This is a genomic window from Bacillus sp. XT-4, assembly GCF_050864245.1.
Taxonomy (GTDB): Bacteria; Bacillota; Bacilli; order Bacillales; family Bacillaceae; genus Bacillus; species Bacillus altitudinis.
Map to the genome: position 1 here is coordinate 76,175 of NZ_JBPAFI010000002.1, position 230,686 is coordinate 306,860.

Here is a 230,686-nt window from a genome sequence, read left to right on the forward strand (position 1 = left end):
ATCTAAGGCAGTCGCCAAAGCTTTTAACTGGCTAGGCGAAAGCTCGTCGTTAAAAATTATAACGTCACAGTCTAACTCGTCGCAAAGCACTTCAAGCTCTTCCACTTTCCCTTTCCCGATGTAAGTCGCGCTGTCTTGTCTATTTCTTTTTTGCGTCATGATGCTGACAGCTTCACCGCCAGCTGTTTTGGTTAAGGAAGCTAATTCTTCCATAGAATATTGAAAGCGTTCATCCGTTATATGCGGCAGTTGACAGCCGACAAGGATCGCTTTTTCTATCATTTCATGTTCATTCAACGTCAGTTGTTTCCTTTCTGTACTTAAGTTTCAGTAGTACCATCATACCAAACACACCACACGTATACCACCATTCGGAAGGTTTAATTTCTTGTCTCTTTACAAAAAGGATACGCCATTTCAAGAAGGCGTATCCTCTTTCATTTGCAGATCATGGCTTTTAATCGTAAGTAAGTCTTTTTTATCATAATGATCCACAAGAAGCAGCCTCATCGCCTGAGTTCGAATCGCTTTTTCAATGGTGTTTCGCACAAAACGGCCGTTGCTGAATTTGGCAGGACTCGTTGTGCTCTTGATGTGCATTAAATAGTCTCGCAGTTTCCATTCTGCCTCTTGAGTAAAGACATATTCCCGATCGGCCATCATTCGTTTTGCAATATCCATCAGCTGATCGACTGTATAATCAGGGAAGTTGATATTGATCGGAAATCTCGATTGCAGACCAGGATTTAGAGAAAGAAAATGATCCATTTCCTTGGAGTATCCAGCTAAGATGAGGATGAATTCATGCTGCTTATCCTCCATATGTTTTACAAGGGTATCAATGGCTTCTTTCCCAAAATCTTTCTCTCCTCCGCGGGCAAGAGAATAGGCTTCATCGATGAACAAAATGCCGCCTAGTGATTTTTTAATCAAATCTCTTGTTTTTTGAGCTGTATGTCCAATGTACTCTCCAACCAGATCTCCTCGTTCCGCTTCAATTAAGTGCCCCTTTGAAAGAACATTCATTTCAAAGAAAAGCTTCCCGACAAGCCGTGCAACCGTTGTTTTCCCTGTGCCGGGATTTCCTTTAAACATCATATGAAGCGCCTGCTTTCCTACCTTTAATCCTTGTTCTTGTCTTTTTTGATTCACAAAAATCCAAGCATAAATTTCTTTTATGTTTCGTTTCATTTCATCCATCCCGACAAGGCTGTTCATTTCTCGTTCTATTTCTCGTAAGATGCTGTGTTTGGCCTCATTTTTTTGCAAGGCCTCTAGGTATTCTGCCTCTGAATCTGCATCAACCAATACTTGCTTCTGTCCATTAAGTATAATGTTGATTTGGCCGTTATTTTTATATGTGACAGCTCGCTCCAACGTATTCACCTCTCGCTCTTCTCTCTTTAATCTATTCGGGTGGAGCTGTAATCGTGACAATCGCCCGCACTAGCATCGGTTTACTGTCAAAATGACCCGAGATACCGGTTATTGTAGGGGATTGTGCGGTTTCCCAGGAAATGATGTGCTATTTCCATTGTATTCATCCATTTCGGGCGGACAAACCAACAATTTGTTTTTTCTTAGAAAAATGGCGCTTTTTCATCACAAATTGTGCAGAAAAGAGTCTCGATGATTTCCGCATTTTGTACAGGCAATTTTTCTATTTCCTCATAAAATAAAGACGAGGTGATGAATAGATGGTGAAAATTTTTATTGATCCTGGCCACGGAGGAACAGATTCTGGAGCTGCTGCTAATGGACTTTTGGAGAAAAATATCACACTGCAAATTGCGCTTTTTCTGAGAGATATGTTGATTAGTGAATATGATGGGGTTTCCGTCCGCTTAAGTCGTTCAATTGACCAATCCGTCACGTTATCCCAGCGTACGAATGCGGCAAACAGTTGGGGAGCTGACTATTTCGTGTCTATTCATATTAATGCTGGCGGAGGCACAGGTTTTGAAAGTTATGTGTATCCTGGCGTTTCAGCACCAACCACCACGTATCGCAATGCTCTTCATGATGAGATTGTCCGCTCCGTTGATTTTGCCGACCGTGGCAAGAAAACAGCGAACTTCCACGTTCTTCGGGAAACTTCTATGTCTGCCATTTTAACTGAAAACGGTTTCATCGATACGATAGCTGATGCAAATAAGCTCCGTAACGCTACTTTCCTTCAAGGGATCGCTCGTGCTCATGCCACTGGATTAGAAAAAGCCCTTCAATTGAAAAAAAAAGCAAGTAACCTATATAAAGTGCAAGCAGGGGCTTTCAAGGTCAAAGCCAATGCGGATGAACTAGCAGCTACACTCAGATCCAAAGGATTTGAAGCGCTGGTCGTACTGGATAGCGGCATGTACCGAGTCCAAGCTGGTGCTTTCCGTTCAAAGCAAAATGCAGATGACCTCGTCGCTCGATTAAAGCAGGCCGGTCACGACGCATTCGTTTTTCAATAATCTAAAAAACAAACCGGCTCAAGTCACCTTTAGAGCCGGTTTGTTGTCTATCCAATTATGCTAAAATGTTCACGACAAATTGAGACCATGTTTCAAGACGATCGAAGTACTCAGGCTTTTTCAAATCTGTTACTTTCATCCATTTTCCTGAGATTTGATCTGTTTCTTTTACTTCTACATGAGCACCTGGTGATAATTCAAGGGCTGATAACAGTCCGATGTGCACACGGCCGACACTGTTGTCATCATCATTAATAAGTCCAAGGGTTTTCATCTCAAGTTTGTCTTCTTCTTGAATCGAAAGTTCCTCGTCCAGTTCACGATCGGTATTTTCTTTTAGAATCTCAGCAAATTTTTTTCCTTCAATGAAATTCATATGACCGCCAAAGCCAAGAGATAACTTATGATGTAAGCGAGTCTCTCCCCCGCCTTGAAGTCTTTCATATACATACACTTCGTCCTCACGCTTAATCACGACATAAGGTATCGGCTGTTTGAAGTCAGGATTTTCTTCTGCATCGCCTCTTCGCATCTGTTCGAAGTGCTCTTCGATTTCTTTCATTATGGTGCTGATTGTTTTCTCTTCACTATTCACACCATTAAACGCAAGTGTTTCGTTTTGGAACAAGCGTGCGCGCGGTGCAACTAAAATGATTTCGTCCATTTTTCCCATGTTCGGTAACCTCCAGTATGTAACACATTGTTAGAAATGGCAAAAAGCCAAAACGAGTGATGCGTTTTGACTTTTGCGTTTTACTTATGATTCATCTCCAAAGAAGAAATCATCATCTTTTAACGGCTCAACTGTTGCTTTTTTGTAGCCGTTCCCTTTCATTGAGAAGAAGTCATGTGACTTTGTTTTTGTATTGAGTCCGTTCAATACAATTGGGTTGATCTCTTCTTCTTCAAAGTAAGGGGCAAATCCAAGGTTCATTAACGCTTTATTGGCATTGTAACGAATGAACTTTTTCACATCATGCGATAAATTGACTTGGTCATAAATATCCTCAGTGTAATGAAGTTCATTTTCATAAAGCTCATTAAGCAGATCGATAGAGAAATCATAAAGCTCTTTTTGCACGTCAGGTGTTTGTTTGTTGTAAATTTCTTGTGCTAACAATCCAACATACACACCGTGAATCGCTTCATCGCGCAAAATCAAGTTAATGATTTCACCACTTTGCATGAGCTTTCCTTGACCGTAGAAATATAGCGGGTAGTAAAAGCCGCTATAGAATAGGAAGCTTTCTAAATACACTGAAGCAACCATTGCTTTAAATAAGGAAATCGGGTCATCCTTTTGAATGGAACGGTACAGACCTACAATCATATCTGCTTTCTTTTGCAAGAATTTATTTTTCTTGACCCATTCAAATACTTCACTAATCGTTTCAGTCGGTGCAAGCGTCATGAAGATATTTGAGTATGATTTTGCATGCACGGCATTTTCCATCATGGCCATAAAGTTTAACACGGCTTTACGCTGATGACCGTCCACATGTTCAGCCACTATCGGCATTCCTGTATTTCCTTGTTCTGTATCAAGTAACGTCAGTCCAGCCAGTACCTTCATGTACGTATCTCGCTCTTCTTCGCCTAAATATTTCCATGTTAAGAGATCCCCGTTTAAGGAAATCTCTTCTGGAAGCCAGAATTGCTTGACGTTTTGGTTGTAAAACATTTGTGTAAAATCGTCTTCGTGTTTTGACCAGTTGGCTGCATCATAAATTTTTGTCACGTTAAACTCTCCTTTAATCAAACAACACAAGAAAGACAGCCTTCCTGCCCTGTATCCTTCGTTCTTGCATAATAAAGTGTCTTAATGCCTTTATGGTGTGCATAAAGATCGATGCGGTTTAAGTCACGCGTTGTCATCGTATCTTTTAGGAATAATGTAAAGCTAATTCCTTGATCGACGTGCTGCTGAATGGTTGCGATCATATCGACTACTTTAAACATGTCCATATCGTATGCTTCTTTATAGAAGAACCAGTTTTGTGCTGAAAGTCCTGGCATTGGATAATACGTTTTGCTGTTTCCGTATGTTCTTTCTTCGATACGTTCCATAATTGGCATTACAGAAGCTGTTGCCGATTGAACATACGAAATAGAACCTGTTGGCGCAATACATAATCGATAGCTATGGTACATGCCATTTTCCGCTACAAAGTCTTTGAGTGCTGCCCAATCTTCTTTTGTTGGAATGTGCATGCCTTCAAATAGCGCAGCCGCTTTTTCTGTTTTTGGAGTGAAATCATTTTCTACGTATTTATTGAAGTACTCACCTGTTGCATAACCAGAGCCCTCATAACGATGGAATGTTTCCCCTTTTTCTTTTGCAAGCTCACTTGAACGCTTAATGGAGTAATAGTTCACCATCATAAAGAACGTATTAGCGAAATCTCTTGCTTCTTCACTTTCATAAGCGATTTGGTTTTGAGCTAAATACCCATGAAGGTTCATCGCACCAAGTCCAATCGACTTCATCGCTTTGTTCGCTTTTCTAACAGCTGGTGCATTGCGGATATCTGTTGTTTCAGACACAAGTGTAAGTGAGTCCGTTGCAAGCTTGACTGTTTTTTCAATGGATTTGTTTTTCATCACGTTCATGATATTTAAAGAACCAAGGTTACAAGAAATATCAAGTCCGATCTCATCATCTTGATCATAGTCCGTGTAAGAAGAGACTTCTGAAGCTTGAAGTACTTCTGAGCAAAGGTTTGAGAATTTCACACGTGAAATATGGTTCAGTGCGTGCTCTCTATTCACATTATCTTGGAACATGATATATGGATAGCCTGATTCTGAGCGCAGAACAGCTAATTTTTCAAGAAGTTTTCTCGGATTGACTTTTTCTTTTTTGACTTTCGGGTTTTCTACAAGCTCGTCATACATTTCTTCCATATCCATCTCATCAAGATGCTGTCCATAAGCTTTATAAACTGTATGAGGATAGAATGTGTAAGCTGTTTTATCTTCTCTAGCAAGCTCGATAAATTTATCTGGGATGACGACACCGATCGAAAGTGTTTTCACACGAACATCTTCATCCGCAGAGATTTTTTTCGTATCTAAGAAATCGTTAATATCTCTGTGGAAAATATTCAGGTAGGCACTGCCTGAACCTTGTCTTTGTCCCATTTGATCTGCATATCGGAATGCATTATCAAGAAGTTTCATGACGCCTACGACACCTTTGGTCGCATTTTCTACATCTTTGATCGCTTCACCTTTCGCACGAAGCTTTGAAAGGTTCAAGCTGACGCCGCCGCCTAATTTAGACAGCTGCATGGAAATATCAATGGCTCTTGAAATATCATTTAATGAGTCATTCACTTCAAGCAAGAAGCAGCTCACCAGCTCACCACGTCTTTTCCGGCCTGCGTTTAAGAATGTTGGTGTACTTGGCTGATACTCTTGGTTGATCATCAGTTCCACAAACTCAAGTGCTTTCTTTTTGTCTCCACCCGCAAAGAAAAGAGCCACAACTGAAATGCGGTCTTCATAGCGTTCAAGGATTTTCTTTTTGTCATTTGTTTTCAGTGCATAGTCATTGTAAAACTTAAACGCACTCATAAATGATGGGAATCTAAATTTCTTGGCATATGCAGCTTCAAATACTTCTTTAATATCTGACATGCTGTATTGTCTTAAAAATTCTTCCTCATAGTAGTCGTTTTCTATTAAGTAATCAATCTTCTCTTCTAGATTATGAAAGAAGACCGTGTTTTGATTAATATAATCTACGAAATAACTATGTACAGCTTCTTTGTCCTTGTCGAACTGAAACTTTCCTTCTTTTTGAATCATAATCTCGTTATTTAATTGTATCCACTTTGGAACCTGATTTTGTGACAATTCTTTCTACCTCCTGTGTAAACAATTCAACATCCCTTTTTGTTCCGCTTAGTTCAAAGGTGTGCAAAATAGGAACTTGATATTGTTTAGAAATCGTATCAGCGCTTTTGGCAAAGTTATCTCCCCACACTTTGTTCCCACTCACCGCTACACCTAGTAAAAGGTGCGCATTTTTCTCTAAAAATGACTGAGTGGTACCAGGGACTTGTCCAAATCCTGTCGTAAAGGTGACGAGAATAAACGGCGTATCCAAAAACTCTTCTCCAGTCAATTTTCGTTTGTCTGTAAAAGGGGTCTTGTCCAAAAAGCGTTGAACATTTCCTGTTTTTGAATCAAATACGATTTGAATCAATTCCATCACGACCTAGTTTTTAGTATTGTTGATCATTTCGTTATTCACTATATATAGTATACTATGTTTTTTCAAAACACAATATATAGATGCTCGAAACGAAAAAAATCAACCAACCCGGCCGAACATTCATAGCCGAACTCGTACGTTCAAATAAATAGAGCAGAGCAGGTTCTAAAAATAGACTGCCCTACTCCCTATTCAACTGAAACCGAAATCTATCATAACACGAAAAAAAATCGCTTAGTAGACTAGACTTTTTGTTTTATTTTTTGTAGGCATCGCACTGTAAATCTTCTGACACTTCTGTTATTTCCACTTCAACACCTAATTCTTTCAGCACCGCTTCAAGCGCAGAGACGATCGAGGCTTCTCTTACTAACTCTTTCCCGTTTACAGAAACGCTTGTTCCATATTCGAAACAGGAGTCATCTTCACAAGTTTGTTCCCAATGATTAATTTTAATTTTGTGTGTCATGAACTCATCCTTTTCTGTCTAGATGTCTGATGCATGTTTATAGTGTAGCGACTTCACATTCATTTGTAAATTTACGTGCTTACTCTTCATCAAAGTCTTCACTATCACCATCATCTTCATCCCATTCATCTATGTACTTTGTCGTAATGAGCGTCAGCTCTCCTTCTTTTTCATCAAACCGGTATACATGTACTTCATCATCTTTCACAACAGCAATGTGATTATTTTTTAGCGCAACAGATGATGGCAAAAGACCATCAACACGGCTCCCATCATGCTCACAAGAATGGTTATGCCAACTTTCTTGTCTCGTTTCGATGTTCGAGATGGCGCATGATCCAAATAAGACAACGATTCCAATCAAAAGAAGGATCACTCTAATCCTTCTTAATTCAAGCTCTGCATTTTCCATATAAATCCCCTCACCCTTTTAAATGTCCAATAAGGATTTATACGCAACTTGGACAGAAAAGTTTCATGGCATGCAAAATAGCCCCTCTGCACTGACAAAAAACGTAGCGGGTTTCGGCCGGTTTATTCGCAGCTGCATGGGGCTATTGGTGAAAACGGGTGTTTATTCTAATTCAAGATTTACATTTTTTTGAGGTGCAAATGTTGAAATCGCATGTTTATAAATAAGCTGCTGCTTCCCTTCTGTCTCAAGCAGCACCGTGAAATTGTCAAATCCCTTTACTTGACCGCGAAGCTGAAAGCCATTCAGTAAAAATACTGTGACAAATGTATTGTCTTTGCGGATCTGATTCAAAAATTGGTCCTGAATATTAATCGGTTTCATGTTTCGTCCTCCTTGATTCTGATAACTACAGTTTCGCTTTAAGTCCAAGCTTTCCTGCTATATATGCGAAAATTTCCTCTTTTTTGTCCGAAAAGTGGCAAGGTGGTGTCATATCAAACCAGGTGACATCCATTTTATTACGGAACCACGTAAACTGACGCTTCGCATATCTTCGGGAATTTTGTTTTAATTGCTGGATGGCTTCATCAAGTGAGCAGTTGCCTTGAAAATAGGCATACAACTCTTTATAACCAATCGCTTGAACAGACTGACAATCTTTCAAACCAGATTGATAAAGTGCGCTCACTTCTTCAATTAAGCCTTCATCTAACATCATATCAATTCTTTGATGAATGCGCTCGTACAAAAGCTCTCGGTCCATTTTCAGCCCAATGAAGGCAGTGTCATACAGAGGAACTTCTTGATGCCCGTTTTGCATATCAGACATTTTCTGACCTGTTGTATGGATGATTTCAAGCGCCCTGATCACGCGGCGGACGTTATTCGGATGAATCGCTTTTGCAGCGTCAGGATCGGCTTCTTTTAGCTTTTCATACAGCTTGATCGGTCCATGCTGCTGCTTAAACAGCGTCATCTCTTCTCTAAAAGCAGGATCACTTTTCTCATCAGTAAACGTGTAATCATATAAAACAGACTGAATATATAGCCCAGTTCCACCAACAATCATGGGCGTTTTTCCTCTCGCAGCAATCTCTTTGATTTTTAAGCGGACAAGCTGCTGAAATTCAGCTGTAGAAAACGATTCATCCGGTTGTTTAATATCGATTAAATGGTGCGGAACGCCATTCATTTCTTCAGGGGTGATTTTCGCTGTGCCAATATCCATCCCTTTATAGATCTGCATGGAATCCCCGCTGATAATTTCTCCATTAAATGCTTTCGCTATATCAATGCTCAGCTTTGTTTTTCCGACAGCCGTCGGACCTACTAATACAATCACTGGTTGTTTTTTCATAACATCACTCTCTTTTACAAACTGCCTACAGTATAGCATAACTTCTCTTTCTCTCCTATATACTCCTCGTCACCAGCCAAGTGGTTCATTCCCGACCACTTCATATGTCTTTCCTTTTAAACGGTGCTTATGCGTTGGCCTTTCTTCATCTGGACTGTAAACGACTCCCCCGTATGGAATCGGGACAGAATCGGTATAGGCAGAAAACGTGACTTCCTCAATTTCATGGTAGTGCGTCCCGTCCACTCTTGGGATAGCAGGTCCAGTGACGCCATAATATCTATGAAAATGCCCTCTTTCAAATGACGTGATCCCCCGATAATAATGAGTATGTCTATCGGTACTGCTTCCATTCACAGGCTGAGAAATACCTTCTATTAAATGATAATGTTCTTCGGTTACATCCGTTCGCGCTTTATAAGCATGTGCATGAGGTGGACATTTAGCCCAATCAGACGGATACAGGCCCATTTTTTACATTCCTCCTTATTTTAGGCATTCACCCAAACACAAGTGGGCCACTCGAATACACTGATGTCAGTTACAGTGATTTTATGTGAAAGGAGTCTTTTTTTATGAATTATTTTGACGCACCGTTTGTTCAAGATGAGATGAGAAGACCTTTTGGTTTTGGAAGACCTGGGTTTGGGTTTGGGCGCCCTGGTTTTGGCTATGGGAGACCTGGATTTTTTGGACCGCCATTTTTAGGTGGTTTTGCTGGTGGGCTTCTAGCTGGGTCGCTTCTTGCTCCAGGATATGGCTATGGTTATCCTTATCCACCCCCATACCCGCCATATGGACCATACCCTTATTATTAAATATGACGATTTAGTGAAAACATCCTCTTATAAAATGAATCGATTGACACGTTTGTTTTTCATAGGTTAACATTTACTTTACCGACCGTTCAGTAAAGTAGGTGTTTTTTTTATGTCTAAAACGAAAAAAGAACAAATTTTTGAGGCAGCAGCTCACACCATTCTAAAAGAAGGATTGAGTCAGCTCACCCTTCAGCAGGTGGCAGAACATGCAAATATGACCAAAGCTGGGCTACTGTATCATTTTTCAAGCAAGGAAGACCTGATCCAGCAAATGAATGAGCATGCGGTTGCCTCTTTTCGTCAGCAGCTTGACACGTATCAGGAAACATACAAAAACGAAAAGGCGCCTTATGTACGTGCCTATATATTGGCCACATTAAATGATCTTGATAGGCAAAACACCACACAGCTATGTACAAGTATGCTGGCAACCATGTCATTTGATGAAGCGTTATTAAATCCTTGGCGTCATTTTTATGCGGAATTTAAAGAAAAAGCAGCCGAGGAAATCAATGACCCTGCACTTAGCCAATTGATCCGTCTTGCCTGTGATGGCATATGGTTTTCAGAAATGTTTCAGCTTGAACCATTGAATCGAGAGGAAAAAACCCTTTTACTTCATCGGATTTTACACATTTTAGAGGAGGGATGATGATGATCCTCGGATATCTTTTTTTGGCTATCGCCATTTTTTCAGAAGCGATTGGGGCAGCGATGCTGAAACTATCAAATGGTTTCACACGCTTTAAACCTAGCGCTGTCGTTGTCGCTGGCTATACACTTGCTTTTTACATGCTGTCATTGACCCTAAATATCATTCCACTTAGCATGTCTTACGCCACATGGTCTGGGGTAGGTACCGTCCTCACGGCTTTTTTTGGCGTGCTCTTTTTCAAAGAAACCTTGAACCGTCAAGCACTTATTGGAATGGCAATGCTTGTTTCAGGGGTCGTACTATTAAATATGTCTTAAAGGATGTGAAGTGATATGAAAGGAATGCTTTATTTAACAGGAGCCATTTTGACAGAGGTGTTTGGCAGTACGATGCTGAAGCTTTCGCAAGGTTTTACACAGGTGCTGCCGAGTATGGGGGTCCTGATCGGATTTGGATGCGCCTTTACCTTTCTCAGTTTGGCACTCAAAACAATTGAGCTATCATCTGCATATGCCACTTGGTCTGGGGTCGGTACAGCACTTACTGCTCTAGTGGGCCTCGTGCTATTTAACGAAACCATTCATATGAAAGGATTCATTGGTCTTGCACTTGTCATATGCGGCGTCATTGTCTTAAATCAATCCAAAAAACAAAAGAAAGAACCCTTCGATCAAACCGAATGGACCTCATAAAAAAAGTCATTTTCTCCATTAATCAAGAGAAAATGACTTTTTTATCTTAATCACCAGCTTTGATGGTTTCTTCTAAGGAAATATGGACATTCCCTTGCACAGCTCTAGAGATCATACATGAGCTTTCCGCTTTATGTGCCAGCTTACGAGCTCGTTCTATGTCCTGTGCTGTAGCAGACTCTTTGAGAATGATGACAGGACGGTGAATGATTTTCTCATATGTAAACACACCGTTTGTCACATCGACAACTGCCTCAGAGCTCATCGATAGATCCTCTTTCTCTAATTGACTCCGCTCCATCATGGCTGCAAGTGTAATGATATAACATGTGGCTGCTGCACCTAGGAGCATCTCATCTGGATTTGTTCCGATACCCGGTCCATCCATTTCTTTTGGAATGGAAATCTCCGTCTTTAACTGTGCACATTCGATTGTCCCCACATCGTTACGCAGACCAGGCCAGCTTGCCTGAAGATGAAAATGATGACGCGCCATATCTGTCTCTCCTTTTGTTATCACTTTTTATAGTGTAACAAGAATTCACCTTGCTGTCTTAAGATGTGCACCATCCTTACGTATATTCTTCATCCAGCACCGTGCGAATCGCCCTGACATACCGGTAGAACGTCTCGTTTTTTGTACTCGATCGATACCGAAAATCGAAACTGTCAAATAACGCTTCCCGTTGACTTCTACTAATCTCAAGCTGTACACTTTGCCCTGTTTTTGTAAGATTATTAATATTATGATTGCTCGTTCCGCTTAGGGTTGCGTGTGCAACTGCAAGTTCAGCAGAAAAACCGTTGCGCTCTAATGAGTTCACAATTTTTTCAGCACGGTCATAGTCTGTTCCGCCAACAAGGGTGTGGTCAATTCCCGGCTCCCCTTTATATCCATGAACAGCTAATACATAATCATGTGCTTTTGCCTGTGCGACTCCGATTGGTTCATCGAAGTTTGTACTTGTAATATGAAGTTCTGATGCATTTTCTCTAAAACCTTCAAATAAGTACGTAGAAAAATCGTTATCAAAAAAATGGACAATCTCACTAACGCCGCCTTCGATTCTCCCGCCATGAGGCGACATCACTAGAAGACGGCTGCCAGGCACTGGATTGGATGTAATTTGATAATGATCTGTTGATTCATTCTCTTCCAGTTCTTTAAAATTGCGATACATATCATTTGAACCGCTTTCGTCTTCTCCACCTGATGACACTGGCTCATCATGTTCCTGTGCTTGCATGGTATAATAGACGCCCCATCCGATGACAAGCAGGAGAAGCAAAGCAAAAAACTTCTTCATTCCCGTTCTCCTTTAACAGATTTCTAAGCCGTTTCTATGATTAATATTGAATCATCATTTCTTTTCATTTTTTCCACATTTTCTCTTCAAATTTGATCATAACACTCTAGATCATGAGATTCCTCAAAAATAAGATAATTGCATTTATATACACAGAAACGCCTCTCCTGATTGAAAACAGAGTTAGAATAGTATGACAAACAAATGAAGTTATGTTTAAAATGACCTAGTCCTACCCAGTCTGTTTTCTTTAATTCGTCTTTTTTTTATGAGAATTTGATTTTTTTCATCTGGAATGAATCACATTTGTATGAGCATTGACCCTGTCTAGAACCCCCTTTTTTCTGCAAAATCCTCTGTTTTACTGGTTCTCTAAGAAGAACTCTCCCACCTATCATCGGCAGTTTCGATATGATTTCCACCTTTTTCTATTATTTTACAAAATGTAAGCGCTTTTCTTTTTAAAGGGAATGAGTCAGCCGCCAATATGAACAAAAGAAGGGACAAGAATCCGAACAAAGATGCTGTCATGTTCATAACGTAAGAGTGTACGAGAATGGATAGCTAGAATGGAGGGCATCACATGTTTGGATTTTCCATGGTACAAATGGTCAGAACACATGCTAGTAAATTGGATCAGCCTTTAAGAGAGACCGTCCTTCACCTCTATAAGCCTTTTAAGTGGACGCCTTGTTTTCTTCATCGTTTTTTTGAAGGAAGGTTAAAGAAGAGCAAGAAGCTTCGGGTCATCATTGAATTTAAAGAAGATGCAGTCGAAGCAGGTATTCAAAGCACAAAGCAGCTAATGAAAAAAAGCAGAAAAACAAACATCAAAAAACATTTTTCACATATTAACTGCTGCGCAGCTGATCTTACCCCTGCGGCTTTAGAGGAACTCTTAGCAAATGGGGAGCATATTCGCAAAATATATTTAGACAGACAGGTACATGCACTGCTGGATGTGGCGACTCAATCAAGTCATGCGGATGAAGTCGTTCGAAATGGCACAACCTTAACCGGTGAAGGCATTACGGTTGCGGTCGTTGACACAGGCGTATACCCACATGAGGACTTAGATGGAAGAATTCGCGACTTTGTAGATTTAGTCAAACAAAAAACGAAACCTTATGATGATAACGGTCATGGAACGCATTGCGCTGGGGATGTGGCTGGAGACGGAGCTGCCTCAGACGGCTTATACAAAGGACCCGCTCCAAAAGCCAATATCATTGGGGTAAAAGTGTTAAATAAACAAGGCGCTGGATCACTTTCTACTATTATAGAAGGTGTTGAATGGTGCATACAGTTCAACGAAGACCATCCTGACGACCCAATTCACATTATCAGTATGTCACTTGGCGGCGATGCGCAGCGTTATGATGACGAACAAGACGATCCGATGGTGCGCGCTGTCAATGCGGCTTGGGATCAAGGGATTGTCGTATGCGTTGCTGCTGGGAACTCCGGTCCTAACAGTCAAACAATCGCAAGCCCTGCCGTGAGTCAAAAAGTCATTACAGTCGGAGCCTATGATGATCGAAATACGCCAGAATCAAGTGACGATGTCGTGGCACCATTTTCGAGTAGAGGTCCAACGGTCTACGGTGAAACAAAGCCCGACCTCCTCGCACCAGGAGTCAATATCGTCTCTCTTAGATCACCAAGATCATTCCTAGATAAACTAGATAAATCAAGTAGAGTCGATGATGATTATACGACGTTATCTGGCACTTCGATGGCGACACCCATTTGTGCCGGTATCTGCGCACTATTATTAGAGCATTCACCAGATTTAACACCTGATGAAGTCAAAGCCTTATTAAAAGAAAATACAAGCAAGTGGTCTGGAGAGGACCCAATGATTTACGGAGCAGGTGCCATCGACGCAGAAAAAGCCATCCAAGAATAAATAAAAAAGCCCTTTACGTTTTTCGTAAAGGGTGTTGTTTTGTCTGTTTTTATGTGTGAAGTCTTTCTTCTACTTGAGCAGCTGACATGTTATGCTTCGTTCTCATACATCTCATCTCCTTTTTGAATGTGCGTACGCGCTTCGATCACAATTTCAAAAAAAGTGGAAGATTCCTTGTACATGTCGCGTTCCTTATAATAATTAGCCGCATCAAGTGCCAATTCCTCTAAATCAGCAAACATTTTTTTGTTTCGTAGTCCCAAAAGGGCTGATCTCAATTGTTCAGAGCTGTCTGTTTCTATATAGAGTGCCTGTAAAAATTGGAATTTCAATTGATAAATTTCATCTCCCAATATAGAGGCCTGATTCATGCCTTCCTTTATAGCCTCACTCGCTCGCTCCATATCTTCGAGTTTAAAACAAGTAAGAGCCAGTGAAAACAATGATTTGATCATCGTTGCAGCTTGATCTTTTTGATAAAGTGAAATGGCTTGTTCAAAGAAGACAGTCGCTGTATGATAGGTTCCCATACTATAATGACAAGTTCCTAAGTTATTGAGGGCCATCGCCTTAAAATAAGATGTGCATTCTTTTCTTTCCATTGCTTCACACACTTTTAAAGCTTTTTCTAAATACGGGAGCGCTTTTTGATGCTGACTTACATCAATCCAATTACCTGCCATCACAAAATCGCATTGAATGCTTCTTTTTCCATAAAGCTGATGTTTCTTATAGATGTCTCTCGCTTTTTTCGCATAATGCATAGAAAAATAGGTTTGTTTCATATGATAGTATACTTCAGCAATTTTATAATAAAATTCCGCTTTTTCGATCTCATCTGTCACTAAGATCAGCTGATGTTCCGCATGCTTATAATAGGAAATGGCTTCGATATACCGGTGCTGGGTAAATGCATACATTCCATGAAAAAAATGAAAGTAATAACCCAATAAACCCGTCATCTCATCTTCTGCCTCTTCAATATCTTTTGGAAATGCAACCGCTTGAAGCGATTCATTCCCTGCATGGACTGGCGTTAAGTGCTGAAGCATCATTTGATGGCGAAAATCCATGAGAGAATAATAGAGTAATAAATCTTGATCTTCTTCCATCTCATGAATGTCTTCTTCAACAAGGCGCTTCATATCGTTTGCCTGATCAACTTCAAATTTGCAAATATGTGTGTACCATTGATTGATTTTTACACCTACTTCGGAAGATGGTATTTTATGTGCCATCCACTTCAGCCCCATTCTATCATATCAAACTGATAACTATTATTTTACATAATTTATGATTTTAAGGCAAATTGTCATTTATTTCATATTTTATGTTGATTTTGCACATTTCTATCTTTTTTACCAAGTTTAAAGAGAGTACTTTTGCCCATCAAAACCTTTTTTCTACGAAGAAGGGTCGAATTCTCTAAGCACTTCTTTTAAACCACTGACATAGCGACTAAATGCTTTTTTCTTTCCTTTTCTCGTATCAAAGTTGTCAAAAAAGGCTTTTCTCTGCGCCGTACTAATTTCTAATTGGACACTTTCGCCACTTGCATTTTGATTATTAATGTTGTTTGGATCCGTTCCAGAGAGGCGCTGGCCTTTTTGCACGAGCTCTGCGGAGAAGCCCCGGTCTTTTAGTTCTCGCACAACCGCATCTTGCATTTTTTCGTTTGTCCCGCCCACAAGTGTATGTCTTCTATCACTTTTATAGCCGTGGATAGATATAGAAAAGGGATATGTTTTAATCATTTGAACCAAAATCGGTTCATCGAATTTTGTACTAGTGATATGCAAATCACGATTGTTGTCTTGTTTTGTCCCTTCAAATAAATACGTAGAGTACTTCTTTTCAAATGCTTCTACAATTTCACTTGTTCCTGGCTCAATTTCACCGCCGTGAGGAGAAAAGACAAGTAAGTCACTTCCTCCTTTTTCATGAAACTCTATCTCATAGCCGTCTCTTTCATGCCGTATAAGCTGTTTAAAACTTTCATATTGATCCCCTTTTTTTCGCTCTTTCTTATACTTTTCTACTTCTTCATAATGTTGTTTTTGCTCTTTATTTTCTTGGATAGAATGGCTGCATTTCACCATTAAAAGAGCACACAGGATGAGAAAGATGAATCCACTTATGAGTAGTCTTTTCATTTCACCGCTCCTTTTCATTCTCTTCGATGTCATCTTATCGCATTATTTTACTATCAATCGCTAAAAGAATTCAAAGAATGTCCGGCTCCTTTTCATGAATCAGGAGAACTTACCTGTTTTTTTATGTTGCCCTAGGTATTTTCGGCTTCTTTAAAACGGTTCTTGTCCAAGTAAAAACTAAATCCTATGACCTCATTTTAGTTTTAGTCAAAAACACCTACAAAATTGGGAATTTTCATCTTTTTTTCAAATAAAAAAGCTGTAAACAAAAGGAATATCTCCTTCTGTTTACAGCCAGTCTCTGTATATCCAGCATTAAACTCTTAATTCATTCTCTAATGCTGTCAGCACTTCATCTTGCGACATGCCTTGTGCAAGTGAAATTTCGCTCACTAACATGCCCCGTGCATCTTCAAGCATCTTCTTTTCACTAGAATTTAAGGCTTTTTTCTGATTACGTCTCATCAGATCTTTGACAACGTCTGCGCCATCTTCAATCGAACCTGTTTTTAGCTTTTTCAGATTTTCATCATATCTTTGCTTCCAAGTAAGCGTGTCGTCGTTTGTTTCTTCTGCAAAATTGTTCATCACAACTTTCAGCGTAGCTTGATCAGCTACCGGACGTATACCTAGTTGATTGATTCTGCCTTTTGGGACCATCATCTGCATATTCGGCATTTGAATCAGAAAATATTCCTGCGTCTTACCTAAAATCTCTTTTTCTTCCATTCCTTCAATCACACCGGCTCCATGCATTGGATAAACAATTTTATCACCTATTTGAAACAAATCCGCCACCTCCGAAAGTATTCACAATATCATTATAACACATTTCAGCAGAGGATAAAAATTTATATTTTATCATGTTAATTTAGCACTAGTCAATTCTTTTTATTTGAGTTTTTAAAGAATTAGCCTTTTTTTACAAAAGGAGCGCCACCATCCAGTCCTCGTACACCTTTCTTGCATATACTAGCATTGAGTCACATTTAGGAGGGATGACAATGTGCAAATGCAAGAGCAAACATTCCCACTCAAAATGCTATAAAAAGCATGACGATCATCACCATATGGATCCGTGTGAAAAAAAGAAGTTTTATCATAAAAAAGATGATTGGTTTGAGAGCGATTTTTGGGATACTTCAAGAAGTTACGATCCCCATTATTTTCCTAAAAGTGTCTGCAGCAGATGTAAGAAGCGTCGCAGAAAAAGACATAGCTTCTCATTTTAGTGTTTGACGCTACACCTGCTTTTTGTTTTCCCGGCTGAAAAGCCGGTTTTTTTGTTACATGTCGTTCTTTTCTTTCATATGGATAGGCTCATGAAACAGGTGCAGCTCATAAGATATGGCAACCTGAAAAAAAGGATGAGATACAAAATGAATAATATGAATAACCAAACCAACCATTACCATCAAGGAAATCCCTATCACACGTTTGAAAATGTGTATACAGCCAATCATGAGCATATGATCGCACCAAACATGCATGACCATATGAATATGCCAAATCATTATCATACCGGTAAAAAAGATGCTTATAGCGGACACCACCCGCATCATCATTCAGCCTATTCTCCTTTTACGAAGCAGTATGATCCCTATTCAAATGTACAGATGAACGATCACCATCACTTCGGTCACTACGGCGGTTATGGTATGGCTCCCCACCAGCCATACGGCTATCATGATATGCAAATGATGATGCCGGCAAATCATCATATGACAGGAAATGCTTACGGAATGAACCAACCAAATGCATTCCTACCCCGTTATTACTAAAAAACAAGAAAAATAAGGGTATAAAATACCATTTAATGACATATAGGAATATGGTAACCTTATAGGTAAATAATGGATGTAATCATCTATTATTTACCTATAATCAACCAAGGGGGAAGGAAGAAATGAAGAAAACATGGACAATCATTATGATGGGGATGCTGACATTGGTCATGGCACTCTCAGTACCGCTAGCCGCATCAGCTGAAGGGGCTAAAACAGAGGAAAGCAAAGCTTCAACGAATGCAAGGCCAGCTGCCCTTTATGCAAAAATCACAGGAGCAAGTAAACAAGAATGGTCTTTTTCTGACATTGACCTGACTTACCGTCCAAATTCTGTTCTAAGTATTGGTGCAGTTGAATTTACTTTACCAGCAGGTTTTCAAGCCACAACAAAGGATATTATCAATGGAAAAGCTTTAAAAGACAGTTACATTTTGAACAATGGAAAAACTGTCCGCATTCCAGCTCGTTTCGATTTATTCGGAAGTTCCCAATATACATTACAACTTTCTCATAAAGTACTTCCTGCTGCAGGTACATATACGTTCCGCGCAGAAAATCGTGCGATCAGCATCGGTTCCACATTTTATGCAGAGGATACGATTGATATTAATAAACGACCAGTTGTCGTCACACCGCCAAATCCTTGCGGATGCTAAACAAAAAAGCGCTCTTAGAGCGCTTTTTCTTATTTATCACATGTCTTGCCGCTGTGCTTACTGGATTTTATATAATTGTTACACCATATCTCATGATGGTCTGTCATCATTTAGTTGGCAAACCCATATATGGCGTTTTTTATTGTTATTTTTGCTCTTTTAGTTTTTTAAAAATCACAAATTGATATACGCCAAATAGTAAGGTTAGGATCATCATTGCGGTAAATAGTTGATCGACTGGAAGCAAAAAATATACGACAACAAAAGATAAAAGCAAAAGAAAGTAACCTATATTGAACGCTTTTTTAAATGTCATCATATTCCCTCCTTTTTACAATCATATCACGCTTCACCTAATCGTATAACCAAATAACAAAAACCCCTATCCATTTGAGGAAAGGGGTTATCCTTACAACATGACAGCGGATGTTTATCTTCACATCACAACAACACGAACCAAACTATCGGATTGAAACATTAATTGGTGGGCAAACCGATTCACCCACCATCTCAAACCCAGCTACATCACACGCTTAAACATCTTCTCCATTTCATATGTGGAATGATGAATCATAATCGGCCGGCCATGCGGACATGTAAATGGGTCTTGTGTTTGCCGGAGTTCATCTAATAAGGCTTTGATTTCATCGTGACGCAAATGACGATTTGCTTTAATCGAGCCTTTACAGCTCATCATGATCGCCGCTTCTTCTCTCAGTTTCTTGATATCCACACGCTTTTCATCAAGTACTTGCTGAATGATTTCTTCGATGAGTTCAGCCTCTTCTCCTTTAGGAAACCACTGCGGATGCGATCGAACGATATAGCTGCCTGATCCGAATGGCTCTAAGAAGACCCCCACTTTTGCTAAAATATCGATATGCTCTTCAATAATCAACATATCGTTTTTTGAGTAGTGAAAAGTTAATGGAACAAGCATTTCTTGCACTTCCTGTTCAATGTCTCCTACCTTTTCACGAAAGTACTCATACTTGATTCGCTCTTGGGCAGCGTGCTGATCGATGATATAAAGACCGCGTTCATTTTGAGCCAAAATATACGTTCCGTGCATTTGTCCAATCGGATACATCACAGGGACACGTTCACTTTCAGCCTGATGCTGGGCTGCACTGTCTTCCAGTATCACTTCGTCATGTTGTTCATGCGAAGCTGCAGATTCCTCTACATATACATGATCAAACGTTTCTTCAGACGATGCTGGTAAAGTCGCTTCCGTACTTTCCGGTTCACGCACCCCGTATGTGTCGTTCTGACTGGTCTCGTATACAGCCGATTCGAGCGAGTCCGGCTCATAGGAAACAGGTGTTTCCATTCGGCTATTCATTGTTTGTTTAGAATCAAAAGATAAGGACTGCTGCTCATTTTTCACTGCTGGCATTGGTGCTTTTTTTGGCACTGAAGCACTTGGAATGAGCTGTTGCTTTTGAAAGACGTCCTTAATCCCTTGTTTGATCAACTCATGAAGTTCTTGCTCTTTACTAAGTCTGACTTCAAGTTTAGAAGGATGTACGTTCACATCGACTAAAATTGGGTCCATCTTCATCTCAATAAATGTAATCGGATGGCGTCCGATCGGGAGCAGTGTATGGTATCCTTCATGAATGGCTTTCACCAGTGGGAAATGCTTGACGTATCTACCGTTGACAACAGAAGACATATAATTACGTGATGCCCTTGTCACTTCTGGTAAGGAAATATAGCCTTTTACTTCAAAATCAAGTGATTGTACATGTAGTGGCAGCATTTTTTTGGCCACTGCCGTTCCATAAATGGCCGCAAGCACATGCCGCACATCTCCGTTTCCATTTGTTTGAAGCAGCACTTTTCCTTGATGTCGCAAACGAATCGACACTTCTGGATGAGCAAGTGCAATTCGGTTCACAACATCAGAGATGTTGCCAAGCTCCGTATGAACAGTTTTCATGTATTTTAGACGGGCTGGCGTATTATAAAATAAATTGGTGACCACAATTTCGGTGCCGCGACGGCCAGAGGTTTTTTTCTCCGAAATGATCTTCCCACCTTGGAGAGCTAAGTGTGTTCCAGCACCTTCACCGGTACTTGTCTTCATTTCTAAGTGAGAGACGGAGGCAATACTTGGCAGCGCCTCCCCCCTGAAACCGAGCGTCCTGACACGAAACAGATCATTTTCATCTTTGATTTTACTCGTCGCATGACGCTGAAAGGCGAGCTTACAATCTTCAGCATCGATTCCCACCCCATTATCAATAATTCTAATAGAAGAAAGTCCTGCTTCTTCTACATCGATTTCAATGACAGTACTACTAGCATCGATCGCATTTTCCACGAGCTCCTTCACAACAGAAGCCGGGCGTTCGACCACTTCACCAGCTGCAATTTTATTTGATAGGTCATCGGATAACTGAATAATCTTTGCCATTTCTTGCTCACCTCACCTTACATTATAATTTCTTTTGCAATTCATATAGCTTTGTCATCGCTTCAAGCGGTGTCATATCCATTAAATTAAATGACTTCAATTCTTCGATCACTGCTTGATCTTTGTTTTTCAGCACAGGTTTTGTTTGCGGTTTTTCTTCCACTTCAAAGAAAGAAAGCTGCTGTTTTTCCTCAGCCATTTCTTTTTTCGGGGCTTTAGAGACGCGCGGAATCACTTCATGTGATCCGCTCTCAAGCTCCGTTAAGATGGTCTGAGCTCGATCAATGATCGCATCAGGCAGTTCAGCAAGCTGCGCTACATGGATGCCGTAGCTTTTATCCGCTGCTCCTTCTTTGATTTGATGTAAGAAAACAACTGTCCCTTCATGTTCTTCAGCTCGTACGTGGACATTTTTCAGTTCGCTTAATTGGGATTCAAGTACCGTCAGTTCATGATAATGAGTGGAGAAAAGGGTTTTGGCACCAATATGATCATGCACAAATTCAATGATTGCCTGTGCAAGAGCCATTCCATCATAAGTGCTTGTCCCGCGTCCAATTTCATCAAATAAAATCAAGCTATTCTTTGTCGCATGTACCATCGCATTTTTTGCTTCGAGCATCTCTACCATAAAAGTACTTTGACCAGAAATCAAATCATCTGCCGCCCCAATACGTGTAAAGATTTGATCAAAAATCGGAAGGGTTGCCTTTGATGCTGGCACAAAACAGCCAATTTGCGCAAGAATCGAGATCAATGCCATTTGTCTCATATATGTGCTTTTCCCTGACATATTCGGACCAGTAATGAGCAAGGTTTGTCTCCCTTTGCCCATTTGGCAGTCATTCGGCACATACTCTTGATGATCCATCACTTTTTCAACAACAGGATGACGACCATCAATGACTTCCACTTCATCTTGTGAAAATTCAGGGCGGACATAACGCCGCTTTTCACTCACAGTCGCAAAGCATTGCAGCGCATCAAGCTCACTCATTTGTTTTGCGAGCAACTGTAATCTAGGAATATACGCTTTTACTTGTTCCCGAAGCGCAGAAAATAGTTCATATTCCAATTCACTAATATTTGATTCCGCCTCAAGAATAAGGGCTTCTTTTTCTTTCAATTCAGGTGTAATATACCGCTCTGCATTGGCAAGGGTTTGTTTTCTTTCATAACGGCCTTCTTCTAATAAATGCGTATTTGCACGGGTCACTTCGATATAGTAGCCAAACACTTTATTAAAGCCGACTTTCAACGATCGAATGCCTGTATATTCTCTTTCTTGCTGTTCAAGACGAGCGATCCAATCTTTCCCGTTTCGGCTCGCATCACGATATTCATCTAATTTTGCATTGTAGCCGTCTTTAATCAAATTGCCTTCTTTTAACGTCATCGGCGGATTCTCATAAAGAGCATCTTCTAATAAATCAAGTAAATCACCGCATGGGTCAATGTCATTTGCTCTAGATTTCGCCATACCCTCTGGGAGAGAATGGACAAGCTCTTTAATAGCCGGCACTTGCTTGAGAGATTCTTTCAATTGAATAAGATCACGGGCATTCACATTTCCAAATGCCACACGGCCTGCTAGACGTTCAAGATCATACACTTGCTTTAAACGTTCTCGCAGATCCTCTCGCTCAAAGAAATGTTCCATCAGAATTTGCACCATTTCCTGGCGTTCTTTGATTTGTGAAAGGCGGATGAGCGGACGATCGATCCATTGCTTCAGCAATCTTCCACCCATTGCCGTTTTTGTTTCATCTAAGAGCCATAACAAAGAACCCTTCTTGCTTTTTGAACGGATGGTTTCTGTTAATTCAAGGTTTCTTTTTGAGTAAAGATCAATTTTCATCGTTTGTTCAAGCTGAAACACTTGAACTTGCTGAAGATGATCAAGACTCCTTTTTTGCGTTCTTCTTAAGTATTCATAGAGTGTTAAAAATGCTATTTTCAGATGTTCGTCAAGGTGAGCAACGAGTCGTTCAGCTTCATCTATTAATTCAGCGCTATCTTCGTATGAGATGGTCGCTTGGCAGCGTTCCTTCAGGGTCTTCACCGTTTCTTCATCAAGCTGCTTTGATACCACAATCTCTTTTGCACCGACAGAATAAATTTCAGACACAACTTCATCTAACCGTTCAATGAAAGCCGCCATGTTTTCACCTGTTGATAAATCGGAAAGCGCAAGACCGTAGCCATTTTGAAAGCTGGAAACAGACGCGATAAAGTTATTTTCGTTTTCATTCAGTCCTTTGCCGTCCATGACCGTACCTGGTGTAATCAGTTGAACGACCTCTCTTTTGACCACACCTTTTGCTGTTTTAGGGTCTTCCACCTGCTCACAAATGGCGACTTTATAGCCTTTTTCTATCAGTTGTTCTATGTATGCAGACGCAGAATGATATGGAACACCACACATTGGAATCGTGCCGCCATCCCTGCTTGTTAACGTAATTTCTAATTCTTGTGCTGCTTCTTTTGCATCATCAAAAAACATTTCATAAAAATCGCCTAAGCGAAAAAATAAAAAGGCATCTTGGTAATCTGCCTTGATCTTTAAATATTGCTGTATCATGGGCGTATAACTTGCCATATTTCTAATCCCTCACTATATTACTTTCGAATTCATACCATCTTTCATTATAGCATAAAAATTCACCTTTTTTCCCTAGATCAAGGCACAAAAAAACTAGGGGGATATGCGCCCTAGTCATCAATTACTCTTCTGGATCACCCGCGAGGAATTCTGGATGAATATCTTCTAATTCCTCATCCACTTCTTCTTCCCATTCGTGATCATCTTTTTCTTTCCAGCTTGAATTGACTTCTACAACAATTTTGGTTTCCCCTACTACTTCAGCAATGAATTCACGCTCTGCTTGAACGACAATTTTATTGCCATTTGGAGAAATGGTGACTTCTAAGCAATTGGGCTGCTGTAAGACTTTCGCAATCACTTCGTGCTCATCATCAAGGAAGTTTTTATCTTTATATCTCAGTTTGATGATATCTACATATTTTACACGTTCTGTGACCACTTCGGTTTTCGTGTTGTCTGCGTAAGAATACCACACGTTAATATCAAATGTACCTTCAATCTCAACTGTTTTACCGACCTTTTCAGCATCATACTTATGATTAATGATCCAACCGCCTAGGATGCTGGTTGGTTTTTGCGATGGAGAAATGGTGTGTGTGCTTTGGGTAAATTTCCTCCCTTTTGCAACCACCGCTTTTGTAATAATTTCTCTGTATTCAGACATTCCGGCATGCCTCCTTGTTCTTGATCGTTTTATCTTATGCTGGGCATTCGTCTAGTGTGTCACGATTTTGAGTCTCATGTTCAATTAAATTCATTTCTGTTTCAGTGTATGCATGGTCGCCCATAAACTTGCCTTGAAAATTGGAAAAGTTGGAGAGTGAGAGATTGGGGTTGATGGAAGCTGAAGGAGAAAGAAGGTATGCAATTCTTACATCAGAAAACAAAAAACCCCGCATCTGCGGGGTTTTCTCATTTAATGGAGCAACTTGGGGATGAGTTTTTCACTTTTGAACCGGTTTCTCCTAATAAGAGGTCACCGCCGGTTGAAAGAATGATTTCATCCGTTACTTGATTAGAAATTGTGTGCGCTACAAGCTGAAGCAGGGAATTAACCTCTGTTTGTGATTCTTTGAATTCTTGAATCACTGGGATCTCATCCAGTTCTTCTTGCAGGGCATCAATTTTTTCTTCCACTTGTTTTAAGGCTTCATGTTTGCCATAATGCTTTAAATTCACAGCTTGCTTTTGAAGCGCCTTAATTTGATTAATGATCGCTGCAATTTTTGTGTTTTCATTGATTTGCGCTTCTGCTTTTTTGAAGAAATCAACTTCTTCTGTTTCAGAAATCATTTTCGCGAGCTCTCTTGCGCGCTCGACAATCTCTTTCTTTGAATAAAGCGTCATTTTAATTCACCTCGATAGCTTCTCCAACCATTTCTCCGTCAAGAGACCAAGTTTTGGCTTGTGTGATTTTCACTTTGACGATGTTGCCAATCGCTTCTTTTGGTGCTTTAAAATTCACAAGCTTGCTTTTACTTGTATATCCGGCTAGGATCTCAGGGTTGTTTTTACTTTCACCCTCTACTAATACTTCGACAGTCTGCCCTTCATATTCCTTCATTTTTTTCGCAGAAATTTCATTTACGAGTGCATTCAGGCGCTGCAGACGTTCTTTTTTTACACTCATTGGCACGTTGTCTTTCATATTGGCTGCTGGTGTTCCTTCTCTTGGAGAGTAAATGAACGTATAAGCCGCATCAAACTCAACCTCACGATAGAGGGAAAGCGTCTCTTCAAACTGCTCATCTGTTTCATTTGGGAACCCAACGATAATGTCCGTTGTTAATGAAGCATTTGGCATTGCCTCTTTGATTTTGCGCACTAGGTCAAGGTAACGTTCACGGTCGTATTTTCTTGCCATGAGTTTCAGCACAGAAGAACTTCCTGATTGAACCGGCAAATGAATATGGTCGAGAAGGTTACCGCCTTTGGCAAGCACTTCAATTAAGTGATCATCAAAGTCACGCGGGTGGCTTGTTGTAAAACGGATACGTGGAATATCGATTTTACGCAGCTCATCCATTAGGTGACCAAGACCATATTCCATGTCTTCAAAATCTTTTCCATACGCATTCACGTTTTGACCAAGCAGGGTAATTTCTTTATATCCTTCTGCTGCTAAGCGTCTGACCTCTTGAATAATTTCATCCGGACGGCGGCTTCTTTCCTTCCCGCGCGTGTAAGGGACGATACAGTATGTACAGAATTTATCACAACCGTACATGATATTCACCCAGCCCTTAATTTTTCCTTGGCGGGCTCTCGGAAGATTTTCAATCACATCGCCTTCTTTAGACCAAACCTCAATGACCATTTCTTTTGAAAGGTAGCATTCAGATAATAGCTCTGGCAGGCGGTGAATGTTGTGGGTACCGAAAATCAAGTCAACAAATGGGTGTTTCTTTAAAATACGGTTAACGACAGATTCTTCTTGCGACATGCATCCGCAGACGCCTAAGATTAAATCTGGCTTTTCACGCTTTAATGCTTTTAAATGACCAAGCTCTCCAAACACTTTGTTTTCTGCATTCTCACGAATGGCACAAGTGTTTAATAAGATGACATTCGCATCTTCAGTCGAATTTGTTGGTTCATAACCAAGCGCCATAAAAATACCAGCCATCACTTCTGTGTCATGCTCATTCATTTGACAGCCATATGTGCGAATATAAAACTTGCGGCCGTTCCCTAATCCTTGAAACCGCTCGTCAATTTGAAATTGATTGTATTCGACTTCTTCTTTACCCCGTTTTTTTGCATCTTTTAAGGAAGGCGGAATGTACACAGCTTCAAAATATTGGCTGTAGTCCTTCTCGGATTTTTTGTCCGATGAACTTACTTGTCCGCTCGCTTTTCTCTGCTCTTCATTCATGAATTTGTACTCCTTTCAAACCAAGCTCCACCCTACAGTATAGACTATTTTGTCGTGAATTGAAAATAAATTCATATGTGTCCACACTTTTCAATCCACACGAATTTTGCATGAATATTGAGTAGGCTTCAGATGGAGATCGTCTTTTCCTAAAGGATTTTGTACTTCTTTAACAATCTTCATCTGCTGTGTACCGACACTCTCAACTAAAGTAATTACATATGATTCTTTTTCTTCTTCTGCTACGATTCTTTCTTGTTCAGATAAGAAGAATGGAAAGTCATGGTGAGTCAGTTTAGATCCTTTGACTTCTATATACTTCTCTTTTCCATCGGGGTAATAAGATTTGATATCAAATCCATGACCATCTTCTGTTTCAGCTACCCAATCGACAGCTTCCGCTAATTGGTCCCGTCCTATTGCTTTTAATTGCTCTACTTCCTTATAATAAACAAATTTCTCTGCTATTCTACCTGTCTCTTCGTTTTGCTTTGACCTTTCTTCTCTTAATTGTTTATAAACATCTCTATGAATGATTCTTTTTCGTTTTTTGCTTTTTTTATCTTTTGTGTCCATCACAATATCCGGATTAGAGTATACTTCGAAAATAAAATCATAAAAAAATTCATTCAAAGTGTATATATCTTTTAAAAATTCTTGTTGATTTAGTGTATCGATGTTATACCTTTTAAATACCAATGAACCTGCTGCATACTTTATTGGTCTATCAGACTCTCCTAGGTAAAAGTCACCTGTTTCAAACCCATTTAAATTAGGACTATGCTTCAATTGAGGTCTTAGTCGCTCTCGCCATATATCCGCTTCACCTTTAATCTTTTCCAGAGATAAATTTTCAGTACCTAATCCAATGGATAAATAAAAGTCCTTTCCGTTATTAGCAAATAAAATGACTATATATAATCCTTTTTGTGTTGTTGTTCTGTTTGTTTTATGGTTCAAAGTTAAAAGTTTGTCTAGGAATGCGATCCAAATAGACTCTGCAACTTTCCCATGTCCTGTAGATGCCTTAATATCAATTCTATCCAAATTTCTCATACCAAGTTTTTGTAATTCTTGACGAAGCTTGTTTGGAATTTCTTTGTTAAATAAGTTGTGAAAAGGGTGATCTTTATCCGTATTTGTATTCTTTTTATAATCTAAAAATTGTTCATGAAAATCTTCTTTATTAAATAACATTTGCCTCACCACTTACCTCAATAGATCTTTTTACATACATTATACATAACAAACGGTAGATTTGATGAAATATGGAAAGATTAGCGCAAAAGAAAAGAGAGCCTCAGCTCTCTCAATTAAGTATATTCAGTTTTTTTGCTTCTTCTTCGATGATTGTCAGTGCACGGTCAAGCTCTTCTTTTGTGTGCTCTGCTGTGATGATGGCTCTAATTCTCGCTTTTCCTTTCGCTACAGTTGGAAAAGCAATGCCTTGAGCGAAAACGCCGCGCTCGATTAATGCTTTTGAAAACCGGAAAGTGAGTGCCTCGTCTCCAATCATCATTGGAATAATAGGCGTTTCTGTTGGTGCCACCTCAAATCCAAGACCGATGACTTTTTCTTTAAAATAGGCCGCGTTCTCCCAAAGTGTTTCAATGCGCTCCGGTTCGTCTAACAGCACTTCAATGGCTTCTTCACAGGCTCTTGTGACAGCCGGCGGATGTGAGGTGCTGAATAAAAACGGTCTTGCTTTATGCTTTAAGTAATCGATTAAAACGGCAGAACCAGCTACGTAACCGCCTAACACACCAACTGCCTTACTAAGTGTGCCAACCTGAATATGCACTCTGCCGTCAAGTTGAAAATGATTCACTGTTCCGCGGCCATTTTCACCAAGTACTCCAGACGCATGGGCATCGTCTACCATCACAAAGGCATCATATGCTTCTGCAAGTCTTACAATCTCAGGAAGCGGTGCAATATCTCCATCCATTGAGAACACACCATCTGTCACGATAAGACGGACGCGGTAATTCATCGATTTCTTTAATATTTTCTCAAGCTCTTCCATATTAGAATGAGCATATACTTTTTTATCTGCTTTTGTTAAGCGAATCCCATCGATGATTGATGCATGGTTCAGCTCATCTGAAATGACAATATCATCTTTTGTGAGAATACTGGATAAGACCCCTTGGTTGGTCGTAAAGCCTGATTGGAATACAAGGGCTGCCTCTGTCTTTTTGAAAGCAGCGAGCTTTTTTTCAAGCCGTTCATGCATTGTCATCGTTCCAGCAATGGTTCGTACAGATCCTGTTCCAGCACCGAATTCATCAATCGCCTCTTTTGCCGCTTTCATCAGCCTTGGATGTGAGGTGAGACCTAAGTAGTTATTTGAAGAGAGTTGTATGACGGATTGTTCATTTAATGTCACCGTGGAAGATTGTTTGGAATCGATTTCTTTCAGTGTTTGATGGGTGCCTTGCTGCTTCATTGTGTCTAATTCATCTTGTAAATACGTAAATTCTTTCATCATTTCGTCCCCCTTTGATATGATGGCATGATCAGTACAACCTTCCCGCACGTACCATTTCTCATGAGTTCAAATCCCTTTTCAAAATCTTCAAATGGCAGCGTATGGGTGACAACCGGCTTTACATCAATGGTATTCGTTCTTAAAAGTTCAGATACTTGACGCCACGTCTCAAACATTTTTCTCCCCGTGATCCCTTGCACGGTTAATCCCCTAAAAACAATTTGATTCGTAATGTCAATGGTTACCGGCCGCTCTGGCAAACTTAGTATATTCACTTTCCCTCCATTTGCACAAGCTTCGAGTGCTTGATTAATCGCAACGGGATGTCCTGACATCTCACACATCACGTCTGCCCCTTCCATCCGCGTGAGCTGCTTGATCATGGCAACAGGATCATCTTTTCCGATATCCACGATATGATCTGCACCCATTTTACGGGCAAGATCCAGTCTGTATTCATTTTTATCAACAGCGAACACTTGGACAGCCCCGGAGGCTTTTGCAACCGCAATCGCCATTAAACCAATGGGCCCGCAGCCAAAAACCGCCACTGACTTTCCTGAAACAGGTGTATGCAGAACTGTATGAACAGCATTTCCAAGCGGTTCTTGAATAGATGCAAGTTCCACTGGCATTTGAGCTGGATTATGCCACACATTTTGTTCTGGTACTTTGACATATTCAGCAAAACAGCCATCAATGTCGACCCCTAAAATTTTCGTTTCGCTGCACAAATGCTGCTGACCCGTTAAACACATATAACACTGATTACAGACAATATGCGTCTCAGCCGATACAAAGTCCCCTACTTTTGCTCGTGAGACTTGGTTCCCCGTTTTGACAACTTCCCCTGTGAATTCATGACCAAAAATGTACGGTGCTTTGACTCTCCCCTTCGCCCAATCATCCCAATTATAAATATGCACATCCGTTCCGCATATCGATGTAGCCTTTACTTGGATAAGCACTTCATGATTCCTTATTTCTGGAATCGGCATTTCCATCATCGCCGCTCCGTAAGCGCTTTCTTTTTTAACAATCGCTTTCATCGTTCCACACATGACGTACAACCCCTTTGTTAAAAAACTTCTCCCAATCCGATCTTATCATGTCTTATTTTAGACGTAAATACCGCTGTCTTTCAGGAGAAGACAAATGAACACTCCACATATTTTTTTAGATATTTTTCTAAAAAAAAAAAGCAAATCTCCTTTTATTCGGAGATTTGCTTTTAAGTTGTCAGCGTTTTTTTGAAACGGCTACATATAAAGCCGGCACAATCAGTAGTGTCAGAATCGTTGAGAAAAAGACACCTGATACGATGCAGATCGCTAGCGGCTTAAAGAGCGGATCATTACTTAAAGCAACAGGCATAAGAGCGACAAGTGCTGTAAATGCTGTCAGCAAAATAGGTCTAATCCTTGCTCTCCCCGCTTCAATCACAGCTGCCTGTTGATCGAGACCTTGCTTGCGCCGCTGTTCAATAAATTCAAACAAAACGACCGCATTTCGGACAACAATACCTGCCAATGAGACAATCCCCATTGTGGCCATAAAGCTAAACGGCGTTTGAGTGACAAATAGTCCAATAATGGCTCCGGATATCGCTAAGTAAACCGTTCCAAGAACTAAAAGCGGCAGCATGAGTGAATTGAACTGGAAAGCGATGGTCACATAAATGAGCAGCAGGACTACCCCAAATAAGAGACTAATTTCAATAAAGAATTGGGTTTGATCTTCATTTTCTCCGCCCTGAGAAATGGTCAAATTCTTCGCTGCATCGCTTTTCCCAACTTCATTTATGACTTCTGTCATATCGTCTTTAAACGTATCTGATGTGCCAGGATATGCCTTTAACGTGATAGTCGGCATCCCGTTTTCATGCGGAATGCTTTCATACTGCTCTGTTTCTTTTTCCTTTACGTATCGGCTAAGCGGCTCAAGTTGAGGCATGCCACCCTCATTTGGACTCACAGGCACCTTGATGTCTTTTAGCTTCAGTCCGTTTTGATGTGTGCTCATGTCTTGTTTCACTACGAGGTCGATGTCATCTGTTCCTTGTTTAAAGGTGCCTAATGGAATTCCTTCTGTAACAAGGCCAAGCTGTCTGCTGACAAACTGAGCAGTGAGCCCATCCTCTGCCATTCGGTCACGATTCAATTCAAATGAAATGGTTTTCACCGGTTGATTGACATCGTCTGTGATCAGGCTCGCTCCGCTTTCTTTCATTTCTTTTGTGAGCTTCTCTTTCACATCAACGAGTTTTGAAAATTGTTCTCCTGCAACAGTGACGGTCACAGGCGCTCCAGTTGGCGGACCTTGAACAATGGTTTTCATAAAGATATCAGCATCTTTAAATTTCTTTCGCAATGGCTCTGTCATACGATCGATCAATGCTTTGCTTGTCATCTGATTATTGTCAACTCTGACAACAATCTGACCAGTATGATCACTTGCGTTTGAGATACTTTCATTAAACAAGTTCGGCACACCGCCGCCTGCAAAAATGGCCGTCTCTTCAATGCCTTTTTGCTGTTTGATCTCTTGTTCTATTTTCTCTAATGTGTCATTTGTTTTATCTAAGGTTGTTTCACTCGGAAGTGTCACAGTGACAACAACCTCTTTCTTATTCGCCGCAGGGAAAAACTCAAATGGTGTGGCGAAAATAAGCAAAAAGGCAAGTGTGGCAACGAGCAAACCACTTAATCCAATGAGAAGTGGTCGCTTCACGATGTTTGTCAGTACTCGATCTGCATAAAAATCAGCTAATCTTTTTAATGGTTTGCCTAAAAAACCCGGTTCTTTTTGAATCTTCTTGTTCTTTCTTTTTCGGTTTGCTGTATATTGATACACTGGCACAAGTGTCAATGAAATGACCATTGACGCAAGTACAGTTGTGACTAGAACAGACGGTAACGCTCGAATAAATGAACCGTTCGCACCAGAAAGGAAAACAAGCGGCAAGAAGGCAAAGACAACAGCCAGTGTTGACGTCAAAATGGATCCAGCCACTTCTTTTACACCTGCAATTGTTCCTTTAAGCGGACTTTCGTATTTTTTCATCTGCCTCAAAATATTATCGTTGACGACAATGGCGTCATCTACAAGTATCCCTAGCGCAATGATAAAGCCAATAATTGAAATTTGATTAAGGTCCACTTGTAAAAACGGCAGCGGGATGGTTCCGATCGTTATGGATAGCGGAATCGCAAGTGAAACGATAAACGCACCACCAATGGTTAGACCAAGTGTGGTGACGACAATGACGGCGATGACGGCCACGATCGCTTCTTTGATTAAATCGTTAAAAATAGCATCTACTTCACTTTTTTGTGAATAGTAGTCTATCCAATCCACACCATTTGGCAGCTCTTTCTCTTTTTCAATGACCGCACTGACTTTGTCATACATTTTAGGAATATCCAGTCCTGGCTTGATATTGACTGTAAATGAATAGGCTGGCTTTCCGTTATATGAAACGATATCACTTTTCTCTTTTTCTACTTCTTTTAAACGACCAAGCTGACCGAGTGTAACAGGCTCTCGGCTCGTTTTTGAGAAGATCTCAATCTTTTTGATTTGATCTAAACGATCATAGGCATCAATGGACAGCTTGACCTTTTCTCCATCTGCCTGGACGTCACCTAGAGGGGATGTATCAAATTCTTGATTGATGGCATTTGTGACATCGGTCACGTTTAACCCGTTATCCTCCAGTTTACTTGAATCCAAGTTCAATATGGCTTGTTTGTCATTGAACCCTTTGATGACGACTCCATCAACACCTTTGATGTCCTCCACTTTTTCTTTTAACGCACGCAGCGATTCCTGACTTTTTGCTAAATCAGATGAATTACTTGATACAATCATATAAGAACCAACTGGCACGTTGCCAAACTCATCCTTTACATCTGGCTCCATCACACCATCTGGAAAAGAAGAGGCGGCATTTGTGGTTTCACTCTTGATTTGACTTGCCACCTTTTGAAAATCGGCTTGATCATCAATTTCAAGCACAATATTTGAGAAACCAATAGCAGAAACAGAGCTTGTCTTCTCTACACCATTGATATCAGAAATGGCCGACTCAAGCTTATTGGTGACATCACTTTCTACCTGTTTTGCATCTGCACCAGGGAAAACAGTCGAAATGGTTACAATATTCGCTTGAAACTCTGGCAGTTCTCGTTTAGGAAGCTGTGTAAACAAATAACCTCCAGCAATGAGAACGATAAAAAATAAAATAAAAACAAGCTTTCCTCTTTTTAAAAAAGCTTCAACCATTATTTCACCTACTTAAATATTTATTTTTGATGAAGTATTTTCAACTTAATCTTAATTTATCATCATGGTGAAAAAATGCAAGCTCTAATATGTCATTTTCTATCTATTTTGTGAAAGAAATATGTTATATGAGAAATGTATAGCGGTAAACAAAAACAACCTGCTTACATGATGTAAGCAGGTTGAAAATAATAAAATTAGAATTATCGTGGTTCAACAATCAGTTTGATTGCTGTTCTTTCTTCTCCATCGATAAGAATGTCAGTAAAGGCTGGAATGCATATCAAATCCACTCCGCTAGGCGCAACAAATCCCCTTGCAATGGCGACAGCCTTGACCGCCTGATTCAGTGCTCCAGCGCCGATAGCCTGTATTTCCGCTGCACCGCGTTCACGTAAAACGCCGGCTAATGCTCCTGCTACTGAATTTGGATTTGACTTTGCTGAAACTTTTAAAATTTCCATTTTTGCTCCCCCTTAAATTTACAATGGATAAGTGAGTGTTCATTAGAACAATCTTTGTTAGATGTTGCTATTTTTTTGAAAATCCATCCCCAAAATGTTTTTCAAAAATAGCAGGCTACCTACCATTTTTACTATATTCACGATAGAGGGCGCATATTCCTTCTTTCTGATTAATATTTTTCTGAAATAAATATGTGAATATTTATTCAAAGAAAATATGGTCATCATTTATCAAAATTCGATCAATTTTGACAGCTTTTTTCGACGGTTCGTCAATTTCTACGATCACTGCACTTAATGTCGTGCGGCCTTCTGCAATTTCAAAACGGACAGGAAGGCTCGTTTTAAATCGTTTAATAATCGTTTCCCGATCAACACCTAAAATGCCGTCATAAGGACCAGTCATGCCAACATCCGAAATATAAGCAGTTCCTTTTGGCAAGACGCGGTTATCTGCTGTTTGAACATGTGTATGTGTTCCAACGACACATGATGCACGGCCATCTGTATACCAACCCATTGCTTGCTTTTCACTTGTGGCTTCGCCATGAAAATCAATAAAAATAAACGGTGTACGTTTTGAAGCTTCTGCTATAAGCTCATCTACTTTTTGAAATGGGCAGTCAATCGGAGGTAAAAATGTGCGGCCTTGCAAGTTGATGACAGCTAGTTCTTTACCTTGTTTTTTAATAAAAGTGAGCCCTTTCCCTGGTGTACCTTGCGGGAAGTTTGCCGGACGAACAATATGGGGTGCATCATCGATGAAATCGAAAATGTCTCTTTTATCCCATGTATGGTTCCCCATCGTGAGCACATCAGCCCCAGCTTGAAGCAGCTCATGATAGATTTTTTCAGTAAGACCTTTCCCATGAGCCGCATTTTCTCCATTGACAATCGTAAAGTGTGGCTGATATTTTTTCTTTAGCTTTGGCAAGTATTCTTTCAGTGTATCTCTGCCAGGTGAACCAACGATATCTCCAACAAATAATATTTTCATACGTTTTGAACCCTTTCTCTTATAAAATGATCTTCTTATCAGTGTTGCATATTTACACAAAAAAATAAAGCGGCGCTAAGCGCACCGCTCTATTTTGCATACTCTACTGCGCGAGTTTCTCGAATAACTGTCACTTTAATGTGACCAGGGTAATCGAGCTCGTCCTCAATCCGCTTACGAATATCCCTTGCTAGACGGTGAGCTTCAAGATCATTAATTGAATCTGGCTTCACCATAATACGCACTTCACGTCCAGCTTGTATCGCAAACGATTTTTCAACACCTTCATAAGATTCAGAGATGTCTTCTAATTTCTCAAGTCTCCGAATGTAATTTTCAAGCGTCTCACTTCTTGCACCAGGGCGTGCTGCAGATAATGCATCGGCTGCCGCAACAAGAACAGCGATAATAGATGTCGGTTCTTGGTCACCATGGTGAGATGCAATACTGTTGATGACAACAGGATGCTCTTTATATTTCGTCGCAAGCTCAACGCCAATTTCCACGTGGCTTCCTTCTACTTCATGATCAATGGCTTTTCCAATGTCATGCAGAAGACCTGCTCGTTTTGCAAGCTTTGCATCTTCTCCAAGCTCTGAAGCCATGAGACCTGCAAGATGTGCAACCTCAATTGAATGCTTCAGGACATTTTGTCCATAACTAGTACGGAATTTTAAGCGACCGAGAATTTTGATGAGATCCGGATGCAAACCGTGAACTCCGACTTCAAATGTCGTTTGCTCACCCATCTCGCGGATATAATCATCGACTTCACGGCGTGATTTTTCCACCATTTCTTCAATTCGTGCAGGATGAATACGTCCATCCTGGACTAGCTTGTCCAGAGCTATCCTCGCTGTTTCACGTCTTATCGGATCAAAGCCCGATAAGATGACAGCTTCAGGTGTATCATCAATGATCAGGTCAATACCTGTTAACGTTTCTAACGTACGGATATTTCGTCCCTCACGTCCGATAATACGACCTTTCATCTCATCATTTGGAAGATTGACTACAGATACTGTTGTTTCAGCTACATGATCAGCTGCACAACGCTGTAACGCAAGTGAAAGAATGTTTTTCGCTTTTTTATCAGCCTCTTCTTTCGCCCGGTTTTCAGATTCTTTCGTCATGACTGCAATGTCGTGGGAAAGCTCATTTTCAACTTGATCCAGAATGATTTGTTTCGCTTCATCTCGAGTTAGACTAGAAATACGCTCCAACTCAGCTTTCTGCAAACGAATCATATCATCCACTTTGCTTTCCATCTCTTCAATATGTTGTTGTCGTTCATTCAGAGAATGATCTCTCTTCTCCAACAGGGACTCCCGTTTATCTAAAGATTCGTCCTTGCGATCAAGGTTTTCCTCTTTTTGAAGTAAACGGTTTTCTTGTCTTTGAAGCTCATTACGTCTTTCACGAACTTCTTGCTCCGCCTCTACACGAAACGAATGAATTTCATCTTTCGCTTCTAAGAGTGCTTCTTTCTTCAATGCTTCCGCATCACGCTTTGCATCCTCAACAATTTGTTCGGCCATGTTTCTTGCGCCGGATATTTTTGCTTCTGCAATGGTTTTACGAACAAAGTAGCCAACAACTAAACAGATTAGGCTCAGCAAAATGGAGATGATCGTAAACATCGTAGGCGACATATTTTCACCTCCTCTTGCTATGAACTTGGTTTTACAAATAAAGTGTCGGCATGTACATTGTTTTGTGTCTCAACATACAGGGCCTTCACAGGGAATGAGATCCTCACTGCCCTTGTCAAGTTTAAATTAGTTATCAATCATGTTAAGAAAAACAAGTGATACATTCCCATTGTAATTGTGTCGGAAATACTTGTCAAGCTAGTCAGACTAAGGCGTAAGTCGTTATTTCAAGCAAAGACAGAACTTTTGACCCGCTAGCTGTTATGTAATTGTAAAAAAAAGACGCTTTTCAGCGTCTTTTTAGTCATTCAATTCCAATTCTTCTTGTCCTTCTTCGTCAGTTGATTTCACTCCGTTTGTATCCAAACCGTAGTGCTCCCTGATCTGCTCTTGAATCATAAGAAGAATGTCTTTATTCTCTTTTAGGAATTGCTTCGCATTTTCACGTCCTTGTCCAAGACGTTCCTCTTGATAAGAATACCAAGCCCCGCTCTTTTGTACGATATCTAGTTCGCTTCCAAGGTCGATGATTTCTCCCTCTTTCGAGATCCCTTCACCGTACATAATGTCTACTTCGGCAATACGGAATGGCGGTGCCACTTTGTTTTTCACAACTTTAATTCTCGTTTTGTTCCCCATGATGTCGTTCCCTTGTTTCAACTGTTCAGCACGGCGTACTTCTAAACGAACAGATGAATAGAACTTAAGTGCACGTCCACCAGGCGTTGTTTCAGGATTACCAAACATAACCCCTACTTTTTCACGAATTTGGTTAATAAAGATCGCAATTGTTTTTGATTTGTTGATAGCACCAGATAGTTTACGAAGTGCTTGAGACATCAAACGTGCTTGAAGACCAACGTGTGAATCTCCCATGTCTCCTTCGATCTCTGCTTTTGGTACAAGAGCAGCTACTGAGTCAATGACAACAATATCAACTGCACCACTACGAACAAGTGCTTCTGCAATTTCAAGTGCTTGTTCTCCTGTATCCGGCTGAGAAAGCAATAACTCATCAATGTTGACACCTAATTTTTGAGCGTAAACTGGATCTAGCGCATGCTCCGCATCGATAAATGCAGCTTGTCCTCCCTGCTGCTGAACCTCAGCAATCGCATGAAGTGCTACTGTCGTTTTACCAGAACTCTCTGGACCATATACTTCAATAATACGGCCGCGAGGGTATCCACCTATTCCAAGCGCAGTATCAAGTGCTAACGAACCACTAGGTACTGTTGAAATACGTGTATCTGTTTGCTCTCCTAGTTTCATAATAGAGCCTTTACCAAACTGTTTTTCTATTTGTTTAAGAGCCATATCTAAGGCTGCTTGACGATCACTCATTCTATTGTTTCCTCCTTTATCAATTCCACTATCTATACTATACCTTGTTTTACGTCATTTGCCAAGAAAAAAACGAACACATATTCGATTTTTTCTTGGCAGATTATTTAAGAAAAGAGCTGTTTCTATTAGAAAAAACGCTCTTTTATAAAGGAGTAAACCTCATAAAAACCAAAATTAACTTTCTTTTAATAATTTGAGAAGGTGGTGCAAACCATATTTCACAGCACGCTTGCGAATGCCTGATCGGCTGCCAGTAAACATCCATTCAAACACGTCTGTCTGATCTTTTGTCGATAGCCCGATAAATACTTTTCCAACCGGCTGTCCTTCGTGTGGTTCAGGACCTGCCACACCTGTAAAGCTAATACCGATATCGCTTCCCGTCAGTTTTCTAACGCCTTCTGCGAGCTCTAACGCACACTCTTTGCTGACAGCACCATGAGAAGACAATGTTTCTTCACGGCAGCCCAGCACTTGCTGCTTGACTTGATTTGTGTAACAAACCACACTGCCGTTTAAAATGGATGATGCCCCTTCGAGATCTGTCAGCCACTCTGAAAACATACCACCAGTCAGGCTTTCAGCCGCTGCTACTGTTTTCCCGTGTTCATGCAAGGCCTTTGAAGCTTCAAAGGCAAGAGATGTATCACCATATCCGTAGAAGTACTCGCCGACCCGATCTAAAATTTGTGCTTCTGTTTCTTTTAACAGACGCTCTGTTTCTTTTTCATCCTCATGCTTGGCTGTCAGCCTTAGCGTCACTTCCCCGTCAGCTGCAAGCGGTGCAATCGTCGGATTGGTCTGTGCATCAATTAAATCTTCAAGATCTGTTTCCAGTTGAGATTCACCGATGCCAAAGAAACGCAAGACAACAGACACGATTTTTTCCTTTAGGCCGAGTTTTTCAGAAATAAGCGGCTTCGCTTCGTTTTCAAACATCGGGTGCAATTCACTTGGCGGTCCAGGGAGCAGAATGTAAAACGTATCTCCCTCTTGTATAAACATACCAGGTGCCATTCCGAAACGGTTTACGAACACATCAGATCCCTCTAGAACGAGCGCCTGTTTACGGTTGTTCGGCGACATATCACGTCCGGTTTTACGGAAGTACTCTTGAATAGACTCAAATGCTTCTTCATTTAGCACAAGCTCTTTATCGAGCGTATTTGCAATGGTTTCTTTTGTTAAATCATCTTTCGTTGGTCCAAGACCACCTGAGAAGATAATAAAATTCGATCTTTCCTGTGCCACTTGAATGGCCCTTTTTAAACGCTCTGGATTGTCACCAACTGCTGTGTGGTAATAAACATTCACACCAATTTCAGCTAGTTGTTTGCTGATGAATTGTGCATTCGTATTCGTAATTTGCCCTAGCAAAAGTTCGGAACCGACTGCAATAATTTCTGCTTTTCTCTCTGACTTCAAAGCGTACACGTCCTTTTTAGTTAGAATTCTTTAAGGCTTCCCAGTTTTTCGCAAAGTAATCCCAGCCTGAGACAACAGTGAAGAACACCGCTACCCACATGGCAAGATCACCAAATGGGAATGATACAAGTTCAAACGGCAGGTTATGCAAAAGAAGTGCCGAAATCGCAATGATTTGCGCCCACGTCTTCACTTTTCCAAGCATATTGGCTGCGACCACTTCACCGCCTCCAGCTAAGACAAGCCTTAGGCCTGTTACAGCAAATTCACGGCTAATGATCACAATTGCCATCCATGCCGGTGTGAGGTTGTATTGAACAAGTATAATTAAAGCCGCTGAAACAAGCAATTTATCTGCAAGCGGATCTAAAAATTTACCAAAGTTTGTGACTAAATTGAGCTTACGTGCATAGTAACCATCAATCCAGTCGGTTGTCGAAGCGACAATAAACAGGATCGCTCCAACAAGGTGAGTGACTTCGATACTGACGTCACCAAAGCGCGCAACACCCCAATCTAATGGAGCAAGCATAATCAACATAAACACAGGAATCAAGGCGATCCTAGAAAGAGTAATTTTATTCGGTAAGTTAAACATGAATTCCAATCCTCCAATAAAGCATTTTTTTATGTATATAATAGTAGGAACAAAAGAAAAGTCATCTACTTGCTTAAGATGACTTTTCCTTTCCTTTATTCACAATCACAATGTTTTGTGTCATGGTGTTTTTAGGGTCTAATTCGTACTTCAGCGTTTCGTCATTGACTTTAATATCGATTCCCGATGCATTTCCTAAGCGGATATCGACTTGGGAAAGATCAGTCAAGTCTGTTTTAAACGATTCGCCATCTTTCAATTCACCCATCTTCAGCACTTTTCCAGATTCGTCTCTCACACGAAGCCATGAAGCTTGTGAGGCAGAAATGGTTAGCTCCATCTCTTCTGCACCTGATACTTCATACGTTGTCGTAGAACCCTCTGTATTCGTTGCCTTCAAAGAAACATCTTCATCGTCTTTAGATGAATCCTTTGAGGAATCGTCTTTTTCAGATGATTTTTCTTGATCATCTGACGAAGCTTTTTCCTTTTTCTTTTGATCCTTTGCCAGCGATGAATCCTCAGACACTTCGTATTTTGATTCTGATTGCTGAGGAGCCACCTGATTATTTTTCTGTCCGCTATCATGATTAACCGCTTGAACGATCACATAAATGATAGCGATCACCACAAGGATCCCTCCAATGATTAAAATCGTCGGAAGCAGCTCCAGTACCTTTGAGGCAGGCTTTGGCAGCTCTCTTTGCGGTTTAATATTTGATAATTTATCAGACACTTCATCGTTATACGTACTTGGTACATCTTTACGAAACTCTTCGAACAATTGTTCAGGATTCAGTCCAACGGCTTCGGCATATTGTTTAATAAACGCTCTGACGTAAAATTTACCTGGAATGATATCATAGTTTCCTTGTTCTATTGCTAGCAAATAGCGCTTTTGGATTTTGGTAGCCGCCATCAAATCCTCCAGCGACATCCCTTTTTCCTCTCTGGCCTCAACGAGCCGTTTTCCCAATTCAGTCAAAACAAACACCTACCATTACCATATTAAAAATCGAAGCCAGAAAAACCAGAATGATCAAATACTTGTGGTTCTTCTGCGTGCTCGTATGTAATTTCTTCGTCTGCACTATTACGCAATTCAATGATGTAGTCGAAATCATCCATTGTATATTCTGAATTTTGAATAAAGATATCTGGATGCTCTACCACCTTTGTAGCAGGCAGTCTCATAATTTCTCTTAAAAGCTGCAAGTGCTTTTCAGAACCTCTTCTTGTCGAGACAATCCCATCAATAATAAAGACGTTATCTGGGCTGTATTCATCTGCAATCAGCTGACTGCGAATGGTCTGTTTCAAAAGAGTCGACGATACAAACAGCCACCTCTTACTTGCACATACACTTGAAGCAACAATTGATTCTGTTTTTCCAACCCGCGGCATTCCGCGAATTCCAATCAATTTATGTCCTTCTTTTTTAAATAATTCAGCCATAAAATCGACAAGTAGACCAAGCTCGTCCCTTTCAAAACGGAACGTCTTTTTGTCATCCGCATCACGCTGAATGTATCTTCCATGACGAACAGCTAAACGGTCACGAAGTTTTGGCTGTCTTAGTTTCGTTACTTTTATCGTTTCCATTGTATTTAAAATTGATTCAAGCCGCTTAATTTGGTCTGTGTGGTCACATCGAAGAAGCATGCCGCGTCTTGATACATCAACACCATTAATTGTCACAATATTAATTGAAAGCATCCCCATTAAAGAAGAAATGTCTCCTAAAAGTCCGGGACGGTTCACCTGTATCTCATATTCAAAATACCATTCGAGCTTTGCCAAATGATATTACCCCCTTCATTGTGGCAAATTTTTACCTTCCTTTATCATAAAGCATTTTCACATTTTTAGAAAGCACAATGTTGCTAAACGGTTAAAATAAAAAGAGAGGCACAAACGACCTCTCTTTTTGTTTAGTGCGAGCTATTATTTTCAACTAGCTTGACCATCATGTTTGCAATGGCACGCTGCTCATCTTCTGATGCAACGCTCCAAAGGTCAGAAAGTACTCTTTCTTGCTCATTCTTTGCTTCAACTTCATTAGCCAGGTATCCGCCAATTTCATACGCAAGGTTATTGATGGTATCATCTGATAAACCTTTATCCTGTGCATGATTTAAACGGTCACCTAAAAAGTTTTTCCAATGGTCCCAGCTCTCAAGTACAGACATGTCGATTCCTCCATTCGAAAAGATGAATTACAGCCATAGCTTTTGTCATGGAGAGACGAATTATACACGTTTTTTAACAGTACCAGCCGCCATTGACAGATAAAATTTGACCTGTGATATAACTTGACTGCTTGGAGGCAAGAAACCAAATGGCATCGGCTATCTCTTCAGGTGCGGCAAGACGGCCTAGTGGAATCTCCTCTTCCATCATCGCAAGGTCTTCTTGTGTGAAGCTTTTCATCATATCAGTCTGAACCGCACCTGGTGAGACTGCATTTGCTCTAATTCCACTTGGGGCAAGCTCTTTGGCAAGCCCCTTAATGAAGGCATTTTGAGCACCCTTGACCATACTGTACAGTACTTCACACGAGGCACCCGTTTCCCCCCATATTGAGCTAACCGCAATAATATGTCCTGACTTTTTTTGAATCATGGCAGGCAAAATGGATTGGGTAAGCTCATATGGACTTGTCACATGAAGCTGCACCATGCTGGCTAGAACTTCTTTTTCAGTATCTGTCACTAAACCAACATGACTCTTTCCGCTATTTAAAACAAGAATATCTGGATCAAGCGGCAGGCGGCTGACAAGCTCTGCTGCTCCGCCTGTTTTCGCTAAATCAGCTTTAACGACGTACGTTTCTACTTGATATGTTTCTTTGAGATCGGCGGAAAGACGATTAGCCGCTTGTTCATTTTGATGATAATGGAGCATCAGATGGCAGCCTTCTTGGGCAAGCTTTTTGGCTGTCGCCTGCCCAATTCCGCCACTGGCACCAGTAATCAGTGCCCAACGACTCATACTTTGTTCCTACTTTCTTTATGGAATCCTTATTCTTTTCGTTTAAATGGGAACCAATTCGCTGATCCGAACAATTTGACCATCACAGGTACGAACAATGGTAGCACAACGAGCGCATACAATAAAAGCCCTGTGAGAACAAGTGTTGCAATCTGTAAGAGTGACAATACACCTGATGGCAGCATCGCTGCAAATGTTCCTGCCAAAATGACGGCAGCAGACATAATAACAGATCCCATATTTTTCATTGATTCAGTCATGGCAAACTGGATGTCTTTTGTTTTGTATTCATTGAACCGTTCCATTAAGAAAATTGAATAATCGACTCCAAGCGCCATTAAGATGACAAAGCCAAAGAATGGAACAGCCCAGTTGATGCCCGGATATCCGAAGAAATGGGTGAAAATAAATTCGGTTATACCAATGGCGGTAAAGTACGTTAAAATCAGCGATCCAACTAAGTAAAGCGGCATCACGAGCGAACGGAAGAGAATCACTAGTATTAAGAAAATACCGATCATCATGTAAAGAACCGTCTTATTGAAGTCTTGGTCTGACAGCTGTTTTAAATCAGCGTTCATACTTGATACACCAGATACGCCAAATGAAACATCTTTTAGGTTTGTTTCAGGAAGTGCACGTTTGACCGAAGCTTCTACTTGTTTAATTGTTTTCATGGCGTCGTTTCCATATGGATTGTCTTCTAAAATGACGTCAATCTTTGTCATTTTGCGGTCATCCGACATGTAGGAATCGAACACTTGCTTGAATGCTTTATTTTTTAGGACATCTTTTGGAATAAACCAACCAGCCATGTCTTGATCTGGTGCGTTTTTCAGTTCATCTAAGTAGTCTCCTGCACCCATTAAGCCGTTTGAAATTTTCTCAAGGCCGTCGACACTTTTGTTTAGACCATCCGTCAGCTTGGTCAGATCGTCACCAAAGCCGCCAATTTTTTCTTTCATTTGTTTTTGACCATTAATGATGTCGCCGGCTCCATTTGCAAGTTTAGGCATACCATCAGCTAACTGCCCTTGGCCTTTAGACGTTTGATCTAGCCCGTTTTCAATGGCTTCTAAGCCAGCAATCAGCTCATCAATTTGATTTGTAAACACTTTTTGCTGCTCTGAAGCTTTTGCGATAAAAGCATCTGCTGCTTCAAGCTGTTTTTTTGCTTCTTTTGCTTGTTTTGCATAGCTGTCTGCCTGTTTAGCGCCTTCTTGCAAAGTAGCAGAAAGTTCGTTATATGAAGCTTTGATGGCTTGATATGATTGGTTTTCTTTCACCTGCGGAATTTGCTGCTCAAGTGTACTGAACTGTTTATTCGCTTGACTGATCAAAGCTTTCACATCCGCTGCGGCAGAGGATGACGTATCGACTTGTGTCAATGCGGCTTTTAATTCTTTAGAAATGCTTTTATACAGTGCTACTTGCTGATTTACTTGTGCGACTTGATCTGTTAATTCCTTTTTCGCACCCTTTATTCTTTCTTTAATTTCAGAAACACCTTTTTTATTTTGATCAATTCCGTTTTGCAGATCTCTCATCGTTTTTTCGACGTTTTGAATACCTGATTTTACGGATTCGGTTCCAGTAATCAATTTGTTAATGCCTTTTCCAGATGATTTAATTTGTGGTGTTTGATCCTCGATGGATTTACTCATGGTTGTAAGAGCATCTTGGATCTTTTTCAACCCTTCGTTACTTTTATCAAGCCCGCTATTTAGCTCTTTGGCTTGAGATTTCACGTACAGATCATTCAGTCCTTTTCCAACAGGGCGTGTCGCACTTCTTACTTTACTCACGCCATCTGTTTGTTCAATCGCACGACTAAGTTTTTCAATAGCAATCAGACCTTCGTTATTGTCTAAAAGATCGGATGATTTCACGACAACTGTTGCTGGAAGGGCTTCACCTGGTCCAAATTTGTCAGAGATCGTATTAAATGCATTGACGGATTCGTATTTATTGCCGATTTCGTCTAGGTTGTTATATGAAAGTGTTCCTTTATACATGAGAATCGCTGGAAGGGTAATAATTGCAACGATTAGCAAGCTGAGAAGTGGTTTCTTAAATGAAAAACGACCAGCTGTTTCCCACATTTTCGATTGCGGGTGGGCAATATCGCCTTTGATCGGCCAAAATAACACTTTTCCTAAAACCGCCATAAAGAATGGAACGACAGTGAGCAGTGCCACAATTAACACGGCGACACCAACCGCCACGGCTACAGCTGATTTATACAGTTGGAATTCGGCTAAACCGATACACGTAAAACCAATGAGGACAGCAATTCCGCTGAATAAAACGGTTTTACCTGCCGTCTTATATGTTGTAATAATCGCCTCAATCTTATCTTTTCCGTGAGATAGTTCTTCTTTAAACCGGCTTAGCAATAAGATGCAGTAGTCGGTTCCAATCCCAAACATGATGGCGACCATAAAAATTTGGGTAAAGGTCGAGAGCGGAAAATCAACATACTTTACTAGGTAAGCCACAATGGATTGGCTGACCAAATAGGAAAGCGCCACGGCCACTAAAGGAACGAATGGTGCCACTGCGGATCTAAAGACAAGCACAAGAACAATTAAAATAAATCCTATTGTAATGAATTCCGTTTTTTTCAGACCTTCTTGTGAGCTTGTGATGACATCATCGTCGATTAGCGGCTGCCCTGTCATTTCAAATTTCAGGTTCAGGCTCTTAAGCTTTTCATTGACTCTTTCTTTAAAATCGGATGCTTTGATTTTGTTCGAGTCGTATGTAACTGGAACAAGAAGTGTTGTTTGATCTTTAGAGAGCATCTGTTTTTTAATATCTTTGTTTGCATCAAAATAAGAAGTGATGTCTTCAACATGGAGATCTTGATCCTTTTCTAAAATCTCCATCGCTTTCTTTAAAGAGGCTTCTCTTTCTTTGACGATATCCTTTCCTTGAAAGACAATGACGATCGATTTTTCCGTATCCCCATTTTCAGACATGTTCTTTAATAATTGATCGGCATAGGAAGAAGGATAACCATCAGGAACAGAAATCTGCCCTTTTTCTTTTGTTAATTGCGCCATATTAGGAGCGGTGATTAATAATACAGCCGCTAGTACGACCCAAAGGATCGTGATCAGCCATCTACCCTTTATGATTGCTCTCATTACTATGTTGTGCCTCCTCTTCGATGATAATTTGATAAATCTTTTCATATGTTTGAATAAATGATTCGATTTCTTTTTCATCAAATTTTTCTAAATATGACCGAACAAGATCCTGAAGCTGCTTTTCCATTCGGCTGACCACGTCTTTTCCTTCGGGCGTCACATAGAGATGAACATTTCTTCGATCAGCTTGATCATGCTCACGATAAATATAATCTTTATTAAAAAGACGATTGGTCATAGATGTCACAGCACTTTTGTTGACATTACATTCGATGGCAAGGTCTGTTGATGTACATCCTGGGTGTAAATTGATGTATCGAAGCGAGTAATATTGATCAAGTGTCAGTTCTTTATCGAGCTTTTCCGTGATCATACTCGATACTTTTTTCTCCATCATGAGATAGACGTCCGCATATCTCTGGATGAGCTGGGCAATTTTATTTTGTACCATATGCTGCTCCTTTAGTTTGATTGTTTAACTATTAAAGAGTTTAACTAATACCCAAAACAATTGTCAATCAATATCTTCGCATATAAAGCGCTTTCTTTAGCTGGACACAAAAAAGACAAACTCTTATACGTTGAGTTTGTCTTTTTTTCATTTATTTTGCTTTCGGTACGACTTTAAAAACTGACATTCTTTCTTCATCAATTTCTTCGTCTAAGATTTGCTGAATATCTGTTAATTGGATTTGCTCCAGTACTGGCACGACATCAAATAAGCTCATTTCTAAGAATGCGTATCGAGTGAATTGATTGGCGATGTACTCCGGGGAGTTCATCGCTTTTAAAAAGCTGCCAATTTTTTTCTTGCGAGCAAGTTCAATCTTTTCTTCTGTGATCAGGCTTTTTGCTTGAAGAAGCGTTTCTTTTAATTCATCTGCGAGTTGATCAGGGTCATTTGTGTCTCCGCCAACTGAAGTGAAGCCAAAACCGCCTTCTTCCGTATAATCGTAACTGAATGTCTCATCAATCAAGCCTTTTTCATACATACGCTCATATTGCAGAGAACTTTTACCAAACAATGTCTCTAAAATAAGATTCATGCCAAGCTCATGTTTGAGGAGCTGTTTTCCTTTTTTATGCGGGTTTTTCGTTTTCAAACCAAACATACATTTAGAACCTTGTACATTCATTTTCAGTTCGTATTCTTTTCGGTATACACGATCAGGTTCATTGATCTCTTTCCGCTGAATATCCGGCTGATCGGTAAATGGTTTTTTTGCCTGATTCGCTCTTACTTGGTCTAAAATTTGCGCCGGATCAACAGGACCCACTACAAAAAGAAGCATATTGCTTGGGTGATAGAACGTTTCGTAGCATTCATATAAATGGTCTTTCGTAATTGGCGCAATGCTTTCAACGGTTCCAGCAATATCAATTCTCACTGGGTGCTCTTGATAGAGGTTTTCGATCAGACCAAAGAATAAACGCCAATCTGGATTGTCATCATACATGTTGATTTCTTGACCAATGATGCCTTTTTCTTTTTCGACCGTTTTTTCAGTAAAATAAGGCTCTTGCACAAAATCAATGAGTGTTTCAAGATTCTGTTCGACATTGGCCGTGCTTGAAAATAAGTATGCCGTTCTCGTAAACGTCGTAAATGCGTTTGCGGCTGCTCCCTGTTTACTAAATGTATGAAACACATCACCATCTTCTTTTTCAAACAGCTTATGCTCTAAGAAATGGGCAATTCCATCAGGCACTCGGATCATGTCTTCTTTGCCAAGCGGCACAAATTCATTGTCAACAGAGCCATATTTTGTTGTGAAGGTTGCATATGTTTTGTTAAACCCTTGTTTTGGCAGCACATAGACGTCAAGTCCGCTGTCCATTTTTTCGTGATACACCGTCTCTTGCAGCTGATCGAATTGAATTGTTTTCACTGTCATGAAGCACCCTCCGTTCCTTTAAGAAAATAGGTCGTATCCCATTCGATTTTTTGACCCACTTTGATGATGTCCTCTTTTGTCACTCTGTCTAACGCTTCTAAAAAGGAATCGAGGCTCTCCCCTGTTGGCACGACGGCATGCTGATATAAGTATTCCGCTGTTCCATAAGACGTATCAATTGTTTCGAGCAGCTGATTTTTGACGACAGCCTTTGTCTGTTCAATTGCTTCATCAGAAAAATCGCCTTTTTGCATGGCATCAAATTGTTCTTTGATAATGTCTACTGCCTGCTGATAGTTGCCGACTTCAATTCCTGACATGACCATCATCAAACCTTTAAAGCTCTCAAGTCTAGAAACAGCATAGTACGCAAGACTTGCTTTTTCGCGCACATTGATAAATAGCTTTGAATGCGAGAAGCCGCCGAATATGCCATTAAACAAATGCAGCGCCGGATAATCTTCATCCGCTATCGTTGTATGTGTGCGAAAGCCAATGTTCAGCTTTCCTTGTTTTACGTCCTCTTCATCAATGACTTCTTTTGGCTCTATTTGTGATCTTGATGATTCGGTATTTTGTTTGACCGGCTCTCTTTCACTTGTTTTAAAGTATTGCGAGACCATTCGATTGATGTCTTGTTCATCAACGTCTCCCACAACATAGAGATCCAGCTGGTTGGACTGAAGTGCATGCTCGTATGCTTTAAAGAGCGCTTCTGACGTAATCGCTTCTACGTCTTCCATTTCACCATTGACGTGCAGTGCATATGGCTCACCTTTACACATTTCCTGCACAAGTCTTAAGTTTGAATAGCGCATTTTGTCATCATAAACGGCTTGAATGCGCTGTTTCAATGTTCGTTTTTCTTGCTCAACGTACAATTCATGAAATACCCCGTTTTCCACGTACGGGTGGAATAATAGTTCAGAAAGTAAGGCAATCCCTTTTTCTAGTAAAGGGGTTTGATCCTTTAAATATTTTTCATTCGCCATTTCTAGACGGAAGGTAATGATGTGATTTTCACCTTTTTTCGCCATGTCTGCGGAAACGGTCGCCCCATAGAGCTCGTCGAAATAAGCACGAAGCTCTCCCGTTTTCGGCATTTTTTCTGTTCCTCTTAATAGCACATGCGGGAAAAGAGAACGCATGGTGACGTCATCTTTGGATAAAGGCGCAAGCATTTTAAAAAGGATCGTCACGGTTTTAAATTTTTCTGTTTTGACAATATGAGTATGAAGACCAGGTGTATCAAATGTCTTCTCTTGTAAGTACATCATGAGAAACCTCCTTTGTTCATCCTATTTATTATGTATTAGAACATAGCTGATATATACGTGAAACAGCCATTTAATAGTCATTATATCAATCAGAGGAAAGGATAGGAAATAAAAACGCCTCTGCTAAAAGCAGAGACGCAAGTTGTTATTTCATTCTAAACGGCCACCAATTCCATTTTCCAAAGATGCGAACCATGACCGGGATAAAGAGTGGTAGAACAACAAAAGCATATAATAAAAGTCCAATGAGTACGACCGTTGCAATTTCAACTAATGATAATACACCCGAGGGCAGCATCGCAGCAAAAGTACCCGCTAAAATAGCAACTGCTGAAATAATGACCGACCCCATATTTCTCATCGCTGATATCATGGATGCTTGAACATGCTCTCCCTTCCATTCATTAAAACGATCCATGAGGAAGATCGAATAATCAATGCCGAGGGTCACAAGGATCACAAAGCTGAAAAATGGAACAGCCCAGCTGACACCATCGTAGCCAAAGAATGTTTTGAAAATCCATTCTGTTAAGCCAATGGATGTAAAATACGTTAATATGAGTGACAGTGTTAAGTATATCGGCATGACGATTGATCTTAATAGTATAACTAAAATAATAAAGATACCAATTAACATGAAAATAACCGTTCTGATAAAGTCACCGTCTGACGTTTCTTTTAAGTCAACATTTAAACTGGAGATACCAGATACACCGTAGTTGGCGTTTTTCAAACCACTTACAGGTAAGTATTGATCAAGGGTTTCCTCGATTTTTGCAACACCTTTCATTGCTTCATTGCTGTATGGATTTACATTTAAAATCACTTCAAAGGTTGTTAATTTACGATCTGGGGACATATACGTATTAAATATTTTCTTAAACTCATGGCGTTTCAATACTTCTTCTGGTATAAACCAGCCCGTTACTTCTTCATCTGGTGCTTCCTGAAGCTGTTTTAAATAGCTGTCCGCCTCGGTAAAGCCGCTTTTTACTTGCTCAAGTCCGGAAATACTTTCATCTAATCCATCTGTTAATAGTGAGAGTTTAGATGATAGCTGGTTAAACCCTTTTTTCACGGCTTTTTGGCCATCTGTCAGCTGATCTGCGCCGTCTTCAATTTTAGGCATTTCTTTGATGAGCTGTTTTTGTCCTTTATTCGTTTCATCAAGACCATCATAAATTTGATCTAAACCTGTCATCAGCTCCTTTACTTGTTGTTTGATTTCTTTTTGCTTGTATGAGAACGTTTGAATGACTTGATCTGCTTTCTTGATCTTTTGTTTAAAGGCAGTTGCTTCCTCTTCATAGACGCTCATTTGCTCTCCAGCTTGATCGATCATTCCTTTTGTGTCTTTGAATACTTTTTTGATTTCTTTATATTCATTCATATCTTTGATTTCTGGAAGCCGGTTTTCAAGCCCTTCAAATGATACGTTTTCGTAGGATTGTTTCACTTTCTTAATCGTTGTCATCAGTTGCTCATTTGATGTTGCGTGACCTTCGAGTGTGCTTACGACTCGTTCAAGATCTTGAATCATGGTTTCACTTTTGCGATATTCTTGCTCTAATTCTTTTTTCGCTTGTTTGATTTCAGTGCGAATGGTTCCTACGCCCTCTTTACTGCGCCTCACACCATCCTCTAAAGAAATGAGTGATTTCCTCACTTCTCCGATCCCACCTTTGATGGCTTTTGTCCCATCAATCAATTGATCAATCCCTTTAGCGGATTCTTCAATTTTTGGTTTTTGTTTGAGAAGTGCTAAGTTTGTTTCGGTCAAGCCATCTGTAATTTTCCCGATGCCCTCATGACCTTTCCCAAGCTCTCCTCCCAGCTCTTTCGCTTGAGAGGTAACGTAGAGCTGACTTAACCCATCTCCAACTGGGCGAGTGACACTGCGAACCGCTTTTACTTCCTCAATGTCATTTAACTTACGGGTCAGTTTTTCAATCATGACAATCTTTTCTTGATTATCGAGCTCATTGTCACTTTCGACAAGCACATTCAGCGGCAGCGCTTCACCAAAGCCAAATTGCTCAGATATCGTATTAAATGCAGACACTGACTCATACTTTGTCCCAATCTCATTTAAACTATTATAAGAAAGAGTGCCGTCATACATCAGAATCGGAGGAACAGTGATGAGTGCAACTACACCTAAGCTGATGAGCGGTCTTTTAAATGAAAAGCGCCCAGCCCATTCCCAAATCTTACTTTGTGGATGACGAATGTTTTCTCTTTTAGACGGCCAAAAAAGGGATTTTCCGAAAACCGACATAAAAAAGGGAACGATTGTGACAAGTGCAATGAGCAGAATGCCAACGCCTACGGCAACGCTGACGGCTGATTGGTACAATTGGAATTTTGCGAAACCAATACTTGAGAAGCCGACTAACACAGCTAAGCCGCTGAAAAAGACCGTTTTCCCTGCACATTGATACGTGATGATAATCGATTCTTTGACATCACGCCCCTGACCAATCTCCTCTTTAAAACGGCTTAAAAGTAATATACAATAATCCGTTCCTATACCGAACATAATAGCTACCATAAAAATCTGAGTGAAATTAGACAGAGGAAATGGTGTATATTCTACGAGAAAAGCCACAATACACCGGCTGACAGCATAAGAAATGCCAATCGTAATAAGCGGGACAACAGGTGCCAGTATCGATCTGAATACAATTATTAAAATAAAGAAAATAAAAATCATCGTGATAAGTTCAGTTTTCTTCAGACCTTGTTGAGAGCTTTTAATGACATCTGAGTCCACAAATTTTTGACCTGTCATTTCATATGAAACGTTGTAGGGCTTTAAAACTTCCTCAATTCGTTCTTTAACCTTCACAGCTTTTGTTTCGTAGTGGTCGAATTTGAATGGAACAAGAAGTGTACTTTTATCCTTTGATAAAAGTTGTTTTTGAATGTCACGTTCTACATGAAAATACGAAGTAATTCCGTCAATGTGGAGTTCTGGGGCATGTGTCATGAGTGCAGCTAAAGCCTTTTTTAATTCCTGCTCTTTGGCAGGGAACAAATGTTGTTCGGAGAATACAATCACACCAGTATCTTTTTTCCCATTATGATCTGAAAGCTTATCCAATAAGTGAAGTGCCTCAGCTGTTGGTGTCCCCTCTGGAACCTTTAACTGCCCTTTTTCTCTTGTTAATTCCTCTAAATTGGGCGCAGTAATAAACAGAATCACAGCTGTTATCATCCACACCATTAATACAATCCATCTTGCTTTAATTATTTGCAACATAGCTGCTTCAAGCTCCTTCTAGTTCATCAATCAATTTGCTGTTTTTGAGCGTGTCTGAAGTGCTGACTTCGTCTCCATCAACGTGCTAATGGCAGGATGACCTATTCAATTGTCCTTTCGTGTTGAAGAAACGCATATCCATCATCAGCCACGAGCTCAATTTCTGACTTAAAACAAAGACAGAAAATGAATGTTTTTGAACACCTCCTATTTGGGATAATTTAAAAGATATTACTATACATTAGTTTAACTATCAAAATTTTACATGTCAATTTATAAAAAAGAAAAAAGATGGCAAAATACCGTCTTTTTTCTATGTTTAAACCGTTTTCAATTGTTCACTTTCATCCTTTTCATCTGGCTGGATAAAAAAGAGGACCAAAAATAATGAAATGAGACTACATATGGTCGATAGAATAAAAACGATGGCGTCTCCTTTATCCATCAGAAATGCGTAAATTGGAGGTCCTAAAGCAACACCGATAAACCGCATGCTGCTATAAAATGACGTAATGGTTCCGCACTGCTCTTTTTCAATACCTTCTGTTATCAACGCATCCAGTGCTGGAAGCACAATGCCGATTCCTACGCCCCCTATACTTAAGCAGACAAACAACACGTAAAAACTGTGATTCCACCATAAAAATATATACGAAAGTGATAAAAGAGCCATACCAACGATGAGAAATATCCTCATTTTCCCCTTTTCTTTTCCGATTGTTTTCCCCGCAATATACGAGCTGATTGATAAGAAAAGGAGCGGGATACTTAGCAGCAAGCCTTTTTTGACACCCGTTATTTGATACGCCGCCTCTAGATTATCTGACAAATAAAAGAGCACGCCAAAAAGAAGAAACATAATAAAACCACCAATAGCAAAAATGGCATAAAGCCAGCGTCCTTCATGCTTAAAAATCGTCTTTGTTGATTTTAAAAACTCTTTAAATGTAGGCGGATCTTCCTCTTTCTTTGCGGATTCAACCATAAACAGTACCATCACAAAGCTAATGATTGAAAAGAATGGAATGAACCAAAACGGTACAAACCAAAACCAAGAAGCGAGAAGTGCCCCAATAATAGGACTTAGTACCTTTCCAGCTGTATTAGAAGTTTCAATGGCTCCAAGTCCCGCACTTACCTCTTCATCATCGTGAAACAAATCGCCAATAAACGGCATAACGACAGGTGCTGCCCCAGCTGAGCCAACTCCTTGAAGGACCCTGCCAAATAGAATCCACATGTAGGGTTCTTTCATGATGGTTGAGGCAACAGCTGCCACAGCTCCTCCAAGTCCTGCGATTAAAAGACACGGCAAAAGCACCTTTTTTCGCCCAATTCGGTCAGATAAATAACCGGCAATCGGAATACACAAAATCGCCACAACGGAGTATACCGTAATAATGAGTGACACTTGAAAGGAAGTGATTGAGAGTTTCTTTTCGATCTCTGGTAATACGGGGATTAGCATCGAGTTCCCAAGTGTCATGATTAGAGGCACTGATGATAATGCAATAATATTCTTTTTACTGACAGTTTTCTCGCCCAACATCATTCACCCAATTCTATATACTGTTACGTATTAGTGTGGCATGTTTCACGGGTTTTATGTATGGGCAAACAAAAAGCAACCGCCTATGGAAGCGACTGCTTTGTTAAAATCGTTTACGTATGACATGGAAGCTGAATTTATCCGCTCGAAAATAATTGAGCGAGTATAAGACCGGCTGATCATCCTGATCATAGTGCATTTGTTTCAGTAAGAGTAACGCTGTTTCTGGGTCACATTCTAGTATCGGTGAAACCTGATCGTGATAACCAATCGGTTCGATGTCTGCCACTGCATATTTAATTCCGCTGTGCGGTTCTCTGCCAAACAGCTCAAAAAGCGATTCTTCCTCATGAGTAAAAGAAGCGGGAAGATGTTTGACCGGAATTTTATCTAAACAATAGACGACTGGCTGTCCATCTGCTGTTCGAACGCGTTCCATTGAAAAAACCTTCTCGGATTCATCACACTGAAAACGAATGACATCATTCTCTGTCGGCTCTCCTTCTTGTGAGGACAAAAAGATGGTACCTGGCGTCATATTGACCTGTTCAATCATTTTTGTGACACTTGTCAGCTGTTCAATGCCAGTAGAAAAAAGCGGTCTTGAGTTGACGAAAGTTCCCACACCATGCCTTCTAATTAAATACTTCTCTTCTTCTAATATACGAAGGGCTTCACGAAGGGTCGCTCTGCTCACGCCTAAAAGCTTTGAGAGCTCAAACTCAGAAGGCAGCTTTTCTTTTTCGGCATATACACCTGTTTGAATATCTTCTTTAATACGGTCAATCACTTTCAAATATAAATGGCGATTGTCTGTTTTGGTCGACATGTTTTCCCTCCGTCTAATCAATGCAAATGATAAGATGAGAAATCTCTATTCCGAGATAAGATGAACATAACTATATCACGTTTTTGCAAATAAATAAATAGTCTGACATCCAGTTAACATAATCAATATATCGTTAACTTCATGTTAGGAAAGCTCTCTTCGAATTATGAAGAGAGCTCGTCATGTTGTTCTTTTGAGAGGAGGACTTCTCTCGGTTTACTGCCTTCATATGGTCCGACAACCCCGCGCTCTTCCATTGCGTCAATAAGACGTGCGGCACGGGTATAACCGATGCGGAACCTCCTTTGCAGCATAGAAACAGAGGCCGTCTGCATGCCAATAATCAGTTCAACTGCTTCATCATATAAGTCGTCGTCCACAGCCCCAAGCTGATCTTGCGTTTCTTCACTTGGGATCATTTCTTCTTGATATTGCGCTTTTTGCTGTGTGATGACATGATCAACGACATGTTCCACTTCTTCATCTGATAAAAAGGCGCCTTGTACACGAACTGGTTTGTTCGCACCGACCGGTAAGAACAACATATCCCCTCTGCCCAGCAATTTTTCTGCGCCTCCCATATCAAGAATGGTCCTTGAATCGGTTTGTGACGATACGCTAAATGCAATACGGGATGGAATATTGGCTTTAATGACACCAGTAATGACATCAACAGAAGGCCTTTGTGTAGCAATAATTAAATGAATCCCCGCAGCACGTGCCATTTGAGAAAGCCTTGTAATGGAATCTTCTACATCAGAGGAAGCAACCATCATTAAATCAGCAAGCTCGTCTACAATGACGACAATATAAGGTAGTTCTGGCTGCTTCGCCTCTTCTGATTGATTCATTCGTTTAATGTAATCATTGTACCCTTCAATATTTCTTGTACCCGTATGAGAAAACAATTCATAACGGCGCTCCATTTCACTAACCACTTTTTTAAGTGCCTGTGAGGCTTTCTTAGGATCAGTCACAACTGGAGCCAACAGATGCGGGATGCCATTATAAACATTTAATTCAACCATTTTCGGGTCAATCATCATCATCTTCACTTCATGAGGTTTTGCTCTCATGAGAATGCTTGTGATAATGCCATTGATACATACGCTCTTTCCGCTTCCTGTCGAGCCAGCCACAAGTAAATGCGGCATTTTGTTCATTTCAGCCAGCACAGCTTCACCAGAAATATTTCGGCCCAGTCCGATGAGCAGCTTGGCATTTGGGCGGTCATTTTGTTTCGATTCTAAAACCTCTTTTAAAGAAACCATTGCAATTTCTGCGTTGGGAACTTCAATTCCGATGGCGGATTTACCAGGAATCGGCGCTTCAATTCGAATGTCTTTTGCTGCTAATGCAAGGGCTAAATCATCACTCAAGTTGACGATCTTACTTACCTTCACGCCGACATCAGGGTATACTTCATATTTTGTGACGGCCGGCCCTAAATGAACTTGTGTCACTTTTGCTTTTACACCGAAGCTTTGGAAGGTCTTTTCAAGTTTTCTTGCATTTTCATAAATATTCTTCTTATCTGTTTGCTGACCTGAATGCTGCGGCTCAGCTAAAATATCAAGAGATGGCAGCTCATAATCCTTATTTTCAAGCTCCGTAAACGTCATAGGCGGAGCTTCTTTCGGTTCATCCCCTGTATCATGAGACGGAGTTCCTTGTACAGTTTCTTGAAGAGGATTTGGCTCTTTGACCGGCTGATCTTTTTGAACTTGCGGTGTGAGCATGTCATCTCGATCAGCAAAACTTGAGATAATCGGCTGACGATTGTCAGAAGCCTGCTCTTCTTCCTCGATCAAGATATGATCATGATCTTCTTCTGTCTCTTCTTGCAAGCGTGAACGTTTTTTCTTTTCACTTGTTTTCTGCGCAGGTGCATTCTTTTTCGCCTGCCTTATGCCTTTCATATCTTCAATAAATGCTTTCCACTGCTTCACCAAAAATTGTGATACAGGCAGCGTCACTTTTTTGACCATTTCTTGCAGTGACCGGTTTGTGATCAGCACAATGCCGATCAGCATTAGCACAATGGCCATGATTTGCGACCCTGCTTGTGCAAACAAGAAATAGGAGGCCGCAAATAATACAGCACCGATCATACCGCCTCCTAAATCGGGCGAGCCTGTCTCACCTTTCATATCCATTAAGAATAACTCAAACGTATTTCTGATTACACTTTGAGAACCTATCACACCTGCAGCTGAAAGATGCTGAAAAAGCTTCACATGGGACAAAAGCAAGATACTCGCAATGATGCAGTATAAACCTGCTTTTCTTCTTGTCAGTAAATCAGGAATTTGTTTTTTCCAAAAGATCGTCACACCAAAAAGAAATAATCCGATAAGGCAGAGAATAAACCATTCACCTGCAAAGAATCGGAATAGATGTACAAAGGTTTGTCCAACTACACCTAGCTGTAAAATGGCAATGATCGCTATGGCAATACAGACTAACCCATTTAGTTCATATTTCAGTTTTAGCTGTTTATTTTGTTTTTTTCTTGTTTTACGTTTTCTCTTTTTCGCCATACTCATCACCTTACTACAAAAGAAAATATAACCTACGAAAAGATCAGAAAGAAAGCAGCCTGGTTTTGGCTGCATCTTGTTGTAAGTTTTCCCTTTATTATAGCATAGAATCATTCATATGAGTCGGTTTGATTGGTGCCTAAATGTAACTTCAATCGCTTACCTGGTGCAAGCTCCTGATTCAAAAAGTCCATTGGATTCGTACTCATCACTTGAACGATTTCCGCTTCATCTTCTTTCATTTCTACCATCACTGGCACGCCCTGAATGTTTACCTGCTGGAGTTTGCGCTCTCCTTGTTCCTCAGCGTAAATGGCTTCATAAGGCATAGGTGTATATAAAATCATTGGATCAGCCCCTCGTTTTGTGCAGCCCGTTCGCCAATAAGCTCGTTCAGCTTTTTAATCGCTTGTCCAACGCCTCCGACTTCATGCATCAGTCCGTATTCAGCCGCCTCATGGCCAACGACATTTGTCCCGATGTCTCTTGTTAGATTGCCTTTAGAGAACATAAGCTCTTTAAATTTCTCTTCTGTAATGTTTGAGTGACTCGTGACAAAATTAATGACTCTTTCCTGCATTTTATCTAAGTATTCAAAGGTTTGCGGAACACCGATGACTAGACCGGTTAAGCGTACAGGGTGAATGGTCATCGTTGCTGTTTCGGCAATGTAAGAATAATCACACGATACGGCGATTGGGACCCCAATAGAGTGGCCGCCGCCAAGCACAATGGATACAGTCGGTTTGGATAAAGAAGCGAGCATTTCCGCAATGGCTAGTCCTGCTTCTACATCGCCGCCGACTGTATTTAAAATGATTAGAAGTCCTTCAATTTTTGGGTTTTGTTCAACTGCTACGATTTGTGGAATGACATGTTCGTATTTGGTTGTTTTATTTTGTGGCGGCAGCTGCATGTGCCCTTCAATTTGTCCAATAATGGTGAGGCAATGTATGTTTGTATCTTGTGACAACTGCGGGACGGCTGTTTCACCAAGCTGTTGTATTTTGCTCATAATGCTATCTTTTTCTTCTGGTTTTCGCTCAGGCTGCTGTTCATTCTGTTCGTCCATTTGTCTCCATCCTTTCCTAAAAACTCTCCTCCTATTATGAACAAGATCGTCACATTCCATCCGCATTCATCATGTCACATCAAAAAAGCCCAAAGAGCTTATGCTCTTTGGACTTTTCTCATCACACTTCCATAATAATTGGAATGATCATTGGCTTGCGTTTTGTTTTTTCATATAGGAATTGATTTAGTACATCGCGCATGGATTGTTTCAGTGTTGACCATTCAACAATTGAGTTTTCCGTTTGCTCTTTCACAATCCCTTTGACCATTTCTGTTGCTTTCACAATCAGCTCTTCGGATTCTCTTACATAAACAAATCCTCTTGTGATGATCTCAGGTCCAGAAATTAATTGTTTCTTTTGTTTATCGAGCGTAATGACCACAATTAAGATGCCATCTTGAGACAATAGGCGTCTATCACGTAAGACAATATTCCCAATATCACCAACACCAAGACCATCGATCAAAATGTTCCCTTGATGTACTTTTTCACCGATTTTGACGTTTTGACCTCTAAATTCCACAACATCCCCTTTATCAATTAAGAAAATGTCGCTTCGTTTCATGCCCACTTCTTCAGCAATACGAGAATGTGCTTTTTGCATGCGATATTCGCCGTTTACTGGAATTAAATACTTTGGCTTCAGTAAGTTCAGCATGAGCTTTAACTCTTCTTGACAGCCATGTCCAGATACATGCACTCGTTTTTGAGCAAAAATCACTTGTGCTCCGCTTCTTGTAAGGAAATCCACCGTTTTTGAATAGGTGAGTTCTTGTCCCGGAAGAGGTGTAGACGCAATCACAACCGTGTCATCTTTTTCAATATGAAGCTGTTTGTGATTTTGTTTCGCCATTTTTGTTAAAGCAGCGAGAGGCTCACCGTGGCTTCCTGCTGTGAGAATGACCACACTGTTTTTCGCCATTTTTTTCACTTCTTGGACTGGAACAAATAATTCTTCGTCTGCTGTCACATAACCAAGTTTGATCGCAAGCTGAAGCGTTGTCATCATATTTTTTCCTGCTACTGCAAGCTTACGGCCATTTTGGTTTGTGGCATTAATGATCTGCTGTACACGGTTAATATTTGATGAAGATACAGCCACAATCACACGATTTTCAGCATTGTACATCGCATTTGAGATTTCGTCTTGGACGAGCGCCTCAGAAGGTGTATAGCCTGGTTTTTCAGCATTTGCACTGTCTGAAAGAAGTGCTAAAACGCCATTGTTTCCAATTTTCGCAATCTCTCCGATGTCACAGGCTTGGTTAAGCGCTGGGGTTTGATCAAATTTAAAATCACCTGTGCATACGATTGAACCAAGAGATGTTTTGAAGCTGATTCCGACTGAATCAGGAATACTGTGATTCGTTCTAAAGAATGATACCTTTGTTGTTTCAAATGTAATGACTGACTTTGCATGAACCTCTCGCAAATCAGCTTTTTGATTGAAGCCGTATTGCTTTAACTTTTCTCGAAGTAACGCAAGGGTCAGCTTCGTGCCGTAAACTGGTACAGACAATTTGCTTAAGCAATGGAATACGCCTCCGATTGCTTCATCATGTCCGTGGGTAAGAAAAATTGCTTTCACCCGATCAGCTCGTTCTGTTAAATAAGAGATATCAGGAATGACCACGTCAATGCCTAGCATTTCGTTTTCTGGATGCATGAGTCCTGCATCTACAACATATATGTCGGAATCAATCTCAATGACATATAAGTTTTTCCCGATTTCTCCAACGCCTCCCAGTGCAATAATTCTTACGTTCTCTGTATTTTTCTTTTTCAAAATTCTTATCCTCCTAGTCTCAAGCCCGTCCATCATCGCTTAATGCTATTATAACTGAATCTAATTTTAGAAAACAAGATGAAGTCACATTTTAAGAAAGTGTTTATGTATAAAAAACGGTCATACTCAGGGACATCTGAGAATGACCGCTTACGAATTTTTTTGTTTTGATCAGCTGTTTAATACGCTGCTTAAATTCAGTCTCTCTTCTTCTGATAAAGGTAAAAGCGGGAGTCGAACAGATCCGACATCTAATCCTTTCAGCTGAAGAGCTGTTTTGACAGGCGTTGGATTTGGCGCTGAGAACAGCTGGTTCATGATCGGCACCAGCTTTTGATGAATCAATGCCGCATTCGCTGTTTGTCCTGAAGCGTAGCTTTTTAGCATTTGCTGCATATCAAGGCCTACGATATGAGAAGCCACAGAGACGACTCCTCTTGCACCAATCGCAACCGCAGGAAGCGTTAGGCTGTCGTCACCAGAGTAAACGTCAAAATCTTCTGGTGTCTCTGCAATGATTTTTGTCATGGCATCTAGATCACCGCTTGCTTCTTTGATTGCGACAATGTTCGGTATTTGCGCAAGCTTAATCGTTGTTTCTGGTGCTAATGAAGCAACCGTTCTTCCTGGTACATTGTAAAGCATGACAGGAAGAGATGTAGACTCGGCAATTGCTTTAAAGTGTGCATACATGCCTTCCTGTGATGGCTTGTTGTAGTAAGGTACGACAAGCATCACTGCATCAACGCCCGCTTCTTCTGCTTTTTTCGTTAGTTTAATAGACGCATTTGTGTTATTACTGCCTGTTCCTGCAATGATTTTACAACGACCATTTGCTAATTTCACCGATTGCTGAAAAAGAGCGACTTTTTCTTCAGTCGATAAAGTTGGCGATTCGCCTGTTGTCCCTGCAACGACTAAAGAGTCACTGCCGTTTTTTAACAAGTAATCAATGAGAATTGATAGCTTTTGGAAATCAATGTTGCCCTTTTTATCAAAAGGTGTAATCATAGCTGTTGCGATATTTCCGAAATTCATTTTTTTCACCTCATCATGATTCAATCACATTTATCTTGAAAGTTCAAACACTTCATGAAGGGCATTGACAGCCGCTCTCATGTTTTCTTCGTTCACTAACACCCAAATCGTCGTATGACTGTCAGCGGACTGTAAGATCGGAATATTTTGCTCAGATAGTGCAGATACAATTTTAGATGTGACACCTGGTACACCCATAATGCCTGCTCCAACAGCTGATACCTTTGCACAGTTTGTCGTGACAATCGGCGTATAGCCCAGATCTTTTAGGATCGCCGTTGCTTTTTCAGTCATTGCACCTGTCACCGTATAGACGATTTCGCTCGGTGTAATGTTGAAGAAATCGACACTGATTTGGGCATTTGCCATTGCTTTAAAGACTTCTGTTTGTACGCTGTACTGTCCCTCTTTAGCTGGGACTTTGAATTGTGTGACATCATTGACATGTGCAATACCCGTAATCAGGCGGTCGTACACATCATGACTCATTTTATCAGAGTAGTGCGATGTCACGAGTGTGCCCTCATCATCAGAGTATGTTGAACGGACCCTCATTGGTACTTTTGCTTGCATGGCAATTTCAACAGCTCTAGGGTGAATGACTTTTGCCCCTTGGTATGCGAGGTTACAAATTTCTGTGTATGTCACGACTCTCAGTGGTTTTGCATTTTCTACGATACGAGGATCTGCTGTCATGACCCCTTCTACATCTGTAAAAATATCGATGTAATCTGCCTGCAATGCAGCGCCTAACGCAGCAGCTGACGTATCACTGCCGCCTCGTCCGATTGTTGTCACGTCTCCATTTTTTGCAGCGCCTTGGAATCCAGCAACGACAACCACGTCATGCTCTGAAAGTGCCGCCTCAAGACGTTCACACTTCATGTCAATAATTTTCGCATTTGTATGTTCTTTATCTGTCACAAAGCCTGCCTGTGATCCAGTCATCGCTACAGCCTTTAGCCCGTTTTCATTCAGCATACTTGAAAAAACAACAGCTGAAATATTTTCTCCGCAAGACACGAGTAAATCTTTTTCTCGGTTTGTCATATGCTGCGCACTGCCGTAAAGCAGACCTAGCAGTGTATCTGTCGCATAAGGATCGCCTTTTCGTCCCATCGCAGACACGACAACGACCGATTTATAGCCTTTCTCTTTTGCAGATAAGATATGTGCAAGTGCCCTTTTTCTTCCTTGATCATCTTTGACAGATGTACCGCCAAATTTTTGGACAATTATTTTCACTGTTTTCACTCCAAGTTCATTCTGACGTAACAGAAGAGAGCAGGCGAAAGATGCCTAACTCTCTTCTATTCGTCCTCATCATCCATTGAATGTTAAACTAATTTTAATGCTCGTAAGCTTTCTGCAATTTGAACGGAGTTCCATGCAGCGCCTTTTAGCAGGTTATCAGATACAATCCACATATGGAAGCCATTTGGACGATCCAAATCCTTCCGAATGCGGCCGACAAATACGTCGTTTTTACCAACAGCATCTGCAGGCATTGGATAAATTTGCTGAGACGGATCATCTTGTAATGTGATGCCTGGTGCATCTTTTAGGATGGACTTGATGTCATCAACCGTTGCGTCATTTGATTCAAGTTCAACGTAAACCGATTCTGAATGACCCGTTTCAATTGGTAGTCTCACACATGTTGCTGCTACTTCCAGCTCTGGCAAATGCATGATTTTTTTCGTTTCATTGATCATTTTCATTTCTTCAAATGTATAGCCATTATCTTGGAATTTATCAATTTGCGGAATCGCATTAAAGGCAATTTGATAAGGCATGACTTCTGGTTTCACATCTTCTTTATTTAAAATGGCTTGCGACTGGCTGTACAGTTCGTCTATGGCTTCATGTCCTGCACCTGATACTGCTTGGTAAGTAGACACAATGACTTTTTTCATGCCATACGCTTGACGAAGCGGTTCTAGCGCCGCCACCATTTGAATCGTTGAACAGTTAGGGTTTGCAATGATCCCTTGATGGTCATGCAAATCTTTTTCGTTTACCTCTGGTACGACAAGAGGGGTATTTTCGTCCATACGAAAAGCACTTGTATTATCGACAACAATTGCACCTCGTTTGACTGCTTCAGGAGCTAGCGCTTTGGAAACATTTCCTCCCGCACTGAATAGTGCAATATTGACCCCTTCAAAGCTTTCAGGTGTTGCTTCTTGAACGGTATACTCTTGACCTCTGAATGTCACTTTTGTTCCAGCAGAACGTTTTGAGGATAGTAGGGTAAGTGTATCCATTTCAAAATCTCTGTCAGCTAGTGTTTTTAACATTTGTTGACCGACAGCTCCAGTCGCTCCAACTACAGCTACATGCAATCCTCTTCCCATCAGTAAAACTCCTTCCGACCCATCCATGATTCTTTTCTTTCGGATGGCCATCCTATGACTTTTTACATTTTATTTTACCATAGAAAAGCAAGGCTTGAAGTACCTTTTTTGAATCTTTCATGATTTTCTAGTGAATCTATTATTCGTTTGCTCCAATTAAAATGGGCTGAATTTGTCTATGCTCGAGCGCCTCTTCTACCGTTTTCGTCAGTAGATCCATATGCGCTACCATGGAAGTCGGTTTTTTGAATGGATCATCTTGGCCGAATGGAATAAAGAAAATGTTCTTTGTCGACATGAGTCTCATGAGATTTGTACCATTTAAACCTAATGCATCATTGGTGGAAATGCCTAAAACGACAGGGCGGTGATTACGAATGGTCGCCTTAGCAGCCATTAAGACTGGACTGTCTGTCAGTGCATTTGCAAATTTCGCCATTGAATTGCCTGTTAAAGGTGCAATGACCATACAATCAAGTGGAAGTTTTGGTCCGAGTGGCTCTGCTTTGACGATTGAGTCAATCGCTTGAAATCCTGTCAGCTTCTCAATCCGCTCAATCCAGTCCGCTCCTTCTCCGAATCTCGTATTCGTATTTTGCACCGTATATGACACGACAGGACGCACTTCTGCCCCTTCTTTCACGAGTGATTCGATTTGCGGAAAAACGGCTTCGTACGTGCAGTGAGAACCTGTTAAACCAAAGCCGATTCTTTTCCCTTTTAGTGTAGTCATGATTTCATCCCCCTTTTTTCCTCCGCAAGTTCACATAAGAGCCCAGAAAGCACTTTTGCAATGATCTGCCCGGCTGTCTTTGGTGCCACAATCCCTGGAAGTCCTGGTGCAAGAAGTGCCTTCACTCCATGCTTTTGTGCAAAGTCAAAGTCTGTTCCACCTGGGCGGGAGGCGATATCCAAAATGAGTGTCTTTGGTGTCATGCTGACGATGACAGATGAATCTAATACTAAGCTTGGAATCGTATTGATGATGATGTCGACATCCGTTACTTCATCTTTTAAACGGTCCATTGAAAATGGATCAAGTCCCATCTCAAAGGCTCGCGCTAAATGGGCTGTATCCGCAGCACCAACTTTCACTTCCGCACCTAGCGCCCGAAATGTGCGGGCAATGGTGAGCCCTGTTCGACCAAGTCCGAGAACAGCGACATGTGACCCATGAATCGTATAGTCCGTTTGCTGAATAGCCATCATGATAATCCCTTCAACTGTTGGAATAGAGTTATATATGGCAATATCATCTCGCTCAAACAGCTTCACAAGCTTCCGGTTCACCTGCTTTGCCATATTGTCTAAGTACATATTAGAAATACCTGAGTACAAGGTACAATGTGCAGGGGTTCTTTCTAAATATTTAGCTTCTAGCACGACCTTCTCATTTGAAAAAACGGTGGCAACGACCCCTTCGTCTGTAGCACCTGATACCGGAAGGATCATACTGTCTACCTGCTCAAATGGAAGCTCTGACATTTTCAGCTTTTCAGCACCAATAAATCCATGATCCAGCTGATCAAAACCGACCAAACACACTTTGGCATGCTGCTGTGACAGCTTGCGAATGATTTCAAGCTGCCTAGCATCTCCCCCGATCACCGCAACCGTTAAACCGCTCAACATACTGACCGTTCACCTTCTTTATTTAAAAAAGTCTGTAATATTTTCCGAATCTCCCTTTCAGCATATGAGGAGAGGATTCAGCCTGTGAACAAATCGGGAAGAGAAAAGAAAAAGAGCACCCTTTTATGATGGGTGCTCTTTTTCTCCGTGCGGCTGAAGTTCTTCAGGCACATCGAGAATGATCATATCTGATCCTATTTTTTGAATGTGATTCCACGGAACGCGGATGTCATTTCCTTGTTTTCGAAAGCCAAACCATTTGACGGAAGGTATGATGAGTGCTGTAATTTGACCGTCCTGTTCATTTATTTCAAGGTCGGTTTGTCCAAGCACGCCAAGCCGCTCCGCTCTTTTAATATCGACGATCTCTTTTCCTGACAGCTCACTCAGCCTCAAAATCGCATCACTCCCCTTCCATATCATATATGCAGCACTGAGGGGGAATAGACCGGGCCATTCTATAGGTCACGAATGAAGCCTATCTACATACCAAACTGGTATAAGTTGAGTAAAACGATTATGGTCTGACAGTATTCTCTCCACTCGATTCACCATATCTTTTACATGTCCCGGATCATGGGATAACGTCCAAACAATAGAAGAAAAGCAACTCATAGCTGTATACATGGAAAAAAGAAGCCAAAAATTACGTGTTACCTGCGTGGTGCTTAAATAGGCATCCAATTGCCCGGCTGAAAATGGAATGCTGCTTTCTCGACTAAATAAAGACAGTTTATAAAAGTCATGAATCGGATCACCCCAGTCGGATTGATCAAAGTCGATCACCCCAGCATATTGATGACGCTGTATAATGATATTCCCTAAATGAAAATCATCATGCTGGAACTGGTTTGGCCTCCCTTTTACCGCATCAGCATGTGACTGAATAAAATCTAATACGAACTGATCATGGGAAAAGGTCACTCCGCTTGATTGATAGGCATGTACATACCGTTCATGTTTCGCTAATACCTTCTTATCCCAGGGGGCTGCATAAAAAGGGGCATCGCATGTATGCATGATACTCAAGTCTCTGCCTGCCCGCCTTCCGATTTCATACTGCTCTTCTTCTGTGAGCAGATGAATAGATGCTCTAGCAATCTCTCCTTCGATAAATGGAAAAATACGAAAGGTACAGTTTTGTTCAGCACTCACTCCGACCTCCATCACTTCAGAACAAATAACGCCTCGATTTTTTAACTTCTGCTGAATGGACGCTTTCTTTTTCAAACTGGCATATTTCTGAATGTCTGATAGCTTGAGTACTAGCTTTTCACTAGGCGTTGTGACCAAAAAGGTGCGGTCTCCCGAAAATCCAGATGTCATCGGCCGGAAAGAGATGGCTTGTTTAAGAAGCGGAGATAGCTGTTTCAGTTTTTCGTGTTTCATGAACGCAGAGCCCCTTTCTTCTTGGTATACAATAAACGGCAGACCTCTTTAGAAGTCTGCCGTGTTGTTTACATTATGATGGCTGATCACCCGTTGGACTAATAAGCGAGAGAGCATAATCTTCTGTAAAGATTCTTTTCGATAAATTGTTCACGCCGTCTAATGAGACGCGATTGATTTCATCAATAATTTCATCAAGCGTACGATGTTTGCCAAGGAGTAATTCATTTTTACCATTTCGGCTCATCTTGCTGTTTGTGCTTTCAAGACTAAGCATGAGGTTGCCTTTCATTTGCTCCTTAGAGTTTTCAAGTTCTTTCTGCGTAATTCCCTCACGTTTTAAGACGTCTAATGTTTGTAAGATGGTTTCAGATAGCAGGTTCAGCTGCTTCGCTCCAGTTCCACCATAGATCGTCAGCATTCCGTTATCTGCAAATGAACTATGATAGCTGAATACAGAATACGCAAGTCCTTTATCTTCTCTTACGTCTTGGAACAACCGGCTGCTCATGCTACCGCCTAGAACATTATTTAAGACGATTAAGTCATAGATGCCCTGATCTCCAGCAGGAAGTCCGTTAAAGCCCATGCAAAGGTGCGCTTGTTCTGTTTCCTTTTTGCGTGTCAGTTTGTCATAGTGGAATTGCGGGGCTTCGACAGGCTGCTTTTTCCCCTTTCCTTCATACGAGCCAAATAATGTTTCGACCTCACGAATGAAGGTGTCATCGACGTTCCCTGCAACAGAGATGACGACGCGATCCGGCGTATAGAATTCGTCCATATATTTTCGAAGGGAATCACCGTTAAAAGTAGAGAGTGTTTCCTCTGTCCCTAAAATCGGATAACCTAATGAATGATCACCGTAAATGGCTTTACTTAACAAATCATGAACGATGTCATCAGGAGTATCTTCATACATTTTAATTTCTTCATAGACCACATTTTTTTCTTTCTTCAGCTCTTCTTCGTCAAAAGCAGAGTTGAAAAACATGTCACTCAACACATCGAGGGCATACCCAGCATGTGAATCAAGTACCTTTGCATAATAGCAAGTATATTCTTTTGACGTAAAGGCATTCACTTGACCACCAATGCGGTCAAAGGATTCTGCGATATCACGTGCAGATCTCGTCTTTGTTCCTTTAAAGAACATATGCTCTAAAAAGTGTGAGATCCCATTTACTTCTGGTGTCTCATGTCTAGAACCTGTTCCAATCCAGACACCAATGGCGACAGACCTTACAGTGGGATTGTTTTCAAGTACAATTCTTACTCCGTTTTGGCATGTATACGTTTTGACCAAGTTTTGCTCCTCCTATTCAACAAACAGATCGCATCACGGATGTCTTTTTTCACTTAGGAGGTCAGAAACCGTTCCTAATTCATATCCTCTTTCTTTGATTTGAATGATAAGTGCGTCAAGACTTCTCGCTGTTGCGTCTGTTGGATGCATTAATATCATCGCCCCATTGTGAATTTTCCCAAGCACTCGTTTTTGTAATACAGCTGGTGATGGTTTTTGCCAGTCGATCGTGTCTACTGTCCACATAATGGTTTCCATTCCTTCTTGTTTCGCAAGCTTTACTGTTTCTTCTTTAAAGCTGCCACTTGGAGGCGCAAACCATATCGGTTTTTTCCCAAGGGATTCTTCAATTTGGCGATTTGTTTTAATCATCTGCTCTAATGCTCGTTCTCTTGTCAGTGTGCGCATATCCGGGTGATTGTATGAATGATTTCCAATTTCATGACCATCTGCCACGATTTTTTTAGCAAGGTCTGGACTGTTTTTCACCCATTTGCCTTCTAAGAAAAAGGTTGCCTTCACTTGATGCTTTTCTAGTGTATTCAACATCTTTGTTAAATGATCGTCGCCCCAAGCTACATTGATCAGGAATGCATTCATCTTTTTGTCTGGATGTCCCTTATAGATAGGTTCAGCACCAAGTTCATGTAAATGGACAGATGGTTTTGTTTCTTTAAAAACAAGCAGCTTTTCATCGAAAGAGCCCTGTTTTTTCATTTTTTCGTAAGAAGCATCGATATCGACTGTCTGTCCATTTAAACCAGGCATCTTTTTCCACACTTTATCAATCTTAGCATTTTGCGGCTTCTCTTCATAGTCAGAAGACTTCGATTCGATCTCTTGATACAGAATATCTTTTGAAACAGATGCTACCTCGGCGTGCTCTTTCATTGAATTCATATATGTAACAGCAGCCGGCTGCTTCATCGTTTGATATGACACGAGCAGTAAAAATACAAACACAAAGAATGGTATCGTTTTTTTCAATGGTTGTCCCTCCCCTTTACCACAAATTATGATGGGGAGAAACAAGCTAGAACTATTGTTACGCGCAAGAAAAGAAAGAAGCCTGGCACGGATACCTGGCTTCTAACACATTTTATTTGTTCTCATTAAGACTGCTTTTCTTCTTTTTCCTTTTCTTCACGTAAAACAGCTTTACGGGAAAGGTTTACACGGCCTTGTTTATCGATCTCAGTGACTTTGACGAGTAGTTCGTCACCAATCTTCACGACATCTTCTACTTTGCCAACACGTTCAAGTGCAAGCTCAGAAATATGAACAAGTCCATCTTTGCCGCTGAAGATTTCAAGGAAGGCACCGAATTTTTCAATTCGTTTTACTTTACCTAAGTAAAGTTGGCCAACTTCAACTTCTCTGACAAGATCTTCTATGATTTTCTTCGCTTTTTGGTTCATGTCTTCTTCAGTAGAAGAGATAAAGATTGTACCGTCTTGTTCAATATCAATTTTCACACCGGTATCTTCAATGATTTTATTGATTTGTTTACCGCTTGGTCCAATGACATCGCGAATTTTATCTGGATTGATTGTCATCGTTAAGATTTTTGGTGCATAACGTGACAATTCTCCTCTAGAAGCTGGAATCGTTGACAGCATGCTATCTAAAATTTCCATTCTTCCTTTTTTCGCTTGTTGAAGTGCTTCTTCTAAAATGTCTTTTGATAGACCATCGATTTTAATGTCCATTTGAAGCGCTGTTACACCTTTAGATGTACCTGCTACTTTAAAGTCCATATCTCCAAGTGCATCTTCCATTCCTTGAATGTCTGTCAGCACTGTGTAGTATTCACCAGATTTAACAAGTCCCATTGCAATCCCTGCAACTGGTGCTTTAATTGGAACACCTGCATCCATCATCGCAAGTGTGCTCGCACAAATACTTGCTTGTGAAGTAGAACCGTTTGATTCTAACACCTCAGACACAAGGCGAACCGTATAAGGGAAATCTTTTTCAGATGGAATGACTGGCTCTAATGCACGTTCGCCTAGCGCACCATGTCCAATCTCACGACGTCCTGGACCACGCATTGGGCCGGTCTCACCAACACTGAATTGCGGGAAGTTATAATGGTGCATGAATCGCTTAGACTCTTCAACACCAAGACCATCAAGAATCTGTACATCACCAAGTGCACCTAATGTACAAATACTGAGTGCCTGTGTTTGGCCTCTTGTAAACAATCCTGAACCGTGCGTTCTTGGAAGAAGTCCTACCTCTGAAGAAAGTGGACGTATTTGATCGACGCCGCGTCCATCTGGACGTACTTTCTCTTCAGTAATAAGGCGGCGAACTTCGTTTTTCACAAGCTTGTTTAAGACATCCTTCGCTTGTTTAATCGTTGCTTCGTCACGCTCTTCTTCTTCAAATTTTTGAACGACAGCTTTTTTCACAGCACTGATGGCATCTTCACGAGCATGCTTCTCATGTACTTGAATCGCTTTCAGTAGATCCGCTTCAGCAAGTTGTTTTACTTCCTCTGCTAATGCTTGATCGACTTCATATAAAGGAATATCGATTTTTTCTTTACCGACAGCTTTTACAATTTCTTCTTGGAATTCGATTAAGCGTTTGATCTCTTGATGGCCGTACATGATGGCTTCAAGCATTGTTTCTTCTGGTACTTCATCAGCACCAGCTTCTACCATGTTGATTGCATCTTTTGTTCCAGCTACAACAAGGTTGATATCGCTTTGTTCAAGCTGCTCAACATTTGGGTTGATGATGAGCTTTCCATCTACTCGTCCTACTGTCACGCCAGCGATTGGTCCCTCAAATGGAATGTCAGACACACATAAAGCTAAAGATGAGCCAAACATTGCAGCCATTTCAGATGAACAATCTTGATCCACACTCATGACAATACTAATGACTTGTACTTCATTTCTAAATCCGTCTGCAAATAGTGGACGAATCGGTCTGTCAATTAAGCGGCTCGCAAGGATTGCTTTTTCACTTGGGCGGCCTTCTCTTTTAATGAAACCACCAGGAATTTTACCAACTGCATATAATCTTTCTTCGTAGTTTACAGTGAGCGGGAAAAAATCAAGTGGTTTTGGTTCTTTAGATGCTGTTGCTGAGCTAAGCACAGCCGTATCTCCGTAGCGTACGAGAACCGCTCCGTTTGCTTGCTTTGCAAGCTGGCCAGTTTCAACTGTCAGTTGACGTCCAGCCCAGTCTATGGTGAAGACTTGTTTCTCTTGTCCCATTCTGAGATAAACTCCTCTCTTGTCGTAAAGTTTTTAGGTTATTTCTTATTATGAACAAAATGATTTTCACATATCAATGTGAAAGCTGTATGTAGAAGGGTTTTTGCCATTCTTTCAACATTTTAACCATAAAATATTAGTGATTATACGATAAAAAAGCGGGAATCCTCCCGCTTTTTACGATTATCGACGTAAGCCTAGTTTGTTAATTAACTCACGGTAACGAGTTACGTCTTTATTACGTAGATACGTAAGAAGATTACGACGTCTACCTACCATTTTCAAAAGACCGCGACGTGAGTGGTGATCTTTCTTATGAGTACGTAAATGCTCGTTCAAGTTGTTAATTGATTCTGTTAGGACAGCGATCTGAACTTCTGGAGATCCAGTATCAGATTCGTGTGTTTTGAACTCATTAATTAATTGAGTTTTACGCTCTTGAGTAATAGCCATCCTGTTTCACCTCCAAATCATGTTAGCCCCATCTACCTCGCAACCGTCGGTGAAGTCGGCCTGCCAAGTAAGTGGTTTTAAAGCTACAGGAATTATCATACTAAAAATATGCCGATTTTGCAAATGATAGAGTGGTTTTTCTGTGATTTTTTTGTTTAATGAAGATGATTTTGAAAAAACTGAATCGCTTCTTCTTTATCTTGACTAATTTGAGCCGTTAATTCTTGGATACCGTTAAATTTTTGTTCACTGCGAATCCGTTTGTACCACTGTAATTTAATCGGTTCACCATAAATTTCTTCGTTAAAATCAAAAAGGTTCACTTCAATCGCAGGCTGATCAGGACGTTTTTCATAAAATGTTGGTTTGTAGCCAACGTTACAAACACCGTCATACACCTTGCCTTTCACTTCCGCTCTCACTGCATATACGCCTGTTGGCGGGATGATGTATTCAGCAGATAAACCAACATTGGCGGTTGGGAAGCCAATCGTGCGTCCTCGTTTATCTCCATGAATCACAATGCCTCGAAGCTGATACGGTTTCCCTAAAAGCTCACTCACATATTCAACGTCTCCATTTTTCAATGCGGAACGTATAAGGGTTGAGCTGACTTTCCGGTCTTGGTTGGAAAGCTTAGGTACAATGGTCGCAGCAATCCGCCCTTTCCCGTATTCGTCAAACGTTTCCATTGTGCCTGCGCCAAACCGGCCGAATGTAAAATCGAAACCAGCGACTGCATGCTTCACATTCAGTTCGTCCAAATATTGATCGACAAAGTCTTGAGGAGACAGTGCTGCAAAGCTTTCGCTGAATTGCACAATGTATAAGTAGTCAGCACCTAATTGTTCGATAAAATCAATCTTATCCTCAAGCGGTGTGATTAAGTCTTTTGGTTCACGTGCTTTTTGCAGAACATGTGATGGATGCGGATGAAAAGTCATGACAGCTAGAGCTAAACCCTCTTTTTCCGCAATGTTTTTCGCTGCATCAATCACTTTTTGGTGTCCGAGGTGAACACCGTCAAAATACCCTAAAGCCATCACAGACGGGACTTGATCCTTTTGATTCAATGTATGTGGGTGTGAAATATGTATAGTCTTCACGAGATGGTCACCTTTTCTTTAAGATTGCTTGTCCTGTGATAAAATCTTCGCCGGCTTCATCAGGTTCTGTTTGGTCGGGTGTTTCATATAAATCGCCATACAACGGCCTGAAGGAGCAAAGACAGCGACACGATCTTCCTCTGCAAAATGAGCAAATTCATCAGGCATAGGTAGGACTGCACCGTTTTCCACTTTACTTGCTAATGTATCATTTATCTCCCATTTCGGCAAATGATTGAGCGCACGCTCGATCGGCACAAGATGTTCCTCAACCGTTCCTTTCTCGCTGATCTCCCGCAACTCATCAAGAGTGATACATTCATCTAACGTAAAGTCACCAGATCCTATGCGAATGAGGTGAGACATGTGGGCTGGAAACCCAAGTTTTTTTCCGATATCGACGGCTAACGTTCTCACATATGTGCCTTTTGAACACAGTACGGTGAATCTAAATGATACTTTACCATTTTCAAATGTGACAGGTGTTGTCCGCTCGATGCGATGAATGGTAATTTCACGGCTTGGACGTTCAATTTCAATGCCTTGCCTCGCATATTCATAGAGCTTTTTTCCGCCAATTTTCACAGCAGAAAACATCGGAGGGATCTGTTCAATGGTTCCTTCAAATTGTTTCAACGCAGCATCAATGTCATCTTCTGACATCGGTACCGGCACCTTTTTTTCTTCTACTACTTCACCTGTTTGGTCTTCTGTCGTTGTAGAAAATCCAATGGTGATTTCCGCATCATACGTTTTCGATTTATCTGTTAAGTACTCCACAATTTTTGTCGCTCGTCCAATACAAATAGGCAGAACACCTGAAACCTCTGGATCGAGTGTCCCTGTATGTCCCACTTTTTTTGTGTGTAAAATCTTTCTCACTTTAAACACACAGTCGTGAGAGGTCATGCCTCTTTCTTTATGTAATAAAAGAACACCGTTTTGCACCTGCGTTCTCTCCTTTCATAAACGATGAAAAAGGACAGACGATCATCGCCTATCCTTATTTCAACGTCTTATTCGTGATCTTTTGTGTTTAGTTCAGCAATCAGGCTTTCAATTCGGTTACCGTAGTCTACAGACTCATCGAATTCAAAGTGAAGCTCTGGTGTTTTGCGAAGTCTGATTCGATTGCCAATTTCAGAGCGGATATACCCTTTCGCCTTTGCAAGGCCTTTTAAGGTTTCCTCTCTTTTCTTCTCGTCGCCAAGAACAGAAATATAGACTTTAGCAATTTGCAAATCACCGGATACTTCAACATCCGTTACAGTCAAAAAGCCGATTCTTGGATCTTTTAGCTTTCTGCCAAGGATGTCGCCTAATTCTTTTTTCATTTGCTCACCCACACGGGTTGCTCTCATACTCATGATCTTATCACCTCTAATTAAAACCACTCAGTTTTCGTGATCGTTCGTTCAATTTCCGGAAAAGAATCAATAAAGCTTAACACACGCTGAAGTTCCTTTTCCACTTGAACCCGGGAGGAGGAAATGACGGCGATTCCGATCGAAGTACGCTGCCATGTATCCTGATAGTCCATTTCAGCAATGGTCACATTGAATTTATGGCGCGTTCTTGTCATGATACGCTGCAGAACCGCACGTTTTTCCTTCAGTGAGGATGCATCATAGATCATACACTCACACTCGGTATAACCGATCATTTTCTTTCGATTTCTTGCATAACGAATGATTCCATGACATCACCTTCACGGATATCATTGTATTTCTTAATGGTAATACCACATTCATAGCCTTGTGAAACTTCTTTCACATCGTCTTTGAATCGTTTTAATACGTCGACTTCACCTTCAAAGATGACGACGCCATCACGAATTAAGCGGATACCACTGTCTCTAGTAATGGTACCTTCAGTGACATAGCCACCAGCAATTGTACCGATTTTTGATACTTTGAACGTTTGACGAACTTCAACTTGACCGATGACTTTTTCTTCATATTCAGGGTCAAGCATCCCTTTCATTGCAGCTTCAATTTCATCGATGACTTTGTAGATGATGCGGTGTAAGCGAATATCTACGTTTTCTGTTTCAGCTGTGCTCTTCGCATTGCCATCAGGACGTACGTTAAATCCGATCACAATCGCATTAGAAGCACTTGCTAAAATGATATCAGATTCTGTAATCGCTCCAACACCCGTATGGATGATTTTCACTTTGACGCCTTCTACTTCAATTTTTTGAAGAGCTGCCGTCAGTGCTTCAGCAGAACCTTGTACGTCTGCTTTTACGATTAAGTTGATATCTTTCACATCACCTTGTTTGATTTGCTCAAATAGGTCATCGAGAGATAATTTCGCTTTGTCTGAACGCTGTTCATCAAGTTGTTTAGACGCACGCGCCTCACCGACTTGACGAGCTGTTTTTTCATCTTTGAATACGAGGAACTGATCCCCTGCATGCGGTACATCATTTAAACCAGTGATTTCAACAGGTGTAGATGGTCCTGCTGTTTTCACGCGGCGTCCGATGTCATTGACCATTGCACGTACACGGCCAAATGTATTTCCGACAACGATTGGGTCACCTACTTGAAGTGTACCAGTTTGAACGAGAAGGGTTGCAACAGAACCTCTTCCTTTATCAAGCTCAGCCTCGATCACAGTTCCTTTTGCCGCACGATTTGGGTTGGCTTTTAGTTCTGCTACTTCGCTGACAAGAAGGATCATTTCGATCAATTCGTCAATGCCTTCACCTGTTTTTGCAGATAAAGGAACGAAAATGGTTTCGCCGCCCCAAGCCTCAGGTACAAGACCATGCTCAGTTAATTCCTGCATCACGCGGTCAGGGTTCGCTGTTGGTTTGTCAATTTTATTGACAGCCACAATGATTGGCACCTCTGCCGCTTTTGCGTGGTTGATCGCTTCAATCGTTTGCGGCATGACACCGTCATCTGCTGCAACGACCAAGATCGTCGTATCTGTTACTTCAGCACCGCGTGCTCGCATCGTAGTGAAAGCTGCGTGTCCTGGTGTATCAAGGAACGTGATTTTCTTGCCGTTTTCTTCAATTTGGTATGCACCAATATGCTGCGTAATTCCACCCGCTTCGCCTTCAACAACTTTCGTTTTACGAATGCTGTCAAGAAGCGTTGTTTTCCCGTGGTCAACGTGTCCCATGATCGTTACGACTGGAGGGCGTACTTGCATATCTTCTTCTTTATCTTCAACTTCATACTTTTCAAGTTCAGTTTCTTCTAAAATGATGACTTCTTCTACTGGAACACCATATTCAGAAGCAATTAATTCGACTGTATCTTTGTCGAGCTCTTGGTTGATCGTAGCCATGACACCAAGCATCATCAGTTTTTTGATGATTTCAGCAGTTTCTTTGCCAAGCTCGTCAGCAAGCTGGCCGACTGTCATTGAATTTGTAAATTCAATTTTTTCAGGAAGCTCTTTTTTCGGCTTCACAGGTCTTGCTTGCTGATGCTGCGCCTTGTTGTTGCCGCCGCGTTTATTTTTGTTTTTGTTTTGGTTGTTGTTTTTTTTGTTTTTATTAAATTGATTATTCTGCACGTCATTCTTCTTTCTATCATTGTTTTTGTTAGATGATTGTTTTTTTTGTTCTGCGGGTTTCTCGTTAGCTGTCTCTTTTGCTTTTGCTTTGGCTTTTTTATAGATAGCGTCTAGCTTTTTCACAGTGTCGTCTTCAAGCGTCGCCATGTGGTTGTTCACTTCCACGTTCATATCCTTAAGCGCTGCTATAATATCTTTACTTGAAACATCTATGGCTTTTGCGTATTCATATACTCTCACTTTAGCCATTCGTTCACCCCCAAATAAATTAATCGAGCAAGCTTATGAGCTTCTTAGCGAAGCCTTGGTCAGTGACAGCGACAACTACGCGAGCTTCCTTCCCTATAGAACGTCCGAGAACGGAACGGTCTTCAACTTTTCTAACCGGAACATTGTAAAATTTGCATTTGTCAGATACCTTTTTCTCTGTGTTGGATGAGGCATCTGCTGCAAGAAGAACCAGCTTAGCACGCGCATGTCTAATTTCTTTGATCACCAGATCTTCTCCTGACACGACTTTACGAGCTCGATTTGCTAGACCAAGCAAAGGATACCATTCAGATTCAGTCATTCGGTTTTTTCACCTTTTCAGCTAGTTCTAGTAATTCTTCAAAAATGTGTTCGTCAATCTGTGTCTGAAATTGCTGCTGTAAACTACGTTTGTTCTTCGCCGCAAGAATGGTTTCTTTATCGAGAGAAAGGTAAGCGCCGCGCCCGTTCATTTTTCCGGTTGCGTCAACAGACACTTCACCTTCTTTTGAACGAACAACGCGAATCAGTTCTTTCTTTGGTTTCATTTCTCCCGTCACGACGCATTTTCTAAGCGGGATTTTTTTTCGGCTTTTCACCTTTTATATCACCTCTTATTCGTCAGATTCCTCAGCTACTGGTTCAGCCTCTAAGAAAAGAGATTCAGAGTCTTCAGTTCTTGGGAAAATACCGAGTTCTCTTGCATCTGTTTCGCTTTTAATGTCAATCTTCCAGCTCGTTAATTTCGCTGCAAGACGCGCATTTTGACCTCTTTTGCCAATGGCTAATGACAGCTGATAATCAGGGACAATGACAGTTGTCGCCTTATCTTCTTCATTTACAATGACATCAAGAACTTTTGATGGACTTAACGCATTGGCAACAAATTCAACAGGGTCATTAGACCAATGAACAATGTCAATTTTTTCGCCTTTCAGCTCATTGACAATTGCTTGTACACGCTGACCTTTAGGTCCTACACAAGAACCAACTGGATCAACATCAGGATCATCTGTACGAACAGATATTTTAGAACGGTCCCCTGCTTCTCTAGCGACAGATTTAAGCTCTACAGTACCATCATAAATTTCTGGCACTTCGATTTCAAATAAACGCTTTAAAAGACCTGGGTGTGTTCTTGATACATAAATTTGTGGTCCTTTTGTTGTTTTTTCTACTTTCGTAATGAACACTTTAATGCGGTCATGTGGTTTGTAGTCCTCATTTGGCATTTGTTCGTTGACCGGAAGAAGGGCTTCGATTTTGCCAAGTGACACGTAAATGAATTTACTGTCAATTCGCTGAACGATTCCCGTCATGATGTCTTCCTCACGATCGATAAACTCAGTGTAAATCACACCTCGCTCTGCTTCTCTCACTCGCTGCGTCACGACTTGTTTCGCTGTCTGAGCTGCAATGCGTCCGAAATCTTTTGGTGTGACTTCAATTTCAACCACGTCACCAACCATGTAATTCGGGTTGATATTTGCTGCATCATCTACAGAGATTTCAAGGCGAGAATCATACACTTCATCTACAACATCTTTTCTTGCGAATACGCGAATCGTTCCCGTTTCACGGTTTAAATCAACACGCACATTTTGTGCTTGATTAAAATTACGCTTGTATGCAGAAATGAGTGCAGCTTCTATCGCTTCAATAATAATTTCTTTACTAATGCCCTTCTCTTTCTCAAGAACAGTCAGGGCATCTAACAACTCACTACTCATTTTTATGGTTCCCCCTTATATCAATGAAAAGGTTAATTGAACGAAACTGCTAATCTTGCGTTAGCAATTTTTTCGTATGGAATATTGATCTCTTTCTTTCTTGTCTTGATCTTCACTGTCACTGTTGCAATCTCACCATCAAAGCTTGTAAGCTCACCTTCAAATGCCTTTTCACCATCAATTGGTTCGTATGTTTTCATGAAAACATTTTTTCCAAGTGCTTTTTCAAAATCAGCTTTTTTCTTTAATGGGCGCTCCGCTCCAGGAGAGGACACTTCAAGAAAGTAGTTTTGGCTAATTGGATCTGCCTCATCAAGCTTTTCGCTCAAGGCTTCGCTCACTTTGGCACACTCCTCGATATCGACGCCTTTATCAGAGTCAATAAATACGCGAAGGAACCAGTTTTGACCCTCTTTGACAAATTCAACATCAACGAGTTCAAGCTGTAAGCCATCTAAAATTGGCTGCACCATGTCGCTTACGATATCCACTACTTTTTTGCTCATTCTCTTCCTCCTTGTGCTTTCGATAAACGCTCTTATCAATCATTCTGCATAAAAACCCTGCTTTATTGTGAGCAGGGGGAGCAGAAAACGGATGAATAATGTCGAGACAAAAATTGCCTGTTCAATACAAAAGAGCGGGTTTCCCCACTCTTGTCTCGGTAATCGTTAGCATTTCCATAAAAACTATACCATATCCAATTTTTTTATGCAAATGAAGTTCCTTATAAACAGGCATTCTTCATCAGTTCTTTTCATTCATTCTTTTGGCGTGTTCACGAATAATTCCTGCCTCCCGGCTCTCCTTTAAAACTCGAAAACCATCATAATCCGGGTAGAGGGAATCATCGTCTTGAATGCTTGTTAAAATCCAAAATTGGCTACCTGCGCCTCCGAGCTGTTCAATTGTCTTCAGCCAGCTATCATATACATCAGGACGGGCTGCTTGATTTTGATAGCCAAACTCTTCTAATACAACAGGTTTTCCGATTGCGTTTCCTCGGGTGATATGATCTTTGATCCATTTCACTCCCCATGCAGCAGACTGATTCCAGTGATCTGGGTATAAATGATAGGTTCCATAATCAATATGAGGGAGAGCAGTCAAACGATCCCAATCAACACCTTCTCCTCCACTGTAAAACCAATCATCATGACCTGTCATGCGAAAGAACCCTTCGTCTCCTACAGCAACAAGATGATTCGAGTCGATTGATTTGATCCATGCACTCATTTCATCTGCCCAGTTTACTAGTATATCTCCCGAAGGGTCTGACTGAGCGCGCGGCTCATTGGCGAGCTCCCATGTCATAATAGCAGGATCATCTTTATATTGAACACCTGAGTACGTATTGGTTCTCTCTAATACATAGCGCACATAGTTTTTGTAAGCTGTTTTAATCCGAGGATCTGTATAAAAGTGATCATGTGACCCTGCCTGAAACCACTTCACATATTGATTCATCCCGCCAAAGTCATCCCAATTGTTCACGAGTGGGATGACCAGCTTGATTCCTTCCTGCCCTGCTTTATAAATCGCATAGTCTAGTTTTTGAAAACCGGATTCTTCATAAACACCTGGACGAGATTGTAAGACTGAGTTTTCTTGAGGGGTACCATCGTGAAATCCCCAAATACGAATAACCTTTAAATCCATTGCCTTCATATCGTCAAAAACAGCATCTACCATCTTTTTTGATTTGTAATGGAAATAATAATTATTTGTGCCAGCAAAGTAAAATGGGTGGTTGTTCAATACAAAATGTGTACCAGATGTTTGCACATAGGAGGAGGCCTTTACGGTCAGAGTGAACCAACCCGCCCATAAAGTGATCAGCAGCATAAAACAAGCCACCCGTTGAACCCATTTTTTCATTCCATTCTCCTCACAATCTCTTATTCTACTGGTACGATGATATCTAGTTGAAGTGGTGTTTGTTTAGCTGAGTCAAGTTCAATCGTCTGCTGCTGCAACATTTTACTTTCTTCACCAATTCGAACCTCATACGTCCCGTGAAACGCTGGACATGTCACTTGGCCATTCGCATCTGTTTTTTCCACTCTTTGTGTCGTCCACTCCTGTAGAAGCTTTTCATAACGCCTGCCTGCTTCATTTAACGACCAATCATGATTCACGATGGCTGCGTGCTCACCTCTCCAATGAGCACCTGCCCAAAATCCCCACATCAGCACACCTTTTACGGCTGGGTGACTAAAGGCTACCCGATATAAAGATTCTAAGTTATCCGCTCGTCTATTGGCATCCGGATGAACAGAGTCATACTCTGTCACCCATATCGGTAGACCAAGCTCAGCAAGCACATCTAGTCTTTCTTTTACAACGACTGGATCCACTCGATCTGCAAAGTGACCTTGAACTCCAATGGCCTCAACTGGTGCCCCCAACTGACGAAGTTCATTGATATGTGCTTTATATGCGTGATGTTCGCCGTATGAGATTACATTATAATCATTGACAAACAGCAAGGCTTGAGGGTCAATTTTCTTCGTTTCTTCATACATCCATTTCCAAATCTGTTTCCCAAACCGGTCTTTAAAAAATGAGCCATGCATCATTTCGTTGTTTACATCCCAATGACGGAATTTTCCTTTAAAATGATTCCCTGCATGTTCAAGCCGCCTTTTCATGGCTTCATATACTTCATGATTCGGTAATGATTTCAGCCAGTTTGGATTGGCATCCTCTACTTCCCAAAATAAGGCGTGCCCCCTCACTGGAATTTGGTGTCTATTGGCAAAATTCAGCATGGCATCTGCTTTTTCGTAGGTTATTTTCCCTCGTTCAGGCTCATTTGCATACCATTTTGCCTCATTTTCAAACACAGCCCAATTAAAATGTTGGACAAAAAAATCAGCATACGTTTGATTGAATAGTACTTGGTCATTCATTGCTGAACCAAATGCAAATTCATGTCTGATTTGTTTTATTTCAACCTCTATTCCGGCTAAGGGCTTTTTTTCTTTATCGATGACATTTATGACAAGCTCTCTTTGTCTATGTTGTAAGATTCGATCATTTGCTTCTTTTCTCCAGCTTTGATCTTCTTGTTCCTGTGATCCGCCATTCGATGAATGATTCATAAATTCTTTCTTTTTAACCATAATGACATCACCTTTGCTTTCACTTCATTTATCTTATGAGAAGACCGCCGACTAAAAAAGCCGGCAGCTGTACTACGTTCTATTCGTTTATGAGACGATGGTATTCTGCATAAGCCGTAGCCATATCAACTTGCGACCAGAAACGGTGATAGGTGAAACTTGGCGCTCCGTTTTCCCATTTGCCTGTTGCTTCATTAAAAGATGCTTGATATTTACTCTCCAGTGCTGACCAAGCTGGGTCTTGCTTGATTTTCGGACGAAGATCTGCAAAGCTCGTATACACTCCGTTACCTCCTCGCTGCGGGTCAGAAGGAATGGTGCTGGAACCAGGGATCTGATTTCCTTGACCAAATGTTCCGTTCCAGCCATTTGGGAAGTACACTTCTTTTTTAAAGAAACGGTGGTAGTCTTCTCTGTCTTCCTCTGTCACAATCCCTACACCATCATTGTAATTCCAAGCAACCTCAAGGAGCTGTGCCGCTGTCTCTTTTGCTCTTATGCCAAGTGCTGTGTAGTTTCCTGTCTCTTTCTGTGTTGCAGCAGCAAAGAATGTGAGTGCTTTGATGAGACTGCCCAGTACACCAGTATCTTGAGTAGGATCTTTTGTAACTGCCGTTAAATTTGGATTACCTGTTGCAGATTGGAATCCGCTCCAAGTGTCAGGCTGACCGCTCCATTCTATATTCCCAGGAATCCAAAACTCTCCAGGTGCACTCGTCGTAGCAACAGCAACATTTGTCCCCCCTAGAATCCTTTGACCCTGACCATCTAAAAAATACCCATCTTGATCCGACACAGGACGAGTGCCAATAAAAATATAATCTAGTGAATAGTTGACCCATTTTGTGATGACAGATTTGGCCATTTGGAAATTTTCAGATGTTTTGTCGCCATCTTTTGCAAAGATATAATAAAGCTCTGCTACACGCTCAATCGGCCATGCTTGCATTCCAAACCAGTTATTGGACGGAGGATCATGGTAAACAGGCGCATCTTCATAAGCCATATCATAAAATGTGCTTCTTCCTGCTGGATAAGCGCTATAGTCTCCATTCCAGCTGTTGGTAGCACCTCCTGCAATCGCTCCCTCTTTTGATTGAAGCCAGACGTAAAATTCAAGCTGTCTCTTTAACGTCTTTTCCCAATCACTTGCACCAGTCGGTGACGATGGCTTTAAGCCTCCCTTATCTGAGGATAAAGCGTAGGCAGCGACTGGGTTTTGATACCCTTGATGACAATGGCTCGCTCCGATACGCCATGACCAATTCGCATATTCTCCAAGTCCCCCGCCCCAAGAGGTGTACCATGCCATTAAGTGATGACATGCACTTTTTCCATTTCCAGGATACGGATTACCTTGTTTGCCGCTTCCAATTGTTTGAAAATATTTATCGTACATTCCGTAACGAAGGAAATCACCCATCTTTTTCGCTTTATCAAGATAGGCTGACCCATTATAGCCAAGTTCCTTTGCCCAATACATTGCCTGTATCGCACGTGCATCAGCATCCGTCGCATTTGTGTAGCGCCACTGGGCGGCTGGCGCTTGATTTTCTTTTGTGAACAAGCTCATGAAACCTTCATTGGGCTTTCCGGCTGTTTTATCATCTTGTGATGGATGAGGGATGGCCTCCCATACGGATTCTTGCGGACCCCGCTGAAATGTGTTTACATATGCGGCTGTATGTGATGGGTTGAGAAAATTCCCATATTCATACCAGTTGTCTACATCAAGAAGCCAGTGCATTAAATACGTTTCATTCGTTCCGTAAGTTGACCTCAGTTCATGATCAATTGGATCTTGACCAGCAGGGCGAGCACCCGTCAACTGGCTCGGATATTGATCTGGATATGGTTTTTCTGAAGCGTATGTGGCTGGGCTAGATGGATTGTAAGAACTCATATGCGGCTGTTCGTCATGTCCATCTTCGTTTACTGGAATGATAAACTTCTCCATATTATCCCAAGCCGCTTCTAGTTTGCTCCAATCGCCTGTGTAGTGACCATACAATGCTTCAAGCCATAACCAATAGCTGTAAGCTTCTGAAGTGGTCATATGCCCGTAATCAGGTGCCTCACAAATGAGTGTCTCAACGGAATGATACGGAATGCCTTCTTTTGAAAAATATCCATTCGCATCGTTTTTCATTTGATGATAAAGCGTTAAAAACCGTTCTTTATTTGTCATGTCCTCACCCTTTATATTTATTTATTCGGAAGCGTACCAAATTCTAAAATACCTTGATCAAAAACAGGAATTCTCGCTGTTTTCTGCATATTGGATGTTAATCCTTGAAAGGAATAATCATTTGAGGCATCCCATATATTCGCACCATTTGGCGCAGATAACCGGAACTGTATTTCCTTCTTATGAAGCGATTCACCTCCTGGAAAAATAGCTACGCCAGTAAAATCGATTTCTGTAAAATAGATATGGGATGATGCGTCATACACCGTTAACGGAGTTAAGGAAGCGCCTTCATTGTAAACAGCTGTCACTTGAATATCTTTATCAGTGAATCCCTTCGCAAATATCTCACTTAGATTGACATAATATCTAAAAGAAAGTGATTGACTACTTCTTGCCGGCCAGCCTGATCGATTGTATAGAATGGCTTTGATCTGAGTAGATGTTGTATCGTTACTCATGACAGCTGCCTCTACAAAAAACTCATCTTCCACTTTTTCTTTAGGCGGAAAATTCGGCAGCTTTGACTGCCCCTGACCAAACAACTGCACCATTTTGGCTACATTTCCAGTAAAGGCGGCATTATAGTCTGTTGCTACCTCGTTTGATACATAGTCAGAGATGTCATCGGTATACTGATCCTGTGCATTAGGCCCCCCAACAAGCGCTCCATAAAGCGTGTGCCGATGAGAAGAAGGAGTTGTCAGCTGATTAGACCATGAGCCATGTGCAGTTCGATGGTGTGGATGCATCGGCGGATTTTTGCCAAACCCAACGACATAGCTTCTATTTTGCGGATTATCCCCTAACATATAGTGTGTTTGCCTGATCGCAAACGTTTGGTATCGATTCTTTTTTTCTTGATCAGAGACCCAATCTGCGTACACAAACGCTAAAAATGCAGCATTTGCTGTATAACGAAGTGAACCCCATTGATCTAACCACGCTAGTCCGCCAGGCGTATAAGTGATTCTTTCTACTTTTCCATTTTGAACAAAACCCGTCGACCAGTAATCGAGATTACGCTCCGTCGATTCGATAAACCTTTTCTCCTTTGTGATTCTCGCAAGTAAAATTTGCGAAGCAAAAAAGGTATTGTCCCACGACATCGTAAACGTATAATCCCAATCCTTCGGCCATTCTTCTACTGCTTTTAGTGCTTTGTTTAAATAGGTCTGGTCATTTGTCGCCAAGTACAGCCATATTCCACCCCAAATGAGCTCATCAATATAGCCGCTCCAGGAATTATAAAATGGCTGAGCATTGGTGACACAATCTGTATACTCACCGCGATATTGGTCAGCAAATGCATAAAGCTGCTTTGCATGGGTGAGAAGCTTTGCTGCATAAGGCGCGTCTGTTTCTTTAAAAATAATTGAACCTGCTGCTAAAGCGGCTGCCGTTTGGGCGGCTACTTCTGTTCCTGGACAATGTTCATCAATTTTAAATGCTGGCCGGTTCATCGGCATCACTTCTGCTGGACCCCACCAGCCATGATCCGCGTTCCCATCGCCTACTTGTGCCCAAAATTCATTTGGACCTGTATGGGCTTTCAAAAAATAATCGGTTGCCCACTTGATTTGATCTAACATATCATCAAGCAGCTCTGCTTCTTCGTAAGCTTCTCGGTACTCATAGACTGTCCATGCAAGCACGGCTGCCGAGTAAGCCATCGGAAGCCCGAACTTCACATGATCACCAGCATCGTACCAGCCGCCTGTTAAATCATGACCAACATCTTTCCCATCCTCTAGTCCAGAATCCCCTCGCCAGTTAAGACGATTGCTTTCAGGAAGCTTTCCGGAACGCTGGGCTTCGTAAAACAAAATGGATTTTTGAAGCACCTCTACATAGTTGTAATCTGACATGTACCTACTTCTCACCCCTTCTTTTTTTAAAACGTGAAACATTGAACAAGAAATGACCACCTCCTTGTCATTCCGTACGTGTTTTGTACAGTGTTGAAAAGAATCAAGCGTGTTTCAAAAATGTGCATAGTAAACAGCCATCAGCTTGACGCTCACCGAGGGTTTTCTCCTGATTCTTCATGTGACTGTACCCAAAATGATCATATGTCGTATGAGAACATTTCAGACGGCTAAATTCTCTTTTTTGCTCTATTTGGGTAGAAAGAATGACATACAATCTCTTCTCTCAAAACACGACGTTAAATCAAGATATATGAACCAACAAGAAAATAATTCCAGTTAAAATATTTTAGTTTACATAATAATTTTATTGTATATATAAAAAGAACGCCCTTTAAGGGCGCTCTTCATTTTTCACATTAGAACAAAGAAAGCTGGTTTTGATCAGGAAGTGCTTCTAAGCAGCCTTGACGATCCAAATACTCAAGGATGGTCTTAGACACTTTTCCTCGTTTTTGTAAATCTTCTTTTGAAAGGAATTCACCATCTTGGCGTGCGCGTACAATATTTAACGCAACGTTTGTTCCGAGTCCAGGGATAGAGTTGAATGGCGGGATTAGCCCGTCTCCATCAATGATAAACTCAGTGGCACTTGATCGGTATAGGTCTACTTTTTTAAAGTGATAGCCTCTTTCACACATTTCAAGTGCAAGCTCTAGTACAGTTAATAGGTTCTTCTCTTTCGGTGATGCATCAAGACCTTTTGAGTTAATATCGTCCATGACCGCTCGAATCGCATTTGATCCTTTTGTCATCGTTTCGATATCAAAATCATCAGCACGAACGGTAAAATAAGCCGCATAGTACAGAAGTGCATGGTGCACCTTGAAATAAGCAATCCGAACGGCCATTAATACATAAGCAGCCGCATGGGCTTTAGGGAACATGTATTTAATCTTTTTACAAGAATCAATGTACCAGTTCGGTACGTTATTATTCTTCATTTCTTCTTCCCATTCAGGAGGAAGTCCCTTCCCTTTACGAACAGATTCCATGATTTTAAAGGCAAGTGACGGCTCTAAACCTTGATAAATCAGATAGACCATAATATCATCACGACAGCCAATCACTTCACTTAGTTCACACGTTTTATTATGAATCAGCTCTTGGGCATTGCCGAGCCATACATCTGTACCGTGAGATAGACCAGAGATCTGAACAAGCTCCGAGAAGGTGGTCGGTTTTGTATCCTCAAGCATCTGACGAACAAACCTTGTGCCAAACTCTGGGATCCCAAGTGTTCCCGTTTTACATCCAATTTGTTCTTCTGTGACACCGAGAGGTTCCGTTCCTTGGAAGATTTTCATGACCTCAGGATCATCTGTCGGAATCGTTTTTGGATCAATTCCGCTCAAGTCCTGAAGCATCCGAATAACCGTTGGATCATCGTGTCCAAGAATATCTAGTTTCAGCAAGTTATCATGGATTGAATGGAAATCAAAATGCGTCGTTTTCCAATCAGAACCTGTCGCATCTGCTGGATATTGAATTGGTGAGAAATCGTAAATGTCCATATAATCCGGCACGACGATAATTCCGCCTGGATGTTGGCCCGTTGTCCGTTTGACGCCCGTACAGCCCTGTACGAGCCGGTCAATTTCAGCACCTCTCATATGAAGGTTATGATCTCCTGCGTAGCCTTTCACATAACCATATGCCGTTTTTTCTGCAACGGTACCGATTGTACCTGCGCGGTATACATACTCTTCACCAAACAACTCTTTCGTATAGTTATGGGCAATCGGCTGATATTCTCCTGAGAAGTTCAAGTCGATATCGGGCACTTTATCTCCTTTAAAACCTAAGAACGTTTCAAACGGAATATCGTGTCCGTCTTTTTTATACGGCGTCCCGCATTCAGGGCAGTCTTTATCAGGAAGGTCAAATCCTGAGCCAACCGATCCATCATTAAAGAACTCGGAGTGCTTGCAACTTGGACATACATAGTGCGGCGCAAGCGGGTTCACTTCTGTAATCTCTGTTAATGTCGCAACGAGAGATGAACCAACTGATCCCCTTGAACCAACTAGATATCCATCATCAAGTGATTTCTTAACAAGCTTATGAGAAATTAAATAAATAACAGCGAAACCGTGACCAATAATACTCTTTAATTCTTTCTCAATCCGGTCTTCTACAATTTTCGGTAAATCGTCACCGTAGATGCTGCGAGCCATGTTATAGCTCATTTCCCGAATTTCTTCATCTGCACCTTCGATTTTTGGTGTATAAAGATCGTCTTTGATTGGTTTAATACTTTCGACCATCTCAGATACTTTTTGCGTATTCATCACGACAATCTCTTTCGCCTTCTCGTCTCCAAGGAAAGAGAAGGCTTCTAGCATTTCATCAGTTGTTCTAAAATGAACTTTTGGCAGTTCATGACGATTAAGCGGATTCGCCCCGCCTTGTGATGAAATTAAGATTTTGCGATAAATTTTGTCTTCTGGATGCAGGTAGTGCACATTTCCAGTCGCCACGACTGGTTTATTCAGTTTTTCACCAAGTTTCACAATGTTTGTGATGATCTCTTTTAATGCACGTTCATCCCGAACAAGCTCCAGCTGGAGTAAATGCTGATACACTTCTGGCGGATGAACTTCTAAATAGTCGTAAAATGCGGCAATGTCTTCTACCTCATCAGGTGACTTCTGCATCATCCCTTCAAACACTTCACCCTTATCACAAGCAGACCCAACAATTAAACCTTCTCGATATTTCTCAAGCTGTGAGCGCGGGATGCGCGGCACGCGGTAGAAATAATGAATATGAGAAAGTGAAACAAGCTTAAATAAATTCTTTAGACCCGTCTCATTTTGTGCAATCACGGTTGCATGGTAAGGACGTGAGCGCTGATACGCATTGGACTGCCCCATGTTTTCATTTAATTGATCGTGGTAGGCAATCTCTTTTTCAGCCGCATCTTTTAGCATCTTCAGCATGAGGTAACCAGTTGCTTCTGCATCATAAATCGCCCGGTGATGCTGCGTGAGTTCAATATCGAACTTTTTACACAGCGTGTTCAGCCGGTGATTTTTAAATTCAGGATAAAGGAATCGGCCGAGTTCTAGTGTATCAATGACAGGGTTTGACGCTTTATCTGTTTTTAACAGTCGCTTATATGCTGCATTTAAAAAGCCCATATCAAAACTCGCATTGTGAGCAACAAGGATATCTTGTCCAATCCACTCTTTGAAATCCCGAACAACATCGACCACATCTGGTGCATTTCTCACCATATCATCCGTGATACCGGTTAGTTCAATGGTTGTGGCTGATAATGGATGATGAGGGTTTGCAAATGCCTCAAAGCGGTCAATGATTTCCCCGCCTTTGATTTTCACGGCTGCAAGCTCAATGATCGTATCATACACAGCAGAGAGTCCTGTTGTCTCAACATCAAATACGACAAACGTCGCATCTTCTAACAAGCGGTGCTCTGGATTATACGCAATCGGTACCCCGTCATCGACTAAATTGATTTCCACCCCGTACATCATTTTGATGCCATGCTTTTTACTTGCTGCATACGCATCTGGAAAGGATTGTACAACGGCGTGATCTGTCAGGGCAATGGCCTCATGCCCCCATTTTTTTGCTTGTTCAACAAGTCTACCGATGCCAGTGACAGCATCCATCTGGCTCATTGGCGAATGCAAATGAAGCTCAACGCGCTTTTCTCCCTCAGGTGCAGTATCTTCTTTCAGCTGAGGTTTCATTTCATTGACGTCATTTGCGATCATGACAAGATCTCTCACAAACGTATCGTTTTGAATGCTTCCTCTTGCTTTGACCCACATCCCTTTTTTCAAGGATTTCATGAGCTGAGCATCTTCTTTTTCTCTCGCAAACATTTTGATCAAAATACTATTCGTATAATCGGTAATTTTAAAGATACAAAGGGTTCTGCCGCTTTTTAGTTCGCGCGTTTCTGCATCGAACACGTACCCTTGGACGGTGATTCGTCTTTCTTCGTCCATAATACTATCAAGCGTACGTATTTCTTCATTGTCTTTGATTTGATAGCCAATCATCAGAGGGCCAGAAGGAGCTTCCTCTTGATCCTCACTTTCCTTCTTCTCCATCTCAACAAGGGCTTGCATGGCTCTTTCTTGATCTTCAGCAAGTTTTTGTTCTCTGAACTTCTGAATCTCTTGATCTGATACAAAAATTTCTGTGTCAAATTGAAGTTCTGGAAAACCAACTTGTTTAAATGCAGCCTGAAGCATTGGGCTATATTTCTTCTTGATGGCCAGAGCCTCAGTTTCGCTTTTTGTTTTGATGATGATCTTATGTCCAGACAGCGCTGGTTTTTGCTGTTGAAGCAAGCTGATGATTGGGGGAGAAATCCCTTGAAGCTCTTCCACACAATGGGACCAATACGATTGAACGAGCTCTTCAGATATGTGCGGATCATTGACTTCAATCGTACAAGTAACTTGTGCGATATGAGAAAATGCATTTGTCAGCCTGCTTAAAAACATTGCATATACTTGGTAAGGCAAAAGCGCCTTAAATTTAAAATGGAAATGCCACGTTTTTGCCGCCTTATGCACCGTCAATTTGACGATCTCGCCTTCTTCAAAGTAACGGCTGAGGTCATCATCTGTCATTTGAATCTGATTGAGTAATATATGAAATTGCCGCCGGGTAATCGGTAATTGTTCATCCAAGACAGGACCCTCCTTTTGCAAATCAGAAAGGTACCTCTTTTTTGCAGGAGGTACCTTCATTTTTTTGTTCGTTTTTTATGCTTGGCGTATAAATGAAATCAGTTCATCAACAGATACTTCGTGTGATTCACCTGATTTTCTGAATTTCACTTCGACAATACCTTCTTCTGAACGTTTCCCGCAGCTAATGCGAATTGGCAGTCCAATTAAGTCACTGTCGGCAAATTTGACGCCTGCACGCTCTTGGCGGTCATCGAAAAGGACTTCATAGCCCTCTTCTTGTAAACGCTCATACAGCGTTTCAGCCAGTTCCTTTTGTGCATCGTTTTTCATATTTAAGGCAAGTAGATGAAGATCATATGGCGCAACTGTTTCTGGCCAAATAATTCCCTTGTCATCATGATGCTGTTCAACAATCGCAGAAAGGGTTCTAGAAATTCCGATGCCATAGCAGCCCATGATCATTGGCTGCGCACGTCCATTTTCATCGAGGTATGTTGCATCCATTGCCTCTGAATAACGTGTGCCTAGCTTAAAGACTTGTCCTACTTCAATTCCTTTTGCGAACTGTATTGTGCCTTCACCATCTGGAGAAACGTCTCCTTCTTGAATCAAGCGAAGATCTGTATATTCCTTCACTGACAGATCACGAGCAGGATTAACATTGACATAGTGATAATCCGATTCATTTGCACCTGCAACTGCATTTGTCATTCCTTTTACAGCGTGGTCTGCATAAATCGTTACTTCCGCTTCAAGCTTCACTGGTCCAACAAATCCTGGTTCTGTTCCGATCACGTCTAGTACTTCCTCACGTGAAGCAAGCTCTACAAGCTGTGCTCCAACTAAGTTTTTCACTTTTACATCATTTACTTCATGATCGCCTCTTGTCAGGACAAGTACATACGCATCGTCCGCTTTAAACAAGACAGATTTGATACATGTAGAAGGAGCCACTTCTAAAATTGCCGCAACATCTTGTATCGTCTTCACCTGAGGCGTGTGTACTTTCTCGAGTTCTTTGAAGTCCGCAGGGTTTGCTTCTTCTCCGTGATACACAGCCTCAGCCATTTCAATGTTCGCAGCGTAGGAAGATGTGTCAGAGTATGCGATTGTATCTTCTCCTACTTCTGAAAGTGCCATAAACTCATGTGTATCTTTTCCTCCCATTGCCCCAGAATCGGCAATGACGGGTCTAAAGTTAAGACCTACTTTTGAAAAGACATTCGAGTAAGCTGTAAACATTTTGTTGTATGTGTCATCAAGGCTCTCTGGTGAAGAGTGGAATGAATAGGCGTCCTTCATAATAAATTCACGTCCGCGCAATAACCCAAAGCGAGGCCTTTGTTCATCACGGAATTTAGATTGGATTTGATACAGTGTCAAAGGAAGCTTTTTATACGATTTGACTTCACTGCGTACGAGTGATGTGATCACTTCTTCGTGTGTTGGGCCAAGTGCAAACTCGCGGCCGTGACGATCTTTCATACGCATGAGTTCTGGACCGTATGTATACCATCTTCCTGACTCTTGCCACATTTCTGCTTGCTGCAGCACTGGCATTAACAGCTCAGCTGCTCCCGCCTTTTCCATTTCCTTGCGAACAATGGCTTGAATGTGCTGAATCACTTTATGTGCTAACGGCAGGTAATGATAGATACCGCTCGTGTTTTGTCTAATAAATCCAGCTCTTACTAATAGCTGATGACTTTTTGCCTCAGCATCTGCTGGCACCTCTCGAAGAGTTGGAATGAAAGTCAGGGATTGTCTCATGTCGTTACACCTCATTTAAGAAATAGGACTTCTCACAAAAACTCTTGTTTCCCATAATGAGAAACAAGAGACAATGGTTTTTATAAAAATAATCGCTGGATGTCATTCCATGTCACTACTAGCATTAATAGCATGAGGAACGCAACACCAATGAAGACAACAAGTGCCTCTTTCTCACGATTAATTGGTTTGCCGCGAATGGCTTCAACGAATAGGAAAAGTAATCTTCCTCCGTCTAATGCAGGAATCGGTAATAAATTCACGATCCCTAAGTTGATACTAAGAAACGCAGCAAACTGCATTAATGTTAACACACCTTGTTTCGCTACTTCTCCTGTCATGTCATATATTCCAACAGGACCTGCAAGCATATCTAATGAAAATTGTCCTGTAACAATCTTTTGCAAGTTCGTTAAGATGAGACCTGCTGTAGATATCACTGTAGTGCCTGAGGATGAAATGACTTTGAGAAAGCCATTTTCCGTTGGCGGATAAGAGCCAAAACGGCCAATGGTTTTTCCTTCGGCCTTCACAGCTTCCGGTACAACTTGAATGGTGCTTTCTTTGCCATCTCGGTCAATGACGACATTCATTTTTTTATCTGGGTTCTTTTGAACCGTTTGAACAACATCTGTCCAAGAATTCATTTTATCCCCGTTAATTGAAACGATATGATCTCCCTGCATAAGCCCAGCTTGCGCTGCCCGGCCGTCTTTTGTCAGCTTACCAAGTACAGGATCATCCACGGTTACACCTTGAATAAATCCTAAAGCCACTAGAATCACATATGCCAGGATAAAGTTCATAATCGGTCCAGCTGCAATGGCTTTAATACGCTGCCATACTGTTTTTGAACCAAACTGACGGTTGTATGGCGCAATTTGAATTTCTTCACCATCTGCAATATAGAAGCTTGTTTGGCTTACATTGTAGCCAGTGAGAATGTCTTCATTTCCAGCCTCATATCCTGAAATTCTCATCGCATGATCTAAATCAATTTGTTCAACTTCAATGACAAGTGCATCAGGATATTTCTCTTTATCATTTAAAATGATTTTTTCTACTTCATTTTGCTCATTGAATAAGAGCCCCACTGTATGACCCGGTTTAATTTCAATGACTTCAGGGTCTTCTCCAGCCATTTTAACAAATCCGCCGATTGGCAGAAGTCTGATGGTATAGACGGTTTCTTTTCGTTTAAAGGAGAAAATCTTCGGTCCAAAACCAATTGCGAACTCGCGGCATAAAATGCCTGCGCGCTGCGCCATAATTAAATGGCCAAGCTCGTGGAAAAAAACGAGCGTTCCAAAAATAATAATAAACGCAATCACTGTATTCACGAACATACCACCTTATGCGAGGATTGATTGAACAAAGTCTCGTGTATCTTTGTCCACTTCATGGATATCTTGCAAACTAGGCGTTGAAATCACATGATGTCTGTTCAGTGCCTTTTCAATCAATTCTTCAATTTGCAGGAACGTTACTTTGCCTTTTAAAAATGCATCAACAGCTATTTCATTGGCTGCATTAAGCACAGTAGGCATTGTCCCTCCTATTTTACCTGATTCATAAGCAAAATGTAAGCAGCGATACCTGTCAAAATCCGCTTTTTGGAAATTTAATTGTCCAATCTCCCAAAGGTTTAATGATTTCGCTTCTTTTAATGGCGCTCTATCAGGGTAAGTGAGCGCGTATTGAATCGGAACCCTCATGTCAGGTGTACCTAACTGAGCCATGACACTTTTGTCATGGAATTCCACCATGGAATGGATGATGCTCTCTTTATGTAACAGCACATCAATTTGATCGTATGGGATATCAAACAGCCAATGCGCCTCAATCACCTCAAGCCCCTTATTCATCATGGTCGCTGAATCGATCGTAATTTTTGCGCCCATGGACCAGTTCGGATGATTCAGCGCTTCTTCAACCGTTACACCTTCAAGCTCCGTGCGTTTTTTATCTCGGAAACTGCCGCCTGAAGCTGTGACGATTAAGCGTTCAATGTTTTTAGCTTGTTCACCTTGCAGGGATTGAAAAATAGCGGAGTGTTCACTATCGACAGGAAGTAAAGGCACGTCATACTTTTTGGCGTACTCTTTTACTATATGACCAGCTGTCACAAGTGTTTCCTTATTTGCAAGTGCGATCGTCTTTTTTTGTTCAATGGCTTTTAATGTCGGCACAAGTCCGACACTCCCTACCAGTGCATTGACCACAACATCCACTGCATCATAGATCGCTGCTTCGATGTTCGCTTCATCACCCGCAGCCATTTTAACATCGTATTGAAATGAATGACCTTTTAACGTGCGATAGGTCGCTTCGTCTACACATCCAACAAATTCAGGCTGAAATTGTTCAATGATAGGGATGGCCTTGTCTATATTTCTGCCAAACGTCATCGCTTTCAACTTGAATTTGTCTGGATGCTGCCTGATCACATCTAATGTTTGTTCTCCGATTGATCCTGTTGCGCCTAATAGCGAAATATATTTCAAATTGCCACTCCTTCTCTCGTTCAATTAGTTTCTATGAGGTTAGCTAGCAAACGTGGCCAGCAATAAATATAAAAACGGCAGAACGAATAAAAAGCTGTCAAACCTGTCCAAAATTCCGCCATGACCTGGGAGTATTGTCCCTGAATCCTTCACATGGTAATGACGCTTTAAAGCAGATTCCACAAGGTCGCCAAGCTGTCCAAAAATACTGAGCAAAAGAGTAATAAACATAACAAGCAGATATGATGGCAAAAATCCTGTAACCGCCTGGAACACAAGTGACAGCACAACCGCTGTGACGATTCCGCCGATAAATCCTTCTACTGTTTTGTTTGGGCTGATCTCTGGCCAAAGCTTTCGTTTCCCCATAGATTTCCCAATAAAATAGGCACCTGAGTCAGTGGACCAAATAATCACCGCTGCGAAGAAGATCGCACTCATGCCATACAAGCCTCTAATTTGAATAAAATAATAGAAACTAACGCCAATATATAATGTGGCTAATATAACAAAAGCAACCTCATCGAATGTGAAAGAGTTTTTACTCAGAACTGTATAAGTTAAAAGGATTAAGACTGCAAATAAAGCAATCTGCATTTTTGATGCGTCTACGTTCGGGAAGAAGCTATTTTCTCCGCCCATTAAAAGCCAAAGCAATATTAAGCTGACAATGCCAGGAAAGCTGAAAATCGAAATCTTTTTCATTCTAAGAAGCTCAAAGAGAGCGACACTTCCCATTAAATAAATCAGCAGGGTAAATGGCATTTGTCCATAAATCACTGCAAGTAAAAACACTGCAGCTGCCAGAACACCCGTCAAAATTCTTTGTTTCATCTGCACCACCCTCTAAATTCCACCGAACCTCCGGCCGCGGCGCTGGTACTCTCCGATAGCGCCTATGAGATGCTCATCAGAAAAGTCAGGCCAAAGCACATCCGTAAAGACAAACTCGCTGTATGCAATTTGCCAAAGCATAAAGTTGCTTAATCTAATTTCTCCACTCGTACGAATAAGCAAATCCGGATCTTGAAGAGATTCTGTCATTAAATAAGCTGAAAACATCTCTTCTGTGATGTCTTCTGCTCGAAGCTTGCCTTCTTTGACTTTTTCAGAAATTTGTCTGCATGCAGAAATAATTTCTGTCCGTCCTCCATAATTGAGCGCAAAATTTAAAATGAGTCCGTCATTATTCGCCGTACTCTTCACTGCGTTCTCTACCGCTTTTTTCGTATGCTGCGGGAGGCCGTCTGGATCACCTGTTAAACGTACACGGACATTTTCCTCGATGAGTTCAGGCAGATAGATGTTTAGAAACTCTTCAGGAAGCTTCATTAAAAAGTCTACTTCTAGTTTTGGACGTTTCCAATTTTCTGTAGAGAAAGCATACAAAGTCAGCACTTTGACATTCAGCTCATTTGCAAGCTTGGTCATGCGCTTGACAACTTTCATTCCTTCATGATGTCCTGCTACCCGTGGAAGCGCACGTTTCTTCGCCCATCTTCCATTCCCATCCATGATAATGGCGATATGTTCAGGAATTTCTCCATTTAATATGTCTTCTTTTGTCAGGCTTTCTAAGTTGGAAGCTGCTGTTTGCTGATTCTTCCAATTTTTGAGTATATTGAGCATGAGATTCCTCCATCACCCAAAAAGGTTGCGTTCCCGCTAATAATTTAGTCCTCAACAGTATTAACAAAAAAACCCCCTGTAAACATGAAGAGGGTCTTTTCACTATTATCTATTGTACATAGTTTTTTCTTAAACTTCCATGATTTCTTTTTCTTTATCTTTTGTCACTTCATCAATTTTAGCGACATATTCATCTGTCAATTTTTGAACATCCTCTGTAGATGATCTTAATTCATCTTCAGTGATCTCCCCATTTTTCTCTAGCTTTTTCAATTCATCGTTTGCATCACGACGAACGTTACGAACAGCTACTTTTGCTTCTTCTGAGTATTTTCTCACAACTTTTACAAGTTCTTTACGTCTTTCTTCTGTTAGTGCTGGGATCGCAATACGGATCACGTTTCCGTCACTTGTTGGTGTGATACCAAGATCAGACTTTTGGATCGCCTTTTCGATATCACCGATCGCTGTTTTATCGTAAGGTGTGATAATCAGCATACGTGCTTCTGGCACTGTAATTGACGCAATTTGGTTTAGTGGTGTTTGCGCACCATAGTAATCCACTGTTACTTTGTCTAAAAGGGAAGCATTTGCTCTGCCCGCACGGACAGTTGCTAGTTCACGTCCGTATGCTTGAACGGCTTTTTCCATTTTTTCTTTTGTTTGGTTCAACACTTCTTTTGACACGTTATTTCCCCCTCACGATCGTTCCGATTGATTCGCCATTGACGGCACGTTTAATATTACCTTCTTCCATAATAGAGAAGACAATTAATGGAATGTCATTGTCCATACATAATGAGGACGCAGTAGAATCCATTACAGCAAGCCCTTCTTTTAGTACATCAAGATATGAAAGCTTATCATATTTTACTGCATCCGCATCTGTACGAGGATCAGCACTGTAGACACCGTCTACATTGTTTTTCGCCATTAAAATGACATCTGCTTCAATTTCAGCTGCACGAAGTGCTGCTGTTGTATCAGTAGAGAAATAAGGGTTACCAGTACCTGCAGCAAAAATCACGACACGTTTCTTCTCAAGGTGACGGATCGCTTTTCTTCTTATGTATGGCTCTGCAACCTGTCTCATTTCAATAGAGGTTTGTACTCTAGACTGAATGCCAAGCGTTTCTAGGCTGTCTTGTAATGCCAATGAATTCATCACTGTTGCAAGCATCCCCATATAGTCTGCTGTTGCCCGGTCCATTCCTAAGTCACTGCCTGTCTTACCACGCCAAAGGTTTCCTCCGCCTACAACGACTGCAACTTCAACATCAAGCTCTGCAATTTCTTTTACTTGCTTTGCAATTGATTGAATGACAGTTGGGTTAATTCCATTTCCAGCATCACCAGCTAGTGCTTCTCCACTTAGCTTCAGTACAATGCGATTATATTTCGGTTTGCTCATGATAACCTCCAAGTGTAAACTATACCGTCTCTTATTATGCGTAAGAAACCGTCTTTTGTAAATCAATATCCTCTAAAAAATAGGGAACACAGTGCTTGTGCTCCCTAAAAAAGCCCCAGAGAGCTTTTCAAACATTATTTTTTCACTTGGCTCATAACTTCTTCAGCAAAGTTGTCTTGACGCTTTTCGATACCTTCGCCCACTTCATAGCGAACATAAGTTTGAACAGTTGCGTTTTTCGCACCTACAACTTGTTTCACTTTTTCATCTGGGTTTTTAACGAATGCTTGGTCAAGTAAGCAAATTTCTTCGAAGAATTTGTTTAGACGGCCTTCTACCATTTTAGCAACGATATTTTCAGGCTTTCCTTCTTGAAGCGCTTGTTGTGTTAATACTTCACGCTCACGGTTTGCTTCTTCTTCAGACACTTGGTCACGAGAAATGTATTTAGGGTTTACAGCAGCAACGTGCATTGCGATGTCTCTCGCAAGCTCTTCATCAGTTGTTCCGTTAAGAACCGCTAATACACCGATGCGTCCGCCCATGTGTAAGTAAGAACCGAATGCAGCGTTATCTTCTTTTGTGATGACTGAGAAACGGCGCAGCGTAATTTTTTCTCCGATTTTCGCAATTGCAGAAGTAATATGTTCTTCAACTGTTGAACCATTTTCCATTTTAGAAGCATGTGCTTCTTCAATTGTTGCAGGTTTCGCAGCAAGTAAATGATCAGCAAGTTCGTTAAGAAGATTTTGGAATCCTTCGTTTTTCGCAACGAAATCAGTCTCAGAGTTCACTTCTAGGATAACGCCAGTGTTGCCGTCAGTTTTAATAAGAGTTAATCCTTCTGCCGCAATACGGTCTGCTTTTTTCGCAGCTTTTGCGATCCCTTTTTCTCTTAGAAGATCGATTGCTTTATCGATGTCACCATCAGTTTCTGTTAACGCTTTTTTACAGTCCATCATACCTGCACCAGTTTTTTGACGCAGTTCTTTTACTAATTGAGCAGTAATTGCCATTTTACATTTCCTCCTTCTATGTTAAAACACGGATTACTAGGTGAAAAAAAGGTGATAAAAGGCAGTTCCCTCTTATCACCTTTTGAATAGGTTACGCAGTTGTTGTTTCAGTTTCTGTCGTTTCTTCTACAACAGCTTCTTCTTCGCCTTGTTTAGACTCAAGAATCGCATCTGCCATTTTAGCAGTTAGAAGTTTTACAGCACGGATTGCATCATCGTTTGCAGGGATCACAACATCAATTTCGTCTGGATCACAGTTTGTGTCAACGATACCGATAATTGGGATATTCAATTTACGAGCTTCTGCAACTGCAATACGCTCTTTACGAGGGTCGATAATGAAAAGTGCATCTGGAAGACCCTTCATGTCTTTGATTCCGCCTAGGAATTTTTCAAGACGTTCTAATTCTTTTTTCAGTTGAACGACTTCTTTCTTAGGAAGAACTTCGAACGTACCGTTTTCTTGCATTTTTTCAATATCTTTTAAACGTTTGATACGTTTTTGGATTGTTTCAAAGTTTGTTAACGTTCCACCAAGCCAGCGTTGGTTTACATAGAACATACCAGAACGGATTGCTTCTTCTTTCACTGAATCTTGTGCTTGCTTTTTCGTACCAACGAAAAGGATTTTTCCTCCATCAGCAGCAAGGTTTTTCGTGAAGTTGTAAGCTTCCTCTACTTTTTTCACCGTTTTTTGAAGATCGATGATGTAGATACCGTTACGCTCTGTAAAGATGTAACGCTTCATTTTTGGGTTCCAACGGCGTGTTTGGTGACCGAAGTGAACACCAGCTTCTAGCAATTGTTTCATAGAAATAACTGACATGTTGTTGCCTCCTAATATAATGGTTTTTTTTCCTCCGCTTAAGTCATGTTCACATAAAACTGCGCCACGGCAGCACCTTCATACGAATCATTAAGCGTGTGTATTTAACACCAAGAAATAATATAACACATGATGGACTGACAATCAAGAATCCTTTACAGCTTTCCGCTAAATTTTAATAAAAGCTCGATTTCTGTCTTGCCCGTTTTTAATTCTTTCGCTATTTCTTCTAATGATAGCCCTTGATCATATAAGGCCTTTACTTGATCCTCAAATGTTTCTTCTATTTCACTTTCAGAAGGCGCAGAAGCTTCTGTTTCGAGACTTGAAACGGGTTCGTTTACCTTCTCTTCCTGCACCTCAACTTCGCTAAGGAGAGCCGACAGGTGCTCTGGAACTGGATCTTCACTTTCTACCGATTGCAGGGATTCAATTGGTGGTTGTGGCTGCTTTGGTGTCTGAAGATCCGATTTCAGCTCTTCAGCAGAAAAATCAGGGGAAGTGGCTGCAGCTTTTGATAGTTTTTCATTCTCTTCTTTGACTTCCATCAAAAATGCAGCCAGGGTATTTTCCGTTTCTTCTAAAAGCTCTCGCTGCTTTTGTTCTGTTGCCTTCAGCGAATTCATTCTCGTGTATAAAATGATCACAAAATAAATAAGTGCAGCATGAAGCATAAAGCTAATCAGCCATAGCATATTTTTTCACTCACTAACTCTTTAAGATTGAATGGCTTTATCAAGCAGATGCTTAAGCTTGAACAATGCCTTTGAATGAATTTGCGAAATGCGGGAGGTCGATAAATTAAGCACTTGACCAATTTCCGTTAACGTCAATTCCTCTTTATAGAAAAGACTAATCACAAGCTTTTCTTTTTCCGAAAGCTCTGTCATTTTTTCGGCAAGCTGTTCAATTAATTCATCTTTCAGCATTTTTTCTTCAGGTGTCACAGTCTTTTCGTCGCGAATCATGACTTGAACGTTTTCTCCGTCTTCTTGATCATGCAGCTTCTCATCAATCGAGAGCAAATTCGCAAAGAACCCTTCATTCATCGTTGTGACCACATCTTGTTCACTCATGCCGAGTTCTTCAGCAACCTCTGTTGGTGTCACATTTCGCAAATATCGCTGTTCAAGCTTTTCAATTGCCGCTTCTACTTTTTTTGTTTTTTCTCTTGATGTACGAGGCAGCCAGTCCTCTTTACGAAGACCGTCGATGATGGCCCCGCGAATTCTGAAGGATGCATATGTATCAAACTTCAGATCTCTTCCGGGGTCAAATTTTTCAAGGGCATCATATAAACCGAGCATCCCTAGACTGATCAAGTCTTCTTTGTGCACTGACTTCGGGAGACCGATGGAAATTCTTCCAACATGATATGTGACGAGCGGCATATAGCGGCGCATAAGATCATCTCCAGCAGCTGGGTCCTTCCACTCTTTCCATCTAGCCCATAGCGCCTGATCTTCGTAATTTAAGGATTGCATCTTTCTCCCCCTATACTTCCTTAGTTATATCTTCATAATGCCTTGTTTCACAGTGCGGATCTCAAGTTCTGTTGTAAGCGGATCGAATTCAATCGTGCGTCCATTGTTTCCGCCCGTGTCCTCACTAATGATCGGGATATGATGAAGAGACAGATGTTCTTTCACAGCTGATACATTTCTAGGTCCAATTCTCATCAGATCATTGGTTGACTTAAATTTAAACATTTCTGCGCCGCCGGCAAGCTTCGCTTTTAGCGCATGTTTGCGCGCTCCTTCTTTTAAGAGCAGATCAATTGTATGCTTGACACCTGTATCTGCATACTTAGCCAAGTTCTCTACCGCTCCTTTTGAAAGAGAGGAGTCTGGAAGCATGACATGGACAAGTCCTGCCAGTTTTTTTTCTTGGTCAAAAAGGACAAGTCCTACGCAAGAACCGAGACCGGATGTCCGAATACGGTCCGGTGTTTTCACAAGCTGAACATCCGCTATACCAACCTTTACAACTGCCGGAATCTGCACGTTCATTATAGGTTACCTAATGCTTTGAATAGTTTTTCAAACGATTCAAAGTCTGGTAATAGAAACATATTTCCTTTCAGCTCTTGCTGATTTTGATCATCAAAAATAGATGTATCAATCACAATCGCCTGATCGCCGAGAGGGCTAAACTGCATTAATCCCTCACTAATGACAGCCCCAAACATGTCGAGCGTGACATCTGGAACACTTGGGTGAAGCTGCAGTTTTGTTAAATCGGCAAGTGCTGATAAATAAGAGCCTGCTAAAATATTTCCTAACTCATGAAGCGCTGATGTTCCTAGCATGTGTTCATGAATCGTATCAATATCAAATGCTGGGTCCTGAACAAGCTCTCTTACAAATTGTTCAGCTTGTTCAAACGGCATAATGAAAAAGATTGAACCGGTAAGATCACCCTCCATTCGCAAAAAGATACTGGCAACTGGAAGGTCTGCTCCACCAAAGAAATCCATTAAATCTTCAAACGAGAGAACTTTGACAAAAGGAACAGCCATATCAATTTTGCGATTCAATAGGCTGGCAAGAGCAGACGCTGCATGGCCTGCTCCGATATTCCCAACCTCACTTAATATATCTAGCTGTTCATCTTTAATTTCATTGAAAATGCTCATTTCACATCCCCCTTAATGAACAGGTGCATCTTGCACGCTCTTGTCGAGGACCGCACCAGCATGAATGATATTGAATAGGCGCTGATCATGCTTAATAATACCTGTCACCCATGACAGTCCTTCTTTTTCAGCTGTATCAGTAGAAGATTCTACCTCTTCCTGATGAACAGTAATGACATCATTTGCTTCATCAACAATCCAGCCGACTTCAATGTCACCAACTTGTACAATAATCATTCTTGTTTCGTCTGTAATCTCGTTGTCAGTTGATCCAAGTCTCACTCTAAGGTCAATGACAGGTGTCACGACACCACGTAGATTAATGACACCGCATATATAAGGGGCAACGCCAGGAACTCTTGTCGGCTGCTGCCATTTTTCAATGGACTTTACTTCTGATACTGAAATGGCGTATTCTTTTTTGTTTACGATAAACACAATCATCTTTTCGCCAGTTTTGATATCTGTACTCATTTCAGACCGCTCCTCTATTGTTTTTTACTTAATCAGTGCATTACAGTCAACGATGAGTGCAACCTGACCGTCACCTAAGATTGTTGCGCCTGATATCGCAAATACGTTTGGTAGGTAATCTCCAAGTGATTTCAATACAACCTCTTGCTGACCGATAAACGAATCGACCACAAATGCTGTTAGCTTGTCTCCTTTACGGACAACAATAATGTGCAGTTCTTCTTCTAAATCATTCGCATTTGGTACGTTGAACTGTTTCTTCAAGTACACAACCGGTACGATAAATCCACGGAAATCAATGACTTCACGATCATGCGTTTGAAGGATGTCACTCTTCTTAATGACAGCCGTTTCTATAATAGAAGAAATCGGAATAGCAAATGTTTCTTCCTCTAGTTTCACAAGAAGGACGGAAATGATCGATAATGTGAGTGGAAGCTGAATTGAGAACAGTGAACCTTGACCTTCTGTTGAGTTAATACTCACAGAACCACCTAATGATTCCAGCTTGTTTTTCACAACGTCAAGACCTACACCTCGGCCCGAGATATCAGAAATCGTATCAGCTGTAGAGAACCCTGCTGCAAAGATCAATGAATCAATTTGGTGATCTTCAAGTGTTTCCGCTTCTCTTTCCGTAATAACTCCGCGCTCTAATGCTTTTTCAAGGACCTTTTTACGGTTAATCCCGCCGCCATCATCTTCTACTTCAATGAAGACATGGTTTCCGCTATGATACGCTTTTAATAGAACGGTTCCTTTTTCTGGTTTGCCTTTTTTCACACGTTCTTCTGGTGATTCAATCCCGTGATCGAGACTGTTTCTAAGTAAGTGTAAGAGCGGATCGCCAATTTCATCGATCACTGTTCGATCAAGCTCTGTCTCAGCACCTTCAATGATCAGTTCAATTTTCTTATTGAGCTCTTTCGTCAATTGACGAATCATACGTGGGAATCTGTTAAACACCGTTTCTACAGGTACCATTCTCATGTTCAAGATGATCGATTGCAGGTCGCCAGAAATACGGGACATTCTTTCCACTGTATCCGTGAGTTCGTTGTTTTCAAGTTCTTTGGCAATCTGTTCTAAACGTCCTCTATCAATGACAAGCTCTTCAAACAGGTTCATAAGTGAATCTAGACGATCAATGTTGACACGGATCGTTTTCGTTCCGCCGGCAGCTGCACCGTTATTGCCATTTGCTTTTGGCGCATCGTTTGCTGGCGCTTTAGTGGCAGGAACTGTGGCTTCTTCATTTTTCTGCTCAGGTTTCGCTGCTTTTGTTTCAGCCGGAGCCGCTTCTTCAAAGGCAGAGACTTCAGAAATCTCCACTTGTTCAACCTCTGAGATCGCTGTCACGATTTTTTTCACTTCTTCCATCGGCTGTTTCGATAAGTAAGAAATGCTGAATTCAGATTCAAAATCTTCTGATTCTAAAAGTTCTGCATTCGGAACCGTTTTGACAACTTCTCCTGCTTCGTTCAGTCTTTCAAAAATCATATAGACACGAACGGCTTTTAATAAGCATGCGTCACTTAATGTCACGGTCAGCTCATAACATTTAAAGCCTTGTTCTCTTGCTTCATCAAGAACTGTTCGTTCAAATTCGTTATAATCTAGGTCGCTTGCAGCTGATGATGCTTCAGCTGTCTCAACGGCAGATGCTGTTTCTGCATGGCTTCCTGTCACATCTAGTTTTTTACTAATCTCCGTGACATCACGTTTTCCATCCCCGCCCTCTGCAATCGATTGAACCATTGCTTCAAGGTGATCGAGTGCTTCAAACATCGTATCCATTGATTCAGGAGTGACAATCATTTGTTCGTTTCTGATGGCATCAAACATGTTTTCTAAATGATGTGTTAATTGAGCCATATCATCATAGCCCATCGTTGCACTCATGCCTTTCAGTGTATGAGCGGCTCTGAATATATCATTCACTAGCTGCAAGTCTGTTGGGTTCTTTTCTAATTCAAGAAGTTTTTCATTACAAGTTTGTAAGTGTTCTCTGCTTTCATCTAAAAAGATATCTAAGTATTGGTTTACATCCAACGTGTTCACGCCCTCTCTTTTTTCATGGAGCTTATAATTGCATGTGCGATGTCATCCACATGCCTTGTTTCATGTGCAAGGCCTGCTTTAATGACTGATTTAGGCATTCCGAAAACAACACATGATTCTTCTTTTTCTGCAATGACTTTTGTATGACCACTTGCGACCATTTTTTTGACACCTTCTGTGCCGTCACTACCCATTCCTGTCATAATGACAGCGATTTTCTCGTAACCTTTTATGTTGCTGATGGATTCAAATAAATAGTTAACAGAAGGTTTGTGACGGCTGTCAGTGTCTTCTGGGGACAGCCTGATCACTAAAGCTGCCCCTTGTTCATGAAGTGACATATTCAATCCACCAGGAGCTATGTAAGCCACTCCATTTTTAGCGATGTCTCCATCTTGAGCTTCTTTGATCGTAATTTGTGATAAATGATCTAATCTAGTAGCCAGCGATGCCGTAAATCCTGCCGGCATATGCTGCACAATCAAAATCGGCGCCTCTATGTCTTTTGGCAGCTTCGTGACGACTCGTTGAAGCGCCCTAGGCCCTCCCGTAGAAGTTCCGATTGAAATAATCTTTCGGAGTGATGAGCCGCTTCTTACTTCTTGCAGGCGGGGAGCGGCCGCTGGAATTGGACTTGGCGGCTTCATGAACGGCTTAGGAGAAACTTGTTTCTCAGTACGTTTTCTGGACAGGCCTGCCGCAAGTACCCGCTCTACAATTTGACCTCTTACTTTGTGTAAATCGAGCGAAATACTTCCTGAAGGCTTTGTCACAAAGTCAAAAGCACCGAGTTCTAAGCAATGGATGGTTAATTCCTTCCCTTGCTTCGTCTGGCTTGACACCATAATCACAGCAAGGTCGTGTTCAGCCAGAATTTGTTTTAATGCTTCTGTTCCATTTAGAACAGGCATTTCCACATCAAGTGTGACAACATCCGGATTCAATTCCTTAATCCGCTTTAAGGCATCTTCTCCATTTCGCGCCGTTCCGACGACTTCAATTTCTTGCTCGGCACTTAGGAAATCACTGATGAGTTTTCGCATAAAGGCCGAGTCATCTACTACAAGCACTCTAATCATGAGTCCACCTTCCTCCTTTTAAAAAAAGAGGACAACTTATCTATAAACGTATGCTGCTCTCTCTGTGCCTCTCTTATCTGCTGATGATAAAGCGTTTCAGCCAGCATTTTAATGGTTTTACTTAGCCTTGAATGAGGCTGCTTCATATAAAATGGCATTTGTTCAGTGACTGCTTTAGGAACAGCAGGATCATCAGGTACCGCACCAGCAAATACAAGCTTTCGGTGTAGAAAGGACGTCACCACTCCTGCTAATTTCCGGTACGTTTCAGATCCTTCCGAAGGGGTTTTACACCGGTTGACAATGATTTGAACAGACTGTTCAAACTGATGAATGGCTAAGTGCTTAATTGCGCTGTAGGCATCCATGATGGATGTTGGTTCTGGCGTTGTCACAACAACCACTTCTCCTGCCGATAAGACAAAAGGGAGTTGATCTTTTGACAAGCCTGCACCCATATCAAAGAATATACAATCAAAGTCATTCAATATTTTCTCCATCTCTTCTAAAAAGAACGACCATTGATCTTTGTCTAAAGAAAATAGCTGTTCAAGCCCGCTTCCGCCAGAAATGTAATACAGATTGTCCGTTCCTTTTGTCATAGCCGCTTGGAAGGATTTTTTCCTAACAAGCACGTCTAATATAGAGCTGGTCGATGTTTTCCCTAGTAAAATATCAATATTCCCCATGCCAAAGTCGAGGTCGATGATGAGCACTTGCTTGCCCGTACTTGCGATAGACAGTGCCATATTCAGCGTCAAATTCGATTTACCTACTCCGCCTTTACCGCTCATGACAGCAATGGTTTTCGCTTGTCCATTCGCACGAAGAGAGTTCGGTACAATCAGTTGGTTCTGCTGAACAAGCTTTCTTAAACCTTCGGCTTGGTCAGGCTTCATCATTGTAAGACCATCCTTGTCAAATCAAGGGGGGAACTCTCAAGAATATCCTCAGGCACATTTTGGCCATTTGTTAAAAACCCGAGCCCGATTTGAGATTCTGCAATGATTTGAAAGATCGTTCCCATCGTGTCTGTTTCATCAACTTTTGTGAAAATAAATTGATCGATTGGAACGTGTTCAAAACGTTTGACCATGGCTTTCATATCTTGATATTTCGATGTCGCACTCATGACGAGAAAACTTTGAATGCTTTCATCAAATGGAATGATATCTGTCAGCTCTTTGATGTACGCCTCTTCTTTAAAGTTACGGCCTGCTGTATCGATGAAAATATGATCATAATTTTTAAAAGTCTGCTGTGCTTTCACAAAGTCCTCTCTTGAATAACAAACCTCAAGCGGTGCATTTAGCAGTTCAGCATATGTTTTTAGTTGTTCAATCGCTGCAATCCGGTACGTATCTGTTGTGATAAAAGCAATTTTCTTTTGCTGCTGAATAGCCGTTTTCGCAGCAAGCTTTGCAATCGTTGTCGTTTTACCAGCACCAGTTGAACCAAACAGCACAATGTATTTCGAACGAATCATCGGCTCATCAGAAGTGTGAGCCGGCAGCATCTCTGTGAGTAGTTTTTCAAGTTCTTTTTCAATCTGCTCTTCTTTCACAGCACCTTTTGTTAAAAGACCCTTTAAGCACTCATCTCGAATCTCATCATCAAGACCTTGATCTTTTAGCTTTTGATCCATTTTCATGAGAGAATCCGGCAAGATCCCGGCATGGCGTTCGTTTCTTGCATATTCTATAGGCTGAGAATGAGAAGGCGCTGCTTTGACTGCTTGAGCAGCAGCCGGCAGCTCTTGTGTAAGGTGTTGAGTCTGCTCCTTTTTCGGTAACACCGGGATAGGCGCAGTTGCTGGTTGTAATCCTTTACCAGCTCTTTCTTCAAAATCTTGATCCAGCACTGCAATCACTTCGACCATTTGCTGTTTCTTTAAACCGAACAGCTTTCGTTTGACAACGGTTTTCGAATTTAATATGACGGCATCCTTCCCAAGCTGCTGCCTGATTTGAATCGTTGCCTCCTGCATAGAATTCGCTGTGATTTTTTTCATTTTCATTAGATATCCACCACTCCGATGCTCTGTACTTCCACATTTGCTTCTAGTTCGTTATAAGATAGTACCGGTAAATCTGGGAAATATCTTTCTAACAACTGTTTGACGTACATTCTTATAGGAGGTGAGCATAATAGAACCGGCGTTTCCTGACGAAGCGAAAGCTGTTCAATTTCTCTCGCCACTGATTGAATCACACTTTCAGAGGATTCTGGATCTAACGATAAGTAGTTCCCATGCTCTGTTTGCTGCACGCTGTCTGCAATCACCTTTTCGACTCGTCCTGAGCATGTCACGACTTTCAGTGATTCATTTTCTCTTGCATACTGTGCAGTAATCTGTCTTGCAAGTGCCTGTCTAACATACTCTGTTAGCAAGTCTGTATCCGTCGTTAATTTTCCGTAGTCTGCAAGGGTCTCAAAAATGGTCACAAGGTTTCGAATGGAGACCTTTTCTTTCAGAAGCTTTGCAAGTACTTTTTGGATATCCCCGACTGCTAGTGGATTCGGTGTTACCTCATCTACTAGAACTGGATAACTTTCTTTCAGATGATCGATTAATTGCTTCGTTTCTTGGCGTCCAAGCAGTTCGTGGGTGTTTTGTCTAATCTTCTCTGTGATGTGGGTAGACACAACAGATGCTGGATCGACCACTGTATAGCCAAGCATTTCAGCCTGATCTTTTTCTGCTTCTGATATCCATTTTGCCGGCAGACCAAAGGATGGTTCGATTGTTTCAATTCCTTCAATCGGATCATCATCAGGCGTTGGTGACATCGCTAAGTAATGATCAAGCAGCAGCTCTCCTTTTGCCACTTCGTTCCCTTTTATTTTGAGCCTGTATTCATTTGGGTTCAGCGCAATGTTGTCTCGAATACGGACAACCGGAATGACAAGACCGAGTTCAAGAGCAAGCTGCCTTCTAATCATGACAATTCGGTCTAGCAGGTCTCCGCCTTGATTGGCATCTGCAAGCGGGATCAACCCGTAGCCAAATTCAAATTCAATGGCATCCATTTGCAGGAGATGAATGACGCTTTCTGGACTTTTCATCTCTTCAACCTCTGCCTGTTCTTCGAGTACTTCTTCAATCTCTTCTTGATCCTGTTTGTTTTTCGACATCATGTACGCACCGAGTGCAAGTAAACCTGCGATCGGCCCTGTCAAAAGTACGCCAATTGGCGTAAACAATCCAAGCAGGAAGATCGTACCTGCTGTGACGTAAAGCATGGCAGGGAAGGCAAAGAGCTGGCCCGTAATGTCTGAACCAAGGTTTCCGTTAGAAGCCGCTCTCGTGACAACAATCCCTGTCGCTGTTGAGATGAGAAGTGCAGGGATTTGCGACACAATTCCGTCCCCTACTGTTAAAAGAGTAAAGTGGGAAGCTGATTCTTGAATCGACATTCCTTGCTGAATCATCCCAATAATGATGCCAAAAATAATATTGATAATAACGATGATAATACCTGCGATGGCATCCCCTTTAACGAACTTACTTGCACCATCCATCGCACCATAAAAGTCTGCTTCTCTGGCTACTTTTTCACGGCGGTTTCTAGCTTCACTTTCTGTCAGCATTCCTGCATTCAAATCTGCGTCAATACTCATCTGTTTACCTGGCATCGCGTCGAGTGTAAATCTGGCTGCAACCTCTGATACACGCTCTGCCCCTTTGGTGATGACAATAAACTGAATAATGATCAGAATAAGGAAGACAACCAGACCAACGAGTATATTGCCCCCAACAACAAATGATCCAAACGTTTCTACAACCTTACCAGCATCTCCAGTTGATAAAATAGAACGGGTTGTAGAGATGTTAAGCCCTAAACGAAAAAGTGTTAAGAGCAAAAGCAAAGATGGAAAAATGGAAAATTGCAGTGGTTCTTGCATGTTCATTGTGGTGAGAAGCACGATAAGCGCAAGAGAAATATTAATAATAATTAAAATACTTAATAGGACGGGCGGAAACGGTATGACCAGCATCGCCACGATTAAAATAACACTGAATAAAACAGATAAATCTCTTGCTGACATGCCTGTTCTCTCCTTTTAAAACCAAAAATTCATAAAATCTTTTGTTTCGTTTTATATACGTAAGCCAAAATTTCTGCGATCGCCTTAAAATATTCTTCCGGCACCGCTTGGTTGATATCCACTTGATCGTAGAGGGCACGGGCGAGCGGCCGGTTTTCTACAGTCATGACATCGTGTTCTTTCGCAATTGTTCTAATTTTCAAAGCCAAAATATCTGTTCCCTTTGCCACAACAAACGGCGCGTCCATCTTTTCTTCGTCATATTTCAAGGCAATTGCGTAGTGGGTCGGGTTTGTAATGATGACGTCCGCTTTTGGGACTTCCTGCATCATCCGTCTCATGGCCATTTCCCTTTGCCGCTGTTTAATTTTTGATTTTATGAGCGGGTCACCCTCTGATTTTTTATACTCATCTTTGATGTCTTGTTTAGACATCCGTAAGTTTTTTTCATAATCAAATTTCTGATACATGTAGTCAAGCCCGGCTAAGATCAGAAGAGCACCTGCTGCATATAGCCCCATAATCAAGGTCATATTTGCCACGAAATGAAGGGTTTCCTCTGCAGTGAGTAGAGGGAGCCGCAAGATTTCGTCAAAGTGCATCCATAGAGCGATAAATGTCGCAAAACCAACAAAACCAATTTTTAAAATGGATTTTAATAGCTCAACGAGTGCTCGAATACTGTATATTCGTTTAAACCCTTTGATTGGATCAAGCTTTTCTAATTTGGGCTTGATCACTTCAGTTGAAAAGAGAAATCCAACTTGTAAATAGTTACTGATGATCCCTGCCAGCATCCCAACACCAAGAATTGGCATGAGGAGGAGACCTGTCTCTTGAAGCAATTCCAAGAATAACTGGTGAATATTAGATGTGCTAACCTTCATTAGCATCGTTGTTGAATAAAAACGTTCAATGAGCGCAATAATACGCTCTTTCATAAAAGGCCCAATAAAAAAGAATGATAAAAAGATTAGTAGAAATGAGATGGCTGTATTGACGTCGGTACTTTTGGCAACCTGCCCTTTTTTACGTGAATCCCGTCTCTTTTTCGGTGTTGCTTTTTCTGTTTTTTCACCTGCGAAAAATTGCAAGTCGAGTCTAAGTCTTGTCGTCATGACGAACCACCGACCAATGCTAAGAAATTCCTCATGGTGAGCACAATCGTTTCAAATGTATTTTGGACGACCCCGAAGATGACACCCATACAAATGATGATCATTATAAAACTCACGCCCATTTTAATGGGAAGTCCAACGACAAATACGTTCATTTGCGGAACTGTACGTGCCACAATTCCTAATGCCAAATCGACTAAAAACAAACTAGCCACAACAGGTGCTGAGATTTGAAATGCTATGATGAACATTTGGTTGAAGCTCTTTGCAATAAAGTAAGCAAAGGATTCACTGCCGAAGTTCAGCGCATACTGATCAACTTGAATATATTGAAAACTGTAATAGATTCCATCAAGCAGCAAATGATGAGCATTTGTTGCCAGCATCAGCAGCAAGGTCACCGTATAAAAAAACTGCCCCATCAGCGGCGTTTGCGCCCCTGTTTGTGGATCAATAATATTGGCGATCGCAAAACCCATTTGAAAATCGATGAATGAGCCGGCAATTTGAACAGCGGACACCATGATATAGGCAATCAGTCCAAGAAGAAGTCCGACCATTGCTTCTTTCACGGCAAGCATCATGTAAAGACCGTCGATATCGAGTGCTGGCGGTTCTTTAATGGTGCTAAAACTAATGACAGCCAAAAACAGTGAAAAACCAACTCTGTGAACTGCTGGTATCGTTCGATGCGCTAATAGCGGCACTGTCACGAAAAAAGCGGTGATCCGAATGAAAACGAGAAGAAAGGCAGGAAATAATTCTATGATTGACATCTCTGATTAACCTGCAAATCGATCTAAATTCGAGAACAGCTCTGTAGTAAATGACACAATTGTTGAAAGCATCCACGGACCAAACACAACAAGTCCAATGAGCACTGCAACAATTTTTGGAATGAACGCAAGCGTCTGTTCTTGGATTTGGGTTGTCGCCTGAAACACACTGACAATTAGTCCCACGATTAGTGCGAGCGCAAGAAGCGGCCCGCTGACAAGTAATACAACATACACTGATCTTTCAGCCATCGTAATGACAAATTCTGAACTCATGTTTTAAGCACCTACTCTAAAAGCTTTGCAGCAAAGATTTAACAATCAAATACCATCCATCAACTAATACAAATAACAATATTTTGAAAGGGAGCGATATCATAACCGGCGGAAGCATCATCATCCCCATCGACATCAGGACACTTGCGACCACCATGTCAATAATTAAAAATGGAATAAAAATCATAAAACCAATTTGAAATGCCGTCTTTAATTCTGAAATTGCAAATGCTGGTACCATCGCCGTTAAGGGAATATCTTTAATCGATTCAGGGGTATCCATTTTTGCGTAACTAAGAAATAAAGCCAAATCTTTCTGTCTCGTATGTTTACTCATAAACTCTTTAATTGGCACTTCGGCTTTTTCATAGGCCTGATTTAACGTAATATCATCATTTAAAAGCGGCGTGAGTGCCTCTTTATTAATCTCTGAGAACGTGGGTGCCATAATAAAAAATGTGAGAAACAAAGCAAGTCCTACAAGCACTTGGTTTGGCGGCATTGAGTTGGTTGCAAGTGATGTTCTGACGAACGAAAGAACAATCACAATCCGTGTAAAACAGGTCATTAAAATAAGAATGCCTGGTGCAACTGAAAATACAGTTAACAATAAAAGCAGACGGACAGATGTGCTAATATTCCCTGCGCCACTGGAATTAAATAAATCGATAAACTCATTCATTTTGTTTCGGGCCTTTCTTTCTGACTTCTGATTGGGTCTTTTTCAATTCGGCTAGCTGGGCCTTTAAATTGGCTGAAAAAGAAGAAGTGTTCGGCTGATCGTGTTTCTTCACTTGCGATGTTAATTTTTGCATCATTTTCGGTAAGTCAGTCTTACTTTCCATCGCTTCTTCGTATTGTTTCACAATCGCTTCGCATTCTTGTTCATCATCGATTTCTTTTAGCAGCTGGATTGAGTCTGCTACGCCGACAACTAATACTCGTTTGCCCACTTTGATCAGCTGAACTGAACGATTTTGACCAACCGTCGTTCCGCCAATATTTTCAACATAGCGAAATGGCTTGAGTAAGCGGTTTTGCTTTCCAACAAATCTCACCAATCCGTAAATGAGCAGGATGACAAAAAGTAAGGCACCAATCATTTTGACAAAATCCATAATGGAGACAGAAGAAGAGGGAACTTCTTCTGCCGGATTCGTTTGATTGTCAGTGGTTTTCTTTTCTGTATCCTTTTTGCTTTCTTTCTCATCTTTGAGCCAGTCATTCACTGTGCCATTTTCAGGATCTTTTGTTTCAGCAAACAATGAGGCTGGCTGCGCTGTCAAGAAAAGCATAAAACTGATCATTGCTATACATATCAAACGTTTTTTCAACAAGTCTTACACCCTTTTTTAGCCTAACGTTTTATTAATTGCTTCAAGTACACGGTCTGCCTGGAATGGCTTCACGATAAAGTCTTTTGCACCTGCTTGAATGGCATCAATAACCATTGATTGTTGTCCCATCGCTGAGCACATAATGATTTTTGCAGAAGCATCGATTTGTTTAATTTCTTTTAATGCTGTGATCCCGTCCATTTCTGGCATTGTGATATCCATTGTGACTAGATCAGGAGATGTTTCTTTATATTTTTCAACAGCTTGTGCGCCGTTTTCTGCTTCTCCTACTACATCAAATCCGTTTTTTACAAGAATATCCTTAATCATCATTCTCATGAATGCTGCATCATCTACGATTAATACCTTAGTAGCCATTTACTTATTCTCTCCCTATATGTTTGTTTATTTTAAATTAGAAAGTCTTTCAGACTGACTTAAAATGTCAGTCACACGTACACCAAAGTTCTCATCAATGACAACAACTTCTCCTTTGGCGACGATTCGTTTGTTGACCAGAATGTCGACTGGCTCACCTGCAAGTTTGTCCAGTTCAATGATACTTCCAGCGGAAAGTTCAAGTACTTCTTTCACACTGCGCTGCGTTCTTCCAAGCTCCACTGTAATGGAAAGTGGAATATCCATCAGCATATCAAGATTACCGAGCTGACTTGTTGTATGCTGAGGCTCACTGAATGCCTCAAATTCAACTGGCGCCACATTGACAGGTTCTGCCGGCTTTGGTTTCGCCTGTCTTTTCGGCGGTGCCGATTGCTGCATAGGAGCAGATTGTGCTTGCGGAGCAGCCTGCTGTGGTTCAGGTGCACTCTGAGGTGCTTCTTGAACCGGCTCTTCTTCCGCTGGGTCTGTTAATTCTGCAATCAAATCTTTCGCAAACGTAATAGGGTAAAGCTGCATAATATTTGAATCTATGAGTTCACCTATCGTTAATCTAAAGGACACTTTGACAAGCATCTCTTCAGCTGGAATGCGGTCTGTGCCTTCTCCTTCTTTCACATCAAGCAACTCAACGCGAGGCGGAGAAATATCAATCTTTTTATTAAAGACTGTTGACATGGACGTCGCTGCTGAACCCATCATTTGGTTCATCGCTTCTTGTACTGCACTTAAGTGAATTTCACTTAACGACGGGTCAGCATTTGTTCCATCTCCGCCCATCATTAAATCCGCAATGACTGCCGCATCGGTTTGCTGGATGACAAGCAGGTTACTAGCGCTGAAGCCTTCCGTATAATTCACTTCAATGGCGACATACGGATGAGGAAATTCCTCATTCAGCTTGCTTTTTTGAATCACTGTGACAGTTGGAGTTGTAATCTCCACTTTTTGACTTAATAGGGTTGAAAGTGCTGTTGCAGAGCTTCCAAATGATATATTTCCGATTTCCCCAATGGCATCTTGTTCCATTGCAGAAAGGAGTGTATCAGGCTCTATATCGTCATTGCTGCCTCCTTTAAGGAGCGCATCGATTTCATCTTGTGATAATTTACTTCCGTTATTCTCCATCTTCTTCACCTCTTATGTCGTGATCTAGAATTTGAATCGCCTGTTTCCGATTCACGCGGCCGGCCTGTCCCAAGAATTTCGGTTTATTTCCGACCATAACAGTAAGAGGCGCATTTACTGGTTTGTCCAAGGCAATACAATCACCAATTTCCAAATTCAAAAACTCTTCCACCGTCATTTCCGATTGTCCAAGCTCTGCGACTACCGGTATTTTCGCCGTCATAATCCGTTTTTCAATGGCCTTTGTTTCTTCTTTTTTCGGTTCATTTCGTTCCGATTGCATCCAGTAGTGTACAGACAGCTTCGGAATAATAGGCTCTAATACTACGTGAGGAATACAGAGATTAATAACCCCGCTTACCTCACCAATTTGTGTATTAAGAGAAATGACGACAACTGTTTCGTTTGGTGACACCATTTGAACAAACTGGGGATTTACCTCGAAATCTGCCATTTCTGGCTCGATGTCGGTTATGGACTGCCACGCTTCTCTGTAGTTTTCCAAAGCTCCCTCAAACATGTTTGAGATAATCTTTGTTTCGATTTCTGTCAGTGATTCTGTCTTATTATGACTAATGCCAATCCCACCCATCAGCCTATCCATCATGGCATAGCCAATCGTTGGGTTCACTTCAAGCATGATTCTTCCTTCAAGCGGGCTGACGTAAAATAAGTTTAATAATGTCATATTAGGAATCGAACGAATAAATTCTTCATATGGCACTTGGTCAACCGAGCTGACAGAAATTTGAATATATGATCTTAGCTGCGCTGAAAAGTGTGTGGTAAGCAGTCTAGCGAAGTTATCATGAATTCTTGTTAAACTTCGAATCTGGTCTTTTGAAAAACGCAGTGCACGTTTAAAGTCATACACTTTCACTTTTTTCGTCGTTTCTTCTTTTTTCAGCTCTTCTGCATCCATTTCGCCTGTTGATATGGCGGATAATAATGCGTCGATCTCATTCTGGGAAAGCACTTCTCCTGACATTTCTTCACCTCCATCGTGTCAATTAATCGCCTCTATTGCAGATTAAAGGAGGTTATATAAACTTCTTTCACCTTGCCATCTTGCAAATAGTTATTCACTTTGTTTTTGACCTGTGTTTTAAAATGTTCTCTGCCTTTTTTGCCATCAAGTTCATCTGCATTCGTGTCTGATAAAATATCGATCACAGCATCTTTCACTTGGAAGCTTCTTTTTTCAAGCTCTTCTTTGGCTTTTTCTGAATCTGTTTCAATATTTAGTACAAGTTTAACCGCATTTCCTTCAGATTTTAAATTGGTCACAATCTCAGGAATTTCAACAGAAGCTTTTACGACTTCATCTGCTGTTGGCTCTTTTTCTGCTTTTGCTTCGTCTGACCCATTCACCAGAAAGACAATACCTGCTCCAATTCCGACGATAGCAATAATCATGATTAGCATTACTACGACTAATTTCTTCTTCATTCAAACTCCTCTATTCCTTGATTCAATGAAATGACTTGGATTTTTCTATAGAAAGAAATGATTTTCTCCTGAAGCTGCTCTTCATCTTCTTTCACAACGAATTTCTTTCCATTGGCGAGTGTTATGGTCGTGTCTGGAAAGCTTTCGATTTGCTCGATATGGAGAGCGTTGAGCATAAATCCTTTGCCATTTAATCTTGTCACTTCAATCATATTAAGCAGAGAAGCGATAAACCGCTCCCCCTACCTCCTATCGTTTCAGATTCACAAGTTCTTGCAGAATTTCATCAGATGTTGTGATCGTCTTTGCATTCGATTGGAATCCGCGCTGTGCGATAATCATTTCTGTAAACTCGTCTGTTAAATCAACGTTTGACATTTCAAGTTTACCTGTTTGAAGTTCACCTGTTCCTTGAGTTCCAGGAGCCATGGCATTACTTGGTGCACCGGAACTGAGTGTTTGGCGATATAAGTTATCCCCAACTTTATCTAATCCTCCTGCATTACTGAAAGACACAAGTGATACTTGTCCAACAGTACGAGAAACGTTGTTCTCAACAACAGAAACGGTCCCATCTGGCCCAACACTAACACTTGACACATTGTCTCGTGGAATGTTGATTCTTTGCCCATCCATGCCAAGAAGATAGTTTCCATCAGATGTTACCAAATCCCCATTTGAATCAGGTTTGAAGTTCCCTGTTCTTGTAAATAGGATTTCACCTTGCTTTTCAATACGGAAAAATCCATCTCCATTAATATAGAAATCATATGGTTCGTCTGTATTTTGAGAAGAACCTGATGTCATGATTTTATCAATAGAAGATAAAGCTGATCCTAATCCAACTTGTTTTGAGTTGATTGAACCAGAGTTATTCGTCGGTCCACCAGAACTTGCAATGGTTTGACTGACCATATCTTTAAACGTGATACGGCTTTTTTTGTATCCGTGTGTATTGACGTTGGCTACGTTATTGGCTACAACATCTAATTTTGTTTGGAAGTTTTTCATTCCGCTAATTCCTGAGTAAAGTGAGCGTAACATTTATTTTCCTCCTCGATTTGCTTACGATTTTTCTCCAACAGTTGTAACGTCCCAAGGGCTGATTTTCGTACCATCTTCTAAATATAGGAAGTATTCATTGTTTATGTTTTTCACAGACTTCACAATTCCAGATATGTCTTTATCATCTTGTTTACCCTCTACTTCTTTACCAATCCAGCCTACATATGTCGTAAATGGATCTTGGTGTGCAACGAATGTAGACATGATCTGATTCATTTGAGTGATCGATTCGTTCATATTCATTTGCTGTTCTAAAGAAGAAAATGTTGCAAGCTGTGTGACAAACTCACGGTCATCAATCGGGTTTGTCGGATCTTGGTTTTGAAGCTGCGTAAGCAAGATTTTCAAGAACTGATCTCGGCCAAGTGTATCTGTTTTCTTTGCTGCGGTTGAAGAAGTGTCCGCTTGTGCGGTTGTTCTATTCGTCGCATCAACAGTTGCCATTAGATCTCCTCCTCTTCTTCTTCTGATCCAACAAGCGCATCCAGTACATCTTGGAATTCAGCTTCCTGTTCATCAGGCTGCTGGAAACTTTGTCCTTTTGATGGCTGCTGCTTGCCTTCCTCATTAAATTGTCCAAAAGACGGCTGCTCATTTGACTGAAGCGGTATATGGAAACGGTCAACTTGAACCGACATATTCGGTAGCGCCTGCTTGAGCTGCGGCAGATGATGCTCGAGCAGCTCTTTTGCTGCTTGCGTTGAAGCTGTAATTTTACTCGCATACATCCCGTTTTGTTTCGTTAGCTGGATGGTAATAAACCCTAGATTTTCTGGATTTAATCGTACGGTAAACCGTCCGCTTGAATTGCCAAATGGTGTGAACTTCATTTGTTTCCACGTATTTAAAATCTGCTGATCAACCGTGCCTGGCTTTTCGTCAGTTGTTTGCGTCTGCTGCACAGGAGCAGCTGATTGCAGTTGGAAGAACTGTTTATGCCCTGGAAGCAGCGTATGGGTGATTGTTTTTTCAGAAGCAGGTGCCGTAGTGCCTTGACCTTTGGTGACTTCTTTTTTCATAAGCCATTCAAGTGAGGCAGCACCTTTTGCTGGAGATGAGAAGGAAGATTCTTGCCTTGGAGCAACCATTTCTTTTAACTCTCCTAAGGAAATTTTCCACTCTTTATCTGACCCTTTCGCATTCGCCATCATATGATCGATTAACTGATTAAAGTGTTTCAGCTCGCTTTGCGACATATTATTCAGCTTAGGTGCCGATCCTTGCGAGAAGAACTGCTCTTTTACTTGTTGAATGAGCTTTTCATCTGCTCCGTTTTTCGTTAGAAACTTGATGAAATCTTCACCTTTTGCTTGAATATCCTGTACAAGTTTTGCATCAAAGCTCACCGGCTGCTGATTCAGTATTTGATATAAGAAAAAGTGGACTTGTATGAGCTGTTCACTATGTTCAGCAACTGGCTTCTCATCCTGATCGCCATAGATCACCGATTCCATCTTTTGAAATAGCTCTTCAAGTGACTTTAAGTCAGCCCCCTCAAGCTTTTGCCCTTGCAGCGCCTGAAGTGCCGCAAGAAGATCTCCATCTATTCCTTCTTCAGGTGATTGCATCCATTTTTCAATGATTTGCATCGCATCATTCATGGATAGATTGGTTTCCGCTGGCTGAGAAATAGCTGGACCACTTTGAATACCTGCGCCATTTAACAATTGTTTAAACAGGCCGCGAGCAGATACTGCCCCCTCTCCCTTTAGTCCCGAGAGACCTTGGGAAGATTGCTGTAAGGCTCCAATGTCCAATAGCTTCACTTATTGTCCACCTCCATTTTCACTTTCTTCTTTTTTGGCAAGCTCCTTCGTGAACGTTGCTGCCTTCTGAGGTGTCAGTTTTGCTAATATGTCCGTCAGCTTATTTTTACTCAGCTCTTCAAGGATCTTCAAAGCTTCTTTATCACTTAGCTCTGATAGAATTTTGGCAGATTTTCCTGCATCCATGCTTTCATAAATGCTGGCGACCTTCCCTTTTGATTGCTGATTAGAAGATGCTGACGAATCAGTTGAAGATCCTGATGCGTTATTACTTGATGATGTACTGTTTGATGAACTGTCACTTGCTGACGTGTTCTCTTTATCAGATGTTTTTTCAAGTGAATTGATTTTTTGATTCAATCGTTTAATCTCTTCATCACTTGTCTTCAAGTCTTTTTGAGCAATTTCAAGTTCATTCTCTTGTTCTTTAATCGTCTTTTTCAACGCTTTCAACTCTGTATCACGTTGATCGTTATTTGAAGATGACGTTTTTGATGTGTCATCTGATCCAACCAAGCTGCTAATCCCCGGAATGTTTTGGAGCGGTTTCTTTAGATCATAACCTGCCATATAAAGGATTGTGCCCGTTACAATCACAAGCACAACCAATGGGATAATGACAATAAACAAGATCCATTGAAATTTACCGCCGCCGCTTGATTCCTTTGTTTTTTCCTTCTTAGGCATTCATCTCGACTCCTAATGTCCTTGAAACATGAATTGGCTGATAGAGATATCATCCATTTCTTTCATTTCAATTGCCTTATGTTCAAGGGAGAACTTTTCAAATTGCTTTTCTTTCATTTTTTCAAACTTTTTAAACTCAATATTTTTTTCAGTTAAATCAGATTGTTTTTCATTCATTTGATGGCGTTTCATGATCACAAGCTGCTGATAATGATGAATGGTGTTATCTAAGTTCGTCACAAATTGTTGGTAATGACGCATTTCTTGAACACTCATCCCACTTCTCAGCTTTTCTTCTTTGCTCTTTTCCATTAGCTCTTTTTTACTCATATTTTCATAGAGTTTTTCAGCGGCTTGCTCAAATGCCGAAACGGATTGTTGATACGCTGCAAGTGATTTGTCTTTTTCACTTTCTTTCAATTCTAAGAGCTTTTGAAATTTGTATTGATATCTCACTGTTTTTGTCAATCCTCTCTATTCATCAAACTGAGCAATATCCTCACGCTGTCTTCAATTGATACAGCCTCTTCAACGTCCTGCTTCAAAAATGAAATCAGTTGTGGGTAAGCTTGCATGGCCTCATCAATATCTTTAGAGGAGCCTTTTTTATATGCTCCAATGTTAATGAGGTCTTCAGCGTTTTGATATGTGGATAAAAGCTGGCGGAACCGGTTAGCCGCTTCCTTGTGATCATGACTTGCGATATTACTCATGACACGACTGATACTTTTCAGAATATTGACAGCTGGAAACTGTCCTTTGTTGGCCAGTGCACGATCAAGTACTATGTGGCCATCTAAAATCCCCCGCACTGTATCAGCGATCGGCTCATTCATATCGTCACCATCAACAAGCACTGTGTAAAACGCTGTGATGGAACCAAGTTGATTTGTACCAGTTCGTTCTAGCAATTTTGGCAGTATAGCGAACACTGAAGGCGTATATCCTTTTGTTGTTGGCGGTTCACCAGTTGCAAGTCCTATTTCCCGCTGTGCCATGGCGACCCTTGTGACAGAATCCATCATGAACATGACATTTTTGCCTCTGTCTCTGAAATATTCGGCAATAGCCGTTGCAGTATAGGCTGCTTTTAATCTTGTCAGTGCGGGCTGATCTGAAGTTGCGACAACAACAATCGAACGCTTCAGTCCTTCAGCTCCTAAATCTTTTTCGATAAACTCGCGAACTTCACGTCCACGCTCTCCAACAAGTGCAATGACATTGAGATCCGCTTCTGTCTGCTTGGCAATCATCCCCATCAATGTACTTTTACCAACACCGCTTCCCGCGAATATGCCAATTCTTTGACCAGTGCCGACTGTGAGCAAGCTGTCAATCACTCTGACACCAACGCCCATTTTTTCACGAATAGGCGGTCTGTCCATCGGGTTTGGAGGAGATTGTTCTGTTGAGACAGGTGCAAGTCCTTTAGGAAGCATGCTGCCGTCCAGTGGATCACCGAAGGCATCAACAACCTGCCCGATTAAACCAGTTCCTACTTTGACCTTTAACGACTCACCTGTTGCTTCAACAAGACTGCCTGGTGAGATGTTAGAGGCTTCTACGTAGGGCATGAGCAAAATGTTTTCATCTTTAAAGCCAACGACTTCTGCTTTGATCGGATGATTCTTGCTCCCTTTTTTGTGAATCAGACATACATCACCGATTGAGCTTTCTGGCCCCTTGGACTCGATCATCAGTCCAACAACTCGATTGACTTTACCAAAACGTTTATAAGGATCGGCAGTTTCAATCGTTTCTTTTAGCACATCTATGTTCATTTGTGATCACCTGAATCAATGACTTCTAATAACTTTTCTTTTAACTGATTCATTTGGGTATCAACACTCGCTTCCACTTTTCCAAAGCTTGTTTCGACGTAACAAGTACCTTTTGGTGCTTTTTCATCCGAGTAAATGGCAAGATGTGTATTCTTTTGAAGGATTCTATTTAATTCATCTTTATATTCCATCACATGCTCGTAATGTGCAGGGTCGACATAGATGGAAATATCGTCATATTCTTTCACTTCTGAAATGACCTGCTTCACTAGCGTTAAAAATTGTTCTTTTGTGTCCTCAACTGCATTCCATACTCGTTTAGCGAGCTCAAACGCAAGTTCGACAATTTCTTCAGCAGAGCTTTCGATTTTTGCTTCATAGTCCTGCTTTGCAAGGCTGACAATGTCATTCGCTTGATCAAGAATCGATTGATACTGTAAATTCGCATCTGCTTCGCCCTTTTGAAAACCATCTTGATATCCTGTTTGTTTTGCTTCTTCAATGAGCTGTACTCTTTCTGCTTCAAAATCAGCTCGCCGCTGATTGATTTCAGCCATTGTTTGTTCCAGCTCACGATTTGCTTTTTCTAAAATACGGCTTGCTTCATCTTGTGCATCACTTAATACAAGCTGAGATGCTTCTGTCTCGTTGACAAGCTCTTCTTCGTGATGTTCTCTTTTGAATTCCACTTGCTGTAAGGGAATGGTTTGACGGCCTTGTTCAGGAATAACAGATGTTTCATGTTTGATAATCCTAGACAATGATATCGTCTCCTCCACCTCGAGCTATGACGATTTCTCCAGCCTCTTCAAGTCGTCTTACGATACTGACAATACGAGTCTGTGCTTCCTCGACATCTCTAAGCCGGACAGGTCCCATAAACTCCATTTCTTCTTTGAACGTTTCGACCATACGTTGCGACATGTTGCGGAAGACAATTTCTTTGACTTCTTCGCTTGCCACTTTGAGTGAAAGCAGTAAATCGTCATTTTCAACATCTCGAATCACGCGCTGAATGGCTCTGCTATCAAGAGTGACAATGTCTTCAAAGACAAACATACGTTTCTTAATTTCATCAGCAAGCTCAGGATCTTGAATTTCCAGTGTATCTAAAATGGTTTTCTCCGTTGCACGGTCTACACCATTCAGGACTTCGACTACCGCTTCGACTCCGCCCGTTTGGGTATAATCTTGCGTAAAGGTTGAAGACAGCTTTTGTTCAAGAATACGTTCCACCTCATTGATGATCTCTGGAGATGTGCGGTCCATTAAAGCAATTCTTCTTGCAACCTCGGTTTGTACTTCCTCGCCTAACTCAGATAAAATCTGTCCAGCCTGTACTGGATCTAGGTAGGAAAGAATGAGCGCAATGGTTTGTGGATGCTCATGCTGGATAAAGTTTAAAATTTGCTCTGGGTCAGCCTTTCTAGCAAAATCAAATGGTTTCACTTGAAGTGAGGATGTTAAGCGATTTAAGATGCTGTCCGCTTTGTCCTCACCAAGCGCTTTTTCAAGCACTTGTCTTGCGTACATAAGGCCACCTTGTGATATGTAGTCCTGCGCGATGGCAATGCTGTGAAATTCTTCGATGATCTCATCTTTTTTAGCAGTATCTACACTTCTTACATTTGAAATTTCTAATGTTAATTTTTCTATTTCGTCTTCAGACAGATGTTTGTATACAGATGCTGACACGTCTAGCCCTAAGGAAATCATTAGGATTGCTGCTTTTTGTCTGCCTGTTAGTCGATTTGGATCTTTTCTCGACATGTGTATTCCTCCTAATCCTCGGACAGCCAGCTGCGTAGCAATTTAGCAAAGTCTTCTGGTTTATCTTTTGCCATTTTTTCAAGCTGATTTTTTCTCACCATTTCTTCTGTTTCTGGCTCAGTATCGATATCAGGAACATGAATTGGTGTACGTTCATCAAACTCAAACTCTTCTTCCTCATCTTTTCTTCGCTTACGTACGAGAAGGATAATGAGAGCGATAATGGCAAGTAGTAGCACACCGCCAACAATATAAACCCAAATCGGAATATTGTTTGAAGGGTTTTCTGCTGCCGTTTGCTGTTTACCGTCTAATTTTGATACAGATAAAACGATTTTGTTATCTAAGTCTGCTTGAGTGAGCGCTTGACCGTTTGTGTATTCTTTATCAATCGATGTACTGATGATGGTTGAAAGAATTTTTTTGATATCATCCTGCCTTTCAGCAGTTAATGAGGTCGGATCGTTTGCAGTAGGTGGTTCAACCAGTGCCTGAATGCCAACGTCTCTGATTTTATAAGGACTTTCTTTGATATCTTTATGAATGCGGTTGACTTCATAATTGATACGATCTTCGCTCTTTTCGTAATCTCCGCTTCCATTCGTTCCATCGGCACCTTGATAATTTGTGACATCATCGTCACCTGTTCCAGCGGTGCCTCCAGCTGCTGCGCCATTACCTGAATAAGTTTCAGCAATCTTTTCAGCGCTGACAGCAATTCCTTGCATGTTTTCTTGATCAACTGGTTCGACAAGATCTTCTTTTCTTTTTTCTTCGGTAAAATCAATGTCTGTAGTGACCGATACGGCAACTTTCTCTTGACCCATCATCGTTCCAAGCAGCTGTTGAATTTTTCGTTGAAGATTCTTTTCAATCTCCTCTTTTTTCTGCTGCTGTGCATCCATTCCACTTGCATAGGAATCTGAGCTGCTGTTTAAGTCATAGTAGTTGGAATCTTGGTCCATAATGACAATGTTTTCTGTTTTTAAATTCGGCACACTTTTTGAAATAAGATGATAAAGGCCTTTTACTTGTTGCTGAGTAAGCGTGTAGCCTGGTTGAACTTGCAGCACAATTGATGCTGATGCATTACTTTGCTCTTCTCCAACAAAAACGGAATCTTTTGGCAGGTTAATCATAACCTTTGAATCTTTAATCCCATCAATCGTGTTGATCAGATTGGATAGTTCTGTCTGAGTTGCGTCTACTTTCAGAACATCAAATTCATTATCTGTTAAACCGAAGCCGGAATTGTTCGCAAAGAAGGAGTAATCAATATTCCCCGTTTTAGGAAGTCCTTCTGATGCAAGTGTTACTTTTAAAGTGTCTGCTTGCTTTTCTGGAACTAAAATCGTCGTTCCGTTATTTGCAAGTTCCGATTTAACGTTTTTGCCATCCAGTTCCTGTTTGATTTGTCCTGCTTCTGCCTCAGACAAATCTCTAAACAACGGAACCATTTTTTCAGAAGAAGCAAAGATGCTAACAACCGTAATAATGATTGCTAGGGCAGCTACGCCGCCAATCATGAGTATTTTTTGTAATTTTGATCGATTTCGCCAAAACTCAACTGTTTTTGTTCTTAATTGCATTAAAGTACGATTCATCTTAACCCCCGGTCATTCCATTCAGTCTATTTTTTGTCCACCAGCACCTCCTACATCTGCATTCTCATAATCTCTTGGTACGCTTCGACTGCTTTATTCCGAAACTCGGTTGCAGCTGTGAGTGTCACACTCGCTTTTTGTGAAGCAATCATGACTTCATCGAGATTGACATCTTTCCCTTGTGCGAGAGCATTCGTATACTGGTCTGATTTCAGCTGTGATTGATTTAATGCCTCAATGGAATTCTTCAGCACATCAGAGAAATTCGTTTGACTTTTAGGTGCAGCCGCCTGCACAGACGATGCATTCGTCAATTCACTTGCTTGCTGAGCGGTTTGAAGCTGGAAAGGAGATATTGCGTTAACCAATTCTTTTCACCTTACTTTCCTATTTCTAAAGCTTTCATCAGCATGCTTTTATTTGCATTCAGCGCAGTCACGTTTGCTTCATATGACCTTGAGCTGCTGATGAGATCAACCATTTCCTTTAATGGATCAACGTTTGGTGTTTGAACATATCCATTTTCATTGGCATCGGGATTTGTAGGATCATATTGAAGGTTGAATGGAGTTTCGTCTTCAGTAATTTTCGTTACTTTGACGCCGTTTCCTAATTTGCCGCTCGAATTCATGCTTGAGTTCAATATAGATGAAAATGATTCACCTGACGGCTGTAATGTGACGAGCTTGCGTCTATAAGGCTCCCACTCGCCATCAACCTGTTTAGCTCTTGTTGTATCCATATTCGCAAGGTTTGAGGATACAACGTCCATTCTGAGCCTCTGTGCTGTTAATGCTGAGGCCGAAGCGTTAACGCCTGAAAAAATTGACATCACTTACCTCCTGTCAAAACTGTTTTAAGAGAATTGAACTTTCCGCTCATTCTTTCAACCAACGCATTATACTGAATTTGGTTTTTAGCGAGTTCACTCATCTCTTGATCAATATCGACATTATTTCCGTTTTCTTGATAAGAAGTACGGTTACTCGAAACAACTGAATAATTAGACCCTGTTTTAGAAAAATCAATGTGACCTTGGTATGTTTTTTTAGCATCTAATTTGATTGACGCATCATTTAGCATGTCGTGGAATGCAACATTTTTAGACTTGTAGTTCGGTGTGTCTATATTCGCGATATTATTGCTTATGACTTTTTGCTTAACATTCGCTCTGCCCAAGGCATTCTCAAGGTTGCTTATCGTTCCAGAAAATATATCCAAAACCATATACCTCCAATCATATGTATTTCATTCCATTTAATCATGTCGAGATTTGTAAAACCATATGTTCATTGTAAGAAATAATAGGATTAAAGTCTATGATGTAATTGTAAAAAAAACTCGTAATATATATCTATTTTATGAATAGGTATAAAGACCTAGATTCAAAGCACTACAGAATTGTAAGGGGTTTCTTGGAAAAAAGAGTGTCATTTTTCGGACAAATCCTCTTTTTTTATACAAAAAAACCCTTTTCAGCGTTTATTTCGGCCGAAAAGGGTTTTTTGATTAGTGAGATTTTAAATTTTCAAGTTCAATTAAAAATTTGTTGTTTAATACTTTAATGTATGTTCCCTTCATTCCAAGAGAACGAGATTCAATAACGCCTGCACTCTCTAATTTACGAAGTGCGTTTACGATCACTGAACGAGTGATTCCTACACGGTCAGCAATCTTACTTGCCACAAGCAGCCCTTCGTTTCCATCAAGTTCTTCAAAGATATGTTCAATCGCTTCAAGTTCACTGTATGAAAGAGAGCTGATTGCCATTTGAACAACCGCTTTACTTCTTGCTTCTTCTTCAATTTCTTCCGCTTTCTCGCGAAGAATCTCCATTCCAACAACTGTTGCGCCGTATTCAGCAAGAATTAAATCATCATCTGTGAATGTATCTTGCAAACGAGAAAGGATTAACGTCCCTAAGCGGTCTCCGCCTCCGATGATTGGCACAATCGTTGTCAAACCTGATTGGAATAAATCACGGTTCTCAATCGGGAAAGCTGTGTACTCACTATTGATGTCAAGGTTTGAAGATGTTTCAGGGACATTGAATAAGCTTTTTGTATATTCTTCAGGGAACTGACGATCTTCCAGCATTTTTTTCATACGTGCATTTTCAATCTGCTGGTTAATGGAGTAGCCAAGAAGCTTCCCTCTTCTGCTTAATACGAAAATGTTTGAATCAATGACATCTCTCAGTGTTTCTGCCATTTCTTTAAAATTAACCGGTTTCCCCGCTGCATCTTGCAGCATCGAGTTAATAATCCTTGTTTTTTGTAGTAACGCCATAATAATGATCCTCCTAGATTACTTTATTCATTTGTTAAAGTATAAATTGACTTAAGTCTTTGTTATTTGCAATCTTTCCTAGCTTCTCTTCTACATACTGAGGGGTAATAGTCACTGTTTCCATTGTAATATCAGGCGCCTCAAATGAGAGCTCTTCTAGCAGCTTCTCAAGTATGGTGTGAAGCCTTCTTGCACCGATGTTATCCGTCTCCTGATTGACGTGATAAGCCACTTCGGCAATCTTATGAATAGCATCGTCAGAAAATTCAAGAGATATACCTTCTGTTTCAAGTAAAGCCTTATATTGCTTTAATAACGCGTTATCTGGTTCCGTTAAGATTTTCACAAAGTCTTCTATACTTAATTTATCTAATTCTACACGGATTGGGAAGCGCCCTTGAAGCTCTGGAATCAAATCCGATGGTTTCGCCATATGAAAAGCGCCTGCTGCTACAAATAGAACATGATCTGTTTTCACAGCCCCATACTTCGTCATCACAGTGGAACCTTCTACAATCGGTAAAATATCACGTTGAACCCCTTCACGAGAAACATCTGCAGACGATGCACCACCGCTTTTGGCAATTTTATCGATTTCATCGATAAAGATGATTCCTTGCTGCTCTGCTTTTTGCACGGCTTCCTGACCGACTTCATCCATATCAATCAGTTTTGAAGCTTCCTCAGCAGTTAACGCTTTTCTCGCTTCTCTGACGGTCAGCTTTCTGCGTTTTTTCTTTTTAGGCATGAGATTGCTAAGCGCATCCTGCATGTTCATACCCATTTGCTCCATACCCGAGCCTTGAAGCATATCAAACATGGAAGGCTGCTGCTCTTCAACTTCAATCGTGACGTAATGGTCTTCAAGTTCACCCATCGCCAGCTGGTGCGCAATGCGTTTTCTCGTCGACTCAAGCTCTACTTCTTCACTTGAGTGATCTCGATCACTTTCATCAGCATCAGAACCACCAAACAGCATCTCAAAAGGATTTTTCACAGACTGACTTTTTTTCTTTCCAGGAACAAGTAGATGAACAAGCCGTTTGTTTGCTTGTTTTTCCGCTTCTTCTTGAACATCCTTCATTTTTTCTTCTTTGACTAGTCTGATTGCTGTTTCCACTAAATCTCTGACCATTGATTCTACGTCACGTCCGACATATCCAACTTCAGTAAACTTCGTCGCTTCCACTTTAATGAAAGGTGCACCAGAAATCCTTGCAATTCTGCGGGCAATTTCTGTTTTCCCCACACCTGTCGGACCAATCATTAAGATGTTTTTAGGAACGACTTCATCCTTTAGCTTATCATGTAAAAGACTTCTTCTGTAACGGTTTCTTAAAGCCACCGCCACTGCTTTTTTCGCATCAAGCTGACCAATAATGTACTGATCGAGCTTTTCAACTATCTCTCTTGGGGTGAACGGCTTTTTCTCCATACGTCTCATGTCCTTTCTATTCAAGCTCTTCTAAAGTGATTTGATCGTTCGTGTAGACACAGATTTCTCCGGCCGTTTCAAGAGCCGCCTTTGCAATCTCTCGAGCTGAGAGATGGTCACCTGCATGTTTTTTGAGTGCTCTCCCGGCGCTAAGCGCGTAGTTGCCGCCTGACCCGATAGCCAAAATGCCATCGTCTGGCTCGATGACCTCTCCTGTTCCAGATACGAGCAGGATGCTTTCTTTATTCATGACGATCAGCATGGCCTCAAGCTGTCTGAGCATCTTGTCACTCCGCCATTCTTTCGCCAGTTCTACAGCTGCTCGTTTTAGGTTACCACCGTATTCTTCAAGCTTCGTTTCAAACTTCTCAAAGAGTGTAAATGCATCTGCAACTGAACCAGCAAAACCTGCGAGTACTTTGCCTCCGAAAAGACGGCGCACTTTTTTTGCTGTGTGTTTCATGACGACAGCCTGCCCAAAAGTGACTTGACCGTCTCCAGCCATCGCACTTTTTCCTTTATGTTGAACGGCAAAGATTGTGGTTGCATGAAATGATGACATGAAAAAACCTCCTTTTAGGATCGTTTAAAAGCCCTTGGGTGATGAGACATGTACGTTTTTCTTAAAGAATCTTTTGATACATGCGTGTACACCTGTGTTGATGATAAATTTGAGTGACCGAGAAGTTCTTGAACACTTCTTAAATCCGCTCCCTCGTTTAAAAGATGCGTAGCAAAGGTGTGCCTTAACATGTGTGGATGGATATGTAATGTGCCAGACGCCTTTTTCATTAATTCAGTTAGAATGAATCGAACGCCTCTATCTGTAAGAGGAGCTCCGCGCTGATTCAAAAACACATGTGAATCAGCACGATCCTTTCCCTTCACTTTCAGCTTCTGCCTTCCATCCTCTAAATATGTGGAGAGCGCTTCATGTGCATAAGATCCGAAAGGTACATACCGCTGTTTGCTGCCTTTCCCATGTACAAGCACTGTATCCATCGATAAATCAAGATCAGATTCTTTTAATGAACATAACTCACTGACCCTCATACCTGTTGCATAAAGTAGTTCTAAAATGGCTTGATTTCTTTGACCAAGCGGTGTATTTACATCAGAAACTGTAAATAGCTCTTTTAGTTCCTCTTCATACAAAAATGAAGGAATTCGCTTATCCTGCTTTGGTAAGCTAACGAGTAAAAAAGGATTTTCTTTCACAAGCTGTTCTCTTAATAAAAATTTATAAAAGCTGCGAAGTGCAGAGACTTTCTTACTAATCGTTCTTCTTGTAAGGCCTTTTTCATAAGCTTCTGTTAAATAAATTCTCGTATCTTGATAGGATACCTCTTCAAAACCGTCTATTCCTTGAATGTTCATAAATCTGACAAACTCTTCAATCGCCTCAGTATATCCTGAGATCGTTAAAGCCGAATAGTTCTTTTCAATCTGCAAATATTCAATGAATAAGTGGACAAGACGCTGTTTATCTGTCATTTTTACACCTCTTTAAGGCTTTTAAATGGTATCACATATCTTGCTTTCCGTGCAATGTTTTACTACAGAGATTTCGAAATAGTTTGAATAGTTTCGATTGCGCGTTTAGCGTACTCTGCATAGCGCTCTTGTTTGTTTTTAATTCGAACGCCAAGATCTTTCAGCAAGCCAAAGTTTGCATTCATCGGCTGGAAGCTTTTCTTGTTTGTTGATGTGATGTAGTAAGCCATACTACCAATCGCTGTTTCTTCTGGAAGTGTCACAAGCTCTTCTCCTTTAACAAAACGAGCTGCATTGATTCCAGCCACTAATCCTGAAGCCGCGGACTCAACATATCCTTCAACACCAGTCATTTGTCCGGCAAAGAATAAGTCGTCTCTATTTTTAAATTGATACGTCGGTTTTAGAAGGCTTGGCGAGTTAATAAATGTATTACGATGCATCACACCATAGCGAACAATCTCAGCCTCTTCAAGACCTGGGATCAAACGGAATACTTCCTTTTGATCGCCCCATTTTAGATGTGTTTGGAAACCAACAATATTATATAAAGTACCTGCTGCATCATCCTGTCTTAATTGAACAACAGCGTAAGGTCTTTTTCCTGTTTTTGGATCTTCAAGTCCAACTGGTTTCATCGGGCCAAAGAGCATGGTTTTTTTCCCTCTTTTGGCCATGACTTCAATGGGCATACAGCCTTCGAAGAAGATTTCTTTTTCGAACTCTTTTAACGGCACAGTTTCAGCAGAAATGAGCGCCTCATAAAAACGATCGAATTCTTCTTCTGTCATCGGACAGTTTAAATAAGCCGCTTCCCCTTTATCATAACGTGATTTCAAGTACACTTTATCCATATCGATGCTGTCTTTCTCGAGGATAGGCGCTGCTGCATCGTAGAAATATAAATACTCTTCACCTGTTAAAGATTTTAATTCTTTTGAAAGTGCTTCTGATGTAAGAGGACCCGTTGCGATAATCGTCGGACCTTCTGGAATGCTTTGCACTTCTTCTTGAAAGACCGTCACATTCGGGTGATTTTTCACGCGGTCTGTGACGTTAGCTGCAAATTCATGACGATCTACTGCAAGCGCTCCACCAGCAGGAACCGAGCTTTCATCTGCTGCTGCGATGATTGCTGAATCTAAATGACGCATTTCTTCCTTTAAAACACCGACTGCGTTCGTTAAAGCATTCGCACGCAATGAGTTACTGCATACGAGCTCCGCAAATTTATCTGTGTGGTGAGCTGGTGTTTGTTTGACAGGTCTCATTTCATACAGATGGACTTTAATTCCGCGCTTGGCAATTTGCCATGCCGCTTCACTTCCTGCTAAACCTGCTCCGATCACATTTACAAATTGACTCATTGTACAACTCTCCTATTTCGTAAGTTCTATTTGATGACATAAAAAAGCAGGTGAACAAGGCTGCTCACCGCTATTTTTGTTGTTCCTCTTTATAATCACAGTTCACACATTGAACTTGAATGCCTTTTTTCAGCTTTTTCTCTACAAGCATATTTTCGCATTTTGGACACTTTCTTTCAATTGGTTTGTCCCAAGAAACGAATTCACACTCTGGAAAACGATCGCAACCGTAAAAAATGCGGCGCTTCTTAGATTTCCGTTCAACGATATTTCCTTCGTGACAAGTCGGGCATTTGACACCAATATCTTTGACAATTGGTTTTGTGTTACGGCAGTCAGGGAAATTAGAGCATGCCATGAACTTACCGTATCTCCCCATTTTGTACACCATTGGATGACCACACTCTTCGCAATCAACTCCGGCGTATTCAGGCTCGATCTCAACTTCCTGCATCTCTGCTTCTGCTTTTTCTACCCGTTTTGCAAAATCTTGATAGAAACTGTCGATAATGCGTACCCATTCAATCGTACCTTCTTCAACGCTATCAAGTTCTTTTTCCATTTTCGCAGTAAATTCTACGTTAATGATTTCAGGGAAGAATTCAATAATTAAGTTGAGCACAATCTCTCCAAGCTCTGTTGGAATAAACCGTTTGTTATCAAGTGCCACGTAGCCACGCTTTTGAATGGTATCTAATGTTGGTGCATACGTAGATGGGCGGCCAATACCTAGCTCTTCAAGGGTTTTGACAAGTCTTGCCTCAGTGTAACGTGGAGGCGGCTGCGTGAAGTGCTGCTCTGGTTCAATATCTTTTGAAAGAACGGTGTCTCCCTCTTTCAGATCAGGAAGCATTTTGTCCTTTTCTTCTAACTGGTCGTCCTTCCCTTCAACATATACTTTCATAAATCCAGGGAATTTCACCTTACTTCCATTTGCACGGAAAGTAAGCCCGTTATTTTCAAGATCCACACTCATTGTATCAAGAACAGCTGGTGCCATTTGGCTTGCCACAAAACGTTCCCAAATCAATTTATAAAGACGAAGCTGATCTCTACTTAGCACATGTTTGACATCTGCTGGTTTTCTTAGCGTAGAAGTCGGACGGATGGCTTCGTGAGCATCCTGTGCATTTTCGTTCTTTTTGGCAGTTCGTTTTGTTGTATTCAAGAAATTCTTGCCATACGTTTGATCAATGAAAGCAGATACTTCTTCAATTGCCGTATTGGAAATACGTGTTGAGTCCGTTCTCATATATGTAATGAGACCTACTGTACCTTCTTTACCAAGATCAATCCCTTCATATAATTGCTGTGCAATCATCATCGTTTTCTTCGCACGGAAGTTTAGTTTTCTCGCTGCCTCTTGTTGTAAGGTAGATGTTGTAAACGGAACAGCTGGGTTGCGTTTACGTTCTTTTTTCGTCACTTTTTCAACAGAAAATTTGCTTCCTTTTAATTTCGAAAGGATTTCTTTTACATCTTCTTTTGTTTTTAGCGGATGTTTTTTGCCATTTACGCCAAAGAAACTCGCTTCAAAGCTTTCTTTCCCTTTTAGGAAGGTACCATCAATTGTCCAGTATTCTTCTGGTTTGAATTCATTAATTTCATTCTCGCGGTCAATAATCAGGCGGAGTGCAACTGATTGAACACGACCGGCGCTTAAGCCCTTTTTGACTTTCTTCCATAAAATCGGGCTGATTTTATATCCAACGAGACGATCTAAAATCCGTCTTGCCTGCTGCGCATCAACCAAGTCCATATCGATCATACGTGGATGTTTAAAGGAATCTTTAATTGCATCTTTTGTAATCTCGTTAAAGACAACGCGGCAATCTGAAGAGAGGTCAAGGTCAAGGCTGTGGGCTAAATGCCAAGCAATCGCTTCTCCCTCTCTGTCGGGGTCAGCTGCGAGATATACTTTTTTTGCTTTCTTCGCTGCTGTTTTTAATTCTTTTAAGACTGGACCTTTTCCTCGAATCGTAATATATCTCGGTTCGAAGTCATGCTCAGTGTCAACACCAAGCTGACTTTTCGGTAAATCCCTTACATGCCCCATTGAAGCCTTTACTTTATACTTTTTTCCTAAATAACGCTCAATCGTTTTCGCCTTTGCTGGCGACTCAACGATGACTAAATAATCAGCCATACTCAAAATCCCCCTTAAGAGGTGTTCTCTCTTTATCCATTTCACAAATTTATATTTATGTTAATTGCACCTATCTAACAGGCAATCGTTAAAAATTCTTTATGATGAACATCATTATAAACACGAAAAACAAAGTGTAAACTTAAATCCTCACTATTATTAAATATTCCGATGTCTTTTGTCAAACGATATTTTTATGTGAGTTCAGTATATTGAACACCGCTCAAGGAGAATTCCTCTAAAATATCCTTCGTTGAATGAACAAGCTTGGCACCTTGCTGAATCAATCTAGCTGGACCTATAGAATTAGAATCAAAGATCGATCCTGCAACAGCAAACACTTCTTTTCCTTGCTCTAATGCCTGGTAGGCTGTAATAAGCGAACCGCTCTTTTCTTTGCACTGGACCACGATGGTTCCTCTTGTCAGGGCACTAATTAATCGGTTTCTCATTGGAAAATGCCATTTTTCTGGTTTGATATAAGGCGGGTGCTCTGACAACAGTAAATGATGTTCTCCCATATATTGAGCCATTTGCACATGTTCTTTTGGATATACATGTTGAAAGCCGCCAGCTACAACACCAATCGTTTTTCCTTTTTTTCTTATGCACTCTTTGTGTGCAAGTCCATCAATTCCTTTTGCTAAACCGCTCACAATCATCCAATCTTCCTCTACAAGTTCTCCAACAATTTTCTTCACGCACGCTTCTCCATAAGAGGATGGCACTCGTGTACCTACTACACCTAAACTTTTTTCTTCATTTAAATAGGTAACGTTTCCTTTTAGGAATAATACTGGGGGAGGATCATAAATGTGTTTTAGTGAGCTGGGATATAAAGGTGATGTGATGGGAATCATGTGAATATTTTGCTTTAAATAGGCTTGAACGATGTGTTGAAAAATGGGGAATTCATTTTCTTCAGCTTGTTGTAAGCGGGTAAAGTCGATCTTTTGTAATGATCGATCCTGTTTGAAATGATGTGTTTCTTCATTTATATATAGCTCAGGATCGACTTTCCACCATTTTGTTAACAAAGAGGGTGAGATGAGGCCTTTTAAGCGGTGAAAAATCATTCTTTCGGACACGTTGTACATACCATTCCTCCAGTTTAAGATAGAAAGAAGAAGACTTGTCAAAGAACAAGTCTTCTTGTGTCATTAATGCGTTTTACAAGCTTCGAAGAGATTCTTCTCTTTTAACACTTTAATTAAGGTTTCTCCCATGACAGATGGTGTCTCTGCCACTTCAATTCCACATTCACGCATTGTTTTTACTTTTTCATCAGCAGTTCCTTTACCACCAGAAATAATGGCACCAGCATGTCCCATACGTTTTCCTGGAGGCGCTGTTTTACCGCCAATAAAGCCAACAACCGGCTTGGTCATATTTGCTTTTACCCATTCAGCTGCTTCTTCTTCAGCAGTACCGCCGATTTCACCAATCATGATCACAGCATGCGTTTCAGGATCTTCATTGAAGGCTTTTAATACATCAATAAAGTTCGTGCCATTGACAGGGTCTCCGCCAATTCCTACAGCTGTTGATTGACCAACACCAGCCTCTGAAAGCTGATGTACCGCTTCATATGTAAGCGTTCCAGAACGAGACACAACACCAACATGACCTTTTTTATGAATGTAGCCAGGCATGATGCCAATTTTACATTCTTCAGGTGTAATCACACCAGGACAGTTCGGTCCAACAAGTCTTGTCTTCTTACCTTCCATATAGCGTTTCACTTTAACCATATCCAGAACTGGAATGTGTTCTGTGATACAAATCACTAGATCCACTTCTGCATCAACAGCCTCTAAAATGGCGTCTGCTGCAAATGGTGCTGGTACATAGATAACAGAAGCATTTGCTCCAGTTGTCTGTACTGCTTCAGATACAGTATTAAATACAGGAACTCCCTCTACTTCAGTTCCACCTTTTCCAGGTGTGACACCGCCAACGATATTTGTTCCATACTCAATCATTTGTTTTGTATGGAATAATGCGGTTGAACCGGTAATCCCCTGAACAATTACTCTCGTATTTTTATTAATAAATACACTCATTTAGGTTCCCTGCCTTTCTGCTCTACTTGACTAAAGATACAATCTTTTCTGCCCCGTCAGCCATAGACTCAGCAGAAGTGATATTTAAGCCTGAATCACTCAGGATTTTCTTCCCTAATTCAACGTTTGTTCCTTCAAGACGTACAACGAGTGGTAATGTTAAGCCGACTTGTTTCGTCGCTTCAACAACACCTTCTGCAATGACATCACATTTCATGATGCCGCCAAAAATGTTCACGAAAATCCCTTTGACATTTTGATCAGATAAGATGATTTTAAATGCTTCCGTTACTTTTTCAGCAGTTGCACCGCCGCCAACATCAAGGAAGTTTGCAGGGTCCCCGCCGTAATGCTTGATGATATCCATTGTAGACATCGCAAGGCCTGCTCCATTCACCATGCAGCCAATATTCCCATCTAGAGAAATGTAGCTTAGGTCATATTTAGATGCTTCAATCTCTTTTGGATCTTCTTCATCAAGGTCACGGTATTCTAATATATCTTTTTGTCTATATAAGGCATTGCTATCAAAGTTTAATTTTGCATCAAGTGCCATGACTTTTCCATCACCTGTTACAACAAGAGGATTTATCTCGGCAATTGAACAATCCTTTTCAATAAACGCATTGTAAAGACTTGTCATAAACTTAACAGCTTGACCAACTAATTTTGTTGGAATATTAATTTTAAACGCAACTTCTCTCGCCTGATAGGCTTGGAGACCAATCGCTGGGTCGATGACCACTTTCACGATTTTTTCTGGCGTTTTTTCTGCTACTTCTTCAATTTCAGTACCGCCTTCTTCAGAAGCCATCAAAACAATTCTTGATGTCGCTCTATCCAAAACGAGTCCTACATAGTACTCTTTTTGAATATCGCAGCCTTCTTCAATAAGTAAGCGTTTTATTTCACGCCCTTCAGGCCCTGTTTGATGTGTGACAAGTGTCTTGCCGAGCAATTCCTCTGCAAACCCTTTCACTTCATCTTTTGTTTTTGCAATTTTTACCCCACCTGCTTTACCACGGCCGCCTGCATGAATCTGTGCTTTTACGACATATACAGAGCTTCCAAGCTCTTCTGATGCTTTCACTGCTTCATCAGGTGTAAATGCTACTTTACCATTTGGAACTGAAACCCCATATTTTCTTAGGATTTCTTTTCCTTGGTACTCATGGATATTCATTTCCCATCCTCCCAACATATGTAGAAACAAAAATTATAAAATAGACTGCGCTTTCATTTTAAAGAATAAAAAAGAGAATGTCTAGGGTTCTATGTAAAATCGTAAAATCCTTCTAAACATTCAAACTTTTATTTTATTAAAAATATAAATTTTTCAGTCAAAACACTTATTTTACCTTATTTTTTCATTTTTTGATCCAATCGATAGATAAATGAAAATATTTCTGCTACAGTATCGTATAACGCTTCTGGGATTTCCTCATCGAGCGTTAAGTGGCGCATCAGTTCTACTAAATTACGGTCTTCTTGGATAGGAACTCCAGCTTTTTGAGCTTCTTCAATAATATGATCTGCCACATAGCCGCTGCCTGTTGCAACGACTTTTGGCGCCTTTTGTTTTTCTTCATCATAGTGTAGAGCGACCGCTCTTCTAAGCGGTTTTGAATCTTTCATACTCGTAAGTCCAGCCCTTTCTCGCTGATTTTATGAAAGTGTTCATCTAGAAAGTCAGACGGATCAATTGGCTCTTCTCTCTTTTTCGCTGTAATCCCCGTTAAACTATACCCTAGGGCATTTAAATTCTCTCGAACAGCTGGAATCATTGGATTAATGGTCCCTTGAAGTTCGTGAGCCGTCTCGACTGTAATTGACATCACTTTTTGCTGAATCGTACAGTCTATTAACGTTTCTTCTAAGTTTTCCATGTTTAAATAAAACATTAAACGGCACTGAGAAATATCGATAGAGCCATCTTTTTTCTTATGCCCTTTTAGAATAAAGGTTAAATCTTGAACACTATGTTTTGAGAAAAGCGGGTAAGAAACCATCATTTGACTAACTGTTTGGTTTTCCTGATGCACTAGTAACTGCCCATTTAATCTATGGAATAATTGATCCACTTCTTTTTTTACGGGCTCGGGAACATCAGCTTGCCTTGCATCATTTAAAACCATCTTTAATTGGTGAAGCTCTTGGCTTTTGACATCTTGGCTGCCCTTTTCCAGTAATTTCAGCATCCCAATTTCATCTCGTACACCTATCGCTTTTTTCATCGTCATCAGTAAATTGAGTACATCGGTTTTATTGCCTAATGCTGGTTCAGTCTGCTGAATGACCTTTACCAATGCGTTCGCCTCTGTTTTTGAAAGAAACGGAAATTCCCTTTGAAGCACGGCTGCCTTTGCGTCAGCCTGTGGCCCTGCCTGCTGGACTGCTTGAACCAGTGATGTGAGTTGTTTTACATCAAGCTGCTGCTGTCCGTCTGTACCTTGCTTTGTGATGCTCGTCAGAATGCGTTCTATTTGCTGAAGCGGGAGCTGTTTTGGACTTAATAATTGCTGCACGCTGTTCTGATTCACTGTATCCGCCTGTCGCCCTTGTTGTATAGCGGTGGGCTGGCTCTGCTTTGTTTGCTGAGCCGGATTGACATGAGGCTGCACTTGCTGCAAGCTTTCTCCTTGCTTCGTTTGACCTTCTTTTGCTCCTAGAAGCACCGATAAGAGCTTTTCTGCATGAACGGTTGTCTCAGCATTTACAACCGTACGAACGGCCTGTGTAAGAGCCTGTGTGGCTTCTGATTGCTTCGGAAGCTGTGTTAATCGATCTAGCAGTGCTGTCACATCCTGATGAAGTGCAGAGGGGGATTTCATCGCTAATATTGATTGGAGCACTCCTTGTTGAATCGGCAAATCTTTCTTTAAAGCAAAAAGAAGTGCTTGCAGACCTTTTTTGATATCCGCACCTTGAAGTTGTTCAATCCATTTTACTGCCGTTTTTAACTCTGCTTCGTTGATGACCGGTTTTTCTTTTAAAAAAGCTGTAGCTGTTAACATTTGTTCAAGTCCATTTTTAAGCGACAGACCTTCTAGTAGTTTAGCTGCGGCATCCTTTAATGTTTTAGGATCTTGGTCAAATTGCTGAACAGGTCTTAATTTACTCAGACTGCCTCCACCTTCTTGTTCTAATTGGAACCAGTAGAAAGAATCGGCTTTGAGCTGAGCCGCTAGCTGCGCTTTGATTTTGGTCGAACCTATTTGAACAAGTGCTGTATCATCCCCGAGCATTTTCAGTACTTTGCCGAGAATGAGCCGGTGAATATTTTCCTTTCCTTCCGTGTTAAGCGGAACAGATTCTGCCGTATTCAGCCGACTATTCAGTGCAGTATGTATATCTTCAACTCTTGTCATCACAGGCAGCCTCCTTGTGTCAAAATATTTATGAAATAACAGATTTCACTGGTGCAAATGATAACCGGTGGATAGGTGTGGCGCCATGTGTTTGAATGGCAGCAAGGTGCTCTTTCGTTCCATACCCTTTATGTTTTTCAAATTGATACTCAGGGTACTGGCGTCCATACTCTTCCATCATTTGGTCCCTTGTCACTTTGGCAATACATGCACCAGCTGCGATGGATGCGCTTTTAGCATCTCCTTTGATGATATTCTCCTGTTGAGTAGGAAGCGGGAGCGTCATCGCATCTATGAGTAGATAATCAGGTGTGTGAGTGAGCTGCTTTACAGCCCTCACCATCGCCAGTCTTGATGCTTCGTATATATTGATTTCGTCAATCGTTGCCGCATCAACAATGCCGATGCCGATGTCGAGCGCTTCCTTTTGAATGAGCTCATAATAGGTCATTCTTTTTTTCTCAGATAGCTGTTTTGAATCATTTAAACCGAGTAGGACGGTATCTTCTTTTAATATCACAGCTGCCGCAACCACTGGGCCAGCGAGTGGTCCTCTTCCTGCTTCATCTATGCCTGCAATATAAGTGTATCCTTGCGCTTTTGCTTTGGTTTCAAATTGCAGCATTTGCTTCCATGCTGCATGTAGTTCTTGCTGCTTTTCTCTCTCTTTGTTCCATTTGTCCATCAGCTTCTGGACACTTTTTCTTGTATCGTCTTTCAATAGTTCACGAATGTATGACTCGTCGTCAGCATGTTGTTCTATTAATGCTTTTATTTGTTTGACCGTGTACATTGGCTTTTCCGCAGCCTCCTTCTTTATATCGGCAGTTTTTCGCAAAAAATAAAGACCCGCATGAGCTGCGTGTCTTTTAGCTTTCAGGCTTCTCAAAAGTGAGGGGACCAAATTTTTCCGTTCGAATATCCCGAATGATGATTTCGGTCGTTTTGTCGTAATTAATGAATCCTCCACTCATCAGACAGCCGCGTTTTGTGCCAATGGCATCAAACAGCTCAACTGTATCTTCAGGTATTTCTGCTAGATCATAGCGTTTTTTTAATCGCTCTGGATAGTGCTCTTCTAAAAAGCGTAGCGCATAAACGGCGACATCCTGCAAGTTGATGATTGAGTCTTTAATCGCTCCGGTGACGGCCAGCCTAAGACCTACTTGTTCATCTTCAAATTTCGGCCAGAGAATTCCGGGGGTATCGAGCAGTTCAAGTTCTTTTCCTACCTTCACCCATTGCTGTGACGTCGTAATACCAGGTCGATCTCCTGTTTTCGCAATATTTTTCTTTGCCAACCGATTGATCAGCGTTGATTTGCCGACATTGGGAATTCCGATAATCAAAGCTCGAATGGCACGCGGCTTAACACCTTTTGCTTTCATTCGATCGAACTTTTCTTTTAATATTTCTTTTGATGTCGTAATGATTTGATTTAACCCTTGTCCATCGACAGAATTAATGGCAAGCGACCGTACACCTTGCGCTTCAAAGTGTGCCTGCCACTCTTTTGTCATACGAGGATCTGCTTTATCTGCTTTGTTCAAAAGCATAATTTTCGGTTTGTTTTGGAGGATTTCTTCAATCATTGGGTTTCTAGAGGACATCGGAATCCTTGCATCGGTTAATTCAAATACGATGTCGATGAGCTTTAATTTTTCTGTGACTTCCCGTCTTGCTTTTGCCATATGGCCTGGAAACCATTGAATTGTCATATGTGCACCTTCTCTCTTCTAACGGTTGTCTCTATACATTGTACAAAAAAAGAGCCTGTTACAGGTAACAAGCTCTTTCCTTTGATATCATTATCGTCTGATTTCTTTGATACGAGCCGCTTTACCGCGAAGTTCACGTAGGTAGTAAAGTTTCGCACGACGTACCTTACCGTGACGTACAACTTCGATCTTAGCGATTTTTGGTGTGTGTACAGGGAATGTACGCTCAACGCCTACACCGTAAGAGATCTTACGAACTGTGAAAGTTTCGCTGATTCCACCACCACGACGCTTAATTACAACACCTTCAAAGATCTGGATACGCTCACGAGTACCCTCGACAACTTTCACGTGTACACGTAAAGTGTCACCAGGACGGAACGCAGGAAGATCAGTGCGTAATTGTTCTTTTGTGATTTCTTCAATCAATTGTTGCATCGTTTTCAACTCCTTCCAACAGATGCTCATGTCCTCTTTCTTCATTGCAGCGGAACATCGTTTTCAAACTTGAATCGGCAAGCCGTCCAAGTCACAAGTAGTATCATACCACACCTGTATACCTTGTGCAATACAATCTAGTCATTATGAAGCTGCCAAAGCCATCTTTTTTCTTCATCCGTTAATGTTTTGCAAGAATCGATCAAATCTGGCCGTCTTGTATAGGTTCGCTTCAACGATTCTTTACGCCGCCACTCTTCAATTTTGGCATGATTTCCAGAGAGAAGCACATCTGGTACTTTCAATCCTTTATAATCAGCTGGTCTTGTATAGTGCGGATGCTCAAGCAGACCTGTACTAAATGAATCTTCGATATGAGACGCTTCTTTTCCAAGCACATGAGGCAAAAGCCTGACCACACTGTCTGCAATCATCATCGCCGGCAGCTCTCCGCCTGTGAGAACGAAATCTCCGATTGAGATTTCATCTGTGACAAGATGCTCCCTGATGCGCTCATCGTAGCCTTCATAGTGGCCGCAAATGAACATAAGATGCTCTTCTTTTGCAAGCTCTTCTGCTTTCTTTTGTGTATATCTTTCTCCTTGAGGACAGACAAGAATAATGCGGGGCTTCTTGTTTGCTTTTTTCGTTAAATCTTCTACCGCATCAAATACAGGCTGTGCTTTCAGAACCATGCCAGCACCGCCGCCATACGGATAGTCATCCACTGTTTTATGTTTATGATCGGAATACTCCCTAAAATTCACGACATCAAATGAGACCGCATCTTTTTCCTGAGCTTTTTTTAAGATCGATGAGTGAAGCACCCCTTCAAACATTTCAGGAAACAGTGTTAAGAAGTCAATTTTCATTCGTCAATGAGTCCTTCCATCACTTCAATGTGTACTTTCTTGGATGAAATATCAACTGTTTTGACGACAGATGGAATATAAGGGATGAGGGCATCTTTTTTGCCTTTTCTTCCAACCACCCATACATCATTTGCCCCTGGCGTTAAAACTTCTTTGATTTGACCAATCAGTTTGTCCTCTTCATCATATACTTCACAGCCGATGATTTCGTGGAAATAGAATTCCCCTTCATCTAATGAACCAAGATGTTCTTTTTCTACTTTTAAAATCGACTCTTTTAATTGCTCAGCTTCATTTAACGAGCCGACTTCTTCAAATGTCAGTAAATCAAATTGTTTGTGCTGTCTATGTGATGCGACAGTCACTTTTAGCGGTTCTTTTTGATTTTGTTTGAAAATATAAAGGACGCTGCCTTTTTTGTAGCGTTCTTCTGGGAAATCAGTCTTTGACACAACACGTACTTCTCCGCGCACTCCATGTGTATTGACGATCTTTCCGACATTCAACCATTCTAGCTCCATGTTCTCAATCACCCCTGACGTATTTCCACAATGGTGCCGTCTTTCACGACGATGACATTGTCTTGCATTTTGTCATCCCATTTATCACCTATTTTTACTTCAATCAGCGCATCCACTTCTGTTTCTTTCATTTCACTGCCAAGAGGCAAGATATGAAGCTGCTCGACTTGAAAATCAATTTGCCTCATTTTCTCTTGTCTTTTTTCAATGGCTTTTTGAAATTGAGGGATGGCTTCTTGCTGATGTGGTTCTTTTTCATGCTTTTTTAGTTGAAAATATAGTTGATTGCACTCACGTTCTAGTCTTTCTTTTTTCTCCAAAAAAGTCGTTAACAGTTTGTCCTTACTGCTTTCAGTTAATACTTGCATGACGGTGACATGTTGAATGATCTGCATCTTCCTTTTTGTCCCCCTATCCGAAGGCATTTGTCCTCTACAGTATAACGAAAAATAGATTTAAACGTGTAAAAAAAGGGGAGGTCCTAAGCCCTCTCCCTTTTTAGTCAGCAATCTCAAGTTGAACTTTCTTAGAAGACTCTGCACTTGCTGCAAACATGACTGTTCGTATCGCTTTAGCTGTACGTCCCTGCTTACCGATCACTTTTCCGGTATCTTCAGCATTGACAGACAGTGTGTAAATGACCTGCTCATCTTTTTCTAATGAAGATACGTGAATATCTTCAGGGAAATCAACAAGTGGCTCGACGATGGACACAATCAATTCTTCCAAGGACAGCTCATTCATTATTTGCTGTTTTTCGCATTATGAAATTTTTCAAGAATTCCTTGGCTTGAGAAAAGGTTACGAACTGTATCAGATGGTTTCGCACCATTTTGAAGCCATTTAAGCGCTAATTCTTCGTTGATTTTCACCTCAGCTGGTGATACCACTGGGTTGTAAGTTCCAACTGTTTCGATGAAACGACCGTCACGTGGTGAACGAGAATCTGCTACAACAATACGATAGAAAGGAGATTTTTTTGCTCCCATACGTTTTAAACGAATTTTTACTGCCATTTTACTAGCACCTCCGAAAATATTTCAACAAGATAGTATATTAACAATGATAAAAGGGTTTGTAAAGTGTTTTTTCTTAACAACGGTTTTATCATGTATAACCAATTACATAAATGGTAATTTAAAGCCGCCTTTTTTCTTTCCTTTGGACATATTGGTCATTTGCTTCATCATCTTTTTCATTTCGTCAAATTGTTTTAAAAGGCGATTGACTTCCTGTACAGATGTTCCGCTTCCTTTTGCAATCCGTTTTCTGCGGCTTGCATTGATGACCTCTGGCTGTTCTTTTTCTTCGGTCGTCATTGATTTAATGATCGCTTCGATGTGATTGAGCTGCTTTTCGTCTACTTGGACGTTTTTGAGCCCTTTCATTTTACCGGCTCCCGGCATCATTTGGATCAGTTCATCAAGTGGACCCATGTTGCGAACCTGCCCAAGCTGCTCGAGGAAATCATCGAGCGTGAAGCTCATTGTCCGCATTTTTTGTTCAAGCTCTTTCGCTTTATCTTGGTCAACGTTTGCTTGTGCTTTTTCAATAAGCGTGAGCACATCTCCCATGCCAAGAATTCTCGATGCCATACGCTCTGGATGGAATGGTTCAATTGCATCAAGCTTTTCACCTAGTGCGGCGAATTTAATCGGCGTATTTGTGACTGCACGAATTGAAAGTGCTGCCCCGCCTCGCGTATCACCGTCTAGTTTTGTCAGAACGACACCTGTTAAACCAAGCTGTTCATTAAAGCTTTTTGCGACATTGACAGCATCTTGACCAGTCATCGAGTCAACAACGAGGAAAATCTCTTCTGGATTTGCGACTTCTTTTACTTTCTGAAGTTCATCCATTAAGTCTTCATCAATATGAAGACGTCCTGCTGTATCTAAAATGACATAATCATGATGTTCTTCTTTCGCTTTTTCAATTGCCTGTTTGGCAATTTCGACAGGACTAACTTGATCACCTAATGAGAATACGGGCATATCAAGCTGTTTCCCAAGCGTTTGAAGCTGCTGGATCGCTGCTGGTCTGTAAATATCAGCGGCCACCATCATCGGCTTGCGATTATGTTTTTTGCGAAGTAAGTTGGCAAGCTTTCCAGTTGTGGTCGTTTTACCTGCCCCTTGAAGACCAACCATCATAATGACAGTTGGAGATTTTTTCGCTACAGCGATTTTACTCTCTTCCCCGCCCATTAATTCAGTGAGTTCTTCTTTTACAACTTTAATGACCTGTTGTCCTGGGGTAAGACTTTGCATGACCTCTTGTCCAACTGCCCGCTCGCTTACTTTTTTCACAAAGTCTTTGACTACTTTAAAATTGACGTCAGCTTCAAGAAGGGCAAGGCGTACCTCGCGCATCATTTCTTTTACATCTTGCTCTGACACTTTTCCTTTGCCGCGGATTTTTGAAATCGTCTGCTGCAGTCGGTCGGCTAATCCTTCAAATGCCATACTGTGCCGCCTCCTAATCTAATTTCTCAAGCGATTCAATTAAAGCTTCTGCTTCTTCCTTTTGCGCGGAATCTGCTACAAGCTCTCTCATTTTTGTGAGAAGTTCTTTACGCTCTTTAAATTTCTTAAACAAGAGCAGCTTTTCTTCATATTGTTCAAGCATCGCTTCAGTCCGTTTAATATTATCATAAACAGCCTGTCTTGATACTTCATATTCATCCGCAATTTCACCGAGGGAAAAATCGTCTAGGTAGTAAAGCGACATGTAGCTCTTTTGTTTTGCGGTCAACAACGATTGATAGAAATCAAACAAGTAGTTCATTCTCGTTGTCTTTTCAAGCGTCATGGGCTCTCTCCCCTTTGTTAAGTTCATTCCCTTTACAACAACTAAGTTTACACGGTTCTGATCTATGTGTCAAGTTTTTATCTTGTCACTTCCTGCGGCGATATATAAATAAAAATGCCGGCAATTTTGCCGGCATCCCCAGATTGTTGACAAAGGGCTAAAATGAACTTGATTTTAGCACTTTGTCTTCTTTTCAGCGTGATAGAAAACCTTTGAAGTCTAGGAAGGACGAGTACTGGCGCGGAGCGAATGTCACATTCGTGAGCACCAGCACGCAGGACTGACAAAGAATGCGAGGGTTTGTCTACACGCTGAATGCCGGCAGTTTTGTCGGCATCTTGATTAGTCTTCTTGATCAATGATGTCTGAGAATAATCCGTACACATACGATTCAGCATCGAACTCTTGCAGATCGTCTACTTTTTCACCTAGTCCGACAAGTTTTACAGGGATGTTGAGCTCATTGCGAATGGCAAGAACAATCCCGCCTTTTGCAGTACCGTCAAGCTTTGTTAAAGCGATACCTGTCACGTTTGTTGCTTTAGAAAATTCCTTCGCTTGCGCCATCGCATTTTGACCCGTTGTCGCATCAAGGGCAAGCAGTACTTCGTGCGGTGCATCGGGCACTTCGCGTTCAATGACTCTCTTGACCTTCTCTAGCTCTTTCATCAAGTTGACTTTGTTTTGCAGTCTGCCTGCTGTATCACAGATCAGGACATCTGCTTTTTTGGCTTTAGCTGATTGAACGGCATCATAGATGACCGCTGCCGGGTCAGAGCCTGCTGTTTGTTTAACGACAGGAACACCAGAGCGCTCGCCCCATACTTCAAGCTGCTCAATCGCCCCCGCACGGAACGTATCACCTGCTGCTAAAATGACGGATTTCCCTTCATTTTTTAGCTTGTTTGCCAGCTTACCAATGGTTGTGGTTTTACCGACACCGTTCACGCCTACAAATAAAATGATATTTAAACGGCCGTCTTCAATGTTCAGTTCAGAGATTTGTTCCTCACCACTATTGTAAATCTCCACGAGTTTTTCAGAGATGACTGCTTGTACTTCACTTGGGTCTTGAATGTTTCTTAATTTCACTTCTTTTTTCAGCTCATCAATCAGTTCCATCACAGTCGTGAAACCGACATCCGCACCGATTAACACTTCTTCTAGTTCTTCAAAAAAGTCTTCATCCACTTTACGATAGCGAGAAATGAGTTCATTTACTTTTCCCTGAAACGAATTTCTCGTTTTTTCAAGTCCATCTTTAAACTTTTCTGATACTGAATCGGTTTGCTGCGTAAATTTTTCTTTTAATTTCTTAAAAAAGCTCATGGGTTCAAAAACCTCCTTTAATTACTGGACAAGCTCTTTCGTTTCCTCTAGTTTGACAGATACCAGTTTTGAGACACCTGACTCCTGCATCGTGACACCGTACAGAACATCTGCTTCTTCCATGGTTCCTTTTCGGTGTGTAATCACAATGAACTGTGTTTCTTGACTGTATTTCTTTAAATACTGGGCAAAGCGGAACACATTCGCTTCATCAAGCGCTGCTTCTACCTCATCTAGCACACAGAATGGAACTGGTCTCACTTTTAAGATCGAGAATAATAAAGCAATGGCTGTTAATGCTCTTTCTCCGCCTGAAAGCAGGCTTAGATTTTGCAGCTTTTTCCCCGGCGGCTGCGCCACAATATCGACGCCTGAGTTTAGTAAATCGTTTGGATCTGTCAACTTAAGGTCTGCTCTTCCTCCGCCAAATAATGCTTGGAAAACAGATTCAAAATGCCTGCGGATTTGAGAGAATGTCTCAGAGAAACGTTTCGTCATCTCCTGATCCATTTCTTCAATGACTTGGAATAACGTATTTTTCGCTTCTGTCAGATCATTGCGCTGTTCAGTTAAGAAGAGAAAACGTTCATTCACACGTTCATACTCGTCAATACTGCCTAAGTTCACTGTTCCAAGCTCTTCAATGGCTAGTTTGATCAATTTCACGCGTTTTCTTGCTTCATCCGGCGATAGCGTCAGATGATACATTTCTTTTGCTCCTTCAAACGAAAGGGCATACTCTTCGTTTAAGTAGGCGATGAGGTTATCAAGTTCAACTTCCATGCGGCCAAGCTTGATTTCTTCATCTTTTAAGCTTGTCGTGAGCTGTTTATACAGGCGGTTTTGCTCTTTCAGTTCACGTTCTGCGAATTCTAATGTTTCAGAAAGAGCCAGGCGCTGTTTGCGTCGCTCTGAGATAAGCGCTGTCGTTTTGTTTTTATGTTCCAGTTTCTCTTTTGCCGCTTCTTCCAGTTGTTCGGCGCCGCTTGAGCTGGATGACATTTCACTTGTTAAGAGGGACAAATCTTCTTTTGTTTCCGTCAGCGTCTTTTCAGCCTCTTCTAATTCAGCCGTTAAGCTCGATAGTTTTTCTTGTTCATTTGCTAAAGACTGCTCTTTTTTGGCAAGCGAGATTTTCAGCTCTGTTAATTCGGAAGAAATGGTTTCTTTCGTTGAGCTTTGGGTCTGCTTCCGTTTTGTTAACGTGTTGATCTCTTCGTCAAGAGAGGTCAGTTTCTCACCTATAGATGTTTCAAGGGCTGCCTGCTCTTTGTCCTTGATCGCAAGTTCGCTAGAGCGCTGCTGCAACTCTTCTTTTTCTTGATCATAGAGCTCTAGATGAGCGTTAATATTTTTTTCAGCTACTTGCAGTTCATATAATGTCCCTTTTAACTCTTGCTGCTTTTCTCGAAGCATTTCGCCGCGCTGACGCAGTTCATTTAATTGGACTTCGCTTTCGGCAATCGATTGCTTCGTTTCTTTTGTTTCTTTTTCAAGGATCGTTGTTTTTTCTTCCATTTCAACGAGTTGCTTTGTTAACGTTTCAATCTCTCGGTTTCTGGAGAGGAGGGAATTGTTCTTTTTCTTTACGCCTCCCCCAGTCATTGAACCGCCTGGGTTCACCACGTCCCCATCAAGGGTCACGATACGATAACGATGTCCAAGCATTTTCGCTAGCTCATTGGCACCTTTTAAGTCTTTCACGATTAGGACTGTTCCAAGCAAATTCCGAATGACTTTTTCATACTTTTCGTCAAAGGAAACGAGCTGACTCGCTACGCCGATAAATGCGTCATGCTGCTCAGCTGTTTGAATATCTCTGAACTGAATGGTTCGTTCTTTGATGACGTTCATCGGCAGGAAGGTCGCACGCCCAAAGGAATGCTGCTTTAAATATCCAATGGCCTGTCTGGCAGCCGCTTCATTTTCAGTAACGACATGCTGCGTGGCTGCGCCAAGTGCAATTTCAATCGCTGTTTCATGTTGCTGCTCTGTTTGAATCAGCTCTGCAATCGCCCCGTGAATACCGCCTAACCGGTCCTTTGCCTTTAAAACCTCTTTTACTCCTTGGAAAAAACCTGAGAAGTCTTCCTGCATCGATTCAAGCATTTCTTTTTTAGATTTTGCCTGCTGTACATATTGATAGGCTTGGTAAAGAGCCGTTTCTTTTTTCTCGTATTGACGCTTCATCTGCTCTAGCTTTTGTTCCGCTTCTCTAAAGCGTTTCACCTGAGCCAAAATGTCTTCTTCTCGTTCTGAAAGTTGCTGCTCGGCTTCTGTTTTCTTTTCCTTCACAGACACCCGTTCTTCGATATGTTTCTGATTATTTTGCGTTAACCGCTCTAGCTGCAAGGCTGCTTGGCGCTGCTGCTCTTCTAGTAATTTACGTTCGTTTCGGATAGAAGCTTGCTCGTTTAATAGGTCAAAATAATCGCTTTTCAGCTGTTCAATTTGCCCTTCCACATCTTCACTATGAAGAGACAGCTGATGCTGTTTTGTTTTCACTTCATCTTTTAGCTGCTGCACTTCTGTTTGCAGGCTGTCACGTGTGACTTTCTGCTGTTCAATCTTTTCCGTTAACAACGCCTGTTTTTCGGTTAAACGCACGAGCGTGTCTTCTAGCTGCCCTTGGTTAGCGGCCGCATTTTTTTTCCGTTCTTTTAGAACTTCTTTTTTCCCTTCAAGCTTTTCTAGTTCTTCACTTGTGAAAAGGAGGACTTCTTGGAGGTCATGAATCGAATCGTCAAGCGCCTGAATACGGTCTCTCGATTCTTCGATTTTGGCTTCCTTCGCTTGAATATCTGTGGACTGCTTCATTTCATCTTGTTTGAACCGCTCGACAGCTTCACCAAGTGTTGTCCATTTTTTGTGTAGTGCTTCAATATCATGGACGGTGAGAGCAATTTCTACATTTTCAAGTTCTTCTTTCTTTTGCAGATAGTCTTTTGCAATAGATGCCTGCATTCTTAGTGGTTCTACTTGATCTTCTAGTTCATGCAGAATATCTTCTACCCGGTTTAAGTTGTCCTGCGTTTCAAACAGTTTATTCTCGGCTTTTTTCTTTCTTGTTTTATATTTCAGGACACCCGCTGCTTCTTCAAAGATGCTACGTCTTTCTTCAGCTTTACTCGATAGAATCTCTTCTACCTTACCTTGGCTGATGATCGAAAAAGCTTCTTTTCCAAGACCTGAATCCATGAAAAGATCAATAATATCCTTTAAGCGGACAGATTGATTGTTAATGAGAAATTCACTTTCTCCAGAACGATAGACTCTTCTTGTCACACTGACTTCGTGAAAATCGATCGGCAAAAAGTGATCTTCGTTATCGAGCGTTAATGTCACTTCTGCTAAGTTGACTCGTTTTCTTGAGTCACTTCCTGCAAAAATGATGTCTTCCATTTTTCCTCCGCGGAGGCTTTTTGCTGATTGCTCTCCAAGTACCCAGCGGATCGCATCAGTAATATTACTTTTGCCGCTTCCGTTTGGTCCAACAACAGCTGTAACCCCTTTGACAAAGTCTACAGTCACCCGCTGTGCGAAAGATTTGAATCCTATCACGTCTAAACGTTTGAGGAACATGAGAGTGATCCTCCTTATGTATTTAAAGTACTATTATCTTACCATATGAACTGAAAAAAGATGATGGAAAACAGAGTGAAATCCCCCTGAATCACGAGGGGGATTTTATTGGTTCATATGATGTTTCTGTAATTTAGCAAGTGCTTCCTGTGCAGCATGCTGTTCGGCTTCTTTTTTTGAACGGCCATTTCCAATCCCGAGCACTTCTCCTCTAAGGGATACATTGGCTTCAAATTCCCGGTTATGTGCTGGACCTTTTTCATGCAGGATTCGGTATTCAAGTACACCTTTTCCATCTCGCTGAACAAATTCTTGAAGCTGGCTTTTAAAGTCCATGACATGTGAGAATGCCCCGTCATTAATTTTCGGGTATACATAGGCTTCTAGGAATCGTTCAACAGGCTCAAGTCCTTGATCTAAATAAAGCGCTCCGATAAACGCCTCAAATACGTCTGCTAAGAGTGCTGGGCGTTTTCTGCCGCCTGTCATTTCTTCCCCTTTTCCTAAAAGAACAAGGTCTCCAAAGGACAGCTCATGTGCTAATGACACAAGTGATGGCTCACATACGATCGCCGCTCTCAGTTTTGTTAAATCTCCCTCGCTCATGGCTGGGTACTTTGCAAATAAGAACTGTGAGATCGTCAACTCTAAAACAGCGTCCCCTAAAAATTCAAGTCTTTCATTATCCTCATAAGGTTTTTTACGATGCTCATTCACATAAGAGGAATGTGTAAAGGCTTGATAGAGTAGTTTTTCATTTTTAAAGTGTACAGAAATGCGCTGCTGAAATTCTCTGAATTGCTCTAGTTTTTTGCTCTGTTTCTGTTTGTCTTTATAGTGTTTTGGCATAGCAACCTCCAGGTAGGCGTTATCGCCTTTAAGGATACTGATTATATGGAGTCTCTCTTTCTACATGCAAGGAAACCGTGCTCCTTAGCATCTGAAAAAGGCTGACAATTGATCAGCTGAATATGTTGAAACTAACATAAATTTTCAAAGTCCCGCCATGAAAATAGACGGGACTTTGTTACGCTTATTGCTGGCTATTTATGTAGTTCACAGCGTCACCGACTGTTGCAATTTTTTCAGCATCTTCGTCAGAAATTTCCATATCGAACTCATCTTCAAGTTCCATAACTAGCTCAACTACATCAAGGGAATCAGCGCCTAAATCTTCTTTAAATGAAGCCTCCATTTTCACGTCAGCCTCATCAACGCCAAGGCGGTCTACAATAATTTTTGATACACGCTCTAATACGTCTGCCATTGCCTTTCACCTCCCCTCAAAGTATTATAGTTGATTCGTTTTTAAAAAACTAGAGAAAACGTAACGAAATTTTGATATTTCTTAGGACATAACCATTCCGCCATCCACTTGGATGGTTTGGCCTGTAATATAACCTGCTCCTTCTGAAGCTAAAAAGACAACAACGTTGCTTATATCTTCAGGCGCACCAAAGCGTGCGAGCGGGATTTGCTTAAGCATTTCTGTTTGAACATTCTCATCAAGCTTGTCAGTCATATCAGTAGAAATAAAGCCTGGTGCTACGGCATTGACTGTAATATGACGGCTTGCCAGCTCTTTCGCTGTTGTTTTCGTTAAACCGATCACACCAGCTTTTGCTGCAACATAGTTTGCTTGTCCAGGGTTTCCACAAACGCCGACAACAGATGCTACATTGATGATTCTTCCGCTGCGCTGTTTCATCATTTGACGTGTCACAGCTTTTGTACAGTTGAAGACACCTTTTAAGTTTATGTTAATGACATCATCCCATTCATTTTCTTTCATTCTCATGAGCAGGTTGTCCTTTGTAATTCCAGCATTATTCACAAGAATGTCGATTGAACCAAATGTATCAACGGTTTGTTTCATTAATGCCTGTACATCTTCTGCATTTGACACATCCGCTTTGACAGCAAAAGCCTGCTGGCCAAGTGCTTTGATCTCATCGACGACTTCATTTGCTTTTGCTTCGTTGCCTGAATAGTTCACCACAACATTGGCACCTTTTTTCGCCAAATCGATCGCAATCGAACGGCCAATACCGCGTGATGCACCTGTGACAACGGCTGTTTTATTTGTAAGCATCAAGAATCCCCCTTGAGTGTTTGAATTGCTGCTTCAATTGTTTCTTGATCTGATACGGAAATGGTCGTCAGGCGGCGATTGACTTTTTTCACAAGACCTGAGAGCACTTTACCAGGACCAATTTCAATAAATGTTGTCACGCCTAAGTCAATCAGGCGTTCTACACTTTCTTCAAATCGAACAGGAGAATACAATTGTTCAATCAGCTTCGTTTCAATTTCATTACGTGATGTCACGATGTCTGCTGTTACGTTTGAAATCACTGGCGTCGCGGCATCAGAAATGTCTAATTTAGATAATACATCTGTGAATTTTTCAGCTGCTGGTTTCATTAATGCAGAATGGAAAGGTCCACTCACTTCAAGTGGAATTGCACGTTTTGCGCCCTTTTCTTTCGCTTTCTCTGATGCAAGTTCCACACCTTTTGCTGTACCAGAGATGACGATTTGGCCCGGACAGTTTAAGTTCGCAAGTTCTACAAGATGACCGCTTTCTGTCACTTCTCTTGTCACTTCTACAAGCGCCGCTTGGTCTAAGCCAAGAATCGCCGCCATTGCGCCTTCTCCTGCTGGAACGGCTTCATTCATTAATTCGCCACGCTTTCTCACTGCGAAAACGGCATCTTTAAACGAAAGAGCTCCCGCTGCAACAAGGGCTGTATATTCACCCAGACTGTGCCCTGCTGCATAATCTGCTTTGATTCCGCTCTCTTCAAATTTCTTTAAGATCGCGATGCTTGTCGTTAAAAGAGCTGGCTGTGCATTATATGTCAGCGTCAGTTCTTTTGCATCTCCTTCAAAAATCATTGAAGATAAATCAAAATCAAGGGTCTGATCTGCTTCTTCAAACACAGCTTTAGATGCTGCTTCTTGGTCAAATAAATCTTTTCCCATGCCAATTTTTTGAGAGCCTTGGCCTGGGAATAAAAAAGCAATTTTACTCATGCTGCTCTACCTCCATTACGACTCATTCGTGTCTTCTTTTTGAACTTCTTGATGAATGATAGCTGAAACGTCTTTTATAACGATATCGCGCGCCTGACGAATGGCATGAAAAATCGCATTTTCATCAGAGGAACCATGCGCTTTAATAACGGGTGCTTTTAAACCAAATAATGCGGCACCACCATATTCGGAGTAATCCATTTTAGATTTCATCTGCATTAATTTTGGCTTCATCATACCTGCTGCTATTTTAGCTGTGAAGCTGGATGTTAAGGTTTCTTTCAGCATCTTAAAAACAGAAAGGGCTGTGCCTTCGATCGTTTTAAGGGCGATATTCCCCGTGAAACCATCTGTGACAACGACATCAGCTACACCTTCTAATAAGTCACGCGATTCTACATTTCCTACGAAATTCAAATCTGATGCTTTTAATAATTCAAAGGTTTTTTTCGTTAAATCGTTGCCTTTTTTATCTTCTGTCCCGACATTTAAAAGTCCAACGCGTGGATTGCTCTTCGGGAAGACATGCTCTGCGTAAATAGATCCCATCATGGCATATTGCACAAGATGCTCTGGCTTTGCATCAACGTTTGCACCGACATCCAATAATAAGAACCCGCTACCATCAAGTGTTGGCAACGTCGGAGCAAGTGCTGGTCTGTCAATGCCATCAATTCTGCCTACGATAAACAGGCCTGCTGTCATGAGTGCCCCAGTATTTCCAGCTGAAATACAGGCATCTGCTCTTCCTTCTGAAACTTCCTGCGCCATTTTCACCATAGAAGAATCTTTTTTACGTCTCACTGCACGCACTGGTTCATCCGTTGGTTCAATGACTTCTTTTGCATCTAAGATCGTGATGCGTTCATGATTTGTTATGTATGATTTGATCTTGCTTTCATCGCCGACAAGTGTAATCTCGATATCTGAAAATGCTTCTAAGCTTTTTTTCACACCGTCAATAATGGCTTTAGGGGCATGATCTCCCCCCATTGCATCGACTGCAATTCTCATGTTATGTGCCACCTTTTACTTTTGTTTTGAGCGATACATGACGAAATCGCCTGAGAAGACAACTTCCTCACCTACATAGCTGTTTACTTCAACTACGGTTCTGCCTTTTTCTTTATCATGTGAGGCAACTTTGGCTTTTGAGACGACTCTTTCGCCTTGTTTGACCTGCCTTGTAAACTTAATATTTGCTTTTGCTGTCAAAGCCAGTTCATCGTCGATGACGGCTACTGCCAGCGAATTTGCCTGGGCAAAAAGATGATGTCCCCTGGCAATTTGGTTACGGCTGAATACATGCTCTTTTCTCACTTCAAAAATGGAAATCGCTTGATCATCAAGCTCTACATCAATCATTTCTCCAATGACTTCATCCAGCGGAAGAGACTTCACTTCATCCTCTAATGTCTTTTCGGCCACGTGCTTAATTCTTTCGCGTAATTCAGGGATTGACAGCTCCAAACGGTCAAGACGAACTGTTTGAATGCTTACACCGAATTTACTTGCCAATTCTTCATCAGTAATGAACGGAGTCGAGCTGATCGTTTGCTGGAGAAGCCTTTGTCGTTCTTTTTTATTTAGTTTCATATGCAGACACCATCCGTACATTTATGACTAGGTACTAATAGTAGTATATAATCTCATAGATGATAAATCAATCCTTGTTTCAAAAAGACAAGAAAATTCCTCCAGCACTTGATCAGCTCAATTTATCTCCGCCAAGCACACCGCTGTCTACGAGTGTTTGCCTAAGTTCTTTGTATTCAGGGTCTGTCCAAAAGGCTTCAGACTGCACGAGCTCTGCCGCATCTTTTCTAGCGGTTTCAAGCGCTCTATAGTCATGAACCATATCTGCCACTTTAAATTCAGGCATTCCGCTTTGTTTCTTGCCAAAGAAGTCGCCAGGGCCTCTTAGTTCTAAGTCCTTTTCAGACAGTTCAAAGCCATCCGTTGTTTCAGACATGATCCGCATGCGCTCTTTACCGGTCTCTGATTTAGGGTCCGCCATTAAAATACAAAAAGATTGATGCTCTCCGCGTCCGACCCGGCCTCTTAACTGATGAAGCTGTGACAGTCCAAAGCGGTCCGCATCATAAATGACCATGATGGTCGCATTTGGCACGTTGACGCCAACTTCAACAACTGTCGTTGACACAAGGATTTGTACTTCATTGGAAGTGAAATCTCTCATCACTTGATCTTTTTCATCACTTGCGAGTTTCCCATGCATTAAGCCGATCGACCATTTTCCGCGATACGCCTCTGTCAGCATGCTGTGAACATCTATCGCATTTTGGACATCCAGTTTGTCTGATTCTTCTATAAGTGGACAAATAATATACGCTTGTCTGCCTTTTCTCAGCTCTTTATCAACAAAAGCAAGAATCCTTTCAAGCATGTCATGCTTCACCCAATACGTTTCAATCTGCTTTCGGCCGGCTGGCAGCTCATCAATGACTGAGACGTCCATTTCTCCAAATACTGTGATGGCAAGCGTTCTTGGAATCGGCGTTGCGGTCATAAACAAAACATCTGGGTCCTGCCCTTTGCTTCGCAGTTTTTTCCGCTGTTCCACGCCGAACCTGTGCTGTTCATCTGTAATAACAAGACCAAGCTGCTGAAATTCCACTTCGTCCTGGATAAGGGCATGCGTGCCGACTAAAATATCAATATCTCCCTCTTTCAGACGTTCAAGCAGTTCTCTGCGGCGCTTTCCTTTCACTGAACTCGTCAAAAGAGCAATATTTAGCCCCCATTTTTCAACTAGCTGATACAGTGAATCAGCATGTTGTTCAGCCAAAATTTCAGTTGGCACCATCAGCGCACCTTGAAAGCCGGATAAATGAGCGGCATAAAGGGCAATTGCCGCTACAGCTGTTTTCCCCGATCCAACATCTCCTTGAAGAAGCCGGTTCATTCGGTACGGGGATGCCATATCTGCCATAATTTCATCCAGCACTCTTGATTGTGCTTTTGTCAGTGGGAACGGCAGGCTATGAACAAACTCAAAGACCGCCTCTTTTGCGAACGGATGCTGGATGCCTGATGTTTTTTCTCGTTCTTTTTTTCTGATCGCTTGCATCTTCAGTTGAAAGATGAGAAATTCCTCGTACACGAAGCGTCGTCTTGCATGCTTGAGCGAGTCTCTCGTTTCAGGGAGATGAATGGTTTTTAGTGCTTCTTGATAAGACATGAGTTTATAAGCAGCTACAAGCTGCTTTGGCAGTGGATCTTCAGCATGGTCTACATAGAGTGACAACGCTTGTTTTACAAATCGTCTCATCATCTTCACGGTTACATTTTCTTTGACTGAATAAACAGGTTCTATACTGCCATCTTGTTCGTGTGTTCCTTTTTTAAATTCCTGCACCATAATGGATTGCCGGTTTTTATCCCACTTCCCTGTGACGGATACCGTATCGCCTAAAACAAGACTTCGTTTTAAATAAGGGCGATTGAAGCATATGGCTGTAATCAAAAAACGACCGACAAGCAGCCTGAATGTCAGCCTGCTTCGTTTTTTTCCATAATAGGTGAGAACGGGCTCACTGTGCACTTTTCCTTCAACTGTGACACGTTCGTCATGTCTGACTTCTTCTAAATTGCGAAGCTCATAGTCGTCATATCGATAAGGAAAGTAGCCGAGTAAATCGGCTACTGTGTAGATTCCAAGTTCATTTAGTGTTTTTTCTGTTTCTTCTCCAATCCCTTTGAGGGCAGAGATCTTATCTTGCAATTTCTGTATCACGAGATGAGGTCACACCTCCGAAAATCTTCTTTTCAAGCTCCCTTGCTGTCGGTGTTGCAGCAAGTCCGCCTTGTGCAGTCTCACGAAGAGCGGTTGGCATCGTTTGACCAATTTTGTACATCGCATCAATGACTTCATCACAAGGGATACGGCTTGTAATGCCGGCAAGTGCCATATCTGCTGCAATCATCGCATTAGAAGCGCCCATTGCGTTTCGTTTCACACATGGCACTTCCACAAGTCCTGCGACTGGATCGCAAACAAGACCCAGCATATTTTTTAAGGTGATGGCCATGGCTTCAGCGGATTGCTGCGGCGTACCGCCTGCCATTTCTACAATGGCTGCTGCTGCCATACCTGATGCAGATCCTACTTCTGCCTGACAGCCGCCTGCTGCACCAGAGATACTTGCGTTATTGGCGACAACAAAACCAAATGCACCAGATGTAAATAGGAACCTGACCATTTGTTCCTTTGTTGGCTTTAATGTTTCTTTCACCGCAAAGAGCGTTCCTGGCACAACACCTGCTGAGCCAGCAGTAGGCGTTGCACAGATCGTTCCCATTGCTGCATTCACTTCATTTGTTGCCACTGCCTTACTCACGGCATCTAAAATGGTATGACCAGACAATGTTTTGCCTGATGCGATATATGCTTGAAGTTTCACAGCATCCCCGCCTGTTAAACCAGATAATGATTTCACACCTTTCAGTCCGTTTTCAACGGCCTGTTCCATCACTTCTAGGTTGCGGTACATCTGCGAGAAAATGTCTTCACGTGACTTCCCTGTCACTTCCATTTCTTGAGTAATCATAATTTCTGAAATGGAGGTATTCCGTTCTTCTGTTAGCTGCACGAGTTCTTTGACGTTTTTAAACATCATACATAACCTCCTTGTTGTTACTCTGCAATTTGTGTGACTTGAATAATGTTTGGCAGCGTCTCAAGCTCTGTTAAAACCGCTGGATCAATATTCTGATCCACTTCAATCGTCATGAGTGCTTCTTGCCCGACCTCTTTACGTGCCACTTCCATATGACCAATGTTGATGGCGAATTTCGCTAACACATTGGCAACTGCTGCAATCGTCCCGTAGCGGTCGTTATGAACCACAAGAATGGCCGGATGATTCCCTGAGAGTCTCAGTTCAAAGCCATTTAATTCTGTGATTTCAATTTTACCTCCGCCAATGGAAATCCCGATTAATTCAAGGCTTCCATTCGCATCTGAAATTTCTACTTTTGCTGTATTTGGATGCGCTGGCACCGCATCTTCTTCTTTAAACTCAATGTCGATTTCTTTGCTTTTTGCAATATCAATCGCTGTTTTAATTCGTTCATCAAATGTATCAAAATCAAGAACACCGCCGATAATGGCTACATCTGTCCCGTGTCCTTTATACGTATCTTTAAAAGAGCCATAAAACGACACAACAATTCGTTTCGGTTCCCTTCCGAACAAGCTGCGAGCCACTCTTCCAATACGAGCCGCACCCGCCGTGTGCGAACTTGATGGACCAATCATGACGGGTCCAATAATATCAAACACACTTCTAAATTTCATAGGTCTTCCCCTCTCATCACCAATCACAGATTGGTTTGTTACTCCCTTTAGACTAATGGATTCATTCGATTCCCGCAACTCATTTCACGAATGAACACATAGTAAAAAAATGCAAAAGAAGAAGAAGGGCTTCATGTGCCCTTCTTTCTTTATTCAACAGCCAAAATATATGAATAAAGCGGCTGTTTTCCATCGTGGACTTCAACTTCTACATCTTCAAATGTGTCTTCAATATATGCTTCTAAAGCTTCCATCTCATCAGATGATGCATCTTCCCCTTTGATGATTGTGACAATCTCATCATCTTCTGTCACCATTTGGGTCAAAAGCTCTTTTGCTGCATCTAATTGATTTTTAGCTGTTAAGGTGATTTTTCCATTGTATAGGCCCATATAGTCGCCTTTGGCAATGTCGATCCCATCAATTTGGGTATCTCTCACTGCAAAGGTAATTTGGCCGCTTTTCACATGATCAATCGCTTCTAACATCGCTGCTTCATTGTCTTCATTTGAAGCTGCTTCATTGAGAGAAAGAAGTGCCGACATTCCTTGAGGAACGGTCTTTGTCGGAATAACAACGACCTCACGACTTGAGACAGTTGCCGCCTGTTTAGCTGCCATGACAATATTAGAATTATTAGGTAAGATAAAGACGGTTTCGGCATGAATGCTATCAATTGCTTTGACAATGTCTTCTGTGCTCGGATTCATCGTCTGTCCGCCTTCAATGACGACGGATGCTCCGATACTTTTAAACAAGTCAGCAATCCCTTCTCCCATTGCGACACTCACTACTCCAAAACGCTGTTTTTCAGCAGCTGTTGCTTTTGGTGTAGCAGGCGAGTGATCTTTTTCTTCATTGACGATCGAGCTATGCTGCTCTCTCATGTTTTCAATTTTCATATTAATTAAGCTGCCATAGCGCTGTGCATATGATAAGACATCTCCTGGCTGCTCTGCATGAATATGAACTTTTGCAAGCGTATCATCAGATACCACAAGAAGTGAATCTCCGAATTCGCTTAATTCTTCTCTGAAGGCATTTTCGTCAAAGGACTGTTTGTCTTCTTCGAATTTCACCATAAATTCTGTACAATAGCCAAATTCAATATCTTCTGTGTTCATATGGCTTTGTGCACTTTTATGATGCTCTGCACTCACTAATTCTTTTAATGTTGGCAAAGAGGCCGTTTTAGGAGGAAGCTCTTCTCCTCTTAATGAAGCAAGGAAACCTTCATATACACAAAGAAGCCCTTTACCGCCGCTATCTACAACGCCGACTTCTTTTAAAACAGGAAGGAGATCTGGCGTGCGGTCAAGTGATGCTCTTGCTTCCTCAATCGTTAATTCAAGCACACGATCGATTTGGTCTTCTGTTGCTGAAACAGCAACCGCTTTCTTTGCAGCGTCTTTTGCAACCGTTAAGATGGTTCCTTCAATCGGTTTCATGACGGCTTTATATGCTGTATCAACGCCGGCCTGCAAGGCAAGCGCAAATTCTTTTGCGTCAATTGTTTCTTTTTGTTCTATATTTTTGCTGAAACCTCTGAAGAGCTGAGACAGGATCACACCTGAGTTTCCTCTTGCCCCCATTAACAGCCCTTTCGACAGAGCCACCCCGACCTTACCAATGTGATCTGTATTTGTTTCTTCAACTGCTTTTGCCCCTGAAGTCATTGACAAATTCATATTTGTCCCCGTGTCTCCGTCTGGCACTGGAAAAACATTTAACGCATCAACAATTTGTGCGTTTTGAGAAAGATGGTGAGCACCTGCAAGAATCATTTTTGCAAATGAGCGGCCACCCAGATTTCTAATAGACAATATATTTCCTCCTTACTACGGGTTCGTAACTTTTACTCCTTGTACATAAATGTTGACTGAGTCAACTGAAAGTCCAATCGTGTGATGAATCGTATATTTGACTTTCGTTTGAACATTATGTGCGACTTCTGATATTTTTGTACCGTAGCTGACGATGATGTACATATCAATATGAATGCGATCTTCTTTTTGACGCACAAGAACACCCCGGCTGAAGTTCTCTTTGCGGAGAATATCCGTCAAGCCGTCCTTTATTTGATTTTTGGACGCCATGCCAACAATACCATAGCAATCGATCGCAGCGCCTCCTGCCACCATTGCAATGACTTCATTTGATATATCAATTTGTCCGTATTTCGTTCTAAGTTCAATGGACACATTGGTTCCCCCTTTTTGAGAAATTGCCCTGAGTTATCACTATTTTACTATAAGACCCTTCTTTTTAAAAGAAATCATTCAATCCGACCCAATCCTACTTATACTATAGCCTTGATTTTTTATCAAGATGTCAAGGTATTTTTCTTGAAAGAGGAGCAAACAATCCTTGCAAACCCCTTGAAGCTGTGGTAAATTATTAAAGTATCTTGAGGCATCTCTAAGTACGTATATGAAGAATATGATGATGTTTTCGCAGTTAGGAGGGAAACAAATGGCACGTAAATGCGTTATTACAGGCAGAAAAACAAAAGCTGGGAACAACCGTTCTCACGCAATGAACTCTACAAAACGTACATGGGGCGCGAACCTTCAAAAAGTTCGTATTCTAGTGGACGGTAAGCCTAAAAGAGTATATGTATCAGCTCGAGCTTTGAAATCTGGTAAAGTTGAGCGTGTATAAGCAAGAGTAAACGCCTGCTACATTTAACTGTAGCAGGCGTTTTTATGTGGAAATAAAGGAGATTACTCATTAATCTTTCTTAAATGAACCAAGCATCGCACGGACAATGCCGCCAAGAAATCTAGGCAGTTTGATTGTATAAAATTTCATTTTGTCCCCCTCCTAAAAGTACCGCTTGCAGCACAATTGAGCTTAATCAGCCATCCACATTGATAGGTTGGTCAATCTTTGCTTCTTACCATTATTAATATGCCTTCATGAAAAGAAAAAGTACCATTTGAGTGGATGAGTTCGTTACTAATACATAGTGTGGAACCAGGCTCAATATGACAATTTTTCAGAGGATATTTGAAACCTTTTAATGTCAGCTTTTCAACCGATGTACCGAAGGGCAAAAACGACACATATTTTTTATCCGGGTCTTGTTTGATTTCGTATGTACCAGGTCCAAACATTTGAATAATATTTTGTTTATCTACAAGGTTCATGCTCTGTTTGTGCTGAATGCCTTTATAAAGGAGATGGATATTCCCAAGAAAATGATCTGCTCTTCCGCCTGTGATGCCGTAAATTTGAATATGGGCTGGATTCTGACGCAAAGACCAGTTCAGCGCAAGTTCTAAATCCGTTTCATCTTTCTCTGCCTGAAATAGATTGAGTGCAGGCAATTTCTTTTTCAGTTCATGAAGCTCCTCTTCTGTCACACTATCAAAATCACCAAATGCTCTGTCAGGTACAATGCCATGCTCTAGTAAGAAAAGGGTTCCCCGGTCTACGCCGATCCAGAGAATGTCCTCCTCAGATGCTTCATGATCAAGCGGCGGGATGTACACAAAAGGACCGCCGGCCACGATATGTATGTGCATGATTACGCTCCTCTCCATTGAAAAAGAACCAAAGATCACAATGACTTTGGTTCTTTTTGTTATGCTTCTCGAATGGCCTGAATGGCCGCCGTGCGGTCTTCTTTCCCATATACCGCTGAGCCGGCAACAAGTAGATTAGCGCCTGCTTCTTTGCAGCTCTTTGCTGTCTCTACATTGACACCGCCATCTATTTCAATGAGTAAATCAGTTAAGCCTTTTTGTTCACTAAGTGTCTTTACTTCTTTTACCTTTGAGAGAACAGCAGGAATAAACGCCTGTCCGCCAAAACCAGGGTTCACCGTCATGAATAAGACGAGGTCAACATCCTCTAATACATGCGCGATTTGAGAAACGGGTGTGTGCGGGTTTAAAACAACCCCTGCTTTGACACCTTGTTCTTTTATATGCTGAATCGTGCGATGTAAGTGTGGACACGCCTCGACATGAACAGAAATAATATCAGCGCCCGCTTTTGCAAATGCAGGGATATACTGGTCTGGCTGCTCAATCATTAAGTGAACATCGAGCGGCAGCTTTGTATGCGGCCTGATCGCCTCCACTACATTTGGTCCAAATGTCATATTCGGTACAAAATGACCGTCCATCACATCAATATGAATATAATCCGCTCCACCTTGTTCCACATCACGGATATCTTTCGCAAGATTGGCAAAATCGGCTGATAAAATGGATGGGGCAATATAAACCATGATTTAGTACCTCGGCTTTCTGTCTTTAATTTCAGTTAAAAACTCTAAATAATGCTGATAGCGATACTCTCTGATGCGATCGTGTTCTACTGCCTCTTTTACTGCACATCCAGGCTCTTTTACGTGCAAACAGCCCCTGAATTTACATTCTGCACTCTTCTCTCTGATTTCTAAGAAATAGAGCCCTAAATCTTCCGCTTCGATACCTGTAAATTCAAGCGAGCTAAATCCTGGTGTATCGGCAATGAGCCCTTCAGCCGTTCGAATGAGTTCCACATGTCTTGTTGTATGTTTCCCCCTGCCAAGATGGGAGGAAATATCATTTGTTTTCAGTGCTAAATCAGGACTCATCGCATTTAAGAGGGAAGACTTCCCTACACCCGATTGACCTGCAAAAACAGTAATCTTGTGATGGAAATACGGGGTCAGCTTTTCAATTCCATCCCCTTCGATTGTCGATGTTAAATGAACGTCGTATCCAATTTGGCGATAGTCTTCTGCATAGGCTTGAATCGTTTCTCGCTCTTGCTCTGTTTTCAGCAAGTCCATTTTTGTGATGCAGATAATCGGTTCAATCTGGCTCTCTTCAACAAGCACTAGGAATCTGTCTAACAGCGATGTACTAAAGGTCGGCTCTGCTGCTGAGAAAACGAGCACCGCTTGATCAACGTTGCTAATAGGCGGCCGAATCAGCTCATTGGTCCGCTCTTTTACTTCCAGCAAATAGCCTTCCTTATCGTTATCTGCTTGATAGACGACATAATCTCCAACAAGAGGGGTTATTTTGTTTTTACGAAAAATCCCTCTTGCTCTACACTGAATTACTTTGCCACTTTCTAAAGACTCATCCAGCACATAATAAAATCCGCTTAATGCTTTAATAATTTTGCCCTCAGGCATAAAGTCCCTCCTTTATTCATCATCAGGGTATTCAATCGTTTTGGAGCTTACTACTTTATCATCCACAGTCACCTGATAGTATCCTTTTTGACCAGGTTCTATCTTAAATTTAATCGTTCGCTCAGTGGGCGCAGTGATTTTAAAGGTTTCATATAAATCAGAAATGCTATGTTCTGCATCGTCAATGGATATTTGAACATTCATTTCTTGTCCTTCTGTTTCTGGTTCATATGGGATCGCAATCTTTTCAGTCACTGTTTTGGCTGGTTTCTCTTTTGGTCCAAGGGAGAACGTAATTTTAACCGTATCACCAGGTTTAACAGCTGTCCCCGCTCCCGGTTCCTGCTTCATGACCTCACCTTTTGGCACATCGTCAGAATATGCTTCTTTTTCATCTAGCTTTAGTCCATTATCCTCTAAATAATTTGATGCGGCCTGTTTACTATACGTCGTTAAATCCCGTAAGGTAATATCGGCAGGGCCTATACTGACGGTCAATGTGACTTCTTCATCTGCTGCGACAAGTTCTGTATTCGCGGAAGGTTTCTGTTCCATGACAATGCCTGATTCTGTGTCATTATCATTCACTTCCTCTACAACAACCTGTTTAAACCCTTTTTTCTCTAATAGTTCTTTTGCTTTCTCGACCTTTTCACCTGTTACATCAGGTAATTCGGTTTTTTCTTTACCTGTACTTTGATAAAGCTGAATTTCTGTCCCTTCTTTTACCTTTGTTCCAATTTTCGGGTCTGTTTTGACAACCAGCCCTTTTTCAATCTTCTCGTCGGCAATATCAATGGGTTCAGAAGCGACGGTAAATCCGGCTTTCTTCAAGGTGTCTTCCGCTTTTTCAACCGTCATGCCAGAAACATCGGTTACCTCTACGTCTTTTGGAAAGAGTAATCCTGGGAAGACCGTGATCGCTAAAATGGTCGCAGCCGTCAAAACAAATAAGATCGACGCTACAATCCACGGCCATTTTTTCCGTTTTTTCTTCGGCTTTTGTTTCTCTTTTTTCTTTGGTTTTTGAACCGGGTGGACGGCTGTTTTTTCATTGTCTTGATCGACTTGATGATCTTTTATAATAGGAATGGCTTTTGTTGCTTCATGATCTTCTTCAATGACAAAGCGCTTTTCTTTTAGTCTTGCAGGGTCAAAAACCGTTTTTAAGTCTTTTTGCATTTCAGATGCATCTTCGTATCGATAGAATGGATCTTTGGCCATCGCTTTTAAAATGATGTTCTCCACGCTTTGTGGTACAGAAGGATTCCACCTTCTCACAGATGGCGGCTCTGATTGCAAATGCTTCAGTGCGACACTGACAGCGGATTCTCCTTCAAATGGCATGCGTCCTGAAATCAGCTCATAAAGAACAATACCAAGTGAATAAATGTCTGACTTTTTCGTTGCAAGACCACCGCGCGCTTGCTCTGGGGACAAATAATGCACGGAGCCAAGAACAGAATTCGTATGGGTAATGGTCGCTGAGCTAAGCGCCATGGCGATGCCAAAATCAGTGACTTTGATATTCCCCAAGTTGTCTATTAATATATTGTGAGGCTTAATGTCTCGATGGACGAGCTGTTTCGCATGGGCTTCTTCCATCGCCGCAACGACTTGCTCCATAATGCGAACGGCTTCTTTTGGATGAAGCGGTCCATTGGCGTGTATGTATTCTTTCAGCGTCATCCCTTCGACATATTCCATGACAATATAATAAATGTCATCTTCTTCTCCTACATCGTAGATACTGACAATATTCGGATGATCTAAGCTGGCTGCTGATTGCGCTTCTCTCCGGAACCGTCTAATAAAATCATCATCGCTTGCAAAGTCAAACCGTAAAATTTTAATCGCCACTTCGCGATCTAAAATCATATCCTCCGCCAAATAAACGTTGGCCATTCCGCCTCCGCCTATGGCGCGAAGAATTTGATAACGGCCGCTGATCCTTTTTCCGATCAACACTTGCTGTCACCCTCCTCTGTTTGGGAGGAGATTTCTAACAGTACTGCTGTAATGTTATCTTCACCGCCGTTGTCATTCGCTGTTTGAACTAACTCTGTTACTTTTTCATCTGGTGCGGTTGTTTGCGATAAAATCTGAATCAAATGTTCTTCTTCTACTTTATTCGATAATCCGTCTGAGCAAAGCAAAATTTGATCTCCTGGATCCACTTCAAAAGTTCGTGCATCAATTTGAACGTGTTTATCCGTTCCTAACGCTTTGGTCAGCACATTTTTTCTTGGATGATATTCTGCATCCGCTTTTGAAATCTCTCCTGTTTTCACTAACTCATTCACTAGTGAGTGATCATCTGTTAATTGGGTCAGCGCACCTTCTCTTAGCAAATAGCAGCGGCTGTCACCAATATGGGCAATTGTGACCGTTTGCAAATGAACGAGCGCACAAACGATGGTCGTCCCCATTCCTTGGCATTCCTCATTGTTTTTCGCATGTTCGTATACTTGGTCATTAATGTCGCTAATTTTTGAGATTAACCAATTTTCTTGATCGGCTGGTTTATTTGGAATTGAAGATGTTTCCTGCCAGTATTCTTTTAAAGAAGAAACTGCCATCTTGCTGGCTACATCACCAGCAAGATGACCTCCCATTCCATCTGCTACAACAGCTAGAAGTGTGTCTTCTTTTGCTTCAAAAATACCTGCATCATCTTCATTATGCTGACGGACTTTTCCTGTATCGGTTTGAAAGGCTGCCCTTATCAACATTCGTCACCTCGTCTCTTCCTGACGCTCCTTCGCTCTTAGCTGACCGCAAGCAGCATCAATATCATGGCCTTGCTCTCGTCTAATCGTTACGTTTACGCCTCGTTCTTTCAGCGTTTTTTCAAATAGGAAGATTTGTTCTCTTGGTGTTCTCACGTAATCTCTTTCTGGTACATAGTTCACAGGGATGAGGTTTACATGGCATTTGATTCCTTTTAATAAATCAGCAAGTTCTTCTGCGTGATGGACTTGATCATTGACTCCGCCAAACAGACCGTATTCAAAGCTCACGCGTCTGCCTGTTTTTTGAATATAGTATTCAATAGCTTCCATTAATTTTGGCAGCTTGTATGCCTTATTGATTGGCATGAGGCGGCTTCGAATGTCAGTATTTGGTGCGTGCAGGGAGACAGCAAAGTTGATTTGCATTTGCTCATCCGCAAATTGATAAATCTTTGGAATGATCCCGCTCGTCGAAACGGTAATATGACGTGCACCAATATTTAAGCCGTTATCATGGTTAATGATTTTAAGGAATGCAAGCATTTCATCAAAGTTATCAAACGGTTCGCCAATTCCCATGATGACAACTGAGCTGACGCGTTCATCTGTTTCATCAAGCGCCTGTTGTACTTTCAATACTTGGGCCACAATTTCTCCCGCCTCAAGGTTACGTTTCAAACCGCCAAGTGTAGATGCACAGAATGTACAACCAATTCGACAGCCAACCTGTGTTGTGACGCAGACAGAGTTGCCATATTCGTGGCGCATCAGCACGGTTTCAATGGTATAGCCATCGTGTAATTCAAATAAGAACTTGATCGTTCCATCTTGAGATGTTTGTTTTATCACTGTTTTTAAAGTCGTGATGGCGAATTGATCTTTTAATTTTTCTCTTAATTCCTTTGAAAGGTTAGACATTTCATCAAAGGACGTGACGCGTTTTTCATAAAGCCACTCAAAAATTTGTGTTGCACGGAAAGGCTTCTCGCCTTGTTCCTTTAACCAGTCTTTGATTTCATTTAGCTCGAACGAGTAGATCGACGGCATGTCTGTTTTCAGTTCTTTTCTTACTTTTTGTTTTTGTTCTGTCATTTTTTATCCCTTCTTTCTCATGCTGCAAATAAAGAAACCATCTGTTCCGAAATAATGAGGAAGAATTTGTACACTTCCGTTTTGAACAAACGGAGCAACCTGCTCAGGCAGCCGTTCATTAAGAGATAGATCGGGGTCGAAGTCTTGGTGTTCTTGTAAAAACGCATGAATCACTTGTTGATTTTCTGTTGGATCCATTGTACATGTACTGTATACAAGGGTTCCGCCTGGCTTTAGCAGCTGGGCTGTTTCATGCAAGATCGATTGCTGAATTGTCGCAAGTCTTGCTGAGTCTTCCGAGGACTTTGTATATTTCATATCTGGTTTTCGTCTGATGACGCCAAAACCTGAACATGGTGCATCAATGAGAATACGGTCAAACGAAGCATCATCATAATGGTCGGATACTTTCCTTGCATCAAGCGCTTTTGCCTCAATATGCGTTAAGTTCAGACGTTTTGCTGCCTGTTTGATCAGTTTTACTTTGTGCTCATGTAAATCAAGAGACACAATCTTCCCCTCATCGTTCATTCGCTCTGCGATATGTGTTGATTTACCACCAGGAGCGGCACAGGCATCAAGCACCATTTCTCCCGGCTGAGGATCCAGCGCTCTTGCGACAAGCATGGAGCTTTCATCTTGAATCGTGACAAAGCCCTCTTGAAAGAAAGGAGTAGATACGATAGATCCTTTCATGAGTTTGAGTGCATCCTCAGATAAGTCGCCGAGCTCTGTTTCAATTCCTGCATCCATGAGTTCTTGCTGCAGTGCAGGGCGGTCTTTTTTCATTCGATTGACACGCAATGTCTGCTTTGGCGGGACTAAATGAATACGGCACATGCTTTCTGTTGCTTCAAAACCGTACGCCTCCACCCATTCTTGTACGAGCCACAATGGATGGCTTGTCTCTATTGAAAGCCTTTTTACCGGATCTTTGATCGCATCAAATGCTGGCACGCCTTCTCTTTGCACGGAACGCAAAACGCCGTTGACTAGTGAAGAAATGCCTTTATGTCCGCGCTTTTTCGTTAGTTCCACTGCTTCATGGATGGCTGCACGATCTGGAATTTTTTCAAGGTAAACCATCTGATAAAGAGACATCCGCAAAAGCTGCATCACCCATGGAGCCACTTTTTGCGGTTTTTTCACAAAGGGTGTGAGCATATAATCAAGTGCCAGCTTGTTTTGCAGTGTACCGTATACAAGTTCTGTTAATAGCGGTTTGTCTTGATCGGAAAGTTCTTTCTCTTTCATCACTGACTGCAAAAGCAAGTTACTGTAGGCTTGATTTTGTTCGAGTTTGATTAAAGCGTCCAGCGCTACTTCTCTCACATTACTTTTCTTCATTGATTAACCCTAATTTCTGTCCAATTTCGATATTTGCGCCTCTTAAGAAGTCTTCACCGCTCATTTTTTTCTTTCCAGCGGGCTGTACACTCGTTAATAAAAGGCCTTGCTGATTTCCTGTTCCAACGACTGGTCCTTCTTTTTGAAGCTCAATCACTTTCCCAGGTTCTTCTGGTGCTTGAAGCGGAACTTTTTTCGCTTCCCATACTTTTAAGTTAGCACCGTTCCATTCAGTATAGGCAACTGGCCATGGATTTAAGCCGCGAACTTGGTTGTAAAGCTCTTCTCCTGGCTTGGTCCAGTCTAATCTTTCCTGCTCCCGCTTAATATTTGGTGCATACGTTGCTGCCTCTTCATTTTGCGGAATTGGCGAGATAGACCTGCTTAACACATTTGGAACTGTGTCTTTTAATAACGCCGCACCAGCCACACTTAATTTATCATGCAGTGTTCCGACGTTGTCTAATTCATCAATTTCTACTTCTACTTTGCTAATCATGTCACCTGCATCAAGCTTTTCTACCATATACATGATCGTCACGCCTGTTTTCTTTTTGCCTTGCAGGATCGCATAATGGATCGGTGCACCGCCTCTTAGTTCTGGCAGCAGTGAGGCATGAACGTTGATACAGCCAAATTCAGGTTCATCAAGTAATCTTTTTGGCAAAATTTGTCCGAACGCTGCTGTTACGATCAAATCTGGCTTTAACGCAAGCACTTTATCAATTTCTTCATCAAGACGTACCTTTTCAGGCTGTAAAACTGGAATGCCGTGTTTTAAGGCTTCTACTTTTACAGGAGGCGGCGTCAGTACTCGTTTTCTGCCTTTCGGGCGATCTGGCTGCGTGACGACCCCGACCACTTCGTATCCTTCTGTGATAAGTGTTTGCAGCACAGGTACTGAGAAATCAGGGGTTCCCATAAATACGATACGTGCCATTTTCTTCACCCTTCCATTTCCGCAAGTTCTTTTTCTGTATACGTTTGAATGATTTTCGACGTGAATAATACACCGTCTAAGTGATCAATTTCATGCAATAAAGCTCTTGCTAAAAATCCTTCTGCTTCTATTGTAAATGGTTTGCCTTTCTTATCAAAGGCTTTCACCTTCACATAATTCGGTCTTTCAACCGTTCCGTACAAAGATGGAAAGCTCAGGCAACCTTCAATGTCTGTCTGGCTCCCTTCCACTTCAAGAATCTCAGGATTTACTAAGTCAATCCTCCCAGAATCTTCGCCGATATCGACCACGGCGATTCGTTTTAAGATGCCGATTTGTGGTGCGGCTAGGCCGACTCCATCTAGTTCAAGCATTGTATCATACATATCATCCAGCAGTTTTTTCAGTTTTTTATCGAATGTATCAACAAGCTCTGTTTGTTGTTCAAGCACGTCTGCAGGATGTAAGACTATCGGTTTGATTGCCACGAAAAGACCTCCGTTTTACATCATCATATATGGATTCATATCGATTGATATCATCAACTGTTTTTGTTCCATTTCTTTTTGATAATGATCTTGTATTTTTCGTAATAAACTTGCCAGTTCATTTTCCCTTTTGTATTTTATCACGCATTGATATCGATATCTATCTTTGATCTTAGCGATCGGAGAAGCAGCAGGACCGAGAATTCTTGTATTCGGTGCACAATTCATTTTCAGGAACTGAACAATTTTGTCTGTGACATGCGCTGCCTTTGTCACTTCTTCATGTGATACAGTCACCATCGCCAAAAAATAAAATGGCGGATAGGACTGATGACGACGGTGCAACATCTCCTGCTCATAAAAGGCTTCATAATCATGCTGTTTGGTTAATTCAATACTATAATGCGAAGGTGTATATGATTGAATAATGACTGACCCCGCTTTTTCATGACGTCCCGCACGTCCGCTTACTTGCGTGAGAAGCTGAAACGTTTTTTCACTTGAACGAAAATCAGGGATGTGAAGAGACGTATCCGCACTAAGGACACCGACAAGTGTAACATCTGGGAAGTCTAAGCCTTTTGCAATCATTTGCGTCCCAAGCAGAATGTCCGCTTCTTTGTTGCCAAAGGACGTAAGAAGCTTTTCGTGCGCACCTTTCCGAGAGGTTGTATCTACATCCATTCGGATGACCCTCGCTTCTGGCAATACCTTCGTCAGCTCTTCTTCCACACGCTGCGTGCCTGTACCAAAATAGCGAATATGCTCACTATGGCATTCTGGACATTCTGCAGGTACAGGAGCTTCGTGACCGCAGTAATGGCACTTCAGCCGTTTTTGAAAGCGGTGATAAGTGAGAGAGATCTCACAATGAGGACATTGTTCCACATATCCGCAATCCCGGCACATCACAAAGGATGAATAACCTCTTTTATTGAGAAATAAAACTGCCTGCTCTTTCCTTTCAAGTACTTCTTTTAACCTGAGCATTAATTCTTCTGAGAACATGGAGCGGTTGCCGTTTCTTAATTCTTCTCTCATATCAATTAAAGAAACGTGCGGCAGCTGCTGCTGATTGACGCGCCGTTTGAGCGTCAGCAGTGTATACACACCCTTTTTCGCACGCGCATATGACTCAAGTGAAGGCGTTGCACTGCCTAATACAACCGGACATTGGTGCCGCCCTGCTCGTTCAATGGCCACATCTTTCGCATGATACCGAGGCATTTCTTCTTGTTTATATGACGATTCGTGTTCTTCATCTATAATGATCATTCCTAGATTTTCAAACGGGGCAAAAACAGCCGATCTTGCGCCAACGACAAGCTTGACTTCCTTGCGGTGGATTTTCCGCCATTCATCGTATTTTTCCCCAGTCGATAAGCCGCTATGAAGGACAGCCACATTGGAGCCGAAGCGCTCTTTAAAACGCTGGACCATTTGAGGCGTTAATGAAATTTCAGGAACTAGGACGATCGCTTCTTTTCCCTTTTGGAGGACATGATCAATCGTCTGTAAATAAATTTCGGTTTTACCGCTTCCTGTGACCCCGTGCAGTAAAAACGTTTCATGTTTTTCATCGCTCACTGCTTGATGAATGGGTTTTGCCGCTTCTGCTTGCTCTGTTGTGAGATCAAGAGGAGTAGATGGTGTAAACTCCCTATCCCGATAAGGATCTCGATAAATCTCTTCATAGCTTTCTGTTAATAGACCTTCTTGAATCAAGGCTTTTATCGTTTGAGAACTAGCACCTGTTTGCTGCTGCAAATCTTTTGCTAAAAACGTCGTTTCATTCGCTTGAAATAAAAAGGTAAGCAGCACCTTCTGTTTCACCGCATTTTTCTTTAACTGCTTCTGTTTTTCTTCAAGTTTTTCTTTCGTAACTGCTACCTGAAGTGTCCGCACCTTTTTCTTTCCGGATTTTTGTGAGACGTGATATCTGACTTCTAGATGACCTTTTTGGACATGCTTTTGAATAGGCTTCAGCTGTTCAGGCGGAATGTCAGCGTAAAGGATGCTCTCTTGCTGACCGAAAAGCTCTTTCAATGACTGCGGAAGTTCCTCAGCTGATAACACCTGAATTTCTTTTTCATATTTGGCTTTCATCGCTGCTGGAAGCATCGATTGAAGCGCCGTAATATGATAGGACAATGTTTTTTCCGTCAGCCAGTGGGAAAGCTCCAATAGCTCATCTGTCAGAACAGGAGATAAATCAAATAAATCGACAATGTCCTTGATGTTTCCTGACTGTACGGCTGTTTCTTCTTTGATTTTTGTCACAAACCCTTGAATCTTCCTTGGGCCAAAAGGAACCACTACCCTCATACCAGCCTTGACAAGGCCTTTAAAGCGGTCTGGCACACGATAGTCAAATGGCCTGTCAATGGCTTTCGTTGTGACATCGACGATCACTTCAGCAATCATGCTCGATCACGCTCTTTTGGCAGCAGCTGCTTTGCCTCCTGTAAGATTTCAAAGGCAAGATCTTTTTTGCTCATCATTGGCAGCTCTTTTTTTGTTCCGTCTGCTTTGATCAATGCTGCGACATTTGTATCTGTGCCAAAGCCTGCGCCCTCTGCTGCAACATTGTTCGCGACAATCATATCTAAATGCTTGGATTCGATTTTCTTTTTCGCATAGTATTCAACATCCTGCGTCTCAGCTGCAAAGCCGACTAGCACCTGATGTTCTTTTCTTTTCCCAAGCTCTTTTAAAATATCTTTCGTCCGCTTAAATTCAACCGCTAGTTCACCGTCTTGTTTTTTCATTTTATGAGAATACGTCGTGACGGGCGTATAATCGGCAACGGCTGCTGATTTAATCACTATATCTGCTGACTCGTATACATCTAATGCTGCTTGATACATCTCCTCAGCCGATTCCACTTGCACCACATTCACATGCTTAGGTTCAGTTAACGAAACAGGTCCTGAAATGAGCGTGACATCAGCGCCCATTTGCTGGGCAGCTTCTGCAATGGCATAGCCCATTTTCCCAGAAGATCGATTTGAAAGGAAACGAACAGGGTCGATCACTTCTCGTGTAGGGCCAGCTGTGACCACGACTTTTTTACCTGAAAGCGGCAAGCTGGTTGGCTCATCAAAAAACGCACGGATGTGTTCAACAATTTTTTCAGGCTCCTCTAAGCGTCCTTTTCCAATGTAGCCGCATGCTAAATAGCCTTCACTTGGCTCTATAAACCGGTAGCCGTCTTCATATAAAGTGCGGATGTTTCGCTTGACAGCTGGATGGTCATACATGTGCACATTCATAGCCGGTGCAACCCATACAGGAGCTGTTGAAGCAAGCAAGGTCGTTGTGAGCATATCATCAGCAAGTCCTGCGGCCATTTTACCAATGGTATGTGCTGTTGCAGGGGCAACAAGAATGAGATCGGCCCAGTCAGCTACATCAATATGCGCAATGACTTTTGGATTATTTTCTTTAAATGTATCCACATACACCTCATGCCGAGATAGGGCTTGAAAGGTGAGCGGAGACACAAACTCACGGGCAGATTCTGTCATAATCACTCTTACGTTTGCGCCTGCCTGTACGAGTTTACTAGTGAGTGCAGCTGCTTTATATACGGCGATTCCTCCGCTGACGCCGAGTAAAATATTTTTTGACTGTAACATTTGTTTGTCCCCCTTAACGGCCTTTTTCACAAATTCGTCTACAATTCAAAAAAGTCAAAACCAATCATAGTTTTGACTTTTTTGAACGTATCGTATCTGCATGGCAGAAGCGATGTTATTCTTGCTCTTCTTTTTCAAATGTCAAAAGACCAGCATCGATTTCTTCAAGAGCTTTCCCTACAAATTTGTAGGATTTTGTGTTTTCGATTTGTTGATCTTGATGGATTTGCATTTCACGTGCACGGCGTGCAGACACTGTGACAAGTGTATATTTTGAGTCAAGTTTGTTCATCAATGAGTCAATTGAAGGATCTAACATGGTTTATTCTACCCCCAGCATTTTTTTATATCTTGGTGCGACTCTGTCTCTTCGCAGGTGCTCTGCAAGGACGATCGCTTTAATTCTTTCACATGCAAGCTCGACATCGTCGTTTTCAACGACATAGTCATAAGCATCCATCATTTCAATTTCTTCTTTTGCAGCAGCCATTCGGTTACGGATGAGATCCTCAGATTCTGTCCCGCGTGTAATAATGCGGTTTTGAAGTTCTGAAAGACTTGGCGGTGCAAGGAAAATAAAGAGACCTTCCGGGAATGCTTCTCTTACTTGAAGTGCACCTTGCACTTCGATTTCAAGGAAAACATCTTTTCCTTCGCTCAATGTTTGTTCTACATAGTCAACAGGCGTGCCGTAGTAATTCCCGACATACTCTGCCCATTCTAACAGCTTTTTGTTTTCAATCATATGTTCAAATTCTTCCCTGGTTTTAAAGAAATAATCAACACCATTTCTTTCACCTTCACGCGGTTTGCGGGTTGTCACAGAAATAGAGTATTCAAATTTCGTATCTTCCTGGGAGAAAATGGCTTGTCTGACCGTTCCTTTTCCAACTCCCGAAGGTCCAGAGAGAACGATTAAAAGTCCTCTTTCTTTCATAATGGCGTATTACCCCTGCCCTTCATCTATGATTTCTTCTTTTACAGAAAGTCTTTGCGCGACAGTCTCAGGCTGAACGGCAGATAAGATGACATGGTCACTGTCCATAATGACAACAGCACGGGTTCTTCTTCCGTATGTCGCATCAATGAGCATGCCTCGATCTCTTGCGTCTTGTATCATTCGTTTAATCGGTGCTGATTCCGGACTGACGATCGAAATCATCCGATTCGCTGAAATGATGTTTCCAAATCCGATATTGATCAACTTTATGGTCATCTTCTTTCGTCCCCCTGTAATATAAACGTCTCTAGTCTCGCCGAAAGAGACGCACTGTAAACAGCATACACAATGACTATTCTATATTTTGCACTTGTTCTTTTATTTTTTCAATAGCGCTTTTCATTTCAACCACGAGCTTTGTTAAATGGTGATGGTTTGCTTTAGATCCAATCGTGTTCACTTCACGGTTGAGCTCCTGTACAAGAAAGTCAAGCTTTCGTCCGGCAGCGCCGCCTTGCGTCAAAATTTGCTGGAACTGCTGAAAATGACTTTTCAGCCTGGTAATCTCTTCTGTAATGTCACAGCGATCCGCAAAGATGGCCGCCTCTGTGATCAGCCTGCTCTCTTCAAGCGCCTCTCCGATCCATTCTTGCAATCTTTGATTCAATCGTTCTTTGTACTGACTCACAACCTCTGGTGCAAACACTTTGATTTCTTCTGTAAATGCCTCGAGTTCAGACAGCCTGAGTTCACAGTCTTTTTGAAGTGATGTTCCCTCCTGCTCTCTCATAAAGCAAAGCTCCTTGACAGCTTCTTCACAAGTGTCTATCAGCAAATGCTCCAGCTGCTCATTACGGCTGACTGACTCTTCCACCTGAACAGCCTGTTCCAGCTTCAGTAAGTCATGTGCATGCTGAATACCTGAAATATGATAGCGGTCCTCAAGGTCTTTTGCGGCTTTCATATATTCATCAAGCAGCGGCCAGTCAATCTGTAAAGACCGGCTTGCAAGTTTACCGCCTTCAATCGTAACAAACAGCTCAATTCGACCGCGCTGCACGTGACGAAGAATGATTTTTTTTAATGTATCTTCGAAATATAAAAGCGGCCTCGGCAAACGGGCATGAACCTCTTTAAAACGGTGATTGACCGATTTTAGCTCAACTGACACTGTCAGTTCACCATCCGTTTTACTCGCTTGGCCGAATCCCGTCATACTGCGTATCATGTGAAAACACCCAATTCTTTCATATTAATAAAATGAAAAAGGTAATAGCAGACACTATTACCTCAAAATTATACCATAACCAATTATTTTTTTCTTGTCAAAAGTGATCCTGCCAGTAAAAAAGTTGGCAATGCAGACATACCGATGATCAGAAGCCAATCGACTGGTGCGACTGCCACCGTTTTGAAAATCGGCTGAAGCGGCGGATAATAAATGACCACAAGCATCAGCAGAAGGGAAGACACAACGGCGCCGATCAAGTACATATTCCCGAATGGATTGCGTTCAAAAATAGACCGTTCACTGCGGCAGTCAAACACATGAATGAGCTGCGCCAAAACGAGTGTGCTGAATGCAACCGTCTGCGCATATTGAAGATTGTTCGGATCACGGTGATACACAAACATAAAGGCTAACAAAGTGGCAATCCCGATCAGAAACCCTCTTGATATGACCTTCCAGCCAAGCCCTCTTGCAAAAATCCCCTCTTTCATGTTGCGCGGCTTTCTCTTCATGACATCGCCTTCTGGTTTATCCATTCCAAGTGCCATAGCCGGCAAGCCGTCTGTGACAAGGTTTACCCACAAAATTTGAATTGGAACGAGAGGCAATGGAAGCGCAAGAAGCATCGCAAACAGCATGACCAAAATCTCTCCCACATTCGATGCCAGCAAATAGCGGACAAATTTGCGAATGTTTTCATAAATATTCCGGCCCTCTTTAATAGCGGATTTAATGGTCGCAAAGTTGTCATCAAGCAAAATAAGAGAAGAAGCTTCTTTGGCAACGTCTGTTCCGGTAATCCCCATGGATATACCGATATCCGCCTGTTTAATCGCTGGCGCATCATTCACCCCATCACCTGTCATCGCGACAATATGGCCATTTTTTTGATAGGCCTTCACAATTCTCAGTTTATGCTCAGGTGATACACGGGCAAAGACGTACACATCTTCTGCTGTTTGCTCCAGCTCTTTGTCGCTTAGCTGATCCAGAGCTTTTCCATCAAGCACCTTTCCTTGCTTCGGTAAGAGACTTAAATCTTTAGCGATCGCTTTAGCCGTTTCTACGTGATCGCCTGTAATCATCACTGTTTTAATGCCAGCATCCCGGCATTCTTTAATCGCTCGTCTCACTTCAGGACGAGGTGGATCAATCATGCCCTCTAGACCGATAAATGTGAGGCCAGTTTCTGCCTGCTGAACAGATGTGATTTTTTCTGTCAGGCTTACTTTTTTATATGCAATCGCAATGGTTCTAAGCGCTTGTCTTGCTAAACCTTGAATGGCAGCTTCTGTTTCTTGCCGGTGGGCCTTTGAAAATGATGCGGTGCGTCCGCCGTGCATCATATGACTTGAACGGTTCATCAGCACATCTGGCGCCCCTTTGGCAATGACATACCGCTCCTTCTGATTCGTTTCCACGACGACTGACATCATTTTTCTTTCAGAGTCAAAAGGGAATTCCTCCACCACACGAAATCCCGCTTCGATGAATTGCTCTGTAAAACCCGCTTTACGCGCAGCGGTTAGAAGTGCTCCTTCTGTCGGATCGCCATCAAGTCTCATCTCACCGTCTTTTTCAACAATGGTCGATGTATTACAAAGTGCTCCGTATAATAGCACCTTTTGCAGGCTTGGATGTTTGTCTACATGGACAAGTTCTCCATTTAAGGTAAAATCACCTGACGGCTCGTACCCAGTGCCAGAAATATTCCACGTTTTCCCCTCTGCCCATACATGTGTCACTGTCATTTTATTTTGTGTCATTGTGCCTGTTTTATCTGAGCAAATAATCGAGGCGCAGCCAAGTGTTTCCACAGCCGGCAGCTTTCTGACAATGGATTTTTGTTTAATCATCCGCTGCACACCTAGGGAAAGTGCGACAGTGACGATCGCCGGCAGTCCTTCTGGAATCGCAGCAACAGCGAGAGATACACCCGCTAAGAACATATGATACAAATCATGACCTTGCACCACACCAAGAACAACCACAAGCACAGTTAAAAATAATGCAGCCACAATTAAAATTTTTCCCAGCTGCTCAAGGCGTCTTTGCAGCGGTGTTTCCATATTACCTGCTGAATCCAGCATACCGGCAATTTGTCCCATCGCCGTATTCATCCCTGTACCAATGACAACCCCTACACCGCTTCCTCTTGTGACAAGCGTCCCCATAAAGGCCATGTTCGTCAAATCTCCAAGTGAGACATGATCTCGCGAGAGCGGACTCGCATGTTTGACCGCTGGGATGGACTCTCCAGTGAGGGCAGATTCTTCGATTTCCAAACTCTTTGTTTCTAGTAATCTGATATCTGCCCCAATTCGATCCCCACTTGAAAACTTCACAATATCTCCCGGCACGAGGTGCTTCGACGGGATCTTGACCCATTCATTGTTTCTCCTTGCATAGACATGCGGCGTTGATAATTCCTTTAGTGCTTGGAGGGACTTTTCCGCACGGCGTTCCTGATAAAAGCCAAGCACACCATTTATCAGCACAATCGCCACAATCGCCACAGCATCAATGTATTCACCTAAAAAGGCAGAAATAATCGTTGCCGCAAGCAGGATTAACACCATAAAGTCTTTAAATTGCGCTAAAAAAATAACGAATGCCGACGCCTTTTTCCCTTCCTGCAATTCATTTGGCCCATGCTTTTCAAGCCGCTTTTGCACATCTTTTTCTGACAGTCCGTCACCTATCGATGTATTCATTGTTTTTAATAAATCGGTTTGGTTCAGTTCATGCCAATTCATTTGACCTCGTCCACTCCTCTTTTGTTCTCTCTCTTATGCAGTGTTCTATAAGCCAGTTTATTCAGACTCGTCCTAAATCATGCTATAATAATAAGACTGCCTAAAGAACGAGAAAACGTAAGGTTCTTTCAGTAGATTTGTGTGAAAGAAGAGGGTGTATCCAACATGTCATTTGACGGCATTTTTACATACGGTATGACTAATGAATTGCAAGAAACATTAACTGGCGGAAGAATTTCGAAAATACATCAGCCATACAAGCATGAGCTGATTTTTCATATCCGGTCAAAGGGGAAGAATCATAAGCTGCTTTTATCCGCTCACCCGAGCTATGCAAGAGTACAGCTCACTGAGCACCATGATGATAATCCGAGCGAACCGCCAATGTTTTGTATGCTTCTCAGAAAACATCTTGAGGGTGGGTTCATTGAACGTTTTGAACAAATTGGGTTAGATCGGGTGATCGTGCTGCACGTGCGAAGCCGAAATGAAATTGGCGATGAACAAACCCGTAAGCTGTATATTGAAATTATGGGCAGGCACAGCAACTTAATTCTCGTGGAGGACGAAACGGAGCAGATCATTGACGGACTGAAACATCTTTCTCCATCTGTGAACAGCTATCGAACGGTGCTGCCCGGACATCAATATCTTCTGCCGCCGGCACAGCAAAAGCTGAATCCTTTTGACGTGACAAAGGAAGATATTTTAAAGCATTTACGTTTTCAAGAAGGGAAAATCGCCAATCAAATTGTCGATACATTCTCCGGGGTTTCTCCGCTGTTTGCTAAGGAAGCTGTCCACAGGGCCGGTCTTGCCAATCAGGAAACGATTCCAAGTACATTGCTCGAGATGTTCCAGCTCATTCAGGCGCATTCTTTTACCCCTCAGCTCACGAGAAAAGATGGGAAAGAGTATTTTTATTTATTAGAACTTCAGCACGTCGATGGTGACATGAAGACGTTTGATTCTCTTAGTGAGCTACTTGACCGCTTTTATTTCGGAAAAGCTGAAAGAGACAGAGTCAAACAGCAGGCGGCTGATCTTGAACGTTTTGTTGCGAATGAAAAAAAGAAAAATGAAAACAAGCTGAAAAAACTAACAAGAACACTTGAAGAATCTCAAAATGCGCACAAGTACCAGCTTTATGGTGAATTGCTTACTGCCAATATATATGCGATTAAAAAAGGGGATAAAGAAGCGACAGTTATCAATTATTATGATGAAGATGGCGGAGAGATCACGATCCCGCTCAAAACAAACAAAACCCCTTCTGAAAATGCGCAAGCGTATTTTACAAAATACCAAAAGGCAAAAAATGCAGTAGAGGCCGTAAATGAACAAATCAAGCGAACGCATGAAGAAATTGTTTATTTTGACGAGCTGATCCAGCAGCTGTCCTCTGCCTCACCAAAAGATTTAGAGGAAATAAGAGAAGAACTGGTGGAAGGAAAATATTTGCGTCCCAAACAAAAACGCAATGCCAAAAAGAAAAAACCATCGGCCATTCAGCTTGAAGCATATGAATCCTCTCAAGGTGTTCCGATTCTCATTGGAAAAAACAACAAGCAAAACGAATATTTGACCACAAAGGCGGCAGCTCGTGATGACATTTGGCTACACACAAAGGATATTCCTGGATCACATGTCGTCATTCGTCACAAAGCGCCTGATGAACAAACCTTACTTGAAGCGGCACAAATTGCTGCCTACTTCTCGAAGGCAAAAGAATCAAGCTCCGTCCCTGTCGATTATACGAAAATCCGGCATGTGAAAAAACCAAACGGAGCAAAACCGGGCTTTGTCACGTATGATCAGCAGCAAACATTATTTGTGACGCCTGATGAGGATGTTGTCCTAAAGCTGAGAAAATAAAAAAGAGCCGATTAAATCTTTGGATGAGATTTTATCGGCTTTTTCTTTGTCGTTTTTTTCTTTCTATATAGAGCTCATCGAGTGCATCTACGTCCTCTTGTTCAAGCAAGGTCTCAATGGCCGCAGCCAGCTGTTTAGTGCGGGCTGGGCTTGCACCACTCGTAGATACAGAGATTGTCACTTTTCCTGCCCTCACAACCTTTGGCACAATCACATTGCCAAGCTCTGACTGGCTCACACAGTTGACGAGCTGATGAGGAAGCGCTGATTGCGTCATCCACTCGTTTACTGAAGGATCGTCTGTAGCAGCGACAATCAAAAATGCATCCTTTACATCTTCCGCATCAACTTTCTTTTTCTTCCAAGTCAGCTGATATGTCTCAATAAGATTCGCCATTTCATCACAAATGTCAGGGCTCACAATGGTTATGCTGCATGGCTCCATGCATAGCGCACTCGTCCTTCTAGCCGCAATCCTTCCACCGCCGGCAATTAGCACGTGTTTATTGGTTAGATCAAGATGAACTGGAAGCATGGCTTTCTCCTTGAAAACGAAACGCATCCTCTTTGTTTAAGATCGTTTCCTGCACACGTTCAATATAAGCTGCTTTTACATGGGGATGAAACCCAATATACCGGCAGACACGGACATCTCGCAGCCGCTCTCTCGCCTGATTCGCTTCATTCTCAATCTCTTTCATTAAAATGCCGGTAAATAAAAGATAAGGCACGAGATAGACAGGCGTATCGTCATCTACTGTTAACTGTGCTAAGACGTCACGATAATTCGGTTCACACGCTGTAATAAAACACGGAAAAACCTCTGCACAAGGCAGCATGCTTCGGACATCATCTACAATGCCAAACACATCCCGCTTTACATCTGGATCAGAGCTTCCACGGCCAATTAAGAGAATTTTTGCGCGCTCTCCCTTGTATCCAGCTTCTTCAATTCTTGCGATAACCGCTTTCGTGACTTCTTGGTTCACGCCTATAGGTCTTCCATATGTCACTTTCACTTGTGGGAAACGTTTTTGTACTTTCACAATCTCATCTGGAATATCTGATTTGGCATGCATGGCAGTTAAAAGGAGGAGCGGGACGATCGCAATGTGGGTTGCTCCTTTTTGTACGCAAGTCTCAAACCCTTCTTCGATTGAAGGGTCCGTCAACTCTAAAAAACAAATTTCTTGGATATCTGCTTCCACTAACGGCATACAGCTTTTCATAAAAGAAATGGCTTTATCCTGTGCTTCTTTTACCCTGCTTCCATGCCCAACATAAAGGACAGCTTGTTTCATTTGACTCCTCCTTGCGACCTTAGTTTTATTCAGACGAAAAGACACGATGTCCACACGTGTCTTTTCATCTTTGTTTTCATTTCTCAATCAGTGCTGGTTCAAACCAGTTCAACTTTTGATGAAAGTGAACGACATCTCCTACCACGATTAAACTTGGGTGCTCGATCCCTTCTTTTTCAACCGTTTTAGATAGTGTCGCCACCGTGCAGCAAGTCGTCTTTTGCCTTGTGGTCGTTCCCCAGTGAATAAACGCAGCTGGGGTTTCAGGATTACGCCCATTCTTCAAAAGCAGCCGCTGGACTCTTTCCACGTTTTTGACGCCCATGTAAATGACAAGGGTATCAATCCCCGTCGCCAGCGCTTCCCACTTTTCTTCAAAATGTTCATCCTTTTGATAATGCCCTGTTACAAACGCAACATTCGAGCTGAATTCTCGGTGCGTGACTGGAATGCCTGCATAAGCAGCGGCTGCAATGCCAGAAGTAATCCCCGGGACAACTTCATACGGAATACCATGCTCAGCTAAGCATTCGATTTCTTCACCGCCACGGCCAAATACAAAGGGATCACCGCCTTTTAGACGAACGACTATGTTCCCTTCCTTCGCATGAGCAACAAGTGCTTCATTAATCGCTTCCTGTCTCATCGTATGATGATTCGGCAGTTTGCCGCAATAGATCAACTCCGCCTCCGGTTTGGCATGGGCAAGAATCTCTTGATTGACAAGACGATCATATAAAATGACATCTGCCTGCTGTATTGCCTTATGGGCCTTTAGCGTAATTAAGTCTGGGTCACCCGGTCCGGCACCAACAATGTATACTTTCCCCATCTTGCTTTCTCCCCCTGCCATCAGGCGATTATTTCGTTTTATCCTTTACATAATCAACAAGGCGCTGTTTTGACTCCTCGCGTGATAATTCACCTGTATCTAGGACGAGCTCAGGCGCAGCTGGCTCTTCGTATGGTGAATCGATTCCCGTGAAAAATGGAATTTCGCCGTTTCTTGCTTTTTTATATAATCCCTTTGGATCACGCTCTTCACACACGTTCAGATCACATTTCACAAACACTTCGTGAAATTCTCCGTCTTCGACTAACTGTCTTACGATTTGGCGGTCTTCTTGAAATGGTGAAATAAAAGCAGTAATGACAATCGTTCCTTGCTCAACAAATAATTTCGCCACTTCACCGATGCGCCGAATGTTCTCTTTTCTGTCGTCATCTGAAAAGCCTAAGTCTTTATTGAGTCCATGGCGTACGTTATCGCCATCAAGAACTGTCACTTGATACCCCTGTTCAAACAGCTCTCGAGCCGCTGCGTTGGCGATCGTCGATTTACCTGAACCGCTTAGACCTGTCAGCCAAATGATTCCGCTTGTATGGTTGTTTTTCTGTTGATATTCTTTTTTAGTAATAGATGAATCATGCCACACGATATGTTCGTTGCTCATGTCATATCCTCCTTTAAGATACCGTCGTTTTTAATCCTTCGATTAATGTTTCAATGACTTCTTTTCGGCTGAACGTGCTCGGTGGTAATTCACCATTTCTCAGCATCGTTCTGACCTTTGTACCTGAGAGAATGACATGTTCGCTTTTATCATGTGGGCATGTTTTTGGTGTTGCCATGGCTTCACATGTATTGCAGTAAAAGCTGTGCTCAAATTTTAATGGTGTGATCCCAATTTCTTCGCTTGTAAATTGTTCAAATAGCTCCTGCGCTTCGTATGTCCCGTAATAATCACCAACACCTGCATGATCTCTGCCGACAATAAAATGTGTGCAGCCATAATTTTTACGCACAAGCGCATGAAAAATCGCTTCCTTTGGTCCAGCATAACGCATGGCAGCAGGAAAAACACCTAAAAAGACGCGGTCTTTCGGGTAATAACCGTTCAGTAACACTTGATAACTTTTCATTCTTACATCTGCTGGAATATCATCAGATTTTGTTTCACCAACAAGTGGATTTAGAAATAGACCATCCACTGTTTCCAGTGCTGTCTTTTGAATGTATTCATGCGCACGATGGACTGGGTTTCTCGTTTGGAAACCGACAATGGTTTTCCAGCCGTTTTCTTTAAAATGTTTTCTTGTTTCTTCTGGCTCATACGTAAATTGCGGGAAAGGTTTTTCGCTGCGTTTCGTCAGTGTAATTTTACCACCAATATACGTATCACCGCGTTCAAATAATTTTTTCACGCCTGGGTGATTGCGGTCATCTGTTTTATACACATTCACTGCTTCTTTTTCCTTATCAGGTGTGTATTGATCTTCCACCTCAATGACCCCGTATACTGTTCCATTATACGATAGACGAACAATGTCACCTTGATTGATCTCCGCTGCTTTTTCCTTTGTGACAGGCAAAGTAATCGGAAGAGACCAAACGACACCACTTGCTAGTCGCATACTGCTGACAACTGCTTCATAATCAGCTTTCGTTAAAAACCCTTCAATTGGACTATACCCGCCAATTGCGATGAGTTCAAGGTCTGCAAAAGAGATGGCATCCAGCTCAATTTCTTTAGCAGCTGTGCTTAGATCAAATTCTTCATTTACTCGATTAATTAATACGCCACCATGTGGTGTTAAACTCATTTGTTCATCTTCCTCTCAATGTTCATATTTATTAGATGTTAATAGTCGGATTTATATTTAAATCCCGCCGCCCTGTTCATGAATCGAGCTGCTCTCATTTTTAACTGCCTTCATAAGACTCAGTGCACCTAGTGAAGCAAGCAGTACACTCATCATGATAAAGATAGAGTAATAGTCTCCTTTTAAGAAAAGGCTTACCAGCAAATAAGATAGACTAAGTGATAAGAAAGGTGACACAACCCATACCTTCAGCATTTTTTTCACAACATGTTTATGAAAAATGTTCGGTCCACCCTTTGCCATCCCAAGCCCAATAATGGACGAGGAGGTAATTTGAGTAAGGGGAACAGGGAGTCCGAATATAGAGCTGACGATGACAAGTCCTGCACCGGTGCTCGATAATAGAATGCCTTCACCCGTTTGATAGCGTGTAATTTTCTTTCCGTTTGTTTCTAGTACCCTTCTTCCTAGAAGCAGCGCCCCAATGGCCACAAAGATTCCGCCGTAAAGGGTTCCTTGCCCGACTGTTAAAACACCTGACGCGACAAGCGGGCCGACCGCATTGGCGACATTGTTCATTCCGGCTGAAAATGCTTCTAAAAACCCACTGATAATCAAAACAACAGATAAGATCAATGTACCTTTTTTGGATAATGTTCGTTTAGGGAACAATCTGATGATTTTGACAACAACAAAGGTAAAAACAAAGGCAACAATCGGAATAATCACCCAAAAAGAGACAATGACTAAGATCGATTTCACATACAGCACTTTATATGCGGCTGCCACACCGACCACAGCTCCTACTGTGACCTCACTTGTGGATAAAGGAATGGCCAAGAGGTTCGCTATGAAAAGTGATAATGCGGCCGAGCCAATGATGATACACACAATTTCAAGTGTGATGACAGATTCCGGCATAATCCCGGAGCTAATCGTTTTGACGACCTCACCGCCGCCAATCACTGAACCTGCTAATATTCCAACTGCACAAACGCTGAGCGCGTATATTGGCTTTTTGATCGCACCTGAACCATATGCGATGCCCATCGAAGCGGCTGCTCCGCTTGCGCCAATATTTAAAGCAAAGAATAAGCTAAATAAAATTGCGGCGATTTCCATACATTATGCTCCCTTACTCATGTAATCCGCACTCAGTCTTTGCTGTCCCTGACCATCTTCCAGAACGCAAATCATCAGCAGTAAATGCCGGCTGTGTACAAGGTGCACACCCGATGCTTGGATATCCTTGGTCATGCAGCGGATTATAAGTAAGATCCTCTCTAGACGCATATCTCCATATGTCCTTCCACGTCCAGTGGATGAGCGGACATACTTTGACTGATTGGAATTTTTCATCCTTATTTAAGAAGTTCGTACCTGCTCGTTTAGGCGACTGCTCTCTTCTTAAACCAGACAGCCATGCCGGATAGCCAGATAGTGCCTCTTGCAATGGAATGACCTTTCTCATATGGCAGCAGCTTTGAGGATTCGTTTCCCATAATTTATCACCATGCTGCTCATTCTGCTCTTCCACCGTCAGCTCAGGTGTTTTCAGCACGATGTCTAGCCCAGGATATCTTTCCTTCACTGCATCAATGGTGTCGTATGTTTCCTTGAAATGCAGACCTGTATCTAAAAAGACAATTCTTGCATCTTTTTTTACTTTCGCAATAAGATCGATCAGGACAATGCCTTCAATGCCAAAACTGCATGCATAAACGAGCTGATCACCATAGTGGCCGTACGCCCATTTCAGCACAGATAGGGCCCCTTTATACAAATCGTCCTCTTGAAATGTAATGGACGGCTCTTGCCAATTTTCATAAGTTAACATTGTTTCTCCCCTTCCGGAGTACTGCTTCTATTGCTATTCTCCGCACTACTTTAATCTGATTTTTTCATTTTTTTCCACTTGAATCACTTGACCGTCCTGAACGATCAACGTAATTGAACCGAATTTCATATCCCCAATCAGCTCTTGCATATGCTTCACTAAGTCCTCATCCTGGTTTTGTTTCAGTTCCATCTCCTCTTCCTCCTCACCGTTAAAATAAAAAAACTTTCTTTCAGTCCGAAAGAAAGATGAGGAAGCTCACGATTTCCTTATCTTTCAAAATAGAATCATTTTGCAGGAAGTAGCACCTTGCAAATCGCAGGTTGCCGGGCTTCATCGGGCCAGTCCCTCCACCTCTCTGGATAAGAGTTTTAATTTGTATTAAATATTAACACAATTCAAACAAAAGTCAACCCGACTTTATTGATAGGATTAGTTTTTATTTAAATTTGAGTCTATTTTACTATTTTTAACCAAATAAAAAGCTGTGCAGCGCAGCACAGCTTTTTTAAAACAAGACAAGCTTTTTAGACCGTTTCTTCCATCCAAGATTCAGACGAAGGATCCTGTCTCCAGCGTTTTAGTTTATTCATAGCAGAAGGCTCAATTGCTTTTAGCTCAAGTGCCACTTCTGTCAGTGTGTCATAGTCTGTCAGCGTGACATAGGGAATGTTTTTCTCTTGAAAAGCCGCAGCTGCTTTTGGCAGTCCATAAGTGAAGATCGCAACAACTCCGAGTACGTCACAGCCTTCTTCTTCTAGCGCAGCCACAACTTCAAGAACGCTGCCTCCAGTTGAGATGAGGTCTTCTACGACAACCACCTTTTGTCCAGGTGATACGGCTCCTTCAATTTGATTTCCTTTTCCGTGTGCTTTTGGTTTACTTCTTACATAACACATCGGTACATTCAGACGATCAGCTGCTAATGCCGCATGAGGAATGCCGGCTGTAGCTGTACCTGCGACAACGTCCGCTTCTTCAAAATGAGTGAGAATCAAGTCTTTTAAACCTTCCGCAATGTCTCCTCTGACCTCAGGATAAGACAAGGTGAGGCGATTGTCACAGTAAATCGGTGATTTGATACCGCTCGCCCATGTAAATGGTTCGTCTGGTTTTAAAGAGACAGCTTTGATTTGTAATAAATGCTTCGCAATTTTCGTTTTCATCCGGCAGTCACTCCCACTCTTTCAAAATTTGTTGATAAGCTTCCACTGGGTTTGTGGCTTTTGTGATCGATCTTCCCACAACAATCTGTGAAACACCCTGCTCTTTGGCAAAGGCAGGTGTCGCCACACGCTTTTGGTCATCCGTTTGATCATTTGGTAAGCGAATTCCTGGTGTGACAGTGAGAAAGGAGGGAGAGATTTGTTCATGAAGCTGTTTTGATTCATGAACAGAGCACACCACACCATCAAGTCCACTTTCATATGCCAATTGTCCATAATGAAGCACAGCCTCTTGCAATGGGCGGTCAATTAGTAATTCTTTTTTCATCATATCTTCTGACGTGCTTGTCAGCTGGGTCACTGCAATGATGCCCGGGCGATTTTGGCCGGCAGGGGTTCCGCTTTCAAGCCCCTCTACGGCCGCCTGCATCATTCTTTTCCCGCCGGCTGCATGCACATTCACCAAATCAACACCAAGTGCAGCAAGCCTGTTCATCGCTTTTTGCACGGTTGTTGGAATGTCATGAAGCTTCAGATCAAGGAAAATACGGCAATTTTTTTCTTTCAGTGCGTCAATAATGGCAGGACCTTCTTGGTAAAACAGCTCCATGCCAACCTTTACGAATAATGGAGTGCCTTCAAAACGATCTAAAAAGGCGTGCGCCTCCTGTCCTGATGGAAAATCAAGCGCGATGATGGGCAAGTGCTTCATGTTTCCAGCTCCTTCCGATGCATTCCTCTACAGATGAATACCCATAAGCCGCTAACACATTCGGCAGTTCATCAATGATTTCCGGGCAAATAAATGGGTTCACAAAATTGGCTGTCCCAACAGCTACCGCACTTGCGCCAGCTAGTAAAAATTCAAGTACATCTTCAGCGCTTTGCACCCCGCCCATCCCAATAATCGGAATAGAAACGGCCTGACTGACCTCATGCACCATTCGGATGGCAACAGGTTTTACAGCAGGACCTGATAATCCGCCTGTTTTATTGGCAAGAATGGGTTTGCCTGTTTTTAAATCTAAACGCATCCCAATCAAGGTATTGATCATGGTGAGTCCATCCGCTCCAGCCGATTCAATCGCTTTAGCAATCTCAACGATATTGGCTACATTAGGTGACAGCTTCACATAAACAGGAACGGAGGAAACTTCCTTGACGGCTTTTGTCAATGTGGCCGCCATTTCTGGATCGGTCCCAAAGGCAATTCCGCCTGTTTTCACATTCGGACACGAGATATTCAGTTCAAGGGCGTGAACATTGCTTGCTTGACTAATTTGCTTTGCTACTTCAACATAATCATCAACTTGTGATCCAGCAACATTGGCAATAATAGGGGTATCGAACTGCTCAAGCCAAGGTAATTCATGTTCAAGCACGCCTTTTAGACCTGGATTTTGGAGACCAATCGCATTCAGCATACCGGCTCCTGTCTCAGCTACCCTCGGTGTCGGGTTGCCAAATCTCGTTTCAAGGGTCGTGGCTTTAATCATGATGCCGCCCAGCAAGGAAAGGTCATATAATGATGCGAATTCTTTTCCAAATCCAAAACAGCCTGATGCAGGAATGATTGGATTTTTTAAAGATAAGCCGGGTAATTCGATGTTTAGCATGATAGCGCCACCTCCTCCGCTTTAAAAACAGGTCCATCCAGACAAACTTTAACGTACGGTTTCTCGTGCTGATCGGTATGACAGACACAAGCAAAGCATGCACCGATTCCGCAGCCCATTCGTTCTTCCATTGAAATATAAACAGGCTTATCGGGATAAGAGTCTTTTAGTGCTTTTAACATAGGTGTCGGTCCACAGGAAAGCAAGACATCAAAGTCCAGCTCATTCTCTTCAATGACATTTGTCACGAAACCTTTCGAACCATATGTCCCATCAACGGTTGCGATAAACGTATCTCCGAGTGCTTGAAACTTCTCCTCATAAAATACATCCTTTTTCGATTGAAAACCGAGAACATGTTTTACGATGACGCCTTTTTTCGTTAACCGCTTAGACAGTTCATATAACGGAGGCACACCGATTCCTCCACCGACTAATAATGCGGTCTGTCCGGCCTGAACGACTGAAGGGTCATAGCCGTTTCCAAGCGGTCCTAAAACATCGACTGACTCTCCCGCCCGCTTTTGGGAAAGGAGCTTTGTGCCCTCTCCCTCTGCGCGGTAAATGATGGTTGCTTCTTGCTTTTCGGCATGAATGTTGGCAATACTGATCGGTCTTCTCAGCAGCGGTGTCATGGATTCACTGACCTTTATATGAAGAAACTGTCCAGCTGTTTGAAAGGATTCAACAAGATCACCTTTTAATGTCATTTCGTAAATATGATCAGCGATCTCTCGGTTTGAGACGACCGTCAAGTATGCTTTTTTCATATCGTTACTGTCACCTCAGCATTCGTTTTCACTTCTGGCATTTCATCTGCTCTAAATGTCATGCTCTCTAGCACTCTTAAAATCGCTTCCGCTGTATCTAGTGACGTTAAGCAAGCGACACCATTTTCAACAGATTCACGTCTAATTCTAAAGCCGTCTCTTGCCGGCTGTTTTCCTTTTGTTAAGGTGTTGATGACAAATTGGGCTTCACCATTTCGAATGACATCCAGCAGATTCTTTCCTTCTTCTCCTATTTTGCCGACAACACTTGATGGAATAGAGGCTTGTTTTAAGTAATTCGCTGTTCCTTCTGTTGCTAAAATATGATAGCCGATGGAATGGAATCTTCTTGCAATCTCAAGTCCTTCTTCTTTATCTTTATCAGCCACTGTCAGGAGCACCGTTCCGTCTTTTGGAATTTGAATGCCTGATGCAATCAACCCTTTGTAGAGGGCTTTTTCGATTGTGACATCTTTCCCCATGACTTCACCTGTTGATTTCATTTCAGGCCCTAGTGTAATATCTACTCTTCTTAGTTTTGCAAAAGAGAAGACTGGAACTTTCACATATACGCCTTCTTGCTCAACATGAAGCCCTTCTTGGTAGCCATAGTTTTTCAGTTTTTCTCCTAAAATAACCTTTGTAGCTAAGTTCGCCATTGGAATGCCTGTAATTTTACTTAAGAATGGGACAGTCCGGCTTGAACGCGGATTCACTTCAAGTACATACACTTCACCTTTTGATAGCACAAATTGAATGTTCAAAAGCCCAATGATGTTAAGGCCTTTTGCGAGTTTAATCGTGTATTCTGCGATTTTCGCTTTGATGTCCTCAGACAAAGTTTGCGGAGGGTAGACCGCAATCGAGTCTCCAGAGTGAACTCCGGCTCTTTCAATGTGTTCCATAATGCCTGGTATGACAACCGTTTCTCCGTCAGACACAGCATCTACTTCAATTTCTTTTCCTGTCAAATACTTGTCAATGAGGACTGGGTGCTGCGGATTGACTTTCACCGCATTCTCCATGTAGTGAAGGAGCTCAGCTTCTTGATACACAATTTCCATTGCACGGCCGCCTAATACATAGGAAGGACGGACAAGCACGGGGTAACCGATTTGATTCGCAATCGCTACTGCCTCTGGCACAGACGTTGCTGTCTTACCTTTTGGCTGCGGCACGCCGAGAGTTTCTAATGTTTGTTCAAACTTGTCACGGTTTTCCGCGCGGTCAAGGTCTTCAAGCGATGTTCCAAGTATCTTAACCCCTCTATTTGATAATTCATCTGCTAAGTTAATCGCTGTTTGTCCGCCAAACTGAACAACGACACCTTCTGGTTGTTCAAGGTCGATGATGTGCATCACATCTTCTACAGTGAGTGGTTCAAAGTAGAGCTTATCTGAAATACTAAAGTCTGTTGAGACGGTTTCAGGGTTGTTGTTAATAATAATGGCTTCATAGCCTGCTTGTTTGATTGCCCACACTGAATGAACGGTCGCATAATCGAATTCTACTCCTTGTCCGATTCTGATTGGACCTGAGCCTAGCACGATGACACTTTTCTTCTCTGTTCGTTCGGATTCATTTTCATCTTCATATGTGCTGTAGAAATACGGTGTTTCTGATTCAAATTCTGCCGCACATGTGTCCACCATCTTATACACAGGAACGATGCCTGCTTCTGTTCTTAGGTTATAGACATCTGCCTCATTCATATTCCATTCGCGGCTAATATAAATATCTGAGAAACCTTTTTCTTTCGCTTCTTTTAAAACGTCTACATTGCCTTTGTTTTCTTTTAGTGTCTTTTCAAAAGCGATGATGCCTTCCAGTTTATGGAGGAAGAAGTAATCAATTTTCGAGAATTCATGAATCTGTTCGACAGTATAGCCTCTTCTTAGCGCCTCAGCGATATAAAACAGACGTTCATCTCCTGCTTTGATAATCCGCTTTTCAAGCACTTCGTTTGTAATGTCCGCTTCGTCTTTTAATTCAATGTGATGCACATCCGCTTCAAGTGAACGAACAGCCTTTAAAAGAGACTCTTCTAATGTGCGGCCAATCGCCATGACTTCACCCGTTGCTTTCATTTGTGTTCCAAGTCGTCTGTTGGCAGATTCAAATTTATCGAACGGCCAGCGCGGGATTTTTGAAACAATATAGTCAAGTGCTGGCTCGAACGCTGCATATGTTTTACCTGTGACAGGGTTCATCATTTCATCAAGTGTTAGGCCAACTGCGATTTTCGCTGCAAGTTTTGCAATTGGATATCCAGTTGCTTTAGACGCAAGAGCAGAAGAACGACTCACGCGCGGGTTTACTTCGATAATATAGTATTGGAAGCTGTCTGGATCAATCGCCAGCTGTACGTTACATCCGCCTTCAATGCCAAGTGCACGAATCAGCTTGAGTGACACATTACGAAGCAGCTGATATTCACGATCACTTAGCGTTTGACTTGGTGCCACAACGATACTGTCACCTGTGTGGATGCCGACAGGATCAAAGTTTTCCATGTTACAAACCACAATGGCATGATCTCCGCTGTCACGCATGACCTCATATTCAATTTCTTTAAAGCCTGCGATACTTTTTTCAAGCAAACATTGTGTCACCGGACTTAACTTCAGTCCATTCTCGACGATTTCTTTTAATTCTTGCTCATTTGTACAAATTCCGCCGCCTGTTCCGCCTAGTGTATAGGCTGGTCTAACAATGACTGGGAAACCGATTTGATCTGTGAATGCCATCGCTTCTTCAAGGTTATGGATGATTTCACTTTCTGGTACAGGTTCATTTAATTCATTCATTAGATTACGGAATAAATCTCTGTCCTCTGCTTTTTGAATAGCTGACAGCTTGGTGCCTAGTACTTCAACACCGCATTCAGCGAGTACACCAAGATCTGATAATTCAACAGCAAGGTTCAATCCAGTTTGTCCGCCAAGTGTTGGCAGAATCGCATCAGGACGTTCTTTTCGAATGATTCGTGTTAAAAATTCTGGTGTCAGTGGTTCGATGTATACCTTATCGGCCATTTCTGTATCTGTCATGATCGTCGCAGGGTTAGAGTTCACAAGAACGACTTCATAGCCCTCTTCTTTTAGCGCTAAACAAGCCTGTGTGCCTGCATAGTCAAACTCCGCTGCCTGACCGATGATGATTGGACCTGAACCGATCACTAAAATCTTTTTGATATCTACGCGTTTTGGCATACTTCTTCCCCTTCTTTCTCAGTTGTATGAATCATGTCCATGAACTCGTCAAATAAGTAGTTCGCATCTTCTGGACCCGGTGATGCTTCTGGGTGATACTGAACAGTGAATGCTGGTGCTTCTTTATGTTTTAATCCTTCAATGGTGTTGTCATTTAGCGCAATATGTGTGACTTCAAGCACGTCTTCATTAATGGCGCTAACCGTGTAACCGTGGTTTTGAGACGTCAGAGTTACCTTGCCAGTTGCTAGTTCTTTGACTGGATGATTGGATCCTCTATGCCCAAATTTCATTTTTTCTGTACTTGCGCCGCACGCAAGCGCGAATAACTGGTGTCCTAGGCAGATACCAAAGAGTGGCACTTTTCCAATCAGCTGCTGAATCATTTCAACCGCTTCTGGCACATCGACTGGATCCCCAGGTCCGTTTGACAGCATGATGCCATCTGGTTTTAACTGTAATACTTCATCTGCCGTGATATTGTATGGCACCACAATGACATCACAATCTCGCTTATTGAGTTCGCGCAAAATGCCATGCTTCATGCCGAAATCGACAAGCACAATTCTTTTGCCTCTTCCTGGACTTGGATACGCATTTTTCACAGATACTTGGCTTACTTGATCTGTTGGCAGCTGCATTGTTTGAAGGCGGCTCACAACGTCTTCTACTTGTTCATCCGGTCCTGCAAAAGCTCCTCTTAATGTACCTGCACTTCGAATCATGCGCGTGAGCTTGCGTGTATCAATGCCGCTAAGACCCGGGATATTTTTCATTTTTAAATACTCATCAAGTGAGTATGAAGAGCGCCAGTTTGAAGGCTTTTCACAAAGCTCTTTCACGATCAGCCCTTTCACAAACGGTGTGATCGATTCAAAATCATCACGGTTAATGCCGTAGTTGCCGATCAGCGGGTAAGTGAGTGTGACAATTTGTCCGCAGTACGACGGGTCAGACAAAATCTCTTGATAGCCTGTCATCCCTGTGTTAAAGACGACTTCTCCGACTGACGGTTCTAAGCTACCAAAGCCTGTTCCTTCGAATACTGTTCCGTTTTCTAGCACTAAGCGTCTCTTCATTTTACTAGTCTCCCCTCTTCATAAACGACTTTCCCAGATGCAAGTGTCATGACCGGCCATCCTGATACAGTCAATTTGTCAAACGGTGTATTTTGTCCTTTAGATAAGAAGCTTTTTTTGTCAATTGCCATTTCTTTGTTTAAATCAATCAGTGTGATATCAGCGATTTGACCTTCTTCCAGCTTTCCGTATGGAAGAGCAAAGGCTTCTGCTGGTTTGATGGTCATATAATCAACAAGTTCTTTTAATGTCCATTCCCCTGTTTTCACAAAACGTGTGTACAGAAGCGGGAACGCTGTTTCAAGTCCAACAATCCCAAAAGGTGCCCTCTGCATCGTTTCGTTCTTTTCTTCTTCTGTATGCGGTGCATGGTCTGTGGCGATAAAATCAATCGTGCCATCTAAAAGCCCCTCGATCAGTGCCTCGCGATCTTCTGCTCCTCTGAGCGGCGGATTCATTTTATAGTTTGTGTCAAGACCTGGGATGTCTGTATCACATAAGAGCAGGTGATGTGGAGAGACCTCAGCCGTCACACGAATGCCTGCTTTTTTTGCATCGCGTACCACTCGGACGGATTCCTTTGTACTGATATGACATACATGATAATGACAATTCGCTGCTTCTGCTAAGAGGACATCTCTTGCAATATGCACCGATTCACAAATTGACGGTATCCCGTTTAACCCATTTGCTTTTGAAAAGTCTCCTTCATGAACGCATCCTCCATAAATGAGTGAGTTATCTTCACAGTGCGCCACTATGGCTTGATCAAGGCTTGCTGCCTTTTTCATTGCTTCGTACATCATGCCTGCGGTTTGAATACCAACACCGTCATCCGTAAAGGCAAATGCGCCCGCTTCTTTTAACGCTGCAAAATCCGTCATCTCTTCGCCAATTTGTCTCGTCGTGATGGAAGCGTATGGCAGTACTCTTACAGAGGAGGTCTCTTTGATTCGATTCATCAGCCATTCCATTTGTTCTTTTGTATCTGGAACTGGTCGTGTATTCGGCATTGCTGCAATGGTCGTATACCCGCCTCTTGCTGCTGCCTTAGAACCTGTTTCAATGGTTTCTTTTTTCTCGCCGCCTGGCTCTCTTAAATGCACATGCAGATCAATCAAACCTGGTGATACAAATAGCCCTGCTGCATCAATGACTTCTTCTCCGTCTTCTCTTTCTAAGTGACCCATTGCTTGAATCACTTTTCCTTCTACCCTAATATCCTGCTGCACTCTTTCCCCTGTGCTTGATAAGATAAAACCGTTTTTAATGAGATATGACATAGACAGAATCTCTCCCTTTTTGATGTAGTCTGCTATTTTGAAAAGCCCTTTTTAACACAGCCATTCGGATATACACACCATTTTCCATTTGTTTGAAAATCCTTGACTGTTTTGACTCTACTAATGAATCATCTATTTCAACACCTCTATTTACTGGTGCTGGATGCATAATAATCGCTCTTTCTTTCATTTTGCTTGCCCTGTCTACTGTTAATCCATAAGTCGATAAGTAACCCTCATTGCCCATCTTTTCTGAGTGCCTTTCATGCTGAATTCTCAGCAGCATCACCACGTCAGACCGCTTCATGGCTTCGTCCACTTCGACATACGTTCCATGAGGGTTTTGTTCATCTTGGAAAGAAGCTGGTCCTGAAAAGAGCACTGTCGCTCCTAGTCTTGCGAGGACTTCAGCATTGGACCTTGCCACCCTGCTATGTTTGATATCACCATGAATCGAGATCGTTAAGCCTTCAAAACCGCCAAACTCTTCATAAATCGTCATCAAGTCCAGCAATGATTGGGTAGGATGCTGACCGCAGCCATCTCCCGCATTAATGATTGGAATCCCGACCTTCCCAATCAGCTCTTTGTAATATTCGTCTGTACTGTCTCTGATGACACATGCCTTAACTCCGATGGATTCAAGTGTTTTCACTGTATCGTAAAGGGTCTCTCCCTTTTGAACAGAGGTACTTGCTGCGTCTAGGTTCAGCACATTCATTCCAAGTTTCTTCTCTGCCACCTCAAAGCTAAAACGCGTTCTTGTACTTGGTTCAAAGAAGAGGTTCGCTACAAACTCACCTGCTAAACCATGTTCCTGTTTCCCTTTTTTCAATGCACATGCTTCTTCAATCAGCTGTAAAATTTCTTCCTTTGACAAGCTGCTCATTGTCGATAAATCATTCATTTTTTCTGCCCCCTCTAGTTTTTCATCACTTTCAGGTTCAAAAAAACCCTAAGCCTCGGCAGCTTAGGGTTCTCCAAAAGAAGCAGGGGTGCTTTCGCACGTTCTGCTCCGTTTAGAACCCTTGTCAGCCTCACTGGACTTCTTTTAAAAGGTTTTCGGTATTCGATTCATTTGACTCATCATCTTCTGCCTTTTGATGCGGCAGAATCAGGTTTAGCAGGACGCCAGTAATGGCAGCGAGTGCCATTCCTGACAGCGTCAGATTGATTTGTTTCACCTCAATGAATGCCCCGCCAATTCCAATGACTAAGATGACTGATGCGATAATGAGATTGCGCTTTTCTTCAAAATTCACTTTATGATCAATCAGGATTCGCAGTCCGCTTGAGGCTATGATTCCAAAGAGCAGGAACGAAACGCCCCCCATAACCGCGGATGGTACTGTACTGATTAATGCTGAAATTTTCCCAACAAAGCCGAAGCAGATCGCAAACACCGCTGCTCCGCCGATAACGAAGATACTGAACACTCTTGTGATCGCAAGGACACCAATGTTCTCTCCATAAGTCGTTGTTGGAGGTCCGCCGATGAGTGAAGCGAAGATTGTCGCCGCACTGTCTCCTAAAATGGAGCGATGAAGACCTGGTTTTTTAATAAAATCTTGTCCAACAACTTTGCTTAACACGACTTGATGGCCGATGTGCTCAGACATGGTCACAAAGGCAACTGGCACCATCACTGTGAGTATGCTTAAGGTCACAGCAGGAGTATAGTCGACAAATGGTACAACAAAGTCTGGTACAGCAAACCATTTTGCAGCAATGACCGGCTGGAAGTTCACAATGCCTTGTGTTAAGGCAAAGAGGTAGCCGCTGATAATGCCGATTAAGACTGGAATCAAGCTAAGGAATCCTCTTAGGAAGATCATACTAATAATGGTGACAGCGAGTGTGAAGCCTGCAACCATTAAGTGCTTCAGGCTGTAAACAAGCTCCTTTGCATTCGGATCCACGTACATCGCCATGTTAACAGCTGTTCCAGCGAGTCCGAGTCCGATGACCATAATGACGGGTCCTACAACGACAGGCGGCAGAAGCTTCATTAGCCAGCCTGTGCCAAGCCATTTGATAAATAATGCGATGAGTGCATATGCCACACCAGCCATAAAGGCACCTACCATTGCGGCTCCAGGGCCGCCGGTGGCTTTTACATTCAAGATAGGGGCGATAAAGGCAAAGGACGATCCAAGATACGCCGGAATCTGCCCTCTTGTGATGATTAAGTACACAATGGTTCCAACCCCGCTTGAGATGAGCGCAACGGCTGGGCTCATATCAATGATCTTTGGTACAAGAATGGTTGCACCAAACATGGCAAACAAGTGCTGCAGGCTGAGTGACAGCCATGTGAACGGTTTTGGGATATCTCGAATGCCTAAATTGGCTTTTTGCTGACTCATGATTTTCCTCCTAGATGTGTCCTTTTTCATTAAAAAAGCCTCTTTGCGAGTATGCGCAAAGAGGCCTAGAAAAACCGTACACGTCACTTTAGTCGTGTGCTCGGTGTCTCTGTTATTGCCCTCTTTGCAAACTCTCTGGAATGCATTTAAAAAGGTTATTTTTCATATATAGCGACAAGGTCGTTTTGATCTACTTCATTGAGCTGAACCATGACTGTCTCTGCTTTTGATGTCGGGATGTTTTTCCCGATATAATCTGCCCGAATCGGCAGCTCCCGGTGTCCCCGGTCGACTAGAACAGCTAGCTGAATGGAAGATGGTCTTCCTACATCCACAAGCGCATCCATAGCCGCTCTGACGGTTCTACCTGTGAACAGCACATCATCAACGACAATGAGTGTTTTGTCATTAATGTCAGCTGGGATGTCTGCACCCTTGACAAGCGGGTCTTGGTTCTCTGTCTTTTTTGTCAGGTCATCACGGTATAGCGTAATATCAAGTTCACCCACAGTCACTGGGTTTCCTTCAATTTGCTCGATGCGCTCTGCAAGGCGCTTTGCAAGATGAATACCTCTTGTCTTGATCCCGGCTAGGATGACATCCTTCATCCCTTTGTTGCGCTCAATCATTTCATGTGCAATACGGGTAAGCGCTCGTCTTATCGCTTGTTCATCAAGAATGACTGCTTTTTGTTCCATCTTTTACACCTCTTTTTGACAAATAAAAAGCCCCTTCTGCAAAGGGCAGAGAGGGGCGCTCATTTGTGCATACTCGTGCACAAATTGATCCGTTATCCTTCTCAGCCTCTCTGGACTGTTTTAAAGAATCTCAATTTCTTCGTTTATTATTTCAAAAAAAGAACGGCCTGTCAATCGTTATTTCTTAATGAATCGATAAAGCCCCGCATATCAGCTGGAATTGGAGCTGTAAACTCCATATATTCTCCTGTTCTAGGATGATCAAATCCTAACACGCCTGCATGCAGCAGTTGTCCATTGAAATCAACCGTTTTTCTCGGGCCGTATTTTGGATCTCCGGCAAGAGGATAACCAATGTATTTCATATGAACACGAATTTGGTGGGTTCTTCCTGTTTCAAGGCGGCATTCTACAACGGTAAAGTCTTTAAAGCGCTCCATCACATCAAAATGAGTGACTGCCTGCTTTGCATTTTCTTTTGTGACCGTCATGCTTTGGCGATCTTTTTTGTCTCGACCAATTGGTGCATCAATCGTTCCAGTATCATGCTGAATGATACCATGAACAACGGCTGTGTATTTTCTAGTGACCGTTTTCGCCACCAGCTGATTGACGAGTGATTCATGCGCCATATCATTTTTTGCGACCATTAAAAGCCCTGACGTATCTTTATCAATCCGGTGGACAATTCCTGGTCTCATCACACCATTAATGCCTGACAAATCATTGCAATGAGCCATGAGGCCATTAACAAGAGTACCTGTCACATGTCCTGGTGCTGGATGAACGACCATTCCTCTTGGTTTATTGACCACTAGTACATCTTCATCCTCATAATAAATATCAAGATCCATTGATTCCGCTTCTACATCTAGTGCTTCTGGATCTGGAATCTCTACTTTGATTTGATCTCCAGCTTGTACTTTATAATTGGCCTTCACTTGTTTTCCATTTACTTCGATGAGCCCATCTTTCACCCACTGCTGGACTTGGGTTCTTGACCATTCTGGTTCAGTTGTGCTTAAAAATTTATCAAGCCGTTCACTCGTTTGTTCTTCTGAAACGGCAATGTTTACTTGATTCATGTAGTTGACTCCTTATTTTTCTTTCCATCTAACAGCATTTGAATAAAGAGCAGAATGACCCCCACACATAGAGAGGAATCTGCGATATTAAAGATTGGATAATGATAATCCCCAAATACGAAATGAGCAAAATCAACCACTTCTTGACGGAAAATACGGTCAATAAAGTTTCCAATCGCTCCGCCAAGCATTAAGGCAAGCGCTACGCCAAGTAGCTTGTCCTTTTGTCCATGTTTTTGCAAATAATAAACAATTCCTGCAATAACAACGAGTGTGATCACATAGAAAAACCACATTTGTCCTTGGAGAATCCCCCATGCGGCTCCTGAATTTCGGTGGGATGTGATGTAAAAGAAGCCATCAATCACAGAAATAGAATCACCGAGCATCATATGTTTGACAATGAGCCATTTTGTTAATTGATCTAAACAAATTATCACGAATGCGATTATGTAATAGAACACACACGTTCCTCCATCTTCATACTTTGGTCTTTATGCATTTTATCAAGAAAACAGGAAGGAGTAAAGAAACTTTAGTTGACAGACAAAAACCTCCCTACATGTGGAAGGCTTCAAAATGAGAATCGTTTGATTCGTGAGGATAAGGGGTGAATGCTTTTTTCTCGTATTGCTTATGATATAAAAAGTCGTCAGTCGTACGAGCTGTCGGAAGAATACTCATTTGTTCAATGGGCATTGTATGCCCTGTCGCCTCACATATGCCATAAGTTCCTTGTTCAATTTTTGCAATCGCGAGCGAAACATCTTGCAGTTCTTCTTTGATGTGATAAAGAAGCGTGGTCGTTTTTGCTTGATCAAAAGTGACATGTTCAGCGGGTGAACGCAATGATGCATATTCAAACAGTTTCGATTGCAGTTCTTCTCTCATTTGAAGGAGTTCCATGTAAATCGTCTCTAGATCGCCATTCATGTCGCTGTTTCAACTCCTGCCCTGTCGTGATAATCATATTGTTGCCCCGCCTGTTCACTTTAAAGCCATAAGATTTTTCCTTTCGTTCTAAACGCTGTCATTTTCTCTATATCAAAAACGCCCCGCTATATGCGGGGCGCTAGTTGGTGATATCGTGCTGTTAATTCTGGTAATATTTCTCCACAATTTCAGCATTTTTGAGTGACAATGTTGGGTATTTTGGATTTGCGCCAACATCTTTTGAAATAATGCGGGAACGTTCGCACAGTTCGCCTTCTGCTTTTTGAACAACAATACGTCCTGATGTGTATTCAGGCGCTGATGCGTCTGCATGCTTCTCATCTTCTACTGTTAACTCAGAAATGATAAACAGCTGCTTCACATCTTCTTTAATGGATGCAAGAAGGTTTTTCACTTCCTCTGTTGCATAAAGGGTCACACTCGCTTCAAGTGAACGTCCGATGACTTTCTCATTACGCGCAATTTCCAGCGCTTTTAGCACATCGTCACGTACTTCCATAAAGCGGTCAAACTTCACTTCCGTCGCTTCTGCTTGAGGAACAGCTACACCTTCTGGCATATCTGTTAACTGAACACTTGGCTCTTCAACAAAGCTTAAGTGGCTCCATAGTTCATCTGCTGTATGCGGAAGAATTGGTGCTGTTAGCTTCACTAACGCCATTAATGTTTCGTAGAAGACCGTCTGCATGCTGCGGCGGTCTAGATGATCCGCATGCTCAATGTATACCACATCTTTTGCAAAATCGAGATAGAAAGAGCTAAGCTCAATCGTACAGAAGTTGTGGATGGCATGATAGACAACCGCAAATTCGTAATCATCATAAGCTTTTTTCACTTTATCAATCAATTTGTTTAATTTGATTAAGATATATTGATCCACTTCGCGAAGCTCTTCGACCGGTACTGCATTGACTGCTGGATCAAAGTCAAACAGGTTACCATGCAAGAAGCGGAACGTGTTACGGATTTTACGATAAACTTCTGCGACTTGTTTTAAAATGTCGTCAGACACTGGATGATCGGCTTGATAGTTGACAGAAGATACCCAAAGTCTAAGAATCTCCGCACCAAGCTGCTTCGCCACTTTCGTCGGATCAATCGTATTGCCTAATGATTTACTCATCTTGCGCCCTTCTTTATCAAGCGTAAAGCCATGGCTGAGAACACCTTTATATGGCGCTTTTCCAGTGACAGCAACTGCTGTAGATAAAGATGAGTTAAACCAGCCGCGATATTGATCAGAACCTTCAAGGTAAAGGTCTGCCGGACGAACAAGGTCATCTCGTTCTTCTAATACCGCTTGGTGAGAAGAACCAGAATCAAACCATACATCCATGATATCTTGCTCTTTTGTAAATTCACCATTCGGGCTGCCTGGATGTGTAAAGCCTTCAGGCAATAATTCTTTTGCTTCTTTTTCAAACCAAATATTCGAGCCATGTTCTCTAAATAATTGAGAGACGTGCTGAATCGTTTCATCTGTGATGATTGGCTCACCATTTTCAGCATAGAAGACTGGGATTGGAACGCCCCATACACGCTGTCTTGAAATGCACCAGTCACCTCTGTCACGTACCATATTGAACAGGCGCGTTTCGCCCCAAGCTGGAACCCATTTCGTTTCTTTAATATTATCTAATAGCGCTTCTCTGAAATCTTTAATGGAAGCAAACCACTGAGCAGTTGCACGATAAATTGTTGGTTTTTTCGTTCTCCAGTCATGCGGATAGGAGTGCGTGATGAAGTCGAGCTTTTTCAATGCGCCTTTTGCTTCAAGCTGTTCTGTGATGGCTTTATTGGCATCCTCGTAGAATAGTCCTTCAAAACCAGGTGCTTCTTCTGTCATCACACCTTTTTCATCTACTGGACATAACACATCAAGACCGTACTTCATACTTACGATAAAGTCATCTTCCCCGTGACCTGGCGCTGTGTGAACACAGCCTGTTCCTGCATCTGTTGTGACGTGATCGCCAAGCATCACAAGAGAATCTCTATCGTAAATTGGATGTGCTGCAACGACCTTATCTAATTCTTTACCTTTTAAGGTTTTCACAACTTCGTACTCTTCAAAGCCAAGTGTTTTTGCCACTTGTTCAACTAGCTCAGATGCGATGACAAATCGCTCAGCACCCACTTGAAGCACGCTGTACTCTAGGTTTGGATGTACACAAATGCCAAGGTTTGCAGGAAGTGTCCAAGGTGTTGTTGTCCAGATGATGAACTGCTCGCCGTTTTCAAGTACGCCTTTGCCATCTTTCACTTTAAATGATACGTAAATCGATGGTGAACGTTTGTCCTTGTATTCAATTTCTGCTTCAGCAAGTGCTGATTCACTTGATGGAGACCAGTTAACAGGCTTAAGACCTTTGTAAATATAGCCTCTTTTCGCCATTTCACCAAAGACAAGAATTTGCTGCGCTTCGTATTCAGGCTTCAATGTCACATATGGATTGTCCCAGTCTGCTCTTACGCCCAAACGTTTAAACTGATTGCGCTGACCTTCGATTTGTTTCCAAGCATACTCCTCACATAGTTTACGGAATTCTGCTGTCGACATTTCTTTGCGTTTGACTTTTTTATTTTTCGTAAGGGCTGTTTCAATCGGTAAGCCATGTGTATCCCAGCCCGGTACGTACGGTGCATGGAATCCATTCATTGATTTAAAACGGACAATAAAATCTTTGAGGATTTTATTGAGTGCGTGCCCCATATGAATGTCACCATTCGCATATGGAGGTCCATCATGCAAAATAAAGGTCGGGCGTCCTTTTGTCCGCTCTAAAACCATTTGATAGATGTCTTTTTCTGCCCACTCCTCTTGGATTTCAGGCTCTTTGTTCGGCAAGTTCCCTCTCATCGGGAATTCTGTTTTTGGCATTAATAAGGTGTCTTTGTAGTTCATACCTATTCCTCCACATGCAAATTCGTATTAAAAAACAATAAAAAAAGCCCTCTCATCCCATAAGGGACGAGAAGGCTTGTCTCGCGGTACCACCCTTTTAGACAAGCGCTTTGAAATTGCCGCTTATCCACTCTAAAATCGTAACGTGATCTGACGCCTTTTCTTACTCATTCATTTCAGAAAAGGAACTAAAGGGGTGATCTCGTTGCAGCGTTTCGTAATGTCAGGCTTCCACCGTCCCTGATTCGCTTTATTACGCATGTAACCGCTGCGAGTGTCCCTTTCAAACGTTTATCTCTTGTTAATTTATGATGGTATTATATGCAACATGAGCACGTCATGTCAAGATGATGCGCTTATTCTTTTTCGTCAAAGACAGCGTCAACTTCATATTCCAGCAAATGATCCCAATCATCATTTTTCAGAAGATCAAGCTGAGCTTCGATGAGCATTTGAAAACGAGTTCTAAAGACTTTCGACTGTTTCTTGAGCTCTTCGATTTCCATAGCAATCTTTCTTGATTTTGATAACGCTTCGTTGATAATACGGTCTGCATTTTTCTCAGCTTCACGAATGATCAATTTCGCTTCTTTATCAGAATGACGCTTCACGTCTTCTGCTGCTTCTTGCGCCACAAGAATGGATTTGTTTAATGTTTCTTCAATTGTTGCAAAATGGCCTAGTCTTTCATCAAGCTCGTTGACTTTGTCTTCAAGCTCGTTCTTTTTGCGAAGTACGATCTCGTAATCTTTACGTACTTGGCTTAAAAACTCATTTACTTCATCTTCGTCATAGCCGCGAAAACTTTTTGTGAATGTTTTATTATGAATATCATTAGGTGTTAATGGCAATCTTGCCACCTCCAGATTCAAATTCGTTATGTCAGAAGCTCAAATGTTACTTTGAATTTATCTTTTTTTGTCTTCCCATCAATTGTTTTTAAGCTAAAGCGGCCAAATCCCCTGACAGAGAGCTGATCACCTTCACCAATTGTAAAGGAAGGGTCTTCAGTGACTTTCCAGTTGACTTTGACAAGACCATTTTTGACCAAAAGCTGTGCTTTTTGCCGAGACTGACGGCTGACAGCAGCACATACAGCGTCAAGCCGCAGTGAAGAAATCGTATCTTCTTTGATATCGGTTTTGCTGATGACTGGCTGAAGATCTGCCTTGCTAATTTCCTCTAATGAAACAGATGCTCTGCCGACATGCGTCAGCTGAGCCCGAACAAAATCGGCAACATCGCTTGTACAAATAAATTGCACGTTGTCCTCTGAAAACAACAAATCACCGAATTTTTGACGCTTCAGGCCTGTCCCAATGAGCGAACCGAGAAGGTTGGGGTGTTCTATCGAAATAAACTTTTTCGCATAGTTCACCTGAAAATAAGTCAGTTCAAATTCCTGTATGGTCGGTGCTAAATAGTCAGGATAGATCAAAGCCCTTTTCCGCTCCGCTTCCTCATAACCGCCAAAAAACATGAGACCGAGTTCATCAGAATGCTGAATCACGGACTGGGTAATGAACTGCTCACGCGGATCAAGAAAATCTGTTAATTTCATTCGATATTGATCGAGTGCGATGTTTTTCCAGCCTAATACTTGGTCGACAAATGGCTGTTCGTCTTTTCTGAAATGTTGATAAATATCGCTCATTTTGTTCCCCTTTTATGTAAAAGAGCCTGGCAGATGCCAAGCCCGGCAGCCTGTTTACATGAATCGTACAATCATATTATAAAGACCATGTAGTCCATACGATGATGCGAAACGAATCACAAGCAATGCCACAATCGGCGAGATGTCAATCATGCCAATTGGCGGAATAATTTTACGGAATGGTTCTAAATACGGTTCGCAAATGTTTGTCAAGAAGCGGCCAATCGATGTTTCTCTTGCAGATGGCACCCATGACATAAAGATGTAAATAATGATCGCGAATGAGTAAATCGTTAAGACCGTACCCAAAATATTAAAAATGAAATTTAGAATAACTATGATTTACCACCTCTGAGGTTCTTCCTCTGTCAATAGCTCTGATATTGTGCCAGATACATCCACATTATCAGGAGTGCAGAGGAATATATTCGAGCCAATACGCTGAATGTCTCCACCGATTGCATAAACCGTTCCGCTTAAGAAGTCGATGATTCGCTTTGCTTGATCGTGCTGAATGCGCTGCAAATTGACGACGACTGCACGCCGATTTTTAATATGATCTGCAATCTCTTGAGCCTCTGCATAAACACGTGGCTCACTTAACACCACTTTAGAGGATTTTTGCACGCTTTGCAAGCTGACGACATTTTGTTTTCCTGCCTGAGGACGCTCTTGAAATGCCGCTTTATCTTTTGTGTTTTTTTCTTCTTGTGCTGGTTCTCTTTCTTCATCAATATATTCGTACTCATACTCTTCATCATCGAGTGTGAAGAAGCTTTTAAACTTATTTTTTATGCTCATGTCACGCACCTCCTGTTTCATTTCCAACAAGTGAAGAGCCAATCCGAACAAATGTCGCACCTTCTTCAATTGCGATTTCAAAATCGTTTGACATGCCCATCGATAAATGCTGACAAGGTGCATTTACTTGGTTCAGTTGTTTTACCTCTTGTTGAAGGCTTTTTAATGTTTTAAAACAGTTTCGTATCACAGTATGATCATCTGTAAATGGAGCCATCGTCATGAGTCCAGCAATTTCAATATGTTTGAAATCAGCGAGCTGTTTGACAAATGGAATCACGTCTTCGCTTTGTAAGCCGTGTTTTGACTCCTCAAGTGATGTGTTCACCTGTACAAAACAGCGAACCGTGTGATCCGCTCTTTTTTCAATTTCATTCGCAAGGGACATTCTGTCTAGCGAATGTAAGTAGTCAATGGTCTGAATGACAGATTTCACTTTTCGCGTCTGTAAACTGCCGATGAAGTGCCAGCTAATGTTTTCATCGGTTATAGCTGCCTGTTTTTCAAGTAACCCTTGGTCACGATTTTCACCAAAGTGCAAAATTCCGGCATCCTTTGCTTCTAATGCTCGTTCAATCGAGACATATTTTGTGACAGCGACAACCGATACATCGTCTGGATGTCTACCTGCTCTTTTACATGCTTCGTTGATTTGTTCATTTATTTGTCTGAGATTCTCTCGTACATTCAATTGCAGTTATGCCTCCTTAAACCCGACAAAAGACATCATACGTCCTGTTTTCCCTTGATCACGCCGATGTGAGAAGAAATGCTGCTCATTGCAACTTGTGCACATCGAACTGACATGTATGTTTTCTTCTTTTAATCCTGCATGAAGTAATACGTTTTTGTTTAGTGTTTTTAAGTCAATTTTGTATTGTCCTTGTGACATCTCGGAATACACATCCTCTGTTGAAAAAGGAAGCTGTTTCACTTGATCTATGACAACATCATCTACTATGTAGCAGCAGCTGCCAATGGATGGTCCAATGACGACTTGTATATGATCGGCATCAGCGCCTTCTTGGCGAACCCATGCATGAACCATGTTGGCGCCAATTTGTTTGACGGTTCCTTTCCAGCCGGCATGAGCCGTTCCAATCAGCCCAGATTGCGGCGCTAGAAAATAAAGCGGAACACAGTCAGCGAAACAAAGAGCGAGCATGATGTTTGGTTCAGAGGTGTATAAACCATCTGTTCTAGAGAGCGCCTCATCATACTGAAGACTTCCTCTTCCCTTTTGTTCCTTTGTGACTTTCATGATGCGATCCTCGTGTGTTTGGTCAGCAAACACCCAATTTGAGAGCGGCACAGCAGTAGCATCTGCAATGACTTGACGATTCATTTGGACACTAGAAGCATCATCTCCTACATGGAGTCCAGTGTTCATTGATTGATATGGAGAAAGACTAAAGCCGCCATTTTTTGTCGTAAAACCGGCCAATATCTCTTTTCCAGAACATGTCATGTTCGTCCAATCATGGATCAGCATTGCATAAGGTGATTTCTGCTGAAAGGGGTCATATTTGTCTATCAAAGCTGCCTCCCACCTTTCATTCATCTCTCTTTATATCGCTCCTATTTTACCACAAGACCTGCTAAGACAGTTAGTGGGATTCATTAAATATTACACTCAAATGTGCCCTTTCTACAGGTTTTTTTTCAAATTGATATGAAAACGTAATCTTTTTACCCGAAAAAGACATTGATTGCTGAGAATGGAGAGCTTGTTTTAAGGAAAATTTGATCTATTAGTTGAGGAATTTACACAAATTAAGAAGACAAACGGACAAGTATCACATCTTCGCCAATTTTTACTATATTTCGCCACGGGACAATCATTTCCTCTTCTTTTCCGAAAAATCCCATCATTTTACCTGTACCGCCAATGATAATCGCTTGTATTTTACCGCTCGTGACATTGATATCAATGTCTCCAATAGTACCTAATTTTTTTCCGCTGGACACATCGACGACATCTTTGATTTGGAATTCAGAAATACTGATCATCTGTCCTTCCCCGCCTTTCGTTTTCTACTATAATATGTATGATGGAAAAGCAGGGAAGCAGACCAATAGTTTCTCTTATCTACAATTTACTTAAGTGAGGACGGCCGTTTTGCCACATGACTTCGACTGGACATTCAAAAAAGGAAGAAAGCAAGTCACTTGTCATCATCTGCTTTGTCTCCCCTTTATGAAAAACAGTACCTTCTTTTAATAATAAAGTGTGCTGAAAAATCGGGAGAATCTCTTCTGCATGGTGGGTCGTATAGAGCAATGTGGGCGCATCTGGTTTTGATGCAATCAATGAGATCGTCTCCAGCACTTGTTCTCTTGCTAAAAAATCAAGACCCGTCACAGGTTCATCTAAGATTAGAAGCTTCGGATCATTCATTAAAGCTCTTGCGATGAGCACTTTTTGTTTCTCCCCTTGCGACAGGGTTTCATACGTGCGATTGGCATATTGAAATGAGCCAAATGTTTTTAATAAATCAATCGCCTTCTCTCTTATCTCATCTGTCGGTGTTTCATAAAGTCCGATGGAAGCAAATGCCCCGCTCAAAACAATTTCAAATGCATTGTCATCTCTGTGCAGCTTCTTTTCAAGACCAGCAGAGATGAGACCAATTTTCTTCCTTAGTTTTTCACCAAGCGCTTCCTTGCCAAACACATGGCCTAACACCGTCATCTCACCTGACGTTGGAAAATAATATGAGCAAAGCATATTTAATAAAGCCGTTTTCCCAGCACCATTTAAACCATAAAGCACCCAGTGTTCCTGGTTTTTCACCTGCCAGTCAATAGAACGAAGCAGCCATTTTCCATTTCGTTTTAAAGAAACATCCTTCAAGTCAAGCGACACATCTTTTCCTCCTGAATAAAAATTCTGAATATACAAATAATAACGTCTACAGCATATCGCAAATGTTTCAATCAGTAAACCTAACGCAAAAAAGCTGCTCCCTATAAGGAACAGCTTTTTCCATGGTTACGAAATTTCAATTCGTACGCCTTCTTTAATATCAGGAAACGTATGCGGGGATGCAAAGACAGCTCCCGGTAATACATCATCAAACGGCTCTTGGAAGTAGATCGAAATATGGCCGAGTTCCTTAAAGTTGTCATTTGCTTTATTGCCTAAAGCAGTAATGGTATACGTTTGGTCGCCCACTTGAATCGTTCCGCCTAATTTCAGCGGCTCTTCTTCTAAGTGTTCAAACTCATGAATGACAGACATATCTCTTAATTCCTGCGGCGCTGCTGGTCCAAATAAAACAATCAGCTTATCTTCTTTAAACTGCGGGACTAAGATCCCAATTTCTTTTACGACAGATTGTGTTACCATGTATCTCGATTCCTCCTTTAATACGTTTAATACATACCGAAGCTGGCAACGTATGCGATCACAACAGATAGAACGCCTGTAATGAGACGGCTATACAAAACAGCTGGTACCCCATATTGTACCGTTTCCGGCTTTGCTTCACCAAGTGATAGCCCAACCGGGATAAAGTCACACCCTACTTGACCGTTGATCGCAAACAGTGCTGGAAGAGCAAATTGAGGCGGAATGTTTCCTAGTGCAATTTGACTACCAATCAGTACACCGATGACTTGTGCGATGACTGCCCCAGGTCCTAAGACAGGCGATAGGAACGGTAAGGTACAGACAACAACGAGCAGTAAGAGCCCCCATAAAGATCCTGCCAAAGGTGAAAGGAAATGGGCAATCAGATCACCGATTTTTGTATAATTGATAATTCCAATTAACATACTGACAAAGGCCATGAATGGAATAATGTTTTTAAGGAGCATATCAACAGAATCACGACCAGCTTGATAGAATGTGCCGGTTACTTTTCCGATTCCTCTTGAGAATCTCATGAGGAAATTCCCTTTTTCTTGACGTTCGATATTTTCCTCTTTCAATTTTGAATAGGTTTCTTTGAAATTCTCTTTGTCAATTGGGCCGCTGCTTTCTTGACCTTCTACATTCCCTTCACTATCAGATGCTTCCGCAAAGGAAATATCTTTTTCTGTGACACCTGATACGAAGATATCCTCTGTAATGTGTTTTGCAAGCGGTCCAGAAGGAGAGGATGCCAGCACATCGACAGTAGGAATGCGTTTCATTGGATAAAGCCCAATTCGCGCTGTTCCTCCGCAGTCAATGACAACACACATCATTTCATCTTCTGGTATAGAATTTTTAAAGCCATCACATGCTTCTGTCCCTGTCATTTCTGCAATTTTACGTGCAACTGGGTGAATGCCTCCTCCTGTAATGGAAACGACCTTTCTTCTTTTACCGGTTGGTTCAAGCTCTAATCCTTTTCCCCATCCGCCAGCACCTTTTGCAACAAATACTTTGTGGTTTGTCATGTCTAACCCTCCCCTATTGTGAATTCGCTTTCATTTTTCCTGCTAAGTACTTTGTGATCCATTCCGTAATGATTCCGCGAAGTAAAATGACAACGATCCCGACTAAGAAGTAACGAACAGCCAGCTCTGACATAGAGTATCCAGCTTCTTTAATCCCGTTCGCAATTCCTAAGTAGACAAACAGTTCTCCTGCGTTGGCATACGGGAACAGTGATGTTACCGGATGAACAAATGAAACAGCTGAATCATAGAATGCTGGTTTTTGTTTTTCAGGTAAGAAGCGGCCAAACGTATAAGCCATTGGGTTTGTCAAAATAAGAACGGATAAGATCGGCATTAACGTATAGCGCAAAATGGTATATTTCGCTGCAAACTGAATCGCTCTATTCACTCGCTCTTCTCCAATAAACTTCATGACAGCATAAGTGAAAGTAAGTAACACAACAAGCGTTGGAACGATACCTGTAACAAGACCCATGAACTGCTTTCCGCCGGCTTCAAACATCCCGATAAAGTGCTCTCCAAACCATTGAATCCATTCCATGTTTCATCTCCCCTTTCTTAGTTCACATTTGTTATATTTTTTTTAGAAATTGAGACAAGCGCCTGCTCCGCTGCCATGGAGAGTGCTTGCATGACAGCTGGTCCCCTTTTGCGCTTTTTCAATGTTTGTTTCATCATGTGATGCTCATCAAGCACAGCCCCCACATGTTTTCCTTCATAGGAAGGCAGTTCCTTAAATTTAGACAAAATCGAGACGCCACCCAGCACATGACACTTTTGAATGATGTATGATTCATCGACAATGATGAGCGCAATGGCTCCAGGACCAAATTTGCGCCGCTCCATTCCTGAAAACAAGTGATAGCCTTGTTTCCCTTTATAGTCGTCAATCAGTGAATCCATGCTTTTGCGGTAGTACTTGATTTGAATAAACGATAAACCATACTGCACAATTAGAATGATACAAAGTACGATTGCTAATTTTTCCATAGCCTCACGTCCTTATGATTGAAATAAGTGATCTTGTAATGAACGCAGCTTCCAGACCGTTGTGTTTGCATCAAGTTCTACATCATCATGAGATAAGAATTGCCCCAATTTGATATCTTTTTTCGCTACCACTTTTCCGCTGATTAAGCCAATTGGGATGTGGCCGTTCGCTTTCATGTCTTGATGTGTTTCAAGTACACCTCTTACGGAGTATCCGCCAATACCATCAAGTGTTTCTCCTGCTTTAATATCTCTTTTCGCCACAGCGACAGTTTCTGATACTGGTACACCAATTGGATGGATTGAAGAATCATGTTGTAAGACTGCTTTTGCGATCGTCACTGGTGTTTCAAGACTTGCTAAGTGGAAAGGACGATACAGTGTGTAGTGAGGACCTTTTCCAACTTTTAAGTAACGAAGCTCTTCATCTACAGGCTCAAGATCACTCTTGACGATGACAAAGACACCTGGTGCCAGTCCGTTTACATATTCAACGACTCCGAAGTTATCCAGTACGCCGCCTTGCTGTTTTTGATTTAATTTATCTGCTACATTTTCTAAATTCGCTTCTACTCCATGCATGCCGACTTTATCAGGCAAAAGTCCTGTTGCATTACTTAATAGGTTCATTTCTGCCATCGTTTTTGTTCCGTCTTGGAATGCTGCCAGCATGTGGGCACTCATATGTTTACTATCTGCTTCAGCTTTACACGTATCTGGGTTTGCTTCTGGGAAGAATGGGTTGTTCTTACCTTTTCCAGCAACCAATACTTCAAGCCCCATTGTTTTTGCAAATTCATATAGTTCTAGCGTTGCTGCTGGTTCATCTCCAGCTGATCCAGAGTAAACAAGTCCTGCATTCGTGAATAATTTATGCATGACCAAACCGATCGTAATATCGACTTCTACATTTAAAAGAACGAGATGTTTTTTTGAATTAAGCGCTTCCAAAGAAATGTTTGCTCCGACCTCTGGAACACCTGTTGCATCCACAACGACTTCCACAGAATCTGATTGAATCACTTCTCTGTAATCATTTGTGACGACCATTTGATGTGGTTTCGCATGTTGCTTGTAAAAATTCGCTGCTTTCTCAGCTGCACTAAGATGAATATCACAAACACCTGCGACAATCATACCTGGAATTTTAGAAATTTGTGAAATGAGTCCAAAGCCCATTTGGCCAGCCCCGATAATCCCAACTTTGATTGGATCTCCGCTGCGTTCTCGTGCTAACAATTGTTGATAAATTGACATCTAAATCATCCTTTCAGGTTTTCTTGCTTCACAATAGATTGCTAGAAAAATAATCTGAAACTTTTAACAAATGTTATAAAAATTAACAAAAATCTGTTTCTTGTAACATTTGTTATTTTATTTATCATTTGTTATGAACTTAGTTTATATGATGTGTCAACTTTGTGTCAAGATAAAATCGATAAAATTTTCAATCTTTTTGAGTCTAAAGACTCAAAAAAACTACCTAATCGGCTTAGGTAGTTACTTTAATAGGGCATCTCCGGTTTGTTCATCTGTAATTAACACATGAATTAATCCACCTTCTAACGCCGCCCTGATCGCTTCAATTTTTTCTTCTCCTCCAGCGACACCAATCACAAGCGGGATCTCTTTCAGTTTTTGAGGACTGATCCCCATCACCCGGTCGTTCCACGGATGCGGATACACTTCACCTTTATGATCAATAAAGTTATAACAAATGTCACCCGCGACATCTTTCGCTTGCAGGATATCTTCCTCACCACTTGTCATATAGGATTTCACCATCGTTGAATGTTGCGGAACACCGCCTATTCCTACGACCGCGATATTTGATGATTCTCCTAATTTAATGACTTTTTTGATCGACGGCTGTCTAATGAGTACATCTTTCGCTTCTTTCGTATCAAGCATGACAGGCACATGTAAAAACTCACATTTTGATTTGAGTGCTTCTGAGCATCTTCCAATAATATAGTTGGCATGAATATCAACATCTTCATTTCCGACGCCTCCGACTAGCGGAACAAATGTCACAGACGGAAAATGCTGAACAGACGTAAGCGCTTTCGCCATTTCATGCAAGGTGGTCCCTGATGAAAAACCGATGACTTGTCCATCCTTCATGACTTTTAATAAAAAGCCCGCAGCCGCAGCTCCTATCCGACTTTTTGTTGTTTCTTGACTGAGAGATTCCACACACACGACTTCTCGCAGCCCGTATTTTCGCTCTATTTTTCTTTCTAACGAACCATATTGTTGATTTACTTCATCATGAATAATGATTTCCACGATTCCTGCTTCACGTGCTTTTGCCAAATATTTCGATATGAGCGAACGGCTAACCCCAACAGCTTCTGCAATTTTAGATTGAGTGGCGCCTTCTTCATAGTACATATGCGCAACCTTAATGAGCAGCCTTCTTTCATCATGGAATGTCATAATAACCCTTCTTTCCGCTTCTCTATTCCCTCACAAATGATATTTCAAATAACATTTGTTAAAAACAGATTAAATGAAAAAAATAACAGAGTCAATACTAGAGATGGGTTCTCTAAAAAGAATGAAAAAAGCCGCATATCAGCGGCGGCTTTAAAAAATATTTTTATTCATTTGTTTGATTGCTGCTTTTTCAAGCCTTGATACTTGTGCTTGAGAAATGCCGATTTCTTCTGCCACTTCCATTTGTGTTTTGCCTTGGAAAAAGCGTTTACGAAGAATCATTTTTTCTCGATCATTCAATCTGCGCATTCCCTCTTTTAAGGCCAATTCTTCTACCCATTGTGTATCTTTGTTCCGTTCATCACTAATTTGATCCATCACATAAATCGGATCTCCTCCGTCATTATAAATCGGTTCAAACAAAGAAACAGGATCTTGAATGGCATCTAGGGCAAAAACAATTTCCTCATGAGGGACTTCTAACACTTTGGCAATGTCTTCTGCCGTTGGTTCCTTGCTTGTCTCACTAATCAGTCTCTCACGGACTTGAAGCGCCTTATAGGCAATATCTCTTAGTGAACGAGACACCCGGATAGGGTTGTTATCGCGCAAGTATCGACGGATTTCTCCTATGATCATAGGGACCGCATAAGTTGAAAATCTGACATTGTGGCTTAAATCAAAATTATCAATTGATTTCATTAATCCGATACAGCCTACTTGGAAGAGATCATCAACATACTCGCCTCTGTTGTTAAAACGCTGAATCACACTTAAAACCAACCGCAAATTGCCATTGACTAGCTTTTCTCTTGCTGTATCGTCACCTTCATCTTGCAGCTGTCTGAATAATTTTCTCATCTCGTCGTTTTTCAGAACAGGCAGTTTGGAGGTGTCGACTCCGCAGATTTCCACTTTATTTCTGGACACTTTTTTCCCTCCCTACAGGAGCTGTTGTACAAAGTTCAGTATCTCCGTGGGATGGAAAAATATGCACGGTCTATGACGAGAAAGATGTGAAAAAATGGTGATCCCTTTGACAGTACAGGGATAAAGCTTTCAAAAATTTTTTTTAGACCATCTTATTAAATTCTTTTTGCAATCGTTTAATAATTCTTTTTTCGAGCCTTGAAATATAGGACTGAGAAATACCAAGCATGTCGGCAACATCTTTTTGGGTTTTTTCTTCACCGCCAACTAAACCGAATCTCAGTTCCATAATTTGTTTTTCACGATCGTTTAATTGTTCTAGCGCCTTTTTCAGTAATTTTTTATCGACATTTGCTTCAATATCTCGGGTGATAATATCATCATCTGTCCCAAGTACATCTGATAAAAGCAGTTCATTACCGTCCCAGTCGATGTTAAGCGGCTCATCAAACGATACTTCTGATCGGATTTTATTATTTCGGCGCAAATACATCAAAATTTCATTTTCAATACATCTAGACGCATATGTGGCAAGTTTGATCTTTTTTTCTGGATTAAACGTATTTACTGCCTTGATGAGGCCTATCGTTCCGATACTAATCAAATCCTCAATGTTAATGCCTGTGTTTTCAAATTTTCTTGCGATATAAACGACCAATCGCAAGTTTCTTTCGATCAAAATGGCTCGTGCTGTTTGATCACCTTTTGGTAATTTAACGAGCAATTCTTGTTCTTCATCCTTTGATAATGGCGGAGGCAGTGCCTCACTTCCACCAATATAATAAATCTCATCACTCTTTAGCCCTAGCTTCATGAGGAGTTTATACCAGTAGTAAGTGAGTTTAAATTTTAATTTTTTCATCTTCTTCTCCCTTCTAAATGTCCAGTTGACTTCGTAAGATAAAAGACATCACAAAAAAACTACGACACCCCTTGTATCATTTTTCCGTCTAACATCTCTGGATGAATGATGGATTGAAATTCCTGATCTGCTGATAATCCACTTAGACTCATCCCAACAAAACACTTCGCTGGCTGGATTATATGCGTTTTTGTATAAAGGACGACCGTATCTGGTTTAAAGCATAGTAGAAACCCGTGATCATGACCGACTGCGCGATACGGAACGAGTCTTAAACGATCAAGCACCGGAAAATGGTCATCGAGCTTTTGCATCACTTCAACAGGATGAAACTGTTTCATTTTTTCTATAAATGGCTCTCCGAAAATAGATGTGAGCTGATCGAGCTGGACGATCATGACAGGTGTTTTCGTCAATGGATCATACAGCTGATTTCCAGAATCGACCAGACCATTTAATCGGATCGTTTCTCCTTGAATGTGTATCTCCACAAGTACTTGTTCGTCATATTGTCTTTTTTTCGCACCAACCTCTCCTAATCGTTTCTTTGAAAACAGCCAAATGGCCGGAAAGCCAGTGAGAACAAAAAGCCAGCTAATGGGATCACCAAATCCATCATTTTGTGAAATAAGCAGTCCATCTTGAATGACTGTATTTGTCTGCAAAAACGAATGAACCCCGATCATGCCCCCTCCCATCAAAAATGTGACAAAGTAAAAAGCAAACAGGTTTTGAAAAAAGGAACGAAATCTTTGAAAGCCAAAGGTTCCAAGCACGATCAAGACAGAAAAAAGCAGTTTGCCTAAAGGGTGCGACACAATCATTGCAAATGGCGTAAAGAGCAAGAGAACAATGCTCGATCCAATGAGAGCTCCTAACATATATCGCCTTTTTTTCACTTGTCGTTTGAGAATAAATGCCGTGAGTAAGAGCAGCAATAGATCAAAACAAAAGTTTAACAGCCAAATCACATCTAAATAAATGACCACCTTCTGCTCCTTTCATCTGAAACAAAGAATCAAAAGCAGTACTTGCACTTGTTTGTACCAGTATAAAACAGTCATAGGATGGAAGTCTGTCAATTCTTGTAGGGGATGATAGAGAACTTTTGGTGGATTGTTATCGTTTTTGTCGACGTATGAAACAGAAAGAACATCAGGATGATTTGTTGGACAAGTGTCTCCTCTATCAATTGCACAAAAAAGACACGCTCCGAAGAGTCGTGTCTTTTTCGCTGTCATTCTTTCTCATTGATGGTGAGTGTTCCTTCTGCCTTCTGTCTTGTGACATTTCCATAATCATCTTTGACAATGACTTCAATCACTGCACCTTTTGCTTTTGCAATAGATGTCGCCGTCCAGTAGCCTTCATACGTTCCCGGTGCTACTTCACGAATCGGCAGTTCGGTTGTGTTTTGAAGTTTTGATCTAGCATTTGTCAGCGGCATATGAAGAACAAAGGTGGCATCTAGCTTTTCCCTGCTTTTAAATGAAATCTTAACCGATTCACCTGATGATAGATTCATATTATCTTTTGGCGTTAATTCAGAAATGACAGGTGCATCATATTGAACATCGATGTCGACCTTTTTAGTCGTTTTGTTTCCAGCTGCATCTTTTGCTGTCACTTTGATTGTATTTTTCCCGTTCTCAAGCAGCACCCTTGCAGAATATGCCCCATCCTTTACGGTCGCTTTTTTTCCATTGACTGTGACTTGATCTAGATAATCATCCGCTACTTTCCCTTCCACCGTGAGTGATTCTCTATTAGACTTGTCGCCTTTTTTCGGTGTATCAATGGTCAATGTCGGTGCTGTTTGATCGATGATCACCTTGACTGGCTTGGAATGTTTTGTTGAGCCTTTATCCGTTACAGTCGCCGCCGTGAAGACATGCTCTCCACTTGGAACAGATACATTTTCTTTGAAAGTACCCGACTCATCTGATTTGACGTTGGCCACCTCTTCATCATTTTGATAAATGGCCACATCGAGACCCGGAGAGGCCGTGCCTTCAATCGTCAATTCACCTTGATTTGTAATGGTTCCTGCCTTTGGAGAAGTGATTTCTGGTACATCTGCTTCATAGTTTACAAGCGCACGAATCATATAATTCCCCTCTTCTTTCGGAGAAGGAGAAAAAGCACCGCTCGTCAGCTGCCAGCTTCTTTCAGCATTAGGGCCATCTTCATCTGTGGCAAGTCCCGGAGATTCGGTATTCTTTTTCGTTTGAATATAAACAAGATAGAAATCGCCATCCACTGTAATGGCTTGATCTTCTAAATCTACTTTTGTCCATTCACCATTACGCAGCGCATTTGCTTTTAAAGGTCCTGCGATTTTCTCACCTGGTGCGCCACCCTTCCCAGAAGCATCATATACTTCAACAGCAAATTCATCGCCTCCAGGAGCTGGCCATTCTGATGTCCAAAACCGGAAAAGACCACCTGTGACTTGTGCTTGTTTCTTTCCTTTTTCTAATGAAAACTTCACAGCCCAGCCATTGCCAGGATCGTAGAAAGCCCGTGCATTTTCAGCCGTTCCATCATCGTAGCCAATCTCTCCCGGAAAACCGATAAAAGGCTCAAGTTTCACTGACTTTTCAAGCGGCTTTTCCGTCACATCCGCTGTAAACGTATAGCCTTTAAACCCCTTTGCAAAAATTTTGACTGTATAGACACCACTTAATGCCTCTAGAGAAAATTCACCGGATTCATCTGTTTTCACCGGCTCAATTTTTGCGTCCTCCACAAGATAAACAGTTGCATTCTTCACCTTTTCACCAGTTGTTTCATTGACGACCGTGCCAGAGATCGTTCGTTTCTCTAGCGGCTGTAAGGAGAAATTCGCTTCTGCTGTTTCTTTTGATGCCACTTTGACTTTTTGGGACCGTGATTCAAAGCCGTAAGCTTCTGCTTTAACTGTCCATTCTCCTGCTCCTTGAGACAGCTGATATTTCCCTGTCGCTTCATCGGTGGAAGTTGATTTTCCGCTTTCTAGAACACTGATTTGCGCTCTCATTGGAAGAGCTTGAATAGACGGAGCATCATGACTGTTTTGCTTTTGAATTTGTACATGTTTATTTTTTACTTTAGCAGGCTTTGCCTTTTTTGGATCAACTGATTTCTTATTCTGGCTTGTGGATTTTTCTTTTTTGATCACACCTAGCTGGTTCTTGGCTTGTTGAGACAATGCCTGATCTGTGATTTTCACATCATCTAAATAAAAGCCATCTTTTGTGACACTGCCATCTGTTCTTATCTGAAACAGGACTCTCACTTTTTGACCTTTATAAGCAGATAAATCAACTTCGCCTGCTGTCCACGCATTTGTTTTCCCCGTATAAGCAGACGCTTGAACGGCGTCTTCACCCTCTGGCTGTACATAGACATGCACATAATCATAATTGGCTTCGAGATCATGCCAGTATTGATATTGCAGGTAGGAAGAACCTGAATCTGGTACAGCAATGAGCGGCATAGACAAATTGGCGTCCGTTTTATTTTCATAAGGACTGTCTAAATTGGTGGCATAGACATGTTCCCCGCTAAATGCTTGTTTTGGACCTGTGGACGGTCTTCCCCACTGCCACGGATCTTTTGTTCCACCACTGAACCATCCACTTGGCCATGCTTCAAAATCTTGTGAGTAGCCAGTGGTGATGGATGTTTTAATTGGAAGTGTATAAGAATCTGATGCCGCTTCATTTCCTCCAAAATCTTTCACAATCCATCGGTATGTCACGTTTTCCCCCTCAAGTTCAGGGAGCTGCACCGTATAGGTTCCTTTTAAATGATTTCCATCCGTGCGGTTGGCTTGCAACGTCTCCCACTCACCTTGATCTACTCGGTAAGTCAAAGAAACATTTGTCACTGCTATCCCATCTTCTGCAGTGATGGTTAATGGGGTTGGCGTTGCAGCAAAAATTTCATTCGGACCTTTATGTGAAAAAACAGGTGGTTCTGTATCTTCTCCCTCTTTTGTCACCTGACCTTCAATCGTACCGATTCCATTGGTTAAAGCCGTAATCGCCTCTCTTGCATCAACCAACCCTGCCCCATAGCCATTGTTAGGGGATTCAGGAAATTGCTGATCTGTCAGTGGTTTCGCTGTCTCAATGAGAATTTGCTGTATTTCATCAACAGAAAGGTCTGATTGCACTTGGCGAAGAAGAAGAACAACTGCTGAGACATGCGGACCTGCCATCGATGTACCATTCCACCCATCCTCATATCCTTTTCCCGGGATCGAAGAACGAATGTTTACTCCCGGAGCCGCAATATCTGGTTTCATTACGCCATATGGAGAAGGACCCTGAAGGGAGAAAGACCCTAACTTGTTGTCCTGGTCTGTTGCGCCTGTAGCAAAGGCTTCTTGATAGTTAGCAGGATTTGCAATCGAACCCGCACCGCCTGGATTGAATAAATCGGTATTACCGGCTGAAAATTCTGGAAAGATGTCTGCTGCTCTCCAAGCATTCACTACATCTTTATACCAATCATCAAGACCCGGCCCACCGCCCCACGAATTATTCACAACATCGGGTGCCTTTTCTGGGTGAGGATTTCCGTTTTGATCTTTCGGGGCTAAAATCCACTCACCGGCATCTAACAGATCAGCATCTGTACCGCCATCTTCTGAAAAAGCTTTCACTGCAATCCATTCTGCTCCCGGTGCGACCCCAATTTGATTTTTTCCATCTGGCTCAGAACCAACCATTGTGCCTGTCACATGGGTCCCGTGCTCCAAGTCATCATAAGGGACTTCAGAGCCTGTCGTGGCATCATACCAATTCAGTTCATGAGATGGTTCGTTCGGACGAGCAGGGTCAAACCCGCGGTATTTTTCTTTTAGCGCAGGATGATCCCATTCGACACCTGTATCAATACTTGCCACAACGGTTCCAGTCCCGTCATAGCCTAAATCCCACGCTTCTGGTGCATGCACCTGAGCAATATTCCATTCAACTCCATCTACTGCTTTGATTTGTTTGTTTGGCTTAGCATGCTTCAAATCAACAGGACGATGAAGTTGACGTGTTTCATTCGGCAGCACTTGAGCTACTTCTGGAAAAGAAGCAACCTTTTCCATCACTTCTTTTGTTGCCGTCACAGCTAGACCATTCACAATATAGTAGGAATGAATATCTTTCACTTGCTTATTCTTTTTTTCCTTTTGTAAATACGCTAGGAGCGCTTGCTGCGTTTCATCAGATGTTGCTCTCAGCTCAGATACAACGGCTGATCTTTTTGTGTACTGCGTTTTAGCCGCGGTTAATTTTTGTTTTTTTGCTTTTGATACAGCTTCTTTTGCTACTTTTTGTACATTCGTTTGTTCCTTCATTTTGACTAAGAAGGTCACCTTATCTTCCTTTTGAAACTGCTTCTTTAATCTCGAAGAAATCTTGGCTTTTGTTGTCTTAGAGGAAACGGCTTCCTCCTGATATGAGGTAGAAGTCGATTTTGCTTGAACCATCCCAAAGCTTGTCATCGTTAAAGTACCAATCACCAAAAGACTTATGAAACGATAGACGGCGGTTTTGCGAAACTTCACTTTCAATAAAATCCCTCCTCCTCAAATGGTCAAACAGTGTGTATCCTGCCCCTCCCCCTTCTTTTTGATCATGACAAGTTTCTTGGTGTTCTCATTAATGTAGTCAAATAAACTTCAACATTTTGTCGTTTTTTGTAAAGGAAATTAAAAATGATTCTTTTGACTTAAGAGACTCAAGCCAAAACACATACAATAGTTCCAAATAACACACAGAAACAAGACTTTTATATCAATCAGGCTCAGGATCTTCTCACCATGCAGACATAAAAAAACCCCTTCCAAAGGAAGGGGTTGAATCGTGCTTGCTTATCGTTTATTGCGGTTACGTAAGAACGTTGGGATATCCAATGTATCATCACTTGACTGTGTATTTTGTCTTGGTTGTGATGATGTTTGCTGATGTTCCTCACGTTTTACTTCACGCTTTTGTGGAATGGATTGATTTTGCTTTAATCCTTGTCCTAATGGATTTCTTTGAGGTTTTGTCACTTCGGGCTCTTGCTCAATAAAACCGGTTGCGATGACTGTGACCACAATTTCATCCTTCAAGTTATCATTAATGACAGATCCAAAGATCATGTTGACATCTTCATCAGAGGCTGATGCAACAATATCCGCTGCTTCTTGTACCTCATAAAGACTAAGGTTCGTACCACCAGTAATATTCATGATAACACCTTGTGCTCCATCAATCGCTGTTTCAAGAAGTGGTGAAGAAATGGCTTTTTTCGCTGCTTCAGCAGCACGGTTTTCGCCTGTTGCGACACCAATTCCCATAAGAGCTGAACCTTTGTTAGACATGATCGTTTTCACGTCAGCAAAGTCAAGGTTAATTAAACCTGGTGTTGCAATGAGATCTGAGATCCCTTGAACACCTTGTCTTAACACGTTATCTGCTGCACGGAATGCTTCAAGCATTGGCGTGTTTTTATCGACAATTTCAAGCAGGCGATCGTTTGGAATCACGATTAACGTATCAACTGCTTCTTTCATAGAAGCAATCCCTTCAACTGCTTGAAGCTGACGCTTTCTTCCTTCAAATGTGAAAGGACGAGTCACAACTCCAACTGTCAAGGCTCCAGAATCTTTTGCGATTTTCGCAATGACAGGTGCAGCACCCGTACCAGTTCCACCGCCCATACCGGCTGTCACAAAGACCATGTCAGCGCCTTTTAGGACTTCTTCAATTTGTTCTTTGCTTTCTTCAGCAGCTTTTTTACCGACTTCAGGATTCGCACCTGCTCCAAGCCCTCTTGTCAGCTTAGCACCGATTTGCATTTTTGTTTCTGCTTTTGATAAGTTTAACGCCTGTGCATCTGTATTCACTGCAATAAAATCGACACCCTGTACGTCATTTTCAATCATTCGGTTGACAGCGTTATTTCCGCCGCCACCTACACCGATTACTTTAATTGATGCTAGGCCGTCTATATTTGTTTCAAACTCCAACATGCTGAATCCTCCTAATCCGTCGAAAATCTAGTTCTATTCCCAGAACATATTAAATAGTTTTTTCATTTTGCCCGGTTTTTTATTTGTCTCTTGTTGCGCTTTTTGTTTCACTTTCGGTCTTGGCTGAGCTTCTTTTACTTGTGGTGTAGAAGAAACCGGCTCCATGGACGCGCCTACTTCATGAAATGCTTCATCCGGCATTTGGAATCCAACCTGTCTGCCCTGAATCTTTGCATTGCGATAAGCAAAATGGATCAAGCCCACTCCTGTCATATATTGAGGTTCCCTGACCCCAATATAATTAGGACTTGCGATTCTTACATTGTTTTGTAAGACCGTTTGTGCCAGAGAAAGGATACCTGGTATAGCTGCCTGTCCACCTGTTAGAACGAATCCGCCAGGCAAATCATGGACACCCATATTGCGTAATTCCTCTGCCACAAAAAGCAGAATCTCTTCCAATCGCGCTTCGATGATATTGGCTGCTTCAAGTTGTGTATACGTCTGTTTTTGGTCCGTACCGATGACGGAAACTTCAAATGTCTCCTCAGACGATGCCTCATCATAGAATGCATGCCCAAATTGCTTTTTGATTCGTTCAGCTTCTTCAGTGGAAGTTCTAAGTCCTATAGACAAATCTTTTGTAATGTTCTCTCCGCCCAATGGGATACTGTGAGTAGAATAGAGATGCCCGTTTTCAAATACGGATATCGTAGTAGAGCCGCCGCCAATATCGACAAGAGCTACCCCTAGATTTTTTTCATCTTTCGATAACGCTGCTGAACCCGATGCAAGTGGTTGCAAGCAAATATCCATAATTTCAATACCCGCCCGCTCTACACATCGGAGCCAGTTATGTAGAATCGTTTTAGAACCAGTGATTAACGATCCATCCACTTCTAGCCTTACACCTAGCATTTTTTTCGGATCTGTGATCTCATCTCTTCCGTCGACGATAAATTGTCTCGGAATGACGTCTACTACGAGATGTTCTTGCGGAATAGATACTACCTGTGCAGCATCCAAGACACGTCTCACATCTTCAGCATGTATTTCTTTATTTTCACTAGACACTGCGACCACGCCGCTCGTATTTTGAATATGAATGTGGTTTCCGTTAATTCCGACTATCGCCTTTTGTAAAGGAAAACCTACCATTCTCTCAGCCTGTTCAAATGCTTGTCTAATAGAATGAACTGTTTCATCTATATCAACAATCGATCCTTTTTTTAACCCCTCTGAAGGGACATTTCCAACACCTATAATGTTAAGCGAATCATCCGCCATTTCTCCGACGATGACTTTTATATTGGATGTACCGATGTCAAGGCTGACGTAAATTTCATTGTTGTTCATTCTATGGCACCTCCTCACATATCAATACTTTCTATTCTATTATTTGCTGAACAACAATACAATGAATGTGTTTTTACAAGTGTGTAACAAAACTTAAAAAATCAACATTTTTTATTAGGATTACTGAAAATATTCGTTACATCATATGTATATCCTTTTTTATGACTCACTTTTTTTCTTTTTTTCTCTAGAAATTGTCCATTTTGTTAGTAGAATTCTTCGAATAACGGCGATATTTTGAAACAATCTAACACCGAATGCAAACATTCCGACTAAATACAAGTCTACACCAAGATGGACGCCCAGAAAAGCTAAACTTATTGCGAGTATAATATTAAAGAAGAAACCTGATACAAACACTAGTTCATCGTATGCCCCTTGCAGATGTGCTCTGATTCCACCAATCAATGTATCAAGCGCAGCAAGTACAGCGAGGGAAAGATAGTTAGAATACTCATTCGGTATCGTAAAATTCGTTAAGAAACCGATCGCAACTCCTATGATTAAACCAAGTACAGGAAGCCACATTAAGATTTTCCCTCCTTTACATCGTCAAGAGGCTTCAATTCATTTAATTGAATTGTACCGTCAAATGCTTTTAAATGAATTTTTTTCTTCGGCGGTCTAATACTCAAACTGAAATTTTCCTGAGCAAACAAATCACCAATATCTGATACATTTAAACGGCTGTATAATTTATCGGCCTGCTCGCTGACCATCTTAATCGTGACTGTATCACCATCTATGCTGTAACCATCCATTTTCGTCGTACCATTAATATCTCGAATAACACTGGTGTTAATCACCCGGTGTTCATTAATGGAAATATGTTTTGCCCCAAACATATTGGCTTCGTTGATTAATTTTTTCAGAAGATCAGGTGGTATATTTTTGACTTCTTCTCCGGTAAGTTCCTTAGAAAAAAGCTGAGTAATTTCTATTTCGACTCCTTCACCCGTTACCTCTGTAAAACCAGCCTTTTCTTTCAAATCCTTCAACGTTTTTGTTAATTGTGATTCTTTGGATTGATCTTCTTGGTTGCCATACTTTTTTAGCATTTCATCATATTTATCAATTTCTTTCAACAAATCCAGTTCCTTACTTTTAGATGCAGATAAATCCTCTCTTAATTCCCAAACGTCTCGAGTATCGCGAACTTTAGGCTTTTGTAGAGAGTTAAACTGGATGGAGACCATGATGCCAAATATGACCATCAGGACTGTCAAACTAAGTAATGGCTTCTTTTTCCTCAACACCACTCACCTTTTCACATTTAATCTTTGTTTCTTAGAAGAGGATTCATACGAATATCCTTCTTTTCAATCGTCATGGAAATATGATCACTTGTCAGCTGATCAACCACCCCGCCTGCAATGTTTAATGCAGGAATTAAAACAGCTGGATCTCCAATAGCAGAAATGACAAATGGTGCTGGATGTTGAACACCATCAACCGTGACGACTGGACCGTTACAATGTATGTATGATTGGTGTGTGATTCTTTGTCCGTTTATAGCTACAGCAGATGCCCCTGATATAAATAGTTCGTTTATCACATGGAAAATGTGGCTCTCATGCACAATGTAATTATTGACATTTTGTCCACTCGGGATATAAGATGCATCTTCAAGAGATACTTTTACCCCTTTCCCTTTTACACCTATTTCTCCTGTAAACATTCTGTATTTCTCAACATCTTCCAAAACATTGAAATACTGCTCTTTTTCATTTTTCAAACCAAACTCTGTTTCTTGGACTTTTGATTGAAGACGATAAAGTTCTTTTTCAAGTTTTTGATTCGCCTTTTCTTGTTTTGTTAGCTGACTTTTCAAAGAATATTCTTTTTTCCATTGTTCGGTTCGATTGACATCTGCTTGATGCTGCTTCGTATATTGGTATGAAAAAGAAATCAGAAATCCAAGAACAAGCATTACAATTGAGAATATGACGGTTTTGCCTCTCAACGTTCATCTTCCTTTTTCTTAGATTTAAAAGCTTCAAAATACGTAGCTACTTCCATATGAATCGTACCTTTCTCAGAGGACGAAAGCTCTTTGACAATGGCAGGGTACGTCGTCATTTTATCTGCGAATGTTTTAATTGATGCAATAACGGTGTTTCCATCATTCATATAAAATTTAACGAGCCACTGATTGGAGCTAGTCGGTACGTAATATACTTCTGAGATTAGTTCCTGAATAGAAGCCGGCAGTTGATTCAGAGCTCTCACTGTTTGCTTCAATTTCTCTTTATTGTCCCAATCGACAAAAATAGGTCCTGCGTGACTTGGCGTTACTTCATCTGGCAAAGCCGTCCCGTTTTCAAGAAGCTCATAATAAAAATGTCCCTTTTGCAGATACGCAATATTTGCATACTCTTTGACAGCAATACTGACTTTATTAGGGAAATGTTTTTTGATATTGACACTTTTAATCAATTTATTTTGCTTTATATGGTCTGCTGTCATATCTTTATTTAAATTCCAAAACTCTGTCTCGCCTTCTTTAATTTGCGAAAGTTTAACGAGCTGTTTTGTTGGTACATGTTCATTACCGGTAATGGTTAAAGAAGAAATTTTACTGATTGGTGTTTGCAAATAGACAATAATTAAAACCATGATAAAAAACAGCAAAATAAAAGAGATTAATCTCCGATTCGCTTTCTGCTTCCTTTGTTCTTTAATTTTAGGGATTCGCTCTTCTATATTGACGATCTTTTCATTTTCATGATCAGGCCGCATATATACTCTTCACCTCATTCAAAGCTGCTTGTCCGCACCTTTGGATCATTCTTTATCTCATATTGATTAGAAAACAAACGGCATGAAAAAATGCCGTTTGTTTTCCTGTGATACCATCATTCATAAGTAGTAGCCTTTAATTTGCTTCACCAATAATTTCTACTTCTGTATGCATCTCTACATTGTAGTCATCTTTGATTTTCTTTTGAATGTACTGAATTAAGTCGAGCACATCTTGAGCCTTCGCCCCACCAGCGTTGACAATAAAGTTTCCGTGCATATCAGAAATTCTAGCCCCGCCAATCTGATATCCTTTTAAATTCGCCTTTTCTACAAGCTGTCCTGCATATTCAGGTAATGGATTTCGAAAAATACTGCCGGCGCATGGTTTATTATACGGTTGTGTTTCCTTACGATAATCTTTATTTTGCTGCATTTTCTTTGTGATTTTCTCACGTTCGTCCTGTTTAAGCTTGAACACTGCTTCGAGAACAATTCCAGGGCGTTCCTTTTGAAGCACAGAAGTTCGATAGCTAAAGTTCATTTGCTCATTAGTTAACCACTCGATCGTTCCATCTTCAAATAAGACTCTCGCTTTCACAAGAATCTTGCTGATGTCAGATCCATGTGCCCCTGCGTTCATATAAACAGCGCCACCAATAGAACCTGGAATACCAGCTGCGAATTCCAATCCTGACAGCCCCTGCTTACTAAGAGACGTCGCGAGTCTTACAACTGAATAGCCTCCGCCAACTGTAATCTCTTCATCATTGACAGTTAAGTGATCAAGCCCAGCACCCAGCTTTAAAACGACCCCGCGAATTCCTTTATCAAGAACAAGTAAATTGGACCCTCTTCCAATGACCGTCCATTGAGTATCATGTTTTTTCACCTGATCCATAATTGTTTTGACAGCATCGACATCTTTAGGGATGACTAATAGATCGGCCGGTCCGCCTATTTTCATTGTCGTATGATTTGCAAGCGGTTCATTTTCAAGTACTTTACCAACTTGCGCTTCTAATAATTCATTCTTCAAGTTCTCCATATTACCCTCCGCCTTACCTCATATCATTCATCATGAAGTCGTAATTTCTTTTAACACATTATATAAACGTGTGGCCGCATCTGGTACTCCGAGTTCTTTTGTTAAACGGCTCATTTGATGTAGTTTCTCGTCATTACCAGCAATTTCATCAATTGCATGAAGCAAGCGATCTCCAGAAAGCTCTGATTCTCTTAAAACGATCGCAGCATCATGTTTTTCAAGTGATCTAGCGTTAATTTCTTGATGATTTGCGGTCACGTATGGACTTGGAATGAAGATGGTCGGAATTCCAAGTGCCGTCACTTCAGCAATCGTTGTGGCTCCCGCTCTTGCAACAATGACATCAATTGATTTTAAATACTCCGGCATTTGATGCAAGAAAGGCTTTGTGATCATATTCGGCGCTTCACCTTTTTCTTTTAATTCGTTCAGCACTTTTTCATAATGAACCTCACCTGTAATATATAAAAGCTGATAGTTCTTTGCCTTTAATTCATCTTGCATGTCAATCACTGCTTTATTGATTGGAGCTGCACCTCTGCTCCCGCCAAAAATGAGAACCGTTTTTTTCTTCTCATCCAGCCCGAACTCTTTAAGAGATTTTCCCTCTTTAATAGAGACGACTTCAGAGGCTCTTGGGTTTCCCGTAAAAACAACCTTTTCTGAAGGAAAGTGTTCCTTTGCTTCTTCAAAACAGATGGCTACTTTATTCACATATCGTGCCAGAAACTTATTTGTGATGCCTGGCAGGCTATTTTGTTCGTGAATGATCGTCGGGATTTTTAGCTTAGACGCAGCATAAACAACAGGACCACACACATAACCACCTGTTCCAATAACAGCATCCGGCTTAAATTCTTTTAAATAAGATTTACTTTTTTGGACGCCCTTTAGAAACCTCATCACTGTTTTTACATTATCAAAGGAAAGCTTTCTTTTAAAACCTGAAATTTCAATTGATTTAAATGGGATATTTTCTCTTTCTACAATTTTCTTTTCAAGCCCGTTCTCAGTGCCAATATATAAAAATTCCACATCAGGATGCAGTCTTTTCACTTCTTTAATAAAAGCTAGAGCAGGATAAATATGCCCGCCTGTTCCGCCTCCACTAATAACTATACGCATTATACCATTTCCCCTCAATTTTTTTCTGCTCTGAACAAAGTATAAACCCTGTTTTAAACAACAGGGCTCCGTCAAAACCTGTAAAGAAGAGTCAATCATCATGTTTTCGAAACAGAAACTGCCATTTTCACTCTTCAAATCATTTTTTCATACTTTTGCAAAATAAAAGTCTATATGGTTTCATGAACTATCAGCACATTAATATCTAGCATACCTGCTTACATTCAAAAGTACGCCAATTGCCATCAGCATTAATGTCAGTGATGAACCGCCATAACTTAAGAATGGGAGTGTGATGCCCGTCACAGGGATGAGACCAGTGACAACTGCGATATTAATCATTACTTGAATGGCAACCATTGAGATGATGCCCACTGCCAAGAAACTTCCATATAAATCTGGTGCCCCAAGGGCTATTCTAATGCCTCTCCACAATAGAACACTAAAGAGCAGCAAAATGAGTGATCCACCTATAAATCCAAGTTCTTCAGACAATATAGCAAAGATAAAGTCTGTTTGAGGCTCAGGCAAATAGAAGAATTTTTGTCTACTCTGACCTAGCCCCATTCCAAACAGGCCACCTGGACCGACAGCGTATAACGATTGAATAATTTGAAACCCGCTGCCAAGTGGATCCTCCCAAGGATTTAAATAAGATGTAATTCGTTTTATTCGATAGGGTGCTGATAAGACAAGTGCGGCAAATCCGCTAAGCCCTAAAAGACCGAGAAAGATAAAGTGAGCGATTCTCGCACCTGAAACAAATATCATAATAATACAAGTTCCAACCATAACCGTTCCTGTACCTAGGTCCGGCTGCAGCATAATGATGGCAAATGCAGAAAACACAATGCCTAGTGCTGGGGCGAAACCTTTACGAAAGGATGTGATATTCTTTTGCTTTTCAGATAAGAATTTTGCAAGAAACGCAATCATCGCAAGCTTCATAAATTCAGAGGGCTGAATACTAAACGCACCGACACCAATCCAGCTTCTTGAACCATTTCTCTCCATACCGATACCAGGAATCAAGACAAGCACGAGGAGGAGAAAACACACTGCAATCAGTATCTTTGACCAAGTCCGCCACGTCCAATAATCGACCCGCATAATGAAAAACATTGCGATAACTCCGATTCCGGCAAACAAAAGCTGTCTTTTTGCAAAATAAAATGAATCATCAAATTTATACGATGCCCACACAGCACTTGCGCTGTACACCATAATTAAACCAATCGTCAATAAAAGTAACGTAATGACAACAAGCAAAAAATCCGGAGAAGTTTTCTTATTCGTCAAGAGACCGACACCCCAAGCATAATTTCATTTGGGCTGTCAGTCTTATGAGAGACAAGCCCTTATTTAAGCATATGCACGGCGTTTACAAACATGTCTCCACGTTCTTCAAATGTTTTATGCTGATCCCAGCTTGCACAAGCTGGAGACAATAAAATCACGTCTTCTTCTTCAGATATGCTAAACGCCGCAGGTACTGCTTGTTCAACATTATCGACATGTTTTACGTGATGTATTCCCAGCTCTTCA

The 230,686-nt window shown here is 41.5% G+C and carries 223 protein-coding genes, 1 pseudogene, 1 riboswitch and 1 other annotated feature (1 of these 226 only partly in view); of the genes and pseudogenes, 10 read left to right on the forward strand and 214 right to left on the reverse strand.

Annotated elements, in window-relative coordinates; genetic code table 11:
• Both ACRRMM_RS05640 and spoVK read right to left on the reverse strand, forming a co-directional pair.
• Positions 1–297 (reverse strand): annotated as a pseudogene (locus ACRRMM_RS05640) (GTPase HflX); the annotation flags it as partial.
• Positions 298–417: 120 nt separating this feature from the next.
• Positions 418–1,377, reverse strand: coding sequence for a stage V sporulation protein K (gene spoVK, locus ACRRMM_RS05645; RefSeq protein ID WP_008344008.1), 960 nt, complete (start codon positions 1,375–1,377; stop codon positions 418–420).
• A 320-nt stretch (positions 1,378–1,697) separates the two neighbouring features.
• Between spoVK and ACRRMM_RS05650 the strand changes: the two genes are divergently transcribed.
• Positions 1,698–2,456 carry an N-acetylmuramoyl-L-alanine amidase gene (locus ACRRMM_RS05650; RefSeq protein WP_060832344.1) on the forward strand — a complete coding sequence of 253 codons (759 nt, stop codon included), beginning with the start codon at positions 1,698–1,700 and terminating at the stop codon, positions 2,454–2,456.
• A 55-nt stretch (positions 2,457–2,511) separates the two neighbouring features.
• Here the strand turns inward: ACRRMM_RS05650 and ACRRMM_RS05655 are convergent, their stop codons facing one another.
• The 9 genes from ACRRMM_RS05655 to ACRRMM_RS05695 all read right to left on the reverse strand — a co-directional run bounded on the left by ACRRMM_RS05655 (position 2,512) and on the right by ACRRMM_RS05695 (position 9,387).
• On the reverse strand, positions 2,512–3,129 hold the full coding sequence (locus ACRRMM_RS05655; RefSeq protein WP_428828942.1) for a hypothetical protein: 618 nt from the start codon (positions 3,127–3,129) through the stop codon (positions 2,512–2,514).
• 84 nt (positions 3,130–3,213) lie between these two features.
• Entirely contained in the window at positions 3,214–4,194 is a 981-nt protein-coding gene (gene nrdF, locus ACRRMM_RS05660; protein WP_008344010.1) for a class 1b ribonucleoside-diphosphate reductase subunit beta, read from the reverse strand.
• A 17-nt stretch (positions 4,195–4,211) separates the two neighbouring features.
• Positions 4,212–6,314 carry a class 1b ribonucleoside-diphosphate reductase subunit alpha gene (gene nrdE / locus ACRRMM_RS05665; protein ID WP_017359033.1) on the reverse strand — a complete coding sequence of 701 codons (2,103 nt, stop codon included), beginning with the start codon at positions 6,312–6,314 and terminating at the stop codon, positions 4,212–4,214.
• Positions 6,274–6,666: a class Ib ribonucleoside-diphosphate reductase assembly flavoprotein NrdI gene (gene nrdI / locus ACRRMM_RS05670; RefSeq protein ID WP_017359034.1), complete on the reverse strand. Its 393-nt coding sequence runs from the start codon at positions 6,664–6,666 to the stop codon at positions 6,274–6,276. The genes nrdE and nrdI overlap by 41 nt, the downstream gene beginning before the upstream one ends.
• A gap of 265 nt (positions 6,667–6,931) precedes the next feature.
• Entirely contained in the window at positions 6,932–7,144 is a 213-nt protein-coding gene (locus ACRRMM_RS05675) for a hypothetical protein (RefSeq protein ID WP_003212415.1), read from the reverse strand.
• 79 nt (positions 7,145–7,223) lie between these two features.
• On the reverse strand, positions 7,224–7,556 hold the full coding sequence (locus ACRRMM_RS05680; protein WP_046343575.1) for a YmzC family protein: 333 nt from the start codon (positions 7,554–7,556) through the stop codon (positions 7,224–7,226).
• Positions 7,557–7,718: 162 nt separating this feature from the next.
• A complete protein-coding gene (gene hfq, locus ACRRMM_RS05685; RefSeq protein ID WP_003211269.1) occupies positions 7,719–7,940 on the reverse strand; it encodes an RNA chaperone Hfq in 222 nt (73 codons plus the stop codon).
• A 25-nt stretch (positions 7,941–7,965) separates the two neighbouring features.
• Positions 7,966–8,916, reverse strand: coding sequence for a tRNA (adenosine(37)-N6)-dimethylallyltransferase MiaA (miaA, locus tag ACRRMM_RS05690; RefSeq protein ID WP_017359035.1), 951 nt, complete (start codon positions 8,914–8,916; stop codon positions 7,966–7,968).
• A gap of 69 nt (positions 8,917–8,985) precedes the next feature.
• Positions 8,986–9,387, reverse strand: coding sequence for a YmaF family protein (locus ACRRMM_RS05695; protein WP_007499437.1), 402 nt, complete (start codon positions 9,385–9,387; stop codon positions 8,986–8,988).
• Positions 9,388–9,491: 104 nt separating this feature from the next.
• Here ACRRMM_RS05695 and ACRRMM_RS05700 point away from each other — a divergent pair, with 104 nt between their 5' ends.
• From ACRRMM_RS05700 to ACRRMM_RS05715, 4 genes are all read left to right on the forward strand, one after another.
• Positions 9,492–9,734, forward strand: coding sequence for a hypothetical protein (locus ACRRMM_RS05700; protein ID WP_025207366.1), 243 nt, complete (start codon positions 9,492–9,494; stop codon positions 9,732–9,734).
• A 112-nt stretch (positions 9,735–9,846) separates the two neighbouring features.
• Positions 9,847–10,389, forward strand: coding sequence for a TetR/AcrR family transcriptional regulator (locus ACRRMM_RS05705; protein ID WP_008344015.1), 543 nt, complete (start codon positions 9,847–9,849; stop codon positions 10,387–10,389).
• Positions 10,390–10,391: 2 nt separating this feature from the next.
• Positions 10,392–10,709, forward strand: a complete 318-nt coding sequence (locus ACRRMM_RS05710; protein ID WP_017367286.1) for a DMT family transporter — start codon at positions 10,392–10,394, stop codon at positions 10,707–10,709.
• 15 nt (positions 10,710–10,724) lie between these two features.
• Positions 10,725–11,084, forward strand: coding sequence for a DMT family transporter (locus ACRRMM_RS05715; protein ID WP_017359037.1), 360 nt, complete (start codon positions 10,725–10,727; stop codon positions 11,082–11,084).
• 46 nt (positions 11,085–11,130) lie between these two features.
• Here the strand turns inward: ACRRMM_RS05715 and ACRRMM_RS05720 are convergent, their stop codons facing one another.
• Both ACRRMM_RS05720 and ACRRMM_RS05725 read right to left on the reverse strand, forming a co-directional pair.
• Entirely contained in the window at positions 11,131–11,580 is a 450-nt protein-coding gene (locus ACRRMM_RS05720; RefSeq protein WP_052320353.1) for an OsmC family protein, read from the reverse strand.
• 76 nt (positions 11,581–11,656) lie between these two features.
• Entirely contained in the window at positions 11,657–12,391 is a 735-nt protein-coding gene (locus ACRRMM_RS05725) for a poly-gamma-glutamate hydrolase family protein (protein WP_017359039.1), read from the reverse strand.
• Between the two features lie 583 nt (positions 12,392–12,974).
• Between ACRRMM_RS05725 and ACRRMM_RS05730 the strand changes: the two genes are divergently transcribed.
• Entirely contained in the window at positions 12,975–14,300 is a 1,326-nt protein-coding gene (locus tag ACRRMM_RS05730) for a S8 family peptidase (RefSeq protein ID WP_056704767.1), read from the forward strand.
• 89 nt (positions 14,301–14,389) lie between these two features.
• On the opposite strand, the gene ACRRMM_RS05735 is transcribed toward ACRRMM_RS05730, so the two are convergent.
• The 3 genes from ACRRMM_RS05735 to ACRRMM_RS05745 all read right to left on the reverse strand — a co-directional run bounded on the left by ACRRMM_RS05735 (position 14,390) and on the right by ACRRMM_RS05745 (position 17,242).
• On the reverse strand, positions 14,390–15,538 hold the full coding sequence (locus tag ACRRMM_RS05735; protein ID WP_025207365.1) for a Rap family tetratricopeptide repeat protein: 1,149 nt from the start codon (positions 15,536–15,538) through the stop codon (positions 14,390–14,392).
• Positions 15,539–15,703: 165 nt separating this feature from the next.
• Positions 15,704–16,453, reverse strand: coding sequence for a poly-gamma-glutamate hydrolase family protein (locus tag ACRRMM_RS05740; protein ID WP_345912261.1), 750 nt, complete (start codon positions 16,451–16,453; stop codon positions 15,704–15,706).
• A gap of 315 nt (positions 16,454–16,768) precedes the next feature.
• Positions 16,769–17,242, reverse strand: coding sequence for a CarD family transcriptional regulator (locus tag ACRRMM_RS05745; protein ID WP_007499456.1), 474 nt, complete (start codon positions 17,240–17,242; stop codon positions 16,769–16,771).
• 590 nt (positions 17,243–17,832) lie between these two features.
• Between ACRRMM_RS05745 and ACRRMM_RS05750 the strand changes: the two genes are divergently transcribed.
• Positions 17,833–18,234: a hypothetical protein gene (locus ACRRMM_RS05750; protein WP_008344023.1), complete on the forward strand. Its 402-nt coding sequence runs from the start codon at positions 17,833–17,835 to the stop codon at positions 18,232–18,234.
• A gap of 125 nt (positions 18,235–18,359) precedes the next feature.
• On the forward strand, positions 18,360–18,896 hold the full coding sequence (gene bslA / locus ACRRMM_RS05755) for a biofilm surface layer hydrophobin BslA (protein ID WP_017367279.1): 537 nt from the start codon (positions 18,360–18,362) through the stop codon (positions 18,894–18,896).
• A gap of 145 nt (positions 18,897–19,041) precedes the next feature.
• Here the strand turns inward: bslA and ACRRMM_RS05760 are convergent, their stop codons facing one another.
• From ACRRMM_RS05760 to ACRRMM_RS06410, 131 genes are all read right to left on the reverse strand, one after another.
• Positions 19,042–19,215 carry a hypothetical protein gene (locus ACRRMM_RS05760; protein WP_432450804.1) on the reverse strand — a complete coding sequence of 58 codons (174 nt, stop codon included), beginning with the start codon at positions 19,213–19,215 and terminating at the stop codon, positions 19,042–19,044.
• Positions 19,216–19,416: 201 nt separating this feature from the next.
• Complete coding sequence (gene mutL / locus ACRRMM_RS05765; protein WP_052320350.1) at positions 19,417–21,318, reverse strand: DNA mismatch repair endonuclease MutL; 1,902 nt, start codon at positions 21,316–21,318, stop codon at positions 19,417–19,419.
• Positions 21,319–21,340: 22 nt separating this feature from the next.
• Complete coding sequence (gene mutS, locus ACRRMM_RS05770) at positions 21,341–23,917, reverse strand: DNA mismatch repair protein MutS (protein WP_052320349.1); 2,577 nt, start codon at positions 23,915–23,917, stop codon at positions 21,341–21,343.
• 124 nt (positions 23,918–24,041) lie between these two features.
• Positions 24,042–24,587 (reverse strand): outer spore coat protein CotE, encoded by a 546-nt coding sequence (cotE, locus tag ACRRMM_RS05775; RefSeq protein WP_007499466.1) that lies wholly within the window; start codon positions 24,585–24,587, stop codon positions 24,042–24,044.
• Between the two features lie 248 nt (positions 24,588–24,835).
• Entirely contained in the window at positions 24,836–25,270 is a 435-nt protein-coding gene (locus tag ACRRMM_RS05780) for a RicAFT regulatory complex protein RicA family protein (protein ID WP_008344661.1), read from the reverse strand.
• Position 25,271: 1 nt separating this feature from the next.
• Positions 25,272–26,798, reverse strand: coding sequence for a tRNA (N6-isopentenyl adenosine(37)-C2)-methylthiotransferase MiaB (miaB, locus tag ACRRMM_RS05785; RefSeq protein ID WP_052320348.1), 1,527 nt, complete (start codon positions 26,796–26,798; stop codon positions 25,272–25,274).
• Between the two features lie 90 nt (positions 26,799–26,888).
• Positions 26,889–27,995: an MrcB family domain-containing protein gene (locus tag ACRRMM_RS05790; RefSeq protein WP_052320347.1), complete on the reverse strand. Its 1,107-nt coding sequence runs from the start codon at positions 27,993–27,995 to the stop codon at positions 26,889–26,891.
• 112 nt (positions 27,996–28,107) lie between these two features.
• Entirely contained in the window at positions 28,108–29,289 is a 1,182-nt protein-coding gene (locus ACRRMM_RS05795) for a glycine C-acetyltransferase (RefSeq protein ID WP_155923899.1), read from the reverse strand.
• On the reverse strand, positions 29,286–30,350 hold the full coding sequence (tdh, locus tag ACRRMM_RS05800; protein WP_046526668.1) for an L-threonine 3-dehydrogenase: 1,065 nt from the start codon (positions 30,348–30,350) through the stop codon (positions 29,286–29,288). Before tdh ends, ACRRMM_RS05795 begins: the two co-directional genes overlap by 4 nt.
• 178 nt (positions 30,351–30,528) lie before the next feature.
• Positions 30,529–33,573: an efflux RND transporter permease subunit gene (locus ACRRMM_RS05805; RefSeq protein ID WP_428828941.1), complete on the reverse strand. Its 3,045-nt coding sequence runs from the start codon at positions 33,571–33,573 to the stop codon at positions 30,529–30,531.
• A gap of 203 nt (positions 33,574–33,776) precedes the next feature.
• Positions 33,777–34,037 (reverse strand): stage V sporulation protein SpoVS, encoded by a 261-nt coding sequence (gene spoVS, locus ACRRMM_RS05810; protein WP_003211281.1) that lies wholly within the window; start codon positions 34,035–34,037, stop codon positions 33,777–33,779.
• Between the two features lie 202 nt (positions 34,038–34,239).
• Positions 34,240–35,034 carry a TIGR00282 family metallophosphoesterase gene (locus ACRRMM_RS05815; RefSeq protein WP_019744184.1) on the reverse strand — a complete coding sequence of 265 codons (795 nt, stop codon included), beginning with the start codon at positions 35,032–35,034 and terminating at the stop codon, positions 34,240–34,242.
• Positions 35,035–35,123: 89 nt separating this feature from the next.
• Positions 35,124–36,686 (reverse strand): ribonuclease Y, encoded by a 1,563-nt coding sequence (rny, locus tag ACRRMM_RS05820; RefSeq protein ID WP_003211958.1) that lies wholly within the window; start codon positions 36,684–36,686, stop codon positions 35,124–35,126.
• Between the two features lie 300 nt (positions 36,687–36,986).
• Positions 36,987–38,030: a recombinase RecA gene (gene recA / locus ACRRMM_RS05825; protein ID WP_007499478.1), complete on the reverse strand. Its 1,044-nt coding sequence runs from the start codon at positions 38,028–38,030 to the stop codon at positions 36,987–36,989.
• A gap of 177 nt (positions 38,031–38,207) precedes the next feature.
• Positions 38,208–39,458: a competence/damage-inducible protein A gene (locus ACRRMM_RS05830; RefSeq protein ID WP_269380204.1), complete on the reverse strand. Its 1,251-nt coding sequence runs from the start codon at positions 39,456–39,458 to the stop codon at positions 38,208–38,210.
• A 16-nt stretch (positions 39,459–39,474) separates the two neighbouring features.
• Positions 39,475–40,056, reverse strand: coding sequence for a CDP-diacylglycerol--glycerol-3-phosphate 3-phosphatidyltransferase (pgsA, locus tag ACRRMM_RS05835; protein WP_008344688.1), 582 nt, complete (start codon positions 40,054–40,056; stop codon positions 39,475–39,477).
• Between the two features lie 73 nt (positions 40,057–40,129).
• Entirely contained in the window at positions 40,130–41,041 is a 912-nt protein-coding gene (locus ACRRMM_RS05840; protein WP_048003274.1) for a helix-turn-helix domain-containing protein, read from the reverse strand.
• 23 nt (positions 41,042–41,064) lie between these two features.
• Complete coding sequence (locus tag ACRRMM_RS05845; RefSeq protein WP_003211480.1) at positions 41,065–41,856, reverse strand: DUF3388 domain-containing protein; 792 nt, start codon at positions 41,854–41,856, stop codon at positions 41,065–41,067.
• 131 nt (positions 41,857–41,987) lie between these two features.
• Complete coding sequence (locus ACRRMM_RS05850) at positions 41,988–42,245, reverse strand: DUF3243 domain-containing protein (RefSeq protein WP_008344693.1); 258 nt, start codon at positions 42,243–42,245, stop codon at positions 41,988–41,990.
• 73 nt (positions 42,246–42,318) lie between these two features.
• The gene (ymfI, locus tag ACRRMM_RS05855; RefSeq protein ID WP_048003275.1) at positions 42,319–43,047 is read right to left on the reverse strand and encodes an elongation factor P 5-aminopentanone reductase; all 729 of its coding nucleotides are present in this window, start codon (positions 43,045–43,047) and stop codon (positions 42,319–42,321) included.
• Positions 43,048–43,076: 29 nt separating this feature from the next.
• Entirely contained in the window at positions 43,077–46,196 is a 3,120-nt protein-coding gene (locus ACRRMM_RS05860; RefSeq protein WP_052320343.1) for an MMPL family transporter, read from the reverse strand.
• A complete protein-coding gene (locus tag ACRRMM_RS05865) occupies positions 46,174–46,650 on the reverse strand; it encodes a MarR family winged helix-turn-helix transcriptional regulator (protein WP_007499493.1) in 477 nt (158 codons plus the stop codon). The genes ACRRMM_RS05860 and ACRRMM_RS05865 overlap by 23 nt, the downstream gene beginning before the upstream one ends.
• A 151-nt stretch (positions 46,651–46,801) precedes the next feature.
• Complete coding sequence (yfmH, locus tag ACRRMM_RS05870; RefSeq protein WP_008344700.1) at positions 46,802–48,094, reverse strand: EF-P 5-aminopentanol modification-associated protein YfmH; 1,293 nt, start codon at positions 48,092–48,094, stop codon at positions 46,802–46,804.
• Positions 48,091–49,371 (reverse strand): EF-P 5-aminopentanol modification-associated protein YfmF, encoded by a 1,281-nt coding sequence (gene yfmF, locus ACRRMM_RS05875; RefSeq protein WP_428828940.1) that lies wholly within the window; start codon positions 49,369–49,371, stop codon positions 48,091–48,093. Before yfmF ends, yfmH begins: the two co-directional genes overlap by 4 nt.
• Positions 49,372–49,516: 145 nt before the next feature.
• On the reverse strand, positions 49,517–52,633 hold the full coding sequence (locus ACRRMM_RS05880) for an MMPL family transporter (protein ID WP_224563409.1): 3,117 nt from the start codon (positions 52,631–52,633) through the stop codon (positions 49,517–49,519).
• A 319-nt stretch (positions 52,634–52,952) separates the two neighbouring features.
• Positions 52,953–54,182 carry an MFS transporter gene (locus ACRRMM_RS05885; protein ID WP_227820623.1) on the reverse strand — a complete coding sequence of 410 codons (1,230 nt, stop codon included), beginning with the start codon at positions 54,180–54,182 and terminating at the stop codon, positions 52,953–52,955.
• Positions 54,183–54,285: 103 nt separating this feature from the next.
• Positions 54,286–55,011, reverse strand: a complete 726-nt coding sequence (locus ACRRMM_RS05890; RefSeq protein WP_008344706.1) for a GntR family transcriptional regulator — start codon at positions 55,009–55,011, stop codon at positions 54,286–54,288.
• 164 nt (positions 55,012–55,175) lie between these two features.
• On the reverse strand, positions 55,176–57,551 hold the full coding sequence (locus ACRRMM_RS05895) for an FtsK/SpoIIIE family DNA translocase (RefSeq protein WP_046526661.1): 2,376 nt from the start codon (positions 57,549–57,551) through the stop codon (positions 55,176–55,178).
• A gap of 110 nt (positions 57,552–57,661) precedes the next feature.
• Positions 57,662–57,898 carry a YlzJ-like family protein gene (locus tag ACRRMM_RS05900; RefSeq protein WP_008344712.1) on the reverse strand — a complete coding sequence of 79 codons (237 nt, stop codon included), beginning with the start codon at positions 57,896–57,898 and terminating at the stop codon, positions 57,662–57,664.
• Positions 57,895–58,623, reverse strand: a complete 729-nt coding sequence (locus tag ACRRMM_RS05905; protein WP_008344713.1) for a ClpP family protease — start codon at positions 58,621–58,623, stop codon at positions 57,895–57,897. The genes ACRRMM_RS05900 and ACRRMM_RS05905 overlap by 4 nt, the downstream gene beginning before the upstream one ends.
• Before the next feature lie 121 nt (positions 58,624–58,744).
• Positions 58,745–60,412 carry a ribonuclease J2 gene (gene rnjB, locus ACRRMM_RS05910; RefSeq protein ID WP_008344715.1) on the reverse strand — a complete coding sequence of 556 codons (1,668 nt, stop codon included), beginning with the start codon at positions 60,410–60,412 and terminating at the stop codon, positions 58,745–58,747.
• Between the two features lie 171 nt (positions 60,413–60,583).
• Positions 60,584–61,450, reverse strand: a complete 867-nt coding sequence (gene dapA / locus ACRRMM_RS05915) for a 4-hydroxy-tetrahydrodipicolinate synthase (protein WP_019744174.1) — start codon at positions 61,448–61,450, stop codon at positions 60,584–60,586.
• Between the two features lie 30 nt (positions 61,451–61,480).
• Positions 61,481–62,695: an aspartate kinase gene (gene dapG, locus ACRRMM_RS05920; RefSeq protein WP_099496513.1), complete on the reverse strand. Its 1,215-nt coding sequence runs from the start codon at positions 62,693–62,695 to the stop codon at positions 61,481–61,483.
• Between the two features lie 92 nt (positions 62,696–62,787).
• Positions 62,788–63,807: an aspartate-semialdehyde dehydrogenase gene (gene asd, locus ACRRMM_RS05925; RefSeq protein WP_041090413.1), complete on the reverse strand. Its 1,020-nt coding sequence runs from the start codon at positions 63,805–63,807 to the stop codon at positions 62,788–62,790.
• Between the two features lie 139 nt (positions 63,808–63,946).
• A complete protein-coding gene (gene dpaB, locus ACRRMM_RS05930; RefSeq protein WP_008344723.1) occupies positions 63,947–64,540 on the reverse strand; it encodes a dipicolinate synthase subunit B in 594 nt (197 codons plus the stop codon).
• Entirely contained in the window at positions 64,537–65,439 is a 903-nt protein-coding gene (gene dpaA / locus ACRRMM_RS05935; protein WP_428828939.1) for a dipicolinic acid synthetase subunit A, read from the reverse strand. The genes dpaB and dpaA overlap by 4 nt, the downstream gene beginning before the upstream one ends.
• A 123-nt stretch (positions 65,440–65,562) precedes the next feature.
• Positions 65,563–65,835 carry a YlmC/YmxH family sporulation protein gene (locus tag ACRRMM_RS05940; RefSeq protein WP_008344726.1) on the reverse strand — a complete coding sequence of 91 codons (273 nt, stop codon included), beginning with the start codon at positions 65,833–65,835 and terminating at the stop codon, positions 65,563–65,565.
• A 69-nt stretch (positions 65,836–65,904) separates the two neighbouring features.
• On the reverse strand, positions 65,905–66,828 hold the full coding sequence (locus ACRRMM_RS05945) for an aminoglycoside phosphotransferase family protein (protein WP_046526659.1): 924 nt from the start codon (positions 66,826–66,828) through the stop codon (positions 65,905–65,907).
• Positions 66,829–66,901: 73 nt separating this feature from the next.
• A complete protein-coding gene (locus ACRRMM_RS05950) occupies positions 66,902–68,131 on the reverse strand; it encodes a M16 family metallopeptidase (RefSeq protein ID WP_007499520.1) in 1,230 nt (409 codons plus the stop codon).
• Positions 68,132–68,164: 33 nt separating this feature from the next.
• Positions 68,165–69,118, reverse strand: coding sequence for a polysaccharide deacetylase family protein (locus ACRRMM_RS05955; RefSeq protein ID WP_428828938.1), 954 nt, complete (start codon positions 69,116–69,118; stop codon positions 68,165–68,167).
• Positions 69,119–69,243: 125 nt separating this feature from the next.
• A complete protein-coding gene (gene pnp / locus ACRRMM_RS05960) occupies positions 69,244–71,361 on the reverse strand; it encodes a polyribonucleotide nucleotidyltransferase (RefSeq protein WP_007499522.1) in 2,118 nt (705 codons plus the stop codon).
• Positions 71,362–71,544: 183 nt separating this feature from the next.
• On the reverse strand, positions 71,545–71,814 hold the full coding sequence (gene rpsO, locus ACRRMM_RS05965; protein ID WP_008354438.1) for a 30S ribosomal protein S15: 270 nt from the start codon (positions 71,812–71,814) through the stop codon (positions 71,545–71,547).
• 155 nt (positions 71,815–71,969) lie between these two features.
• The gene (gene ribF / locus ACRRMM_RS05970; protein WP_025207344.1) at positions 71,970–72,920 is read right to left on the reverse strand and encodes a bifunctional riboflavin kinase/FAD synthetase; all 951 of its coding nucleotides are present in this window, start codon (positions 72,918–72,920) and stop codon (positions 71,970–71,972) included.
• 18 nt (positions 72,921–72,938) lie between these two features.
• Positions 72,939–73,868 carry a tRNA pseudouridine(55) synthase TruB gene (gene truB, locus ACRRMM_RS05975; protein ID WP_008344736.1) on the reverse strand — a complete coding sequence of 310 codons (930 nt, stop codon included), beginning with the start codon at positions 73,866–73,868 and terminating at the stop codon, positions 72,939–72,941.
• 68 nt (positions 73,869–73,936) lie between these two features.
• Positions 73,937–74,287: a 30S ribosome-binding factor RbfA gene (gene rbfA / locus ACRRMM_RS05980; protein ID WP_007499525.1), complete on the reverse strand. Its 351-nt coding sequence runs from the start codon at positions 74,285–74,287 to the stop codon at positions 73,937–73,939.
• Between the two features lie 17 nt (positions 74,288–74,304).
• Positions 74,305–74,583 carry a DUF503 domain-containing protein gene (locus ACRRMM_RS05985; RefSeq protein WP_017359071.1) on the reverse strand — a complete coding sequence of 93 codons (279 nt, stop codon included), beginning with the start codon at positions 74,581–74,583 and terminating at the stop codon, positions 74,305–74,307.
• The gene (gene infB, locus ACRRMM_RS05990) at positions 74,580–76,706 is read right to left on the reverse strand and encodes a translation initiation factor IF-2 (protein WP_428828937.1); all 2,127 of its coding nucleotides are present in this window, start codon (positions 76,704–76,706) and stop codon (positions 74,580–74,582) included. Before infB ends, ACRRMM_RS05985 begins: the two co-directional genes overlap by 4 nt.
• A 19-nt stretch (positions 76,707–76,725) precedes the next feature.
• The gene (locus ACRRMM_RS05995) at positions 76,726–77,028 is read right to left on the reverse strand and encodes a YlxQ family RNA-binding protein (RefSeq protein WP_007499528.1); all 303 of its coding nucleotides are present in this window, start codon (positions 77,026–77,028) and stop codon (positions 76,726–76,728) included.
• The gene (rnpM, locus tag ACRRMM_RS06000) at positions 77,021–77,305 is read right to left on the reverse strand and encodes an RNase P modulator RnpM (protein ID WP_008344742.1); all 285 of its coding nucleotides are present in this window, start codon (positions 77,303–77,305) and stop codon (positions 77,021–77,023) included. Before rnpM ends, ACRRMM_RS05995 begins: the two co-directional genes overlap by 8 nt.
• Positions 77,306–77,320: 15 nt before the next feature.
• Positions 77,321–78,436 (reverse strand): transcription termination factor NusA, encoded by a 1,116-nt coding sequence (nusA, locus tag ACRRMM_RS06005; RefSeq protein WP_007499530.1) that lies wholly within the window; start codon positions 78,434–78,436, stop codon positions 77,321–77,323.
• A gap of 32 nt (positions 78,437–78,468) precedes the next feature.
• Positions 78,469–78,942 carry a ribosome maturation factor RimP gene (gene rimP, locus ACRRMM_RS06010; protein ID WP_008344744.1) on the reverse strand — a complete coding sequence of 158 codons (474 nt, stop codon included), beginning with the start codon at positions 78,940–78,942 and terminating at the stop codon, positions 78,469–78,471.
• 241 nt (positions 78,943–79,183) lie between these two features.
• Positions 79,184–80,314, reverse strand: a complete 1,131-nt coding sequence (locus ACRRMM_RS06015; RefSeq protein WP_428828936.1) for a glycoside hydrolase 5 family protein — start codon at positions 80,312–80,314, stop codon at positions 79,184–79,186.
• A 20-nt stretch (positions 80,315–80,334) separates the two neighbouring features.
• Entirely contained in the window at positions 80,335–81,561 is a 1,227-nt protein-coding gene (locus tag ACRRMM_RS06020; protein ID WP_428828935.1) for an endo-1,4-beta-xylanase, read from the reverse strand.
• Positions 81,562–81,640: 79 nt separating this feature from the next.
• On the reverse strand, positions 81,641–83,749 hold the full coding sequence (locus ACRRMM_RS06025) for a glycoside hydrolase family 48 protein (RefSeq protein ID WP_428828934.1): 2,109 nt from the start codon (positions 83,747–83,749) through the stop codon (positions 81,641–81,643).
• Between the two features lie 17 nt (positions 83,750–83,766).
• Positions 83,767–85,659 (reverse strand): glycoside hydrolase family 9 protein, encoded by a 1,893-nt coding sequence (locus tag ACRRMM_RS06030; protein ID WP_017359075.1) that lies wholly within the window; start codon positions 85,657–85,659, stop codon positions 83,767–83,769.
• A gap of 377 nt (positions 85,660–86,036) precedes the next feature.
• Entirely contained in the window at positions 86,037–90,350 is a 4,314-nt protein-coding gene (locus tag ACRRMM_RS06035) for a PolC-type DNA polymerase III (protein ID WP_428828933.1), read from the reverse strand.
• Positions 90,351–90,425: 75 nt separating this feature from the next.
• On the reverse strand, positions 90,426–92,123 hold the full coding sequence (locus ACRRMM_RS06040; RefSeq protein WP_428828932.1) for a proline--tRNA ligase: 1,698 nt from the start codon (positions 92,121–92,123) through the stop codon (positions 90,426–90,428).
• A gap of 80 nt (positions 92,124–92,203) precedes the next feature.
• A complete protein-coding gene (gene rseP, locus ACRRMM_RS06045) occupies positions 92,204–93,469 on the reverse strand; it encodes an RIP metalloprotease RseP (RefSeq protein WP_007499546.1) in 1,266 nt (421 codons plus the stop codon).
• 6 nt (positions 93,470–93,475) lie between these two features.
• The gene (gene dxr / locus ACRRMM_RS06050) at positions 93,476–94,627 is read right to left on the reverse strand and encodes a 1-deoxy-D-xylulose-5-phosphate reductoisomerase (RefSeq protein ID WP_410685256.1); all 1,152 of its coding nucleotides are present in this window, start codon (positions 94,625–94,627) and stop codon (positions 93,476–93,478) included.
• A gap of 39 nt (positions 94,628–94,666) precedes the next feature.
• Positions 94,667–95,461 (reverse strand): phosphatidate cytidylyltransferase, encoded by a 795-nt coding sequence (locus tag ACRRMM_RS06055; RefSeq protein WP_007499550.1) that lies wholly within the window; start codon positions 95,459–95,461, stop codon positions 94,667–94,669.
• A 12-nt stretch (positions 95,462–95,473) separates the two neighbouring features.
• Positions 95,474–96,256 (reverse strand): isoprenyl transferase, encoded by a 783-nt coding sequence (locus ACRRMM_RS06060; RefSeq protein ID WP_007499552.1) that lies wholly within the window; start codon positions 96,254–96,256, stop codon positions 95,474–95,476.
• Between the two features lie 129 nt (positions 96,257–96,385).
• A complete protein-coding gene (gene frr, locus ACRRMM_RS06065) occupies positions 96,386–96,943 on the reverse strand; it encodes a ribosome recycling factor (protein WP_008344764.1) in 558 nt (185 codons plus the stop codon).
• Between the two features lies 1 nt (position 96,944).
• Positions 96,945–97,667, reverse strand: coding sequence for a UMP kinase (gene pyrH / locus ACRRMM_RS06070; protein WP_008344767.1), 723 nt, complete (start codon positions 97,665–97,667; stop codon positions 96,945–96,947).
• A gap of 134 nt (positions 97,668–97,801) precedes the next feature.
• Entirely contained in the window at positions 97,802–98,683 is an 882-nt protein-coding gene (gene tsf / locus ACRRMM_RS06075; RefSeq protein WP_007499558.1) for a translation elongation factor Ts, read from the reverse strand.
• Positions 98,684–98,774: 91 nt separating this feature from the next.
• Positions 98,775–99,509: a 30S ribosomal protein S2 gene (gene rpsB, locus ACRRMM_RS06080; RefSeq protein ID WP_007499561.1), complete on the reverse strand. Its 735-nt coding sequence runs from the start codon at positions 99,507–99,509 to the stop codon at positions 98,775–98,777.
• A 155-nt stretch (positions 99,510–99,664) separates the two neighbouring features.
• Positions 99,665–100,204 (reverse strand): hypothetical protein, encoded by a 540-nt coding sequence (locus ACRRMM_RS06085; RefSeq protein ID WP_048001563.1) that lies wholly within the window; start codon positions 100,202–100,204, stop codon positions 99,665–99,667.
• Positions 100,205–100,225: 21 nt separating this feature from the next.
• Entirely contained in the window at positions 100,226–100,993 is a 768-nt protein-coding gene (locus tag ACRRMM_RS06090) for a FliA/WhiG family RNA polymerase sigma factor (protein WP_007499565.1), read from the reverse strand.
• A gap of 24 nt (positions 100,994–101,017) precedes the next feature.
• Entirely contained in the window at positions 101,018–101,518 is a 501-nt protein-coding gene (locus ACRRMM_RS06095) for a chemotaxis protein CheD (protein WP_007499566.1), read from the reverse strand.
• On the reverse strand, positions 101,518–102,144 hold the full coding sequence (locus ACRRMM_RS06100) for a chemotaxis protein CheC (protein WP_007499567.1): 627 nt from the start codon (positions 102,142–102,144) through the stop codon (positions 101,518–101,520). The genes ACRRMM_RS06095 and ACRRMM_RS06100 overlap by 1 nt, the downstream gene beginning before the upstream one ends.
• Positions 102,145–102,156: 12 nt before the next feature.
• Positions 102,157–102,618, reverse strand: coding sequence for a chemotaxis protein CheW (locus tag ACRRMM_RS06105; RefSeq protein ID WP_007499568.1), 462 nt, complete (start codon positions 102,616–102,618; stop codon positions 102,157–102,159).
• 24 nt (positions 102,619–102,642) lie between these two features.
• Positions 102,643–104,670 (reverse strand): chemotaxis protein CheA, encoded by a 2,028-nt coding sequence (locus tag ACRRMM_RS06110; protein WP_052320408.1) that lies wholly within the window; start codon positions 104,668–104,670, stop codon positions 102,643–102,645.
• A gap of 5 nt (positions 104,671–104,675) precedes the next feature.
• A complete protein-coding gene (locus ACRRMM_RS06115) occupies positions 104,676–105,758 on the reverse strand; it encodes a protein-glutamate methylesterase/protein-glutamine glutaminase (protein ID WP_008344775.1) in 1,083 nt (360 codons plus the stop codon).
• Positions 105,755–106,660: a MinD/ParA family protein gene (locus ACRRMM_RS06120; RefSeq protein ID WP_035392057.1), complete on the reverse strand. Its 906-nt coding sequence runs from the start codon at positions 106,658–106,660 to the stop codon at positions 105,755–105,757. Before ACRRMM_RS06120 ends, ACRRMM_RS06115 begins: the two co-directional genes overlap by 4 nt.
• The gene (gene flhF, locus ACRRMM_RS06125; RefSeq protein ID WP_148780426.1) at positions 106,657–107,775 is read right to left on the reverse strand and encodes a flagellar biosynthesis protein FlhF; all 1,119 of its coding nucleotides are present in this window, start codon (positions 107,773–107,775) and stop codon (positions 106,657–106,659) included. The genes ACRRMM_RS06120 and flhF overlap by 4 nt, the downstream gene beginning before the upstream one ends.
• Positions 107,775–109,808, reverse strand: a complete 2,034-nt coding sequence (gene flhA, locus ACRRMM_RS06130; protein ID WP_035392063.1) for a flagellar biosynthesis protein FlhA — start codon at positions 109,806–109,808, stop codon at positions 107,775–107,777. The genes flhF and flhA overlap by 1 nt, the downstream gene beginning before the upstream one ends.
• 29 nt (positions 109,809–109,837) lie before the next feature.
• Positions 109,838–110,926 carry a flagellar biosynthesis protein FlhB gene (gene flhB / locus ACRRMM_RS06135; protein WP_007499576.1) on the reverse strand — a complete coding sequence of 363 codons (1,089 nt, stop codon included), beginning with the start codon at positions 110,924–110,926 and terminating at the stop codon, positions 109,838–109,840.
• Complete coding sequence (fliR, locus tag ACRRMM_RS06140; protein WP_007499578.1) at positions 110,923–111,702, reverse strand: flagellar biosynthetic protein FliR; 780 nt, start codon at positions 111,700–111,702, stop codon at positions 110,923–110,925. Before fliR ends, flhB begins: the two co-directional genes overlap by 4 nt.
• Before the next feature lie 6 nt (positions 111,703–111,708).
• Positions 111,709–111,978: a flagellar biosynthesis protein FliQ gene (gene fliQ, locus ACRRMM_RS06145; protein ID WP_003211206.1), complete on the reverse strand. Its 270-nt coding sequence runs from the start codon at positions 111,976–111,978 to the stop codon at positions 111,709–111,711.
• Between the two features lie 16 nt (positions 111,979–111,994).
• Entirely contained in the window at positions 111,995–112,660 is a 666-nt protein-coding gene (fliP, locus tag ACRRMM_RS06150) for a flagellar type III secretion system pore protein FliP (protein WP_007499580.1), read from the reverse strand.
• The gene (gene fliZ / locus ACRRMM_RS06155) at positions 112,653–113,312 is read right to left on the reverse strand and encodes a flagella biosynthesis regulatory protein FliZ (protein ID WP_191218854.1); all 660 of its coding nucleotides are present in this window, start codon (positions 113,310–113,312) and stop codon (positions 112,653–112,655) included. Before fliZ ends, fliP begins: the two co-directional genes overlap by 8 nt.
• Positions 113,313–113,330: 18 nt before the next feature.
• A complete protein-coding gene (locus tag ACRRMM_RS06160; protein ID WP_007499584.1) occupies positions 113,331–113,693 on the reverse strand; it encodes a response regulator in 363 nt (120 codons plus the stop codon).
• A gap of 27 nt (positions 113,694–113,720) precedes the next feature.
• Positions 113,721–114,842, reverse strand: a complete 1,122-nt coding sequence (fliY, locus tag ACRRMM_RS06165) for a flagellar motor switch phosphatase FliY (RefSeq protein WP_007499588.1) — start codon at positions 114,840–114,842, stop codon at positions 113,721–113,723.
• The gene (fliM, locus tag ACRRMM_RS06170) at positions 114,832–115,830 is read right to left on the reverse strand and encodes a flagellar motor switch protein FliM (RefSeq protein ID WP_007499590.1); all 999 of its coding nucleotides are present in this window, start codon (positions 115,828–115,830) and stop codon (positions 114,832–114,834) included. Before fliM ends, fliY begins: the two co-directional genes overlap by 11 nt.
• A 32-nt stretch (positions 115,831–115,862) precedes the next feature.
• A complete protein-coding gene (gene fliL, locus ACRRMM_RS06175; RefSeq protein ID WP_007499592.1) occupies positions 115,863–116,291 on the reverse strand; it encodes a flagellar basal body-associated protein FliL in 429 nt (142 codons plus the stop codon).
• The gene (locus tag ACRRMM_RS06180; protein WP_008344794.1) at positions 116,288–116,503 is read right to left on the reverse strand and encodes a flagellar FlbD family protein; all 216 of its coding nucleotides are present in this window, start codon (positions 116,501–116,503) and stop codon (positions 116,288–116,290) included. Before ACRRMM_RS06180 ends, fliL begins: the two co-directional genes overlap by 4 nt.
• A gap of 37 nt (positions 116,504–116,540) precedes the next feature.
• Positions 116,541–117,335, reverse strand: coding sequence for a flagellar basal body rod protein FlgG (flgG, locus tag ACRRMM_RS06185; RefSeq protein ID WP_008344796.1), 795 nt, complete (start codon positions 117,333–117,335; stop codon positions 116,541–116,543).
• Positions 117,336–117,356: 21 nt separating this feature from the next.
• A complete protein-coding gene (flgD, locus tag ACRRMM_RS06190) occupies positions 117,357–117,800 on the reverse strand; it encodes a flagellar hook assembly protein FlgD (protein ID WP_007499595.1) in 444 nt (147 codons plus the stop codon).
• Positions 117,800–119,122 carry a flagellar hook-length control protein FliK gene (locus ACRRMM_RS06195; RefSeq protein WP_024720354.1) on the reverse strand — a complete coding sequence of 441 codons (1,323 nt, stop codon included), beginning with the start codon at positions 119,120–119,122 and terminating at the stop codon, positions 117,800–117,802. The genes flgD and ACRRMM_RS06195 overlap by 1 nt, the downstream gene beginning before the upstream one ends.
• A complete protein-coding gene (locus ACRRMM_RS06200) occupies positions 119,123–119,809 on the reverse strand; it encodes a MotE family protein (RefSeq protein WP_007499599.1) in 687 nt (228 codons plus the stop codon).
• A 12-nt stretch (positions 119,810–119,821) separates the two neighbouring features.
• Positions 119,822–120,265 carry a flagellar export protein FliJ gene (fliJ, locus tag ACRRMM_RS06205; RefSeq protein ID WP_024720352.1) on the reverse strand — a complete coding sequence of 148 codons (444 nt, stop codon included), beginning with the start codon at positions 120,263–120,265 and terminating at the stop codon, positions 119,822–119,824.
• A gap of 8 nt (positions 120,266–120,273) precedes the next feature.
• Positions 120,274–121,590, reverse strand: a complete 1,317-nt coding sequence (gene fliI, locus ACRRMM_RS06210) for a flagellar protein export ATPase FliI (RefSeq protein WP_008344803.1) — start codon at positions 121,588–121,590, stop codon at positions 120,274–120,276.
• Positions 121,587–122,351: a flagellar assembly protein FliH gene (gene fliH, locus ACRRMM_RS06215; RefSeq protein WP_048002828.1), complete on the reverse strand. Its 765-nt coding sequence runs from the start codon at positions 122,349–122,351 to the stop codon at positions 121,587–121,589. The genes fliI and fliH overlap by 4 nt, the downstream gene beginning before the upstream one ends.
• The gene (gene fliG / locus ACRRMM_RS06220; protein ID WP_017367244.1) at positions 122,344–123,360 is read right to left on the reverse strand and encodes a flagellar motor switch protein FliG; all 1,017 of its coding nucleotides are present in this window, start codon (positions 123,358–123,360) and stop codon (positions 122,344–122,346) included. The genes fliH and fliG overlap by 8 nt, the downstream gene beginning before the upstream one ends.
• A gap of 11 nt (positions 123,361–123,371) precedes the next feature.
• On the reverse strand, positions 123,372–124,964 hold the full coding sequence (fliF, locus tag ACRRMM_RS06225) for a flagellar basal-body MS-ring/collar protein FliF (RefSeq protein ID WP_007499608.1): 1,593 nt from the start codon (positions 124,962–124,964) through the stop codon (positions 123,372–123,374).
• Positions 124,965–125,014: 50 nt separating this feature from the next.
• Positions 125,015–125,332: a flagellar hook-basal body complex protein FliE gene (fliE, locus tag ACRRMM_RS06230; protein ID WP_007499609.1), complete on the reverse strand. Its 318-nt coding sequence runs from the start codon at positions 125,330–125,332 to the stop codon at positions 125,015–125,017.
• A gap of 11 nt (positions 125,333–125,343) precedes the next feature.
• Entirely contained in the window at positions 125,344–125,796 is a 453-nt protein-coding gene (gene flgC, locus ACRRMM_RS06235) for a flagellar basal body rod protein FlgC (RefSeq protein WP_008344813.1), read from the reverse strand.
• Positions 125,796–126,185, reverse strand: coding sequence for a flagellar basal body rod protein FlgB (flgB, locus tag ACRRMM_RS06240; protein WP_012009952.1), 390 nt, complete (start codon positions 126,183–126,185; stop codon positions 125,796–125,798). The genes flgC and flgB overlap by 1 nt, the downstream gene beginning before the upstream one ends.
• Before the next feature lie 288 nt (positions 126,186–126,473).
• Complete coding sequence (gene codY, locus ACRRMM_RS06245) at positions 126,474–127,253, reverse strand: GTP-sensing pleiotropic transcriptional regulator CodY (protein ID WP_007499612.1); 780 nt, start codon at positions 127,251–127,253, stop codon at positions 126,474–126,476.
• A 34-nt stretch (positions 127,254–127,287) separates the two neighbouring features.
• Positions 127,288–128,688 (reverse strand): HslU--HslV peptidase ATPase subunit, encoded by a 1,401-nt coding sequence (gene hslU, locus ACRRMM_RS06250; RefSeq protein ID WP_008344818.1) that lies wholly within the window; start codon positions 128,686–128,688, stop codon positions 127,288–127,290.
• A gap of 16 nt (positions 128,689–128,704) precedes the next feature.
• Positions 128,705–129,250: an ATP-dependent protease subunit HslV gene (gene hslV, locus ACRRMM_RS06255; RefSeq protein WP_007499614.1), complete on the reverse strand. Its 546-nt coding sequence runs from the start codon at positions 129,248–129,250 to the stop codon at positions 128,705–128,707.
• A gap of 14 nt (positions 129,251–129,264) precedes the next feature.
• The gene (xerC, locus tag ACRRMM_RS06260; RefSeq protein ID WP_007499616.1) at positions 129,265–130,182 is read right to left on the reverse strand and encodes a tyrosine recombinase XerC; all 918 of its coding nucleotides are present in this window, start codon (positions 130,180–130,182) and stop codon (positions 129,265–129,267) included.
• Between the two features lie 62 nt (positions 130,183–130,244).
• Positions 130,245–131,549 carry an FADH(2)-oxidizing methylenetetrahydrofolate--tRNA-(uracil(54)-C(5))-methyltransferase TrmFO gene (gene trmFO / locus ACRRMM_RS06265; protein ID WP_007499618.1) on the reverse strand — a complete coding sequence of 435 codons (1,305 nt, stop codon included), beginning with the start codon at positions 131,547–131,549 and terminating at the stop codon, positions 130,245–130,247.
• Positions 131,550–131,619: 70 nt separating this feature from the next.
• Positions 131,620–133,695, reverse strand: a complete 2,076-nt coding sequence (topA, locus tag ACRRMM_RS06270) for a type I DNA topoisomerase (RefSeq protein ID WP_008344821.1) — start codon at positions 133,693–133,695, stop codon at positions 131,620–131,622.
• A gap of 194 nt (positions 133,696–133,889) precedes the next feature.
• Positions 133,890–134,792, reverse strand: a complete 903-nt coding sequence (dprA, locus tag ACRRMM_RS06275) for a DNA-processing protein DprA (protein WP_017367240.1) — start codon at positions 134,790–134,792, stop codon at positions 133,890–133,892.
• A gap of 63 nt (positions 134,793–134,855) precedes the next feature.
• Positions 134,856–135,758, reverse strand: coding sequence for a succinate--CoA ligase subunit alpha (gene sucD / locus ACRRMM_RS06280; protein WP_007499624.1), 903 nt, complete (start codon positions 135,756–135,758; stop codon positions 134,856–134,858).
• 22 nt (positions 135,759–135,780) lie between these two features.
• The gene (gene sucC, locus ACRRMM_RS06285; protein WP_008344824.1) at positions 135,781–136,941 is read right to left on the reverse strand and encodes an ADP-forming succinate--CoA ligase subunit beta; all 1,161 of its coding nucleotides are present in this window, start codon (positions 136,939–136,941) and stop codon (positions 135,781–135,783) included.
• Positions 136,942–137,117: 176 nt separating this feature from the next.
• Positions 137,118–137,393: a FlhB-like flagellar biosynthesis protein gene (locus tag ACRRMM_RS06290; protein ID WP_008344827.1), complete on the reverse strand. Its 276-nt coding sequence runs from the start codon at positions 137,391–137,393 to the stop codon at positions 137,118–137,120.
• Positions 137,390–139,126 (reverse strand): hypothetical protein, encoded by a 1,737-nt coding sequence (locus ACRRMM_RS06295; RefSeq protein WP_050827260.1) that lies wholly within the window; start codon positions 139,124–139,126, stop codon positions 137,390–137,392. The genes ACRRMM_RS06290 and ACRRMM_RS06295 overlap by 4 nt, the downstream gene beginning before the upstream one ends.
• 28 nt (positions 139,127–139,154) lie before the next feature.
• Positions 139,155–139,919, reverse strand: a complete 765-nt coding sequence (locus ACRRMM_RS06300; protein ID WP_046526651.1) for a ribonuclease HII — start codon at positions 139,917–139,919, stop codon at positions 139,155–139,157.
• A 76-nt stretch (positions 139,920–139,995) separates the two neighbouring features.
• A complete protein-coding gene (ylqF, locus tag ACRRMM_RS06305; RefSeq protein ID WP_007499632.1) occupies positions 139,996–140,844 on the reverse strand; it encodes a ribosome biogenesis GTPase YlqF in 849 nt (282 codons plus the stop codon).
• 90 nt (positions 140,845–140,934) lie between these two features.
• Positions 140,935–141,282: a 50S ribosomal protein L19 gene (gene rplS / locus ACRRMM_RS06310; protein ID WP_008344834.1), complete on the reverse strand. Its 348-nt coding sequence runs from the start codon at positions 141,280–141,282 to the stop codon at positions 140,935–140,937.
• 137 nt (positions 141,283–141,419) lie between these two features.
• Positions 141,420–142,154: a tRNA (guanosine(37)-N1)-methyltransferase TrmD gene (gene trmD / locus ACRRMM_RS06315; protein WP_007499635.1), complete on the reverse strand. Its 735-nt coding sequence runs from the start codon at positions 142,152–142,154 to the stop codon at positions 141,420–141,422.
• Entirely contained in the window at positions 142,151–142,675 is a 525-nt protein-coding gene (gene rimM / locus ACRRMM_RS06320; protein ID WP_008344836.1) for a ribosome maturation factor RimM, read from the reverse strand. Before rimM ends, trmD begins: the two co-directional genes overlap by 4 nt.
• An 8-nt stretch (positions 142,676–142,683) precedes the next feature.
• Complete coding sequence (locus tag ACRRMM_RS06325; protein ID WP_008344839.1) at positions 142,684–143,070, reverse strand: YlqD family protein; 387 nt, start codon at positions 143,068–143,070, stop codon at positions 142,684–142,686.
• 103 nt (positions 143,071–143,173) lie between these two features.
• Positions 143,174–143,419: a KH domain-containing protein gene (locus ACRRMM_RS06330; protein WP_012009937.1), complete on the reverse strand. Its 246-nt coding sequence runs from the start codon at positions 143,417–143,419 to the stop codon at positions 143,174–143,176.
• Positions 143,419–143,691 (reverse strand): 30S ribosomal protein S16, encoded by a 273-nt coding sequence (gene rpsP, locus ACRRMM_RS06335; protein WP_008344841.1) that lies wholly within the window; start codon positions 143,689–143,691, stop codon positions 143,419–143,421. Before rpsP ends, ACRRMM_RS06330 begins: the two co-directional genes overlap by 1 nt.
• A gap of 105 nt (positions 143,692–143,796) precedes the next feature.
• The gene (gene ffh, locus ACRRMM_RS06340) at positions 143,797–145,140 is read right to left on the reverse strand and encodes a signal recognition particle protein (protein WP_008344842.1); all 1,344 of its coding nucleotides are present in this window, start codon (positions 145,138–145,140) and stop codon (positions 143,797–143,799) included.
• A gap of 13 nt (positions 145,141–145,153) precedes the next feature.
• Positions 145,154–145,486 carry a putative DNA-binding protein gene (locus ACRRMM_RS06345; protein ID WP_008344844.1) on the reverse strand — a complete coding sequence of 111 codons (333 nt, stop codon included), beginning with the start codon at positions 145,484–145,486 and terminating at the stop codon, positions 145,154–145,156.
• A 342-nt stretch (positions 145,487–145,828) separates the two neighbouring features.
• The gene (gene ftsY / locus ACRRMM_RS06350) at positions 145,829–146,815 is read right to left on the reverse strand and encodes a signal recognition particle-docking protein FtsY (RefSeq protein ID WP_007499644.1); all 987 of its coding nucleotides are present in this window, start codon (positions 146,813–146,815) and stop codon (positions 145,829–145,831) included.
• A 21-nt stretch (positions 146,816–146,836) separates the two neighbouring features.
• The gene (gene smc / locus ACRRMM_RS06355) at positions 146,837–150,397 is read right to left on the reverse strand and encodes a chromosome segregation protein SMC (protein WP_428828931.1); all 3,561 of its coding nucleotides are present in this window, start codon (positions 150,395–150,397) and stop codon (positions 146,837–146,839) included.
• 105 nt (positions 150,398–150,502) lie between these two features.
• On the reverse strand, positions 150,503–151,246 hold the full coding sequence (gene rnc / locus ACRRMM_RS06360; RefSeq protein ID WP_017367233.1) for a ribonuclease III: 744 nt from the start codon (positions 151,244–151,246) through the stop codon (positions 150,503–150,505).
• Between the two features lie 184 nt (positions 151,247–151,430).
• Positions 151,431–151,664 (reverse strand): acyl carrier protein, encoded by a 234-nt coding sequence (gene acpP, locus ACRRMM_RS06365; protein WP_003212028.1) that lies wholly within the window; start codon positions 151,662–151,664, stop codon positions 151,431–151,433.
• A gap of 81 nt (positions 151,665–151,745) precedes the next feature.
• Positions 151,746–152,489 carry a 3-oxoacyl-[acyl-carrier-protein] reductase gene (fabG, locus tag ACRRMM_RS06370; protein WP_039166716.1) on the reverse strand — a complete coding sequence of 248 codons (744 nt, stop codon included), beginning with the start codon at positions 152,487–152,489 and terminating at the stop codon, positions 151,746–151,748.
• Entirely contained in the window at positions 152,489–153,433 is a 945-nt protein-coding gene (fabD, locus tag ACRRMM_RS06375) for an ACP S-malonyltransferase (protein WP_050827258.1), read from the reverse strand. The genes fabG and fabD overlap by 1 nt, the downstream gene beginning before the upstream one ends.
• A 15-nt stretch (positions 153,434–153,448) precedes the next feature.
• Positions 153,449–154,447: a phosphate acyltransferase PlsX gene (gene plsX / locus ACRRMM_RS06380; protein ID WP_098680344.1), complete on the reverse strand. Its 999-nt coding sequence runs from the start codon at positions 154,445–154,447 to the stop codon at positions 153,449–153,451.
• 15 nt (positions 154,448–154,462) lie between these two features.
• Positions 154,463–155,029, reverse strand: a complete 567-nt coding sequence (gene fapR / locus ACRRMM_RS06385) for a transcription factor FapR (RefSeq protein WP_008344859.1) — start codon at positions 155,027–155,029, stop codon at positions 154,463–154,465.
• Between the two features lie 112 nt (positions 155,030–155,141).
• The gene (gene recG / locus ACRRMM_RS06390) at positions 155,142–157,190 is read right to left on the reverse strand and encodes an ATP-dependent DNA helicase RecG (RefSeq protein WP_048002835.1); all 2,049 of its coding nucleotides are present in this window, start codon (positions 157,188–157,190) and stop codon (positions 155,142–155,144) included.
• Positions 157,168–158,070 carry an L-serine ammonia-lyase, iron-sulfur-dependent, subunit alpha gene (sdaAA, locus tag ACRRMM_RS06395; RefSeq protein ID WP_024720342.1) on the reverse strand — a complete coding sequence of 301 codons (903 nt, stop codon included), beginning with the start codon at positions 158,068–158,070 and terminating at the stop codon, positions 157,168–157,170. Before sdaAA ends, recG begins: the two co-directional genes overlap by 23 nt.
• A gap of 20 nt (positions 158,071–158,090) precedes the next feature.
• A complete protein-coding gene (sdaAB, locus tag ACRRMM_RS06400) occupies positions 158,091–158,753 on the reverse strand; it encodes an L-serine ammonia-lyase, iron-sulfur-dependent subunit beta (protein ID WP_008344864.1) in 663 nt (220 codons plus the stop codon).
• 149 nt (positions 158,754–158,902) lie between these two features.
• Entirely contained in the window at positions 158,903–160,576 is a 1,674-nt protein-coding gene (locus tag ACRRMM_RS06405; protein ID WP_008344868.1) for a DAK2 domain-containing protein, read from the reverse strand.
• Between the two features lie 15 nt (positions 160,577–160,591).
• Positions 160,592–160,954: an Asp23/Gls24 family envelope stress response protein gene (locus tag ACRRMM_RS06410; RefSeq protein ID WP_008344871.1), complete on the reverse strand. Its 363-nt coding sequence runs from the start codon at positions 160,952–160,954 to the stop codon at positions 160,592–160,594.
• Between the two features lie 271 nt (positions 160,955–161,225).
• On the opposite strand from ACRRMM_RS06410, the gene rpmB reads away from it, so the two are divergent.
• The gene (gene rpmB, locus ACRRMM_RS06415; protein ID WP_003212514.1) at positions 161,226–161,414 is read left to right on the forward strand and encodes a 50S ribosomal protein L28; all 189 of its coding nucleotides are present in this window, start codon (positions 161,226–161,228) and stop codon (positions 161,412–161,414) included.
• A gap of 69 nt (positions 161,415–161,483) precedes the next feature.
• On the opposite strand, the gene spoVM is transcribed toward rpmB, so the two are convergent.
• The 17 genes from spoVM to ACRRMM_RS06500 all read right to left on the reverse strand — a co-directional run bounded on the left by spoVM (position 161,484) and on the right by ACRRMM_RS06500 (position 179,054).
• The gene (gene spoVM / locus ACRRMM_RS06420) at positions 161,484–161,564 is read right to left on the reverse strand and encodes a stage V sporulation protein SpoVM (protein WP_008354550.1); all 81 of its coding nucleotides are present in this window, start codon (positions 161,562–161,564) and stop codon (positions 161,484–161,486) included.
• A 71-nt stretch (positions 161,565–161,635) separates the two neighbouring features.
• Positions 161,636–162,280, reverse strand: a complete 645-nt coding sequence (locus tag ACRRMM_RS06425) for a thiamine diphosphokinase (RefSeq protein ID WP_050827256.1) — start codon at positions 162,278–162,280, stop codon at positions 161,636–161,638.
• A gap of 59 nt (positions 162,281–162,339) precedes the next feature.
• The gene (gene rpe, locus ACRRMM_RS06430; protein ID WP_050827255.1) at positions 162,340–162,990 is read right to left on the reverse strand and encodes a ribulose-phosphate 3-epimerase; all 651 of its coding nucleotides are present in this window, start codon (positions 162,988–162,990) and stop codon (positions 162,340–162,342) included.
• Positions 162,991–162,993: 3 nt separating this feature from the next.
• Positions 162,994–163,890 carry a ribosome small subunit-dependent GTPase A gene (rsgA, locus tag ACRRMM_RS06435; protein WP_041090545.1) on the reverse strand — a complete coding sequence of 299 codons (897 nt, stop codon included), beginning with the start codon at positions 163,888–163,890 and terminating at the stop codon, positions 162,994–162,996.
• 12 nt (positions 163,891–163,902) lie between these two features.
• Positions 163,903–165,858, reverse strand: a complete 1,956-nt coding sequence (pknB, locus tag ACRRMM_RS06440; protein WP_050827254.1) for a Stk1 family PASTA domain-containing Ser/Thr kinase — start codon at positions 165,856–165,858, stop codon at positions 163,903–163,905.
• Positions 165,852–166,622 carry a Stp1/IreP family PP2C-type Ser/Thr phosphatase gene (locus ACRRMM_RS06445; RefSeq protein ID WP_034647887.1) on the reverse strand — a complete coding sequence of 257 codons (771 nt, stop codon included), beginning with the start codon at positions 166,620–166,622 and terminating at the stop codon, positions 165,852–165,854. Before ACRRMM_RS06445 ends, pknB begins: the two co-directional genes overlap by 7 nt.
• Positions 166,623–166,625: 3 nt before the next feature.
• Positions 166,626–167,714, reverse strand: a complete 1,089-nt coding sequence (gene rlmN / locus ACRRMM_RS06450; protein ID WP_007499669.1) for a 23S rRNA (adenine(2503)-C(2))-methyltransferase RlmN — start codon at positions 167,712–167,714, stop codon at positions 166,626–166,628.
• 3 nt (positions 167,715–167,717) lie between these two features.
• A complete protein-coding gene (gene rsmB, locus ACRRMM_RS06455) occupies positions 167,718–169,061 on the reverse strand; it encodes a 16S rRNA (cytosine(967)-C(5))-methyltransferase RsmB (RefSeq protein WP_046527262.1) in 1,344 nt (447 codons plus the stop codon).
• A complete protein-coding gene (gene fmt, locus ACRRMM_RS06460) occupies positions 169,048–170,001 on the reverse strand; it encodes a methionyl-tRNA formyltransferase (RefSeq protein ID WP_017359336.1) in 954 nt (317 codons plus the stop codon). The genes rsmB and fmt overlap by 14 nt, the downstream gene beginning before the upstream one ends.
• Before the next feature lie 5 nt (positions 170,002–170,006).
• The gene (gene def / locus ACRRMM_RS06465; RefSeq protein WP_099496504.1) at positions 170,007–170,489 is read right to left on the reverse strand and encodes a peptide deformylase; all 483 of its coding nucleotides are present in this window, start codon (positions 170,487–170,489) and stop codon (positions 170,007–170,009) included.
• A 15-nt stretch (positions 170,490–170,504) separates the two neighbouring features.
• The gene (gene priA / locus ACRRMM_RS06470; RefSeq protein WP_099496503.1) at positions 170,505–172,913 is read right to left on the reverse strand and encodes a primosomal protein N'; all 2,409 of its coding nucleotides are present in this window, start codon (positions 172,911–172,913) and stop codon (positions 170,505–170,507) included.
• Positions 172,910–174,127: a bifunctional phosphopantothenoylcysteine decarboxylase/phosphopantothenate--cysteine ligase CoaBC gene (coaBC, locus tag ACRRMM_RS06475; RefSeq protein WP_144610127.1), complete on the reverse strand. Its 1,218-nt coding sequence runs from the start codon at positions 174,125–174,127 to the stop codon at positions 172,910–172,912. The genes priA and coaBC overlap by 4 nt, the downstream gene beginning before the upstream one ends.
• Before the next feature lie 115 nt (positions 174,128–174,242).
• Positions 174,243–174,446 carry a DNA-directed RNA polymerase subunit omega gene (rpoZ, locus tag ACRRMM_RS06480; RefSeq protein ID WP_008344896.1) on the reverse strand — a complete coding sequence of 68 codons (204 nt, stop codon included), beginning with the start codon at positions 174,444–174,446 and terminating at the stop codon, positions 174,243–174,245.
• A gap of 3 nt (positions 174,447–174,449) precedes the next feature.
• Entirely contained in the window at positions 174,450–175,064 is a 615-nt protein-coding gene (gene gmk, locus ACRRMM_RS06485) for a guanylate kinase (RefSeq protein ID WP_007499680.1), read from the reverse strand.
• 9 nt (positions 175,065–175,073) lie between these two features.
• Entirely contained in the window at positions 175,074–175,343 is a 270-nt protein-coding gene (gene remA / locus ACRRMM_RS06490) for an extracellular matrix/biofilm regulator RemA (RefSeq protein ID WP_008344898.1), read from the reverse strand.
• 76 nt (positions 175,344–175,419) lie between these two features.
• On the reverse strand, positions 175,420–176,295 hold the full coding sequence (locus ACRRMM_RS06495) for a YicC/YloC family endoribonuclease (RefSeq protein ID WP_017359340.1): 876 nt from the start codon (positions 176,293–176,295) through the stop codon (positions 175,420–175,422).
• Between the two features lie 83 nt (positions 176,296–176,378).
• The gene (locus ACRRMM_RS06500) at positions 176,379–179,054 is read right to left on the reverse strand and encodes a calcium-translocating P-type ATPase, SERCA-type (protein WP_007499684.1); all 2,676 of its coding nucleotides are present in this window, start codon (positions 179,052–179,054) and stop codon (positions 176,379–176,381) included.
• Between the two features lie 165 nt (positions 179,055–179,219).
• On the opposite strand from ACRRMM_RS06500, the gene ACRRMM_RS06505 reads away from it, so the two are divergent.
• Positions 179,220–180,929 (forward strand): Rqc2 family fibronectin-binding protein, encoded by a 1,710-nt coding sequence (locus tag ACRRMM_RS06505; protein ID WP_056704713.1) that lies wholly within the window; start codon positions 179,220–179,222, stop codon positions 180,927–180,929.
• A 31-nt stretch (positions 180,930–180,960) separates the two neighbouring features.
• Here ACRRMM_RS06505 and ACRRMM_RS06510 read toward each other — a convergent pair whose 3' ends face one another.
• The 50 genes from ACRRMM_RS06510 to murD form a co-directional block, all read right to left on the reverse strand.
• Positions 180,961–181,464, reverse strand: coding sequence for a precorrin-2 dehydrogenase/sirohydrochlorin ferrochelatase family protein (locus ACRRMM_RS06510; RefSeq protein ID WP_057079569.1), 504 nt, complete (start codon positions 181,462–181,464; stop codon positions 180,961–180,963).
• Positions 181,445–182,230 carry a sirohydrochlorin chelatase gene (locus ACRRMM_RS06515; RefSeq protein ID WP_144740265.1) on the reverse strand — a complete coding sequence of 262 codons (786 nt, stop codon included), beginning with the start codon at positions 182,228–182,230 and terminating at the stop codon, positions 181,445–181,447. The genes ACRRMM_RS06510 and ACRRMM_RS06515 overlap by 20 nt, the downstream gene beginning before the upstream one ends.
• A 76-nt stretch (positions 182,231–182,306) precedes the next feature.
• Entirely contained in the window at positions 182,307–183,062 is a 756-nt protein-coding gene (gene cobA, locus ACRRMM_RS06520) for a uroporphyrinogen-III C-methyltransferase (protein ID WP_024720329.1), read from the reverse strand.
• 28 nt (positions 183,063–183,090) lie between these two features.
• A complete protein-coding gene (gene cysC, locus ACRRMM_RS06525; RefSeq protein WP_008344911.1) occupies positions 183,091–183,684 on the reverse strand; it encodes an adenylyl-sulfate kinase in 594 nt (197 codons plus the stop codon).
• Positions 183,685–183,697: 13 nt separating this feature from the next.
• Positions 183,698–184,834: a sulfate adenylyltransferase gene (gene sat / locus ACRRMM_RS06530; protein ID WP_008344912.1), complete on the reverse strand. Its 1,137-nt coding sequence runs from the start codon at positions 184,832–184,834 to the stop codon at positions 183,698–183,700.
• 57 nt (positions 184,835–184,891) lie between these two features.
• Positions 184,892–185,956, reverse strand: coding sequence for an inorganic phosphate transporter (locus ACRRMM_RS06535; protein ID WP_025207309.1), 1,065 nt, complete (start codon positions 185,954–185,956; stop codon positions 184,892–184,894).
• Between the two features lie 13 nt (positions 185,957–185,969).
• Positions 185,970–186,671: a phosphoadenylyl-sulfate reductase gene (locus ACRRMM_RS06540; RefSeq protein ID WP_008344917.1), complete on the reverse strand. Its 702-nt coding sequence runs from the start codon at positions 186,669–186,671 to the stop codon at positions 185,970–185,972.
• A 45-nt stretch (positions 186,672–186,716) separates the two neighbouring features.
• Positions 186,717–186,863 carry a YezD family protein gene (locus ACRRMM_RS06545; protein WP_008344920.1) on the reverse strand — a complete coding sequence of 49 codons (147 nt, stop codon included), beginning with the start codon at positions 186,861–186,863 and terminating at the stop codon, positions 186,717–186,719.
• Positions 186,864–186,937: 74 nt separating this feature from the next.
• A riboswitch (SAM riboswitch) is annotated at positions 186,938–187,040 on the reverse strand.
• A 158-nt stretch (positions 187,041–187,198) separates the two neighbouring features.
• Entirely contained in the window at positions 187,199–187,837 is a 639-nt protein-coding gene (gene pyrE / locus ACRRMM_RS06550) for an orotate phosphoribosyltransferase (protein ID WP_182489143.1), read from the reverse strand.
• Between the two features lie 7 nt (positions 187,838–187,844).
• Complete coding sequence (pyrF, locus tag ACRRMM_RS06555) at positions 187,845–188,549, reverse strand: orotidine-5'-phosphate decarboxylase (protein ID WP_216099269.1); 705 nt, start codon at positions 188,547–188,549, stop codon at positions 187,845–187,847.
• Positions 188,521–189,453 (reverse strand): dihydroorotate dehydrogenase, encoded by a 933-nt coding sequence (locus ACRRMM_RS06560; RefSeq protein ID WP_057079571.1) that lies wholly within the window; start codon positions 189,451–189,453, stop codon positions 188,521–188,523. The genes pyrF and ACRRMM_RS06560 overlap by 29 nt, the downstream gene beginning before the upstream one ends.
• A complete protein-coding gene (locus tag ACRRMM_RS06565) occupies positions 189,447–190,223 on the reverse strand; it encodes a dihydroorotate dehydrogenase electron transfer subunit (protein WP_007499709.1) in 777 nt (258 codons plus the stop codon). The genes ACRRMM_RS06560 and ACRRMM_RS06565 overlap by 7 nt, the downstream gene beginning before the upstream one ends.
• Positions 190,220–193,435: a carbamoyl-phosphate synthase (glutamine-hydrolyzing) large subunit gene (gene carB, locus ACRRMM_RS06570; protein WP_098680336.1), complete on the reverse strand. Its 3,216-nt coding sequence runs from the start codon at positions 193,433–193,435 to the stop codon at positions 190,220–190,222. Before carB ends, ACRRMM_RS06565 begins: the two co-directional genes overlap by 4 nt.
• Positions 193,420–194,514 carry a carbamoyl phosphate synthase small subunit gene (locus tag ACRRMM_RS06575; RefSeq protein ID WP_019743288.1) on the reverse strand — a complete coding sequence of 365 codons (1,095 nt, stop codon included), beginning with the start codon at positions 194,512–194,514 and terminating at the stop codon, positions 193,420–193,422. The genes carB and ACRRMM_RS06575 overlap by 16 nt, the downstream gene beginning before the upstream one ends.
• Entirely contained in the window at positions 194,511–195,797 is a 1,287-nt protein-coding gene (locus tag ACRRMM_RS06580) for a dihydroorotase (RefSeq protein ID WP_017367207.1), read from the reverse strand. Before ACRRMM_RS06580 ends, ACRRMM_RS06575 begins: the two co-directional genes overlap by 4 nt.
• Entirely contained in the window at positions 195,781–196,704 is a 924-nt protein-coding gene (locus tag ACRRMM_RS06585; RefSeq protein WP_041090575.1) for an aspartate carbamoyltransferase catalytic subunit, read from the reverse strand. Before ACRRMM_RS06585 ends, ACRRMM_RS06580 begins: the two co-directional genes overlap by 17 nt.
• Positions 196,705–196,834: 130 nt before the next feature.
• A complete protein-coding gene (locus ACRRMM_RS06590; RefSeq protein WP_017359351.1) occupies positions 196,835–198,163 on the reverse strand; it encodes a solute carrier family 23 protein in 1,329 nt (442 codons plus the stop codon).
• A gap of 155 nt (positions 198,164–198,318) precedes the next feature.
• Positions 198,319–198,861 (reverse strand): bifunctional pyr operon transcriptional regulator/uracil phosphoribosyltransferase PyrR, encoded by a 543-nt coding sequence (gene pyrR, locus ACRRMM_RS06595; protein ID WP_007499718.1) that lies wholly within the window; start codon positions 198,859–198,861, stop codon positions 198,319–198,321.
• Positions 198,862–199,031: 170 nt separating this feature from the next.
• Positions 199,032–199,946 (reverse strand): RluA family pseudouridine synthase, encoded by a 915-nt coding sequence (locus tag ACRRMM_RS06600; RefSeq protein ID WP_007499719.1) that lies wholly within the window; start codon positions 199,944–199,946, stop codon positions 199,032–199,034.
• Positions 199,943–200,410: a signal peptidase II gene (gene lspA / locus ACRRMM_RS06605; RefSeq protein WP_144684325.1), complete on the reverse strand. Its 468-nt coding sequence runs from the start codon at positions 200,408–200,410 to the stop codon at positions 199,943–199,945. The genes ACRRMM_RS06600 and lspA overlap by 4 nt, the downstream gene beginning before the upstream one ends.
• A gap of 94 nt (positions 200,411–200,504) precedes the next feature.
• The gene (locus tag ACRRMM_RS06610) at positions 200,505–200,879 is read right to left on the reverse strand and encodes a TraR/DksA family transcriptional regulator (RefSeq protein ID WP_046527252.1); all 375 of its coding nucleotides are present in this window, start codon (positions 200,877–200,879) and stop codon (positions 200,505–200,507) included.
• 160 nt (positions 200,880–201,039) lie between these two features.
• The gene (gene ileS, locus ACRRMM_RS06615; RefSeq protein WP_048001581.1) at positions 201,040–203,805 is read right to left on the reverse strand and encodes an isoleucine--tRNA ligase; all 2,766 of its coding nucleotides are present in this window, start codon (positions 203,803–203,805) and stop codon (positions 201,040–201,042) included.
• A gap of 59 nt (positions 203,806–203,864) precedes the next feature.
• Positions 203,865–204,102 (reverse strand) — a binding site (T-box leader).
• Between the two features lie 59 nt (positions 204,103–204,161).
• Entirely contained in the window at positions 204,162–204,656 is a 495-nt protein-coding gene (locus ACRRMM_RS06620; RefSeq protein ID WP_008344947.1) for a DivIVA domain-containing protein, read from the reverse strand.
• Positions 204,657–204,682: 26 nt separating this feature from the next.
• The gene (locus ACRRMM_RS06625) at positions 204,683–205,459 is read right to left on the reverse strand and encodes an RNA-binding protein (protein WP_076821750.1); all 777 of its coding nucleotides are present in this window, start codon (positions 205,457–205,459) and stop codon (positions 204,683–204,685) included.
• A gap of 54 nt (positions 205,460–205,513) precedes the next feature.
• Positions 205,514–205,792 carry a YggT family protein gene (locus ACRRMM_RS06630; RefSeq protein WP_374998360.1) on the reverse strand — a complete coding sequence of 93 codons (279 nt, stop codon included), beginning with the start codon at positions 205,790–205,792 and terminating at the stop codon, positions 205,514–205,516.
• 9 nt (positions 205,793–205,801) lie between these two features.
• A complete protein-coding gene (sepF, locus tag ACRRMM_RS06635; RefSeq protein ID WP_017359354.1) occupies positions 205,802–206,260 on the reverse strand; it encodes a cell division protein SepF in 459 nt (152 codons plus the stop codon).
• 1 nt (position 206,261) lies between these two features.
• On the reverse strand, positions 206,262–206,951 hold the full coding sequence (locus ACRRMM_RS06640) for a YggS family pyridoxal phosphate-dependent enzyme (RefSeq protein ID WP_026050091.1): 690 nt from the start codon (positions 206,949–206,951) through the stop codon (positions 206,262–206,264).
• A gap of 6 nt (positions 206,952–206,957) precedes the next feature.
• Positions 206,958–207,821, reverse strand: coding sequence for a peptidoglycan editing factor PgeF (gene pgeF, locus ACRRMM_RS06645; protein WP_136944394.1), 864 nt, complete (start codon positions 207,819–207,821; stop codon positions 206,958–206,960).
• Positions 207,822–208,033: 212 nt separating this feature from the next.
• Positions 208,034–208,270, reverse strand: coding sequence for a YlmC/YmxH family sporulation protein (locus ACRRMM_RS06650; protein ID WP_008344958.1), 237 nt, complete (start codon positions 208,268–208,270; stop codon positions 208,034–208,036).
• Between the two features lie 79 nt (positions 208,271–208,349).
• Complete coding sequence (locus ACRRMM_RS06655; RefSeq protein ID WP_019743283.1) at positions 208,350–209,126, reverse strand: ABC transporter ATP-binding protein; 777 nt, start codon at positions 209,124–209,126, stop codon at positions 208,350–208,352.
• Between the two features lie 126 nt (positions 209,127–209,252).
• Positions 209,253–209,609: a PTS glucitol/sorbitol transporter subunit IIA gene (locus ACRRMM_RS06660; protein ID WP_007499733.1), complete on the reverse strand. Its 357-nt coding sequence runs from the start codon at positions 209,607–209,609 to the stop codon at positions 209,253–209,255.
• Between the two features lie 26 nt (positions 209,610–209,635).
• On the reverse strand, positions 209,636–210,646 hold the full coding sequence (gene srlE, locus ACRRMM_RS06665) for a PTS glucitol/sorbitol transporter subunit IIB (RefSeq protein ID WP_024720315.1): 1,011 nt from the start codon (positions 210,644–210,646) through the stop codon (positions 209,636–209,638).
• Between the two features lie 13 nt (positions 210,647–210,659).
• Positions 210,660–211,190 (reverse strand): PTS glucitol/sorbitol transporter subunit IIC, encoded by a 531-nt coding sequence (srlA, locus tag ACRRMM_RS06670; RefSeq protein ID WP_003210918.1) that lies wholly within the window; start codon positions 211,188–211,190, stop codon positions 210,660–210,662.
• A gap of 17 nt (positions 211,191–211,207) precedes the next feature.
• Positions 211,208–211,639, reverse strand: coding sequence for a transcriptional regulator GutM (locus ACRRMM_RS06675; RefSeq protein ID WP_008354650.1), 432 nt, complete (start codon positions 211,637–211,639; stop codon positions 211,208–211,210).
• 12 nt (positions 211,640–211,651) lie between these two features.
• A complete protein-coding gene (locus tag ACRRMM_RS06680; RefSeq protein ID WP_025207299.1) occupies positions 211,652–212,896 on the reverse strand; it encodes an NAD(P)H-dependent oxidoreductase in 1,245 nt (414 codons plus the stop codon).
• 243 nt (positions 212,897–213,139) lie between these two features.
• Positions 213,140–214,078 (reverse strand): sugar-binding transcriptional regulator, encoded by a 939-nt coding sequence (locus tag ACRRMM_RS06685; RefSeq protein WP_052320394.1) that lies wholly within the window; start codon positions 214,076–214,078, stop codon positions 213,140–213,142.
• A gap of 150 nt (positions 214,079–214,228) precedes the next feature.
• Positions 214,229–215,008 (reverse strand): RNA polymerase sporulation sigma factor SigG, encoded by a 780-nt coding sequence (gene sigG, locus ACRRMM_RS06690; RefSeq protein WP_003211879.1) that lies wholly within the window; start codon positions 215,006–215,008, stop codon positions 214,229–214,231.
• Positions 215,009–215,150: 142 nt separating this feature from the next.
• A complete protein-coding gene (sigE, locus tag ACRRMM_RS06695; RefSeq protein WP_007499746.1) occupies positions 215,151–215,870 on the reverse strand; it encodes an RNA polymerase sporulation sigma factor SigE in 720 nt (239 codons plus the stop codon).
• Between the two features lie 59 nt (positions 215,871–215,929).
• Complete coding sequence (spoIIGA, locus tag ACRRMM_RS06700) at positions 215,930–216,859, reverse strand: sigma-E processing peptidase SpoIIGA (RefSeq protein WP_039166784.1); 930 nt, start codon at positions 216,857–216,859, stop codon at positions 215,930–215,932.
• 248 nt (positions 216,860–217,107) lie between these two features.
• The gene (locus ACRRMM_RS06705) at positions 217,108–221,427 is read right to left on the reverse strand and encodes a S8 family peptidase (RefSeq protein WP_212356403.1); all 4,320 of its coding nucleotides are present in this window, start codon (positions 221,425–221,427) and stop codon (positions 217,108–217,110) included.
• Between the two features lie 300 nt (positions 221,428–221,727).
• On the reverse strand, positions 221,728–222,873 hold the full coding sequence (gene ftsZ, locus ACRRMM_RS06710; protein ID WP_007499752.1) for a cell division protein FtsZ: 1,146 nt from the start codon (positions 222,871–222,873) through the stop codon (positions 221,728–221,730).
• 33 nt (positions 222,874–222,906) lie between these two features.
• Positions 222,907–224,229 (reverse strand): cell division protein FtsA, encoded by a 1,323-nt coding sequence (gene ftsA, locus ACRRMM_RS06715; protein WP_007499754.1) that lies wholly within the window; start codon positions 224,227–224,229, stop codon positions 222,907–222,909.
• 159 nt (positions 224,230–224,388) lie between these two features.
• Entirely contained in the window at positions 224,389–224,757 is a 369-nt protein-coding gene (locus ACRRMM_RS06720) for a small basic family protein (protein WP_003210988.1), read from the reverse strand.
• A complete protein-coding gene (locus ACRRMM_RS06725) occupies positions 224,757–225,482 on the reverse strand; it encodes a DUF881 domain-containing protein (protein ID WP_046343486.1) in 726 nt (241 codons plus the stop codon). Before ACRRMM_RS06725 ends, ACRRMM_RS06720 begins: the two co-directional genes overlap by 1 nt.
• 20 nt (positions 225,483–225,502) lie before the next feature.
• Entirely contained in the window at positions 225,503–226,192 is a 690-nt protein-coding gene (locus ACRRMM_RS06730; RefSeq protein WP_035392136.1) for a DUF881 domain-containing protein, read from the reverse strand.
• Complete coding sequence (locus ACRRMM_RS06735; protein ID WP_035392138.1) at positions 226,189–226,968, reverse strand: cell division protein FtsQ/DivIB; 780 nt, start codon at positions 226,966–226,968, stop codon at positions 226,189–226,191. Before ACRRMM_RS06735 ends, ACRRMM_RS06730 begins: the two co-directional genes overlap by 4 nt.
• A 136-nt stretch (positions 226,969–227,104) precedes the next feature.
• Positions 227,105–228,016 (reverse strand): UDP-N-acetylmuramate dehydrogenase, encoded by a 912-nt coding sequence (gene murB / locus ACRRMM_RS06740; protein WP_007499764.1) that lies wholly within the window; start codon positions 228,014–228,016, stop codon positions 227,105–227,107.
• A 30-nt stretch (positions 228,017–228,046) separates the two neighbouring features.
• Positions 228,047–229,141: an undecaprenyldiphospho-muramoylpentapeptide beta-N-acetylglucosaminyltransferase gene (gene murG, locus ACRRMM_RS06745; protein ID WP_008344982.1), complete on the reverse strand. Its 1,095-nt coding sequence runs from the start codon at positions 229,139–229,141 to the stop codon at positions 228,047–228,049.
• A gap of 198 nt (positions 229,142–229,339) precedes the next feature.
• Positions 229,340–230,440, reverse strand: coding sequence for a stage V sporulation protein E (gene spoVE / locus ACRRMM_RS06750; protein ID WP_007499768.1), 1,101 nt, complete (start codon positions 230,438–230,440; stop codon positions 229,340–229,342).
• Between the two features lie 59 nt (positions 230,441–230,499).
• Positions 230,500–230,686, reverse strand: partial view of a UDP-N-acetylmuramoyl-L-alanine--D-glutamate ligase gene (murD, locus tag ACRRMM_RS06755; protein ID WP_411801894.1) — the 3' portion only. The gene runs 1,160 nt beyond the window's last position; 187 of the gene's 1,347 nt are visible here — the last part of the coding sequence; its start codon lies off the right edge, out of view; the stop codon is at positions 230,500–230,502.

What these genes read in the sequence shown, in the direction of transcription:
- ACRRMM_RS05750 (WP_008344023.1), top strand. Translation starts at nt 17,833, where the DNA reads ATGAATAATATGAATAACCAAACCAACCATTACCATCAAGGAAATCCC.
- rlmN (WP_007499669.1), bottom strand. Translation starts at nt 167,714, where the DNA reads ATGACAGAACAAAAACAAAAAGTAAGAAAAGAACTGAAAACAGACATG.
- ACRRMM_RS06505 (WP_056704713.1), top strand. Translation starts at nt 179,220, where the DNA reads ATGTCATTTGACGGCATTTTTACATACGGTATGACTAATGAATTGCAA.
- yfmF (WP_428828940.1), bottom strand. Translation starts at nt 49,371, where the DNA reads ATGATGTACTTACAAGAGAAGACATTTGATACACCTGGTCTTCATACT.
- ACRRMM_RS06105 (WP_007499568.1), bottom strand. Translation starts at nt 102,618, where the DNA reads ATGAGTACAGATATCAAAACTGGCGAAAAGATGATTGTGTTTATCGTA.
- ACRRMM_RS06445 (WP_034647887.1), bottom strand. Translation starts at nt 166,622, where the DNA reads ATGTTGATAAGGGCAGCCTTTCAAACCGATACAGGAAAAGTCCGTCAG.
- ACRRMM_RS05880 (WP_224563409.1), bottom strand. Translation starts at nt 52,633, where the DNA reads ATGTTGCAAATAATTAAAGCAAGATGGATTGTATTAATGGTGTGGATG.
- ACRRMM_RS05985 (WP_017359071.1), bottom strand. Translation starts at nt 74,583, where the DNA reads ATGATCGGTTATACCGAGTGTGAGTGTATGATCTATGATGCATCCTCA.
- ACRRMM_RS06650 (WP_008344958.1), bottom strand. Translation starts at nt 208,270, where the DNA reads ATGATCAGTATTTCTGAATTCCAAATCAAAGATGTCGTCGATGTGTCC.
- ACRRMM_RS06510 (WP_057079569.1), bottom strand. Translation starts at nt 181,464, where the DNA reads ATGCTTCCAGTTCATCTTGATCTAACCAATAAACACGTGCTAATTGCC.
- ACRRMM_RS05735 (WP_025207365.1), bottom strand. Translation starts at nt 15,538, where the DNA reads ATGGCACATAAAATACCATCTTCCGAAGTAGGTGTAAAAATCAATCAA.
- rpmB (WP_003212514.1), top strand. Translation starts at nt 161,226, where the DNA reads ATGGCACGTAAATGCGTTATTACAGGCAGAAAAACAAAAGCTGGGAAC.
- ACRRMM_RS06180 (WP_008344794.1), bottom strand. Translation starts at nt 116,503, where the DNA reads ATGATTGAAGTGACAAGATTAAATGGCAAAGGATTTATGCTCAACGCT.
- ACRRMM_RS06060 (WP_007499552.1), bottom strand. Translation starts at nt 96,256, where the DNA reads ATGCTCAATATACTCAAAAATTGGAAGAATCAGCAAACAGCAGCTTCC.
- ACRRMM_RS05705 (WP_008344015.1), top strand. Translation starts at nt 9,847, where the DNA reads ATGTCTAAAACGAAAAAAGAACAAATTTTTGAGGCAGCAGCTCACACC.
- ACRRMM_RS05995 (WP_007499528.1), bottom strand. Translation starts at nt 77,028, where the DNA reads ATGACTGAATCTGAATGGTATCCTTTGCTTGGTCTAGCAAATCGAGCT.
- hslU (WP_008344818.1), bottom strand. Translation starts at nt 128,688, where the DNA reads ATGGAGAAAAAGCCGTTCACCCCAAGAGAGATAGTTGAAAAGCTCGAT.
- ACRRMM_RS06675 (WP_008354650.1), bottom strand. Translation starts at nt 211,639, where the DNA reads ATGGAAAAATTAGCAATCGTACTTTGTATCATTCTAATTGTGCAGTAT.
- ACRRMM_RS05715 (WP_017359037.1), top strand. Translation starts at nt 10,725, where the DNA reads ATGAAAGGAATGCTTTATTTAACAGGAGCCATTTTGACAGAGGTGTTT.
- ACRRMM_RS06585 (WP_041090575.1), bottom strand. Translation starts at nt 196,704, where the DNA reads ATGAATGATTTATCGACAATGAGCAGCTTGTCAAAGGAAGAAATTTTA.
- ACRRMM_RS06030 (WP_017359075.1), bottom strand. Translation starts at nt 85,659, where the DNA reads ATGTTTCACGTTTTAAAAAAAGAAGGGGTGAGAAGTAGGTACATGTCA.
- ACRRMM_RS05815 (WP_019744184.1), bottom strand. Translation starts at nt 35,034, where the DNA reads ATGAAAATATTATTTGTTGGAGATATCGTTGGTTCACCTGGCAGAGAT.
- sat (WP_008344912.1), bottom strand. Translation starts at nt 184,834, where the DNA reads ATGAGTTTAACACCACATGGTGGCGTATTAATTAATCGAGTAAATGAA.
- fliL (WP_007499592.1), bottom strand. Translation starts at nt 116,291, where the DNA reads ATGAAGAAGAAATTAGTCGTAGTAATGCTAATCATGATTATTGCTATC.
- ymfI (WP_048003275.1), bottom strand. Translation starts at nt 43,047, where the DNA reads ATGAGTCGTTGGGCACTGATTACTGGTGCCAGTGGCGGAATTGGGCAG.
- flhA (WP_035392063.1), bottom strand. Translation starts at nt 109,808, where the DNA reads ATGTCAGCAAGAGATTTATCTGTTTTATTCAGTGTTATTTTAATCGTG.
- rimP (WP_008344744.1), bottom strand. Translation starts at nt 78,942, where the DNA reads ATGAGCAAAAAAGTAGTGGATATCGTAAGCGACATGGTGCAGCCAATT.
- ACRRMM_RS06735 (WP_035392138.1), bottom strand. Translation starts at nt 226,968, where the DNA reads ATGCGGCCTGATCATGAAAATGAAAAGATCGTCAATATAGAAGAGCGA.
- ftsY (WP_007499644.1), bottom strand. Translation starts at nt 146,815, where the DNA reads ATGAGCTTTTTTAAGAAATTAAAAGAAAAATTTACGCAGCAAACCGAT.
- ACRRMM_RS06120 (WP_035392057.1), bottom strand. Translation starts at nt 106,660, where the DNA reads ATGATGAAGCCTGACCAAGCCGAAGGTTTAAGAAAGCTTGTTCAGCAG.
- rseP (WP_007499546.1), bottom strand. Translation starts at nt 93,469, where the DNA reads ATGTTCGTGAATACAGTGATTGCGTTTATTATTATTTTTGGAACGCTC.
- fliP (WP_007499580.1), bottom strand. Translation starts at nt 112,660, where the DNA reads ATGAATGAGTTTATCGATTTATTTAATTCCAGTGGCGCAGGGAATATT.
- dprA (WP_017367240.1), bottom strand. Translation starts at nt 134,792, where the DNA reads ATGTACAACGTGTCCGAAAGAATGATTTTTCACCGCTTAAAAGGCCTC.
- ACRRMM_RS06500 (WP_007499684.1), bottom strand. Translation starts at nt 179,054, where the DNA reads ATGAATTGGCATGAACTGAACCAAACCGATTTATTAAAAACAATGAAT.
- ACRRMM_RS06160 (WP_007499584.1), bottom strand. Translation starts at nt 113,693, where the DNA reads ATGGCTACTAAGGTATTAATCGTAGATGATGCAGCATTCATGAGAATG.
- flhF (WP_148780426.1), bottom strand. Translation starts at nt 107,775, where the DNA reads ATGAAAATGAAAAAAATCACAGCGAATTCTATGCAGGAGGCAACGATT.
- ACRRMM_RS05730 (WP_056704767.1), top strand. Translation starts at nt 12,975, where the DNA reads ATGTTTGGATTTTCCATGGTACAAATGGTCAGAACACATGCTAGTAAA.
- ACRRMM_RS06090 (WP_007499565.1), bottom strand. Translation starts at nt 100,993, where the DNA reads ATGCAATCCTTAAATTACGAAGATCAGGCGCTATGGGCTAGATGGAAA.
- ACRRMM_RS06095 (WP_007499566.1), bottom strand. Translation starts at nt 101,518, where the DNA reads ATGAACGTGCAGATTCCGGCAGTTGTAAAGGTTGGTATAGCGGATGTT.
- ftsZ (WP_007499752.1), bottom strand. Translation starts at nt 222,873, where the DNA reads ATGTTGGAGTTTGAAACAAATATAGACGGCCTAGCATCAATTAAAGTA.
- dpaB (WP_008344723.1), bottom strand. Translation starts at nt 64,540, where the DNA reads ATGACTACACTAAAAGGGAAAAGAATCGGCTTTGGTTTAACAGGTTCT.
- ileS (WP_048001581.1), bottom strand. Translation starts at nt 203,805, where the DNA reads ATGAACTACAAAGACACCTTATTAATGCCAAAAACAGAATTCCCGATG.
- ACRRMM_RS05740 (WP_345912261.1), bottom strand. Translation starts at nt 16,453, where the DNA reads ATGAAAAGACTACTCATAAGTGGATTCATCTTTCTCATCCTGTGTGCT.
- miaA (WP_017359035.1), bottom strand. Translation starts at nt 8,916, where the DNA reads ATGAAAAAACAACCAGTGATTGTATTAGTAGGTCCGACGGCTGTCGGA.
- ACRRMM_RS05805 (WP_428828941.1), bottom strand. Translation starts at nt 33,573, where the DNA reads ATGGTTGAAGCTTTTTTAAAAAGAGGAAAGCTTGTTTTTATTTTATTT.
- priA (WP_099496503.1), bottom strand. Translation starts at nt 172,913, where the DNA reads ATGATTGCTGAAGTGATCGTCGATGTCACAACGAAAGCCATTGACAGG.
- pnp (WP_007499522.1), bottom strand. Translation starts at nt 71,361, where the DNA reads ATGGGACAAGAGAAACAAGTCTTCACCATAGACTGGGCTGGACGTCAA.
- ACRRMM_RS06575 (WP_019743288.1), bottom strand. Translation starts at nt 194,514, where the DNA reads ATGAAGAGACGCTTAGTGCTAGAAAACGGAACAGTATTCGAAGGAACA.
- cysC (WP_008344911.1), bottom strand. Translation starts at nt 183,684, where the DNA reads ATGAGCAACGAACATATCGTGTGGCATGATTCATCTATTACTAAAAAA.
- topA (WP_008344821.1), bottom strand. Translation starts at nt 133,695, where the DNA reads ATGGCTGATTATTTAGTCATCGTTGAGTCGCCAGCAAAGGCGAAAACG.
- ACRRMM_RS06100 (WP_007499567.1), bottom strand. Translation starts at nt 102,144, where the DNA reads ATGAGCATTTTCAATGAAATTAAAGATGAACAGCTAGATATATTAAGT.
- pyrE (WP_182489143.1), bottom strand. Translation starts at nt 187,837, where the DNA reads ATGAAAACGAAAATTGCGAAGCATTTATTACAAATCAAAGCTGTCTCT.
- ACRRMM_RS06565 (WP_007499709.1), bottom strand. Translation starts at nt 190,223, where the DNA reads ATGAAAAAAGCATACTTGACGGTCGTCTCAAACCGAGAGATCGCTGAT.
- ACRRMM_RS05675 (WP_003212415.1), bottom strand. Translation starts at nt 7,144, where the DNA reads ATGACACACAAAATTAAAATTAATCATTGGGAACAAACTTGTGAAGAT.
- pgeF (WP_136944394.1), bottom strand. Translation starts at nt 207,821, where the DNA reads ATGAATGAAAGGTGGGAGGCAGCTTTGATAGACAAATATGACCCCTTT.
- ACRRMM_RS05860 (WP_052320343.1), bottom strand. Translation starts at nt 46,196, where the DNA reads ATGAGAGCAATCATAAAGGGTAGATGGCTGATCACGATCCTTTGGGTC.
- ACRRMM_RS05885 (WP_227820623.1), bottom strand. Translation starts at nt 54,182, where the DNA reads ATGTTGGGCGAGAAAACTGTCAGTAAAAAGAATATTATTGCATTATCA.
- asd (WP_041090413.1), bottom strand. Translation starts at nt 63,807, where the DNA reads ATGGGAAGAGGATTGCATGTAGCTGTAGTTGGAGCGACTGGAGCTGTC.
- ACRRMM_RS05795 (WP_155923899.1), bottom strand. Translation starts at nt 29,289, where the DNA reads ATGATGAAAGAATTTACGTATTTACAAGATGAATTAGACACAATGAAG.
- ACRRMM_RS06590 (WP_017359351.1), bottom strand. Translation starts at nt 198,163, where the DNA reads ATGAGTCAGCAAAAAGCCAATTTAGGCATTCGAGATATCCCAAAACCG.
- ACRRMM_RS06295 (WP_050827260.1), bottom strand. Translation starts at nt 139,126, where the DNA reads ATGACAAGAGTTGAAGATATACATACTGCACTGAATAGTCGGCTGAAT.
- ACRRMM_RS06425 (WP_050827256.1), bottom strand. Translation starts at nt 162,280, where the DNA reads ATGCACATACATATCGTGGCCGGCGGTCCTTTTGTGTACATCCCGCCG.
- remA (WP_008344898.1), bottom strand. Translation starts at nt 175,343, where the DNA reads ATGACCATAAAGTTGATCAATATCGGATTTGGAAACATCATTTCAGCG.
- ACRRMM_RS06495 (WP_017359340.1), bottom strand. Translation starts at nt 176,295, where the DNA reads ATGATACGCAGTATGACGGGATTCGGCCAAGCGAGTAAAACGGATGGT.
- cobA (WP_024720329.1), bottom strand. Translation starts at nt 183,062, where the DNA reads ATGGGGAAAGTATACATTGTTGGTGCCGGACCGGGTGACCCAGACTTA.
- ACRRMM_RS06025 (WP_428828934.1), bottom strand. Translation starts at nt 83,749, where the DNA reads ATGACAAATAAAGAACGGTTTTTAACGCTTTATCATCAAATGAAAAAC.
- ACRRMM_RS05710 (WP_017367286.1), top strand. Translation starts at nt 10,392, where the DNA reads ATGATCCTCGGATATCTTTTTTTGGCTATCGCCATTTTTTCAGAAGCG.
- rnc (WP_017367233.1), bottom strand. Translation starts at nt 151,246, where the DNA reads ATGCCAAAACACTATAAAGACAAACAGAAACAGAGCAAAAAACTAGAG.
- fliF (WP_007499608.1), bottom strand. Translation starts at nt 124,964, where the DNA reads ATGAATCGTACTTTAATGCAATTAAGAACAAAAACAGTTGAGTTTTGG.
- rpsP (WP_008344841.1), bottom strand. Translation starts at nt 143,691, where the DNA reads ATGGCAGTAAAAATTCGTTTAAAACGTATGGGAGCAAAAAAATCTCCT.
- pyrR (WP_007499718.1), bottom strand. Translation starts at nt 198,861, where the DNA reads ATGGAACAAAAAGCAGTCATTCTTGATGAACAAGCGATAAGACGAGCG.
- ylqF (WP_007499632.1), bottom strand. Translation starts at nt 140,844, where the DNA reads ATGACAATTCAATGGTTTCCAGGCCATATGGCAAAAGCAAGACGGGAA.
- sigE (WP_007499746.1), bottom strand. Translation starts at nt 215,870, where the DNA reads ATGAAAAAATTAAAATTTAAACTCACTTACTACTGGTATAAACTCCTC.
- miaB (WP_052320348.1), bottom strand. Translation starts at nt 26,798, where the DNA reads ATGAATGAAGAGCAGAGAAAAGCGAGCGGACAAGTAAGTTCATCGGAC.
- ACRRMM_RS06300 (WP_046526651.1), bottom strand. Translation starts at nt 139,919, where the DNA reads ATGTACACGGTCAAACAAATAAAAGCATTAATAGAACAACATGCTGAC.
- recA (WP_007499478.1), bottom strand. Translation starts at nt 38,030, where the DNA reads ATGAGTGATCGTCAAGCAGCCTTAGATATGGCTCTTAAACAAATAGAA.
- ACRRMM_RS05760 (WP_432450804.1), bottom strand. Translation starts at nt 19,215, where the DNA reads ATGATGACATTTAAAAAAGCGTTCAATATAGGTTACTTTCTTTTGCTT.
- ACRRMM_RS05900 (WP_008344712.1), bottom strand. Translation starts at nt 57,898, where the DNA reads ATGATTTTATATACACCTATGCCTTATGAAGCCATTTACGCTGAGGAA.
- trmFO (WP_007499618.1), bottom strand. Translation starts at nt 131,549, where the DNA reads ATGAGTCAATTTGTAAATGTGATCGGAGCAGGTTTAGCAGGAAGTGAA.
- ACRRMM_RS05650 (WP_060832344.1), top strand. Translation starts at nt 1,698, where the DNA reads ATGGTGAAAATTTTTATTGATCCTGGCCACGGAGGAACAGATTCTGGA.
- hslV (WP_007499614.1), bottom strand. Translation starts at nt 129,250, where the DNA reads ATGTCATCATTTCATGCAACCACAATCTTTGCCGTTCAACATAAAGGA.
- ACRRMM_RS06020 (WP_428828935.1), bottom strand. Translation starts at nt 81,561, where the DNA reads ATGGTTAAAAAGAAAGAATTTATGAATCATTCATCGAATGGCGGATCA.
- ACRRMM_RS06330 (WP_012009937.1), bottom strand. Translation starts at nt 143,419, where the DNA reads ATGAATGAGCTGTCCTTGGAAGAATTGATTGTGTCCATCGTCGAGCCA.
- rny (WP_003211958.1), bottom strand. Translation starts at nt 36,686, where the DNA reads ATGTCGCCTACGATGTTTACGATCATCTCCATTTTGCTGAGCCTAATC.
- fliY (WP_007499588.1), bottom strand. Translation starts at nt 114,842, where the DNA reads ATGGAGAATAACGGAAGTAAATTATCACAAGATGAAATCGATGCGCTC.
- bslA (WP_017367279.1), top strand. Translation starts at nt 18,360, where the DNA reads ATGAAGAAAACATGGACAATCATTATGATGGGGATGCTGACATTGGTC.
- rpsO (WP_008354438.1), bottom strand. Translation starts at nt 71,814, where the DNA reads ATGGCTATTACTCAAGAGCGTAAAACTCAATTAATTAATGAGTTCAAA.
- sdaAB (WP_008344864.1), bottom strand. Translation starts at nt 158,753, where the DNA reads ATGAAATTTAGAAGTGTGTTTGATATTATTGGACCCGTCATGATTGGT.
- ACRRMM_RS05790 (WP_052320347.1), bottom strand. Translation starts at nt 27,995, where the DNA reads ATGTTATTTAATAAAGAAGATTTTCATGAACAATTTTTAGATTATAAA.
- fliQ (WP_003211206.1), bottom strand. Translation starts at nt 111,978, where the DNA reads ATGAGTTCAGAATTTGTCATTACGATGGCTGAAAGATCAGTGTATGTT.
- mutS (WP_052320349.1), bottom strand. Translation starts at nt 23,917, where the DNA reads ATGGCAAGTTATACGCCCATGATACAGCAATATTTAAAGATCAAGGCA.
- pyrF (WP_216099269.1), bottom strand. Translation starts at nt 188,549, where the DNA reads ATGAAGCACTTGCCCATCATCGCGCTTGATTTTCCATCAGGACAGGAG.
- fabG (WP_039166716.1), bottom strand. Translation starts at nt 152,489, where the DNA reads ATGCTTACAAATAAAACAGCCGTTGTCACAGGTGCATCACGCGGTATT.
- ACRRMM_RS06545 (WP_008344920.1), bottom strand. Translation starts at nt 186,863, where the DNA reads ATGGAACTGAAACAAAACCAGGATGAGGACTTAGTGAAGCATATGCAA.
- dapA (WP_019744174.1), bottom strand. Translation starts at nt 61,450, where the DNA reads ATGAATTTCGGAAATATCGCAACAGCTATGATTACACCTTTTGATAAA.
- sucD (WP_007499624.1), bottom strand. Translation starts at nt 135,758, where the DNA reads ATGAGTGTATTTATTAATAAAAATACGAGAGTAATTGTTCAGGGGATT.
- rpe (WP_050827255.1), bottom strand. Translation starts at nt 162,990, where the DNA reads ATGGTTTATATTGCCCCATCCATTTTATCAGCCGATTTTGCCAATCTT.
- fabD (WP_050827258.1), bottom strand. Translation starts at nt 153,433, where the DNA reads ATGAGTAAAATTGCTTTTTTATTCCCAGGCCAAGGCTCTCAAAAAATT.
- ACRRMM_RS06325 (WP_008344839.1), bottom strand. Translation starts at nt 143,070, where the DNA reads ATGCAGATCATTCAACATGTCACCGTCATGCAAGTATTAACTGAAAGC.
- pyrH (WP_008344767.1), bottom strand. Translation starts at nt 97,667, where the DNA reads ATGAGCAAACCGAAATATAATCGCATTGTACTGAAGCTAAGTGGAGAA.
- fmt (WP_017359336.1), bottom strand. Translation starts at nt 170,001, where the DNA reads ATGGCACGTATCGTATTTATGGGAACCCCTGATTTCTCAGTACCTGTG.
- cotE (WP_007499466.1), bottom strand. Translation starts at nt 24,587, where the DNA reads ATGTCTGAATACAGAGAAATTATTACAAAAGCGGTGGTTGCAAAAGGG.
- flgC (WP_008344813.1), bottom strand. Translation starts at nt 125,796, where the DNA reads ATGTCAATTTTTTCAGGCGTTAACGCTTCGGCCTCAGCATTAACAGCA.
- yfmH (WP_008344700.1), bottom strand. Translation starts at nt 48,094, where the DNA reads ATGACAGTGAAAACAATTCAATTCGATCAGCTGCAAGAGACGGTGTAT.
- ACRRMM_RS05680 (WP_046343575.1), bottom strand. Translation starts at nt 7,556, where the DNA reads ATGGAAAATGCAGAGCTTGAATTAAGAAGGATTAGAGTGATCCTTCTT.
- spoVS (WP_003211281.1), bottom strand. Translation starts at nt 34,037, where the DNA reads ATGGAAATTTTAAAAGTTTCAGCAAAGTCAAATCCAAATTCAGTAGCA.
- rsgA (WP_041090545.1), bottom strand. Translation starts at nt 163,890, where the DNA reads ATGCCTGAGGGCAAAATTATTAAAGCATTAAGCGGATTTTATTATGTG.
- ACRRMM_RS06600 (WP_007499719.1), bottom strand. Translation starts at nt 199,946, where the DNA reads ATGAATCAAGTAAACATTGCCGTTTCAGAAGAACAAACGAGTGAACGG.
- ACRRMM_RS06580 (WP_017367207.1), bottom strand. Translation starts at nt 195,797, where the DNA reads ATGTCATATCTCATTAAAAACGGTTTTATCTTATCAAGCACAGGGGAA.
- infB (WP_428828937.1), bottom strand. Translation starts at nt 76,706, where the DNA reads ATGGCTAAAGTGAGAGTATATGAATACGCAAAAGCCATAGATGTTTCA.
- ACRRMM_RS05890 (WP_008344706.1), bottom strand. Translation starts at nt 55,011, where the DNA reads ATGTCGACCAAAACAGACAATCGCCATTTATATTTGAAAGTGATTGAC.
- ACRRMM_RS06515 (WP_144740265.1), bottom strand. Translation starts at nt 182,230, where the DNA reads ATGAAACAAGCTGTCCTTTATGTTGGGCATGGAAGCAGGGTAAAAGAA.
- murB (WP_007499764.1), bottom strand. Translation starts at nt 228,016, where the DNA reads ATGGAGAACTTGAAGAATGAATTATTAGAAGCGCAAGTTGGTAAAGTA.
- gmk (WP_007499680.1), bottom strand. Translation starts at nt 175,064, where the DNA reads ATGAAAGAAAGAGGACTTTTAATCGTTCTCTCTGGACCTTCGGGAGTT.
- acpP (WP_003212028.1), bottom strand. Translation starts at nt 151,664, where the DNA reads ATGGCAGACGTATTAGAGCGTGTATCAAAAATTATTGTAGACCGCCTT.
- ACRRMM_RS06560 (WP_057079571.1), bottom strand. Translation starts at nt 189,453, where the DNA reads ATGCTAAACATCGAATTACCCGGCTTATCTTTAAAAAATCCAATCATT.
- ACRRMM_RS06015 (WP_428828936.1), bottom strand. Translation starts at nt 80,314, where the DNA reads ATGAAAAAATGGGTTCAACGGGTGGCTTGTTTTATGCTGCTGATCACT.
- nusA (WP_007499530.1), bottom strand. Translation starts at nt 78,436, where the DNA reads ATGAGTAGTGAGTTGTTAGATGCCCTGACTGTTCTTGAGAAAGAGAAG.
- pgsA (WP_008344688.1), bottom strand. Translation starts at nt 40,056, where the DNA reads ATGTTTAACTTACCGAATAAAATTACTCTTTCTAGGATCGCCTTGATT.
- rpoZ (WP_008344896.1), bottom strand. Translation starts at nt 174,446, where the DNA reads ATGTTAGATCCTTCAATTGACTCATTGATGAACAAACTTGACTCAAAA.
- ACRRMM_RS06540 (WP_008344917.1), bottom strand. Translation starts at nt 186,671, where the DNA reads ATGTTAACTTATGAAAATTGGCAAGAGCCGTCCATTACATTTCAAGAG.
- sucC (WP_008344824.1), bottom strand. Translation starts at nt 136,941, where the DNA reads ATGAATATCCATGAGTACCAAGGAAAAGAAATCCTAAGAAAATATGGG.
- ACRRMM_RS06055 (WP_007499550.1), bottom strand. Translation starts at nt 95,461, where the DNA reads ATGAAACAAAGAATTTTGACGGGTGTTCTGGCAGCTGCAGTGTTTTTA.
- ACRRMM_RS05895 (WP_046526661.1), bottom strand. Translation starts at nt 57,551, where the DNA reads ATGGCGAAAAAGAGAAAACGTAAAACAAGAAAAAAACAAAATAAACAG.
- ACRRMM_RS05780 (WP_008344661.1), bottom strand. Translation starts at nt 25,270, where the DNA reads ATGACGCTTTATTCAAAGAAAGAGATTGTCGAGCGCGCAAGAGAGCTC.
- smc (WP_428828931.1), bottom strand. Translation starts at nt 150,397, where the DNA reads ATGTTCCTCAAACGTTTAGACGTGATAGGATTCAAATCTTTCGCACAG.
- sepF (WP_017359354.1), bottom strand. Translation starts at nt 206,260, where the DNA reads ATGAGCATAAAAAATAAGTTTAAAAGCTTCTTCACACTCGATGATGAA.
- codY (WP_007499612.1), bottom strand. Translation starts at nt 127,253, where the DNA reads ATGGCGTTACTACAAAAAACAAGGATTATTAACTCGATGCTGCAAGAT.
- rpsB (WP_007499561.1), bottom strand. Translation starts at nt 99,509, where the DNA reads ATGTCAGTTATTTCTATGAAACAATTGCTAGAAGCTGGTGTTCACTTC.
- plsX (WP_098680344.1), bottom strand. Translation starts at nt 154,447, where the DNA reads ATGAGAATTGCAGTCGATGCAATGGGGGGAGATCATGCCCCTAAAGCC.
- ACRRMM_RS06345 (WP_008344844.1), bottom strand. Translation starts at nt 145,486, where the DNA reads ATGACGCTTGAAAAGACAACGAGAATGAACTACTTGTTTGATTTCTAT.
- rimM (WP_008344836.1), bottom strand. Translation starts at nt 142,675, where the DNA reads ATGGAGCTAGAATGGTTGAATGTCGGAAAGATCGTCAATACACATGGA.
- fliG (WP_017367244.1), bottom strand. Translation starts at nt 123,360, where the DNA reads ATGTCGAGAAAAGATCCAAATCGACTAACAGGCAGACAAAAAGCAGCA.
- ACRRMM_RS05700 (WP_025207366.1), top strand. Translation starts at nt 9,492, where the DNA reads ATGAATTATTTTGACGCACCGTTTGTTCAAGATGAGATGAGAAGACCT.
- ACRRMM_RS05945 (WP_046526659.1), bottom strand. Translation starts at nt 66,828, where the DNA reads ATGAAACACGAAAAACTGAAACAGCTATCTCCGCTTCTTAAACAAGCC.
- rplS (WP_008344834.1), bottom strand. Translation starts at nt 141,282, where the DNA reads ATGCAACAATTGATTGAAGAAATCACAAAAGAACAATTACGCACTGAT.
- ACRRMM_RS06535 (WP_025207309.1), bottom strand. Translation starts at nt 185,956, where the DNA reads ATGGAAATCGCCGCAATTTTATTTAGCTTATTCTTTGCTTTAAATATT.
- ACRRMM_RS06085 (WP_048001563.1), bottom strand. Translation starts at nt 100,204, where the DNA reads ATGCTATGGCTGATTAGCTTTATGCTTCATGCTGCACTTATTTATTTT.
- ACRRMM_RS05720 (WP_052320353.1), bottom strand. Translation starts at nt 11,580, where the DNA reads ATGGCGCGTCATCATTTTCATCTTCAGGCAAGCTGGCCTGGTCTGCGT.
- ACRRMM_RS06720 (WP_003210988.1), bottom strand. Translation starts at nt 224,757, where the DNA reads ATGTGGCTTCCTGTACTTGGTTTAATCATAGGAGTTGCGATCGGTTTC.
- ACRRMM_RS06115 (WP_008344775.1), bottom strand. Translation starts at nt 105,758, where the DNA reads ATGATTAGAGTGCTTGTAGTAGATGACTCGGCCTTTATGCGAAAACTC.
- mutL (WP_052320350.1), bottom strand. Translation starts at nt 21,318, where the DNA reads ATGGCAAAGATTATTCAGTTATCCGATGACCTATCAAATAAAATTGCA.
- ACRRMM_RS06040 (WP_428828932.1), bottom strand. Translation starts at nt 92,123, where the DNA reads ATGAGACAATCCCTGACTTTCATTCCAACTCTTCGAGAGGTGCCAGCA.
- fapR (WP_008344859.1), bottom strand. Translation starts at nt 155,029, where the DNA reads ATGAAACTAAATAAAAAAGAACGACAAAGGCTTCTCCAGCAAACGATC.
- ACRRMM_RS06290 (WP_008344827.1), bottom strand. Translation starts at nt 137,393, where the DNA reads ATGAAAGATTCAAAACCGCTTAGAAGAGCGGTCGCTCTACACTATGAT.
- dpaA (WP_428828939.1), bottom strand. Translation starts at nt 65,439, where the DNA reads ATGTTGAGCGGTTTAACGGTTGCGGTGATCGGGGGAGATGCTAGGCAG.
- murG (WP_008344982.1), bottom strand. Translation starts at nt 229,141, where the DNA reads ATGCGTATAGTTATTAGTGGAGGCGGAACAGGCGGGCATATTTATCCT.
- ACRRMM_RS06610 (WP_046527252.1), bottom strand. Translation starts at nt 200,879, where the DNA reads ATGAATGGCGATCTAGAGACGATTTACATGGAACTCCTTCAAATGAGA.
- rsmB (WP_046527262.1), bottom strand. Translation starts at nt 169,061, where the DNA reads ATGAAGAAAAGTAATGTGAGAGAAGTAGCGCTGGACGCTTTAATCAAA.
- ACRRMM_RS06685 (WP_052320394.1), bottom strand. Translation starts at nt 214,078, where the DNA reads ATGACATTCCATGATGAAAGAAGGCTGCTCATTAAGGTTGCGCATATG.
- ACRRMM_RS05850 (WP_008344693.1), bottom strand. Translation starts at nt 42,245, where the DNA reads ATGTCTGTACTTGAGAGCTGGGACCATTGGAAAAACTTTTTAGGTGAC.
- trmD (WP_007499635.1), bottom strand. Translation starts at nt 142,154, where the DNA reads ATGAAAATTGACTTCTTAACACTGTTTCCTGAAATGTTTGAAGGGGTG.
- tsf (WP_007499558.1), bottom strand. Translation starts at nt 98,683, where the DNA reads ATGGCAATTACTGCTCAATTAGTAAAAGAACTGCGTCAAAAAACTGGT.
- ACRRMM_RS06680 (WP_025207299.1), bottom strand. Translation starts at nt 212,896, where the DNA reads ATGTCAATTTATCAACAATTGTTAGCACGAGAACGCAGCGGAGATCCA.
- flgD (WP_007499595.1), bottom strand. Translation starts at nt 117,800, where the DNA reads ATGGCAACTGTTGATGCGACGAATAGAACAACCGCACAAGCGGACACT.
- spoVM (WP_008354550.1), bottom strand. Translation starts at nt 161,564, where the DNA reads ATGAAATTTTATACAATCAAACTGCCTAGATTTCTTGGCGGCATTGTC.
- ACRRMM_RS06200 (WP_007499599.1), bottom strand. Translation starts at nt 119,809, where the DNA reads ATGCCTAAGAAGGAAAAAACAAAGGAATCAAGCGGCGGCGGTAAATTT.
- ftsA (WP_007499754.1), bottom strand. Translation starts at nt 224,229, where the DNA reads ATGAACAACAATGAAATTTACGTCAGCCTTGACATCGGTACATCCAAT.
- srlE (WP_024720315.1), bottom strand. Translation starts at nt 210,646, where the DNA reads ATGACAAACCACAAAGTATTTGTTGCAAAAGGTGCTGGCGGATGGGGA.
- srlA (WP_003210918.1), bottom strand. Translation starts at nt 211,190, where the DNA reads ATGGAATGGATTCAATGGTTTGGAGAGCACTTTATCGGGATGTTTGAA.
- fliM (WP_007499590.1), bottom strand. Translation starts at nt 115,830, where the DNA reads ATGTCAGGAGAAGTGCTTTCCCAGAATGAGATCGACGCATTATTATCC.
- ACRRMM_RS05725 (WP_017359039.1), bottom strand. Translation starts at nt 12,391, where the DNA reads ATGAAGAAGTTTTTTGCTTTGCTTCTCCTGCTTGTCATCGGATGGGGC.
- fliR (WP_007499578.1), bottom strand. Translation starts at nt 111,702, where the DNA reads ATGTCAATCATAGAATTATTTCCTGCCTTTCTTCTCGTTTTCATTCGG.
- ACRRMM_RS05865 (WP_007499493.1), bottom strand. Translation starts at nt 46,650, where the DNA reads ATGGTACAAAATAAAATTGCCCAGCTCATCCAGAGATATGCGGACGTC.
- rbfA (WP_007499525.1), bottom strand. Translation starts at nt 74,287, where the DNA reads ATGAGTATGAGAGCAACCCGTGTGGGTGAGCAAATGAAAAAAGAATTA.
- ffh (WP_008344842.1), bottom strand. Translation starts at nt 145,140, where the DNA reads ATGGCATTTGAAGGATTAGCCGACCGACTGCAGCAGACGATTTCAAAA.
- sdaAA (WP_024720342.1), bottom strand. Translation starts at nt 158,070, where the DNA reads ATGTTTAAAAACGTCAAAGAACTCGTGCAGCTAACAGAAGAACGGAAT.
- ACRRMM_RS05695 (WP_007499437.1), bottom strand. Translation starts at nt 9,387, where the DNA reads ATGGGCCTGTATCCGTCTGATTGGGCTAAATGTCCACCTCATGCACAT.
- fliI (WP_008344803.1), bottom strand. Translation starts at nt 121,590, where the DNA reads ATGAACATAGATGTGCTAAAAGAAACGATTGAAACTGCCGATCCTTAT.
- flgG (WP_008344796.1), bottom strand. Translation starts at nt 117,335, where the DNA reads ATGTTACGCTCACTTTACTCAGGAATTAGCGGAATGAAAAACTTCCAA.
- xerC (WP_007499616.1), bottom strand. Translation starts at nt 130,182, where the DNA reads ATGACAGATAAACAGCGTCTTGTCCACTTATTCATTGAATATTTGCAG.
- ACRRMM_RS06660 (WP_007499733.1), bottom strand. Translation starts at nt 209,609, where the DNA reads ATGGTAACACAATCTGTCGTAAAAGAAATTGGGATCTTAGTCCCGCAG.
- ACRRMM_RS06625 (WP_076821750.1), bottom strand. Translation starts at nt 205,459, where the DNA reads ATGAGCGATATTTATCAACATTTCAGAAAAGACGAACAGCCATTTGTC.
- hfq (WP_003211269.1), bottom strand. Translation starts at nt 7,940, where the DNA reads ATGAAACCGATTAATATTCAGGACCAATTTTTGAATCAGATCCGCAAA.
- tdh (WP_046526668.1), bottom strand. Translation starts at nt 30,350, where the DNA reads ATGTGTGGAACGATGAAAGCGATTGTTAAAAAAGAAAGCGCTTACGGA.
- coaBC (WP_144610127.1), bottom strand. Translation starts at nt 174,127, where the DNA reads ATGTTACAGTCAAAAAATATTTTACTCGGCGTCAGCGGAGGAATCGCC.
- ACRRMM_RS05655 (WP_428828942.1), bottom strand. Translation starts at nt 3,129, where the DNA reads ATGGGAAAAATGGACGAAATCATTTTAGTTGCACCGCGCGCACGCTTG.
- flhB (WP_007499576.1), bottom strand. Translation starts at nt 110,926, where the DNA reads ATGACGACAAGACTTAGACTCGACTTGCAATTTTTCGCAGGTGAAAAA.
- carB (WP_098680336.1), bottom strand. Translation starts at nt 193,435, where the DNA reads ATGCCAAAACGCGTAGATATCAAAAAGATTTTAGTGATCGGTTCAGGT.
- ACRRMM_RS05905 (WP_008344713.1), bottom strand. Translation starts at nt 58,623, where the DNA reads ATGGACGAACAGAATGAACAGCAGCCTGAGCGAAAACCAGAAGAAAAA.